At 62.8% G+C, this 227617-nt stretch carries 210 protein-coding genes, 1 tRNA gene, 1 other RNA gene and 1 pseudogene (2 of these 213 running past the window's edge); 101 read left to right on the top strand and 112 right to left on the bottom strand.

Features of this window, described 5'->3' with window-relative positions:
- The 6 genes from ACNFBR_RS12445 to cmoB all read left to right on the top strand — a co-directional run.
- Window positions 1-423, top strand: partial view of a carbohydrate porin gene (locus ACNFBR_RS12445; RefSeq protein WP_416735169.1) — the final stretch only. It extends 912 nt beyond the left edge of the window; the window shows 423 of its 1335 coding nt (coding positions 913-1335); its start codon lies off the left edge, out of view; it ends in the stop codon at window positions 421-423.
- 30 nt (window positions 424-453) lie between these two features.
- Window positions 454-2865 (top strand): glucose/quinate/shikimate family membrane-bound PQQ-dependent dehydrogenase, encoded by a 2412-nt coding sequence (locus tag ACNFBR_RS12440; protein ID WP_416735168.1) that lies wholly within the window; start codon window positions 454-456, stop codon window positions 2863-2865.
- 210 nt (window positions 2866-3075) lie between these two features.
- Window positions 3076-5496, top strand: coding sequence for an endopeptidase La (lon, locus tag ACNFBR_RS12435; protein ID WP_416735167.1), 2421 nt, complete (start codon window positions 3076-3078; stop codon window positions 5494-5496).
- 142 nt (window positions 5497-5638) lie between these two features.
- Window positions 5639-6031 carry a protease inhibitor I42 family protein gene (locus tag ACNFBR_RS12430; RefSeq protein ID WP_416735166.1) on the top strand — a complete coding sequence of 131 codons (393 nt, stop codon included), beginning with the start codon at window positions 5639-5641 and terminating at the stop codon, window positions 6029-6031.
- 89 nt (window positions 6032-6120) lie between these two features.
- On the top strand, window positions 6121-6864 hold the full coding sequence (gene cmoA, locus ACNFBR_RS12425; RefSeq protein ID WP_416735165.1) for a carboxy-S-adenosyl-L-methionine synthase CmoA: 744 nt from the start codon (window positions 6121-6123) through the stop codon (window positions 6862-6864).
- Window positions 6861-7817: a tRNA 5-methoxyuridine(34)/uridine 5-oxyacetic acid(34) synthase CmoB gene (gene cmoB / locus ACNFBR_RS12420; protein ID WP_416735164.1), complete on the top strand. Its 957-nt coding sequence runs from the start codon at window positions 6861-6863 to the stop codon at window positions 7815-7817. Before cmoA ends, cmoB begins: the two co-directional genes overlap by 4 nt.
- A gap of 69 nt (window positions 7818-7886) precedes the next feature.
- Here the strand turns inward: cmoB and ACNFBR_RS12415 are convergent, their stop codons facing one another.
- Window positions 7887-8090, bottom strand: coding sequence for a hypothetical protein (locus tag ACNFBR_RS12415; protein ID WP_003252072.1), 204 nt, complete (start codon window positions 8088-8090; stop codon window positions 7887-7889).
- Window positions 8091-8328: 238 nt separating this feature from the next.
- Between ACNFBR_RS12415 and ACNFBR_RS12410 the strand changes: the two genes are divergently transcribed.
- Complete coding sequence (locus tag ACNFBR_RS12410; RefSeq protein ID WP_416735163.1) at window positions 8329-9003, top strand: heavy metal response regulator transcription factor; 675 nt, start codon at window positions 8329-8331, stop codon at window positions 9001-9003.
- On the top strand, window positions 9000-10382 hold the full coding sequence (locus ACNFBR_RS12405; protein WP_416735162.1) for a heavy metal sensor histidine kinase: 1383 nt from the start codon (window positions 9000-9002) through the stop codon (window positions 10380-10382). Before ACNFBR_RS12410 ends, ACNFBR_RS12405 begins: the two co-directional genes overlap by 4 nt.
- A gap of 62 nt (window positions 10383-10444) precedes the next feature.
- Here the strand turns inward: ACNFBR_RS12405 and pdxJ are convergent, their stop codons facing one another.
- From pdxJ to rpoE, 10 genes are all read right to left on the bottom strand, one after another.
- Complete coding sequence (gene pdxJ / locus ACNFBR_RS12400; protein ID WP_371113220.1) at window positions 10445-11167, bottom strand: pyridoxine 5'-phosphate synthase; 723 nt, start codon at window positions 11165-11167, stop codon at window positions 10445-10447.
- A 61-nt stretch (window positions 11168-11228) separates the two neighbouring features.
- Window positions 11229-11912 (bottom strand): DNA repair protein RecO, encoded by a 684-nt coding sequence (recO, locus tag ACNFBR_RS12395; protein WP_416735161.1) that lies wholly within the window; start codon window positions 11910-11912, stop codon window positions 11229-11231.
- Window positions 11913-12036: 124 nt separating this feature from the next.
- Window positions 12037-12939, bottom strand: coding sequence for a GTPase Era (gene era, locus ACNFBR_RS12390; RefSeq protein ID WP_233690150.1), 903 nt, complete (start codon window positions 12937-12939; stop codon window positions 12037-12039).
- A complete protein-coding gene (gene rnc, locus ACNFBR_RS12385; protein ID WP_016713699.1) occupies window positions 12932-13621 on the bottom strand; it encodes a ribonuclease III in 690 nt (229 codons plus the stop codon). Before rnc ends, era begins: the two co-directional genes overlap by 8 nt.
- Window positions 13622-13784: 163 nt before the next feature.
- Window positions 13785-14639, bottom strand: a complete 855-nt coding sequence (lepB, locus tag ACNFBR_RS12380) for a signal peptidase I (protein WP_012273928.1) — start codon at window positions 14637-14639, stop codon at window positions 13785-13787.
- A 5-nt stretch (window positions 14640-14644) separates the two neighbouring features.
- Entirely contained in the window at window positions 14645-16444 is a 1800-nt protein-coding gene (lepA, locus tag ACNFBR_RS12375) for a translation elongation factor 4 (protein ID WP_401347338.1), read from the bottom strand.
- Window positions 16445-16623: 179 nt separating this feature from the next.
- The gene (locus ACNFBR_RS12370; RefSeq protein WP_416735257.1) at window positions 16624-18024 is read right to left on the bottom strand and encodes a DegQ family serine endoprotease; all 1401 of its coding nucleotides are present in this window, start codon (window positions 18022-18024) and stop codon (window positions 16624-16626) included.
- Between the two features lie 209 nt (window positions 18025-18233).
- A complete protein-coding gene (locus ACNFBR_RS12365) occupies window positions 18234-19199 on the bottom strand; it encodes a MucB/RseB C-terminal domain-containing protein (RefSeq protein WP_416735160.1) in 966 nt (321 codons plus the stop codon).
- Between the two features lie 12 nt (window positions 19200-19211).
- Window positions 19212-19802 (bottom strand): sigma-E factor negative regulatory protein, encoded by a 591-nt coding sequence (locus ACNFBR_RS12360; protein WP_003252050.1) that lies wholly within the window; start codon window positions 19800-19802, stop codon window positions 19212-19214.
- 31 nt (window positions 19803-19833) lie between these two features.
- The gene (gene rpoE / locus ACNFBR_RS12355) at window positions 19834-20415 is read right to left on the bottom strand and encodes an RNA polymerase sigma factor RpoE (RefSeq protein WP_003252049.1); all 582 of its coding nucleotides are present in this window, start codon (window positions 20413-20415) and stop codon (window positions 19834-19836) included.
- A gap of 434 nt (window positions 20416-20849) precedes the next feature.
- Here rpoE and nadB point away from each other — a divergent pair, with 434 nt between their 5' ends.
- Window positions 20850-22454 carry an L-aspartate oxidase gene (gene nadB / locus ACNFBR_RS12350; protein WP_416735159.1) on the top strand — a complete coding sequence of 535 codons (1605 nt, stop codon included), beginning with the start codon at window positions 20850-20852 and terminating at the stop codon, window positions 22452-22454.
- A 378-nt stretch (window positions 22455-22832) separates the two neighbouring features.
- On the opposite strand, the gene ACNFBR_RS12345 is transcribed toward nadB, so the two are convergent.
- Both ACNFBR_RS12345 and ACNFBR_RS12340 read right to left on the bottom strand, forming a co-directional pair.
- Window positions 22833-23297 carry a protein YgfX gene (locus tag ACNFBR_RS12345; RefSeq protein WP_416735158.1) on the bottom strand — a complete coding sequence of 155 codons (465 nt, stop codon included), beginning with the start codon at window positions 23295-23297 and terminating at the stop codon, window positions 22833-22835.
- Window positions 23281-23535, bottom strand: a complete 255-nt coding sequence (locus tag ACNFBR_RS12340; protein WP_391132098.1) for a succinate dehydrogenase assembly factor 2 — start codon at window positions 23533-23535, stop codon at window positions 23281-23283. The genes ACNFBR_RS12345 and ACNFBR_RS12340 overlap by 17 nt, the downstream gene beginning before the upstream one ends.
- Before the next feature lie 133 nt (window positions 23536-23668).
- Between ACNFBR_RS12340 and ACNFBR_RS12335 the strand changes: the two genes are divergently transcribed.
- Together ACNFBR_RS12335 and ACNFBR_RS12330 are read left to right on the top strand one after the other, a co-directional pair.
- On the top strand, window positions 23669-24610 hold the full coding sequence (locus ACNFBR_RS12335; RefSeq protein ID WP_416735157.1) for a YgfZ/GcvT domain-containing protein: 942 nt from the start codon (window positions 23669-23671) through the stop codon (window positions 24608-24610).
- 55 nt (window positions 24611-24665) lie between these two features.
- Window positions 24666-25472, top strand: coding sequence for an HDOD domain-containing protein (locus tag ACNFBR_RS12330; protein ID WP_416735156.1), 807 nt, complete (start codon window positions 24666-24668; stop codon window positions 25470-25472).
- A gap of 87 nt (window positions 25473-25559) precedes the next feature.
- On the opposite strand, the gene ACNFBR_RS12325 is transcribed toward ACNFBR_RS12330, so the two are convergent.
- Window positions 25560-26939 (bottom strand): sensor histidine kinase, encoded by a 1380-nt coding sequence (locus ACNFBR_RS12325; RefSeq protein ID WP_416735155.1) that lies wholly within the window; start codon window positions 26937-26939, stop codon window positions 25560-25562.
- Entirely contained in the window at window positions 26932-27603 is a 672-nt protein-coding gene (locus ACNFBR_RS12320; protein ID WP_416735154.1) for a response regulator, read from the bottom strand. Before ACNFBR_RS12320 ends, ACNFBR_RS12325 begins: the two co-directional genes overlap by 8 nt.
- 200 nt (window positions 27604-27803) lie before the next feature.
- Between ACNFBR_RS12320 and ACNFBR_RS12315 the strand changes: the two genes are divergently transcribed.
- The 5 genes from ACNFBR_RS12315 to ACNFBR_RS12295 all read left to right on the top strand — a co-directional run bounded on the left by ACNFBR_RS12315 (window position 27804) and on the right by ACNFBR_RS12295 (window position 33265).
- Complete coding sequence (locus tag ACNFBR_RS12315) at window positions 27804-29093, top strand: OprD family porin (RefSeq protein WP_416735153.1); 1290 nt, start codon at window positions 27804-27806, stop codon at window positions 29091-29093.
- Between the two features lie 46 nt (window positions 29094-29139).
- Window positions 29140-30120 (top strand): Bug family tripartite tricarboxylate transporter substrate binding protein, encoded by a 981-nt coding sequence (locus tag ACNFBR_RS12310; RefSeq protein ID WP_086977956.1) that lies wholly within the window; start codon window positions 29140-29142, stop codon window positions 30118-30120.
- 141 nt (window positions 30121-30261) lie between these two features.
- Window positions 30262-30720: a tripartite tricarboxylate transporter TctB family protein gene (locus ACNFBR_RS12305; RefSeq protein ID WP_416735152.1), complete on the top strand. Its 459-nt coding sequence runs from the start codon at window positions 30262-30264 to the stop codon at window positions 30718-30720.
- A gap of 3 nt (window positions 30721-30723) precedes the next feature.
- Window positions 30724-32238 (top strand): tripartite tricarboxylate transporter permease, encoded by a 1515-nt coding sequence (locus tag ACNFBR_RS12300; protein WP_416735151.1) that lies wholly within the window; start codon window positions 30724-30726, stop codon window positions 32236-32238.
- Window positions 32231-33265: an AbrB family transcriptional regulator gene (locus tag ACNFBR_RS12295; protein WP_416735150.1), complete on the top strand. Its 1035-nt coding sequence runs from the start codon at window positions 32231-32233 to the stop codon at window positions 33263-33265. The genes ACNFBR_RS12300 and ACNFBR_RS12295 overlap by 8 nt, the downstream gene beginning before the upstream one ends.
- A 113-nt stretch (window positions 33266-33378) precedes the next feature.
- Here ACNFBR_RS12295 and ung read toward each other — a convergent pair whose 3' ends face one another.
- The gene (gene ung, locus ACNFBR_RS12290; RefSeq protein ID WP_012273947.1) at window positions 33379-34071 is read right to left on the bottom strand and encodes a uracil-DNA glycosylase; all 693 of its coding nucleotides are present in this window, start codon (window positions 34069-34071) and stop codon (window positions 33379-33381) included.
- A 126-nt stretch (window positions 34072-34197) separates the two neighbouring features.
- On the opposite strand from ung, the gene ACNFBR_RS12285 reads away from it, so the two are divergent.
- Window positions 34198-35304, top strand: coding sequence for an enoyl-CoA hydratase/isomerase family protein (locus ACNFBR_RS12285; RefSeq protein ID WP_416735149.1), 1107 nt, complete (start codon window positions 34198-34200; stop codon window positions 35302-35304).
- Window positions 35305-35347: 43 nt separating this feature from the next.
- On the opposite strand, the gene ACNFBR_RS12280 is transcribed toward ACNFBR_RS12285, so the two are convergent.
- A complete protein-coding gene (locus ACNFBR_RS12280; RefSeq protein ID WP_416735148.1) occupies window positions 35348-35797 on the bottom strand; it encodes a hypothetical protein in 450 nt (149 codons plus the stop codon).
- A 212-nt stretch (window positions 35798-36009) separates the two neighbouring features.
- On the opposite strand from ACNFBR_RS12280, the gene ACNFBR_RS12275 reads away from it, so the two are divergent.
- From ACNFBR_RS12275 to ACNFBR_RS12235, 9 genes are all read left to right on the top strand, one after another.
- On the top strand, window positions 36010-37491 hold the full coding sequence (locus ACNFBR_RS12275) for a diguanylate cyclase (RefSeq protein WP_416735147.1): 1482 nt from the start codon (window positions 36010-36012) through the stop codon (window positions 37489-37491).
- Window positions 37484-37696, top strand: a complete 213-nt coding sequence (locus ACNFBR_RS12270; RefSeq protein WP_416735146.1) for a cysteine-rich CWC family protein — start codon at window positions 37484-37486, stop codon at window positions 37694-37696. The genes ACNFBR_RS12275 and ACNFBR_RS12270 overlap by 8 nt, the downstream gene beginning before the upstream one ends.
- Before the next feature lie 9 nt (window positions 37697-37705).
- On the top strand, window positions 37706-38398 hold the full coding sequence (locus tag ACNFBR_RS12265; RefSeq protein ID WP_416735145.1) for a pseudouridine synthase: 693 nt from the start codon (window positions 37706-37708) through the stop codon (window positions 38396-38398).
- Between the two features lie 448 nt (window positions 38399-38846).
- Window positions 38847-39734, top strand: a complete 888-nt coding sequence (gene phaG, locus ACNFBR_RS12260) for a (R)-3-hydroxydecanoyl-ACP:CoA transacylase (protein WP_416735144.1) — start codon at window positions 38847-38849, stop codon at window positions 39732-39734.
- Window positions 39735-39845: 111 nt separating this feature from the next.
- Window positions 39846-39919, top strand: a tRNA-Gly gene (locus tag ACNFBR_RS12255).
- Between the two features lie 165 nt (window positions 39920-40084).
- A complete protein-coding gene (locus ACNFBR_RS12250) occupies window positions 40085-41791 on the top strand; it encodes a SulP family inorganic anion transporter (protein ID WP_416735143.1) in 1707 nt (568 codons plus the stop codon).
- Window positions 41792-41856: 65 nt separating this feature from the next.
- Window positions 41857-42090 (top strand): type II toxin-antitoxin system RelE/ParE family toxin, encoded by a 234-nt coding sequence (locus ACNFBR_RS12245; protein ID WP_416735256.1) that lies wholly within the window; start codon window positions 41857-41859, stop codon window positions 42088-42090.
- Window positions 42087-42374, top strand: a complete 288-nt coding sequence (locus ACNFBR_RS12240; RefSeq protein WP_416735142.1) for a helix-turn-helix domain-containing protein — start codon at window positions 42087-42089, stop codon at window positions 42372-42374. Before ACNFBR_RS12245 ends, ACNFBR_RS12240 begins: the two co-directional genes overlap by 4 nt.
- 84 nt (window positions 42375-42458) lie before the next feature.
- Entirely contained in the window at window positions 42459-43469 is a 1011-nt protein-coding gene (locus ACNFBR_RS12235; RefSeq protein WP_416735141.1) for a DUF4917 family protein, read from the top strand.
- A 20-nt stretch (window positions 43470-43489) separates the two neighbouring features.
- Here ACNFBR_RS12235 and ACNFBR_RS12230 read toward each other — a convergent pair whose 3' ends face one another.
- From ACNFBR_RS12230 to ACNFBR_RS12215, 4 genes are all read right to left on the bottom strand, one after another.
- Window positions 43490-43996 (bottom strand): helix-turn-helix transcriptional regulator, encoded by a 507-nt coding sequence (locus ACNFBR_RS12230; RefSeq protein ID WP_416735140.1) that lies wholly within the window; start codon window positions 43994-43996, stop codon window positions 43490-43492.
- A gap of 5 nt (window positions 43997-44001) precedes the next feature.
- On the bottom strand, window positions 44002-44277 hold the full coding sequence (locus ACNFBR_RS12225; RefSeq protein ID WP_416735139.1) for a hypothetical protein: 276 nt from the start codon (window positions 44275-44277) through the stop codon (window positions 44002-44004).
- A gap of 197 nt (window positions 44278-44474) precedes the next feature.
- The gene (locus ACNFBR_RS12220) at window positions 44475-45689 is read right to left on the bottom strand and encodes a class I SAM-dependent methyltransferase (RefSeq protein WP_416735138.1); all 1215 of its coding nucleotides are present in this window, start codon (window positions 45687-45689) and stop codon (window positions 44475-44477) included.
- Between the two features lie 62 nt (window positions 45690-45751).
- Window positions 45752-46369, bottom strand: a complete 618-nt coding sequence (locus tag ACNFBR_RS12215) for a TPM domain-containing protein (RefSeq protein WP_416735137.1) — start codon at window positions 46367-46369, stop codon at window positions 45752-45754.
- Between the two features lie 186 nt (window positions 46370-46555).
- Here ACNFBR_RS12215 and bglX point away from each other — a divergent pair, with 186 nt between their 5' ends.
- From bglX to ACNFBR_RS12190, 5 genes are all read left to right on the top strand, one after another.
- Window positions 46556-48847 (top strand): beta-glucosidase BglX, encoded by a 2292-nt coding sequence (gene bglX / locus ACNFBR_RS12210; RefSeq protein ID WP_416735136.1) that lies wholly within the window; start codon window positions 46556-46558, stop codon window positions 48845-48847.
- 147 nt (window positions 48848-48994) lie between these two features.
- Window positions 48995-50752: a sensor histidine kinase gene (locus ACNFBR_RS12205; protein WP_416735135.1), complete on the top strand. Its 1758-nt coding sequence runs from the start codon at window positions 48995-48997 to the stop codon at window positions 50750-50752.
- Window positions 50746-52080: a sigma-54-dependent transcriptional regulator gene (locus ACNFBR_RS12200; RefSeq protein WP_416735134.1), complete on the top strand. Its 1335-nt coding sequence runs from the start codon at window positions 50746-50748 to the stop codon at window positions 52078-52080. Before ACNFBR_RS12205 ends, ACNFBR_RS12200 begins: the two co-directional genes overlap by 7 nt.
- Before the next feature lie 278 nt (window positions 52081-52358).
- Window positions 52359-53678 (top strand): MFS transporter, encoded by a 1320-nt coding sequence (locus ACNFBR_RS12195; protein WP_416735133.1) that lies wholly within the window; start codon window positions 52359-52361, stop codon window positions 53676-53678.
- A 190-nt stretch (window positions 53679-53868) separates the two neighbouring features.
- Complete coding sequence (locus ACNFBR_RS12190; protein ID WP_416735132.1) at window positions 53869-55008, top strand: Fic family protein; 1140 nt, start codon at window positions 53869-53871, stop codon at window positions 55006-55008.
- Here the strand turns inward: ACNFBR_RS12190 and ACNFBR_RS12185 are convergent.
- Window positions 54987-55739 (bottom strand): hypothetical protein, encoded by a 753-nt coding sequence (locus ACNFBR_RS12185; protein ID WP_416735131.1) that lies wholly within the window; start codon window positions 55737-55739, stop codon window positions 54987-54989. The genes ACNFBR_RS12190 and ACNFBR_RS12185 overlap by 22 nt on opposite strands.
- Before the next feature lie 341 nt (window positions 55740-56080).
- Between ACNFBR_RS12185 and ACNFBR_RS12180 the strand changes: the two genes are divergently transcribed.
- Complete coding sequence (locus tag ACNFBR_RS12180; RefSeq protein ID WP_416735130.1) at window positions 56081-56446, top strand: heme utilization protein; 366 nt, start codon at window positions 56081-56083, stop codon at window positions 56444-56446.
- A gap of 118 nt (window positions 56447-56564) precedes the next feature.
- Window positions 56565-57170 carry a flavin reductase family protein gene (locus tag ACNFBR_RS12175; protein WP_416735129.1) on the top strand — a complete coding sequence of 202 codons (606 nt, stop codon included), beginning with the start codon at window positions 56565-56567 and terminating at the stop codon, window positions 57168-57170.
- Here the strand turns inward: ACNFBR_RS12175 and ACNFBR_RS12170 are convergent, their stop codons facing one another.
- Together ACNFBR_RS12170 and ACNFBR_RS12165 are read right to left on the bottom strand one after the other, a co-directional pair.
- A complete protein-coding gene (locus tag ACNFBR_RS12170; protein WP_416735128.1) occupies window positions 57171-57437 on the bottom strand; it encodes a hypothetical protein in 267 nt (88 codons plus the stop codon).
- A gap of 16 nt (window positions 57438-57453) precedes the next feature.
- Window positions 57454-57747, bottom strand: coding sequence for a putative quinol monooxygenase (locus ACNFBR_RS12165; protein ID WP_404660704.1), 294 nt, complete (start codon window positions 57745-57747; stop codon window positions 57454-57456).
- 202 nt (window positions 57748-57949) lie between these two features.
- On the opposite strand from ACNFBR_RS12165, the gene ACNFBR_RS12160 reads away from it, so the two are divergent.
- On the top strand, window positions 57950-58870 hold the full coding sequence (locus ACNFBR_RS12160; protein ID WP_416735127.1) for an AraC family transcriptional regulator: 921 nt from the start codon (window positions 57950-57952) through the stop codon (window positions 58868-58870).
- 130 nt (window positions 58871-59000) lie between these two features.
- Here ACNFBR_RS12160 and ACNFBR_RS12155 read toward each other — a convergent pair whose 3' ends face one another.
- Window positions 59001-60638, bottom strand: coding sequence for a 5-guanidino-2-oxopentanoate decarboxylase (locus tag ACNFBR_RS12155; protein WP_416735126.1), 1638 nt, complete (start codon window positions 60636-60638; stop codon window positions 59001-59003).
- Window positions 60639-60752: 114 nt separating this feature from the next.
- Between ACNFBR_RS12155 and ACNFBR_RS12150 the strand changes: the two genes are divergently transcribed.
- Window positions 60753-61628, top strand: a complete 876-nt coding sequence (locus ACNFBR_RS12150) for a LysR substrate-binding domain-containing protein (protein ID WP_416735125.1) — start codon at window positions 60753-60755, stop codon at window positions 61626-61628.
- A 75-nt stretch (window positions 61629-61703) separates the two neighbouring features.
- Here ACNFBR_RS12150 and ACNFBR_RS12145 read toward each other — a convergent pair whose 3' ends face one another.
- Window positions 61704-62318, bottom strand: a complete 615-nt coding sequence (locus tag ACNFBR_RS12145; protein WP_416735124.1) for an NAD(P)-dependent oxidoreductase — start codon at window positions 62316-62318, stop codon at window positions 61704-61706.
- Between the two features lie 27 nt (window positions 62319-62345).
- Window positions 62346-63221 (bottom strand): MBL fold metallo-hydrolase, encoded by an 876-nt coding sequence (locus ACNFBR_RS12140; RefSeq protein WP_416735123.1) that lies wholly within the window; start codon window positions 63219-63221, stop codon window positions 62346-62348.
- Between the two features lie 102 nt (window positions 63222-63323).
- Here ACNFBR_RS12140 and ACNFBR_RS12135 point away from each other — a divergent pair, with 102 nt between their 5' ends.
- Entirely contained in the window at window positions 63324-64232 is a 909-nt protein-coding gene (locus tag ACNFBR_RS12135; protein WP_416735122.1) for a LysR family transcriptional regulator, read from the top strand.
- Between the two features lie 72 nt (window positions 64233-64304).
- A complete protein-coding gene (locus ACNFBR_RS12130) occupies window positions 64305-64445 on the top strand; it encodes a hypothetical protein (protein WP_416735121.1) in 141 nt (46 codons plus the stop codon).
- Window positions 64446-64464: 19 nt separating this feature from the next.
- Here the strand turns inward: ACNFBR_RS12130 and ACNFBR_RS12125 are convergent, their stop codons facing one another.
- The gene (locus tag ACNFBR_RS12125; protein WP_416735120.1) at window positions 64465-65334 is read right to left on the bottom strand and encodes an isocitrate lyase/PEP mutase family protein; all 870 of its coding nucleotides are present in this window, start codon (window positions 65332-65334) and stop codon (window positions 64465-64467) included.
- A gap of 383 nt (window positions 65335-65717) precedes the next feature.
- Between ACNFBR_RS12125 and ACNFBR_RS12120 the strand changes: the two genes are divergently transcribed.
- Complete coding sequence (locus ACNFBR_RS12120; protein WP_416735119.1) at window positions 65718-67169, top strand: MDR family MFS transporter; 1452 nt, start codon at window positions 65718-65720, stop codon at window positions 67167-67169.
- A gap of 83 nt (window positions 67170-67252) precedes the next feature.
- Here ACNFBR_RS12120 and ttgR read toward each other — a convergent pair whose 3' ends face one another.
- Window positions 67253-67885: an efflux transport transcriptional regulator TtgR gene (gene ttgR, locus ACNFBR_RS12115; RefSeq protein WP_416735118.1), complete on the bottom strand. Its 633-nt coding sequence runs from the start codon at window positions 67883-67885 to the stop codon at window positions 67253-67255.
- A gap of 257 nt (window positions 67886-68142) precedes the next feature.
- Between ttgR and ttgA the strand changes: the two genes are divergently transcribed.
- From ttgA to ACNFBR_RS12085, 6 genes are all read left to right on the top strand, one after another.
- Complete coding sequence (ttgA, locus tag ACNFBR_RS12110; RefSeq protein WP_416735117.1) at window positions 68143-69297, top strand: toluene efflux RND transporter periplasmic adaptor subunit TtgA; 1155 nt, start codon at window positions 68143-68145, stop codon at window positions 69295-69297.
- A 3-nt stretch (window positions 69298-69300) separates the two neighbouring features.
- On the top strand, window positions 69301-72453 hold the full coding sequence (gene ttgB, locus ACNFBR_RS12105; protein WP_416735116.1) for a multidrug efflux RND transporter permease subunit TtgB: 3153 nt from the start codon (window positions 69301-69303) through the stop codon (window positions 72451-72453).
- Entirely contained in the window at window positions 72450-73904 is a 1455-nt protein-coding gene (locus tag ACNFBR_RS12100) for an AdeC/AdeK/OprM family multidrug efflux complex outer membrane factor (RefSeq protein WP_416735115.1), read from the top strand. Before ttgB ends, ACNFBR_RS12100 begins: the two co-directional genes overlap by 4 nt.
- A gap of 253 nt (window positions 73905-74157) precedes the next feature.
- Window positions 74158-75414: an OprD family porin gene (locus ACNFBR_RS12095; protein ID WP_416735114.1), complete on the top strand. Its 1257-nt coding sequence runs from the start codon at window positions 74158-74160 to the stop codon at window positions 75412-75414.
- A 199-nt stretch (window positions 75415-75613) separates the two neighbouring features.
- Window positions 75614-76537 carry a LysR family transcriptional regulator gene (locus ACNFBR_RS12090; protein ID WP_416735113.1) on the top strand — a complete coding sequence of 308 codons (924 nt, stop codon included), beginning with the start codon at window positions 75614-75616 and terminating at the stop codon, window positions 76535-76537.
- 176 nt (window positions 76538-76713) lie between these two features.
- Entirely contained in the window at window positions 76714-77226 is a 513-nt protein-coding gene (locus tag ACNFBR_RS12085; RefSeq protein ID WP_416735112.1) for a DUF962 domain-containing protein, read from the top strand.
- Between the two features lie 13 nt (window positions 77227-77239).
- Here the strand turns inward: ACNFBR_RS12085 and pcaC are convergent, their stop codons facing one another.
- From pcaC to pcaR, 7 genes are all read right to left on the bottom strand, one after another.
- Window positions 77240-77632, bottom strand: coding sequence for a 4-carboxymuconolactone decarboxylase (pcaC, locus tag ACNFBR_RS12080; RefSeq protein WP_047583944.1), 393 nt, complete (start codon window positions 77630-77632; stop codon window positions 77240-77242).
- A 10-nt stretch (window positions 77633-77642) separates the two neighbouring features.
- Window positions 77643-78434 carry a 3-oxoadipate enol-lactonase gene (pcaD, locus tag ACNFBR_RS12075; RefSeq protein ID WP_416735111.1) on the bottom strand — a complete coding sequence of 264 codons (792 nt, stop codon included), beginning with the start codon at window positions 78432-78434 and terminating at the stop codon, window positions 77643-77645.
- Between the two features lie 11 nt (window positions 78435-78445).
- Window positions 78446-79798, bottom strand: a complete 1353-nt coding sequence (locus ACNFBR_RS12070) for a 3-carboxy-cis,cis-muconate cycloisomerase (RefSeq protein WP_416735110.1) — start codon at window positions 79796-79798, stop codon at window positions 78446-78448.
- Window positions 79799-79807: 9 nt separating this feature from the next.
- The gene (locus tag ACNFBR_RS12065) at window positions 79808-81097 is read right to left on the bottom strand and encodes an MFS family transporter (protein WP_416735109.1); all 1290 of its coding nucleotides are present in this window, start codon (window positions 81095-81097) and stop codon (window positions 79808-79810) included.
- A gap of 201 nt (window positions 81098-81298) precedes the next feature.
- Complete coding sequence (pcaF, locus tag ACNFBR_RS12060; protein ID WP_416735255.1) at window positions 81299-82504, bottom strand: 3-oxoadipyl-CoA thiolase; 1206 nt, start codon at window positions 82502-82504, stop codon at window positions 81299-81301.
- Window positions 82505-82840: 336 nt separating this feature from the next.
- Window positions 82841-84187: an MFS transporter gene (locus ACNFBR_RS12055; RefSeq protein ID WP_416735108.1), complete on the bottom strand. Its 1347-nt coding sequence runs from the start codon at window positions 84185-84187 to the stop codon at window positions 82841-82843.
- Window positions 84188-84499: 312 nt separating this feature from the next.
- A complete protein-coding gene (pcaR, locus tag ACNFBR_RS12050; protein WP_416735107.1) occupies window positions 84500-85375 on the bottom strand; it encodes a pca regulon transcriptional regulator PcaR in 876 nt (291 codons plus the stop codon).
- Between the two features lie 477 nt (window positions 85376-85852).
- Between pcaR and ACNFBR_RS12045 the strand changes: the two genes are divergently transcribed.
- Both ACNFBR_RS12045 and ACNFBR_RS12040 read left to right on the top strand, forming a co-directional pair.
- Entirely contained in the window at window positions 85853-86053 is a 201-nt protein-coding gene (locus ACNFBR_RS12045) for a hypothetical protein (protein WP_003259583.1), read from the top strand.
- A 313-nt stretch (window positions 86054-86366) separates the two neighbouring features.
- Window positions 86367-87839, top strand: coding sequence for an inorganic phosphate transporter (locus ACNFBR_RS12040; protein ID WP_416735106.1), 1473 nt, complete (start codon window positions 86367-86369; stop codon window positions 87837-87839).
- A 109-nt stretch (window positions 87840-87948) separates the two neighbouring features.
- On the opposite strand, the gene ACNFBR_RS12035 is transcribed toward ACNFBR_RS12040, so the two are convergent.
- Window positions 87949-89424: a helicase HerA-like domain-containing protein gene (locus tag ACNFBR_RS12035; RefSeq protein ID WP_416735105.1), complete on the bottom strand. Its 1476-nt coding sequence runs from the start codon at window positions 89422-89424 to the stop codon at window positions 87949-87951.
- 168 nt (window positions 89425-89592) lie between these two features.
- On the opposite strand from ACNFBR_RS12035, the pseudogene ACNFBR_RS12030 reads away from it, so the two are divergent.
- The 5 genes and pseudogenes from ACNFBR_RS12030 to ACNFBR_RS12010 form a co-directional block, all read left to right on the top strand.
- A pseudogene (locus tag ACNFBR_RS12030) lies at window positions 89593-90609 on the top strand (cache domain-containing protein); the annotation flags it as partial.
- A gap of 93 nt (window positions 90610-90702) precedes the next feature.
- On the top strand, window positions 90703-91467 hold the full coding sequence (locus tag ACNFBR_RS12025) for a methyl-accepting chemotaxis protein (protein ID WP_416735254.1): 765 nt from the start codon (window positions 90703-90705) through the stop codon (window positions 91465-91467).
- Between the two features lie 230 nt (window positions 91468-91697).
- Window positions 91698-92819, top strand: coding sequence for a glycosyltransferase family 4 protein (locus ACNFBR_RS12020; RefSeq protein ID WP_416735104.1), 1122 nt, complete (start codon window positions 91698-91700; stop codon window positions 92817-92819).
- The gene (locus ACNFBR_RS12015; protein ID WP_416735103.1) at window positions 92812-93576 is read left to right on the top strand and encodes a DUF2334 domain-containing protein; all 765 of its coding nucleotides are present in this window, start codon (window positions 92812-92814) and stop codon (window positions 93574-93576) included. The genes ACNFBR_RS12020 and ACNFBR_RS12015 overlap by 8 nt, the downstream gene beginning before the upstream one ends.
- Complete coding sequence (locus ACNFBR_RS12010) at window positions 93573-94565, top strand: lysylphosphatidylglycerol synthase transmembrane domain-containing protein (RefSeq protein WP_416735102.1); 993 nt, start codon at window positions 93573-93575, stop codon at window positions 94563-94565. The genes ACNFBR_RS12015 and ACNFBR_RS12010 overlap by 4 nt, the downstream gene beginning before the upstream one ends.
- Window positions 94566-94771: 206 nt before the next feature.
- Here the strand turns inward: ACNFBR_RS12010 and purU are convergent, their stop codons facing one another.
- Window positions 94772-95623: a formyltetrahydrofolate deformylase gene (gene purU, locus ACNFBR_RS12005; protein ID WP_416735101.1), complete on the bottom strand. Its 852-nt coding sequence runs from the start codon at window positions 95621-95623 to the stop codon at window positions 94772-94774.
- Window positions 95624-95906: 283 nt separating this feature from the next.
- Between purU and mvaT the strand changes: the two genes are divergently transcribed.
- The gene (gene mvaT / locus ACNFBR_RS12000; RefSeq protein WP_416735100.1) at window positions 95907-96284 is read left to right on the top strand and encodes a histone-like nucleoid-structuring protein MvaT; all 378 of its coding nucleotides are present in this window, start codon (window positions 95907-95909) and stop codon (window positions 96282-96284) included.
- Window positions 96285-96357: 73 nt separating this feature from the next.
- Here mvaT and sbcB read toward each other — a convergent pair whose 3' ends face one another.
- The 3 genes from sbcB to ACNFBR_RS11985 form a co-directional block, all read right to left on the bottom strand.
- Complete coding sequence (gene sbcB / locus ACNFBR_RS11995; protein WP_416735099.1) at window positions 96358-97791, bottom strand: exodeoxyribonuclease I; 1434 nt, start codon at window positions 97789-97791, stop codon at window positions 96358-96360.
- Between the two features lie 57 nt (window positions 97792-97848).
- Entirely contained in the window at window positions 97849-98208 is a 360-nt protein-coding gene (locus ACNFBR_RS11990; protein WP_416735098.1) for a PilZ domain-containing protein, read from the bottom strand.
- Between the two features lie 123 nt (window positions 98209-98331).
- Complete coding sequence (locus ACNFBR_RS11985; RefSeq protein WP_416735097.1) at window positions 98332-98718, bottom strand: tetratricopeptide repeat protein; 387 nt, start codon at window positions 98716-98718, stop codon at window positions 98332-98334.
- Window positions 98719-98897: 179 nt separating this feature from the next.
- Here ACNFBR_RS11985 and pyk point away from each other — a divergent pair, with 179 nt between their 5' ends.
- Window positions 98898-100352, top strand: coding sequence for a pyruvate kinase (pyk, locus tag ACNFBR_RS11980; protein WP_416735096.1), 1455 nt, complete (start codon window positions 98898-98900; stop codon window positions 100350-100352).
- Between the two features lie 153 nt (window positions 100353-100505).
- On the opposite strand, the gene ACNFBR_RS11975 is transcribed toward pyk, so the two are convergent.
- Window positions 100506-101426 (bottom strand): iron-sulfur-binding ferredoxin reductase, encoded by a 921-nt coding sequence (locus ACNFBR_RS11975; protein ID WP_416735095.1) that lies wholly within the window; start codon window positions 101424-101426, stop codon window positions 100506-100508.
- Between the two features lie 248 nt (window positions 101427-101674).
- Between ACNFBR_RS11975 and ACNFBR_RS11970 the strand changes: the two genes are divergently transcribed.
- Window positions 101675-103198 (top strand): fumarate hydratase, encoded by a 1524-nt coding sequence (locus ACNFBR_RS11970; RefSeq protein ID WP_346642524.1) that lies wholly within the window; start codon window positions 101675-101677, stop codon window positions 103196-103198.
- 121 nt (window positions 103199-103319) lie between these two features.
- Here the strand turns inward: ACNFBR_RS11970 and ACNFBR_RS11965 are convergent, their stop codons facing one another.
- Together ACNFBR_RS11965 and ACNFBR_RS11960 are read right to left on the bottom strand one after the other, a co-directional pair.
- Window positions 103320-104192, bottom strand: coding sequence for a carbon-nitrogen hydrolase family protein (locus ACNFBR_RS11965; protein ID WP_416735094.1), 873 nt, complete (start codon window positions 104190-104192; stop codon window positions 103320-103322).
- Window positions 104189-104779, bottom strand: coding sequence for a GNAT family N-acetyltransferase (locus tag ACNFBR_RS11960; protein ID WP_416735093.1), 591 nt, complete (start codon window positions 104777-104779; stop codon window positions 104189-104191). Before ACNFBR_RS11960 ends, ACNFBR_RS11965 begins: the two co-directional genes overlap by 4 nt.
- 115 nt (window positions 104780-104894) lie before the next feature.
- Between ACNFBR_RS11960 and ACNFBR_RS11955 the strand changes: the two genes are divergently transcribed.
- Window positions 104895-105293 carry a nuclear transport factor 2 family protein gene (locus ACNFBR_RS11955; RefSeq protein WP_416735092.1) on the top strand — a complete coding sequence of 133 codons (399 nt, stop codon included), beginning with the start codon at window positions 104895-104897 and terminating at the stop codon, window positions 105291-105293.
- Between the two features lie 107 nt (window positions 105294-105400).
- On the opposite strand, the gene ACNFBR_RS11950 is transcribed toward ACNFBR_RS11955, so the two are convergent.
- The 6 genes from ACNFBR_RS11950 to ACNFBR_RS11925 form a co-directional block, all read right to left on the bottom strand.
- A complete protein-coding gene (locus tag ACNFBR_RS11950; protein ID WP_171577218.1) occupies window positions 105401-105982 on the bottom strand; it encodes a DJ-1/PfpI family protein in 582 nt (193 codons plus the stop codon).
- Window positions 105983-106030: 48 nt separating this feature from the next.
- Window positions 106031-107188, bottom strand: coding sequence for a phospholipase D-like domain-containing protein (locus ACNFBR_RS11945; protein ID WP_416735091.1), 1158 nt, complete (start codon window positions 107186-107188; stop codon window positions 106031-106033).
- Between the two features lies 1 nt (window position 107189).
- A complete protein-coding gene (locus ACNFBR_RS11940) occupies window positions 107190-107771 on the bottom strand; it encodes a YceI family protein (protein WP_416735090.1) in 582 nt (193 codons plus the stop codon).
- Window positions 107772-107815: 44 nt separating this feature from the next.
- Window positions 107816-108112: an amidase gene (locus tag ACNFBR_RS11935; protein ID WP_416735089.1), complete on the bottom strand. Its 297-nt coding sequence runs from the start codon at window positions 108110-108112 to the stop codon at window positions 107816-107818.
- Window positions 108109-109191, bottom strand: a complete 1083-nt coding sequence (locus ACNFBR_RS11930; RefSeq protein WP_416735088.1) for a serine hydrolase domain-containing protein — start codon at window positions 109189-109191, stop codon at window positions 108109-108111. Before ACNFBR_RS11930 ends, ACNFBR_RS11935 begins: the two co-directional genes overlap by 4 nt.
- 75 nt (window positions 109192-109266) lie before the next feature.
- Window positions 109267-110154, bottom strand: a complete 888-nt coding sequence (locus ACNFBR_RS11925) for an acyl-CoA dehydrogenase (RefSeq protein WP_416735087.1) — start codon at window positions 110152-110154, stop codon at window positions 109267-109269.
- Between the two features lie 159 nt (window positions 110155-110313).
- Here ACNFBR_RS11925 and olsB point away from each other — a divergent pair, with 159 nt between their 5' ends.
- Both olsB and ACNFBR_RS11915 read left to right on the top strand, forming a co-directional pair.
- On the top strand, window positions 110314-111069 hold the full coding sequence (olsB, locus tag ACNFBR_RS11920) for an L-ornithine N(alpha)-acyltransferase (protein ID WP_416735086.1): 756 nt from the start codon (window positions 110314-110316) through the stop codon (window positions 111067-111069).
- Window positions 111069-111857, top strand: a complete 789-nt coding sequence (locus ACNFBR_RS11915; protein WP_416735085.1) for a lysophospholipid acyltransferase family protein — start codon at window positions 111069-111071, stop codon at window positions 111855-111857. Before olsB ends, ACNFBR_RS11915 begins: the two co-directional genes overlap by 1 nt.
- 92 nt (window positions 111858-111949) lie before the next feature.
- Here the strand turns inward: ACNFBR_RS11915 and ACNFBR_RS11910 are convergent, their stop codons facing one another.
- On the bottom strand, window positions 111950-112534 hold the full coding sequence (locus ACNFBR_RS11910) for an ACP phosphodiesterase (protein ID WP_416735084.1): 585 nt from the start codon (window positions 112532-112534) through the stop codon (window positions 111950-111952).
- A gap of 150 nt (window positions 112535-112684) precedes the next feature.
- Between ACNFBR_RS11910 and ACNFBR_RS11905 the strand changes: the two genes are divergently transcribed.
- Complete coding sequence (locus ACNFBR_RS11905; RefSeq protein WP_003255178.1) at window positions 112685-112987, top strand: ArsR/SmtB family transcription factor; 303 nt, start codon at window positions 112685-112687, stop codon at window positions 112985-112987.
- A gap of 17 nt (window positions 112988-113004) precedes the next feature.
- Window positions 113005-114054: an alkene reductase gene (locus tag ACNFBR_RS11900; protein WP_416735083.1), complete on the top strand. Its 1050-nt coding sequence runs from the start codon at window positions 113005-113007 to the stop codon at window positions 114052-114054.
- A gap of 108 nt (window positions 114055-114162) precedes the next feature.
- Here ACNFBR_RS11900 and ACNFBR_RS11895 read toward each other — a convergent pair whose 3' ends face one another.
- The 3 genes from ACNFBR_RS11895 to ACNFBR_RS11885 form a co-directional block, all read right to left on the bottom strand.
- Window positions 114163-115032 (bottom strand): ATPase, encoded by an 870-nt coding sequence (locus ACNFBR_RS11895; protein WP_416735082.1) that lies wholly within the window; start codon window positions 115030-115032, stop codon window positions 114163-114165.
- 86 nt (window positions 115033-115118) lie between these two features.
- Window positions 115119-116114: an NAD-dependent epimerase/dehydratase family protein gene (locus ACNFBR_RS11890; RefSeq protein WP_416735081.1), complete on the bottom strand. Its 996-nt coding sequence runs from the start codon at window positions 116112-116114 to the stop codon at window positions 115119-115121.
- A 49-nt stretch (window positions 116115-116163) separates the two neighbouring features.
- Window positions 116164-117054, bottom strand: a complete 891-nt coding sequence (locus ACNFBR_RS11885; RefSeq protein ID WP_416735080.1) for a LysR family transcriptional regulator ArgP — start codon at window positions 117052-117054, stop codon at window positions 116164-116166.
- 101 nt (window positions 117055-117155) lie between these two features.
- On the opposite strand from ACNFBR_RS11885, the gene ACNFBR_RS11880 reads away from it, so the two are divergent.
- The 9 genes from ACNFBR_RS11880 (at window position 117156) to ACNFBR_RS11840 (ending at window position 130738) form a co-directional block, all read left to right on the top strand.
- Window positions 117156-117755: a LysE/ArgO family amino acid transporter gene (locus ACNFBR_RS11880; protein ID WP_416735079.1), complete on the top strand. Its 600-nt coding sequence runs from the start codon at window positions 117156-117158 to the stop codon at window positions 117753-117755.
- 283 nt (window positions 117756-118038) lie between these two features.
- The gene (locus ACNFBR_RS11875) at window positions 118039-118635 is read left to right on the top strand and encodes a superoxide dismutase (RefSeq protein ID WP_416735078.1); all 597 of its coding nucleotides are present in this window, start codon (window positions 118039-118041) and stop codon (window positions 118633-118635) included.
- 317 nt (window positions 118636-118952) lie between these two features.
- Window positions 118953-121007: a putative bifunctional diguanylate cyclase/phosphodiesterase gene (locus tag ACNFBR_RS11870; protein ID WP_416735077.1), complete on the top strand. Its 2055-nt coding sequence runs from the start codon at window positions 118953-118955 to the stop codon at window positions 121005-121007.
- Window positions 121008-121165: 158 nt separating this feature from the next.
- Window positions 121166-122503: an imelysin family protein gene (locus ACNFBR_RS11865; RefSeq protein WP_416735076.1), complete on the top strand. Its 1338-nt coding sequence runs from the start codon at window positions 121166-121168 to the stop codon at window positions 122501-122503.
- Window positions 122504-122689: 186 nt separating this feature from the next.
- Window positions 122690-124117 (top strand): di-heme oxidoredictase family protein, encoded by a 1428-nt coding sequence (locus ACNFBR_RS11860; protein WP_416735075.1) that lies wholly within the window; start codon window positions 122690-122692, stop codon window positions 124115-124117.
- Between the two features lie 19 nt (window positions 124118-124136).
- On the top strand, window positions 124137-125201 hold the full coding sequence (locus tag ACNFBR_RS11855; RefSeq protein ID WP_416735074.1) for an imelysin family protein: 1065 nt from the start codon (window positions 124137-124139) through the stop codon (window positions 125199-125201).
- Window positions 125202-125203: 2 nt separating this feature from the next.
- Complete coding sequence (locus tag ACNFBR_RS11850) at window positions 125204-126301, top strand: DUF1513 domain-containing protein (RefSeq protein WP_416735073.1); 1098 nt, start codon at window positions 125204-125206, stop codon at window positions 126299-126301.
- 231 nt (window positions 126302-126532) lie between these two features.
- Window positions 126533-127681 carry an efflux RND transporter periplasmic adaptor subunit gene (locus ACNFBR_RS11845; RefSeq protein ID WP_416735072.1) on the top strand — a complete coding sequence of 383 codons (1149 nt, stop codon included), beginning with the start codon at window positions 126533-126535 and terminating at the stop codon, window positions 127679-127681.
- Window positions 127682-127693: 12 nt separating this feature from the next.
- Window positions 127694-130738, top strand: coding sequence for a multidrug efflux RND transporter permease subunit (locus ACNFBR_RS11840; protein ID WP_416735071.1), 3045 nt, complete (start codon window positions 127694-127696; stop codon window positions 130736-130738).
- 169 nt (window positions 130739-130907) lie between these two features.
- Here ACNFBR_RS11840 and ACNFBR_RS11835 read toward each other — a convergent pair whose 3' ends face one another.
- From ACNFBR_RS11835 to colR, 5 genes are all read right to left on the bottom strand, one after another.
- Complete coding sequence (locus ACNFBR_RS11835; protein WP_416735070.1) at window positions 130908-131141, bottom strand: hypothetical protein; 234 nt, start codon at window positions 131139-131141, stop codon at window positions 130908-130910.
- Complete coding sequence (locus ACNFBR_RS11830; RefSeq protein WP_012274031.1) at window positions 131141-131839, bottom strand: lipopolysaccharide kinase InaA family protein; 699 nt, start codon at window positions 131837-131839, stop codon at window positions 131141-131143. The genes ACNFBR_RS11835 and ACNFBR_RS11830 overlap by 1 nt, the downstream gene beginning before the upstream one ends.
- Before the next feature lie 6 nt (window positions 131840-131845).
- Window positions 131846-132526 (bottom strand): class I SAM-dependent methyltransferase, encoded by a 681-nt coding sequence (locus ACNFBR_RS11825; protein WP_019098319.1) that lies wholly within the window; start codon window positions 132524-132526, stop codon window positions 131846-131848.
- Window positions 132527-132633: 107 nt separating this feature from the next.
- Window positions 132634-133944, bottom strand: coding sequence for a sensor histidine kinase (locus ACNFBR_RS11820; RefSeq protein WP_416735069.1), 1311 nt, complete (start codon window positions 133942-133944; stop codon window positions 132634-132636).
- On the bottom strand, window positions 133934-134617 hold the full coding sequence (gene colR, locus ACNFBR_RS11815; protein ID WP_003255215.1) for a two-component system response regulator ColR: 684 nt from the start codon (window positions 134615-134617) through the stop codon (window positions 133934-133936). Before colR ends, ACNFBR_RS11820 begins: the two co-directional genes overlap by 11 nt.
- Window positions 134618-134800: 183 nt before the next feature.
- Between colR and ACNFBR_RS11810 the strand changes: the two genes are divergently transcribed.
- On the top strand, window positions 134801-135529 hold the full coding sequence (locus ACNFBR_RS11810) for a phosphatase PAP2 family protein (RefSeq protein ID WP_416735068.1): 729 nt from the start codon (window positions 134801-134803) through the stop codon (window positions 135527-135529).
- 337 nt (window positions 135530-135866) lie between these two features.
- On the opposite strand, the gene groL is transcribed toward ACNFBR_RS11810, so the two are convergent.
- The 5 genes from groL to ACNFBR_RS11785 form a co-directional block, all read right to left on the bottom strand.
- Complete coding sequence (gene groL, locus ACNFBR_RS11805) at window positions 135867-137507, bottom strand: chaperonin GroEL (protein WP_416735067.1); 1641 nt, start codon at window positions 137505-137507, stop codon at window positions 135867-135869.
- Window positions 137508-137556: 49 nt separating this feature from the next.
- On the bottom strand, window positions 137557-137850 hold the full coding sequence (locus ACNFBR_RS11800) for a co-chaperone GroES (protein ID WP_012274036.1): 294 nt from the start codon (window positions 137848-137850) through the stop codon (window positions 137557-137559).
- Window positions 137851-138093: 243 nt separating this feature from the next.
- On the bottom strand, window positions 138094-138555 hold the full coding sequence (locus ACNFBR_RS11795) for an FxsA family protein (RefSeq protein WP_003251903.1): 462 nt from the start codon (window positions 138553-138555) through the stop codon (window positions 138094-138096).
- Between the two features lie 65 nt (window positions 138556-138620).
- Window positions 138621-139352, bottom strand: a complete 732-nt coding sequence (locus ACNFBR_RS11790; protein ID WP_416735066.1) for a HugZ family protein — start codon at window positions 139350-139352, stop codon at window positions 138621-138623.
- 200 nt (window positions 139353-139552) lie between these two features.
- Complete coding sequence (locus ACNFBR_RS11785) at window positions 139553-140563, bottom strand: DUF481 domain-containing protein (protein WP_416735065.1); 1011 nt, start codon at window positions 140561-140563, stop codon at window positions 139553-139555.
- Between the two features lie 152 nt (window positions 140564-140715).
- On the opposite strand from ACNFBR_RS11785, the gene ACNFBR_RS11780 reads away from it, so the two are divergent.
- Together ACNFBR_RS11780 and ACNFBR_RS11775 are read left to right on the top strand one after the other, a co-directional pair.
- Window positions 140716-141069, top strand: coding sequence for an MGMT family protein (locus ACNFBR_RS11780; protein WP_289514484.1), 354 nt, complete (start codon window positions 140716-140718; stop codon window positions 141067-141069).
- Window positions 141070-141112: 43 nt separating this feature from the next.
- A complete protein-coding gene (locus ACNFBR_RS11775; RefSeq protein ID WP_416735064.1) occupies window positions 141113-142660 on the top strand; it encodes an AmpG family muropeptide MFS transporter in 1548 nt (515 codons plus the stop codon).
- 115 nt (window positions 142661-142775) lie between these two features.
- On the opposite strand, the gene ACNFBR_RS11770 is transcribed toward ACNFBR_RS11775, so the two are convergent.
- The 3 genes from ACNFBR_RS11770 to ACNFBR_RS11760 form a co-directional block, all read right to left on the bottom strand.
- Window positions 142776-144020, bottom strand: coding sequence for an MFS transporter (locus ACNFBR_RS11770; protein ID WP_416735063.1), 1245 nt, complete (start codon window positions 144018-144020; stop codon window positions 142776-142778).
- Window positions 144021-144147: 127 nt separating this feature from the next.
- Window positions 144148-144990, bottom strand: coding sequence for a mechanosensitive ion channel family protein (locus ACNFBR_RS11765; protein WP_416735062.1), 843 nt, complete (start codon window positions 144988-144990; stop codon window positions 144148-144150).
- 114 nt (window positions 144991-145104) lie between these two features.
- Window positions 145105-145590 carry a YajQ family cyclic di-GMP-binding protein gene (locus tag ACNFBR_RS11760; RefSeq protein WP_003251890.1) on the bottom strand — a complete coding sequence of 162 codons (486 nt, stop codon included), beginning with the start codon at window positions 145588-145590 and terminating at the stop codon, window positions 145105-145107.
- A 100-nt stretch (window positions 145591-145690) separates the two neighbouring features.
- Here ACNFBR_RS11760 and ACNFBR_RS11755 point away from each other — a divergent pair, with 100 nt between their 5' ends.
- From ACNFBR_RS11755 to ACNFBR_RS11745, 3 genes are read left to right on the top strand one after another with little or no spacing between them, the layout of a single operon-like run.
- Entirely contained in the window at window positions 145691-146608 is a 918-nt protein-coding gene (locus ACNFBR_RS11755; RefSeq protein WP_416735061.1) for a putative 2-dehydropantoate 2-reductase, read from the top strand.
- 37 nt (window positions 146609-146645) lie between these two features.
- Entirely contained in the window at window positions 146646-148676 is a 2031-nt protein-coding gene (locus ACNFBR_RS11750; RefSeq protein ID WP_416735060.1) for an ATP-binding protein, read from the top strand.
- Window position 148677: 1 nt separating this feature from the next.
- Complete coding sequence (locus ACNFBR_RS11745; protein ID WP_416735059.1) at window positions 148678-149244, top strand: cob(I)yrinic acid a,c-diamide adenosyltransferase; 567 nt, start codon at window positions 148678-148680, stop codon at window positions 149242-149244.
- A 58-nt stretch (window positions 149245-149302) separates the two neighbouring features.
- Here the strand turns inward: ACNFBR_RS11745 and ACNFBR_RS11740 are convergent, their stop codons facing one another.
- The 4 genes from ACNFBR_RS11740 to secA form a co-directional block, all read right to left on the bottom strand.
- The gene (locus tag ACNFBR_RS11740; RefSeq protein ID WP_416735058.1) at window positions 149303-150247 is read right to left on the bottom strand and encodes a Nudix family hydrolase; all 945 of its coding nucleotides are present in this window, start codon (window positions 150245-150247) and stop codon (window positions 149303-149305) included.
- Window positions 150244-150876 (bottom strand): glutathione S-transferase family protein, encoded by a 633-nt coding sequence (locus ACNFBR_RS11735; protein WP_416735057.1) that lies wholly within the window; start codon window positions 150874-150876, stop codon window positions 150244-150246. The genes ACNFBR_RS11740 and ACNFBR_RS11735 overlap by 4 nt, the downstream gene beginning before the upstream one ends.
- A gap of 127 nt (window positions 150877-151003) precedes the next feature.
- Window positions 151004-152221 carry a bifunctional glutamate N-acetyltransferase/amino-acid acetyltransferase ArgJ gene (gene argJ, locus ACNFBR_RS11730; RefSeq protein ID WP_416735056.1) on the bottom strand — a complete coding sequence of 406 codons (1218 nt, stop codon included), beginning with the start codon at window positions 152219-152221 and terminating at the stop codon, window positions 151004-151006.
- 194 nt (window positions 152222-152415) lie between these two features.
- On the bottom strand, window positions 152416-155151 hold the full coding sequence (gene secA / locus ACNFBR_RS11725; RefSeq protein ID WP_416735055.1) for a preprotein translocase subunit SecA: 2736 nt from the start codon (window positions 155149-155151) through the stop codon (window positions 152416-152418).
- A gap of 390 nt (window positions 155152-155541) precedes the next feature.
- On the opposite strand from secA, the gene ACNFBR_RS11720 reads away from it, so the two are divergent.
- Complete coding sequence (locus ACNFBR_RS11720) at window positions 155542-155997, top strand: DUF721 domain-containing protein (RefSeq protein WP_416735054.1); 456 nt, start codon at window positions 155542-155544, stop codon at window positions 155995-155997.
- 47 nt (window positions 155998-156044) lie between these two features.
- Here the strand turns inward: ACNFBR_RS11720 and lpxC are convergent, their stop codons facing one another.
- The 18 genes from lpxC to rsmI form a co-directional block, all read right to left on the bottom strand.
- Window positions 156045-156956 (bottom strand): UDP-3-O-acyl-N-acetylglucosamine deacetylase, encoded by a 912-nt coding sequence (lpxC, locus tag ACNFBR_RS11715; RefSeq protein WP_003251873.1) that lies wholly within the window; start codon window positions 156954-156956, stop codon window positions 156045-156047.
- Between the two features lie 112 nt (window positions 156957-157068).
- Entirely contained in the window at window positions 157069-158265 is a 1197-nt protein-coding gene (ftsZ, locus tag ACNFBR_RS11710) for a cell division protein FtsZ (RefSeq protein WP_003251871.1), read from the bottom strand.
- A 55-nt stretch (window positions 158266-158320) separates the two neighbouring features.
- Window positions 158321-159583, bottom strand: a complete 1263-nt coding sequence (ftsA, locus tag ACNFBR_RS11705; RefSeq protein WP_416735053.1) for a cell division protein FtsA — start codon at window positions 159581-159583, stop codon at window positions 158321-158323.
- A gap of 14 nt (window positions 159584-159597) precedes the next feature.
- Window positions 159598-160467 carry a cell division protein FtsQ/DivIB gene (locus ACNFBR_RS11700; protein ID WP_012274056.1) on the bottom strand — a complete coding sequence of 290 codons (870 nt, stop codon included), beginning with the start codon at window positions 160465-160467 and terminating at the stop codon, window positions 159598-159600.
- 5 nt (window positions 160468-160472) lie between these two features.
- Window positions 160473-161429 carry a D-alanine--D-alanine ligase gene (locus tag ACNFBR_RS11695; RefSeq protein WP_416735052.1) on the bottom strand — a complete coding sequence of 319 codons (957 nt, stop codon included), beginning with the start codon at window positions 161427-161429 and terminating at the stop codon, window positions 160473-160475.
- The gene (gene murC / locus ACNFBR_RS11690; RefSeq protein ID WP_016713564.1) at window positions 161426-162874 is read right to left on the bottom strand and encodes a UDP-N-acetylmuramate--L-alanine ligase; all 1449 of its coding nucleotides are present in this window, start codon (window positions 162872-162874) and stop codon (window positions 161426-161428) included. The genes ACNFBR_RS11695 and murC overlap by 4 nt, the downstream gene beginning before the upstream one ends.
- On the bottom strand, window positions 162867-163946 hold the full coding sequence (gene murG / locus ACNFBR_RS11685) for an undecaprenyldiphospho-muramoylpentapeptide beta-N-acetylglucosaminyltransferase (protein WP_416735051.1): 1080 nt from the start codon (window positions 163944-163946) through the stop codon (window positions 162867-162869). Before murG ends, murC begins: the two co-directional genes overlap by 8 nt.
- Window positions 163936-165150, bottom strand: coding sequence for a putative lipid II flippase FtsW (gene ftsW / locus ACNFBR_RS11680; protein WP_416735050.1), 1215 nt, complete (start codon window positions 165148-165150; stop codon window positions 163936-163938). Before ftsW ends, murG begins: the two co-directional genes overlap by 11 nt.
- Window positions 165147-166493, bottom strand: coding sequence for a UDP-N-acetylmuramoyl-L-alanine--D-glutamate ligase (gene murD / locus ACNFBR_RS11675; RefSeq protein WP_416735049.1), 1347 nt, complete (start codon window positions 166491-166493; stop codon window positions 165147-165149). The genes ftsW and murD overlap by 4 nt, the downstream gene beginning before the upstream one ends.
- A 6-nt stretch (window positions 166494-166499) precedes the next feature.
- Window positions 166500-167582, bottom strand: a complete 1083-nt coding sequence (gene mraY / locus ACNFBR_RS11670) for a phospho-N-acetylmuramoyl-pentapeptide-transferase (RefSeq protein ID WP_003251852.1) — start codon at window positions 167580-167582, stop codon at window positions 166500-166502.
- A complete protein-coding gene (locus ACNFBR_RS11665; protein ID WP_416735048.1) occupies window positions 167582-168949 on the bottom strand; it encodes a UDP-N-acetylmuramoyl-tripeptide--D-alanyl-D-alanine ligase in 1368 nt (455 codons plus the stop codon). Before ACNFBR_RS11665 ends, mraY begins: the two co-directional genes overlap by 1 nt.
- On the bottom strand, window positions 168942-170432 hold the full coding sequence (locus tag ACNFBR_RS11660) for a UDP-N-acetylmuramoyl-L-alanyl-D-glutamate--2,6-diaminopimelate ligase (RefSeq protein ID WP_416735047.1): 1491 nt from the start codon (window positions 170430-170432) through the stop codon (window positions 168942-168944). The genes ACNFBR_RS11665 and ACNFBR_RS11660 overlap by 8 nt, the downstream gene beginning before the upstream one ends.
- Window positions 170429-172177, bottom strand: coding sequence for a peptidoglycan D,D-transpeptidase FtsI family protein (locus tag ACNFBR_RS11655; protein WP_416735253.1), 1749 nt, complete (start codon window positions 172175-172177; stop codon window positions 170429-170431). The genes ACNFBR_RS11660 and ACNFBR_RS11655 overlap by 4 nt, the downstream gene beginning before the upstream one ends.
- Window positions 172177-172470, bottom strand: coding sequence for a cell division protein FtsL (gene ftsL / locus ACNFBR_RS11650; RefSeq protein WP_003260787.1), 294 nt, complete (start codon window positions 172468-172470; stop codon window positions 172177-172179). Before ftsL ends, ACNFBR_RS11655 begins: the two co-directional genes overlap by 1 nt.
- Complete coding sequence (rsmH, locus tag ACNFBR_RS11645; RefSeq protein WP_133975282.1) at window positions 172467-173414, bottom strand: 16S rRNA (cytosine(1402)-N(4))-methyltransferase RsmH; 948 nt, start codon at window positions 173412-173414, stop codon at window positions 172467-172469. Before rsmH ends, ftsL begins: the two co-directional genes overlap by 4 nt.
- Complete coding sequence (gene mraZ, locus ACNFBR_RS11640) at window positions 173411-173866, bottom strand: division/cell wall cluster transcriptional repressor MraZ (RefSeq protein ID WP_004575120.1); 456 nt, start codon at window positions 173864-173866, stop codon at window positions 173411-173413. The genes rsmH and mraZ overlap by 4 nt, the downstream gene beginning before the upstream one ends.
- Window positions 173867-174174: 308 nt before the next feature.
- An RNA gene (gene rnpB, locus ACNFBR_RS11635) (RNase P RNA component class A) lies at window positions 174175-174549 on the bottom strand.
- A 67-nt stretch (window positions 174550-174616) separates the two neighbouring features.
- A complete protein-coding gene (gene rsmI, locus ACNFBR_RS11630) occupies window positions 174617-175492 on the bottom strand; it encodes a 16S rRNA (cytidine(1402)-2'-O)-methyltransferase (RefSeq protein WP_416735046.1) in 876 nt (291 codons plus the stop codon).
- 186 nt (window positions 175493-175678) lie between these two features.
- On the opposite strand from rsmI, the gene ACNFBR_RS11625 reads away from it, so the two are divergent.
- The 5 genes from ACNFBR_RS11625 to ACNFBR_RS11605 all read left to right on the top strand — a co-directional run bounded on the left by ACNFBR_RS11625 (window position 175679) and on the right by ACNFBR_RS11605 (window position 179463).
- A complete protein-coding gene (locus tag ACNFBR_RS11625) occupies window positions 175679-177496 on the top strand; it encodes a penicillin-binding protein activator (RefSeq protein WP_416735045.1) in 1818 nt (605 codons plus the stop codon).
- A complete protein-coding gene (locus tag ACNFBR_RS11620; protein WP_416735044.1) occupies window positions 177496-177867 on the top strand; it encodes a YraN family protein in 372 nt (123 codons plus the stop codon). Before ACNFBR_RS11625 ends, ACNFBR_RS11620 begins: the two co-directional genes overlap by 1 nt.
- A gap of 86 nt (window positions 177868-177953) precedes the next feature.
- A complete protein-coding gene (locus ACNFBR_RS11615) occupies window positions 177954-178547 on the top strand; it encodes a phosphoheptose isomerase (protein ID WP_012274070.1) in 594 nt (197 codons plus the stop codon).
- Window positions 178544-179122, top strand: coding sequence for a BON domain-containing protein (locus ACNFBR_RS11610; RefSeq protein ID WP_012274071.1), 579 nt, complete (start codon window positions 178544-178546; stop codon window positions 179120-179122). Before ACNFBR_RS11615 ends, ACNFBR_RS11610 begins: the two co-directional genes overlap by 4 nt.
- 122 nt (window positions 179123-179244) lie before the next feature.
- Window positions 179245-179463 carry a YgdI/YgdR family lipoprotein gene (locus ACNFBR_RS11605; protein ID WP_012274072.1) on the top strand — a complete coding sequence of 73 codons (219 nt, stop codon included), beginning with the start codon at window positions 179245-179247 and terminating at the stop codon, window positions 179461-179463.
- 51 nt (window positions 179464-179514) lie between these two features.
- Here ACNFBR_RS11605 and ACNFBR_RS11600 read toward each other — a convergent pair whose 3' ends face one another.
- The 7 genes from ACNFBR_RS11600 to rplM form a co-directional block, all read right to left on the bottom strand.
- Window positions 179515-179946 (bottom strand): ClpXP protease specificity-enhancing factor, encoded by a 432-nt coding sequence (locus ACNFBR_RS11600; protein WP_416735043.1) that lies wholly within the window; start codon window positions 179944-179946, stop codon window positions 179515-179517.
- A gap of 10 nt (window positions 179947-179956) precedes the next feature.
- A complete protein-coding gene (locus ACNFBR_RS11595; RefSeq protein ID WP_416735042.1) occupies window positions 179957-180580 on the bottom strand; it encodes a glutathione S-transferase N-terminal domain-containing protein in 624 nt (207 codons plus the stop codon).
- Window positions 180581-180697: 117 nt separating this feature from the next.
- Entirely contained in the window at window positions 180698-181477 is a 780-nt protein-coding gene (locus ACNFBR_RS11590; protein WP_012274075.1) for a cytochrome c1, read from the bottom strand.
- Entirely contained in the window at window positions 181477-182688 is a 1212-nt protein-coding gene (locus ACNFBR_RS11585; protein ID WP_003251825.1) for a cytochrome b, read from the bottom strand. Before ACNFBR_RS11585 ends, ACNFBR_RS11590 begins: the two co-directional genes overlap by 1 nt.
- Window positions 182688-183281 carry a ubiquinol-cytochrome c reductase iron-sulfur subunit gene (gene petA / locus ACNFBR_RS11580; RefSeq protein ID WP_003251823.1) on the bottom strand — a complete coding sequence of 198 codons (594 nt, stop codon included), beginning with the start codon at window positions 183279-183281 and terminating at the stop codon, window positions 182688-182690. The genes ACNFBR_RS11585 and petA overlap by 1 nt, the downstream gene beginning before the upstream one ends.
- 262 nt (window positions 183282-183543) lie before the next feature.
- Window positions 183544-183936: a 30S ribosomal protein S9 gene (rpsI, locus tag ACNFBR_RS11575; protein WP_003260797.1), complete on the bottom strand. Its 393-nt coding sequence runs from the start codon at window positions 183934-183936 to the stop codon at window positions 183544-183546.
- A 14-nt stretch (window positions 183937-183950) separates the two neighbouring features.
- Window positions 183951-184379: a 50S ribosomal protein L13 gene (rplM, locus tag ACNFBR_RS11570; protein WP_003251819.1), complete on the bottom strand. Its 429-nt coding sequence runs from the start codon at window positions 184377-184379 to the stop codon at window positions 183951-183953.
- A 258-nt stretch (window positions 184380-184637) separates the two neighbouring features.
- Here rplM and ACNFBR_RS11565 point away from each other — a divergent pair, with 258 nt between their 5' ends.
- Together ACNFBR_RS11565 and ACNFBR_RS11560 are read left to right on the top strand one after the other, a co-directional pair.
- Entirely contained in the window at window positions 184638-185678 is a 1041-nt protein-coding gene (locus tag ACNFBR_RS11565; protein ID WP_416735041.1) for an NADP(H)-dependent aldo-keto reductase, read from the top strand.
- Between the two features lie 189 nt (window positions 185679-185867).
- Window positions 185868-186788 (top strand): GlxA family transcriptional regulator, encoded by a 921-nt coding sequence (locus tag ACNFBR_RS11560; RefSeq protein WP_416735252.1) that lies wholly within the window; start codon window positions 185868-185870, stop codon window positions 186786-186788.
- Window positions 186789-186894: 106 nt separating this feature from the next.
- On the opposite strand, the gene zapE is transcribed toward ACNFBR_RS11560, so the two are convergent.
- From zapE to ACNFBR_RS11545, 3 genes are all read right to left on the bottom strand, one after another.
- Window positions 186895-187989: a cell division protein ZapE gene (zapE, locus tag ACNFBR_RS11555; RefSeq protein ID WP_060499786.1), complete on the bottom strand. Its 1095-nt coding sequence runs from the start codon at window positions 187987-187989 to the stop codon at window positions 186895-186897.
- 165 nt (window positions 187990-188154) lie between these two features.
- On the bottom strand, window positions 188155-189504 hold the full coding sequence (locus ACNFBR_RS11550) for a tryptophan--tRNA ligase (protein ID WP_416735040.1): 1350 nt from the start codon (window positions 189502-189504) through the stop codon (window positions 188155-188157).
- Window positions 189505-189529: 25 nt separating this feature from the next.
- Window positions 189530-190165 carry an alpha/beta hydrolase gene (locus tag ACNFBR_RS11545; RefSeq protein ID WP_416735039.1) on the bottom strand — a complete coding sequence of 212 codons (636 nt, stop codon included), beginning with the start codon at window positions 190163-190165 and terminating at the stop codon, window positions 189530-189532.
- Window positions 190166-190300: 135 nt separating this feature from the next.
- On the opposite strand from ACNFBR_RS11545, the gene ACNFBR_RS11540 reads away from it, so the two are divergent.
- Entirely contained in the window at window positions 190301-190738 is a 438-nt protein-coding gene (locus ACNFBR_RS11540; protein ID WP_010952432.1) for a YhcB family protein, read from the top strand.
- Window positions 190739-190838: 100 nt separating this feature from the next.
- Here ACNFBR_RS11540 and ACNFBR_RS11535 read toward each other — a convergent pair whose 3' ends face one another.
- Window positions 190839-192035 (bottom strand): methionine gamma-lyase, encoded by a 1197-nt coding sequence (locus ACNFBR_RS11535; RefSeq protein WP_416735038.1) that lies wholly within the window; start codon window positions 192033-192035, stop codon window positions 190839-190841.
- Between the two features lie 127 nt (window positions 192036-192162).
- On the opposite strand from ACNFBR_RS11535, the gene ACNFBR_RS11530 reads away from it, so the two are divergent.
- Window positions 192163-192642 carry an Lrp/AsnC family transcriptional regulator gene (locus ACNFBR_RS11530; RefSeq protein WP_132842411.1) on the top strand — a complete coding sequence of 160 codons (480 nt, stop codon included), beginning with the start codon at window positions 192163-192165 and terminating at the stop codon, window positions 192640-192642.
- 75 nt (window positions 192643-192717) lie between these two features.
- On the opposite strand, the gene cysN is transcribed toward ACNFBR_RS11530, so the two are convergent.
- The 3 genes from cysN to ACNFBR_RS11515 form a co-directional block, all read right to left on the bottom strand.
- The gene (gene cysN / locus ACNFBR_RS11525; RefSeq protein ID WP_416735037.1) at window positions 192718-194619 is read right to left on the bottom strand and encodes a sulfate adenylyltransferase subunit CysN; all 1902 of its coding nucleotides are present in this window, start codon (window positions 194617-194619) and stop codon (window positions 192718-192720) included.
- Window positions 194620-194635: 16 nt separating this feature from the next.
- Window positions 194636-195553 carry a sulfate adenylyltransferase subunit CysD gene (cysD, locus tag ACNFBR_RS11520; protein ID WP_003251799.1) on the bottom strand — a complete coding sequence of 306 codons (918 nt, stop codon included), beginning with the start codon at window positions 195551-195553 and terminating at the stop codon, window positions 194636-194638.
- Window positions 195554-195831: 278 nt separating this feature from the next.
- A complete protein-coding gene (locus tag ACNFBR_RS11515) occupies window positions 195832-196590 on the bottom strand; it encodes a Nif3-like dinuclear metal center hexameric protein (RefSeq protein WP_416735036.1) in 759 nt (252 codons plus the stop codon).
- 168 nt (window positions 196591-196758) lie between these two features.
- On the opposite strand from ACNFBR_RS11515, the gene algW reads away from it, so the two are divergent.
- Window positions 196759-197919, top strand: a complete 1161-nt coding sequence (gene algW, locus ACNFBR_RS11510) for a Do family serine endopeptidase AlgW (protein ID WP_416735035.1) — start codon at window positions 196759-196761, stop codon at window positions 197917-197919.
- A 122-nt stretch (window positions 197920-198041) separates the two neighbouring features.
- Here the strand turns inward: algW and ACNFBR_RS11505 are convergent, their stop codons facing one another.
- The 4 genes from ACNFBR_RS11505 to ACNFBR_RS11490 form a co-directional block, all read right to left on the bottom strand.
- A complete protein-coding gene (locus ACNFBR_RS11505) occupies window positions 198042-198806 on the bottom strand; it encodes an amino acid ABC transporter ATP-binding protein (RefSeq protein WP_003251792.1) in 765 nt (254 codons plus the stop codon).
- A gap of 10 nt (window positions 198807-198816) precedes the next feature.
- Window positions 198817-199914: an amino acid ABC transporter permease gene (locus ACNFBR_RS11500; RefSeq protein WP_416735034.1), complete on the bottom strand. Its 1098-nt coding sequence runs from the start codon at window positions 199912-199914 to the stop codon at window positions 198817-198819.
- 10 nt (window positions 199915-199924) lie between these two features.
- Entirely contained in the window at window positions 199925-201103 is a 1179-nt protein-coding gene (locus ACNFBR_RS11495) for an amino acid ABC transporter permease (RefSeq protein WP_416735033.1), read from the bottom strand.
- Between the two features lie 67 nt (window positions 201104-201170).
- A complete protein-coding gene (locus ACNFBR_RS11490) occupies window positions 201171-202199 on the bottom strand; it encodes an amino acid ABC transporter substrate-binding protein (RefSeq protein WP_416735032.1) in 1029 nt (342 codons plus the stop codon).
- A 332-nt stretch (window positions 202200-202531) separates the two neighbouring features.
- On the opposite strand from ACNFBR_RS11490, the gene ACNFBR_RS11485 reads away from it, so the two are divergent.
- Complete coding sequence (locus ACNFBR_RS11485; RefSeq protein WP_416735031.1) at window positions 202532-203188, top strand: alpha/beta hydrolase; 657 nt, start codon at window positions 202532-202534, stop codon at window positions 203186-203188.
- Window positions 203189-203289: 101 nt separating this feature from the next.
- Window positions 203290-204753 carry an ATP-dependent RNA helicase RhlB gene (gene rhlB / locus ACNFBR_RS11480; protein ID WP_416735030.1) on the top strand — a complete coding sequence of 488 codons (1464 nt, stop codon included), beginning with the start codon at window positions 203290-203292 and terminating at the stop codon, window positions 204751-204753.
- 117 nt (window positions 204754-204870) lie between these two features.
- Here rhlB and moaE read toward each other — a convergent pair whose 3' ends face one another.
- The 5 genes from moaE to ACNFBR_RS11455 all read right to left on the bottom strand — a co-directional run bounded on the left by moaE (window position 204871) and on the right by ACNFBR_RS11455 (window position 209087).
- A complete protein-coding gene (gene moaE / locus ACNFBR_RS11475; RefSeq protein ID WP_416735029.1) occupies window positions 204871-205317 on the bottom strand; it encodes a molybdopterin synthase catalytic subunit MoaE in 447 nt (148 codons plus the stop codon).
- 2 nt (window positions 205318-205319) lie between these two features.
- Complete coding sequence (gene moaD, locus ACNFBR_RS11470) at window positions 205320-205565, bottom strand: molybdopterin converting factor subunit 1 (protein WP_060493259.1); 246 nt, start codon at window positions 205563-205565, stop codon at window positions 205320-205322.
- On the bottom strand, window positions 205565-206035 hold the full coding sequence (gene moaC, locus ACNFBR_RS11465; RefSeq protein ID WP_016489004.1) for a cyclic pyranopterin monophosphate synthase MoaC: 471 nt from the start codon (window positions 206033-206035) through the stop codon (window positions 205565-205567). Before moaC ends, moaD begins: the two co-directional genes overlap by 1 nt.
- Before the next feature lie 248 nt (window positions 206036-206283).
- Window positions 206284-207678 (bottom strand): PhoH family protein, encoded by a 1395-nt coding sequence (locus ACNFBR_RS11460; RefSeq protein ID WP_416735028.1) that lies wholly within the window; start codon window positions 207676-207678, stop codon window positions 206284-206286.
- A 281-nt stretch (window positions 207679-207959) separates the two neighbouring features.
- Window positions 207960-209087 carry a polysaccharide deacetylase family protein gene (locus ACNFBR_RS11455; RefSeq protein ID WP_416735027.1) on the bottom strand — a complete coding sequence of 376 codons (1128 nt, stop codon included), beginning with the start codon at window positions 209085-209087 and terminating at the stop codon, window positions 207960-207962.
- Window positions 209088-209225: 138 nt separating this feature from the next.
- Between ACNFBR_RS11455 and yaaA the strand changes: the two genes are divergently transcribed.
- The 14 genes from yaaA to ACNFBR_RS11385 form a co-directional block, all read left to right on the top strand.
- Window positions 209226-210005, top strand: coding sequence for a peroxide stress protein YaaA (gene yaaA / locus ACNFBR_RS11450; RefSeq protein ID WP_416735026.1), 780 nt, complete (start codon window positions 209226-209228; stop codon window positions 210003-210005).
- A 1350-nt stretch (window positions 210006-211355) separates the two neighbouring features.
- A complete protein-coding gene (locus ACNFBR_RS11445; RefSeq protein ID WP_016713524.1) occupies window positions 211356-212672 on the top strand; it encodes a nucleotide sugar dehydrogenase in 1317 nt (438 codons plus the stop codon).
- A 74-nt stretch (window positions 212673-212746) separates the two neighbouring features.
- Window positions 212747-214228 carry a glycosyltransferase family 2 protein gene (locus tag ACNFBR_RS11440; RefSeq protein ID WP_416735025.1) on the top strand — a complete coding sequence of 494 codons (1482 nt, stop codon included), beginning with the start codon at window positions 212747-212749 and terminating at the stop codon, window positions 214226-214228.
- 37 nt (window positions 214229-214265) lie between these two features.
- Window positions 214266-215432: a PilZ domain-containing protein gene (locus ACNFBR_RS11435; RefSeq protein ID WP_416735024.1), complete on the top strand. Its 1167-nt coding sequence runs from the start codon at window positions 214266-214268 to the stop codon at window positions 215430-215432.
- Between the two features lie 12 nt (window positions 215433-215444).
- A complete protein-coding gene (gene algK / locus ACNFBR_RS11430; RefSeq protein ID WP_416735023.1) occupies window positions 215445-216872 on the top strand; it encodes an alginate biosynthesis TPR repeat lipoprotein AlgK in 1428 nt (475 codons plus the stop codon).
- The gene (locus ACNFBR_RS11425) at window positions 216869-218347 is read left to right on the top strand and encodes an alginate export family protein (RefSeq protein ID WP_416735022.1); all 1479 of its coding nucleotides are present in this window, start codon (window positions 216869-216871) and stop codon (window positions 218345-218347) included. The genes algK and ACNFBR_RS11425 overlap by 4 nt, the downstream gene beginning before the upstream one ends.
- Before the next feature lie 22 nt (window positions 218348-218369).
- Window positions 218370-219929 (top strand): mannuronan 5-epimerase AlgG, encoded by a 1560-nt coding sequence (algG, locus tag ACNFBR_RS11420; RefSeq protein WP_416735021.1) that lies wholly within the window; start codon window positions 218370-218372, stop codon window positions 219927-219929.
- 13 nt (window positions 219930-219942) lie between these two features.
- Complete coding sequence (locus ACNFBR_RS11415) at window positions 219943-221382, top strand: alginate O-acetyltransferase (RefSeq protein WP_416735020.1); 1440 nt, start codon at window positions 219943-219945, stop codon at window positions 221380-221382.
- Between the two features lie 8 nt (window positions 221383-221390).
- Complete coding sequence (locus ACNFBR_RS11410) at window positions 221391-222494, top strand: mannuronate-specific alginate lyase (RefSeq protein WP_416735019.1); 1104 nt, start codon at window positions 221391-221393, stop codon at window positions 222492-222494.
- A 191-nt stretch (window positions 222495-222685) separates the two neighbouring features.
- On the top strand, window positions 222686-224143 hold the full coding sequence (locus ACNFBR_RS11405) for an MBOAT family O-acyltransferase (protein WP_416735018.1): 1458 nt from the start codon (window positions 222686-222688) through the stop codon (window positions 224141-224143).
- A gap of 10 nt (window positions 224144-224153) precedes the next feature.
- Window positions 224154-225311 (top strand): alginate O-acetyltransferase, encoded by a 1158-nt coding sequence (locus ACNFBR_RS11400; protein WP_416735017.1) that lies wholly within the window; start codon window positions 224154-224156, stop codon window positions 225309-225311.
- 20 nt (window positions 225312-225331) lie between these two features.
- Window positions 225332-225979 (top strand): alginate O-acetyltransferase AlgF, encoded by a 648-nt coding sequence (locus ACNFBR_RS11395; RefSeq protein WP_110742561.1) that lies wholly within the window; start codon window positions 225332-225334, stop codon window positions 225977-225979.
- A 35-nt stretch (window positions 225980-226014) separates the two neighbouring features.
- The gene (locus tag ACNFBR_RS11390; protein ID WP_416735251.1) at window positions 226015-227469 is read left to right on the top strand and encodes a mannose-1-phosphate guanylyltransferase/mannose-6-phosphate isomerase; all 1455 of its coding nucleotides are present in this window, start codon (window positions 226015-226017) and stop codon (window positions 227467-227469) included.
- A 98-nt stretch (window positions 227470-227567) separates the two neighbouring features.
- Window positions 227568-227617: the beginning of a hypothetical protein gene (locus ACNFBR_RS11385; RefSeq protein WP_012274112.1), read on the top strand. The gene runs 415 nt beyond the window's last position; the window shows 50 of its 465 coding nt (coding positions 1-50); its start codon is at window positions 227568-227570; its stop codon lies off the right edge, out of view.

Below are 227617 nucleotides of genomic sequence, written 5' to 3'. Positions count from 1 at the left end.
CAGCAGGTGACCTCGCTGGCGTCCGACCAGTCGCGTGGGCTGAGCCTGTTCGCCAACGCCACGGTGCACGACAAGAAAACCAATGCCATCGACAACTATGTACAGGCAGGGCTGGTATACAAAGGGCCCTTCGACGCCCGCGCCAAGGACGACATCGGTTTCGCCCTGGCCCGTGTGCACGTCAACCCTGCCTACCGCAAGAACGCCCGCCTGGCCAACCAGGCCGCCGGCCTCGACGACTACGACAACCCAGGCTTCCTGCCCGTGCAGGACACCGAATACAGCGCCGAGCTGTACTACGGCATCCATGTGGCCGACTGGCTCACGGTACGCCCCAACCTGCAGTACATCCGCCACCCGGGCGGGGTGTCGCAGGTCGATGGCGCCCTGATCGGCGGCCTGAAGATCCAAAGCAGTTTCTAACCCCTTTTTTGACCTGACGGAGAACCTACGATGAGCACTGAAGGTGCCAACCAAGGAAGCCGCTGGCTACCGCGCCTGATGGGCGCGCTGCTGTTGCTGATGGGCCTGGCCCTGCTGGCTGGCGGTATCAAGCTGAGCCAGCTGGGCGGATCGCTGTACTACCTGATCGCCGGTATCGGCTTTGCCCTGTCGGGCATCCTGCTGCTGGCCCAACGGCGTATCGCCCTGGGCCTGTACGGCCTGGTGCTGCTGGGCAGCACCGTGTGGGCCCTGCTCGAAGTAGGCCTGGACTGGTGGCAACTGGTGCCGCGCCTGGCTATCTGGTTCGCCATCGGCGTGGTGTTGCTGCTGCCATGGGCACGTCGCCCGCTGATCGGCCCAGCCAGCAAAGCCAACACTGCCCTGCTTGGCGTGGCCGTGGTGGCTTCGGGCGCTTGCGCGCTGGGCAGCCAGTTCACCCACCCCGGTGAAGTGTTCGGCGAACTGGGCCGCGAAAGCAGCGAAATGGCCAGTGCCGCCCCGGCCATGCCCGACGGCGAATGGCAGGCCTACGGCCGCACCGAGCATGGCGACCGCTACTCGCCGCTGCGCCAGATCACCCCGCAGAACGCCTACCGCCTGGAAGAGGCCTGGCGCATTCGCACCGGTGACCTGCCTACCGAAAACGACCCGGTGGAGCTGACCAACCAGAACACCCCGCTGAAGGTCAACGGTATGCTCTACGCCTGCACCGCGCACAGCCGCGTGCTGGCCCTGGACCCGGACACCGGTGCGGAAATCTGGCGCTACGACCCACAGGTCAAGAGCCCTACCGGCACCTTCAAGGGCTTTGCCCACATGACCTGCCGTGGTGTTTCGTACTATGACGAAAACCGCTACGTCAGCCGCGACGGCAGCCCGGCACCGAAGGTTACCGATGCCGGCCAAGCCGTGGCCCAGGCCTGCCCGCGCCGCCTGTATCTGCCAACCGCGGACGCCCGCCTGATCGCCATCAACGCCGACAACGGCAAGGTCTGCGAAGGCTTTGCCAACCAAGGCGTGATCGACCTTACCACCGGCATCGGCCCGTTCACCGCCGGCGGCTATTACTCCACTTCGCCGGCTGCAATCACCCGTGACCTGGTGATCATCGGTGGCCACGTCACCGACAACGAGTCGACCAACGAACCGTCCGGGGTGATCCGCGCCTACGACGTGCACGATGGCCACCTGGTGTGGAACTGGGACAGCAACAACCCGGAAGACACCAAACCATTGGCTGCCGGCAAAATGTACAGCCGCAACTCGGCCAACATGTGGTCGATCGCCAGTGTCGACGAAGACCTGGGCATGATCTACCTGCCACTGGGCAACCAGACCCCGGACCAGTGGGGTGCCGACCGCACCCCGGGCGCCGAGAAGTACAGCGCCGGCGTGGTCGCTCTTGACCTGGCCACCGGCAAGGCGCGCTGGAACTACCAGTTCACCCACCACGACCTGTGGGACATGGACGTCGGCAGCCAGCCGACCCTGGTGCACCTGAAGACCGACGATGGCGTGAAACCGGCGATCATCGTCCCGACCAAGCAAGGCAGCCTGTACGTGCTCGATCGCCGCGACGGTACGCCGATCGTGCCGATCCGCGAAATCCCCACCCCACAGGGTGCGGTGAAAGGCGACCACACTTCGCCGACTCAGGCCCGCTCCGACCTCAACCTGCTCGGCCCGGAGCTGACGGAACAGGCCATGTGGGGCGCCACGCCGTTCGACCAGATGCTGTGCCGCATCCAGTTCCGCGAACTGCGCTACGAAGGCCAGTACACCCCGCCGTCCGAGCAGGGTTCGCTGGTCTACCCCGGCAACGTGGGTGTATTCAACTGGGGCAGCGTCTCGGTCGATCCGGTGCGTCAGCTGCTGTTCACCTCGCCCAACTACATGGCCTTCGTGTCGAAGATGGTCCCACGTGAACAGGTTGCCGAAGGCAGCAAGCGCGAAAGCGAGACCAGTGGCGTGCAACCGAACACCGGCGCACCGTATGCCGTGACCATGCACCCGTTCATGTCGCCACTGGGCGTTCCGTGCCAGGCCCCGGCCTGGGGTTATGTCGCCGCCATCGACCTGTTCACCAACAAGGTGGTGTGGAAGCACAAGAACGGCACCACCCGCGACAGCACCCCGGTACCGATCGGCCTGCCGGTTGGCGTACCGAGCATGGGCGGTTCGATCGTCACCGCCGGTGGCGTCGGCTTCCTCAGCGGCACCCTCGACCAGTACCTGCGCGCCTATGACGTGAACAACGGCAAGGAACTGTGGAAAGCCCGCCTGCCGGCAGGTGGCCAGGCCACGCCGATGAGCTACACCGGCAAGGACGGCAAGCAGTATGTGCTGGTGACTGCCGGCGGCCATGGCTCGCTGGGCACCCGGATGGGCGATTACATCATCGCTTACAAACTCGCTGAGTAAACCTTTGTTGCGGCGGTGAACGCACTGCCGCATTCGCGGGCAAGCCCGCTCCTACAGATACCGTGCCGTACCTGGGGGAGCGGGCTTGCCCGCGAAGAGGCCGGCACAGGCCAGCCAAGATGAAACCCCTCCCCCGCTGCCTTCGTCTACCATTGAAACCCATCCCACCCCGCCCCATCTAAGCACCATAGTCATTCACGCAGGTGCCCCATGAGCGACCAGCAGGATTTCCCGGAACACCCGGACGAACACAGCGAAGTCGAACACTCCACCACCCAGGCCGAAACCAGCCACGCCCTCGCCCTGCCCGGCCAGCAGTTGCCGGACAAGGTCTACGTGATCCCGATCCACAACCGCCCGTTCTTCCCCGCCCAGGTACTGCCGGTCATCGTCAACGAAGAACCCTGGGCCGAAACCCTCGACCTGGTGGCCAAGTCACCGGACCACTGCCTGGCGCTGTTCTTCATGGACACCCCGCCAGAAGACCACCGCCACTTCGACACCTCCGCACTGCCGCAGTACGGCACCCTGGTCAAGGTGCACCATGCCAGCCGCGAAAACGGCAAGCTGCAGTTCGTCGCCCAAGGCCTTACCCGGGTACGCATCCGCACCTGGCTCAAGCACCACCGCCCGCCCTACCTGGTCGAAGTCGAATACCCGCGCCAGCCCGCCGAGCCGACCGACGAGGTCAAGGCCTACGGCATGGCGCTGATCAATGCGATCAAAGAGCTGCTGCCGCTCAACCCGCTGTACAGCGAGGAGCTGAAGAACTACCTCAACCGCTTCAGCCCCAATGACCCATCGCCCCTCACCGACTTCGCCGCGGCCCTGACCTCGGCCACTGGCAGCCAGCTGCAAGAAGTGCTCGACTGCGTGCCCATGCTCAAACGCATGGAGAAAGTGCTGCCGATGTTGCGCAAGGAAGTGGAAGTGGCACGCTTGCAGAACGAGATCTCGGCCGAGGTCAACCGGCAGATTGGCGAACACCAGCGCGAGTTCTTCCTCAAGGAACAACTCAAGGTCATCCAGCAGGAACTGGGCCTGACCAAAGACGACCGCAGCGCCGACCTCGAACAGTTCGAACAGCGCCTGGAAGGCAAGACACTGCCGCCCCAGGCGCGCAAGCGCATCGATGAAGAGATGGGCAAACTGGCCATTCTCGAAACCGGCTCGCCCGAATACGCCGTCACCCGCAACTACCTCGAATGGGCCACCGCCCTGCCGTGGGGCGTGTACGGCAAGGACAAGCTCGACCTCAAGCATGCGCGTAAAGTGCTCGACCAGTACCACGCCGGCCTCGACGACATCAAGGAACGCATCCTCGAATTCCTCGCCGTGGGCGCCTGGAAAGGCGAGATCAGCGGCTCGATCGTGTTGTTGGTCGGCCCGCCCGGTGTGGGCAAGACCAGCATCGGCAAGTCCATCGCCGAGTCGCTCGGCCGGCCGTTCTACCGTTTCAGCGTCGGCGGCATGCGTGACGAAGCCGAGATCAAGGGCCACCGCCGCACCTACATCGGCGCTCAGCCTGGCAAGCTGGTGCAGGCCCTGAAAGACGTCGAAGTGATGAACCCGGTGATCATGCTCGACGAAATCGACAAGATGGGCCAAAGCTACCAGGGCGACCCGGCTTCGGCGCTGCTGGAAACCCTCGACCCGGAGCAGAACGTCGACTTCCTCGACCACTACCTCGACCTGCGCCTGGACCTGTCCAAGGTGCTGTTCGTGTGCACCGCCAACACCCTCGACTCGATCCCTGGGCCGTTGCTCGACCGCATGGAGGTGATCCGCCTGTCCGGCTACATCACCGAAGAAAAACTGGCCATCGCCAAACGCCACCTGTGGCCCAAGCAGCTGGAAAAGGCCGGCGTTGCCAAGACCAGCCTCAGCATCAGCGACAGCGCCCTGCGCCTGGTGATCGACGGCTATGCCCGTGAGGCCGGCGTACGTCAGTTGGAGAAGCAGTTGGGCAAGCTGGTGCGCAAGGCCGTGGTCAAGCTGCTGGAAGACCCCGAGGCCAAGCTGAAGATCGGCACCAAGGACCTGGAAGCCGCACTCGGCATGCCGGTGTTCCGCAGCGAGCAGGTACTGGCTGGCAAGGGCGTAATTACCGGCCTGGCCTGGACCAGCATGGGCGGCGCCACATTGCCGATCGAAGCGACCCGCATCCACACCCTCAACCGTGGCTTCAAGCTGACCGGCAAGCTGGGGGACGTGATGAAGGAGTCTGCCGAGATTGCCTACAGCTACGTCAGCTCCAACCTCAAGCAGTTTGGTGGCGACCCAGGCTTCTTCAACGAAGCGTTCATCCACTTGCACGTCCCCGAAGGCGCCACGCCCAAGGACGGCCCGAGCGCTGGCATCACCATGGCCAGTGCCTTGCTGTCGCTGGCCCGCGACCAGGCGCCGAAAAAAGGCGTGGCCATGACCGGCGAGCTGACGCTCACCGGCCAGGTGCTGCCGATTGGCGGCGTGCGCGAAAAAGTGATTGCGGCGCGGCGGCAGAAGATATTCGAACTGATCTTGCCGGAGCCTAACCGCGGCGACTTCGAAGAACTGCCGGACTACCTGCGTGAAGGCCTGACAGTGCATTTCGCCAAGCGCTTTGCCGACGTGGCCAAAGTTCTGTTCTGACCTGGTCCGGCCTCATCGCGGGCAAGCCCGCTCCTACAAATCCCTGCAGGAGCGGGCTTGCCCGCGATGAGGCCGGCACTGACACCACAAAACGCATCGTTCATCGGTTATCCTCGGGCCATCGCCAGCCCCCGGAGCCAACATGACCACCCCTCGTCTGCTCGTTCCCCTGAGCTTCGCCCTGCTTTCTGCCTGCGCGCAAACACCCTCGCAGCCCGTCGATCTGGACGCGGAAAGCGAGTGCCCAAAGCGCCTGCAAGTCGGCCAGATCCTGACCCTGACCCTGCCCAGCAACCCCTCCACCGGCTACCGCTGGCTGGTACAAAACCCGGCGCCCAACGTGCTGCAAAGCCTTGGTCCCGAAGTTTACAGCGCGCCTGAAGACACCGGTGTGGTCGGCAGCTCGGGCATCTCGACCTGGCGCTTCCAGGCCCGCGCTGCTGGCGAAGGCCACTTGGTACTGGTCTACCAGCAACCCTGGGCCCCAGAAGTGCCCCCGGTACAGACCTTCGACTGCGCCGTCCGGGTCAATTGAACGCACAGCGCTGGTCAGCCAACCATGCATCCAGGCTGCGGTTTGGCTAGAATGCGCTCCCTGCCTATCACCTGCCGCCTGGATTCGCCGTGAGCAAACAACCCGACCGCCTCTTCTCCCAACCCCTGGAGCAGGTGCCCGACTTCGTCTTCAACGAAGATGTGGTGCGTGTGTTCCCGGACATGATCAAGCGCTCGGTGCCCGGTTACCCCACCATCGTCGAAAACCTCGGCGTACTGGCGGCGCGCTTCGCCCAGCCAAACACCGCACTGTACGACCTGGGCGCATCGCTGGGTGCTGTCACCCAGTCGTTGCGCCGCCATGTACGCAGCGACGGCTGCCGGGTGATCGCGGTGGACAACTCCGCCGCCATGGTCGAGCGCTGCCGCCAGTACCTCACCGCCCAGGATTCGATGTTCCAGGAGCTACTGCCGGTGCAAGTGCTGGAAGCCGATATCCTGGCCCTGCCCTTCGAGCCCGCCTCGGTAGTGGCGATGAACTTCACCCTGCAGTTCATCGCCCCCGACCAGCGCCTGGAACTGCTCGGGCGTATCCGCCAGGCGCTGCTGCCGGGTGGCGCGCTGATCCTTTCGGAGAAACTGCGCTTCGCCGACGCGCAAGAGCAGGACCTGCTCAATGAATTGCACCTGGACTTCAAGCGGGCCAATGGCTACAGCGAACTGGAGATTGCCCAGAAGCGCAGCGCCATCGAAAACGTGATGAGGCCCGATACGCTCGAAGCCCATCAAGAACGCCTGCGCGCCGCCGGTTTCTCGAAAGTGGTGCCCTGGTTCCAATGCCTTAACTTCGCCTCGTTGATAGCCCTGCCATGATCGATCTGTCCCCCCTCGTCCGCCGCCTGGCGGGCACGCCCCTGGCTTCCTGGTCGCAAGGCCTGCAAGCGCAACTGCAAGCCAAGCTGGAAAAGGGCCACGGTGACCTCGACCGCTGGCGCGGTGCACTTGAAGCCCTGCCCGCCCTGCAACCCAGCGAAATCGACCTGGTCAACGGCCTACGCCTGGATTGCGACTGCGACGATGCCACCCGCGCGCAGATGCGCCAGGCACTCATGGGGCTGTCACCTTGGCGTAAAGGGCCATTCGACCTGTTTGGCGTGCATGTGGACACCGAGTGGCATTCCGACTGGAAATGGTCGCGGGTAAGCCCGCACCTGGACCTCAAGGGCAAGCGCGTGCTCGACGTCGGCTGTGGCAATGGCTACTACCAGTGGCGCATGCTCGGAGCGGGCGCCGACATGGTGATCGGCGTCGACCCCAACTGGTTGTTCTTCTGCCAGTTCCAAGCGGTGCAACAGTACCTGCCAGAGCTGCCAGCCTGGCACCTGCCGTTCGCCCTGGAGGACCTGCCGGCCAACCTGGAAGGCTTCGACACGGTGTTTTCCATGGGCGTGTTCTATCACCGCCGCTCACCCATCGAGCACCTGCTGGCGCTCAAGGACTGTCTGGTCAAAGGGGGTGAGCTGATACTGGAAACCCTGGTGATCGAGGGCGACGAAAACCAGGTGCTGGTGCCTGAGGACCGTTACGCACAGATGCGCAACGTCTGGTACCTGCCATCGGTACCGGCCCTGGCCCGCTGGTTGCGCCGTGCCGGCTTCAGCGATGTGCGCTGCGTTGACGTGAGCGTGACCAGCGTCGAGGAGCAACGCAGCACCGAATGGATGCGCTACCAGTCGCTGGGTGACTTCCTCGACCCTGACGACCACAGCAAGACCATCGAAGGTCTGCCAGCCCCCCGCCGCGCCACCTTGCTGGCGCGCAAATAAAAAAGGCGCCCGTCAGGGCGCCTGAATACACCTGCGGCGAGGAGCTGTCGCGGCGCAGGTGCTGTCACCTCAGTCCTTGGCCACCTCGCGGGCCTTCTCTTGCGCCTTGCGCTCACGTTCAGCAACGGCCTGTTGCTTGTCGCCGTGCAGGCGCTGCTGGTCTTCGCGGAAGGCTTGCCAGAACTGCTTCGAACGCTCCGCACCGCCCTCGGCATAAACACTGGCGCTGCCCAGGGCAAGGGTGGCCAACAGCAGGTATTTGGTCAGGTTCATCGTGTTTGCCTCGTGATAACCGATCAGACACGGCCATCCTAGCGAGGGCTAGCTAACGGCAAGGTGAGGCGGGGATTACAGTCCTGCAATGTGGCCTGACAGACAGCCAGATAACACCAGCATTACAAATCCGTTATCTGCACCGCAGGCGCTTTCTCATGCCGTAACATCCTGCCCCTTGACCCTGATGTCACTACAGGGTCGAGAATCGCCCCCTTTCATTACACCGAGCCCCCCCATGCGCCTATTGATCATCGAGGACGAGCTGCGTACCGCCGATTACCTGCAACAGGGCCTGCGCGAAAACGGCTACGTGGTCGACTGTGCCCACACGGGCACCGACGGCCTGCACCTGGCCCGCCAACAGCCCTACGACCTGGTCATCCTCGACGTCAACCTGCCCGAACTCGATGGCTGGACCGTGCTGCAGCGGCTGCGTGCCGAGTCAGCCACGCGCATCATGATGCTTACCGCCCATGGCCGCCTGGCCGACCGGGTCAAAGGCTTGGACCTGGGCGCCGACGACTACCTGCTCAAGCCTTTCGAGTTCCCTGAGCTACTGGCGCGCATCCGCAGCCTGCTGCGCCGCAACGACCAGCAACTGCAGCCCAGCACCCTGCGCGTCGCCGACCTTGAGCTGGACCCCGGCCGCCACCGTGCCTACCGCGCCGGGCAGCGCATCGACCTGACCGCCAAGGAGTTCGCCCTGTTGCACCTGCTGATGCGCCAGACGGGCGAAGTGCTGTCGCGCACGCAGATCATCTCGCTGGTGTGGGACATGAACTTCGATTGCGACACCAACGTGGTCGAGGTTTCGATCCGGCGCCTGCGGGCCAAGATCGACGACCCGTTCGACGACAAGCTGATTCATACCCTGCGTGGCGTAGGCTATGTACTTGAGGCGCGCGTTTGAAAAACCCCAGCCTGTCACTACGCCTGGGCCTGAGCGTCACCCTGATGGGCGCCGCCCTGGTGCTGCTGCTGGCCTGCCTGGCCGTATTCGCCCTGGATCACGAACTGGACAGCCGCGCGCGCAAGGACCTGGCGCGCAAGATGCTGCAGGTCGAGCACAACCTGCGCGTCGACCTGCGCAGCGAGGACCTGGGCACCCGCGCCCATCCATTACTCGACCTGGTGATGGGGCATGACAACCTGAGCCTGAGCGTGCTGGCCCTGGAAGGCCGCCACCCGCACCTGCTCAGCCTCGGCCCGGCCCTGGAGTCGCGCGTCGGCGAGCTGCACACCGATGCCCGCCTGACCTTTCACGCATGGCGCGACAGCAGCGGTAACCAGATCCTCACTGCTTCACGGCTGATGCGCTTGCGCGACAACACCCCGGTCAAGGTGATGATGTCGCTCAACCGCGCCGACGACAACGCCCTGCTGCAGGCCTACCTGCACTCTACCTTGCTGGCGTTGCCGCTGCTGTTGGTCCTGATTGGTGCGGGCGCCTGGTGGCTGATGCAGCGTGGCCTGAAGCCGTTGCGGCACTTCCGGCGCATTGCCGGGCAGGTATCGGCCCAGGACCTGCAACACCGCCTGCCCGCTAGCGGCTTGCCGCAGGAGCTGGCGGAACTGGCCGGCAGCATCAACGTGATGCTCGACCGCCTCGACCAGGGTGTCAGCCAGCTGTCGCAGTTCTCCGACGACCTGGCCCATGAACTGCGCACGCCGTTGAGCAACCTGATGGGCAAGGCGCAGGTGACACTGGCCCGCGAGCGGGACAACGCGAACTATCGGGAAGTGCTGGAAGACAGCATCGAAGAGCTCACCCGGCTCAACCGAATCATCAACGACATGCTGTTTCTCGCCCAGGTCAGCCAGCCACAGACGCAAGTTGCGTTGAAACCCTTGGCGTTGGCTGACGAAACCGCGCGCGTGGTCGAGCTGTTTGCCTTCAGTGCCGAGCTCAAAGCCGTTGAACTGCGTGTTCAGGGCTGGGGAACAGTGCTGGGTGACCGACTGATGTTTCAGCGAGCACTGTCGAACCTGCTGAGCAATGCCATTCGCCACAGCCCAGAGGGTGAGCCTGTCGAACTGTGCATCGAACGCTCGGGCAGCGAAGTACGGCTGGCAGTAGAGAATCAAGGGCCTGGTATTGCTGCAGAACACCAGTCGCGCTTGTTCGAACGCTTTTACCGGGTGGGCTCGGGGCGCTCGCGGCTGGAGGGCGGGACCGGGTTGGGGCTGGCGATCGTCAAATCAATCATGCAGTTGCATGGCGGGCGGGTTGAAGTGAGCAGCAACCCCCTTGGCCCTACCCGCTTCACTCTGGTGTTTCCTGCCGAGTAATCGGCTGCCTGTACCGGCCCTTTCGCGGGTAAACCCGCGAAGAGGCCGGGTCAGGCGACCAATCAGCGTGAAGCCGCCACGATCAGGGCTTTCATCTCCGCCACGGCAGCCTTGAAGCCAACGAACAGGGCATGCGCCACCAGCGCATGGCCGATGTTCAGTTCATTGATACCCTTGATCGCCGCCACCGCCTCGACGTTGTGGTAGTGCAGCCCGTGGCCCGCATTGACGATCAGCCCCTGGCCCACGCCAAACGCCACACCATCGACGATACGCTTGAGTTCTTCAGCCACTTCGGTCGGGGTTTGCGCATCGGCATAACGGCCGGTGTGCAGCTCGATGGCGGGCGCGCCAACCCGGCGCGAGGCTTCGATCTGCCGCTCGTCGGCATCGATGAACAGCGACACCTCGGCACCTGTACGCGCCAGGCGCTCCACCGCAGCCTTGATACGCGCTTCCTGCCCTGCCACGTCCAGGCCACCTTCGGTGGTCAGTTCCTGGCGGGTTTCGGGTACCAGGCAGATGTGCGCCGGGCGAATCTTCTCGGCGAAGGCCATCATTTCTTCGGTGACGCCCATCTCGAAGTTCATGCGCGTCTGCAGCACATCCTTGAGCAGCACCACGTCACGCTCCTGGATGTGTCGGCGGTCTTCGCGCAGGTGCACGGTGATGCCATCGGCGCCTGCTTCCTCGGCGTCCAGGGCAGCCTTGACCGGGTCAGGGTAACGCGTGCCACGGGCCTGGCGCAGGGTCGCCACGTGGTCGATGTTTACGCCAAGAAGCATGCGGTTGCTGTGAGTCACGAAAGGCTCTCCTGAAGATTGAGCCCCACAGCATACGTCGTGATCAACGCTTGCGAAACAGTTCCCGGCTGACCAGCGGTTTTGCTCCCAGGTGAACTGCCAGTGCCTGACGCATCAGGCGCTTGGCAGCCAGCAAGGCACCCGGGGCGTCCCAGTCGGCTTCGGCCAAGGCCTGCAGTTCGGTACCGCGGAACAGGCCGGGCTGCGCCAGCTCGACCCGCTCCAGCCCGGCGTCCACGCGCAACCGGTACAGGCCGTCGGCGGCGACAGGCTGGTCGTTAACGTCATGGTTCAAGGAAAACGCATAGCCAAGTTCATCCAGCAGCCGCCATTCGAACGAGCGCAGCAGTGGTTCAAGCGGGCGCCCGCCGGCCAGGGCCTGCAAGGTCAAGGTGTAGTGCTCGAACAGGGCTGGGAACGGCGCTTCGGCAGGCAACAGGCGCATCAGCAGCTCGTTGAGGTACAGCCCGCTGAACAAGGCATCGCCGTGCAGCCAAGCGGCAATGCCAGCGCTGTCCATACGCCCGACGTTCTTCAGCTCGCCACGCCCGCGCAGCTCTACCTCCAGCGGCACGAACGGCCGCACCAGGCTGCCGCCCTTGCCGCGCGCGCGGCGTAACACGGCACGCATGCGGCCGTGCGGGGTGAAGAAGTCCACCAGCGCACTGGTTTCCTTGTAGGCACGGCTGTGCAGCACGTAGGCTGGCTGGGGGGTGGGTTGGTCCATGCACTATCTCTTGGGGGCCAGATGTACGTGTGGGAGCGGGCGTGCCCGCGAAAGCGTCAGTGAGTCCACTATCGCATTCGCGGGCACGCCCGCTCCCACAGGAAGGCCCGTCCGCTGAGGTAACTTACAGGTCGCCGTAGCCCAGCGAACGCAGGGCGCGCTCGTCGTCGGACCAGCCGCCTTTCACCTTGACCCACAGGTTGAGCATGACCTTGGAATCGAACAGCACTTCCATGTCCTTGCGTGCCTCGGAGCCGATGCGCTTGATGCGCTCGCCCTTGTCGCCAATGATGATTTTCTTCTGGCCGTCGCGTTCAACCAGGATCAGCGCGTGAATGTGCAGCACATGGCCCTGCTGCTTGAACTCCTCGATCTCCACGGTGATCTGGTACGGCAACTCCGCCCCCAACTGGCGCATGATCTTCTCGCGCACCAGCTCGGCGGCCAGGAAGCGGCTGCTACGGTCAGTGATCTGGTCTTCCGGGAAGAAGTGATCGTTTTCCGGCAGGTATTTGGCGATCTGGGCTTCCAGCGCCTCCAGGTTGTGCCCCTGCTGCGCAGAAATCGGCATCACCTCGGCGTTCGGCAGTTGCTCCTGCAGCCACTGCAGGTGCGGAATCAGCTCGGCCTTCTCTTCCATGCGGTCGGTCTTGTTGACCGCAATGATCAGCGGGCCGGTGACGTACTGCACACGCTCCAGAACCAGTTGGTCCTCGTCGGTCCACTTGGTGCGGTCGACCACGAAGATCACCACGTCGACGTCCTTCAGGGCCGCCGAGGCGTTACGGTTCATGTAGCGGTTCAGGGCCTTGTCGTTGGCCTTGTGCATACCGGGGGTATCGACGTAGATAGCCTGCACATCACCTTCGGTCTTGATGCCGAGCATGTTGTGGCGGGTGGTCTGCGGCTTGCGCGAGGTAATCGCCAGCTTCTGGCCGAGGATGTGGTTGAGCAGGGTCGACTTGCCGACGTTGGGGCGGCCGACAATGGCTACGTAGCCGCAGCGGGTCGGGTTGCTATCAGTCATTGCCATTCTCCACGCCCAGGGCGATCAGTGCAGACGCGGCGGCGACTTGCTCGGCAATACGCCGGCTAACGCCCTGACCACGGCTCTTGTTGTTCAGCAGCACCACTTCGCATTCGACGAAGAAGGTGCGGCAGTGCGGTTCACCCTGGATATCCACGACTTCGTAGCGCGGCAGCTCACAGCTGCGCGACTGCAGGAACTCTTGCAGGCGGGTTTTCGGATCTTTGTTGGTGTCGACCAGGGTCAAGCCTTCGAATTCATCGGCCAACCACGCCAGTACGCGCTCGCGGGCCGTTTCCATGTCGGCGTCCAGGTAGATGGCACCAATCAGTGCCTCCAGGGCGTCGGCCAGGATCGACTCACGGCGAAAACCGCCGCTTTTGAGCTCGCCCGAACCCAGGCGCAGGTACTCGCCCAGGTCAAAGCCACGGGCCAGGCGGGCCAAGGTCTCGCCTTTGACCAAGCGCGCACGTAGGCGCGACAACTGGCCTTCGCGGGCCTGTGGAAAACGCTCGAACAGCGCTTCGCCGGCAACGAAGTTGAGAATGGCGTCACCGAGGAACTCCAGGCGTTCATTGTTGCGCCCGGCGTAACTGCGATGGGTCAGCGCCAGGAGCATCTGGTCCTGGTTCTTGAAGGTGTAACCGAGCTTTCGCTCCAGACGGGCAAGGGAAGCACTCATGCGGCCACCCGTTCGTTGTTCAACGCGTTGTTCAAATCAACATCCTGAAAGACTGTTTGGCTGTGGTGCGCCGCGCGATGTGCGGCGAATCTCCCGATCCCTGAGAACACAGCCTATGTCAGAAATGCATTCGGCGCTGTCTGCTGGACAGCGCCGATGGGTATCAATGGATCAGGCCGACCCGCGACAGGTTGGGCAGGTGGCTGAGTTTGGGCTCTGGCCAGCTCATCCACACCGCGAAGGCCTTGCCGACAATGTTCCGGTCAGGAACCATGCCGTGCAGTTCCTTGGGAATGTTCGGGTCATCCCAGAAACGGCTGTCGTTGGAGTTGTCGCGGTTGTCGCCCATCATGAAGTAATGGCCTGCCGGCACGGTCCACTGCTGGTCCGGCGGCATGCGATAACGGCTCATTTCCTTGCGGATCAGGTGTTCGGCCTCGCCGAGCTTTTCCTTGTACAGCTGGGCGCTGCCCAGGGTACCCGGCTCGCTGCCCACCAGTTGTTCGGCAATCGGCTGGCCGTTGACGAACAGCCGCTTGTCGTTGGTGTAGCGCACCACGTCGCCCGGCAGGCCGACTACTCGCTTGATGTAGTTGACGTTCGGGTCGCTCGGGTAGCGGAACACCATCACATCGCCGCGCTGCGGGTCACCGACCTCGATGACCTTCTTGTCGATCACCGGCAGGCGAATGCCGTACGAGAACTTGTTCACCAGGATGAAGTCGCCCACTTCCAGGGTCGGTTTCATCGATCCCGAAGGGATCTGGAACGGCTCGACCAGGAACGAACGCAGCACCAGCACGATGAACAGCACCGGGAAGAACGACTTGCCGTACTCGACCAGCAACGGCTCCTTGTTCAAGCGTTCGACCACCGCCATCTCGGGCTGGCTGACGCTGCCCTGATAGTTGGCGATTGCCGCACGCCGGCGCGGGGCCAGGAACAGCAGGTCGATCAAGCCCAGCAGACCGCAGACGAAGACGGCGATGACTAGCAACAGCGGGAAATTTAGCGACATAGGACCTAGCTATCCAACCTGAGCACGGCGAGGAAGGCTTCTTGTGGAATCTCCACGTTGCCCACCTGTTTCATGCGTTTCTTACCGGCCTTCTGCTTCTCCAGCAGCTTCTTCTTACGGCTGACGTCACCGCCATAGCACTTGGCCAGTACGTTCTTTCTGAGCGCCTTGACGGTTGTCCGCGCAATGATCTGGCCACCAATGGCTGCCTGGATCGCCACGTCGAACATCTGCCGAGGGATCAGTTCCTTCATCTTTTCGGTCAATGCACGGCCCTTGTAGGCCGCGTTGTCGCGGTGCACGATCAATGCCAGGGCATCGACCTTGTCGCCGTTGATCAGTACGTCCAGCTTGACCAGGTTGGCCGACTGGTAGCGATCGAAATGATAGTCCAGCGAAGCATAGCCGCGGCTGGTGGACTTGAGGCGGTCGAAGAAGTCGAGCACCACTTCGTTCATCGGCATGTCGTAACGCACTTGCACTTGGCTGCCGAGGAACTGCATGTCGCGCTGCACGCCACGCTTCTCGATGCACAGGGTGATGACGTTACCCAAGTGCTCCTGCGGCACCAGGATGGTCGCGGTGACGATCGGCTCGCGGAAGTCGGCCACAGCCGAGACGTCCGGCAGCTTGGAGGGGTTGTCGACGACGATGGTCTCGCCGGTTTTCAGCTCCAACTCGTAGATCACGCTAGGTGCGGTGGTGATCAGGTCCAGGTCGTACTCGCGCTCCAGGCGCTCCTGGATGATCTCCATGTGCAGCATGCCCAAGAAGCCGCAACGGAAGCCAAAGCCCAGGGCGTCGGAGCTTTCCGGCATGTACTGCAGCGACGAGTCGTTCAAGGTCAGCTTCTGCAGCGCATCGCGGAAGTCCTCGAAGTCGTCGGAGCTGACTGGGAACAGGCCAGCGTAAACCTGCGGCTGGATCTTCTTGAAACCTGGCAACACTTCGACCTCAGGGGTCGAGGACAGCGTCAAGGTGTCACCAACCGGCGCACCGTGGATGTCCTTGATGCTGGCGATGATGAAGCCCACTTCACCGGCCTTCAGATCAGCGGTCTGGGTGTGTTTCGGGGTGAATACACCGACGCTGTCGACCAGGTGCACCTTGCCGGTGGACTTGACCAGGATCTTGTCGCCTTTCTTGACACGGCCCTGACGCACGCGTACCAGCGAGACCACACCCAGGTAGTTGTCGAACCAGGAGTCGATGATCAGCGCTTGCAGCGGTGCATCGATTTCACCTTCCGGCGCGGGGATGGATTGCACCAGGCGCTCGAGCACCTCGTCCACGCCCATGCCGCTCTTGGCGCTACAGGCCACGGCATCGGTGGCGTCGATACCGATGATCTTCTCGATCTCGTCCTTGACGCGATCCGGGTCGGCCTGGGGCAGGTCCATCTTGTTGAGGACCGGCATGACCTCCAGGCCCTGCTCGATGGCGGTGTAGCAGTTGGCGACGGACTGGGCTTCAACGCCCTGGCCGGCATCGACCACCAGCAGTGCGCCTTCACAAGCCGCCAGCGAACGGGAGACTTCGTAGGTGAAGTCGACGTGACCGGGGGTGTCGATGAAGTTCAGCTGATAGGTCTTGCCGTCTTGCGCCTTGTAGTGAAGCGTGACGCTGTGGGCCTTGATGGTGATACCGCGCTCACGCTCCAGGTCCATGGAATCGAGCACCTGGGCTTCCATTTCGCGTGCCGACAGGCCACCGCACATCTGGATGAAACGGTCGGCCAGCGTCGACTTGCCATGGTCGATGTGGGCGATGATGGAGAAATTGCGGATATGACTCAAATCACTCACGGGTCAACACTCGAAAAGGCTGCGAGCCGGACGCCCGCCGAAAAATAGCCGGGAATTGTACCTTAAGCTGCTGGGTTATGGGAGATTCCTCTGCCCGACTGTACACAGCAATCCTCCGCGCAATTGTGAAGATTCATGAAAAAGGGCAGCCGAAGCTGCCCTTTTTCTAGCCAAGCCGCTTATTCGGCAAGCTTGAAGGTGATGAAGCTGGCACGGCCCTGACGCAGTACGCGCATCGACACCGAACGGTTCTTCGGCAATTCCTTGGCGATTTCGGTGAATTCCTTGGCCGAACCGATGGCCTGGTTGTTCAGGTGGCTGATGACATCACCCGGACGCAGGCCGATCATGGCTGCAGGGCCATCCTGGACTTCCTTGATGACCACGCCACCTTTGAGCTCCAGGGACTTTTTCTGCTCGGCGGTCAAGTCGGCTACCGATACGCCCAGGCGGTTGCTGCTGCGCTCGGCGCTGCCTTCGGCACCCGTACCGATGTCGGCATCGTCATCCGGCAGCGCGCCCACGCTGATGTCCAGGTTCTGGCGTTTGCCGTTGCGGATGATTTCCAGCTTGGCCTTCTCGCCATCCTTGAGGCCGCCGACCAGGTGCGGCAGGTCGGCCGACATCACGATCGGCTGGCCGTTCATGCTGAGGATCACGTCACCCACCTGCAGGCCGCCCTTGGCAGCCGGACCATTCTCCAGCACCTGGGCCACCAGGGCACCGGCAGGTTTGTCCAGGCCGAAGGATTCAGCCAGGTCCTTGTTGACCTCCTGAATCACCACGCCCAGCCAGCCGCGGCTGACCTTGCCGTCTTTCTTCAGCTGGTTGGAGACATCGATCGCCACGTCGATCGGGATGGCGAACGACAGGCCCATGAAACCGCCGGAACGGGTGAAGATCTGCGAGTTGATACCCACTACTTCGCCTTTCATGTTGAACAGCGGGCCGCCGGAGTTACCCGGGTTGATGGCCACGTCGGTCTGGATGAACGGTACGTAGGTGTCATTAGGCAGGGTACGGCCCTTGGCGCTGACGATACCTTTGGTCACCGAATGGTCGAAGCCGAACGGCGAACCGATGGCCAGTACCCACTCGCCCACCTTGAGCTTTTCGGAATCGCCCAGCTTCACGGTCGGCAGGTTCTTGCCCTCGACCTTCAGCAACGCCACGTCGGTACGTGGGTCGGTGCCGACCAGTTTGGCCTGCAGCTCGCTGCGGTCCGACAGGCGGACGATGATCTCGTCGGCGTCGGCGACCACGTGGTTGTTGGTCAGCACGTAGCCATCGCTGGAAATGATGAAGCCCGAGCCCAGCGACTGCGCTTCGCGCTGGCGGTCACCGCGCGGCGAGCGCGGTTGCTGCGGCATGTTGCGCTCGAAGAACTCGCGGAACATCGGCGGCAGGCCTTCCAGGTCCGGCATCTGACCGGCGGCGATACGGCGGTCCGGCAGTTTCTGCTTGGTACTGATGTTGACCACCGCCGGCGAGGCCTGCTCGACCAGGGTGGTGAAGTCCGGCAGGGCTTCCTCGGCCTGGGCGGTGAGCACCTGGCCGAGCATCAGCACGGCGGCGAACATCGTTAGGTAGGATTTCAAGCGTGGTATTGACATACGGCTCCCGTCACAACGAGCGGTAGTTTAGAAAGACCCCTGCGCAAAGCAGGAAAGGCCAGGCTCCAAGAAGCCTGACCTATAGAAAATTTGCCGAAGGATTGCAAATGACAATGCTTTAATTTCATTTCAGCCGTATGTCCACCTGCCTTGGCATTGCCCGCAAAAGCACGCCGTCACTGACGTGCCTGGGCATCCTGAGGGCGCATCGACAGCGCGACGCGCTCGGCCGTACCCAGCGGAATTTCGCCGACCACGGTCACCATCACTTTGCCCTTGGGCGTATTCAGACGACGCGAGACTGCGGAAGTAGGGCCCAGCTGGGTGCGCATGTCGGTGCCGCCGTCATCGTTGACCTGTTCGAGGAACACCGAGAAACGCGCCAGGCCATCGTCATACATCAGGCTGCTGACCGAGCTATTGCGCTTGACATCGCGGCGCACCGAGCTGTTGACCAGCTCGAAACCAGGCGGCAGCCAGTCCGAACGCCAGCCGGCGACCGTGTCAGCGCTGGCGGACGCCACATGCTGCACCGGCTTGCAGGCGGCACTGGGGCGCAAGTCAGCATCACTTGGCAATTCATCGGTATCGAGGCGAGTCATCTGGAAGCGCTCCAGCAACTGCCCCTTGTCGTTGAGCATCAACGAGCGCAGCGGCAGGCCGGTGTTACGGTCCAGATGCAATTCGAAAGCGTAGCGGTGCTGGTCGCGCGGTGTGAGCGTGACGATCACGGCGTCGCGCCCGGCGACCCGTGACTTGCCTGCCACACTCAAATCGTACCAGCCCATCAGTTTCAGCGGATCAAGCACACGCGGCGCGGTATCCGGCGGCGCCGTCACGCCGCTGACCAAGGCCCCGCTGACGCACTCCACCTTGCCATCCACACGCACGATTTCCTGGGCGGCGCCATCGAGCTGCAACAGCCGCTCGCTGACCTTGCCGTCCTCGACCCTGTGCCAGATATCGTGGGAGGAGAAGCTGCCGTTGCGTTCGTAGACGAAAGAGCCTTGATAGCTCTGTTTTTGCTCGGCCTGTGCCAGCTTGTTCAGCCACTCGGTCGCCTCAGGCGAAGAATTGGCCGCCAATGCTGGCACCGTCATGCAGCTGCCAATCAGCAGCGACAGGAGAGGTAGCGCGCGCATGATCCTCCTTACTTAACGGTTTTCCAGGCTGGCGGCGCGGGCATACGGCAATGCGGTTTCAGTGCCCTTGAGCGCGGATTCCTGGGCATGCTGGCGCAGGTAACCTGGCAGACGCTGGTCCCAACCGGCCTGGTTCTGCAGCACGCCGTTGGCCATTGGCCCGGTCGGTTGCTCACTGCTCTCACTATAGCCTGCCAAAACAGCCGGGCCCTGTGCTTGTGGCACGCTCAAGCCCTGCTGGACAGGCTGCTGGGCAGCCAGCTCGGCGCCAGTGATCTCGTCCTGGTTGTACATGCGTACACCGGCCAGCACCGCTACGGTAACCGAGGCCGCTACCGCCAGGCGGCCAATGCTGCGCCATGGGCCTTTCTTGACCTTGGCGGGCACGGCTTCGTCGGCCAGCGCGGCAGAAACCGCCGAGGCGATATCCAGGTTGGGCAGCAGCAACTCCTTGTGCATGGCTGCGCGGGCAACCTGGTAACGCGACCAGGTGGCACGGGTTTCGGCATCGTCGACGGCGTTCAACACCCGACGCAGTTCCAGTTCGTCCGCTTCGTTATCCATCACCGCGGACAGCGATTCCTGCAAAGCTTCACGACTCATGGCGGTTCCTCTCTTGGCTGTCGCCGCTGTCTCAGGTTTCCTGCAACAACGGCTGCAGGGCTTTGTCTATGGCCTCCCGAGCGCGGAAGATTCGAGAGCGCACGGTACCCACCGGACATTGCATGACACTGGCAATGTCTTCGTAACTCAGTCCGTCGAACTCGCGCAGGGTCAATGCCGTACGCAGGTCTTCGGGCAGTTGCTGGATGGTGCGATGGACAGTGCCTTCGATTTCATCCCGCAACAACGAGCGCTCTGGGGACTCGAGATCCTTGAGACCATGATCGCCGTCGTAAAACTCCGCATCCTCGGAGCTCACATCGCTGTCTGGCGGCCGTCTTCCACGGGACACCAGGTAGTTCTTCGCCGTGTTGATGGCGATGCGGTACAGCCACGTATAGAACGCACTGTCGCCGCGAAAGTTGCCAAGCGCACGGTAGGCCTTGATAAAGGCTTCCTGCGCCACATCCTGGGCCTCGTGGGTATCGTGAACGAACCGCACGATCAACCCGAGAATCTTGTGCTGATACTTCAGCACCAACAGATCGAACGCTCGCCTGTCACCGCGCTGCACGCGCTCGACAAGCTGCTGATCCTCTTCCTGGGTTAGCATGAACACTCCTCAGTGAACTCGAAGGAGCGTTGCAACAGCCATCGTTCAGGCTTGCAAACATAGACTCGGGCTTTGCGCAAAAGTTCTCCCCTCCAAGCAAGTTTCCTGCAGCCCTTGGTCGGCTTGCACGGAAGACGCGGCGCGGTCACGGCCGGCAACGTCGATAATCAGGTTTCGAATACGCAGGGACAGCCCGGACAGGCCTGCCGCCCTGCGTCGCCGCGGCAAATTGTGGCGTGCGGGCAGCCTTCATAGGATTTCCGGCCATGTCGGAAAGTTCCCATAAAGGTTGTCGCGACCTGGCAAGTGGCATGGAAATTGGCCACCCGGGGCTGCTATAAAGGCATCCCGGCCACGTTTAACGATAGTTTCACAATGCCATCTGCGCGTGACTATTGTGCCGCGCCCCTTCCAAAGATTACTAGTGTCCCGACATGAGCCAACAATTCCAACATGATGTCCTGGTGATCGGCAGCGGTGCCGCCGGTCTCAGCCTGGCACTTAACCTCCCCAGCCACCTGCGCGTTGCCGTGCTCAGCAAAGGCGACCTGGCCAACGGCTCGACCTTTTGGGCCCAGGGCGGCGTCGCGGCGGTGCTGGACAACACCGATACCGTCCAGTCGCATGTCGAGGACACCCTCAATGCCGGCGGCGGCCTATGCCATGAAGAGGCGGTACGCTTTACCGTCGAGCACAGCCGTGAAGCCATCCAGTGGCTGATCGAGCAAGGCGTGCCCTTTACTCGCGACGAGCACTACAGCGTCGACGATGGCGGCTTCGAGTTCCACCTCACCCGTGAAGGCGGCCATAGCCACCGGCGTATCATCCATGCCGCCGACGCCACTGGCGCGGCCATTTTCACGACGCTACTGGAGCAGGCTCGCCAGCGCCCGAACATCCAGCTGCTGGAGCAGCGCGTGGCGGTCGACCTGATCACCGAGCGACGCCTGGGACTGCCCGGCGAACGTTGCCTGGGCGCCTACGTGCTCGACCGCAACACCGGCGAGGTAGACACCTTCGGCGCGCGCTTCACCGTGCTGGCCACTGGCGGTGCGGCCAAGGTCTACCTCTATACCAGCAACCCAGACGGCGCCTGCGGCGACGGTATCGCCATGGCCTGGCGCGCCGGTTGTCGGGTGGCGAACCTGGAATTCAACCAGTTCCACCCAACCTGCCTGTACCACCCGCAGGCCAAGAGCTTCCTGGTCACCGAAGCCCTGCGTGGCGAAGGCGCTCTGCTGCGCCTGCCCAACGGCGAACGCTTCATGCCACGCTTCGACCCACGCGAAGAGCTGGCCCCGCGCGACATCGTGGCCCGCGCCATCGACCACGAGATGAAGCGCCTGGGCGTGGACTGCGTGTACCTGGACATCACCCATAAGCCGGCCGACTTCATCAAGAGCCACTTCCCTACCGTGTACGAGCGCTGCCTGGCCTTTGGCATCGACATCACCCGCCAGCCCATCCCGGTGGTCCCTGCGGCGCACTACACCTGCGGCGGGGTGATGGTCGACGACCGCGGCCACACCGACGTGCCGGGCTTGTATGCCATCGGCGAAACCAGTTTCACCGGCCTGCACGGCGCCAACCGCATGGCCAGCAACTCGCTGCTGGAATGTTTCGTCTATGGCCGCGCTGCCGCTGCCGACATCGAGGCGCATCTGGAGCAAGTGGCCATGCCCAAGGCGCTGCCTGGTTGGGATGCCAGCCAGGTCACCGACTCGGACGAGGACGTGATCATTGCGCACAACTGGGACGAATTGCGGCGGTTCATGTGGGACTACGTCGGCATCGTGCGCACCAGCAAGCGCCTGCAACGGGCTCAGCACCGCATTCGCTTGCTGCTGGATGAAATCGACGAGTTCTACAGCAACTACAAAGTCAGCCGTGACCTGATCGAATTGCGCAACCTGGCGCAGGTGGCCGAGCTGATGATCCAGTCAGCCATGCAGCGCAAGGAAAGCCGTGGGTTGCATTACACCCTGGATTATCCGGGGATGTTGGACGAGGCCAAGGACACCGTTCTTAGTCCGGTCTGACATTTGCAGTGCCTGTGAGATCGAGTGTCCGATCTGACATTTGCATTGCCTGTGAGATCGAGTGTCCGATCTGACATTTGCATTGCCTGCAAGATCGAGCGCCGCCCGCGCGGCGCTTCGCGGCACAAGGCCGCTCCTACATTTGTTGCAACGTGCCGAACCTGTCAGGCCATGGTTGCCCGCCTGGGTGGGCGGGCTGGATTTCTGGGTTGGCATCACTGCCGCCCCACCTGCCTCAAGCCTTGCACCAAGGCTGACAACGCCTCTCCCACAGGCATGGCCACGTTGCAACAAATGTGGGAGCGGCCTTGTGCCGCGAAGCGCCGCGCGGGCGGCGCTCGATCTCACAGGCACTGCCCCCGCCACGTCGAACACTTCTCAGCCCTGCCCCATTCCCACCTCAGCCCAGCGCCGCCGGCTGAACTTCAACCGCACCCGCAAGCGCCGATGCTCATCCGCCCCCAGCGCATCCCGCGGTACACACTGGCTCTGCCCCAACCACCGCCCCACCCGCTCAAAGCGCACCACCACCAGCGCCGGCAACGCCACGCTATCCCGACACAGCCGCACGGGCTGCCAACCCTGGGCACGGCTGAACGCCTGCCAGCCGCGCACATCACGGCGCAGGCCAACAACGGCATGCTCATGGGTCAACAGAATACGTCGGGGAATGGCCCAGCCAGCGTGGGCAATACAGGCGGCGATAACAGAAAGGGCCAACCACCCAGGCAGCGAGCTCGCCCATACGGCAAGCCAAGCCACTGCCTGGCAGGCCAGGTAGGCCGTCAGCAGCAGGCGCGAGCCTTGCCAACGGCACTCGAAGCACTCACTTGGGCTGGACACGGTCCAGAATGATGCGAACCATGCGCTGCAGCTCCGGGTCTTCGGACTCGGTGCGCTCCATGAACCAGCCGAACATGTCCTGATCCTCGCAGCTCAACAGACGCACGTACAACTCGCGATCGGCATCGTTGAGGGTGGGGTAGACTTCCTGGGTGAAAGGCACCAGCAGTACGTCCAGTTCCAGCATGCCACGGCGGCTGTGCCAGAAAAGCCGGTTGAGTTCAGTTTGTTCGACCATGGGGCCCTCCTCGAATGGCTCGCCAGTATACAGCCAGGCGCGCGAAGCGACACCGGGCGTTGGTCTAGTCACCTACCTATTTTGTTACTGGCGTTCTATGATGGCCGCCAGTCTTTAGCCACCGCGATGACCCATGGCCGATTCCGCTTTCTTCTGCCCCCTGTCCCACGAGGGCATCCTCGCCGTCCGCGGCTCCGATGCAGGCAAGTTCCTGCAAGGCCAGCTGACCTGCAACATCAACTACCTCAGCCAGGAACACGCCAGCCTCGGCGCGCGCTGCATGGTCAAAGGGCGCATGCAGTCGAGCTTCCGTATCCTGCCCGAAGGCAACGGCTACCTGCTGGCCATGGCCAGCGAACTGCTCGACGCGCAATTGGCCGACCTGAAAAAATACGCCGTGTTCTCCAAGGCCACGCTGACCGACGAAAGCACCGCGTGGGCGCGTTTCGGCCTGCAAGGTGGCGACGCTGCGCTGCAGGCGCTCGGGCTCGTCGTGCCCGCAGCCGCCGGCGGCACGGTGCGCCACGAAGGGCTGATCGCCATTGCCGTGTCCGCTGGCCGCGTGGAGCTGTGGGTGCCGGCGGCCGACGCCGAGCCTGTACGTCAGGCACTCGCCGCAGCCCTGCCCAAGGGCAGTGTCAACGACTGGCTGCTGGGGCAGATTCGCGCCGGTATCGGCCAGGTCATGGGGCCGACCCGTGAGCTGTTCATTCCGCAGATGATCAACCTGCAGGCTGTCGATGGCGTCAGCTTCAAGAAAGGCTGCTACACCGGCCAGGAAATCGTTGCCCGCATGCAGTACCTGGGCAAACTCAAACGCCGCCAGTACCGCCTGGCACTGGAGCAGCAGGCCATTCCGGCCCCGGGTGCCGAGATTTTTTCGCCCACCCATGCATCCTCGGTCGGTGAGGTGGTCATTGCTGCCGGCAACGGCGCAGGCTGCGAACTGCTCGCGGTGCTCAGCGCCGACGCGGTGGAAGACGACAACCTGCATCTGGGCAGCCTCGAAGGCCCGCGCCTGCGGGTGCTGACCCTGCCTTACGAACTGGACCGCGACCGGGAAATCCAGCGCTGACCAGCCTGCCCCGCTCCTGTGGCGGGGCCGCACCACCACTGCGGTAGACATGCCCATGAACAAGCTGGCCGAGATGGTTCAAGCACAATTGCTCGACGCCATCGAAAAGGATGACCTGGTCCTGCCAACCCTGCCCGAGGTTGCCTTGAGCATCCGCGAGGCAGCGGAAGACAGCGAGATCAGCGTAGCGGCCCTGAGCAAGGTCATCGGTCGCGATGCGGCCCTATCAGCGCGCCTGATCAAGGTCGTCAACAGCCCGCTGCTGCGTGCGGCAGTCGAGGTTACCGACCTGCACACCGCCATCACACGGCTGGGTATCAACTACAGCTGCAACCTGGCCATCGGCCTGGTGATCGAGCAGATTTTCCATGCCCGTGCGCCGGCAGTCGAACAGAAACTGCGCGATATCTGGGCCAATAGCCTGGAAGTGGCAGGCATCAGCTACGAAATATGCCGCCGCTTTACACATCTCAAGCCTGACCAGGCCACCTTGGGCGGGCTGGTCAACCAGATTGGTGCATTGCCAGTGCTCATCTATGCCGAAGAGCACAACGAACTGCTGTCCGACCCGGTTTGCCTGCATTACGTGATCGAGCAGATCCAGCCAGTGCTGGGGGACAAGATTCTCAAGGCCTGGGAGTTTCCGGAGCAGTTGGTCAACCTGCCGAGCCAGGTTCAGGACCTGGACCGGCAAACCGACAAGGTCGACTACATCGACATCGTGCAGATCGCCCGCTGTATCAGCCAGCGCGGCCGCCACCGGCCGTTGGCGGCACTGCCGGCGTACCGCCATCTGGGGCTGCCGTTTGGCACCGAGCTGGAGGTGGATGAATTGCTTGAGGCGCGGAGCATGTTGCGCTGACCGGTGCGGGCCTGTTCCGGCCTCTTTGCGGGTGTCGCGTAGTCCAGCGGGAGCGGGTTTACCCACGAAGAGGCCCTGGCAGGATCATCAATCTGCGATAAAACTCACCCGCACCCGCAACCCGCCCTTCTCGCCATCATGCAGGCTGACCTGCGCCAGATGGGCCCGGCAGATTTCGCCAACAATCGCCAACCCAAGCCCACTGCCCTGGGCACTGCGGCGATAGAACCGCTCGAACACCCGCTCGCGTTCGGCCTCGGGAATACCTGGCCCGTCGTCTTCCACTTCCAGCACCGCCGGCGCCATTACCCGCAAAATCACATTGCCCCCCGCGGGCGTATGCGCCAGGGCATTGTCCACCAGGTTGCTCAACAGCTCGTTGAGCAGTGTCGGCTCACCCTTGAGCCACACCGGCGCCTCGGCCTCCAGCGCCAGCGCCACACCGCGCTTGTGCGCCAGGGGCGCCATGGCCATGCCCAGCTCACGGGCCAGCTGGCTCAGATCCAGACGCTGCGCGCCGCCTTCGGCAATCGCCCGCGCGCCATTCTCGACCCGCGCCAACGACAGCAGCTGGTTCGCCAGGTGGGTCAGCCTGTCGGTGCCCTGGGCCGCAGATTCCAAGGTCTGCCGCCACACCTGCGGCTCGGACGAGCGCAAGCCCAACTCGACCCGTGCCTTTAGCGCCGCCAGCGGCGTACGCAGTTCGTGGGCGGCGTCGGCAATGAATTGCGCCTGGCGCTCGAACTGGCCACGCAAACGCTCGGTAAAGTGGTTCAAGGCCCGCACCAACGGGCTCAGCTCACGCTGCACCTGCACCACCGGCAAGGCCCGCAGGTCGTCTGGCTGACGCTCTTCCACCGCGGTGCGCAGGCGCTCCAGCGGTCGCAACGCGGCACTCACGGCAAACCACACCATCACCAACGCCCCCAGTGCCAGCATGCCCAGGCGCAGCAGGGTATCGGCCATCAACCCTCGGGCCATGCGCACCCGCGCTTCCTCGGTTTCGGCCACGCGGATTTCCGCCATGCCGTTCATGTTCGGCTCGCTTACCGGCTTCAGCAGGCTGACCACGCGCACGTCCTGGCCCAGATAAGTGGCGTTGTAGAACCGCGCCAATGCCGGGTAGTCGTCGGTGCGCGGCGTGCCGGGCGGCGGTGGCGGCAGGTTCTCGTAGCCGGAAATCAGCCGCTGCTTGATATCCAGCACCTGGTAGTAGATGCGCCCGGCACTGTCGTAGGCGAACGTGTCCAGGGCTACGTAGGGCACATCCGCGCTCAACGAACCATCGCGTTGCGACAGGCCTGCGGCGATGGTTCGCGCCGAGGCCAGCAAGGTGCGATCGTAGGCGGTGTCGGCGGCTTCGCGGCCGTTCCAGTAGGCACTCAGGCCGCTGGCCAGCATCAGCACCACCAGCAGCAAGGCCAGGTTGCCCAGCAAGCGCCCGCGCAGGCTGCCGTTGTCACGCATCGCGGTGCTCGAGCAGGTAGCCCAGGCCACGGAAGGTGACGATAGCCACCGGGTGGCCGTCGAGTTTCTTGCGCAGCCGGTGGATGTAGATTTCGATGGCATCGGGGCTGGCCTCTTCGTCCAGCCCGAACACCTGGGCAGCCAACTGCTCTTTGCTCATCACCCGCCCCGGACGGGCGATCAGCGCTTGCAGCACGTTTTGTTCGCGCGAGGTCAGGGCCAGGTTATCGCCACCCAGGGTGAAGCGCCGGGTGTCCAGGTCGTATACCAGCGGCCCACAGCGCTGCTGGTGCTCGCCACCGAGCACACTGCGGCGCAGCAAGGCCTTGACCCTGGCTTCCAGCTCGGTCAGCTCGAACGGCTTGGCCAGGTAGTCGTCAGCGCCCAAATTCAGACCGTGGACACGGTCCTTGACGTCACTGCGCGCAGTCAACATCAGCACCGGCAAGGTCTTGCCACGACCGCGCAGGCGCGCCAGCACCTCGAAGCCGTCCATGCGCGGCAAGCCAACGTCCAACACGGCCACGGCGTATTCCTCGCTGGCCAGGGCCAAGTCGGCAGCCACGCCGTCATGCAGCACATCCACGGTCAGGCCGTGGCTTTTCAAGGCCAGGGCCACACTTTCGGCCAGTTGCAGGTGGTCTTCGACCAGCAGCACACGCATCGGATTCTCCCTGCTCGGGTGGGGCGGTGGCGCGGAGTGTACCGCTGTCGCCCAGCCTGTGAAGCCCCTTGTAACAAACCTTTCACGCTGAAAGGTTAGCGAAAGGTTGGTTGCCTAGCATCGCACCACGGTCGCTCTTCGCGCCGAAAAAAGCACCAGCAAGGTGCAACGAATAAGAACAATAAACGGAGTCATCGACGATGCTGTCATCGCAACCGCAGGCGTTCGCGCCTACCCGTTCCTTTGCCGCACGCCCCTCGGCCATCGCCAGCGCCCTTGCGCTTGCCGGTGTCGCCCCGATGAGCCAGGCCGCTTTCTTCGAAGACAGCACGGCCAGCTTCGAAACCCGCAACATGTACTTCAACCGCGACTTCCGTGACGGCACCAGCGCGCAGCAATCCAAGCGCGACGAATGGGCCCAGGGCTTCATTCTCAACTTCGAATCCGGCTACACCGATGGCACCGTGGGCTTTGGCCTGGACGCATTGGGCATGCTCGGCATCAAGCTCGACTCCAGCCCCGACCGCACCGACACCGGCCTGCTGCCGACCCACGATGACGGCAAGGCAGCCGACGAGTATTCCAAGCTGGGCCTGACCGGCAAGGTGAAGATCTCCCAGACCGAGCTCAAGATCGGCACCCTGATCCCCGAGCTGCCTACGCTGCAGCCCAACGACGGGCGCATCCTGCCGCAAACCTTCGAGGGCGGCCTGCTCACCTCCAAGGAAATCAAAGGCCTGACCTTCACCGGTGGCCGCCTGGACAAGGCCAAGGACCGCAACGACACCAACTGGGAAGACCTGGCGCTGAACAACAAGAACGGCCGCTTCGGTGGCACCTTCAGCGCCGACAACCTGGCCCTGGGCGGGCTTGACTACCAGTTCACCGACCGCATCACCGGCAGCTACCACTTCGCCCAGCTCGACGACATCTACCGCCAGCACTTCATCGGCATGGTCGCCACCCAACCATGGGGCCCAGGCACCTTCGGTGCCGACCTGCGCCTGGCCGTGAGCGACGACGCCGGCGCCGCCAAGGCCGGCAACATCGACAACACCACCTTCAACGGCATGCTCAGCTACGCCCTGGGCGGGCACAAGGTCAGCGCGGCCTGGCAGCAGCTGTCGGGCGACAGTGCCTTCCCCTATGTCGATGGCGCCGACCCCTACCTGGTCAACTTCGTCCAGATCAACGACTTCGCCGGTGCCGACGAACGCTCCTGGCAAGCGCGCTACGACTACAACTTCGCCGCGCTCGGCGTGCCTGGCCTGACCTTCATGACCCGCTACATCAGCGGTGACAACGTCAGCCGCGCGGCCGGCGGCGAAGGCAAAGAGTGGGAACGCAACACCGAACTGAAGTACGTGGTACAAAGCGGCCCGTTGAAGAACGTCGCCGTGCGCCTGCGCAACGCCACCTTCCGCTCCAACTTCGCCCGCGATGCCGACGAAGTCAGGCTGTTGGTCAGCTACAGCGTGGCGCTGTGGTAACCCCATAGCGGTAATCCAATAACAACAACGCTCACGGAGATTGACGATGACCTTTTCACTGCGCCGCCTCGTCCTCGCTACCGGCTGCCTGCTGCTGGCCGGCAACGCCCTCGCGGCAGAACCGAAACGCCCCGAATGCATCGCCCCCGCCTCGCCCGGCGGTGGTTTCGACCTGACCTGCAAGCTGGTGCAAAGCGCCCTGGTGCAGGAGAAGATCCTCAGCAAGCCGATGCGCGTCACCTACATGCCCGGCGGTGTCGGCGCGGTGGCCTACAACGCCGTGGTCGCCCAGCGCCCAGCCGACGCCGGCACCCTGGTGGCCTGGTCCAGCGGCTCGCTGCTGAACCTGGCCCAGGGCAAGTTCGGCCGTTTCGACGAAAACGCAGTGAAATGGCTGGCGGCCGTCGGCACCAGCTACGGTGCCATTGCCGTGAAAAGCGACTCGCCCTACAAAACCCTCGATGACCTGGTCGCAGCGTTGAAAAAAGACCCGAGCAAGGTGGTGATCGGCTCGGGCGGTACCGTCGGCAGCCAGGACTGGATGCAGACCGCGTTGATTGCCAAGGCCGCCGGCATCAACCCGCGCGACCTGCGCTACGTGGCCCTGGAAGGCGGTGGCGAAATCGCCACGGCGCTGCTGGGCGGCCATATCCAGGTTGGCTCGACCGACATCTCCGACTCCATGCCGCACATCCAGAGCGGCAACATGCGCATCCTCGCGGTGTTCTCGGAAAACCGCCTGGACGAGCCGGAAATGAAAGACATCCCTACCGCCAAGGAGCAAGGCTACGACATCGTCTGGCCGGTGGTGCGCGGCTTCTACCTGGGGCCGAAGGTGAGCGACGAGGACTACGCCTGGTGGAAGGCTTCGTTCGACAAGATGCTGGCCTCGCAAGACTTCGCCCAACTGCGTGACCAGCGCGAGCTGTTCCCGTTCGCCATGACCGGCGAAGAGCTGGACGGCTATGTGAAGAAGCAAGTGGCTGACTACAAGGCGCTGGCCAAGGAATTTGGCCTGATCCAGTAAGCCAACCACGATCTTTCACAGCTCCCTGTGGGAGCGGGCGTGCCCGCGAAGAAGGCACTGCGGTACATGGTACCGGCGTCGCCGGTGTTCGCGGCGGTTCGACGCCCCGACACGCCCACTCTCACGAACGAGGATTCCCCAATGATCCTGCAACGTGTATTCGCCCTGGCCCTGCTGGCGGTGTGCGCCGCCCTGGCCGTGATGGCCTGGCCCTACCAGGCAGCGTTTTCCTATGAACCGGTAGGTCCGCGCGCCTACCCACTGCTGATGCTCGGCCTGATGAGCCTGGGCCTTTTGTACCTGGTATTTCGTCCAACGCCCATCGTGCGCAAGGACGACGAGCCGGAACTGGACCGCGAGACCCTGACCAAGATCGCCGCCTGCGTCGGTCTGCTGATCGTTTTCGCCGCCACCTTCGAGCCCCTGGGCTTCATCCTCAGCGCCATCCTCGTTGGCCTGCCCATGGCCCGCCTGTATGGCGGCCGCTGGCTGCACAGCGCCATCGTGGTGGTCGGCATGAGCGTCTTCCTCTACTGGCTGTTCGACCGCGTGATGGATGTGCCCCTGCCCCTTGGCCTGCTGAGCGTACTGGAGAACTGACACATGGATACCTTGAGCTACCTGGGCCAGGGCTTCGGCGTTGCCCTGTCCCCCTACAACCTGGTCACCGCCCTCTCCGGCACCCTGATCGGTACCGTGGTCGGCCTGCTGCCGGGCCTTGGCCCGATCAACGGCGTGGCCCTGCTGATCCCTATCGCCTTTGCCCTCGGCCTGCCGCCGGAATCGGCACTGATCCTGTTGGCGGCGGTGTACCTGGGCTGCGAATACGGCGGGCGCATCAGTTCGATCCTGCTGAACATCCCCGGCGAAGCCTCGACCGTGATGACCACCCTCGACGGTTACCCGATGGCCCGCCAGGGCCTGGCCGGCGTGGCCCTGTCGCTGTCGGCCTGGAGCTCGTTCATCGGCGCCTTCATCGCTACCTGCGGCATGGTGCTGTTCGCCCCGTTGCTGGCGAAATGGGCCATCGCCTTCGGCCCGGCGGAGTACTTCGTGCTAATGGTGTTCGCCATCGTCGCGCTGGGCGGCATGGCCGGTGACAAACCCCTGAAAACCTTCATCGCCGCGCTGATCGGCCTGTTCCTGTCGGCGGTCGGCATCGACGCCAACAGCGGCGTGTACCGCTTCACCGGTGATAGCGTGCACCTGGCCGACGGCATTCAGTTCGTGGTCCTGGTGCTGGGCCTGTTCTCCATCAGCGAAATCCTCCTGCTGCTGGAAAAGACCCACCATGGCCACCAGGCGGTCAAGGCCACCGGCCGCATGCTGTTCAACCTCAAGGAAGCGGCCTCGGTGTTCGTGGTCAACATCCGTTGCGGCCTGCTCGGCTTCATCATGGGCGTGCTGCCGGGCGCCGGCGCGACGTTGGCCAGCGCCGTGGCCTACATGACCGAGAAACGCCTGGCGGGTGAAAGCGGCAAGTTCGGCAAGGGCGACGCCCGTGGCCTGGCCGCGCCGGAAACCGCCATTGGCGCGTCCTGCTGTGGCGCCTTGGTACCGATGCTGACCCTGGGCGTACCAGGCTCTGGCACCACCGCCGTGATGATCGGTGCCCTGACCCTGTACAACATCACCCCCGGCCCACTGCTGTTCGAACAGCAGCCGGACATCGTCTGGGGCCTGATCGCCTCGCTGTTCATCGCCAACATCATGCTGGTGATCCTCAACATCCCGATGATCCGCATCTTCACCCGCATCCTCGCCGTGCCGAACTGGGCGCTGGTGCCGGTGATCGCCATCATCACCGCGATCGGCGTGTATGCCGTGCATGCCACCACCTTCGACCTGTTCCTGATGGTTGGCATCGGCATCATGGGCTACATCCTGCGCAAGCTGGATTTCCCGCTGTCGCCAATCCTGCTCGGTTTCATCCTCGGCGGGCTGATGGAGCAGAACCTGCGCCGGGCGTTGTCGATCTCCAACGGTGAACTGGGCATCCTCTGGTCGAGCCCGATCAGCATGGGCGTCTGGGCGCTGGTGGTGCTGATGCTCGCCCTGCCGCTGCTGCGCACCTGGCGCAAACGCAGCCTGCAGCGCCGGGCCCTGGCCGATGCCTGATCGCTCGTTGCCGCTGTTTGTCGTGACCGGGCTGGTCGGCCTTGCTGGCGGTTTTGCCGCCAGCAAGGTCGGCTGGCCTTTGCCGTGGATGGTCGGTTCATTGCTGGCGATCATCCTGGTGCGCTGCCTGACGCCCTGGCAGCTGTCGGAAATCCCCAATGGTCGCAAATGCGGGCAGTGGATCATCGGTATCGGTATCGGCCTGCACTTCACGCCGGCGGTGATCGAGCAAGTGGCCAGCCATTTCGCGCTGATCTTCTTCGGTGCGTTGTTCACCACCCTGTCCAGCGTGATCAGTGTGTGGCTGCTGCGGCGTACCGGCGAAGACCGCGCTACAGCGTTTTTTGCCAGCATGCCCGGCGGTTCGGGGGAGATGGTCAACCTTGGGGCGCGTAATGGCGCAGTGCTCAGCCAGGTGGCGGCAGCGCAGAGCTTGCGTGTGCTGGCAGTGGTGCTGTGCGTGCCGGCGCTGTTCAAGTTCTTGCTGGGTGACGGGGTGCCGCTGAACCACACCGGCAGCGTGAGCTGGGGCTGGTTGGCCCTGATTGCCCCGCTGGGCGTTGCCGTTGCGTTGCTCTGGCAGCGTTTGCGCCAACCCAACCCTTGGCTGTTCGGGCCATTGCTGGTAGCGGCCACGGTGAGCCTGGCTGGCAACCTGCAAATCGCCCTGCCCAACGGTGCCAGCCAGATCGGCCAGTGGCTGATCGGCAGCGGCCTGGCCTGTCACTTCAACCGTGCGTTCTTCCGCCGCGCACCGTCGTTTCTCGGGCGTACCCTGCTGGCCACGGCGCTGTGCATGGCGATTGCCGGTAGCGCTGCCTGGGTGCTGAGTGTAATGACGGCGCTGGACTTGCGTTCGCTGACACTGGGGATGATGCCGGGAGGGATTGCCGAGATGAGCCTGACGGCGGAGACCCTGCAGTTGTCGGTACCGTTGGTGACGGCGCTGCAGGTGATGCGCTTGCTGTTCGTGCTGTTTCTGGCGGAGCCGTTGTTCCGCTTGTGGAATGCACGTTCTGAGCAATAACTGATAAACCGCGTCGCCTGCTTCGCGAGCTTGCCCGCTCCCATAGGGTTGTGCAGCCCATACCTGTGGGAGCGGGCAAGCCCGCGAAACAGGCGACGCGGTGTTTCAGGTCATCACAGCGGCGGCAACGCCCAGTTGATCGGCGCCATGCCCCGTTGTTCGAGGAAGCTGTTGGTCCGGCTGAAATGCCCACAGCCGAGGAACCCACGGTACGCCGACAATGGCGACGGGTGCACCGACTTCAGCACCAGGTGCTTGGTCCCATCGATCAGCTTCTGCTTGCTCTGCGCATGGGCGCCCCACAGCAGGAACACCACATTCGGACACTGCTCGCTGACCACCTGAATGACGCGGTCGGTGAAGAACTCCCAGCCCTTCTTGGCATGCGATGCCGCATTCGCACGCTCCACGGTCATGGTGGTGTTGAGCAGCAACACGCCCTGCTCGGCCCAGCTCTGCAGGTAGCCGTGGCTGGCGATCGGGATGTTCAAGTCGCGCTGCAGCTCTTTGTAGATATTGACCAGCGACGGTGGCGTGGCCACGCCCGGTTGCACCGAGAAGCACAAGCCATGCGCCTGGCCCGGCCCGTGGTAGGGGTCCTGGCCGAGAATGACCACCTTTACCTGGTCCAGCGGTGTCGAATTGAGCGCATTGAAGATCAGCGGCCCTGGCGGGTAGATCTCCTTGCCGGCCGCGTACTCGCCACGCAGGAACTCGCGCAGCTGATGCATGTAGGGCTGGTCGAATTCGCCGCGCAATGCGGCTTTCCAGCTGGGTTCGAGTTTGATGCGATCGTCGTCAGTCATGGGGCCTTCCATAAACAATGGCGCGACACTAGGTAAGCCCTTCCCGCTTGTCAAACGATCCGACCGACGACCGGCATGATCGGCCAGGCAAGCCATACTTGAGCGATGACTTGCGAGAGGTAGTCCATGGCCATTCATTGCGAGGTACTCACCGGCGCCGATGGCGCCCGCATCGGCATCGCCACCCTGGATGCGCCCAAGGCGCTCAATGCCCTGAACCTGCCAATGATCGAGGTGCTGGGCGAACAACTGCATGCCTGGGCCCGCGACCCGGGCGTCGTCTGCGTGCTGCTGCGCGGCAACGGTGCCAAAGCCTTTTGCGCGGGTGGCGATGTACGGGCGCTGGTGCAAGCCTGCCGTGACCATCCCGGCAGTGTGCCGCCGCTGGCGGCCACCTTCTTCGCTGCCGAATACCGCCTGGACTTTGCCCTGCACACCTACCCCAAACCCTTGCTGTGCTGGGGCCATGGGCATGTGCTGGGCGGCGGCATGGGGCTGCTGCAAGGCGCCAATGTACGCATCGTCACGCCCAGCAGCCGCCTGGCCATGCCGGAAATCAGCATCGGCTTGTACCCTGACGTGGGCGCCAGCTGGTTCCTGGCCAGGCTGCCGGGCAAGCTGGGTTTGTTCCTCGGCCTGACCGGTGCACCGATCAACGCTCGCGACGCCCTTGACCTGGGGCTGGCCGACCGCTTTCTGGGTGAGCATCAGCAGGAAGCCTTGATCGAGGAGTTGCTGCAACTGAACTGGCAAGAACAAACTGGCGTGCAACTGAACAGCCTGCTCAAGGCCGAACAGCATCGGGCCTGCGCCGAACTGCCCGAGGCCCAATGGCTGCCGCGACGGCAGGTGATCGATCAGTTGCTCGACGTGGCCGATGCAGCCTCGGCCTGGCGCGCGCTGGAAAGGCTCAAGCAGCATGACGACCCCTTGCTGGCAGATGCCGGGCAACGGCTGCACGAAGGCTGCCCACTGACGGCGCATCTGGTCTGGGAGCAGATCCGCCGGGCGCGGTACCTGTCGTTGGCGCAAGTGTTCCAGATGGAATACAGCATGAGCCTGAACTGCTGCCGCCATCCTGAATTCAGCGAAGGCGTGCGCGCACGTCTGCTGGACAAGGACAACCAGCCGCGCTGGCACTGGCCGGATGTGGCACAGGTGCCCGCGGCGGTGGTCGAGGCGCATTTTGCCAAGGCGTGGGAGGGACGGCACCCGTTGGCGGATCTGGGTTAGTTTCAAGAATCCGGGGCGCCAAGCGCCCCGGCATTCAGCTCAACTAACGCTGCCAGTTGCCCCCTTGCCCTTGCCCCTGACCACGCCGGCCATCCCAACGCCCGCCGCCATTGCCCTGCCCGTTGGAATGCCAGTCGCCACGCTGGTAACGCTGGCTGCCATCGCGATAGTCATGGCGGTCCCGGTCACGCCCATAGTCATTACGCTGGCGGTTGCCGTAGTCATAGCGCGGGTTGCCGTGCCACCGGTTCATCCCAGGTTGCGGTTGAGGCCGGTAATACGGCGCCGGGTGGTAGTAGTAACGCGGTGCCGGCTGGTAGTAATAGCGTGGTTGTGGCGCTACGTAGTAGCGGTCATAGCGGTAATACCCCGGCGCCACATAGCGATCGGTGGAGTAGTAATCCGAACGGTAATAGCCCCCGCTCTCGTAGTACGGCGCGCAGGCGGAAGTCATCAGCCCCAGCAGGGCGATCAACAGAATTCGATAGGACATGGCGGCCTCCTGGACCGCTGAAGTGCCCGAACAGCGGCGCTGGCGAGCATCGATGCAGAAAGCGTTCATCGACACTGAATAAGACAGTGGCGCCAAGGTGCAGTGCCATTTCTGCAACAATTTGATACAGGTGCAATAACCCTGAAAAACTTGCAGTTATTTGCCGGTCATCTCACTAGAATGGGCGGCTGGGCACACATCATGGGAAGATCATGCCATTACGTTCCGCTCTGTTCTCGCAGCGCTCGCTGATCTTTGCGCTGTTGCTGCTACTGGCCTGCGGCTTCCTCGCCACTTCACTGCTCAGCTACTTCGCCTCGCGCAGCGCCATCCGCGACGGCATCGTCAATACCGAATTGCCGCTGACCTCCGACACGGTCTACTCGGAAATCCAGAAAGACCTGATTCGCCCCGTGCTGATCGCCTCGATGATGGCCCAGGACACCTTCCTGCGCGACTGGGTGCTGTCCGGCGAGCAGGATACCGGGCGCATGACCCGCTACCTGGGCGAAGTCATGGGCAAGCAGGACACCTTCACTTCATTTTTCGTGTCCGACCGCACGCTGACCTACTACCAGGCCAAAGGCGTACTCAAACAGGTTGAGCCAGGCAACTGGCGCGATGCCTGGTATTTCCGTCTGCGTCAGCTCAAGGCCCCCTACGAGATCAACGTCGACCTGGACATGGCCAACCACGACAGCTTGACCGTGTTCATCAACTACCAGGTGCATGACTATCAGCAGCGCTTCATCGGCGCTGCCGGGGTAGGGCTGAGCGTGTCGTCGGTGGTCAAGCTGATCGACCAGTATCAACGCCGCTACCAACGCGCGGTGCTGTTCACCGATGCCAATGGCAAGGTGCTGCTGACCGGTTCCGAAGGTGGCCCGCATGGCTTGCGGGTTGGTCAGCCTTTGCGCGACAACCCCGAATTGAACGAGGTGCTGGCCGAGCAACGGGTGCCAGGCGAAGGCAGCCACGAGTACCGTGACAGCGAAAACCACAGCCACTTCCTCAACGTGCGGCACCTGCCCGAACTGGACTGGTACCTGCTGGTGGACAAGCGCGAAACCGGCGCCCTCGACCGCATTCGCCACTCCCTGTACCTGAACCTGGCGATCTGCACCATGATCACCCTGGTGGTGCTGGCGTTGGTGCATGCCATGGTCCGCCGTCATCAGGCCAGCACCGAAGCCCTGGCCACTCTCGACAGCCTCACCGGCCTGCCCAACCGGCGCAGCTTCGACCTGCTTGCGGCCCAGGCGCTGCACGAAGCCCAACGCGACAGCGGCCCACTGGTGGCCTTGCTGATCGACCTGGACCACTTCAAGGCGCTGAACGACGCCCACGGCCACCTGGCAGGCGACGAAGTGCTGCGCCAATTCGCCAATGTGCTGCAAGGCAGCCTGCGCCAGTCGGATATACTGTGCCGCTGGGGCGGAGAGGAATTCATCGTGTTGCTGCGTGAAGCCGAAGGCCGTCAGGCCATCGAGGTGGCGGAAAAAATCCGCCGGCGCACCGAACAGCTGACCTTCAGCTACGACGACCAGCCGTTGCGCCTGACCACCAGCATCGGCCTGAGCAGCCTGCAACCGGGTGATACCCTGCACGCCCTGCTGACCCGCGCCGACCGCGCGCTTTATCGTGCCAAGCAGGCCGGCCGCAACCGTGTCTGCAGTGAAACCCGCCATGAATGAAAGCCAACACTGCCCCGCTTGCGGTGCCCTCAACCACTGCAGCCTGGCCGACCCGCGCCGCGCCACGCAAGCCTGCTGGTGCTACAGCGTCAGTATCGATCCTGCGGTGCTCCAGGCCTTGCCGGCCGAGCTGCGTGACAAAGCCTGCCTGTGCCCGCGCTGCGCTGCCGTTGAAGAACAACTCCAATCAACCACGCCCCACTGAGCGGCTTCGATGCGCCTCGACCGATTCCTTGCCAACCTGCCCAGCCACAACCGTCAGCAAGCCCGCCTGATGCTGGCGCAACGCCGCGTGCGGGTGGACGGCCAGGTCGTCAGCGACCCGCTTGCCGAAGTGCGTGAGTTCAGCCGCGTGGAGCTGGACGAGCAACTGCTGCAGGCCGGGCGCCCGGCCCGCTACCTGATGCTGCACAAGCCCACTGGCTGCGTCAGCGCCACCCATGACCCGCAACACCCAACCGTGCTCGACCTGCTGCCCGCGGCGTTGCGTGACGACCTGCACATCGCCGGGCGCCTGGACTTCAACACCACCGGCCTGATGATCCTGACCAACGATGGCCAGTGGTCGCGGCGCCTGACCCAGCCAGCCACCAAGCTGCCCAAGCACTACCTGGTGGAAACCGAGGACGAGATTGGCGAGCATTATGAAGCCAAGTTCCGTGAGGGCTTCTACTTCGCCTTCGAAGACCTCACCACCCTGCCCGCCCAGTTGGACATCCTTGGCCCGCGCCAGGCCCGACTGGCGATCGTCGAAGGGCGTTATCACCAGGTCAAGCGCATGTTCGGGTTCTTCGACAACAAGGTGGTGGGGTTGCATCGGGAGAGCATGGGCGCAATCTGTCTGGACCCAGATTTGGCGCCCGGGGAGTTTCGTGAACTGACGGCTGATGAAATAGCCACTGTCTAGGCTGCCTGTTCTGGCCTCTTCGCGGGTAAACCCGCTCCCACAGGAGGTCCACTGTCACTGGGTACAGTGCAATACCTGTGGGAGCGGGTTTACCCGCGAAGAGGCCGGAACAGACGGTGCGGAGTCGTCATACGACCGCTCAGCGACAAAAGTCACAAATTCTCCCGAACGGCACTTGCAGGATCCCAGCCCCACTGCTTGAATCCAAATCGTCAGTCTGCATGTGACTACCAAGTCACGCCCGCAGTCGAAGACACCTTTTGCCGGCCACCCAGGGCCTCGATGCCTTGGGGCACGGCGAATTGCCCGCCAAAAACAATACCGTCGACGCACGTGCCAAGGATCGACACAGGGCCCCCCGGTTTCTCTTCAGGCAAATGCCTACCTGTCATAAAGAACGTGCACCCTAGGTGACGCGAATACCCTTTTTGCGCCAGGAGTCGATGACATGAGGCCAGAAATCGCTGTACTTGATATCCAAGGTCAGTATCGGGTTTACACGGAGTTCTATCGCGCGGATGCGGCCGAGAACACGATCATCTTGATCAACGGTTCGCTGGCCACCACGGCCTCGTTCGCCCAAACGGTACGTAACCTGCACCCGCAGTTCAACGTAGTGCTGTTCGACCAGCCGTATGCCGGCAAGTCCAAGCCGCACAACCGTCAGGAACGGCTGATCAGCAAGGAGACCGAGGCGCATATCCTCCTTGAGCTGATCGAGCACTTCCAGGCAGACCACGTGATGTCTTTCTCGTGGGGCGGCGCAAGCACGCTGCTGGCGCTGGCGCACCAGCCGCGGTGCGTGAAGAAGGCAGTGGTGAGTTCGTTCTCGCCGGTGATCAACGAGCCGATGCGCGACTACCTGGACCGTGGCTGCCAGTACCTGGCCGCCTGCGACCGTTATCAGGTCGGCAACCTGGTCAACGACACCATCGGCAAGCACCTGCCGTCACTGTTCAAGCGCTTCAACTACCGCCATGTGAGCAGCCTGGACAGCCACGAGTACGCGCAGATGCACTTCCACATCAACGAGGTGCTGCATCACGACCTGGAACGTGCGCTGGATGGCGCGCGCAATATCGACATTCCGGTGCTGTTCATCAACGGCGACCGCGACGAGTACACCACGGTCGAAGATGCGCGGCAGTTCAGCAAGCATGTGGGCCGCAGCCAGTTCAGCGTGATCCGCGACGCGGGCCACTTCCTGGATATGGAAACCAAGGCCGCCTGCGAAGACACCCGTAGTGTCATGCTGGGGTTCCTCAAACCAGCCGTGCGTGAAGCCCGTCAACGTTACCAGCCTGTTCAACAGGGGCAGCATGCATTGGCCATCTGAGCAGCTCGGCGTCCTGTAGCTGATACCCGCAAGCCATGGGGCGCCGACAAGCTTTTTTATAACTTGGGCTTCTAATTCGTTGAGGGTTCTGGTAAAAAGTCGAGCTCAGATGCGGGTATAGTTTAGTGGCAAAACGAAAGCTTCCCAAGCTTTAGTTGAGGGTTCGATTCCCTCTACCCGCTCCACATCGCATTCCCGCATGGCGTTCCAGTAACGTCATCGCAGTCAAAAGGAGCCTTGGCTCCTTTTTTCGTTTCTACCCTCCCAGTTTGATCTGGCCCATGGCCAACTGCCTGCCGATCCGCTTCAATGCGTAGATGGTTACGTGAAGCATTTCGAAAGGACGACGCATGTTTCTCTCCCGCTGGCTACCGGGCCTTGCCAACCTGCTGCACTACCGCCGCGAATGGCTCCACGCCGACATCCAGGCCGGGCTCTCGGTTGCGGCCATTCAAATCCCCATCGCCATCGCCTACGCGCAGATCGTCGGCCTGCCGCCACAATATGGCCTGTACGCCTGCGTACTGCCGATGATGGTCTACGCCCTGATCGGCAGCTCGCGCCAACTGATGGTCGGCCCCGACGCCGCTACCTGCGCGATGATTGCCGGCGCCGTTGCGCCGCTGGCCATGGGCGACCCGCAGCGCATTGTCGAGCTGTCGGTGATCGTCACCGTGCTGGTCGGGGTGATGCTGATCGCCGCCGGCCTGGCGCGGGCCGGGTTCATCGCCAGCTTCTTCTCGCGGCCAATCCTGATCGGCTACCTCAACGGTATCGGCCTGAGCCTGATCGCCGGGCAACTGTCCAAGGTGGTGGGCTTCAAGATCGAGGGCGATGGTTTCATCCTCAGCCTGATCAACTTCGTCCAGCGCCTGGGCGAAATCCACTGGGTAACATTGATCATCGGCCTGGCCGCCCTGGGCCTGCTGATCTGGCTGCCACGGCGCTACCCGCGCCTGCCCGCAGCCCTTACGGTGGTGGCGCTGTTCATGCTGCTGGTCGGCCTGTTCGGCCTTGATCGCTTCGGCGTTGCCATCCTCGGCCCGGTACCTGCCGGTATCCCGCAACTGGCCTGGCCGCACAGCAACCTGGCGGAAATGAAGAGCCTGTTGCGCGACGCCCTGGGTATCGCCACCGTCAGCTTCTGCAGCGCCATGCTCACCGCGCGCAGCTTTGCCGCCCGGCATGGCTATGCCATCAACGCCAACCACGAATTCGTCGCCCTGGGCGTGAGCAACCTGGCCGCCGGGGTTTCCCAGGGCTTTGCCATCAGCGGTGCCGACTCGCGCACGGCGGTCAACGACATGGTCGGTGGCAAAAGCCAGCTGGTGGGTATCATCGCTGCGCTGGTGATCGCCCTGATCCTGCTGTTCTTCACCGCGCCTATGGCGTGGATCCCGCAGGCGGCGCTGGGCGCCGTGCTGTTGATGGCCGGCTGGGGGCTGATCGACATCAAGTCGCTGGGGCGCATCCGCCGCCTTAGCCGCTTCGAGTTCTGGTTGTGCCTGCTGACCACGGCGGGCGTGCTGGGCCTGGGCGTGCTGCCCGGCATCGTGTTCGCCGTGACCCTGGCAATCCTGCGCCTGCTCTACAGCATCTATCAGCCCACCGATGCCGTGCTGGGCTGGCTGCCGGGCACAGAAGGCCAGGTCGACATCCGCAAGTTCAAGGACGCGCGCACCGTACCTGGCCTGGTGGTGTACCGTTTCGACGACGCCATCCTGTTCTTCAACGCCGACTACTTCAAGATGCGCCTGCTGGAAGCCGTGCAAAGCCAAAACCTGCCAAAAGCCGTGCTGTTCGATGCCGAAGCGGTGACCAGCATCGATGTCAGCGGCATCGCCGCCCTGCGCGAAGTGCGCGACACCTTGGCGGCACAAGGCATCTTCTTCGCCATCGCGCGCGCACGGGGTACCTTCCTGCGCATGCTGGTGCGCTCGGGGATGGCGCGAGAGATGGAAGACAAGCTGCTGTTCGGCTCGGTGCGGGCAGGGATCCGCGCCTATCGGGTTTGGCGCAACAGAAATCGAAGTGTGCAAACGGCTGAACAAGGCTGAAGGGAGCAATGTCGCCGCCGCTTCAGCGTCTTCAAAGACAAGGACTACGTGGCACTCAGAAAGGGATGATCGGCTATTTGCGAGCAGATTCGCTAGCCTCGCTGTCCTGGTCTGAAAAATGGCCGGTCGCCGCAAAGGGTCACGGAAAACGCGGCGGTGCCAGGGTCATCTACTACCACTTCCTACCCAGCTCACAGATAGCCATGCTCTACATCTACTGCAAAAACGAGCAGGCCGACCTCTCCACCGAACAGCGCAAGGCGCTGAAGTCCATCATTGAACGCTGGAGGCATGCATGAACCGTTTTTTTGACGAGCTGTTGGAGAGTGTTCATCAGATGGACGAAATCGTTCAAGGCAGATGCTTGCCATCTCGCGAATTCGAAATCGATGCGCTTCAGGTGCGTAACATCCGCATGGCAACAGGGCTCACACAAGCACGCTTTGCCGAAATGATCGATGTTCAGGTTGCAACGTTAAGGAACTGGGAACAAGGGCGACGAGAACCTACCGGGCCAGCCAAGGCACTACTGCGCGCAATACGTAATGATCCCGATCATGTGCTCAAAGCCCTTGCCCACTGAAAGAGCCCTGCCTGGCCCCCTCGTTCATCTCGCACGACATGCTAAAGTCGCCCCCGCTTCCCGCTCCACCCAACGGACCCCAGTATGCCCGCACTCGACGCCACCCTCACCTCCTGGCCAGCACTCGCCGCCCGCCACCCCTGCGACGCCCTGCTGCTGGGCAACGGCGCCAGCCGCGCAGTGTGGAAACCGTTCGGCTACTTCTCGCTGTTCGAGCAAGCGCAACGCGCCGGCCGCAAGAAAGGCCTGGCCATCAGTGACCAGGCGCTGTTCAAGTCCTTGGGCACGGAACTGTTCGAGCCGGTACTCAGTGCCCTCAACACCACCGTACGCACCAACGCGGCACTGGCCATCAACTCCACCGCGCCGCTGAACCGCTACTACTCGATCAAGGAAGCGCTGATCCACGCCGTGCGCACTGTGCACCTGCCCTGGCCACTGATGCCTGCCATCACCCTGGCCGCGATCAATCAGGCCCTGCGCGGCTACCGCAGCATCTACACCAGCAACTACGACCTGCTGCTGCCATGGGCCGTGCAACATGCCCCGCAGGGCTTCGCCGAACTGTTCGACGAGCAAGGTTACTTCGACGTGCGCCGTACCCACAGCGAAGGCACCCGAGTGCTGCACTTGCATGGCGGCCTGCACCTGCTCAAGCTGCCCGACGGCACCACCCGCCAACGCAGCGCCGAAAGTGCCGAACTGCTCGATGGGTTTGCCGTGAACATCCCGGGTGAAGTGCCACTGTTCGTCAACGAAGACCGCAGCGACGAAAAACTGCGCGCCATCCGCCACTCGGACTACCTCAGCTGGTGCCTGGGGGAGCTGGCACGGGAAAGCCAGGGGCTATGCCTGTTCGGGCAGCATCTGGACAGCAGCGACCAACACCTGCTCGAAGCCATTCGCCAGGCTCGACCGAAACAGCTATCGATTGCCATCCGGCCGGTGAGCGAGGCTTCGGTGATCAACCAGAAGCAGCATTTTGTTGATCGGTTCGGCGATTTGCCGGGGACGATGCTGCACTTCTTCGATGCCAGCACGCATCCGTTGGGGCTGGCGGCGTTAGCTATCGAGGCACCACTAACCCGTAGATGAAGTGGACGTGAAGCTTGAACTCAATGGGTGAATCCAGGCTCGCCGAAGACACGTTTGTATGAACTTGAAACATTGACAGCCATCGCTGTGCGAGCCAGTTCCAATGTGCCCTGAGCAATCGAATAGCTGCCTCGCTCCTGCAACCAGAGCAAAATGTCGGCAAGGTGCCAAAGGGAAGTGCTGCCGTCGTGAACAGGTGCAGGGAAACTCATTGAATGCGCCAGCATCAATTTCCGCATGTTTTGCCGAGACACGCCGATAATCTCAGCCACATCGGTAAGCCCTACTAGGTCGGGGGTCGCTTCGATGAGGCGAGCCGTCGGAACAACCCTGACAACGTCATGAAGCGCGCTCTCGACAGCCTGTTTCGCGGAAGTGGATTCGCGGATGAATGCCAGTGCCATTCGACCCGGCTGACCTACGCCAACCAACGCATCATCACATCCGCCTTCAGCCAGACGCTCTAATAATGCATCGATATCTTCGTTCTCGCTCAATTGATACTTCAGGGTGAACTCGTACTCCATTGCGATTACTCCTTACCAGCATTCGGCGCGTCAGCGGCTTTCCTGCTGCCCGAACAGTTGTCGACCACACGCCTTAGCTGTCGAGCAAAATTGCCAGCACTCTTCGGCGAACTCCATACGCTGACAATGCAGTATTCCCCACATCGGCAATCGGCATCATTGACAGGGCAATACATCTTTCCCCAACAGTGCCCACCACCTACTACGATTTCCCATCCCTGTGATTCTGCGTGCCTCAAGTCCTGCTCGACCTCTTTCTTGGCGTGGCTGGGGCGTGCCATCAGCTTTCTCCAGTGTGGGCCGGCTACCTTGTAGTTGTCAAATGACAACCTGGCCGCGTGACAAGCATTCACGCCACACTACAGAAAGGTAAATGCAAGAACTCGCCGCGAAGCGTAAATGGGAATTCCCCTACATGTATTTGGGACTCCTACCCAAAGCGCGTTTCGAGCAGACCAGCCGTTACATGCAGCGACCGTCAAAGCAACCCATCCGCCCGCAACAACGTCTCCAGGCAATGCTCCTGCACCCCGTAGAACGCCTTGAGCTGGGCGATTTTCTCCAGCAATGCGCCGTTGTCCACCGCCTGCCGCCGCTTCACCGCAAGAATCATCTTGTTCTTGTTGGTGTGCTCCAGCGAGATGAACTCGAACACTTTGGTTTCGTAACCGCAGGCTTCCAGGTACAGCGCGCGCAGGCTGTCGGTGAGCATTTCGGCCTGCTGGCCCAGGTGCAGGCCATACTGCAGCATCGGTTGCAGCAGCCCTGGGCTGTGCAGTTGCGGGCGGATCTGTTTGTGGCAGCACGGCGAGCACATGATGATCGCGGCGTTGCAGCGGATGCCGGTGTGAATGGCGTAGTCGGTGGCGATGTCGCAGGCATGCAGGGCGATCATCACCTCGATGGCCGCAGGCACTACGCTGCGTACGTCACCACACTGGAACTCCAGCCCTGAGTGCTCAAGGCGCGAGGCGGCGGCGTTGCACAGGTCGACCATGTCCTGGCGCAACTCCACGCCAGTCACCTGTGCATCGCGGCCCAGACTGTTGCGCAGGTAGTCATGCATGGCGAAGGTCAGGTAACCCTTGCCCGAACCGAAGTCGGCGACCCGCAGCGCCTGCTGCGCCGGCACCGGCGCGCTGGCCAGGGCGTGGTCGAAGACCTCGATGAACTTGTTGATCTGCTTCCACTTGCGCGACATGGACGGGATCAACGCGCCTTGTGCGTCGGTCACACCCAGGTCGCGCAGGAACGGCCGCGACAGCTCCAGGTAGCGCTTTTTCTCGCGGTCATGGCCGCTGCCCGTAGCGGCTTCGCGCGGTGCTTGTGCGCCGTGACGCTGGAGCATCGGCTTGCCCTTCTTGCTGAACGTCAGTTGCACTTCACCGTCAGCGTCGAACAGATGGGCATTGCGGAAGCTGTCCGACAGCAGCTCGGCGACCAGCGTCTGGGCCTGATCGAGCGGCAGGTTGCGGGTGATGTCGCGGGTCTGGTGGCGATAGACCAGCGACAGGCACGGCTGCCCCTTGACCTGCAATGGCTTGGCAATGATCCGTTGCAAGGTCTGGTCGGCACCGACATGGCGCGCCAGCACCAGCTTGACCAACGTGTTGCCGTCCAAGGCAGCGTTCAGCAGGTCGAGAAACTGGGCGCGCGCATCTGGCGCGGAGGGAACAGCAGTACTGGCGGACATGGAGAAACGGTGCCTCGAATAGCGGGAAGCGCATTCTACACCCTATGCTGCCGGCTTCCGACTCAATCGAGAATCACCAAGCGGTTGGGCAGCTCGTTGCGCGCATGAGTCGGCGGCACATGCTCGCTCAGCAGCTCGCCGCAGGCCTCGATGCACTCGACAAAGCCCTGCAAGGTCCGGCCTTGACGCACCTGCTCGGCAAAGCGGGCGACGATGGCCGCGCGGGCGGTGCTGTCCAGGCAGTGCTCGATACCGTGGTCGACCAGGATCTCCACATGCCGCTCCGCCTCGCTGACAAAGATCAGCACGCCCGTGGCGCCAGCAGTACGCTGTAAGTTCTGCTCGCGAAACTGCTGCCGGGCCAGGCGCCGGGCACGCCAGCGGCGCAGGCCGCGGGGGATCAGCCAGCCGGCCAGGCGCGGGTTGCGCAGCAGCAGGCACAAGCCGACAAACAGCAGCACATTGGCCACCAGCAAGCCTCGCTCGCCCGGCCAGCCCAGCAACCAGTGCAACAGCCCCGGCACGGCCAGTGCCAGCACGGCAGCCCAGAACAACGGCCAATAGGCGTAATCGTCGGCACGCCGGGCCAGCACCGTCACCAGTTCGGCATCGGTACGCCGTTCGGCACGGGCAATGGCTTCGGCGATCTGCCGCTGATGGTATTCGTCGAAAGGGGTCATGCCGTCGGTCTCTTGAGCGTTCTTATAGTTGTTGTCCCGGCACTCGGGGCTTCATCCGCAAGCGACATATTCAGGCATAATCCGCCGCTGGAAGAAATGCCTGCAAATCGTACAACAATAGCCGCCTGAAAACTTCGGTCGCGCACGTATCACCGTGGATACGGCAGAGGCCTCACAACGGAATTGATGATGAAACTGTCTTTGCTGGGCCTGGCCATGGGCCTTGCCAGTCAGGCGGCCCTCGCCGCCCCCACCGCCCCGCCCCTGCAGGACAAGCAGGCATTCATCGACCATCTGATCAGCCAGATGACCGAAGCCGAGAAGATCGGCCAGTTGCGCCTGATCAGCATCGGCCCGGAAATGCCCCACGACAAGATCCGCGAGGAAATTGCCGCCGGCCGCATCGGCGGCACCTTCAACTCACGCACCGCCCCCGAAAACCGGCCGATGCAGGACGCGGCCATGCGCAGCCGCCTGAAGATCCCGATGTTCTTCGCCTACGATACCGTCCACGGCGAACGCACCATCTTCCCCATCGGCCTAGGCATGGCCGCCACCTGGGACATGGACGCCGTCGCCAAGGTCGGTCGCACCGCCGCCATCGAAGCCTCGGCCGACGCCCTGGACATGACCTTCGCACCGATGGTCGACATCGCCCGTGACCCGCGCTGGGGCCGCACCAGTGAAGGCTTCGGCGAAGACACTTACCTGACCTCGAAAATCGGCCAGGTGATGGTGCGCTCGTTCCAGGGCAGCAGCCCGGCCAACCCCGACAGCATCATGGCCATCGTCAAGCACTTCGCCCTGTATGGCGCAGTCGAAGGCGGGCGCGACTACAACACGGTCGATATGAGCCTGCCGAAAATGTACAACGACTACCTGCCGCCCTACCGCGCCGCCCTCGATGCGGGTGCCGGCGGGGTCATGGTGGCGCTGAACTCGATCAACGGCGTGCCGGCCACCTCCAACACCTGGCTGATGAACGACCTGCTGCGCAAGGAGTGGGGCTTCAAGGGCGTGACCATCAGCGACCACGGCGCCATCCAGGAACTGATTCGCCACGGCGTCGCCCGCGACGGCCGTGAAGCCGCCAAGCTGGCGATCAAGGCCGGCATCGACATGAGCATGAACGACACCCTGTACGGCGAAGAGCTGCCGGGCCTGCTGAAGTCCGGCGAAGTCACCCAGCGCGAGTTGGACCAGGCGGTGCGTGAAGTGCTGGGTGCCAAGTACGACATGGGCCTGTTCAAGGACCCGTACGTACGCATCGGCAAAGCCGAAAACGACCTGAAGGACTACTACGGCAACGACCGCCTGCACCGCGAAGCCGCGCGTGACGTGGCACGCCGCAGCCTGGTGTTGCTGGAAAACCGCAACCAGACCCTGCCACTGAAAAAGGCCGGCACCATTGCCTTGGTCGGCCCGCTGGCCGATGCCCCGATCGACATGATGGGCAGCTGGGCCGCCGACGGCAAACCCGTGCACTCGGTGACCGTGCGCGAAGGCCTGCGCCGCGCCGTGGAAGGCAAGGCCAAGCTGGTCTACGCCAAAGGCTCCAACGTCACGGGCGACAAGGCGATCTTCGATTACTTGAACTTCCTCAACTTCGATGCCCCGGAAATCGTCGACGACCCACGCCCGCCTGCGGTGCTGATCGATGAGGCGGTCAAGGCGGCCAAGCAGTCCGATGTGATCGTGGCAGTGGTCGGCGAGTCCCGCGGCATGTCCCACGAATCGTCCAGCCGTACCACCCTGGAGATCCCGGCCAGCCAGCGCGAGCTGATCAAGGCCCTCAAGGCCACCGGCAAACCGCTGGTACTGGTGCTGATGAACGGCCGCCCGCTGTCGATCGGCTGGGAGCGTGAACAGGCCGATGCCATCCTCGAGACCTGGTTCGCCGGTACCGAGGGCGGCAATGCCATCGCCGATGTGCTGTTTGGTGATTACAACCCGTCCGGCAAGCTGGCCATCACCTTCCCACGCTCGGTCGGGCAGATCCCGATGTACTACAACCATACCCGTATCGGCCGGCCGTTCACGCCAGGCAAGCCGGGCAACTACACCTCGCAGTACTTCGAAGAACCCAACGGGCCGCTGTACCCGTTCGGCTATGGCCTGAGCTACAGCAGCTTCGAGCTGTCGGGCCTGAAGCTGTCGAGCAAGGACCTCAAGCGCGGCGATACGCTGGAAGCCAAGGTAACGGTCCAGAACACCGGCAAGGTTGCAGGCGAGACGGTGGTGCAGCTGTACCTGCAGGATGTGTCGGCGTCGATGAGCCGCCCGGTGAAGGAGCTGAAGAACTTCCAGAAGCTGATGCTCAAGCCGGGTGAAACCCGCACATTGACATTCCGCATCAGCGAGGACGACCTGAAGTTCTACAATGGCCAGTTGCAGCGGGTTGCCGAGCCAGGTGAGTTCAATGTCCAGGTAGGGTTGGATTCCCAGGCGGTACAGCAGCAGAGCTTTGAACTGCTGTAACTGAAAGGTCGCCTGTACCGGCCCTTTCGCGGGCCTGCCCGCTCCCACAGGTACTGCACAGGTCCATCGGGCCGTGAGAATCCTGTGGGAGCGGGCAAGCCCGTGAAGCGGCCGGCCCCGATATCCCAATCATCCGGATCCGCCCCAATGCCCTTTTCCTTTCGCGCCCTGCGTCTGGGGCTGATCACCCTGCTGATCGTGCTGGGTACCGCCCTCAGTGCGGGCTGGACCATGCACCAGGCCAAGCGCCAGGCCATGGAAGACGACGCCCAGCGTGCCAGCCAGCAATTGGGCCTGTACGCCAACGCCCTGCACACCCTGATCGACCGCTACCGCGCCCTCCCCGCCGTACTGGCGCTGGACCCGGAGCTGATCGCCGCCTTGCGCGGCCCGGTTACCGAACAGGTACAGGACGCCCTGAACCACAAACTTGAACGCATCAACGGCGCCGCCAATTCCTCCACCCTCGAACTGCTCGACCGCACCGGCCTGGCCATTGCCGCCAGCAACTGGCGGCTGCCCAGCAGCTACGTGGGTTCCAACTACGGCTTCCGGCCCTACTTCAAGCAAACCCGCAGCCAAGGCAGCGGCCGCTTCTATGCCGTCGGCGTGACCAGTGGCGTGCCAGGCTACTTCCTGGCCAGCGCAGTCAACGACGAGCATGGCCGCTTCCTGGGTGCCATGGTGGTGAAGCTGGAGTTCCCCGAACTGGAGCGCGAATGGCGCCAGGGCAGCGATATCCTGTTGGTCAGCGACGCCCGCGGCATTACCTTCATTGCCAACCAGGACGGCTGGCGCTACCGCGAACTGCAGCCGCTCAGTGGCGCCGACCGTGCCGAACTGGCCGAAACCCGTCAGTACGACAAGCAACCACTGGTGCCGCTGCAGCATCAGGTGCTGACACGCTTTGCCAGCAACAGCACCCTTAGCCGCGTGCAAGGCCCCGAGGGCAGCGCCGAGTACTTGTGGGAAAGCCTGCCGTTGGAAGGCGAAAACTGGACCTTGCACCTGCTGCGCAAACCGCAGGTCGCCGCCGATGGGCGCAATGCCGCCCTCGGCGCTGCCGCCGTCTGGCTGAGCCTGGTGTTCGCAGCGTTGTTCGTCAGCCAGCGCCTGCGCCTGGCCCGCTTGCGCCAGCGCAGCCGGCAAGAGCTCAAGCGCCAGGTCGAGGAGCGCACCCGCGAGCTGCGCACCGCCCAGGAAGGCCTGGTGCAATCGGCCAAACTGGCCGCACTCGGGCAGATGTCGGCGGCCATGGCCCACGAAATCAACCAACCGCTGACCACCCAGCGAATGCAACTGGAAACCCTGCGCCTGCTGCTTGACCATGGCCGTCATGACGAAGCGCGGCAGGCGCTGGAGCCGCTGGAACAGATGCTCACGCGCATGGCTGCGCTCACCAGCCACCTGAAAACCTTCGCTCGCAACAGCCCGGTGGGCCTGCGCGAGCGCCTCGACCTGGCCACCGTGGTCGACCAGGCCTTGCACCTGCTTGAAGCACGCATTCGCAGCGAGGAGGTAGAAGTGGCCCTGTACCTGGCACGCCCAGCCTGGGTACGCGGCGATGCCATCCGTTTGGAGCAGGTGTTGATCAACCTGCTGCGCAATGCCCTCGACGCCATGGCCGACAAGCGCTACAAACGCCTGGAGATCCGCATCGAGCCCGACCAAGCGTTATGGCGCCTGAGTGTGCTCGACTCAGGTGGCGGCATTGCCGAGGCGGACCTGGCCAAGGTCTTCGACCCCTTCTTCACCACCAAGCCGGTGGGTGAAGGGCTGGGCCTGGGCCTGGCCATTTCCTATGGCATCGTGCACGAGGCCGGCGGCCAGCTGCAGGCCGAAAACCTGCCCGGCGGCGCTCGCCTGAGCCTTACCCTGCCCCGTGACCTGGAGCCTGTATGTTGAATTCGGTGATCGTCGTCGATGATGAAGCCAGTATCCGCACTGCTGTGGAGCAATGGCTGAGCCTGTCCGGCTTCAGCGTGCAGTTGTTCGCCCACGCGCAAGAATGCCTGGCCCAACTGCCGCGGCACTTCCCCGGGGTGATCATCAGCGATGTACGCATGCCGGGCATGGATGGCCTGCAATTGCTCGAACGCCTGCAAGCGGACGACCCCGACCTGCCGGTCATTTTGCTGACCGGTCACGGTGATGTGCCGATGGCGGTAGAAGCCATGCGCAATGGGGCCTATGACTTTCTGGAAAAGCCCTTCACGCCGCAACACTTGCTGGGCAGCCTGCGCCGGGCCCTGGAAAAGCGCCAGCTGGTGTTGGAGAACCGCCGGCTGCACGAGCAGGCCGACCTCAAGTCGCGCCTCGAAAGCACGCTGCTGGGTATGTCCCAAGGCCTGCAACAGCTGCGCCGACAAGTGCTGGACCTGGCCAGCCTGCCGGTCAATGTGCTGATCCGTGGTGAAACCGGCAGTGGCAAGGAACGGGTAGCCCGCTGCCTGCACGATTTTGGCCCCCGCGCCGACAAGCCGTTCGTAGCCCTCAATTGCGCCGCCATCCCCGAAGCACTGTTCGAAGCCGAACTGTTCGGTCATGAGAGTGGCGCCTTCACCGGCGCCCAGGGCAAACGCATCGGCAAGCTGGAGTACGCCAACGGTGGCACGGTGTTCCTCGACGAAATCGAAAGCATGCCACTGGCTCAGCAGGCCAAGCTGCTGCGGGTCATCCAGGAGCAGAAGCTGGAGCGTCTGGGGGCCAACCAGAGCATCAGCGTCGACCTGCGCATCATTGCCGCGACCAAGCCCGACCTGCTCGAAGAGGCACGTGCCGGGCGCTTTCGCGAAGACCTGGCCTACCGCTTGAACGTGGCCGAATTGCGCCTGGCACCGCTGCGTGAGCGGCGAGAGGACATTGCGCTGCTGTTCGAGCACTTTGCCCGAAGCGCAGGCGAAAAAATCGGCCGGGTGGCCCCTCCACTGCCGGGCGCACAGCTTGCGCAATTGCTGACGCATGACTGGCCGGGCAACGTGCGTGAGCTGGCCAATGCCGCAGAGCGGCATGCGTTGGGGCTGGGTTCGCCGAATATCGAGGTGGCACCTGCCGGGCAATCGTTGAGCGAACAGATGGAAGCGTTCGAGGCGCAGTGCCTGCGTGCGGCGTTGCGGCTGCATGGGGGCGAGATCAAGGCGGTGATGCAGGCTTTGCAGCTGCCGCGGCGTACGCTTAACGAAAAAATGCAGCGGCATGGGTTGTTGCGGGAAGATTTCATGATGCGCGAATGAGCGGCTTTCCGCTCACCGCGCCAGTCCGACCAGCAAGAATCCGCTCATATACTGGGTTTCAAGGGCGTTGGGTTGCAGCCTTTCGCGGGCTCGCCCGCTCCCACAAAAAAATGTGAAAGATCAAGCGTGACGCGGGCCCTGGGGGGGCGGCGGGCCCGCGAAGGGGCGCCCAGCGCCCCCGTTTGGATCATCACGCACCCATTTGGCACACCTTCTGCAAACACCTGTGCAAGCTGCGCCACGGCGCGCTCCACAAAAACAACGAGAAGGTATCCCTGATGGATAACGCCACCTCCCTGCCCGCTGGGGCGGCCACCGCGCCTGCCGCGGAAAAAACCACCGCCAGCCGCCTGAAATCGATTTTCAGCGGTTCCATCGGCAACATGGTCGAATGGTACGACTGGTACGTCTACGCCGCATTCTCGCTGTACTTCGCCAAGGCCTTCTTCCCGGCTGGCGACTCCACCGCACAACTGCTCAATACCGCCGCAATCTTCGCCGTGGGCTTCCTCATGCGCCCGATCGGTGGTTGGCTGATGGGCCTGTACGCCGACCGCAAGGGCCGCAAGGCCGCGCTGATGGCGTCGGTACTGCTGATGTGCGCAGGCTCGCTGGTCATTGCCCTGACCCCTGGGTATGAAACCATCGGCGTCGCCGCACCGATCCTGCTGGTCATCGCGCGTCTGCTGCAAGGCCTGTCGGTGGGTGGTGAATATGGCACCTCCGCCACCTACCTCAGCGAAATGGCCAGCAAGGAGCGCCGTGGCTTCTTCTCCAGCTTCCAGTACGTGACCCTGATTTCCGGCCAGCTCATCGCCTTGGCGGTACTGATCATCCTGCAACAGACCCTGACCACCGAGCAGCTGTATGCCTGGGGCTGGCGTGTGCCGTTCGTGATCGGTGCGCTGTGCGCCGTGGTGGCTTTGTACCTGCGTCGCGGCATGGAAGAAACCGCTTCGTTCACCAAGAAGGAAAAGGCCAAGGAAAGCCTGATGCGCACCCTGCTGCGTCACCCCAAGGAACTGATGACCGTGGTCGGCCTGACCATGGGCGGCACCCTGGCTTTCTACACTTACACCACCTACATGCAGAAGTACCTGGTCAATACCGTGGGCATGAGCATCAGCGACTCGACCACCATCTCGGCCGCCACGCTGTTCTTGTTCATGTGCCTGCAGCCGGTGATCGGTGGCCTGTCCGACAAGATTGGCCGACGCCCGATCCTGATCGCCTTCGGTGTGCTCGGCACCCTGTTCACCGTACCGATCCTCAGCACCCTGCACACCATCCAGACCTGGTGGGGCGCGTTCTTCCTGATCATGGCCGCGCTGATCATCGTCAGCGGCTACACCTCGATCAACGCCGTGGTCAAGGCCGAGCTGTTCCCAACTGAAATTCGCGCACTGGGCGTAGGCCTGCCGTATGCGCTGACCGTGTCGATCTTCGGCGGTACCGCCGAGTATGTCGCCCTGTGGTTCAAGAGCGTCGGCATGGAGAGCGGCTTCTACTGGTACGTCACCGCCTGCATCGCTTGCTCGCTGCTGGTTTACGCGACCATGAAGGACACCAAGCAACACTCGCGGATCACCACCGATTGACTCAGGCCTGGTCATACTGAAAGGGGCGCTCCATTGTATGGGGCGCCCCTTTTTCATGACACACGACAGCCCGTGAGCCGAATAAGCCGACTATTCGGCTCATTGAGTGAGCCGAATAGCGCTATTATTCGGCTCACTTAATGAGCCGAATAGTCGGCTTATTCGGCTCACAGAGGGGATCGGCACAATCATGAACAGTCCTTTGTGGATCTGGCAGCAACCTGCTTGGCCCCAATTCACCTGGCAAAACGAAGCAATCACCCCACTTCTGCGCAACTGCATCGATATGCAAGGGCGCCTGCTCGGCAAGATCGGCAGCGTCGATGAGTTCAGCGAGTGCGAGAACATTCTGGATACATTGCTGCAGAACATCGTCACCTCCTCGGCCATAGAAGGTGAACAGTTGAATGTGGGCTCAGTCCGCTCTTCCCTCGCTCGCCGACTGGGTATTGAAGAGCACGGCGCTACCAATGTCCGCAGTGAAGGACTGGCGGAGCTGATGCTGGATGCAACGCAAGGGTATGACCGGCCACTGACCCTGCAACGCCTGCTCACCTGGCACCAGTGGCTATTCCCGGTGGCGCAAGGCACCTTGAGCAAGGCGGTACTGGTCGGCCAACTGCGTGATGAAGTGCCCATGCAGGTGATCTCCGGCCGCCTTGACAAGCCCACCGTGCATTTCCAGGCACCACCTCGCGATAGCCTTGAAACACAGCTCGCCGAGTTTCTTGACTGGTTTGCCTACAGCCTGGATCTCGCTGGTCTGGACCCGCTGCTGCGTGCGGGCATCGCGCACTTCTGGTTCGTTACACTGCACCCGTTCGACGATGGCAATGGTCGACTGACCCGGGCGATCACCGACCTGGCTCTGGCACAAGCTGAGCGCCAGGCCATTCGCTTCTATGCCATGTCCGCCAGCATCCTCGACGACAGAGCCGGCTATTACCAGGTACTGGAGAGCAGCCAGAAAGGCGATTTGGATATCACCCGCTGGCTGTCCTGGTTCCTTGCCACACTGCTGCGCAGCCTTGAACAGGCACTGATGAACATTGACCGGATTCTGGCCAAAGCCAGGTTCTGGCAGGCGCATCGCGCAGATGGCTTGCTGCCCGAACAAGTCAAGGTGCTCAACAGATTGCTCGATGGCGGCCCGCGCGGTTTCGAGGACGGCATCAGCGCCACGCAATACCAGGCAGTTGTGAAGGTATCCAAGGCCACTGCGACCCGCCACCTTACCGATCTGCTCGATAAAGCTTGCCTGGTTCGTCTACCAGGCGGGGGCCGAAGTACCCGTTACCGCATCAACACTCAAGACATCTCCAACGCCTGACGCGGTTCACGGCGCTGGTACCAGGTGGCCATTAGCACCAGCACCAGCAGCACCCCGCCCAGCACGGCCGAGGAACCGACCGTACCGAAGTCCAGGCCGCCCTTCTCATGCGGCTTGGTCAGGAAATCGCCCAAGGTGGCGCCAAACGGGCGGGTGAGCACGAACGCGATCCAGAACAACACCACACCGGGGATGCGCGTCCAGTAGCGGGCCACCACCACCAGTGCAATGGCACTGCCAATCAACAGTGCGCCGCCGGCAAAACCCAGCCCCGAGTCATCGGCCAGGTAATCGCCCAGCGCGGTGCCGAGGGTGTTGGAAAACAGGATCGCCACCCAGTAGAACAGCTCGCCTGTACGGTTCTTGATGCGGGTGACATCCAGCGGGTTGCCGCTCAGGCGCCAGACCAGGAAGGTGAGCAGCAGGATACCAATCAGCAGGGCCGAGCCCATGGCATAACCCAGGCCCAGGGTGCGGTCCATGAAGTCGGACATGGTGGTGCCGGCGGTGCTGGTGGAGAGGATCACCAACCAGTACAGCATCGGGTGATAGCGGCGTGAGTACAACTGGCCGAGCAACGTCAGCAGGAACACGCTGATGAGCAGCAGCGAGCTGAGTGCATAGCCAATGTCGAGGGTCATCGACAGCAAGTCACCTGCTGTTTCACCCAGGGTAGTAGCGCAGATCTTCATGACCCAGAAGGCCAAGGTGATTTGCGGGAGTTTGTTCATTGTTGTGCCGCTCCAGTTTTAGGTGCGGCGATGGTGCTGAGCGGCGTCTGAAAAATCGGTTGGTGATAGATGAAAAATACGTTCATCGGCCGTCGACTTCAGATTTTTCCTTCTTAACGCCCTATTAATTCCCCCCTATCAAGCTGCAATGGCTGGCAGAACGTTGGTGTAAGCGCCGACTTCCCTTGAGCCAGGCTGCTGCCTGATTCACGGTATGCGCACACACATACATCGAATAATTAGATTTTTAATCGCTATTTTTTGCGCTTTTTAATCAAATTAATTGGCGTAGCATAAAACCCATAGAAACAAACAACTCACAAACCCCCGGAGCAACGACCATGAAAAGCAAACTGATCCTCACCCTGGCCCTTTCGGTTTTCGCAGCAGGCGCCTTTGCCGAAGATGGCTTTGATCGTACCAATGGCCACACCTTTGCCGCGGCCCAGACTCAATCCGCCCGCTACGCCGAAGATGGCTTCGACCGCACCGGTGGCCAACGCTTCGCCGAAGACGGCTTCGACCGCACCGGTGGCCAACGCTTCGCCGAAGACGGCTTCGACCGCACCGGCGGCCAACGCTTCGCCGAAGACGGCTTCGACCGCACCGGTGGCCAACGCTTCGCCGAAGATGGCTTCGACCGCACCGGCGGCCAACGCTTCGCCGAAGATGGCTTCGACCGCACCAACGCTCACCGCATCAGCTGATGCCTGATGCGAGCGCCCAGCCCGGCTTCGGCCGGGCTTGATCATTTGCAGACGCGCTCAGGCTTGGCACACTAGGCAACTTGTCCACCAGGAGGTAGGGCCAGCAAGCCCAGCACAGATGTATTACTACGAACCCGCCAAAGGCCACGGCCTGCCCCACGACCCGTTCAACGCCATCGTCGGCCCCCGCCCTATCGGCTGGATCTCCTCCCAGGACCGCGAAGGCCGCCTGAACCTGGCGCCCTACAGCTTCTTCAACGCCTTCAACTACATCCCACCGATCATCGGATTCTGCAGCGTCGGGCGCAAAGACAGCCTGAACAACATCGAGCAGACCGGTGAATTCGTCTGGAACCTGGCCACCCGACCGCTGGCCGAACAGATGAACCTGAGCTGCGCGCCGGTTGCCGCCGAGGTAAGCGAGTTCGAATTGAGTGGCCTCACTGCCGCACCGTCGAGCATCGTCAAGGTGCCACGCGTGGGTGAAACCCCAGTCGCCTTCGAGTGCAAGGTCAGCCAGATCGTCCAACTCAAGCGGGCCGACCAGGAACCGGTGCCCAGCTGGCTGATCCTCGGGGAAGTAGTGGCGGTGCACATTGCCGAGCACCTGTTGAACAACGGCATCTACGATACCGCTGCCGCCGAACCGATCCTGCGTGGCGGCGGCCCGGCGGACTATTTCGAGCTGGGCAACCTGTTCAAGATGGCCCGGCCACCGGCCTGATCACCAGACCAGCTCACCCTCTTCGCTGACGCCCTGCAAGCGTTGCAGCTCGGCGGTGGCCGCTTCGTCGGCGGCCACAGCGCCCTTGAACACCTGTCCGTCGAGAACCTTGTGAAAGCGCGGCGCACCGCCCATGCCCAAGGCCTTGACCGCGATAGCCGCGTTGTAACCGCCGCCCTCCACCGGCACCATCGCCGAAACCGCTTCGAAATGAGTAAATTCCCTACGTGCCATGTTGCTATCCGCCTGGTTGAACAAGGGCGTCACTTTACCTCATCCGCCCTCAATCGAAGGTATGCAAGTCGAGGCTGCTGACCACCCGTGCCTGCACCAGCTCGCCAAACACCTCCAGCGTCGGCGAAGCAAAGTAGCCGCTCATCGCCTGTTGGTCCTGCCAGCTACCACTGAGCAGCCACAGATCAGCATCGGCCTGCGAACGCTGCACCGTGAAACTCAGGCAACCCGGCGCACGCCGCGAGGGTTCGAGCAGGTCACGCAGGCGCGCGCCAAGCTCTGCCGAGCGCCCGCTGCTGGCACGGATGAAAGCAAGATGGGTGACCGGTTGTTTTAGGGTCATTGCACAATCTCCTTGAAGCACGCGGACAGAAAAGCCAGGCTGCCAAGGTTAGGGGCTCGCCCGCGCGGCGCGTTAGGCCATTACTGCACGTCGATTGCCTGATCCTGCAGCGCTGCAGGATCAGGCAATCGACGTGCAGCTTTCGACTAGCGCCCATCTTTGCCCAAACCTATGCTGCGTCGGTCAGTAGAGGAAAGCCAACATGACCACCGCCCCGTCCACCGACCCGACCCTGGAACTGCAGCGCCTGGAGCTGGCCGAGCTGATTACCCGCCATGCCGGCGAGCCCCACGGCCCCGCATCGGCCATCGATGACTTGTACCTGGTGCGTTACACCGAGAACGTGCGCTCAGTACCGACCCTGGCGCAACCTGCCCTGTGCATACTCGCCCAAGGCAGCAAAAGCCTGTTCCTCGGTGACGAGCAGTATGCCTACGACCCACTGCACTACATGGTGGTCTCGGTCACCTTGCCGCTGAGCGGGGTAAAGCTCGACGCCAGCCCGGAAAACCCCAGCCTGGGCCTGCGCATGGACCTGGACCCGGCCGAGATCAGCCAGCTGATTGCCGAAAGCGGGCCGATGCTGGTGCCCAACCGACCTTCCGGTCGTGGCTTGTATGTGGAAAGGACTGATGCGGCATTGCTCGACGCCCTGCTACGGCTGATCCGCCTGCTGGACACACCGCGTGATATCGCAATGTTGGCACCGCTGTTCCGCCGCGAGATTCTCTACCGCCTGCTCCGTGGGCCGCAGGGTTGCCGGCTGTATGAAATTGCCTTGGCCAACAGCCAGACCCATCGGGTTTGCCAGGCCATCACCTGGCTTAACAACAACTACCAACAGCCACTGCGTATTGAAGACCTGGCCCGTGAGGTCAACCTCAGCACCTCGACCTTGCACCACCGATTCAAGGCGGTGACGTCGATGAGCCCGTTGCAGTACCAGAAGCAACTGCGCTTGCAGGAGGCCCGCCGGCTGATGCTCAACGACGGGCTCGAGGCAGCGGTGGCGGCCTATCGGGTAGGGTACGAAAGCCCGTCGCAGTTCAGCCGTGAATACAGCCGGCTGTACGGCGCGCCACCCATTCGGGATGTGGCCAGATTGAGGGCCACTGCTGGCTAGAACTTTTTGGTGGCTGTACTGGCCTTTTCGCGGGCTCGCCCGCTCCCCCAGGTACAGCACAACCTTCAGTGCAGTGCCCTGTGGGAGCGGGCGAGCCCGCGAAGAGGCCGGTCCAGACAGCAGCTTCACGTCATCCCAACACTGTCCCTTGCCACTGATTCTGGTCAATCTGGATCAAAGTCGGCCCCTTGCGCTCCACCGCCAGCGCCAACGCAGCCTGCAACTGCGCCACATCCGCCACCTGCTCCGCCGCCGCTCCCAGCGCCCGCGCCACGCCGATGAAGTCTGGGGTATGGATATCCACGCCGACCGGCTCGATCGCCCGGTTGACCATGTACTTCTTGATCTCCTCGTACCCTTGGTTATTCCACAGCAGCACGACCAGCGGCACCTGCGCCTCCACCGCACTGGCCAGCTCCGGCAGGGTGAACTGCAAGCCGCCGTCACCAATCAGGCACACCGCCGGCGCGCGTTGGTCGGCCTGCTCGGCACTGCCCAACCAGGCGCCCATGGCGGCAGGCAGCGCATAACCCAGGGTGCCATAGCCGGTCGAGGCATTGAACCAGCGGCGCGGCTGGTCCATGTCCAGGGTCAGGTTGCCGGTGTACACCGGTTGGGTGGAATCACCCACCAGAATGGCATTGGGCAGGCGTTCGAGAATGGCGCTGAGCAAACGCGTCTGGCTCAAGGCCGCCTGGTCCCAATCGGCCGCCAGTGCCTGGCGCAAGTTGGCCACACGGGCCACCCCCCAAGTGCTTTCGCGCAGCGGTTGCGGCTGGGCCTGCAAGGCACCAAGCAGCGCTTCGGCGGCCAGCTCGGCATCGGCTACCAGCGCCAGCTCCGGCAGGTAATTGCGCACGGTCTGGTCCGGGTCGATGTCGATGCGCAGCAGGCTGCCTGGGATCTCGAAACCGCCCTTGAAGGTCACGTCATAATCGGTTTCGGCCAATTCGGTACCGATCGCCAGCACCACGTCGGCCTCAGCCACCAGGGCCCGTGTGGCCGGCAACGACTGGGTCGAGCCGATCTGCAACGGGTGGCTGGCCGGTAGCAAGCCCTTGGCATTGATGGTCAGCGCCACCGGGGCCTGAAGGTGTTCGGCCAGGCGTGCCAGCGCAGCACCCGCAGCCAACGCCCCGCCACCGGCCAGGATCAGCGGCCGACGTGCGCTGGCCAGGCGCTCAGCCATCTGCGCCACAGCCCGTGGCGCTGCACCTGCGCGGCTGCCCCGTACCGGGCGCCCCGGCAACAGGTGGTCGGCCGGTTCAACCAGCACATCGAGCGGGATCTCGATGTGCACCGGGCGCGGTCGGGCACTGTCGAATACGGCGAAGGCACGGGCCAGCACCTGCGGCAGGTCGGCGGCACTCATCAAGGTATGGGAAAACGCCGCCACGCCTGCTACCAGCGCTGCCTGGTTGGGCAGTTCATGCAGCTTGCCACGGCCACCGCCCAGCTGGTCGCGGGATTGCACGCTGGAGATCACCAGCATCGGGATCGAGTCGGCATAGGCCTGGCCCATGGCAGTGGTGATATTGGTCATGCCAGGGCCGGTAATGATGAAGCACACCCCCGGTTTGCCACGGGTGCGCGCATAGCCGTCAGCCATGAACCCGGCGCCCTGCTCATGGCGCGGAGTGATGTGGCGAATGGACGAGCCCGCCAGGCCACGGTAGAGCTCCACGGTATGTACACCGGGAATGCCGAAGACATGGTCCACGCCATAGCCTTCAAGGAGTTTGACCAGTACTTCGCCGCAGGTTGCCATCGGGGTTCACCGTGAATCTTGTTGGGTTATGCCCTTATTGGACCCAAGCCACGGCTATCGCCACAATGTAAAAAAACACATACTAGCCATGTCCTGTGATCATGGCTTACTGCAATGAAACGCCTCCCGCCCCTCCCTGCCCTGCACACCTTTCTGGTCACCGCCCAGCAGTGCAACTTCACCCGCGCCGGGCAACAGTTGCACATTACCCAGGGTGCTGTGAGCCGTCAGATTGCAGCCCTCGAAGAACACCTGGGCTATGCCCTGTTCAAGCGCGAGGCTCGCGGCTTGAGCCTGACCCGTGAAGGCCTGGACTGGTTGCCACGGGTACAGCAGGTATTCGCGCTGATCGAACAAGGGGTGCGCGAGGTAGGTGAGCACAGCACTACGTTGCAACTCAAGGCGCCAACCTGCGTGATGCGCTGGCTGCTGCCACGCCTAATGGAATGGCAGGCACTGCGCCCGGATGTGCCGGTGGAGCTGACGACTACCGTGCAACACGGCGTGGACTTTCGGCGTGAGGGCTTCGATGCGGCGGTGGTCTATGGCGATGCACCGAACCACGGGCTGCACGTGCGCAAGCTTTTCGATGAGCAACTGACGCCGGTGTGCGCACCGACACTGCGCCAGGGGCCGCTGCCCTTGCAGGAGGTGGAAGACCTGGCAAGGCACATGCTGCTGCACCCATCGCGGGATGAGCATGACTGGCGGTTGTGGTTACAAGCGGCAGGGGTGACGCTGGCCACGCATGGCCCCAAGCAGCATTTCGAGACGCTGGACATGGCGATGGCCATGGCCTCGCAGGGGACTGGGGTGGCTATCGGCGACTGGTCGCTGATTGGCGATGACTTGCGCGGGGGGCGGCTGTGCATGCCATTTGCGCTGAAGGTACTGACGGGTAAGGGGTACTACCTGGTGAGCCAGGCCAGAAGCTTGCCTCCGGGTTTAGTGGAATTGCTGGATTGGCTGGAGCAACAGGCTAGCCAGTAAGGGCCTCTTCGCGGGCACGCCCGCTCCCACAGGTACAGCGCTGGGCATGGAATCCATGCCCGCGAAGCAGGTGACTCAATACCCGACGGTGAAGCGCTGGCGTGAATGCGCTGGCTTTTCCAGCTCGTCGAGCATGGCAATCGCATAATCGGCAAAGGTGATCCAACTCTTGCCATCCGCACCGATCAGCAAGTGATCCTTGCCCAACGTGTAGCGCCCGCTACGCTCACCTTCGACGAACTCCGCCGACGGCGAGAGGAAGGTCCAGTCCAGGTTTGGCTCGCGCTGCAACGCCTCCAGAAAACGCACCCCGGCGGTGGCTTCGGCCTTGTAGGCCTCCGGGAAATCCGGGCTGTCGATCACCCGGTGCCCCGAAGGCAGCAACAGGCTACCGGCGCCTCCCACCACCAGCAGGCGCTTCACCCCAGCGCGCTTGACCGGCTCGATGATCGCGTGCGGCTCGATGGTGGAAAAATGCGCCGCGCTCAGTACCGCGTCCACACCTGCCACAGCCGCTTGCAAGGCCGCGCTGTCCTTGGCATCCAGCGCCTTGACGGTCACCCCGTCACGCCCCTGCAACCTGGAAGGGTCGCGGGCAATGGCCAGCACACTGTGGCCACGGCGCAGGGCCTCTTCCAGCAGCTGGCTGCCTGCGCGGCCAGTGGCACCGATGATTGCGATCTTGCTCATGAAATACTCTCCCTCAGTTGAACGGAATTACCACTTCATCTCGCCCTTGGCGACCTTGGCCCCTAGCACCAGGGAACTTTCATCGGCCAGGCCCGGGTAACGTTGCTGCATGGCCGCGATCAAGGCGCCAGCATCTTTCGCTTTGGCGGTTTCAGCATCGAAATCACGAATGTAGTTCGCGGTGAAGCGCACAGCTTGCAATGAACGGCTGCTGTCACCCAGGAAGTGGCCCGGAATGACCGTGCGCGGCGCCAGCGCTTCGATGTGCGCCAGCGTGCCGAGCCAGTCGGCATGCGACTTGGCCGTTTGGGTATCGGCCATCCACACATGTATATGCTCGGACACCACTACGCCACCGACCACCGCCTTGATCGACGGAATCCAGACAAAGCTGCGGTCTGGCTGCGGGCCGCCCAGGCCAACCACATCCAGGGCCTGCCCCTCAAGCGTCAGGCGGTTGCCTTCGAGCACCTGCGGCAGCACCAACCGCGCGGGTTTGTCTGCCCCCATCTGCGGCCCCCAGTACGCCAGCTTGGCGTCCATGGTCTGGCGGATATGCGCGACGGTGGCGGCCGAAGCCAACACCTTGGCGTCGGGGAAAGCCTGGGTCAGGGTGTCCAGGCCGAAGTAGTAGTCCGGGTCGCCATGGCTGATGTAGATGCTGGTCAGGTGTTTGCCACCCGCCCGCAGGCGTTGCACCAGCTGCTCGGCCTGCGCCTTGCCGAACTGGGCATCGACCAGCACGGCGTCATGCTCGCCACTGACGATCACCGAACTGACTGGAAAAATCGCCTCGTGCCCGGGGTTGTAGACCTCCAGCTGCAAAGGTTCGGCAGCCAGCGCCGGGCCGGCCAGGGTAACGCAGGCCAGCAGCAGGCCACGCAAGGGAGTGAACAGGGACATGGGCAACGCCTTCAGCTGAACAATGCCCAACAGCTTAGTTGCCCATTCCATGACAAAAAATGCGATGCTCGAACATAGTTTGTTTCTGAAAGCGGGCAAATCATGGACCGTCTCAATGCCATGCGCGTATTCGTGAGCGTCGTCGACCTCGGCAGCCAGTCAGCAGCGGCGGATCACCTGCAGCTGTCGCGGCCGGTCGTGTCGCGCTACTTGGCCGAGTTGGAAGACTGGGTTGGCGCGCGGCTGATGCAGCGGACCACGCGCAAGCTCAGCCTCACGGCCGCCGGCCAGGAAACCCTGCCCCGCTGCCGGCAATTGCTGGAGCTGGCCGGCGACCTGCAAGCCGCCGTACAGCAACCGGATGACGCGCCAAAGGGTGCGCTGCGCATCAGCGTCAGTACCTCCTTCGGCCAGGCACAGTTGGTGGATGCGGTAGCCGCCTACGTGCGGCGTTACCCTGGGGTGAAAGTGGAACTGCAAATGCTCGATCGCACCGTCAACCTGGTGGACGAGCGCATCGACTTGGCCATTCGTACCAGCAACGACCTGGACCCCAACTTGATCGCCCGGCGCCTGAGCGTGTGCCGCTCGGTGGTCTGCGCGGCACCCGCCTACCTGCACGAGCACGGCACACCGCAACAGGTCGAGGAACTGAGCCGGCACAACTGCCTGACCCACGCCTACTTTGGCCACAGCCTGTGGCATTTCGACCTGGCCGGGCAGCAAGTCGCCGTACCGGTGGCGGGGAACATCAGCGCCAACGAAGCGATGACGTTGCAAAAGGCTGCGCTGGCGGGCGCGGGTATCGCCATGCTGCCGACCTACCAGGCCGCAGAGGCCCTGCGTCGGGGTGAACTGGTGCGCCTGCTGCCCGAGGCGAAACCGCGAGAGCTGAACCTGAACGCGGTGTATACGTCGCGCAAGCACATGCCGGCGACCTTGCGCAGCATGCTGGACTTTCTAGTGCTGCGGTTCAAGGACGAGCCGGAGTGGGACCAGGATCTATACTAGTGCTGTACACCCCTTACGCTGTAACGGGAGGTGAGCACCATGGGCATCAAATCAAGAAGAGTCGCCCTTGTCATGGCCCTGACCGCAGTCGCAGGGCTGTATGGCTCGGCCTGCTGGCGCGTCGAGCTGCTACGCAACCAGCCCAGCGCCGCCAACAGCTGCGAGCAGGCACATTGCGTGCCTCACAGTGCAACCTTGAGCGCCGTCCGTTGAGTTGACGGCGCCCTGCCGGTCACTCTTCGACGCTCATGTATTCCTTGGCCCAGCGGATGTAATCCTCGGGCTGGGTGTAGGTGTGCGACAGTTCGGTGGCACTGAGGTTTTCCGACTTGTTCTGCTGGCCACGCTGCAGCCGCAGGCAGTCGTAGGTGGCCTTGATCGCGGCAAAGTATGCCGCATGGCCATCGACCACGATGCGCACGCCCAGGCGCGCCAGGCGCTCGTCGTCGCGCAGGTTGGGGTTGCCATAGGTGACCAGCATCAGCGGCACGGTCAGGTGCTCGGCAATCTGCTCGAGCTGCTCGAAGTCCTTCACACCCACCATGCAGATGCCATCGGCACCGGCCTTCTGGTAGCTCTGGGTACGCACGATGATTTCTTCGGTGCTGAGCACACCCGCGTTGGTACGGGCAATGATCGACAGGGACGAATCGACCCGCGCCTCCAGGGCCGCACGGATCTTGCCAACCCCCTCTTCGACCGGGATCAGGTCGGTGGACTTGCGCCCGAACTGGGCAGGCAGCAGGGTATCCTCGATGGTCAGTGCGGCCACACCGGCGCGCTCCAGTTCGATCACCGTGCGCATCACGTTCAGCGCGTTGCCATAGCCGTGATCGGCGTCAGCCAGTACCGGCAGCTGCGCGACCCGACCGATACGGGTGGCCTGCTCGACGAACTCGCTGAGGGTGATCAGGGCGAAGTCCGGTGCGGCCAGCACCTGCAACGAAGCGACCGAGCCACCGAGGATACCGACCTCGAAGCCCAGGTCTGCGGCAATGCGCGCCGACATGGGGTCGAACACCGAGGCCGTGTGGAAACAGGAACCTGAAGCGAGCAGCTCGCGGAAGGCAAAACGCAGATCTTGATGGGAAGCCTTGGGCATGATCACTCCGCAATTTAAGGTGAAATTCGAACGGTAACTACCGACCCCTGTAATCGGGTCTACCTGACCTGTTCCAACCGTCGCCATCTGGGCGGTCATGCTCGACATGCAGGCAGAGGAATAAAAGGTGTGGGAGACAGCGGCTTGAAAAACCTGCGGCAGAATGTTGCACCAAGCTGGTGCAAGCCGCGGATTTCAGCCTCTGTGGCATACCAACGATATCACGCAGCCATGCAGCACTGGATGAATGCGCCAATGCCGATTCGGCATAGGGGATGCAGATAGTACATAGGAAGCTACCTAACTCAGGTTACAATTCGTGGGCCTCTATTAGAGCGGGCTTGCTCGCGAAGAGGCCGCCATAGACAAAACAAGGTATTCCCGTGACTGCCGCCCTGCCCCCCACCACCCTGCGCAACGTGCTCACTGCCCTGATGCTCGCCATCTTCCTCGGTGCGCTCGACCAGACCATCGTCGCCGTCTCGCTGCCGGCGATCTCGGCCCAGTTCAACGACGTCGGCCTGCTGGCCTGGGTGATTTCCGGTTACATGGTGGCAATGACTGTGGCCGTACCGATCTACGGCAAGCTGGGCGACCTTTACGGCCGGCGCAGGATGATCCTCACCGGTATCAGCCTGTTCACCCTGGCCTCGATTGCCTGCGCCATGGCCCAGGACATGCAGCAACTGGTCATGGCCCGGGTACTACAAGGCATTGGCGCGGGCGGCATGGTCTCGGTGAGCCAGGCGATCATCGGCGACTTCGTGCCCCCGCGCGAGCGCGGCCGCTACCAGGGCTACTTCAGCAGCATGTACGCCGTGGCCAGTGTCGCCGGGCCTGTGCTGGGCGGCTGGCTGACCGAATACCTGTCATGGCGCTGGGTGTTCTGGATCAACCTGCCGCTGGGCCTGGTCGCCTTGTGGGCCATACGTCGTGCCCTTGGTGGCATGCCGGTGCAGCGTCGCGAGGCACAGGTGGACTACCTTGGCGCCGTGCTGTTGATCCTCGGTCTAGGCAGCCTGCTGCTTGGCATCACCCTGGTCGGCCAGGGCCACGCCTGGACCGACCCGGCCGTGCTGGCGCTGTTCGCCTGCGCCGGACTGGGCCTGGCCTTGTTCATCGCCCACGAGCGACGTTGCCCGGAACCGTTACTGCCGCTCGGCCTGTTCGGCAACCGGGTGGCTGTGCTGTGCTGGGCAGTGATCTTCTTCGCCAGCTTTCAGTCGATTTCCCTGACCATGCTCATGCCCTTGCGCTATCAGGGCATCACCGGCGCCGGTGCCGACAGTGCCGCCCTGCACCTGCTGCCGTTGGCCATGGGGCTGCCCATGGGCGCCTTCACCGGCGGGCGCCTGACTAGCCGGACCGGGCGCTACAAGCCGCAGATCCTCGCCGGTGCGCTGCTGATGCCAGTGGCCATTTTCGCCATGGCACTGACGCCGCCGCAGTCGACGTTGCTCAGTGCACTGTTCATGCTGCTGACCGGCATTGCCTGCGGGCTGCAATTCCCGACCTCGCTGGTGGGCACGCAAAGCGCGGTGGCCAGCAAGGACATCGGCGTGGCCACCAGCACCACCAACCTGTTCCGCTCGCTGGGCGGGGCCATGGGCGTAGCCTGCATGTCCAGCCTGTTGCTGGCGCTGCTGCACCAGGGTGGTTTCGAATTGCTGGGTAACCCGTTGCTGGGGAGTTTGAAGGCCGGTGAGGTGGACCTGGTGACGCAGGTGCGGTTGACGGAGGCGTTCCAGCAGCTGTTGATGGGGAGTGCGCTGATCGCCGTGGTGGGATTGTTCGCGGCATTTGCGTTGCCTGACCGACAGCTGCGTGGCCATTGAGAGTTTGGGACCGCACGGCGGCCCCGTTTTAATCCCCCGTTAACACAAAGGGGAAACACTCCCTCACAATCCTTAACAAAGTGTCATTTGCGCAGCGCCGGGCTCAAGCGCAGCATATCCAACCCGGTGTCGACCCATTTTTCGACATCACCCAACAGATCGACACTGTCAGGCAGCAACAGCCAGCGCCCGATCAGGCCATCGACATAGGCAAACATGGCCACCGCCGCGCGCTCGACATCCAGCTCGCCAGGCAACTGGCCCCGGCGTACGGCATTGGCCAACGCCAGGGTAATGCCCTTGTGGCAATCCAGCACCGCACTCTGGCGCTGCTGGCGAATTTCACACATGTCATCGGTGAACTCGCACTTGTGATGCAAGATTTCATTGATACGCCGGGTTCGGGCATCGAGCACCAGCTCGTTGAACACCTGCAACAGCAGTTTGCGCATGCAGCCAAGCGGGTCGAGTTCGTCCTCGCTTTCGCTCGCCCGCGCCAAATGGTCATGGGTCTCGTGCAGGCTGTCGAGCAACGCCTGCACCAGCTCGGCCTTGTTGTTGAAGTGCCAGTAGATAGCCCCGCGCGTCACACCCGCCAGTTCGGCGATGTCGGCCAGGGTGGTTCGCGCAACCCCGCGCTTGTAGAAGGCCTTTTCCGCCGCCTCGATAATCTGGGCGCGGGTTTCCTGGGCTTCTTCTTTGGTTCGACGGACCATGGCAGTACAACCTCATCTGGCCCGAACGCACAACGCGAACGGGGAACGCTCCGGGGCACCTCTGCAGGGTACCTCGCGGATAAGCTGATCAAGGGGTGTGGGAGTACCTGAGTACAACCCAGCGGTATTTACAAACAACCATGAATGTAAGTATATTCCTTAGCAAGCTATTTATCCACCGGATAGCAATTTTTCCAGATCAAGATCTCTTCCATTACTCTTGAGCGTCTCCCTGCTCCAGCGACCCGAGGATCCTCATGCAATTCAAGCCAGCCGTTACCGCTCTGGTTTCCGCCGTCGCCCTGGCAACCCTGCTCAGTGGCTGTAAGAAAGAAGAAGCAGCGCCAGCGGCGCAGGCTCCTCAGGTCGGCGTCGTGACCATCCAACCCCAAGCCTTCACCCTGACCTCGGAATTGCCGGGGCGCACCAGTGCCTACCGCGTCGCCGAAGTGCGCCCGCAGGTCAACGGCATCATCCTCAAGCGCCTGTTCAAGGAAGGCAGTGAGGTCAAGGAAGGCCAGCAGCTGTACCAGATCGACCCTGCCGTGTACGAAGCCAACCTGGCCAATGCCCAGGCCAACCTGCAGGCTACCCGCTCGCTGGCCGAGCGCTACAAGCAACTGATCGACGAACAGGCCGTCTCCAAGCAGGAATACGACGACGCCAGTGCCAAACGATTGCAGGCCGAGGCTTCGCTCAAGAGTGCACAGATCGACCTGCGCTATACCAAGGTCCTGGCACCGATCAGCGGCCGTATCGGCCGTTCTTCGTTCACCGAAGGTGCACTGGTGAGCAACGGCCAGGCCAACGCCATGGCCACCATCCAGCAACTCGACCCGATCTACGTCGACGTTACCCAGTCCACCGCCGAGCTGCTCAAGCTGCGCCGTGACCTGGAAAGCGGCCAGCTGCAGAAGGCCGGCGACAATGCCGCCTCGGTCCAGCTGGTGTTGGAAGACGGCAGCCTGTTCAAGCAGGAAGGCCGCCTGGAGTTCTCCGAAGTCGCGGTCGACGAGACCACCGGCTCGGTCACCCTGCGCGCCCTGTTCCCCAACCCCGATCACACCCTGCTGCCAGGCATGTTCGTGCATGCGCGGTTGAAGGCCGGGGTCAACGCCAACGCCATCCTGGCACCGCAACAGGGCGTGACCCGCGACCTGAAAGGCGCACCGACCGCCCTGGTGGTCAACCAGGAAAACAAGGTCGAGCTGCGTCAGCTGAAGGCCAACCGTACCCTGGGCAGCGACTGGCTGATCGAGGAAGGCCTCAACCCAGGTGACCGCCTGATCACCGAAGGGCTGCAATACGTGCGCCCGGGCGTCGAGGTGAAGGTCAGCGAAGCCACCAACGTCAAGAAGCCCGCCAGCCCTGATCAGGCCAACGCGGCGAAAGCAGACGCCAAAGCGGAGTAAACCATGTCGAAGTTCTTTATCGATCGCCCGATCTTCGCCTGGGTGATCGCCTTGGTGATCATGCTGGTCGGGGCCTTGTCGATCCTGAAGTTGCCGATCAACCAGTATCCCAGCATCGCGCCGCCGGCCATCGCCATCGCCGTGACCTACCCGGGCGCTTCGGCGCAAACCGTGCAGGACACCGTGGTGCAGGTGATCGAGCAGCAGCTCAACGGTATCGACAACCTGCGTTACGTGTCGTCGGAAAGCAACTCCGACGGCAGCATGACCATTACCGCCACCTTCGAGCAGGGCACCAACCCCGACACTGCGCAGGTGCAGGTACAGAACAAGCTGAACCTGGCCACCCCGCTGCTGCCACAAGAAGTGCAGCAGCAAGGTATCCGCGTCACCAAGGCAGTGAAGAACTTCCTGTTGGTGATCGGCCTGGTGTCCGAAGACGGCAGCATGACCAAGGACGACTTGGCCAACTACATCGTCTCCAACATGCAGGACCCGATCTCGCGTACCGCGGGTGTAGGTGACTTCCAGGTGTTCGGTGCGCAATACGCCATGCGTATCTGGCTCGATCCGGCCAAGCTGAACAAGTTCCAGCTGACCCCGGTCGACGTCAAGACCGCCGTGGCCGCGCAGAACGTGCAGGTGTCCTCCGGCCAGCTCGGCGGCCTGCCGGCCATGCCGGGCACCCAGCTTAACGCCACCATCATCGGCAAGACCCGCCTGCAAACCGCCGAGCAGTTCGAGAAGATCCTGCTCAAGGTCAACAGCGACGGTTCGCAAGTGCGCCTGGGTGATGTCGCCGAGGTCGGCCTGGGCGGCGAAAACTACGCGGTCAGCGCCCAGTTCAACGGCAAGCCGGCTTCCGGCCTGGCCGTAAAACTGGCTACCGGCGCCAACGCCCTGGACACCGCCAAGGCACTGCGCGAGACCATCAAAGGCCTGGAACCGTTCTTCCCGCCTGGGGTCAAGGCGGTCTTCCCGTATGACACCACCCCGGTGGTCACCGAATCGATCAGCGGCGTGATCCACACCCTGATCGAAGCCGTGGTCCTGGTGTTCCTGGTGATGTACCTGTTCTTGCAGAACTTCCGCGCCACCATCATCACCACCATGACCGTACCGGTGGTGTTGCTGGGTACTTTCGGCATCCTTGCCGCCGCCGGCTTCAGCATCAACACCCTGACCATGTTCGCCATGGTGCTGGCCATCGGCCTGCTGGTGGACGACGCCATCGTCGTGGTGGAAAACGTCGAGCGGGTGATGTCCGAGGAAGGCCTGCCGCCTAAGGAAGCCACCAAGCGCTCGATGGAGCAGATCCAGGGTGCCCTGGTGGGTATCGCCCTGGTGCTGTCGGCGGTACTGCTGCCGATGGCGTTCTTCGGCGGCTCCACGGGTGTGATCTACCGGCAGTTCTCCATCACCATCGTGTCGGCCATGGGCCTGTCGGTGCTGGTGGCGCTCATCTTCACCCCGGCGCTGTGCGCCACCATGCTCAAGCCGTTGAAGAAGGGCGAGCACCACACCGCCAAAGGTGGGTTCTTCGGCTGGTTCAACCGCAACTTCGACCGCAGCGTGAACGGCTACGAGCGCAGCGTGGGCACCATCCTGCGCAACAAAGTGCCGTTCCTGCTGGCCTATGCGCTGATCGTGGTCGGCATGATCTGGCTGTTCGCCCGCATCCCTACCGCGTTCCTGCCCGAAGAAGACCAGGGCGTGCTGTTCGCCCAGGTGCAGACCCCGGCCGGCTCCAGTGCCGAGCGCACCCAGGTGGTGGTCGACCAGATGCGTGAGTACTTGCTCAGCGAAGAAGCCGATACCGTGGCTTCGGTGTTTACCGTCAACGGCTTCAACTTCGCCGGTCGCGGCCAGAGCTCGGGCATGGCATTCATCATGCTCAAGCCCTGGGATGAACGCTCCAAGGAGAACAGCGTGTTCGCCCTGGCCCAGCGCGCCCAGCAGCACTTCTTCACCTTCCGTGATGCGATGGTGTTCGCCTTCGCCCCACCAGCGGTACTCGAACTGGGTAACGCCACCGGCTTCGACGTGTTCCTGCAGGACCGCGGCGGTGTCGGCCACGAGAAGTTGATGGAGGCGCGCAACCAGTTCCTGGCCAAGGCCGCACAGAGCAAGATCCTCAGCGCCGTGCGCCCGAACGGCCTGAACGATGAACCGCAGTACCAGCTGACCATCGATGACGAACGTGCCAGCGCCTTGGGCGTGACCATCGCCGACATCAACAACACCCTGTCGATTGCCCTGGGTGCCAGCTACGTCAACGACTTCATCGACCGTGGCCGGGTCAAGAAGGTGTACATCCAGGGCGAACCCAACGCGCGGATGAGCCCGGAAGACCTGCAAAAATGGTACGTGCGCAACGGCGCCGGCGAGATGGTGCCGTTCTCTTCCTTCGCCAAAGGCGAATGGACCTACGGCTCGCCGAAACTGTCGCGTTACAACGGCGTAGAAGCGATGGAAATCCTCGGGGCACCGGCGCCGGGCTACAGTACCGGTGAAGCCATGGCCGAGGTCGAGCGCATTGCTGGCGAACTGCCAAGCGGCATCGGTTTCTCCTGGACCGGCATGTCCTACGAGGAAAAACTCTCCGGCTCGCAGATGCCGGCGCTGTTCGCCCTCTCGGTACTGTTCGTGTTCCTGTGCCTGGCAGCCCTGTACGAAAGCTGGTCGATCCCGATCGCCGTGGTGCTGGTGGTTCCGCTGGGTATCATCGGTGCACTGATCGCCACCAGCCTGCGTGGCTTGTCCAACGACGTGTACTTCCTGGTTGGCCTGTTGACCACCATCGGCCTGGCGGCGAAAAACGCCATTCTGATCGTCGAATTCGCCAAGGAACTGCACGAGCAAGGCCGCAGCTTGTACGACGCGGCGATCGAGGCGTGCCGTATGCGTCTGCGCCCGATCATCATGACCTCGCTGGCGTTCATCCTCGGCGTGGTACCGTTGACCATCGCCAGCGGCGCCGGCGCCGGCAGCCAGCACGCCATCGGTACTGGCGTGATCGGCGGCATGATCAGTGCGACCGTGCTGGCCATCTTCTGGGTACCCCTGTTCTTCGTCGCAGTGTCGTCGCTGTTCGGCAGCAAAGAGCCGGAAAAAGACGTCACCCCTGAAACTCCACGTTATGAGGCTGGGCAATGACCAAGTCTTTGTTGTCCCTGGCGGTAACCGCTTTCATTCTTGGCGGCTGCTCGCTGATCCCTGACTACCAGACCCCGGAAGCGCCGGTGGCTGCGCAGTGGCCGCAAGGCCCTGCGTACTCGCCGACGCAATCGGCGGATGTTGCGGCCGCCGAACAGGGCTGGCGCCAGTTCTTCCACGACCCGGCACTGCAACAGCTGATCCAGACCTCGCTGGTGAACAACCGCGACCTGCGCGTCGCGGCGCTGAACCTTGACGCCTACCGTGCGCAATACCGCATTCAGCGTGCCGACCTGTTCCCGGCGGTTTCGGCCACCGGCAGCGGCAGCCGCCAGCGCGTCCCGGCGAACATGTCGCAAACCGGCGAATCTGGCATTACCAGCCAGTATTCGGCCACCCTGGGCGTCAGCGCCTACGAACTGGACCTGTTCGGCCGCGTCCGTAGCCTGACCGAGCAGGCCCTGGAAACCTACCTGTCCAGCGAGCAGGCCCGTCGCTCCACGCAAATCGCCCTGGTGGCCAGCGTGGCCAACGCCTACTACACCTGGCAGGCCGACCAGGCCCTGTTCAAGTTGACCGAAGAAACGCTGAAGACCTACGAGGAAAGCTACAACCTCACCCGTCGCAGCAATGAGGTTGGCGTGGCGTCGGCACTCGACGTCAGCCAGGCGCGCACCGCCGTGGAAGGCGCCCGAGTCAAGTACTCGCAGTACCAACGCCTGGTCGCCCAGGACGTCAACAGCCTGACCGTGCTGCTGGGCACCGGCATTCCTGCCGACCTGGCCAAGCCGCTGGAGCTCAACGCCGACCAGCTGGCCGAAGTACCGGCCGGCCTGCCGTCGGATATTCTCCAGCGTCGCCCGGACATCCAGGAAGCCGAGCACCTGCTCAAGGCCGCCAATGCCAACATTGGCGCGGCCCGCGCAGCGTTCTTCCCGAGCATCAGCCTGACCGCCAACGCGGGCAGCCTGAGCCCCGACATGGGTCACCTGTTCTCGGGCGGCCAGGGCACCTGGCTGTTCCAGCCGCAGATCAACCTGCCGATCTTCAACGCCGGCAGCCTGAAGGCCAGCCTGGACTACTCGAAGATCCAAAAGGACATCAACGTCGCCAAGTACGAAAAAACCATCCAGACCGCCTTCCAGGAAGTCTCCGATGGCCTGGCGGCGCGCAAGACCTTCGAAGAGCAGTTGCAGGCCCAGCGCGACCTGGTGCAGGCGAACCAGGACTACTACCGCCTGGCCGAACGCCGCTACCGCATCGGGATCGACAGCAACCTGACCTTCCTCGACGCCCAGCGCAACCTGTTCAGCGCGCAACAGGCACTGATCGGCGACCGTCTTTCGCAGCTGACCAGCGAGGTCAACCTGTACAAGGCGCTCGGCGGTGGCTGGTACGAGCAGACCGGGCAGGCCAACCAGCAGGCAGCGGTGGAAGCACCGAAAGGCTGATTGAGTTTGTAGCAGCATCAAGCCCACCTTCACGGTGGGCTTTTTGTTTGTCGGTACCTAAAAGCTATTAACCAACCGGAACATTCTGTTCGATTATCGCCCCGTTCCGTTTGCGGCGAATTGCCTCCCCCCGCCCAACCCCGCACCATCCCCCCACGCAACGTTGCCCAAGTTCATCAAAAAAGACCCGCACCTGCCGGCTCGATCCAGCAGTGCACCGGCTCGCCCCATAAAAACAAGAGATCCACGACAGATGAGCACTTTGCAACCCGCACGCCAGCTGCTGCCCGGCCTGTTGGCCATGTCCTGCGCCCTCCCCGTATTCGCCGCCAACGAAGGTGGTTTCATCGAGGACGCCAAGGCCACCCTCAACCTGCGCAACTTCTACATCAACCGCAACTTCGTCGACCCGGCCCACCCCCAGGGCAAGGCCGAGGAATGGACGCAAAGCTTCATCCTCGACGCCCGCTCCGGTTTCACCCAAGGCGCCGTGGGTTTCGGTGTGGACGTACTGGGCCTGTACTCGGTCAAGCTCGACGGCGGCAAAGGCACCACCAACACCCACCTGCTGCCCGTGCATGACGACGGCCGCCCAGCCGATGACTTCGGCCGACTGGGTGTGGCGCTGAAAGCCAAGCTGTCCGAAACCGAGCTGAAAGTCGGTGAATGGATGCCGGTACTGCCGATCCTGCGCTCGGACGATGGCCGCTCGCTGCCGCAGACCTTCCGTGGAGGCCAGCTGACCTCCAAGGAAATCGCCGGCCTGACCCTGTACGCCGGCCAGTTCCGTGGCAACAGCCCACGCAACGACGCCAGCATGGAAGACATGTCGCTGAACGGCAAAGCCGCGTTCACCTCCGACCGGTTCAACTTCGGCGGTGGTGAGTACACCTTCAACGACAAGCGCACCATGATTGGCCTGTGGGATGCCCAGCTCAAGGACATCTACCGCCAGCAATACCTCAACCTGACGCATAGCCAGCCCCTGGGCGACTGGACCCTGGGCGCCAATCTGGGCTACTTCATCGGCAAGGAAGACGGCGCCGAACGTGCCGGCAAGCTGGACAACCGCACCGCTTCTGCCCTGCTTTCGGCGCGCTACCAAGGCCACACCTTCTACGTTGGCCTGCAGAAGGTCAGCGGCGACGACGCCTGGATGCGGGTCAATGGCACCAGTGGCGGGACCTTGGCCAACGACAGCTACAACTCCAGTTTCGACAATGCCAAAGAGCGTTCCTGGCAGGTTCGCCATGACTTCAATTTCGCCACCGTGGGCGTACCCGGCCTGACCCTGATGAACCGCTACATCAAGGGCGACAATGTCACCGTGGGCAACGTGGACGATGGCAAGGAATGGGCACGGGAAACCGAACTGGCCTATGTGGTGCAGTCGGGCAGCTTCAAGGACCTGTCGGTGAAATGGCGCAACTCCACCATGCGTCGGGACTTCAGCACCAACGCGTTCGATGAGAACCGGTTGATTGTGAGCTACCCACTGAATCTCCTTTGAATGCTTCGCGGGCACGCCCGCTCCCACAGGATCGGCACAGTCTCAAGATCTTTGCCAATCCTGTGGGAGCGGGCGCGCCCGCGAATGGGCCAGAAGCAGCAAAATAACCAAAAGACATAAACAAATCTTTAAAGCTTCTTTGACGATATAAGCTGCAGCCGCTTGAATAGAGCCCTGATCCCCGCCCCAGAGCCGTGACATGGACCTCCGCCAGCTGCGCTACTTCATCGCACTCACCGAATACCGCAGTTTCGTCCGTGCCGCCGAGGCCATGGGCATCACCCAACCCGCCTTCAGCCGCGCCATCCAGAACCTGGAACACACGTTCGGCTGCCCGCTGGTCGACCGTGCCAGCAAAGCCCTGCCACCTACGCCAGAGGGCCAGGTAGTGCTGCAACATGCCAGGCGCCTGGTGCAGGGCGCTGCGCAGCTGAGCAACGAAGTGCTGCAAATGACCAAGCTCGACGCCGGCGAGCTGCACTTTGGCAGTGGTCCGGCACTGGCCGTGCGCCTGGTGCCCGATGCCCTGCGCCACTTCATCGAGCGCCACCCGGGCATCCGTACCTCGCTGCTGGTGGATAATGCCGAACGCCTCGGCCAGGCGCTGCGCCGTGAACAGATCGAGTTTTTCGTCGACGATATTCGCCCGTTCGAAGCCGACCCCAACTTCCACACCGAACCTTTGTCGCCCCGCCCCGGCCTGTTCTTCTGCCGCCCGGGCCACCCATTGCTGGCCAAGGACAGCCTGTCGACCAACGATCTGTTCAGCTACCCTTTGGCCAGCGCCCTGCTCGACCCCGGCGTACGCAAACGCCTGGCCAACCTCAGTGGGCGCAGCGATTTCACGCCGCACCTGCAGACCGAGCACCTGGCCATACTGCGCAGTGTGGTGCAGGCCAGCGATGCGATCGGCACGGCCAGCGAGGAGGCCGTGGCCGACGACCTGGCCGCGGGTAGCTTGGTGCGCCTGCATTGGCGCAACCTGCCCCCGGCCCTGGAGGTACTGAGCGTGCGCTGCGGAGTGGTCAGCCGCAGCGGCTACCGGCTGACGCCGGCGGCGCGGGCGATGATCGAGACGTTGGTCGGGCTGGATATGCCAGTGCGGGCTGCTGCCATTCGCTGAGCTGATGATGCTGGTGGCTGCGGGCTATCCTGAGCTATATCAGTTGTCTGTCCCGGCCCTTTCGCGGGTAAACCCGCTCCTACAGGGTTTCGTGGATCCCTGTAGGAGCGGGTTTACCCGCGAAAGGGCCGGGACAAGCAATACACCCCGATCAGGAAAACCAGGGAGGCACAATAATGAAAAACCTCGTCGACCACCTGAGCCAGTACGCCAGCTACCACCGCGATCCACGCAACATCGCCACCCACTTCGTCGGCATCCCCATGATCGTGCTGGCAGTCACCATCCTGCTGTCACGCCCAGGTTGGGAGATAGCCGGCATGTGGCTCTCCCCTGCCCTGCTGGCAGCGGCGGCGTCGGTATGGTTCTACCTGCGCCTGGACCTGCGCTTCGGCCTGGTGATGGGTGTGTTGCTGGGGCTATGCCTGTGGGTCGGCCAGGTGCTGGCGGTGCAGGCGACTGCGCTGTGGCTCAGTGCCGGGCTGGGGGCGTTCGTGCTGGGCTGGGTTATCCAGTTCGTCGGCCATTATTACGAAGGCCGCAAACCAGCCTTCGTCGACGATGTCAGCGGCCTGATCATCGGGCCGCTGTTCGTCGTGGCCGAGGCCGCTTTCATGCTGGGCCTGTGTCCGGCCCTGAAGCGCGCCGTCGAAGCCAATGCCGGCCCAGTGGTCGCACGCTCTGTGTAAACGCGCGTAGCAATCAGCTACGCGACTCTACACCCAGCTCGTCCCACACCGACTCCGCCAGGTGGAAGGTGGCATTGGCTGCCGGAATGCCGCAATAGATCGCGCTCTGCATCAGCACTTCCTTGATCTCGTCGCGGGTTACGCCGTTGTTGGCCGCCGCCCGCAAGTGCAGTTTCAACTCGTCGTTGCGGTTCATGCCGATCAGCATGGCGATGGTGATCAGGCTTCGGGTATGGCGCGGCAGGCCCGGGCGGGTCCAGATATCACCCCAGGCGTGGCGGGTGATCATTTCCTGGAATTCGCCGTTGAAGTCGTTGAGCTTCTCCAGGCTGCGGTCCACATGGGCATCGCCAAGCACCGCACGGCGCACTTGCATGCCGGCGTCGTAACGTTGTTTCTCGTCCATGGCGTTGTCCTCAGTGAGCCAGCAGGAAGTCGAGCACGCGGCGGCTGAAAGCCTCGCCAATCTCGACGTTGGACAGGTGCGCCGCCGGGAAGTCGACGTACTCGGCACCTTTGATACCAGCCTGCATGAAACGGCCATGCTCAGGGGTGGTGACCACGTCTTCGGTACCGGCAACGATCAGCGCGGGCACCTGGATGCGGCCCAGTTGCTCACGGTAATCAGCATCACGCACTGCTGCGCAGTTACCGGCATAACCTTGCGGGCTGGTTTGCGCCAGCATCTGGCAAATGCGTTGGGCTTGCTCAGGCTGGGCCTGAGCAAAGCCTGGAGTGAACCAGCGGGCGATGGAACCATCGCGCAGGTCGACCATGGCCTGCTGGCCGCCCTTGAGCACGGTGTCGATACGGGTGTTCCACACTTCGTCGTTGGCGATCTTCGCGGCGGTGTTGCACAGGGTCAGGCTGCGCAGGCGCTCACCGGCATTGATGCCCAGCCATTGGCCGATCAGGCCGCCCATCGACAGGCCGACAAAATGGGCCTTTGGAATATCCAGGCCATCGAGCAGGGCCAGCACATCGCGGCCCAGCTGTTCGATGGTGTATGGGCCTTCAGTCACCAGCGATGCGCCGTGACCACGGGTGTCGTAGCGCAGCACCCGCAAATGCTGGCTCCACAGCGGAATCTGGGTGTCCCACATGCCCAGGTCGGTACCCAGCGAGTTGGACAGGACCAGCACCGGGGCGTTTTCCGGGCCATCGATCTGGTAATTCAAAACGCCATCGGCCAGTTGCAAATGCGCCACAGCGGTCTCCTTCAGGCAGTGAAACGTTGATGTTCGGACACGGCGCGCGCCACCCAGACGCGGGCCTGGCCCAGGTAATGGGCAGGGTCGAGCAGGCGATCGAGTTCTTCGCCAGACAGCTCGGCGCTGACCTGCGGCTCGTCACCCAGCACAGCACGCAGGTGCCGCTGCTCGGCCACCGCGCGCTGGCAGCATTGCTCCAGCAAATGGTGAGCACGGTCGCGGCCCAGGCGTTGGGCCAGGACGATGCTCACCGCTTCGGCCAGCACCAGGCCCTGGGTCAGGTCGAGGTTGTGGCGCATGCGCGCGGCATCCACCTCCATGCCCTCGGCAATTACCTGGGCCTGGCGCAGGGCGCCAGAAACCAGGCAGCAGATATCCGGTAGGGTTTCCCATTCGGCATGCCACAGGCCGAGGCTGCGCTCGTGCTCCTGGGGCATGGCGGCAAACAGCGTCGACAGCAGGCCTGGCACGCGGGTGGCAGCACCGATCAACACCGCAGCACCCACCGGGTTGCGCTTGTGCGGCATGGTCGAAGAGCCGCCCTTGCCTGGCGCAGAAGGTTCGAACACCTCCCCCGCCTCGGTTTGCATCAGCAAGCTGACATCGCGGCCGAATTTGCCCAGGCTACCGGCAACCAGGCCGAGTACCGAGGCAAACTCCACCAGGCGGTCGCGCTGGGTGTGCCAGGGTTGCTCGGGCAGGGTCAGCTTGAGCTGCTCGGCCAGCGCTTCGGCCACCGGCAGCGCCTTGCTGCCCAAGGCCGCCAGGCTGCCCGAGGCACCACCGAACTGCAGCACCAGCAAGCGCGGGCGCAATTCCTGCAGCCGTTGACGGTGGCGGGTCAAGGCGCCCAGCACACCGGCCAGTTTCATGCCCAAGGTCACCGGGGTGGCATGCTGTAGCCAGGTGCGGCCGACCATTGGCGTATCGGCATGCTTCAAGGCCTGCTGCGAAAGGGTATCGGCCAGCTTGCCGAGGTCGGCCTCGATCAAATCGAGGGCATCGCGCAACTGCAGCACCAGGCCCGTGTCCATCGCGTCCTGGCTGGTGGCACCCAAGTGTACGTAGCGCTCGGCCTCAGGCACGCCAGTGGCGATCACCTTGCCCAACGCCTTCACCAGCGGAATCGCCGAATTGCCAGCGGTGGCGATGGCATGGGCCAGGGCGCCAGCGTCGTAACGCTGGGCCTGACATGCCGCCTCGATGGCCGCCACGGCACTGTGCGGGACCAGCCCGGCAGCGGCTTCGGCCCGGGCCAGCGCCGCTTCGAAGTCGAGCATGCCCTGCAGGCGGCCACGGTCGGAGAAAATCTCGCGCATGGCCGGCGCGGTGAAGTAGGCGTCGAACAGTTGGTTGCTCATGCAGCGTCCTTAGTCATCATGGTGCAGGTAGGCCGCCTGCTTCGGCAGACGCAGGCTGAACAGGAAGGCGATCGCCATCATTGCCGTCACGTACCAGTAGAAGGTGTTTTCCATCCCCAGGGTTTTCAAACCCAGGGCCACGTACTCGGCCGAACCACCGAATGCCGCGTTGGCCACCGCATAGGCCAACCCCACACCCAGCGCACGCACCTGCGGCGGGAACATCTCGGCCTTCACCAAGCCACTGATCGAGGTGTAGAAACTGACGATACACAGCGCCAGGGTGATCAGCACGAAGGCCATGAACGGGCTGCTCACGGTTTTCAGCGCCATCAGCAATGGCACGGTGAACAGGGTACCCAAAGCGCCGAACAGCAGCATCGAATTGCGCCGGCCGATGCGGTCGGACAGCATGCCGAAGAACGGCTGCAGCACCATGAACAAGAACAGCGCGCCGGTCATTACGTAGCTGGCGTTTTTCGCCGTCATACCGGCGGTGTTGACCAGGTACTTCTGCATGTAGGTGGTGAAGGTGTAGAAAATCAGCGAGCCCCCAGCGGTGTAGCCCAGCACGGTGATGAACGCCGCCGCGTGATTGCGGAACAGGCCACCGATCGAACCGGCATCCTTGTCATTGCGGGTTTCGGCGCTGCTGGTCTCATGCAGCGAGCGGCGCAGCATTAGCGAGATCAGTGCGGCGATGGCACCCACCACGAATGGAATGCGCCAGCCCCAGGCCCGCAGTTCATCTTCAGTCAACAGTTGCTGCAGGATCACCACCACCAGCACCGCCAGCAACTGGCCGCCGATCAAGGTGACGTACTGGAACGAGGCGAAGAAACCGCGCTGACCGCGCAGGGCCACTTCACTCATGTAGGTGGCGGTGGTGCCGTATTCGCCCCCCACCGACAGGCCCTGAATCAGGCGGGCCAGCAACAGCAGCGCCGGGGCCCAGGTGCCGATGCTGGCATAGGTGGGCAGGCAGGCGATCATCAGGGAGCCGAAGCACATCATCAGCACCGAGATCATCAGGGAATTCTTGCGACCGTGGCGGTCAGCGAGGCGGCCGAAGATCCAGCCACCGATGGGGCGCATCAAGAAGCCCGCGGCGAACACACCTGCCGTGTTCAACAGCTGCACGGTGGGGTCGTCGGAAGGGAAGAAGGCCGGGGCGAAGTAGATCGCGCAGAAGGCGTAGACGTAGAAGTCGAACCATTCCACCAGGTTGCCTGATGAGGCACCGACGATAGCGAAGATGCGCTTGCTGCGTTCTTCGCCGGTGTAATAGGTTGAGGTCATGACGGTTTTACTCCTGGAGGGTCCTAGGTAAGTCTAGACATACCTGGTAACACACTCGTTCCGCTATCAGGCTGGCAATTGGCCTTGTGTCTAACAGGTCCGGCCTCTTCGCGGGCAAGCCCGCTCCCACAGGTTCCCGTTGTGCAGTGGGCAACGATCATCCTGTGGGAGCGGGCTTGCCCGCGAAGAGGCCAGTACAGGTCAAACCCGTTCGATGGCCAGCGCCAAGCCTTGGCCAACGCCCACGCACATGGTTGCCAGGCCCTTGCGCCCACCACTCTTCTCCAGCTGGTGCAATGCAGTCAGCACCAGGCGCGCACCACTCATGCCCAGCGGGTGACCCAGGGCGATCGCGCCACCATTCGGGTTCACCTGCGGCGCGTCGTCGGCCACACCCAGCTCACGCAACACCGCCAGGCCTTGGCTGGCAAACGCTTCGTTAAGCTCGATCACATCGAAATCACTCACCGCCACACCCAGGCGCTCGGTCAGCTTGCGTACCGCCGGCACTGGACCAATGCCCATGACACGCGGGGCAACGCCGCCGCTGGCCATGCCCAGTACGCGGGCTCGTGGGGTCAGACCGTGCTTTTTCACCGCGGCGGCCGAAGCCAGGATCAGTGCCGCGGCACCGTCGTTCACGCCCGAGGCGTTGCCGGCGGTGACCGTCTTGTCCGGGCCATTGACCGGCTTGAGCTTGGTCAGCGCCTCCAGCGTGGTTTCCGGGCGTAGGTGCTCGTCACGGTCAACGATGATTTCGCCCTTCTTGTGGGCGATACGCACCGGTACGATTTCTTCGGCAAAGAAGCCCGCCGCCTGGGCAGCAGCGGCCTTCTGCTGGCTGCGCAAGGCGAAAGCGTCCTGGTCGGCGCGCGAAACCTGGTAGTCGTCAGCCACGTTGTCAGCGGTTTCCGGCATGGTATCCACGCCGTACTGGCTCTTCATCAGCGGGTTGATGAAACGCCAGCCGATGGTGGTGTCTTCCAGCTTCATGTTGCGCGAATAGCCACTTTCCGCCTTGCCCATGACGAACGGGGCACGCGACATCGACTCTACGCCACCGGCAATCACCAGTTCCATTTCGCCACTGGCAATGGCGCGGAAGGCGGTACCGATGGCATCCATGCCCGACGCGCACAGGCGGTTCAGGGTGACGCCTGGGATGCTTTCCGGCAGGCCGGCCAGCAGCAGCGCCATGCGTGCCACGTTGCGGTTGTCCTCACCAGCCTGGTTGGCGCAGCCGAAGAACACTTCGTCCACCTGGCCCCACTGCACGCCAGGGTTGCGCTCGATCAGCGCCTTCAGCGGCACGGCTGCCAGGTCGTCGGCCCGCACGCTGGCCAGGGCGCCGCCGAAGCGGCCGATTGGGGTGCGGATGGCATCACAGATGAATACGTCGTGCATCAGGCTTTCTCCTGCCACTTGGCCATGGGCTGCGGCGGTACGGGCTTCGAGGTCACGCGGGGCGGACAGCTCGACTTGGGTGGGTTCGGTAATGGTCTGCACGTGGCATTTGGAGGCTCCTGGTCAGGGTGCTTCGGTGGCCCCAGATTAAGGAGACTGGCGGGTAGCTTTCAATTCGATAATCGACTATTTGTGCGGTTATCGAACCATTTGTTGCTTAACTAACCATTGAGCACCGCGTGGGGTTCTTCGCAGCGCAAGGCTGCTCCTACAGAAAGCGACACCGTCCAGTAGGAACAGCCTTGCGCTGCGAATGGGCCGCAAAGCGGCCCCCGCTCATCAGGTCGCGTCCGCGTGGCTCACCAGCCCTTTCACAACCACCCCCACGGTCGCCAGTGCCGCCGGCACCAGCAGCGCCGTCAGCACCTGCTCGAAGTTCCAGCCCAGGCCCAGCAGCGTCGCGCCACTCCAAGCCCCGAGAATCGCGCCGAAGCGGCCAATACCCAGCATCCACGATACCCCCGTGGCCCGGCCCTGGGTCGGGTAGAAGCGTGCCGCCAGCGAAGGCATCGCCGACTGCGCACCGTTCACGCACATGCCGGCGATCAGCACCAGCGTGGCCAGCACGGTAATGTTGCCCAGGCTCTGCCCCACGGCGTAGGCGAACACCCCGGCCAGCAGGTAGAAAATACCGATCACCTTGTGCGGATTGAAACGGTCCATCGCCCAGCCCACACCCACTGCACTCAGCACCCCGCCAAACTGGAACAACGCGCCGATGAACGCGGCCTGCTCCATGCTCGCGCCGCTGTCACGCATCAGCGTTGGCAACCAACTGGTCAGCAGGTAGACGATCACCAGGCCCATGAAATAGGTCAGCCATAGCAACACGGTGCCCAGGCCGTAAGTGCCAGAGAAGATCACCGCAAACACGTTACGTGCAGCCACCGCCTTTTGCTCCGGCACGCTGAAGCTGCCTGCCTCGGCCACCAGGTGCGGCGCAATCGGCGACAAGGTCTTGCGCACCTTGTCGGTGCCACGGTTGCGTACCACCAGGAACCGCGCCGACTCCGGCAGCCAGATCATGAGCACCAGTGCCAGCAGCAGCGGCAACACGCCACCGATCACCAGCAAGCTGTGCCAGCCATAGGCCGGGATCATCTTGGCGGAAATGAAGCCACCCCCCGCCATGCCTAAGTTGAAGCCACAGAACATGCTGGTCACCAGCAGCGACTTGAGGCGTTCGGGGGTGTATTCAGACAAAAGCGTGGTGGCATTGGGCATGCCTGCCCCCAGGCCCAGCCCGGTCAGGAAGCGCAGGACCAGCAACTGGTCGACGTTGGTGGCGTAGGCCGAGGCCAGGCTGAAGCCGCCGAACACCAGCACCGCCCCCACCAGCACGCCTTTGCGGCCGAAACGGTCAGCCAGCGGCCCGGAGCCCAGGGCGCCAAATACCATGCCGATCAACGCGGCACTCATGACCGGGCCGAGGCTGGCGCGGTCGATCCCCCACTCCTGCGACAGGGCCGGGGCGATGAAGCCCATGGCGGCGGTGTCCAGGCCATCGAGGAAGACGATCAGGAAGCACAACAGCACGACCCGCCACTGATAGCGTGACAGCGGCTGTTGATTGATGAACGACTGGACGTCGAGGCTTTTGCCAACGTTGGTTTGCGCTTGGTTCATTGTTGTTATCCAGAATGTGGGGCACAGCCAGGCCACTGCACGCGGCTAACCGGTACAAGATGGCGTTGATGGGGGAATGTGGCCTGCGTCAGCCTGGATACAACGGGACTGCGTGCGGGTGCGGCCGCAGCAGCGAGGGGACAGTCTTCATGGGTAAGTGCCTCTTATGTTTTTCTTGTTCGGTCGGCATAGCCGACCGTTGCGAGAGACATTAATCAGCGGGCGCAAGTGAAGCAATTCACCCGAAACGACACTGTGCGTTTATCGCACAGGAAACCATTTTCCCTGTTCTATTTTGCGGCCCATGCCAACTCAGCCGAACAACTGATGGCAAAGATCGCGGCTGGCCGCCAGCAAAATCGGCAAGAACCGCTGCTCCAGTTCACTGCGCGTCACCCGCCCGACATGGGTACTCACGTTCAAGGCCGCCAGCACCTGCCCCGACGCGTCATACACCGGCACCGCAATCGATCGCAGCCCCTGCTCCAGCTCCTGATCCACCACGCACCACCCCTGGGCGCGCACCTGCTGGATACAGGCGAACAACGATTCAGGGTCATTCAAGGTCCGGCTGGTGCGTGCCTTCAGGTCGGCACGGTCCAGGTACTCACGCAGGCTGGTGTCGTCCATGGCCGCCAGCAGAATGCGCCCCATCGACGTGCAATAGGCCGGCAGGCGCCCGCCCACCGACAGGTCGACCGAAATCAACCGCTCCACGGTGGCCGAACGCGCTATATAAAGGATGTCGTCACCTTCGAGGGTGGCCATGTTGGCCGCCTCATGCAACTGGTCGCTGATGCGGTCCAGGTACGGCTGGGCAGAAATCGCCAGCGGCGTCGACGACAAGTACGCATGCCCCAGGGTCAGCACTTTGGGCAGCAGCGAGTAAGTCCGCCCGTCGGTGGTGGCGTAACCCAGCTTGATCAAAGTGTGCAGGCAGCGGCGCACTGCCGCCCGGGGGATTTCGGTACGGTGGCTGATCTGGGCGATGGTCAGGTGGCGTTTACGCTCCTGGAACGCCTGGATCACGGCCAGGCCACGTGCCAGGGAGGTCATGAAGTCTGGATCGCCGGTAAAGGCCTGGATGCGCTTGGCCGGGGACGCCACGATCGGCGGCGCCATGGCGGCCGTAGCAGGCCGTGCCGCCTCCGGATTGCCGGAATCGTTGCCCAGGGTTTCGTCACTCATCGCACACCTCAAAAAAAACGCCGGTTCGTGCGATTATCGAACAAACGGCCGATAATCGCAATTGACCGCCGACACTTTTGCTTATACCTTTCTCATGCCACTTGTGGCTTCTTTGGAGAGACTGGTCAGGTACCCACCGTAGAAGTCCCCAGGCAACGGCCTCGCCTTTCGGCGAGGCCGTTTTTCATTGCGCCGCCGCCCCTTCATTGGAGCGAACTTTTATCAGTCATGCCTTTCAAACTTGTACGAAAGGTCCCAACTGCTTCCGAGCACGTTCCACTACTTACGTCAGATGATGTCAGGGTTGGGTAAATAACGATGTTCGGCTAATTATCGGTTGCTATAATCGATTGCGCAGGCCCCCACGCTACCGTGGCAATGGAACCTTCCGCTGTATCAAGCCGTTGCGGCCAGCAAGGCATGTGCATGCTGCACAATGCATAACAACAGTCTTCACACTTAATTCAGGTACTGCATGTGACGAAAGATGAACTGCGCGCAGAACTCGAGCGCCAGGCTGAACGTTACAAGGATGTTTACGGTGGCGAAGTCACCACTTACGCCGCACAACCGGATCCGGAACGCAAACCTTGGCGCAAGCGTGCCAGCGTGCGCGACCAGGCCTTCAGCCAGGAACTGGAACGTATGGAAAAAGAACTGCGCAGCGATACCCCCTGAGCCTCGGGACCACGCCAGCGCGTCGTCGCCCGGCCAGCCCGGGCGCGGTCGATCTTTACTGCCCGGCCGATGATGAAATGGAATTACACAAATTTCATACGGGCGTTTGAATGGTGATGAAACGGCTTTTTCTTCAATTTTCTGCCTGATTTCGCCAGCTTTTGTGCTTTTTAGCCGATATTTACCTGCCTTCACGCCAGCTCATGCACGGCACGCTTACGCCATGAAGATTGCCATCGGTCAGTAGCAAGTGCATCGATTGCCAAGGTTTTCTGGCATAATCCCGCCCCCCTATGACCGCCAGACAACCTTCATGATCGATTTATTCAGCGGACTGGATGCCTGGGTGTTGGTGAGCCTGCTGCTCGCCTTGACCTTCGTACTCGCCTTCGAGTTCATCAATGGCTTTCATGACACCGCCAACGCGGTAGCTACCGTCATCTATACCAAAGCCATGCCACCGCACCTCGCCGTGTTCTTCTCCGGCGTGTTCAACTTCCTTGGCGTTCTGCTCGGCGGTGTCGGGGTGGCCTATGCCATCGTGCACCTGCTGCCGGTAGAGCTGCTGATCAATGTGAACACCGGACACGGCCTGGCCATGGTCTTCTCGCTGCTGGCCGCGGCCATCACCTGGAACCTGGGCACCTGGTACTTCGGCATCCCCGCCTCCAGCTCGCACACGCTGATCGGCTCCATTCTGGGTGTCGGCCTGGCCAACGCTCTGATCAACGACATTCCGCTGGGTGACGGCGTCAACTGGCAAAAAGCGATCGACATCGCCATGTCGCTGGTGGTCTCGCCAATGGCCGGCTTCGCCGTTGCCGCCCTGGTGCTGATCGGCCTGAAGTGGTGGCGCCCGCTGTCGAAAATGCACAAAACCCCCGACCAGCGCCGCAAGCTCGACGACAAGAAGCACCCGCCGTTCTGGAACCGCATGGTCCTGGTCGTTTCTGCCATGGGTGTAAGCTTCGTGCACGGTTCCAACGACGGCCAGAAAGGCATCGGCCTGATCATGCTGGTGCTGATCGGCATCGTCCCGGCCAAGTTCGTGCTCGACCTGAACAGCACCACCTACCAGATCGAACGCACCCGCGACGCCACGTTGCACATGAGCCAGTTCTACCAGCGCAACGCCGCCACCCTGGGCGAGTTCCTGGCACTGGGCAAGGCCAAGGCCAGCGACCTGCCGGAGCAGTTCAGCTGCAACCCACAGCAGACCGAACCGACCATCGCCGCGCTGCAGTCCTCGCTGCAAGGCGTGACCGACTACCACAGCCTGGACGCCGAGAAGCGCGTCGAAGTGCGCCGCTACCTGCTGTGCCTGGATGACACGGCGAAGAAGGTGGGCAAGCTGCCAGGCCTGGAGGCCCGTGAAAAGGCCGACCTGGAAAAGCTGCGTAAAGACCTCACAGCCACCACCGAATACGCCCCGTTCTGGGTGATCGTGGCCGTGGCCCTGGCCCTGGGCCTGGGCACCATGGTTGGCTGGAAGCGTGTGGTGTTGACCGTTGGCGAGAAGATCGGCAAACAAGGCATGACCTATGCCCAGGGCATGTCGGCACAGATCACCGCGGCCTGCGCCATCGGCATGGCCAACGTGTTCGCCCTGCCGGTATCGACCACCCACGTGCTGTCGTCCGGCGTGGCAGGCACCATGGTCGCCAACAAAAGCGGCCTGCAAGGCGGCACCGTGAAGACCATCCTGCTGGCCTGGGTCCTGACCCTGCCTGCCTCGATGGGCTTGGCGGCCGGCCTGTTCTGGCTGGCGTCCAAAGCCATTGGCTGAGTGACACCGCAATAGAAAAAGGCGCCTTCCAGGCGCCTTTTTCGTATCCGTGAACAAGCGCGTCTTTTGTGGGAGCGGGCGTGCCCGCGAAAGGGCCGGTGCAGGAAAACTACCTTTTCTTGCCCCCTAACAATGACCCCATCAACCCACGCACCAACTGCCGCCCCAACTGGTTGGCCGCCTGGCGCACCGCCGACTTGATCGCCTGCCCCGCCGCACTCTGCAAGAACTCACCGGCCTTGTCGGTAAAGCTCTCCTCATCGGCGTTCGGTTGCGGCGCCGGCTCCACCGCCTCGCCCTTGCGCTGGGTCAGCATCTCATAGGCCGACTCACGGTCCACCGGCTTGTCGTAGCGCCCCGCCAATGGCGAAGCGGCAACCAACGCGCTGCGCTCAACCGCACTCAGCGGCCCGATACGTGACTGCGGCGGTGCAACCAGCACCCGCTGTACCATGGCCGGTGTGCCCTTTTCCTCCAACGTCCCCACCAGCGCTTCGCCAATACCCAACTCGGTCAGCACCGCCAGCGTGTCGAACGCCGGGTTGGGGCGGAAACCATCGGCCACCGCCCGCAGCGCCTTCTGCTCCTTGGCGGTAAACGCCCTTAAACCATGTTGAATGCGCAAACCCAACTGGGCCAGCACCGCATCGGGCAAGTCACCTGGCGACTGGGTAACGAAATACACACCCACCCCTTTGGAGCGGATTAGCCGTACCACTTGCTCCAAACGATCCTGCAACGCCTTGGGCGTGCCGTTGAACAGCAAATGGGCCTCATCGAAGAACAGCGCCAGCACCGGCTTGTCGGCATCACCGCGCTCGGGCAACTGCTCGAACAACTCGGCCAGCAGCCACAACAGGAACGTCGCGTACACCTTGGGTGCCTCATGCACCAGCCGGCTGGCATCGAGCAGGTGAATACGGCCACGGCCATCCGGGTCCGGGCGCAGCAAGTCCTCCAGTTGCAATGCCGGCTCGCCGAACAGCGCCTCGGCCCCTTGCTGCTCCAGGGTTGCAAGCCGGCGCAGCAAGGCCTGGGTGGAGCCCGTGGTCATCAGCGCGCTGTCTTCGCCGAGCAGTTGCGGGTTGTCTTTCAGGTGCGCGAGCAGGGCCTTGAGGTCCTTGAGGTCGAGCAGCAGCAGGCCTTCGCGGTCAGCCACCTTGAATGCTGCATACAACGCCGCCTGCTGGCTGTCGGTCAGTTCCAGCAAGTTGCCCAATAGCAGCGGCCCCATTTCGCTGAGGGTGGTGCGCAGCGGGTGGCCGGACTGCCCGGCGATATCCCACAAACTCACCGGGTAGGCCCGGGGCGTATGCCCCAGCCATGGCATGCCGGCGATGCGCTCGGCCACCTTGCCCTGTGGCGTACCGGCAGCGCCCAAGCCACAGAGGTCACCTTTGACATCGGCGGCGAACACCGCCACCCCTGCGTCGCTGAACACTTCCGCCAGGTGCTGCAGGGTAACGGTCTTGCCTGTACCGGTTGCACCCGCGACCAGACCGTGGCGGTTGGCCAGTCGCATTGCTTGCCCGACTGGCTGGCCATCCGGGCCAGCGCCTACAACGATGGTCGAAAATTCCGACATCTCTTTAATCCTCTGCTCAAGCTTTAGCTCAATTCGGCCGATACCTGTGGGTCATATTCGCCTTAATAGAGAGGAACAACCGAAAAGGGACTTTTCCGGATGTTGCACTACCTACAGCTCCACTCGTGCGAACGCCTGATATAAAACCTTAGCGGAACCGATTACGCCATGAACAAAAGCCTTCGTTTCAGCCACAAGATTCTTTTGGCAGCGTCACTGATCGTGATACTTGCCTTCAGCCTTTTCACCCTCTACAACGATTACCTCCAGCGTAATGCGATTCGCGAGAGCCTGGAAAACTATCTGGCTGAAATGGGCACCTCCACTTCGACCAACATCCGCAACCTGTTCGAAGGCCGGATCAAACTGGTGGAAAACCTGGCGCAGAACATTGCCCAGGACCCGGCCAATGCCGAAACCCTGATGGGCCAGAATGCGCTGATATCCAGCTTCCTCACAGTCTACCTGGGCAAGGTCGACGGCGGTTTCAGCGTGCGCCCGGACGCGAAGATGCCCGACGGCTACGACCCACGCACCCGCCCCTGGTACAAGGACGGCATGAGTGCCAGCGGCGCGACCCTGACCGAACCGTACATCGACATGACCACCAACAAGATGGTCATCGGTATCCTCAGCAAGGTCTCCAGCAGCGTTGGCGTGGTCGGTGGCGACCTGGCCCTGGACGGCTTGGTGCAGATCATCAACTCCCTCAACTTCGGCGGCATGGGCTACGCCTTCCTGGTCAATGATCAAGGCAAGATCCTGGTGCACCCGGACAAAGACCTGGTCATGAAGTCGCTGTCAGACCTGTTCCCGCAGCACACGCCGAAGCTGACCGGCGAGTTGACCGAAGTGCAGAGCGATGGCCAAGCCCGCCTGCTGACCTTCACCCCCATCACCGGCCTGCCGTCGGCCAACTGGTACATCGGCCTGTCCGTGGACAAGAACAAGGCCTTCTCGATGCTCAGCACCTTCCGTACCTCGGCGGTGATCGCCACGGTCGTGGCGGTGGTGATCATCATCGGCCTGCTCGGCCTGCTGATCCGCGTATTGATGCAGCCGCTGCACACCATGACTCGGGCCATGGAAGACATTGCCGAAGGTGAAGGCGACCTGACCAAGCGCCTGCGCATCCACAACCACGACGAGTTCGGCATCCTCGGCAATGCCTTCAACCGGTTCGTCGAGCGTATTCACAGCAGCATCCGCGAAGTGTCCTCGGCCACCGAGCAAGTCAACGAAGTGGCCCTGCGGGTGATCAGTGCTTCGAATTCGTCGATGACCAACTCCGACGAGCAATCCAACCGCACCAACAGTGTCGCCGCCGCCATCAACGAACTGGGTGCCGCCGCCCAGGAAATCGCCGGCAACGCCGCCCAGGCTTCGCAGCACGCCAGTTCCGCACGCCTGCTGGCCGAAGAAGGCCAGCAAGTGGTCGAGCGCAACATCGCCGCGATGAACCGCCTGTCCGACCTGATCGTCACGTCCAGCGAGCACATCGAAACGCTGAACAGCAAGACCGTGAATATCGGCCAGATCCTCGAAGTGATCACCAGCATTTCCCAACAGACCAACCTGCTGGCACTGAACGCCGCCATCGAAGCGGCCCGCGCCGGTGAAGCCGGGCGAGGCTTTGCCGTGGTCGCCGATGAAGTGCGCAACCTGGCGCACCGCACTCAGGAATCGGCGCAACAGGTGCAGACCATGATCGAAGAGCTTCAGGTCGGTGCCCGCGCGTCGGTCGACACCATGGACCAGAGCCAGCGCCACAGCCAGGACAGCATGCAGATCGCCAACCAGGCGGGCGAGCGGCTGGACAGCGTGACGGTACGCATTGGCGAGATCGACGGCATGAACCAATCGGTGGCCACCGCCACCGAAGAACAGACCGCCGTGGTCGAGGCGATCAACATGGACATCAACGAGATCAACATGCTCAACCAGGAAGGCGTGGAGAACCTGCAGGCGACCCTGCGCGCGTGCTCCGACCTTGAGCAGCAGGCTGGCCGCCTGAAGCACCTGGTGGGCAGCTTCCGCATCTGACAGCTACACCTCCACCTGTAGGAGCAGCCTTGCGCTGCGAAAGGGCCAGTCAAGGCAGCACAGCTGTATTGTCTGTACTGGCCTCTTCGCAGCGCAAGGCTGCTCCTACAAGGGTTGCGCCCCTCACCCAAGCCGATCGAACAAACTATCCTTCATACAGGTCAACCTTTAGGCGCGTCATCGCCGGCCAGTCAACGCCGGATGACAGACCCGAAGACGATCCCGGAGGGATGCTGATCGTGCACATCGCCGACATCACCATGTTCTACGCCCCAGCCAGCGGTGGCGTACGTACCTATCTTGATGCCAAACATCACCGTCTCGACGCCATCCACGGCGTTCGCCATAGCCTGTTGATCCCCGGTGCCAGCGCCCACCATGCCGATGGCATCTACCAGGTACCCGCCCCGCCCTTGCCATTCGGCAAGGGTTACCGATTTCCGGTACGCCTGGCCCCCTGGTGCAATACGCTGCGCACGCTCAAACCCGACCTGATCGAAGTCGGCGACCCGTACCTGACGGCCTGGGCGGCACTGGAGGCCAGGCGCCAACTCGACGTGCCGGTGATCGGTTTCTACCATTCCGATCTACCGTTGCTGGTCAGCAACCGCATGGGCAACTGGTTCACGCCCAATGTCGAGGCCTATGTCAGCAAGCTGTACGGCAATTTCGATCGGGTGCTGGCCCCCAGCCAAATCATGGCCGACAAATTACGCCGCCTGGGCGTGCGCGATGTCCACGTGCAGCCGCTGGGCGTCGACCTGGCCACATTCCACCCCGCCCAACGCGACCCACACCTGCGCACCGAACTGGGCATTGCCGACACCAGCCGCCTGTTGATCTACGCTGGCCGCGGCTCGCGGGAAAAGAACCTGCCGGTACTGCTCGACTGCATGCAGCGACTCGGCTCCTCCTACCACCTGTTGCTGGTAGGGTCGAACATGCCCACCAACGTGCCACGCAACGTCAGTGTCATCGACCACTTCTGCCCTGCTGCAGAGGTGGCCCGGCTGATGGCCAGCGCCGACCTGCTGGTGCATGCTGGCGACCAGGAAACCTTCGGCCTGGTCATACTCGAAGCGATGGCCAGCGCCACACCTGTGGTAGCCGTACGCGCGGGCGCTTTCGGCGAAATCATCAACGAGCAGTGCGGCCGCCTGTGTGCGCCCAACGATGGCCGGGCCATGGCGTCAGCGGTACGCGAGGCGTTCGAGGCAGGTGTACGCAAGCTCGGCGCGCAGGCCCGTCGCCATGTAGAACAGCATTACGCGTGGGATAACGTGGTCACGGGCCTGCTACAGCACTACCAAGCCGTGCTTGGCCATCAGCCACAGGTGCGTGCCCATGCTTAAGACCTCCTCCAGCCAGCGCAGCCTCATGCTGGTATTGCATGATGTAGCGCCGGAAACCTGGCCCGACTATGCGCCATTCGTGGAAGCCGTGGACGCGATGGGCAGGGTGCCCATGACATGGCTGGTGGTCCCTGACTTCCATCGGCGTAATCCGCTGCATCAGGCACCTTCGTTCTGCCGCCTGCTGGACAAACGCCTGGCCAATGGCGACGAACTGGCGCTGCACGGCTACGCCCATGCTGACGAAGGGCCAGCACCGTGCAGCCCCATCGACTACTTCATGCGCCGCATCTATACGCATGAAGGCGAGTTCTATGGCCTTGATGAGCACCAGGCGCTTACCCGGCTGCAGGAGGGCCTGGCACTGTTCGAGAGCCACGGTTGGCCTGTGGCAGGGTTTGTCGCACCTGCCTGGCTGATGAGCCAAGGTACTCGGCAGGCGCTGCGCCGCCTGCCACTGAAGTACACCAGCACACCGCAGCACCTGTACCGCTTGCCGGACTTCACCGCCATCGATGCCCCAGGGCTGGTCTGGAGCGCACGCAGCGCATGGCGTCGCAAAGTGTCCCGCGCGCTGTGCGAGTGGCAATGCCAGCGTTGGCGGGGCGCGAGTACGTTGCGCCTGGGGCTGCACCCTGTGGACATGCGCCATCGCTCATCCCGTGACTACTGGCTGCGAACGCTGGAAACACTGTTGAAGCAGGGCCGCGAACCGCTGACCAAGTCTGCCTGGCTGGAGCGCCAGGTGGCAGCATGAACCGTTGGGCCTGGCTGGCGCTGGCGTTGCTGGGTGCGGCGCTAGTGCCAGCGTTGCTGGGGGGTAGCGAATTGCTGCCAAAGCTGAGCCGGTTCGACCCACAACTGCTGCTCGTCCTACTGGGCATGATACTGGCGTGCTGGGTCATCAACGCCCTGCGTCTGCGCTTGTTGCTGGGTGAGCAGGCAACACAGTTGAGCCATGCACGCAGCCTGGGCGTGGTCATGGCCACCGAGTTTGCCATCTGCACCACCCCTGGCGGCAGCGGCGGCCCGTTGACCCTGATGGCCCTGCTCGCGCACAACCGCATCGGCCCGGCGCGCAGCGGTGCCGTATTCGCCATGGACCAATTGAACGACCTGGTGTTCTTCTTCTGCGCGATGCTGACGATAGCCGGCTATGCGCTGTTCCACAGCCTGGGCCGTAGCCAGGAAAGCATGCTATTGGGCAGTGCGTTACTGCTTTGCACTGCGCTGGCCGGGGTTATCGGGCTGTTGCGCTACCGGCGCACGGTAATGCGCATGAACGGCAGGCTGTTGCAGCGCCTGGGCGTGGGGCAGCCGCGCAAACGCCGCTGGGCGCGCAAGCTGCTGCACTTCATCGCCGCCTTGGTGCAGACCTGGCGCCTGCCCAAGCGCACGCTGAGCCTGGTGTTCACCCTGACCTGCGTCCACTGGGGGCTGCGCTACAGCGTGCTGTACCTGGTGTTGCGTGGGCTAGGGGTAGACCTGGCATGGATTCCCAGCTTCCTGGTGCAGATGCTGTCGCTCAGTGCCGGCCAGTTCAGCCTGCTGCCTGGCGGGGCCGGGGCCGCCGAGCTGACTTCGGCGAGCCTGCTGACACCGTTGGTGGGCAGTTCCACCGCGGCAGCGGCGATCCTGATCTGGCGGGCGGTCACTTACTACTTTTATCTGCTGGCGGGCGGGCCTGTGTTCGTGTGCCTGCTGGCGCGTCCGTTGTTGGCGCGCTGGCGGCGTCAGGCCGGTTGAGCTGTTGCCAGAGCTCGGCGGCGCCAGGGAAGTCGGTGCCGTCAGTGTCATCCAGGGCTTCGGGGTCGTAGCGGGCCAGGCAGCCTTCGCCGAGGGTGGGTGGGGGTGAGGCGGTGGGGTTGTTGCGTTGCTTGGCCATTGGCGCTTCACTCAAGATTGCTGGGGGCGCTTTACGCCCCAGCATCTCACAGCCAGCCAGTAGTGTGTCAGTCAAACACCACGGTCTTGTTGCCATGCACCAGCACCCGGTCTTCCAGGTGATAGCGCAGGCCACGGGCCAGAACCATCTTCTCCACATCACGGCCAAAGCGGACCATGTCCTCGATGCTGTCAGCATGGCTGACACGCACCACGTCCTGCTCGATGATCGGGCCGGCGTCCAGCTCTTCAGTGACGTAGTGGCAGGTCGCGCCAATCAGCTTCACACCACGCAGGGCGGCCTGGTGGTACGGCTTGGCACCGACGAACGACGGCAGGAAGCTGTGGTGGATGTTGATGACCTTCTCGGCATAGTCCCGGCACAGCTGCGGCGGCAGGATTTGCATGTAGCGGGCCAGCACCACAACGTCGGCACCGTGCTCCTGCACCAGACGCGACACTTCGGCAAACGCCGGGGCCTTGTCCTTGGGATCGACCGGTACATGGAAGAATGGAATGCCGTGCCACTCGACCATGCTGCGCAGGTCATTGTGGTTGGAGATCACGCATGGGATCTCGCAATCCAGTTCATCGGTGTGCCAGCGGTGCAGCAGATCGGCCAGGCAGTGCGATTCACGGCTGGCCATCAGTACCACGCGCTTCTTCTGCGCCGAGTCGGTAATGCGCCAGGTCATGGAGAACTCTTCGGCAATTGGCGCAAACGCCTCACGGAAGGCTTCGATACCGAACGGCAGCGATTCAGCGCGAATCTCATGGCGCATGAAGAACCAACCGCTCTGCTCATCGGAGTGGTGGCTGGCTTCGTTGATCCAGCCATTGTACAAGGCCAGGAAATTACTGACTTTCGCCACGATGCCTACACGGTCGGGGCAGGCGATCACCAGACGATAGGTGCGCATGAATGAGACTCCAGAACTTCGCAAAGGCGCCTATTCTAGCGGCCCGGCAGAAAAAACGCAGTATTGATCGCAGCCACCAAGGCATATGCAGGGCCAAATCGCTGCACGGGCATTGTCTGACAGACATGTCGCAGTGCCTGGGCTTTATGTAAAATTTTGTTCACGTAGAGAAATGTTGTCACAGCTTAATTAACAGTTAATTGCCCAATCTTATGTTTACTTGCGAGTATCGGCTGTCTATTATTGCCCCACACATTTCTGAACACGCATTAAGGAACACTCCATGTCCCTGATCAACGAGTACCGCGCTACCGAAGAAGCCATCAAGGAACTTCAGGCCCGCCTGGCCAACCTGTCGCAGGATGACAAGCTGAAGAAAGAACTGGAGTTCGAAGGCAAACTGCGCACGCTGATGGGCGAGTACTCCAAGTCGCTGCGCGACGTGATTGCCCTGCTCGACCCAGAGTCGAAACTGAGCAAGTCGCCTCGCGGTGCAGTCAAGGTTACAGCCACCAAGCGTGCACGCAAGGTCAAGCAATACAAGAACCCGCACAACGGTGAAGTGATCGAAACCAAAGGTGGCAACCACAAAACCCTGAAAGAGTGGAAAGCCACTTGGGGTGGCGATGTGGTTGAAAGCTGGGCCACCCTGCTGGACTGATAGTCCACCTACGCCTTTTTGCTTCACACAACAAAAACGCCGGCACACTGCCGGCGTTTTTGTTTACCTGCCATCAGTCTATTGCAAATTGTGCCTGCAATTGCCGGGCATGCATTTGCCAAGCTTCCAGCACTCGCCGGCCTGCCTCGTCGGCGCCCTCCCAGGCTTGCTGACGTGCCTGCTCGAAGTCGCCCAGGGTATTCGGCGCGCCCCACTGCGGGTCGCTCAGGCGTTGCTGGCAAAAGCTGAACCAACGTTGCCGCTCTTCGCCGGCCAAGGTGTCAGGGAAGTTACGTGCCCGATAGCGGAACAACAGCTCCGGCAAACGCGGATCATCGAACATCCAGTGGCCATGGCTCAACTGCGCCGGTTCCAGCGCACGAACTTGCTCGCATAAGCGCCGGTCACGGTCACCGATAAAACCCTCATACAATTGCTGTTCCGGGTCCTCACTCGGGGCGAACTCATCCTTGCCATAGATGTGCGCCAGCTTGTCCTGCCATTGCGCCTGTTGGTTGGCCAACTGTTCACCGCGCAATTGTAACAACGTCAAGTCCAGGCCCAATCGTTGTTGATCAGCCGGGCGCAATACCGACAGCGGTGCCAGTACCGGACAGCGATTGATCTGCACCAATTTGAGCGGCACCGGCAGTTCACCCTCGGCCAATTCATCATGCCGGGTGTACAAGCGCTGACGCAAAACTTCAGCACTTTCCCGTAGCAACGGTAGGGTTTCCTGATGCAGGTCGCAAACAATCAGTGCATTGCGATTACGCGGGTGCCAGGCCAGTGGCAATACGACACCTAGGTAATTACGCGCCGCAGAAAAGCGTCCGGATATATGCACCAGTGGCTGCAACAAACGAATCTGCTCCATCACTTTATGCTTGCTGCGCAATTGGAATAGCCAGTCATACAACTTGGGTTGTTTCTGCCGAATCAGGCGAGCCAGGGCAATGGTTGCCCGCACGTCGGAAAGCGCCTCGTGGGCATGCCCGTGGTCAATACCGTTGGCCTTGCTCAGTAGCTCCAGGCGCAGGCTGGTGCGCCCATCCTGCTGCGGCCATTGGATGCCGTCCGGGCGCAAGGCATACGCGGTGCGCACGATGTCGATCAGGTCCCAACGGCTGTTGCCGCCCTGCCACTCACGGGCATAGGGGTCGAAAAAGTTGCGGTACAAACTGTAGCGGGTCACTTCATCGTCGAAGCGCAGGGTGTTGTAGCCGGCGCCACAGGTACCCGGTTGCGCCAGTTGTGCGTGCACCCGGGTCATGAACTCGGCTTCGCACAGGCCCTGCTCAGCCAGCAACTGTGGGGTGATGCCGGTGACCAGGCAGGCCGCCGGGTGCGGCAGGATGTCGTCCGAGGGCCGGCAATAAAGGCTGATGGGCTCGTCGATCTCGTTGAGGTCGAAATCAGTGCGCACGCCGGCCACCTGCAGCGGCCGATCGCAGCGCGGGTTGATGCCGGTGGTTTCGTAGTCGTGCCAGAAAATGCTGGAGGTCACGGGGTCGTCCTGTATCGAGGTCGACCCGATTCTAGCGCGATTCTGGAAAACCGAATGTCAGACAGAAGCGTTGGCGGGGCGGAAACTGAAATAGTCGCGCAGCGAGCGGACAAAATCATCGTACTCGCGCGGGGACTGCAGCAGCATGAAGCCCGAATCGTAGTGCCCTGGCGTCTGGTCCTCGCGGCACCACAGGCAACTGGCGGTGAGGTTGACGAACTGGTGCCCGCCGCCGGCCAGTGGCATGCGCAGTTGCAGCTCGTAATCGGGCCCGACCAGCACGGGTAGCTGGCTGATGACCATCAAGCCATCTTCGGAGGCATTGCCCAGCTGACCGATCTCTTGACCGGTAAAGCGGTTGAACACCTTGAGGACGCAAGGCAGCTGATGACGTTCGATGTGGCGCTTGTTGAACATGATCGCAAGTGTATTCCGTACCTGATGCCAGGAATACAAGGTACTGGCGGTTGTTGTAACAGCTGAGTTACAGATTAGCGCAGCACGCGCAGCAAATCTCGTGAAATAAACCACACCTTGGTGTTAGCGCCAAGGTGCTGTCGTCGCCGGGCTGGCCACGGCCGCTTCAACGCCGCGCAAATGGCCCAGTTTTTCCAGCGTCTGCAGGCGCGCCTGGGCCCGATAGGCGTACTCGTTGCCCGGGTACTGCTGGATCAAGTACTGATAGGTCTGCGCAGCGTCCACGTACAACGCCTGGCGCTCCAGGCACTGGCCGCGCAGCAGCGAAACCTCCGGGTGGATGAACGGTCGCGCACGGCTGGTGCGGTCGACCTGCGACAGCTCGAGCATGACCCGTGCGCAATCGCCCCGGTCGTAGGCGCGGTAGGCATTGTTCAGGTGATGGTCCATCGACCAGCGGGTGCAGCCGACGGCGCTGACGGCCAGGGCTAAAACGATCAGGGCTCGCATGGGGATCTCCTTTAATGCCAGTGTATCGGCGTTTGCCTGCAAATCTTCACACCCATTTGCAAGGATACCCTGCCCGTTCAAATGCCACCCTGCCTTGGTCGCAGGTAGTGCAACGGAACAATGACTACAGCGAGATTCAGGAGTAGCCTTTCGCTGCGCTTCACTATAGGAGTTTGTGCATGAGCATCCGCCGTACCAAAATCGTCGCCACCCTTGGCCCCGCCAGCAACTCGCCGGAAGTGATCGAACAGCTGATCCTCGCCGGCCTGGACGTGGCACGCCTGAACTTCTCCCACGGCACGCCGGACGAGCACAAGGCCCGCGCGCGCCTGATCCGTGACATCGCCGCCAAAAACGGCCGCCATGTCGCACTGCTGGGCGACCTGCAGGGTCCGAAGATCCGCATCGCCAAGTTCGCCAACAAGCGCATCGAATTGAAGATCGGTGACAAGTTCACCTTCTCCACCGCTCACCCGCTGACCGAAGGCAACCAGGACATCGTCGGTATCGACTACCCCGACCTGGTCAAGGACTGCGGCGTGGGTGACGAGCTGCTGCTCGACGATGGTCGCGTGGTCATGCGTGTCGAAACCGCCACTGCAGACGCCCTGCACTGCGTGGTGATCATCGGTGGCCCGCTGTCGGACCACAAAGGCATCAACCGTAAAGGCGGCGGCCTGACTGCACCGGCCCTGACCGAAAAAGACAAAGCCGACATCAAGTTGGCTGCGGAAATGGACCTGGACTACCTGGCCGTGTCCTTCCCGCGTGATGCCAGCGACATGGAATACGCGCGCAAGCTGCGTGACCAAGCCGGCGGCAGCGCCTGGCTGGTGGCCAAGATCGAACGCGCCGAAGCGGTTGCCGACGACGAGACCCTCGACAAGCTGATCGCCGCCTCCGACGCGGTGATGGTTGCCCGTGGCGACCTGGGTGTGGAAATCGGCGACGCCGAGCTGATCGCCATCCAGAAGAAGATCATCCAGCACGCCCGTCGCAACAACAAGGCGGTGATCGTAGCGACTCAGATGATGGAGTCGATGATCCAGAACCCGATGCCGACCCGTGCCGAAGTGTCCGACGTGGCCAACGCCGTGCTGGACAACACCGACGCGGTGATGCTGTCGGCCGAAAGCGCCGCCGGTTCCTACCCGATCGAAGCCGTCCAGGCCATGGCCCGCATCTGCCTGGGTGCCGAAAAGCACCCGACCAGCCAGAAGTCCAGCCACCGCCTGCACACCACCTTCGAGCGCTGCGACGAAAGCATCGCCCTGGCGGCCATGTACACCGCCAACCACTTCCCGGGCGTAAAGGCGATCATCGCCCTGACCGAAAGCGGCTACACCCCGCTGATCATGTCGCGCCTGCGCTCGCACGTGCCGATCTTCGCCCTGTCGCCGCACCGCGCGACCCAGGCGCGCGCCAACATGTTCCGTGGCGTGTACCCGATCGCCTTCGACCCGGCCTCGCTGCCGGCCGACAAGGTGAGCCAGGCGGCGGTGGACGAGCTGCTCAAACGTGGTCTGGTGGAGCAAGGTGACTGGGTGATCCTGACCAAGGGTGACAGCTACCACACCATCGGTGGCACCAATGGCATGAAGATCCTGCATGTCGGTGACCCGCTGGTCGGTTGATCCGCAGCACTAAAAGAGGCCGCTTCGCGGCCTCTTCGCACCTGTAGGAGCAGCCTTGTGCTGCGAAGAGGACCTCATGGCCGATACATTGCGTTGACCTGTACCGGCCTCTTCGCAGCACAAGGCTGCTCCTACCAGGGTTACGTATTCTCCTCAGGCATGCTCGACGAACACATCGGCATACACCTGCCCCCGCGGCACCCCCGCTATGAACAGCCGCCGGGCGAACCGCTCGACACTCCCAGGCGCCCCACACACCAGCGCCACCGTCTGCCGCGATGACAGTCGCAGCCCAGCCAGCGCTTCATCCATCTGCTGCGCCAGCACCAGTTCGACATTGACCCCCGACAGCTTGCCCAATGGCTCCGCCAGGTAGTGCCCAGCCTGATCCCGCGCCACATGCAACAGCCGAATTTCTCCCCGATGCCCTTGGCGTAGCGCCTCGCGCAAGATGCCCCACAATGGCGCCAACCCGGTACCCGCTGCCAACAACCACAGCGGCCGCTCCTGCCAGTCGGGGTCGTAATGCAACGCCCCACCCCTAAGCTCACCCAAACGCATTTCATCCCCGACCCGCAGCCCGCGCGCCTTGTCACAAAAGGCACCGGGGCGCTGGCAGTCGATATGAAACTCAAGCTGATCATCCTCACCCGGCAGGCTGGCCAGGGAATAAGGCCGCGCAACCTCGCCCAGCCACAACACCACATGCTGACCCGCCTGATAGCGCAACGCCCGCTGAGGCAGCAGGCGCAAACGCAGCACATCGCCGAACCAGGCCATTTCACTCACCTTGGCCGGCACACCATCGTGCCGCGGGTCGAACAGCGCCACGCGCAGGTCCTCGACCACCCGGCACTGGCAGGCTAGGCGCCAGCCTTGGGCATGCTTGTCCAGCGCCAGCGCCTCGGGCAAGGCATCCAACGGTTGCCCGGCCAGGCAATGCACCAGGCAGGCATGGCAACTGCCAGCGCGGCAGCTGTAGGGCACCTTCAACCCAGCCTCGTTCAGGGCATCGAGCAGGTTGCTGCCAGTCGGCACCGCCCAGCGGCGCTCGCCCACGCAAAGTTCGGGCATGGTTGGTCTTTCTCCACAAATCAGCGTTCACTGTAAGCCAAGCGCGCTACGGCAGCAAAAAGGATGCCCAACCACTGCCGACCATGGTCCAGACCGGCCGCAGGTGTGCCCGACACGGATGCGCGCTATACTGCCGCGCCTTTTTCCGTCGGCCTGACCTGCCGGCGCCTTGCAAGGCGCTTCGACATGCTGGTCGGCAATGTCGAGCGTCTTTTTGAATGTTCCCGTCTTTAAGAGGAGCGCGCTGCATGACCGTGATCAAGCAAGACGACCTGATTCAGAGCGTCGCCGACGCCCTGCAATTCATCTCGTACTACCACCCCGTCGATTTCATCCAGGCCATGCACGAGGCCTATCTGCGTGAAGAGTCGCCTGCCGCACGCGATTCCATCGCCCAGATCCTGATCAACTCGCGCATGTGCGCCACCGGCCACCGCCCGATCTGCCAGGACACCGGTATCGTCACCGTGTTCGTGCGCGTAGGCATGGACGTACGCTGGGACGGCGCCACCCTGAGCGTCGACGACATGATCAACGAAGGTGTGCGTCGCGCCTACAACCTGCCTGAAAACGTCCTGCGCGCTTCGATCCTGGCCGACCCGGCCGGTGCCCGCAAGAACACCAAGGACAACACCCCGGCAGTGATCCACTACTCCATCGTCCCCGGCGACAAGGTCGAGGTCGATGTCGCAGCCAAGGGCGGCGGCTCGGAGAACAAGTCGAAGATGGCCATGCTCAACCCGTCCGACTCGATCGTCGACTGGGTGCTGAAGACCGTGCCGACCATGGGTGCTGGCTGGTGCCCGCCTGGCATGCTCGGCATCGGCATCGGCGGTACCGCCGAGAAAGCCGCGGTCATGGCCAAGGAAGTGTTGATGGAGTCCATCGACATCCATGAGCTAAAAGCCCGTGGCCCGCAGAACCGCCTGGAAGAAATCCGTCTGGAGCTGTTCGACAAGGTCAACCAGCTGGGCATCGGCGCCCAGGGCCTGGGTGGCCTGACCACCGTGCTCGACGTCAAGATCATGGACTACCCGACCCACGCCGCCTCCCTGCCGGTGTGCATGATCCCCAACTGCGCCGCCACCCGTCACGCGCACTTCGTACTCGATGGTTCCGGCCCGGCCGAACTGGAAGCGCCGTCGCTGGATGCCTACCCGGAAATCGTCTGGGAAGCCGGCCCGAGCGCCCGTCGCGTCAACCTCGACGACATCACCCCGGAAGAAGTCGCTAGCTGGAAGCCGGGCGAAACCATCCTGCTCAACGGCAAGATGCTGACCGGCCGCGATGCTGCGCACAAGCGCATGGTTGAAATGCTCAACCGTGGCGAAGAACTGCCGGTAGACCTGAAAGGCCGCTTCATCTACTACGTAGGCCCGGTCGACCCGGTCGGTGACGAAGTGGTAGGCCCAGCCGGCCCGACCACCGCCACCCGCATGGACAAGTTCACCCGCCAGATCCTCGAACAGACTGGCCTGCTGGGCATGATCGGCAAGTCCGAGCGCGGCCCGACCGCCATCGAGGCGATCAAGGACAACAAGGCCGTGTACCTGATGGCCGTTGGCGGCGCTGCCTACCTGGTAGCCCAGGCCATCCGCAAGTCGAAGGTACTGGCCTTCGCCGAGCTGGGCATGGAAGCGATCTACGAGTTCGAGGTCAAGGACATGCCGGTTACCGTCGCCGTGGACAGCAACGGTGAGTCGGTACACATCACTGGCCCTGCCCTGTGGCAGAGCAAGATTGCCGAGAGCCTGGCAGTCGAAGTGAAGTAAACCTGATACAACAGCGGCGGCCCCTTCGCGGGCTTGCCCGCTCCCACAGGTACGACGCCAGCTTGAGGGCTATGCGTTACCTGTGGGAGCGGGCAAGCCCGCGAAGGGGCCGTCGCTGCTTTCACAGGATTCGGTCAAACTGCTCCGGCCAGTCCCTGCGGGTAAACACCTGCCCTTCCCGCCTCACTCGCCGCACCTCCTCCAGGTCCACCTCACCTACCAGCCACTGGCTGCATACCGGGCTCATCCGCTCACTCAACGCCACCACCCCATCCCCCGGCATCCCGTGATCCGGCGGCACGAACAACCCTGCCCGGCCGATATTCTCATCCAACGCCGGTGACCAAGGTGCCAACCCAACGGTAGGGCTCTGCAACACGGCAATCTGGTTCTCCAGCGCTCGCGCCTGGGCGCCAATACGTACCCGGTGGTAACCGGCCTCGGTATCGGTACAACTCGGCGCCAGGATCAGGTCGGCACCCCCTTCGGCCAGGCGCCGGGCCAGCATCGGGAACTCGTTGTCGTAGCAGATCAGGATGCCCAGGCGTCCCAGCTCGGTGTCGAACACCCGCAGCCCCTGGCCTGCAGCGATGTCCCACTGCTCGCGCTCAAAGCGAGTCATCATCAGCTTGTCCTGAAACCCCAACACGCCATCGGGGCCGAACAGCCAGGCACGGTTGCGGTAGCGCCCATCGCTGTCCAGTACCGGCACGCTACCCGGTTGCAGGTAGATCCCCCAACGCCGGGCGATACTTTCGCACAGCGCTTTCCATGGCTCGATCAACAGCTGGATGCCGGCAATCGACGCCTTCAGGTCACCCCGCTGCTCGGCACTCAACTGACCGCTCAGCACCAGCCCGGCGTACTCCGGCAGTAGCAGCAAGCGTGCGCCCGCCTCCACTGCCTCGGCACACAAACTCTGCAGATGGTCGGCGTAGGCGTCCCAGGTTTCATGCAGCTCGATCGCGTACTGGCAGGCCGCCAGGCGGATCATATCGGCAGCGCCTTGAGCCAGAACGACATCAGCTTGTCGGAACTTTCCTGCTCGTCCAAGTCGCGCCAGGCATACCGGGTGCGCAGCGACGGGTCGTGCAGAAATCCACGGTTGCGCCAGAAGCCGTGCAAGGGTTTGTAATCTGCTGGCCGTCGCGGGTGCACACCAGGCCGCTCCACCGCACAGAACGCGCAGTAATCGAATTCGGCCAGCTTGTGCGCATAGGACTCGCGTTCGATGAAGAAGCGCACCCCCAGGCCCTGGCCACGATATTCCGGCAGCACCAGTGACTCACCGAAGTAATAGACGCTGGCGGGGTCGCGGCCTTGGGCCAAGAACGGCTGCTGGAATTCGGCCGCGACATCCACCAGCGGCAGGCCGGTAGAGGCACCGACCACCTTGCCGTCGTCCAGCGCCAGCACCACCAGGCTGCGCCCGGAGCGGGCATAGGTGGCCAGGTAGTCGGCTTCGTACTCCGGGGTGCCGTCGTACAAGTAGGGAAACTCGCGAAACACGGTCAGGCGCAGGCGAGCGAGGTCATCGATGTAAGGCGCGATAGCGGCGCCGTGCAACAGGCGTATTTCCATGCTTGGCGGTCGTTTTGTCGATGTGGATGACGCACTCGGCTAAGCCGGGCTTGAGGGGAAACCCTATCATCCGTGGCTACGACCGGCCTTTTCCCAACACGACAGGTATTGTTCCATGACCGCTACCGAACTGGTAAATGCTTACTACGCCGCCTTCAACGCGGGTGACATGCCGGGGTTTCTGGCGCTGCTCAGCGAGGACGTGATCCACGACATCAACCAGGGCGAGCGGCAGATGGGCAAGGCCAGGTTTGCCGCGTTCATGGACAAGATGAACCGCTGCTACCGCGAACGCCTGGCCGACATCGTGGTGATGCAGAACACCGATGGCAGCCGCGCGGCGGCGGAGTTCACGGTGCACGGGGAGTACCTGGCCAACGACGAAGGGTTGCCGGCGGCCAATGGGCAGACCTATGTACTACCAGCGGGGGCGTTCTTCTATATCCACTGCGGCAAGATTGCCCGGGTGACCAACTACTACAACCTCAATGACTGGGTTGAGCAGGTGGGTTGAGCCTGCTTTGAATGCTTGGCCTGTACCGGCCTCTTCGCAGCACAAGGCTGCTCCTGCAGGTATCGCGCTCCCCTGTAGGAGCAGCCTTGTGCTGCGAAGAGGCCCGGTCAGGCAATACGGGTACCCAGCACTTTGAGGAACGCCGCCAGCCACGCCGGGTGGGCTGGCCAGGCGGGGGCAGTGACCAGGTTGCCATCCACATGCGCCTGGTCCACCGCAATGTCGATGAACGTACCGCCCGCCAAGCGCACTTCCGGCGCACAAGCCGGGTACGCACTGCATTCACGCCCCTCCAGCACGCCAGCCGCCGCCAGCAGTTGAGCGCCATGGCACACTGCCGCAATCGGCTTGCCGGCCTGGTCGAACGCCCGCACCAGCTCCAGCACCTTTTCATCCAGGCGCAGGTACTCTGGCGCCCGGCCACCTGGAATCAGCAACGCGTCGTAGCTTTCAGGCCGCACCCGCACGAAGTCGTAATTCAGGGCAAAGTTGTGCCCAGGTTTTTCGCTGTAGGTCTGCTCGCCCTCGAAGTCATGAATCGCGGTGCGCACGGTCTGCCCCGCCAATTTCTCCGGGCACACCGCATGCACGGTATGGCCGACCATGCTCAGGGCCTGGAACGGCACCATCGCCTCATAGTCTTCAACGTAGTCGCCCACCAGCATGAGAATTTTCTTCGCCGTCATCACGCCCACTCCTTCGGTTAACTGTGAATAGTCACTGCACGATAGCCGCTGTCAGTCGCGTCGGTCGAGGAAGTTGACCACCAACCGGTCGAGCCAGCCCCAGATCCGTTGCTTCACCCGGCGCCACAAGGGGCGCGCATGCCAGTGGGCAAGGTCGACTTCCTCGCTTTGGGCAAAGTCGCGCTCGAAGCTGGCCACCACTGCCGCCGTCAATGGCGGGTCCAGCGCCTCGACGTTGGCTTCGAGGTTGAAGCGCAGGTTCCAGTGGTCGAAGTTGCACGAGCCGACGCTGACCCAGTCGTCCACCACCGCCATCTTCAGGTGCAGGAAGCACGGCTGGTACTCGAAAATCCGCACTCCGGCGCGCAGCAGGCGTGGGTAGTAGCGATGCCCGGCGTAGCGGACAGAAGGGTGATCGGTGCGTGGGCCGGTCAGCAACAGCCGCACGTCCAGGCCCTTGCTGGCGGCCCGGCGCAACGAGCGGCGCACACTCCAGGTCGGCAAGAAGTAGGGCGTGGCCAGCCACACCCGTTGCTTGCCGCTATTCAGCGCCCGCACCAGCGCATGCAGGATGTCCTGATGCTGGCGGGCGTCGGCATAAGCCACCCGGCCCATGCCTTGCCCCTGCGCAGGCACCTTGGGCAGACGCGGCAGGCCAAAGCCCTCGGCAGGGCGCCAGGCGGTGCGGCGGTTGTTGGCGTGCCACTGGCGGTCGAACAGCAACTGCCAGTCGTTCACCACCGGCCCCTGCATCTGCACCATCACTTCGTGCCATTCGCTGGTCGCCTCACCCGGCGTCCAGAACTCGTCGGTAACGCCCGTGCCCCCCACCACTGCCCAACGCTCGTCCACCAACAGCAGTTTGCGGTGATCACGGTACAGGTTGCGCAGGCCACGCTTCCAGCGCAGGCGGTTGTACCAGCGCAGGTACACACCGGCGTCCAGCAGGCGCTGGCGCAATGCGCTGTTGAAGGCCAATGAGCCGTAGTCGTCGAACAGGCAGCGCACCCGCACGCCACGCCGGGCGGCCTGCTCCAGCGCGTCGACCACTGCCTCGGCACAGGCGCCGGCTTCGACCAGGTAAAGCTCCAGGTCAACCTGAAACTCGGCACGCATGATCGCCATGAGCATGCGCGGAAAGAACGCGGGGCCGTCTATCAGCAGTTCGAACTGGTTGCCATCCCGCCAGGGGAAGACCGGCCCCGCCATGTCAGCGAGCGGTGAAGATCAGCACCGCGCTAACCGGTACCGACGGGTTGATGGATTTCAATTTGGCAAACTTGCGCAGGTTTTCCAGCCCCGGCAGCAAGCCGAAATCCTCGGCGCGCAATACCAGCGGCTCGAGGGTCACGACCTGGAAACGCCGCGCATCCAGTCGAGTGGCCAGCAACAGGGCGTTGTAGCTGTGCGACTGGCCATGCAGGGTGACCGTCAGCGGCAGGCGCAACTCGATCTGCGCACCGTCGGCCAGGTCATTGATCGGCCGCAGATCGATCTGCGCCTTCACCGAGGCCTCGGCGAAGCGCTCAACCTCGAACAGCTTGTCGCGCATCTGCTCGTCACGCAGCGGGATACCGCTGCTCACCGAGTCCATCTCGATGCTCAGCGCTGCCGCCCCCTTGCGGTCTACCGTGCCGTGCAACACCAGAAAGCGATGCACTTCGGCGGTATCGCCGTTCTTGCCGGTAATGAACGACAGGCGTGAAGATTCGCCATCGAGGTGCCAATTGGCATGGGCGGGCAGGCAAAAAGCCAGCAACAAGGCGGGTAGCAGACGGGGCAGCTTGAACATGACAGATCTCGTGAAACCAGGCCGCCAACCTTACCCGCCCGCCTTCATGGCAGCAAGCGGCAGCCCTCGCGCGAGCCTTGCCAGGCGGCCTGGTTGCGCCGCCCCAGGCCCTCGGCGGTCACTTGTCGCTGCTGGCTGTTTTCCTCCAGCAGGCTCAGCGGCAGCCACTGCTTCACGTAGCCTTGGCAGTACGCCTGATCGAAGCCCATGACAAAGCGGCACGAGCAATATTCCTTGGCCGAGTAGGCCGAGAGAATCCCGGGGAAGTCCGCCAGCGCGTGACGCTCGTGCCAGGCCCAGTACATCAGTCCCGCCAGCACCAGCAGCAACAACCGCTTCATGTCCCCTCCCCGGCCAAGGCCGCCAGCACCCGCTTGAGCAGTTCGTCGTGCTGATAGCTGCCGTCGCGATCATCGGCGTAACGCACGATTACCAGTTTTTGCTCAGGCAGCACGTATAACGCCTGGCCCCAGTGGCCAAGGGCGGCGAAGGTATCTGCGGGAGCACTCGGCCACGGCCGATCGGCGCCGGGTAGCGGCTGGTTGAGCCACCAATGGCCACCGGGGTTGGCCTCGCCGGGCAGCGCTTGGGCCTGGGAAAACGCTGTGCGGTTGAAGGCTACCCAGGCCTTGGGTAGCAGTTGTTGGCCCCGCCAGCGCCCGTCACGTTGCATCAGCAGGCCGATACGGGCCAGGTCGCGGGCACTGAGGTACAGATAGGAAGAGCCCACGTAGGTGCCTGCCCGGTCGCGCTCCCACACCGCGCTGCCGATACCCAAGGGGGTGAACAGTGCGTGCCAGGGGTACTCGGGGTACTGCCCGGCGTCGAGCATGCCGCGCAGCGCTGCGGCCAGCAGGTTGCTGTCGCCGCTGGAGTAGAGAAACCGCTGGCCGGGGCTGGCCGCCGTATCCCGCGCCGCCGTGTAGGCCGCCATGTCCTTGCGGCCACGGGTATACAACATGGCCACCACTGAGGACTTCAACGGGGCGTACTCGTAGTCTTCTTGCCAGTCGAGGCCACTGGCCCAGTGCAGCAGGTCGGCCATGCGCACGCCTGGGTGGGCGCGCATGGGTGGGTAGAAGCGGCTGACCGGGTCTTGCAACTGGAAGCGGCCTTCGCCTTGGGCCACGCCCAGCAGCGTGGCCAGTACGCTCTTGCTCACCGACCAGGTCAGGTGCGCGGTGGCAGCGGTGGTGGGGGCTGCGTAGCGCTCGTGGAGGATACGGCCGTCGCGGATGATCAGCAGGGCGTCGGTGCGGATGCCGCTGCGCTCGGGGGTGAGGCGTGTGGGGAAAGCGTAGGCGTCGACGGCTTGCCAATCGAAGGTGGCAGGGTCGCTCTGCCACTCAGGGTCGGGCCAGTCTTCAGCCCAGGCAGGTGCCATGGCCATGCAAAAAAGAACCAGCAGACCTTTCAACATCCCTATACAGGCTCACTTTTGTTGGGGCCGCAAAGCGGCCCCAGGATTCAGAAACCACCTAAAACTATCAGCCGTTCATGACAATCCGGCAGCCGCCCAAGCTTTGTTCAGCCGCTTCTCCCGCGCCGCCGCAGCCAGCGCCATCACCCCCTGGTCCCGCTGCCAGATCTGCGCCCAATGCGCAGGCCCCGCCGCCAACGCCGCATCGATCGCCCCGCGCAACGCCTGGAACTGCGCAAACAACCCACCCAGCAGCAAATGGCATCCCACGCTATCGGCACACTGCCGGCTACCCTCGGCACACCCGGCCAGCAGCCCAAGCAATTGCAGGCGCAATGCCTGCGGCCAGGCGCACTCCTGCCCCACGCCATACAACCAGGCGGTCAACGCGGTGAGCACATACAAGTCCTCCAACGAACGGAACGGCTTCACGTAGGCATCCCAGCCGTCCCCGGCCAGCAACTCGCACGCAGCCTGCTCCAGCAGCAATCGGCCATGGCCCACTTCCGGCATCAGTGGCAGGGTCGGCAGCGACTCCAGCGTCACCCCTGGCTCTCCGGGGTAGACCACCGCCAGGTTCAGTTGCGGCGCCGCGCCAGCCGTTTCGCAGCGTGCCGCCACCAACAACCACTCGGCCTCCAGGCCCGCGGTCACGAAGTCCTTGCTGCCCGTCAGCCGCAAGCCGTCCAGGCGCGTGCGCATGTCCGCCGGCCGTACGCTGCGCCGCTCGGTGGCACACAAGGCGCCAAGGCTGGGCGGTGCGCTGGGCCACAACACCCGCAAGGCGGCTTGGTAACCCACCAGAAAAGCCAGGCCCGGGGTGGCCATCGCGCGCCCGCCCAGTGCCGCCAGTTCGAACGGGGCAACCGGGCCGAGGCGCTCGATCAGCGCGGCATAGGTTTCGCCCAGGGTGCCCGCCAACGCATGGCGAAGCGGATCGTTGAGTCGTTGCAACCAGGCCATGGAGCAGCTCCTTGCTGGGGGCTTTCGATTGAGCCTCAGGGTGTGTCACGCAAGCATCACCAAAGATTCACAGGGGTGACACCGGGTCTACCTAGGCTGACTTTGCACAACAAAGCCGACCGGCCGCAACCCTTCATGGCTGGCTTATGGAGACTCGTAATGACTCGGATCGCTCACTCAGGCGACAACAGCACCGAACGCCGTCTGCAAGCCGAACGCCTGGTTGGCGTGGCGGCGCTGCAAGAAGCCCAGGCCCTGCGCTACAAGGTGTTCAGCGCAGAATTCAAGGCCAAGCTCAAAGGCGCCGAGCAGGGCCTGGACATGGACGACTACGATGTGCACTGCCGCCACATTGGTGTGCGTGACCTGAGCACTGGCGAGCTGGTTGCCACCACCCGCCTGCTCGACCACCAGGCCGCCAGCAGCCTGGGCCGCTTCTACAGCGAAGAAGAGTTCAGCCTGCACGGCCTGTTGCAGCTGCAAGGCCCGATCCTCGAACTGGGCCGTACCTGCGTGGCCCCCGACTACCGCAACGGCGGCACCATCGCCGTGCTGTGGGGTGAACTGGCCGAGGTGCTCAACGAGGGCCGCTACAGCTACCTGATGGGCTGCGCCAGCATCCCCATGCAGGACGGCGGCGTGCAGGCCCATGCGGTGATGCAACGCCTGCGTGACCGCTACCTGTGCACCGAGCACCTGCGTGCCGAGCCGAAGAACCCGCTGCCGAAGCTGGCCCTGCCCACTAACGTCATCGCCGAAATGCCACCACTGCTCAAGGCCTACATGCGCCTGGGGGCGAAGATTTGCGGCGAGCCGTGCTGGGACGAGGACTTCCAGGTGGCTGACGTGTTCATCCTGCTCAAGCGCGACGAGCTGTGCCCGCGCTACGCCCGCCACTTCAAGGCGGCGGTCTGATGCCTAGGCTGCGGGTACTGGCCCGCCTGGCTCGACTGCTGCTGGTACTGGCGCTGGGCATGCTGATGGCCAGCGTGATTGCCCTGGGCGAGCGCCTGGGCTTCAAGGCACCGATCGAGCGTCGCCAGCGTTGGACCTGCCTGTTCATGAAGCGCCTGGTCGCCGCCCTGCCCTTCGACGTGCGGGTGGTGGGCGAGCTGCCACAGCGGCCGATGCTGTGGGTCAGCAACCATGTTTCCTGGACCGACATCCCGCTGCTCGGCATGTTGCTGCCGTTGTCGTTCCTGTCCAAGGCCGAAGTCCGCCACTGGCCGGTGGCCGGCTGGCTGGCGGATAAGGCCGGCACGCTGTTCATTCGCCGTGGCGGTGGCGACAGCCAGCGCCTGCGCGAACAGATCGCCGGGCAACTGGGCCTGGCCCGGCCGTTGCTGATTTTCCCCGAAGGCACCACCACCAGCGGCCGTACCTTGCGCACGTTCCATGGTCGCCTGCTGGCAGGTGCCATCGACCGAGGTGTGGCGGTGCAGCCGGTGGCTATCCAGTATTTGCGCGATGGCCAGATCGACCCGGTTGCGCCGTTCGTCGGTGATGACGACCTGGTATCGCACCTGATGCGCCTGTTTGCCCAGCCGCGAGGCGAGGTGTGCATTCACCTGCTGCAGCCGATTGGCAGCGTGGGCAAGGAACGTGCGGTGCTGGCGTTGCAGGCGCAGCAGGCAATTCACCTGGCGTTGTTCGGGGTTGAAGAAGTTGAGCTGGTGCCACGGCGGCAGGCGCGGGCTGCCTGATTTTCTGCATCGCAAGTACCGGCCTCTTCGCTGGCTGACCCGCTCCCAAACCCTGTGGGAGCGGGCAAGCCCGCGAAGAGGCCAATACAAAACTAACTGCCAGACATCCGCTGCGCCGTCGCAAACGCCTGTAGCTGTGGATAGAACTCGCGGAAGTCCGCCATCAGCGGCTCATACAACCGCTCCAGTTCGCCCATCACCCCGGTCATCCCTTCTGGCCGCGACAAGCGCCGGGCAATGCCATTGAACACCTGCTCCAACGTGGCGAAATCGCCATAGGCCCCCAGCCAGTCGTCCGCTGCCATGAACGGCGCAATCCGCGCCAGCCGCCCCGGCAGTTCTGGCTCCGCCAGCAGCACCCGGTAAAACGCCCCAGTGAACTGCGCCAACGGCTGCTCGGCATAATCACGCCAATGCCGCGCCAGGCAGTGGTCGAAAAACACATCCAGGACAATCCCGGCAAAACGCCGCCGCTCACGCGGAAAGCGCGCCAGCGCCGCCAGCACCAACGGATGCTGGTCGGTGTAGCTGTCGATATGCCGGTGCAGCCGGATGGCCGCCTCCAGCGCGGGCGGAAAGCGCCCTTCCAGCGAGCCTTTGACAAAGTCGCCATACAGGCTGCCAAGCAGTTGTTGCGGCGCCGGGCCGCCCAGGTGCAAGTGTGCGAGGTAATTCATGAGCGCAGTCTAGCACCGTCGCTGCGTATATCGTTATAACGCGATATATCGATTCGCACTCAGTTCAGAACGTCTTGGTATTTGTATATCGGATTTCAGCGATTTACATTTCGCCCTATCGCGATATGCCGCTACAACGAGCCTCAAACCATGCCACTCGATCTCGACGAAATCATAAAAGCACTGGCCCATCCGGTCAGGCGAGAAATTCTCAGCTGGCTGAAAGACCCGGCAACCCAGTTCCCCGACCAGTACCACAGCACCGAAAACGGTGTGTGCGCCGGGCAGATCGATCAACGCTGCGGCCTGTCGCAGTCGACCGTTTCAGCCCACCTGGCCACCTTGCAGCGCGCCGGGCTGATCAGCAGCCAGAAGATTGGCCAATGGCACTTCTTCAAACGCGACGAAGCCACCATCCAGGCGTTCCTCGAACAACTGCGCCAAGCACTTTGACAAGGCAGGTAACCGCTATGACCACGCTTTTCGATCCGATTACCCTGGGCGACCTGCAACTGCCCAACCGCATCATCATGGCCCCGCTCACCCGCTGCCGCGCCGATGAAGGCCGCGTGCCCAATGCGCTGATGGCCGAGTACTACGTACAGCGGGCCAGCGCCGGGCTGATTCTCAGCGAAGCAACCTCGGTCAGCGCCATGGGCGTCGGCTACCCGGATACCCCCGGCATCTGGAACGATGAACAAGTACGTGGCTGGAACAATGTGACCAAGGCCGTGCATGCCGCGGGCGGGCGCATCTTCCTGCAGCTGTGGCACGTGGGCCGTATCTCCCACCCCAGCTACCTCAATGGCGAACTGCCAGTGGCGCCCAGCGCGATCCAGCCCAAGGGCCATGTGAGCCTGGTGCGGCCGCTAAGTGATTACCCCACCCCGCGCGCGCTGGAAACCGAAGAAATCAGCGACATCGTCGAGGCCTACCGCAGCGGTGCGGAAAACGCCAAGGCTGCCGGTTTCGATGGCGTGGAAATCCACGGCGCCAATGGTTACCTGCTCGACCAGTTCCTGCAAAGCAGCACCAACCAGCGCACCGACCGTTACGGCGGCTCGCTGGAAAACCGCGCGCGCCTGCTGCTGGAAGTGACCGATGCGGCGATTGAAGTGTGGGGCGCGAACCGCGTGGGCGTGCACCTGGCGCCGCGTGCCGACGCCCATGACATGGGCGACGCCGACCGCGCCGAAACCTTCACTTATGTGGCTCGCGAACTGGGCAAGCGCGGCATTGCCTTCATCTGCTCGCGGGAACGCGAAGCCGATGACAGCATTGGCCCGCTGATCAAAGAGGCATTCGGTGGCCCATACATCGTCAACGAGCGCTTCGACAAGGCCAGTGCCAACGCGGCGTTAGCCAGCGGCAAGGCCGATGCGGTGGCGTTTGGCGTGCCGTTCATCGCCAACCCCGACCTGCCGGCACGGCTGGCGGCGGATGCGCCGTTGAACGAAGCGCGGCCGGAGACCTTCTATGGCAAGGGGCCGGTGGGCTACATCGATTATCCGCGGTTGTGATTGACCGCCATTCGCGGGCACGCCCGCTCCCACAGGGATATCGTCAAGCCTGAAGGCTGTGGAGACTCTGTGGGAGCGGGCATGCCCGCGAAGAAGGCTCAGGTAATCTCAAGGCCGGGCATTGATCTGCTGTTGCAGGTTCTGGATCTGGCTCTGCAAGGTATTCATGTTGCGGGTCATCTGCGCCCGGAAAGCATCGAACTCCTGCACCGAAGCACCACTGGGCGCCGCCGCAGCCGGGCGGTTGTCGATCTGGCTCTTCAACACCAGCATGTCCTGCTCCAGGCTCTGGATAGCGGCGCTCGGGTTGCCCTGTTTCTTCAAGGCCGCCACATCGCTCCCCAGGCTCTTGAGCTGCCCGTCCAGCTTGCCGCCATCCACCTGCGCGGCCTTCAGCGCGGCAACCTGCTCGTTCAAGCCCTTGAACTGGGTATCCAGCTTGCCACCATCAACCTGGCCCGAACGCAGCGCGGCCAGTTCGCCATTCACCAGCTTCAACTGTGCCTGCAACTGGCCTTGCAGCTCGGTCACGGCCTTCTGCTGTTCACGCGTATCGGCCAGCACCTGCTCCAAGCGCTTGCCCAGGTCGCCGGTCTGCCCCGCCACGCCTTTCTGCAACTGGCGCAGTTGCAGCTTCAATGCCTCACTGCTGGTGGTAGCGCCTGACTCACTGGCATCCACCTTGCCGCTGATGGCTTGCAAGCGCCCGGCCGCTTCTTCACTGATACGGGCAAAACTCTCCTGAGTGGCCACCAGTTGCTGCTCCATCAGCGAAATTTGCTGGAAGCTCCACCAGCCCAACCCTGCCAACGCGATGAAGGAAGCACCCAGCAACGCCCACAACGGCGCCGTGCTGGCACCACGGGCGGCTTTCTGGCGGCTGCGCACTACGTGCGCCGGCATCAGTTCGTCATCATCAACGGTGCCCGCCCGCAAGGTAGGCACGTCATCGTAGTCATCGTGAGCATGGTTACGCATGGATACATTCAACCGCGGTAGTCGCAAAGAGGCACGAGTATAAACCGCCAGCGCGGTGCATTGATGACCAATGTCCGCCGGAGGGCTCAATGCCCCGGCGGCAAATGCTTCCACCAGCCACAGAATTCATCCAGCGCCGTCCACAGGCTGACCTTGGGCTGGTAGTCCAGGTATTGCCGGGCGCGGCTGATATCCAGGGTGAAATCACGGCTCATCACCTGCATCCCCAGGCGCGACAAGGTCGGTTGCGGGCGCCCTGGCCACAGCATGCAGGCCGCCTCGTTCAGCGCGGCCAAGCTGTAGGCCAGGCCGTAGGAGCGGTAGCGGGTAACCTGTGGCAGCTGCATCTGACGCATCACATAGTTGACCACGTCCCACAGCGGCAGCGGCTGGCCGTTGCTGATGTTGTAAGCCTGGCCCAGCGCCCGATCGTCGGCGAACAGCGCACTGAGCAATGCCTCGTTGAGGTTGTGCACGCTGGTGAAATCGACCTTGTTCAAGCCATTGCCGATGATCGCCACACGGCCTTTGCGCTGCATCTGCATCAACCGCGGGAAAATGCTGGCATCGCCGGCGCCGGTGACGAAGCGCGGGCGCAGCGCCAGCACTTCGAGGCCGAACTCCTGGGCGCCGAACACTTTCTGCTCGGCCAGGTGCTTGGTTTGCCCGTAGTGGTCGTGGAAGCGACGCGGCACCTGATCTTCACGGATGTCCAAGCGCGAATGGCCGTTGAAATAGATCGACGGCGAAGACAGGTGCACCAGGCGCCGTACATGTTCTTTCAGGCAGCCCTCGACCACGTTCTCGGTAACCACCACGTTGCCCTGGTAGAAATCCTGATAACGCCCCCAACTGCCCACCGCACCGGCACAATGCACCACGGCCTCGACGCCCTGGCACAAACGCCTGGCCAGTTCGGCATCCCCCAGGTCGCCGGGGATGAACTGCGCACCGCGCTTGACCAGGTGCTCGACCCCTTCGGCACGGCGGCCGCTGACGCGCACGTCCAGGCCTTGCTCCAGGGCGAAACGCGCAAAGCGCCCACCAATGAAGCCACTCGCGCCGGTGACCAGAATTCGCATGTAACACTCCGTCTTGCCAGATTTCAGATGCAACTGACGCCAGCCATGGCTACAAGGGCACCAGCCAATGCCGTGCGGTGTGCCGCAGGTGGTCAGTCAGTTGCGCGAGCAGTTGCCCGCCATTGCGCCAATGATGCCAGTACAGCGGCACATCGATAGGGGTATCGCTGCAGATTTCCACCAATTGCCCGCTGGCCAGTTGCTCGCGCGCCTGCAGTTCGGGCACCAGGCCCCAGCCCAACCCGGCTTCGGTCATGCGCAGGAAGCCTTCGGAGGACGGGCACAGGTGATGCAGGAAACCGTCCTCGATGCCCAGCGATGCCAGGTAGCGGTGCTGCAGGAAGTCGTCCGGGCCGTACACGATCGCCGGGGTACGGGCCAGGCGGCTGGCGACAAAACCCTGGGGGAAATGCCGGGCCATGAACCCAGGGCTGGCCAACGCGCGGTAGCGCATGGCCCCCAGTAGTAGGCTGCGTGCCCCCGCTACCGGTCGCTCACTGCCACAAAGGCAGGCCGCCACTTCGCCGGCACGCATGCGTTTGAGGCCCACTTCCTGGTCCTCTACCACCAGGTCGGTCAGCACGTTCTGCTGCGCACAGAAATTGCCCACCGCACCGGCCCACCAGGTGGCCAGGCTATCGGCGTTGAGGGCGATGCGCAGGCGCTCCGGCATGCCCTCTTCGTCCAGCGCCGGCACCTGGCGCTGCAAGTCCCGCTCAAGCAGGCGCACCTGCTGCACATGGTTGAGCAACTGGCGGCCGACTTCGGTCGGGCTAGGCGGCGTGGCACGCACCAGTACCGGCTGCCCGACCCGCGCTTCGAGCAGCTTGATGCGCTGGGAAATGGCCGATTGCGACAAGCCCAGCACCTGCGCCGCACGCTCGAAACCACCTTGTTCGATCACCGCCGCGAGGGCGGCCAGCAGTTTGTAGTCGAACATCGATTTCCCTAATGACTGATCAGCTTTATTTGTTTTTCTTATACAGCGCCGAACAGCACAATAACCAGCATCTTTTATGACCTTTTCTGGAGAGCCCCGCCATGTGGCAAAGCTACCTCAACGGCATGCTGGTGGCCTTCGGCCTGATCATGGCCATCGGCGCGCAGAACGCCTTCGTCCTCGCCCAAAGCCTGCGCCGTGAGCATCACCTGCCGGTGGCAGCGCTGTGCATCGTCTGCGACGCCATCCTGGTGGCTGCCGGGGTGTTTGGCCTGGCCACCGTGCTGGCGCACAACCCGACCTTGCTCGCGGTGGCCCGCTGGGGCGGCGCGGTGTTCCTGATCTGGTACGGCGCCAAGGCCCTGCGCAGCGCCTGCTCCAAGCAAAGCCTGCAACACCAGCAAGGCCAAGGCGCCCGCTCACGCCGTGCCGTGCTGCTCAGCGCCCTGGCGGTGACCCTGCTGAACCCGCACGTGTACCTCGACACCGTGCTGCTGATCGGCTCGCTGGGCGCCCAGCAGACTGCGCCCGGGGCCTATGTGGCCGGTGCAGCCAGTGCTTCGCTGCTGTGGTTCTCGACCCTGGCGATTGGCGCTGCCTGGCTGGCCCCGTGGCTGGCGCGGCCGGCGACCTGGCGCATGCTCGACCTGATGGTGGCGGTGATGATGTTCGCGGTGGCGGCGCAGTTGATCTTCAACTGACCTGGGCTTGCCACAACATCTTTGTCGTCTGGGAGATCGAGCGCCGCCCGCGCGGCGCTCGATCTCCCAGGCAACACAAGGGCTACGACGAACACCACCGGTCGGCACATCCCAACCGCTCTGGAACCTCTATTCCCTATCTTTGTTGCGTGGTTATGCGCCGGGGCTGGTGCTATGATCCAGCCCTTGCGTCGCAAAGAGTACAAACTCGCCGACGCTCATAGGGCCGCCCGTGATCGGCCCTGCGCAAACCGCGAACTAGACCTGAATCAGGAGATCCACCATGGCTTTTGAATTGCCGCCGCTGCCGTACGCCCACGATGCCCTGCAGCCGCACATCTCCAAGGAAACCCTGGAGTTTCACCACGACAAGCACCACAACACCTATGTCGTGAACCTGAACAACCTGGTCCCAGGCACCGAATTCGAAGGCAAGACCCTGGAAGAGATCGTCAAGAGCTCTTCGGGCGGCATCTTCAACAACGCCGCTCAAGTCTGGAACCACACCTTCTACTGGAACTGCCTGTCGCCAAACGGCGGCGGCCAGCCGACCGGTGCCCTGGCTGACGCCATCAACGCCGCTTTCGGTTCCTTCGACAAGTTCAAGGAAGAGTTCACCAAGACTTCGGTTGGCACCTTCGGTTCCGGCTGGGGCTGGCTGGTGAAGAAAGCTGACGGTTCCCTGGCCCTGGCCAGCACCATCGGCGCCGGCTGCCCGCTGACCAGCGGCGACACCCCGCTGCTGACCTGCGACGTCTGGGAACACGCCTACTACATCGACTACCGCAACCTGCGTCCGAAGTACGTCGAGGCGTTCTGGAACCTGGTCAACTGGGCCTTCGTTGCCGAGCAGTTCGAAGGCAAGACCTTCAAGGCCTGAGTCATTCAGCCTTGACCCGAAAACCCGGCCCAGTGCCGGGTTTTTTTGTGCCTGTGCGGGCCTCTTCGCGGGCACGCCCGCTCCCACAGCTCGGGAACGTGATGCTATCTCCGTGGGAACGGCATGCCCGCGAAAAGGCCGGCACGGTTTTGCTTGCTCAGCCCGCATAGCGCGCTAACATCAAACCTCTGGAAGATTGATACAGCGCACTCAAGTTGCGGGGTCAGGCAACCGATACACTGCTCATGATCGGCCGATAGTGTATCGTCATCGTTGATGGCAAAATGATGCCATGCGCATGGATTAAGGAAACCCCATTGAAGCTGGAATTGCGGAACAGCTTGTCGGTCAAGTTGCTCAGGGTCGTGCTGCTGTCGGCGCTGGCGGTCGGCGTCGTGCTCAGCTGTGCGCAAATCGTCTATGACACCTACAAGACCCGCCAGGCCGTGAACAACGATGCCCAGCGCATCCTCGACATGTTCCGCGACCCTTCGACCCAGGCGGTGTACAGCCTCGACCGCGAAATGGGCATGCAGGTGATGGAAGGCCTGTTCCAGGACGAATCGGTGCGCATGGCCTCCATTGGCCATCCCAACGAAACCATGCTGGCAGAAAAGTCCCGTCCGTTGCAGGACATGTCCATGCGCTGGCTCACCGACCTGATCCTCGGCCAGGAACGCACCTACACCACGCAACTGGTCGGCCGCGGCCCCTACAGCGAATACTACGGCGACCTCAGCATTACCCTGGACACCTCGTCCTACGGTGAAGACTTCCTGATCAACGCGGTGATCATCTTCATATCCGGCGTGTTGCGGGCCCTGGCCATGGGCCTGGTGCTGTACCTGGTCTACCACTGGCTGCTGACCAAACCGCTGTCGAAGATCATCGAGCACCTCACCCAGATCAACCCCGACCGCCCCAGCCAGCACCAGCTACCGCTGCTCAAAGGCCACGAGAAGAACGAGCTGGGCCTGTGGGTGAACACCGCCAACCAGTTGCTGGCCTCGATCGAGCGCAACACCCACCTGCGTCACGAGGCAGAAAACAGCCTGCAGCGCATGGCCCAGTACGACTTCCTAACCGGCCTGCCCAACCGCCAGCAATTGCAGCAGCAACTGGACAAGATCCTCGTCGACGGCGGCCGCCTGCAGCACCGTGTGGCGGTGCTGTGCGTGGGCCTGGACGACTTCAAGGGCATCAACGAGCAGTTCAGCTACCAGGTCGGTGACCAGTTGCTGCTGGCCCTGGCCGACCGTTTGCGCGCCCACAGCGGCCGCCTGGGCGCCCTGGCGCGGTTGGGCGGCGACCAGTTCGCCCTGGTGCAGGCCAATATCGAGCAGCCCTACGAAGCGGCCGAGCTGGCGCAAAGCATCCTCGACGACCTGGAAGTGCCGTTCGACCTCGACCACCACCAGCAGATCCGCCTGCGCGCGACCATCGGCATCACCCTGTTCCCCGAAGACGGCGACAGCACCGAGAAACTGCTGCAAAAAGCCGAACAGACCATGACCCTGGCCAAGGCCCGCTCGCGCAACCGCTACCAGTTCTACATCGCCAGCGTCGACAGTGAGATGCGCCGCCGCCGCGAACTGGAAAAGGACCTGCGTGAAGCCCTGCCACGCAACCAGCTGTACCTGGTGTACCAACCCCAGATCAGCTACCGCGACCACCGCGTGGTCGGCGTGGAGGCGCTGCTGCGCTGGCAGCACCCCGAGCTGGGCATGGTGCCACCCGACCAGTTCATCCCCCTGGCCGAACAGAACGGCAGCATCATCGGCATCGGCGAATGGGTGCTCGACCAAGCATGCCGACAATTGCGCGAATGGCACGACCAGGGCTTCAGTGACCTGCGCATGGCGGTCAACCTGTCCACCGTGCAACTGCACCACAGCGAGCTGCCACGGGTGGTCAACAACCTGCTGCAGGCCTATCGCCTGCCGCCACGCAGCCTGGAGCTGGAAGTCACCGAAACCGGCTTGATGGAAGACATCAGCACCGCCGCCCAGCACCTGCTGAGCCTGCGCCGCTCCGGGGCACTGATTGCCATCGATGACTTCGGCACCGGCTACTCATCGCTCAGCTACCTGAAGTCGCTGCCGCTGGACAAGATCAAGATCGACAAGAGCTTCGTCCAGGACCTGCTCGACGACGATGACGACGCCACCATCGTTCGCGCCATCATCCAGCTGGGCAAGAGCCTGGGGATGCAGGTAATCGCCGAGGGCGTGGAAACCGCCGAGCAGGAAACCTACATCGTTGCCCAGGGCTGCCACGAGGGCCAGGGTTACCACTACAGCAAGCCGCTGTCAGCCCGCGAGCTGACCCACTTCCTGAAGCAGGCGCAGCGCAACCAGGTTTCGATGTTCTGAGCCCTGTCGTTCGGTTACAGGCCGTGACTGGGATTTACATGAATTGCGTGCCCGCCCCTTTACAGCAAATGCAAATCTTTCGCATGATGTTGCGGTTTCGCGTGCCACGGCGCACGGTCCACCCCTTGGTCCAACCACACGACGCAGGAAAACCAATAATGATTCGAATGCCTCTGGCCTCCGCCAGTCTGCTGGCCATTGCCATCGCCCTCGCCGGTTGCGGCGAAGGCAAGGACGAAAAAGCCGCCGCGCCGCAAGCCCAGGCACCTGCTGCCGCCAGCACCACCGCTGCTGCGCCAGGGGCTGTCGACGAAGCCGCCGGCAAAGCCGTGGTCAAGCATTACACCGAGATGGTCTACGCCGTGTACAGCGACTCGCTGAGCACCGCCAAGACGCTGCAGACCGCCATCGACGCCTTCCTGGCCAAGCCCAACGACGAAACCCTGAAGGCCGCCAAGGAAGCCTGGTTCGCCGCGCGCGTACCGTACCTGCAGAGCGAAGCGTTCCGCTTCGGCAACACCATCATCGACGACTGGGAAGGCCAGGTGAACGCCTGGCCCCTGGACGAAGGCCTGATCGACTACGTCGACAAGAGCTACGAGCACGCCCTGGGCAACCCGGCCGCCGGCGCCAACATCATCGCCAATACCGAGATCCAGGTGGGCGAAGAGAAGGTCGACGTCAAGGACATCACGCCTGAGAAACTGGCCAGCCTGAACGAGCTGGCTGGCTCCGAAGCCAACGTTGCCACCGGCTACCACGCCATCGAGTTCCTGCTCTGGGGCCAGGACCTGAACGGCACCGGCCCAGGCGCTGGCAACCGTCCGGCATCCGACTACCTGGAAGGCCAGGGCGCTACCGGCGGCCACAACGACCGCCGTCGCGCCTACCTGAAAGCGGTGACCGACCTGTTGGTCAGCGACCTCGAAGAGATGGTTGGCAACTGGGCACCGAACGTCGCCGACAACTACCGCGCCAAGCTGGAAGCCGAGCCGGTCAACGACGGCCTGCGCAAGATGCTGTTCGGCATGGGCAGCCTGTCGCTGGGCGAACTGGCTGGCGAACGCATGAAGGTTTCGCTGGAAGCCAACTCGCCGGAAGACGAGCAAGACTGCTTCAGCGACAACACCCACTACTCGCACTTCTACGACGCCAAGGGCATCCGCAACGTCTACCTGGGCGAGTACACCCGCCCGGACGGCACCAAGGTAAGCGGCCCGAGCCTGTCGTCGCTGGTCGCCAAGGTTGACCCGGCTACCGACGCCACCCTCAAGGCCGACCTGGAAGCCACCGAAGCCAAGATCCAGGTGATCGTCGACCACGCCCTCAAAGGCGAGCACTACGACCAGCTGATCGCCGCCGACAACGCTGCCGGCAACCAGATCGTGCGTGACGCCATCGCCGCCCTGGTCAAGCAGACCGGCTCGATCGAGCAGGCCGCGGGCAAGCTGGGTATTGCCAACCTGAACCCGGACACTGCGGATCACGAATTCTGATCCTGCTGTAGCGGTGCTGGAAAAGGCGGCCTTCGGGCCGCTTTTTTTGTTTCCCGCCGGTGCAGCACATGAAAATGCTGGCATTTCACATCCCTTTCACCCAGGTAATTGCAAATTGCTCTTATTCAAGAGCCGCTGGCCTGCTAAGCTTGCACGCCGGTTTTTCGTCCACGCCCAGGATTTTGCATGTCCTTGTCGCTGTTCCGACTATCCCCCCTGCTGCTGGCCTTTGCCCTCGCCGCCTGTGACGACGCCCCGCGTTTCACCCAGGCCGAGCCTGGCGAAGCGTTGTCCGCCGGCAAGGCAACCGTGCAGCGCACTGACCGCAACGCCTATTCCCTGCCTTCGGCCAACCTCTCGCCCGAGCGGCGCGTGGACTTCGCCGTAGGCAACAGCTTCTTTCGCAACCCCTGGGTGATCGCCCCGTCCACCACAACCGCCCGCGACGGCCTGGGCCCGCTGTTCAATACCAACGCCTGCCAGAACTGCCATGTGCGCGATGGCCGTGGTCACCCGCCAGAGCCGGGCAACAGCAACGCGGTGGGCATGCTGGTGCGCCTGTCGATCCCCGACCAGCCTTACCTGGCCAAAGTGATCGAGCGCCTCGGCGTGGTGCCGGAGCCGGTGTATGGCACCCAGTTGCAGGACATGGCCATCCCCGGCGTGGCGCCGGAAGGCAAAGTACGGGTGAGCTACACCAGCGAAACGGTAACGTTCAAGGACGGGCACCAGGTCGAGCTGCGCAAACCGGCTCTGCAGATCACCCAGCTCGGCTACGGCGTCATGCACCCCGACACGCGCTTTTCGGCGCGAGTGGCACCGCCGATGATCGGCCTGGGCCTGCTTGAAGCCATCCCCGAAGCCGACCTGCTGGCCAACGAAGACCCGGACGACCGCAACCGCGACGGCATTCGCGGGCGGGCCAACCGCGTGTGGGACGACGCCCAGGGCAAGACCGTGATCGGCCGCTTCGGCTGGAAAGCCGGGCAGCCCAACGTCAACCAGCAGAACGTGCACGCCTTTGCCGGCGACATGGGCCTGACCAGCACCCTGCAGCCCAACGACGATTGCACCCCGGCACAAACCGACTGCCTGGCTGCGCCAAACGGCGACGGTGCCGATGGCGAGAAAGAAGTCAGCGACAACATCTTGCGCCTGGTCACCTTCTACACCCGCAACCTGGCTGTGCCGGCCCGCCGCAACGTGGGCTCGCCCCAAGTACTGGCAGGCAAGAACCTGTTCTACCAGGCCGGCTGCCAGGGTTGCCACACACCGCAGTTCACCACCGCCGCCGATGCCAGCGAAGCAGAGTTGGCCAACCAGGTCATTCGCCCCTACAGCGACCTGCTGCTGCATGACATGGGCCCTGGCCTGGCCGACGAGCGCACCGAATTCGCCGCCAACGGCCAGGACTGGCGAACCCCGCCCCTGTGGGGCATCGGCCTGAGCGAAACGGTCAGTGGCCACAGCCAGTTCCTGCATGACGGCCGCGCCCGCAACCTGCTCGAAGCCGTGCTCTGGCACGGTGGCGAAGCCGAGGCGGCACGCAACTTCGTGCTCACATTCAATGCCGAGCAGCGCGCTGCGCTGCTGGCGTTCCTGAACTCACTTTAAACGCGCAAAGGAGCCGGGCATGTTCCGACCCAAACTGTTGTTCACCAGCCTCGCCGCACTCGCCCTCGGAGCCTGCTCGCCGCAGGACCCGCAAGCTGTGACCTCCGCCGCCATCGCCAAGCAGGTGATCCTGCCTACCTACAGCCGCTGGGTCGAAGCCGACCGCACGCTGGCAGCCAGCGCCCTGGCCTACTGCGAAGGCAAAGAGTCCCTGGACAAGGCCCGCGCCGACTTCCTCAACGCGCAAAAAGCCTGGGCAGAGCTGCAACCGCTGCTGGTCGGCCCATTGGCCGAAGGCAACCGCGCCTGGCAGGTTCAGTTCTGGCCCGACAAGAAAAACCTGGTCGGCCGCCAGGTCGAGCAGTTGATCAACGCTGACAAGCCGGTCGATGCTGCTTCCCTGGGCAAGGCCAGCGTGGTGGTCCGTGGCCTGTCGGCCTACGAGTACATCCTGTTCGACAGCAAGCCGGACATCGCCACCGCCGAACAGAAAGCCCGCTACTGCCCGCTGCTGGTGGCCATCGGTGAACACCAGAAGGTCTTGGCCGAGGAGATCCTCAAGAGCTGGAACAGCACCGACGGCATGCTGTCGCAGATGACCAAGTTCCCCAACCAGCGCTACGCCGACTCCCACGAGGCCATCGCCGACCTGCTGCGTTCCCAGGTCACCGCCCTGGACACCCTGAAGAAGAAGCTGGGTGCGCCGATGGGTCGCCAGAGCAAGGGTATCCCGCAGCCGCTGCAGGCCGAAGCCTGGCGCAGCCACTCCTCGCTGAAGAGCCTGGAAGCCACCCTCAAGGCTGCCGAAACCGTCTGGGTCGGGGTCGACAACCAGGGCCTGCGCGGCTTGCTGCCCAGCGATCAGAAAGCGCTGGCGGACAAGATCGACGCCGCCTACGCTACTTCGCTCAAATTGCTCGCCGACAACCAGAAAACCCTCGGTGAGCTGCTGGCCGACGACGCTGGTCAGCAAACCCTCAACCAGATCTACGACAGCCTCAATGCCGTCCACCGCTTGCACGAAGGCGACCTGGCCAAGGCGTTGAACATCCAGCTGGGCTTCAATGCCAACGACGGTGACTGATCATGCTGCGACGCCAGGCACTCAAAATCGGTAGCGTATTGCTCAGCGCCCTCACCCTGGGCGGCTGGAGCCTGTTCCGCAACAAAGGCAGCGAACCCTTGCTGCTCTCGGCGCGTGACGACGGCGAAGGCAAGCACTATGCCGTCGGTTTCCGCCTGGACGGCACCCAGGTATTCAGTACCCAGGTCGCCCAGCGTTGCCATGCCATCATCCACCACCCCGAGCAGCCAATCGCCCTGTTCGTCGCCCGCCGCCCCGGTACCGAAAGCTACCTGGTCGACCTGCGCGACGGGCGCCTGCTGCAAACCGTGGTCTCGCAGCCAAACCGGCACTTCTACGGCCATGCCGTGGTGCACAAGGGCGGTGAATGGCTGTATGCCACCGAGAACGACACCACCGACCCAGGGCGCGGTGTGCTTGGCGTGTACCGCTTCGACGGTGAGCGCCTGGTGCACACTGGCGAGATCCCGACCCATGGCATCGGCCCGCACGAGGTCGCCTGGCTGCCCGACGGCGAAACGCTGGTCGTGGCCAATGGCGGCATTCGCACCGAAGCCGAAAGCCGGGTGGAGATGAACCTCGATGCCATGCAGCCGAGCCTGGTGCTGATGCAGCGCGACGGCACCCTGTTGAGCAAGGAAACCCTGGCCCAGCAGATGAACAGCGTGCGCCACCTGGCGGTGGGCAGCGATGGCACCATCGCCGCCTGCCAGCAGTTCATGGGCGATGCCGATGAAACGGCCGAATTGCTGGCGATCAAGCGCCCAGGCGAGCCGTTCAAGGCCTTCCCGGTGCCGGAGCGGCAGCTACAGGCCATGGCCCAGTACACCGCCAGCGTCGCCATCCACAGCGAGCTGCGGCTGGTAGCGCTGACTGCGCCGCGGGCCAACCGCCTGTTCGTCTGGGACCTGGATAGCGGCGCGGTGCGGCTGGATGCCCCAATGCCCGATTGCGCGGGGGTGGGTGCGGTGAAGGATGGGTTTGTCGTCACCTCTGGCCAGGGCCGCTGCCGGTTCTACGATTGCCGCAAGGCCGAACTGATCGGGCAACCGATGAATCTGCCGTCCGGTTTCTGGGACAACCACCTGCATCTCGTCTGATTTTTCTGCTGCCTCCACCGGCCTCTTCGCGGGCTCGCCCGCTCCCACAGGGACCACGCAACCCACTGACTGCGCGGTCCCTGTGGGAGCGGGCAAGCCCGCGAACAGGCCAGCACAGGCACTGCACTCCCCTTACAGCAAAAAACAGTCAATAATTCTCCCAGCCACGTGGGCAGGATCGCCCGTTTTCGTGTCCAAACGAATAACAACCACATCCAAGGAACCGGACCTATGCTGCGCCGCCGCATGCTCATCATGTTGGCTGTGGTTCTGCTGATCGTGCTGGCCCTGGGGGGCTACAAGGCGTTTTCGATCTACCAGCAGATCCAGATGTTCACTGCCCCCAAGCCGCCGATCACCGTAGCCGCGGCAGTGGCCGAACAGCGCCAGTGGCAAGAGCGCCTGCCCGCCGTCGGCAGCCTCAAGGCACTGCAGGGTGTTGATCTGAGCCTGGAAGTGGAAGGCATCGTCAAATCCCTGCACTTCGACTCAGGTCAGCAGGTCAAGGCCGGCCAACTGCTGTTGCAACTCAACGACGACCAGGAAACCGCCCTGCTCGGCACCGCCCAGGCCGACCTGGGCCTGGCCAAGGTCGATTTCGGCCGTGGCAGCCAGTTGGTCGGCGACTCGGCCATCTCCCGTGGCGAGTTCGACCGCCTCACCACGCAGTACCGCCGCAACCAGGCCGTGGTCGAGCAGCTCAAGGCGCAGAAGATCAAGAAAAGCATCAACGCACCGTTCAGCGGCACCATCGGCATCCGCCAGGTGGACATTGGCCAATACCTGGCCGCCGGCACGGTGATCGCTACCCTGCAGGACACGTCCAGCCTGTACGTCGACTTCAACGTACCGGAACAGGCCCTGCCACGCCTGAGCCTGGGCCAACAGGTGCTGGTGCAAGTGGCCGCCTACCCGGGCCAGACCTTCCCCGCCAGCCTCAGCGCCATCAACCCCAAGGTCGAGGAAGCCACGCGCAACCTGTTGGTACGCGCGACCATGGCCAACCCTGACGGCAAACTGCTGCCGGGCATGTTCGCCAGCCTGTTGATCCTGCTGCCCAACCCACAACCGAAAGTGGTGGTGCCGGAAAGCGCCATTACCTACACCCTGTACGGCAACTCGGTGTATGTCGCCTCGCCGAAAAAAGACCAGGAAGGCAAGCCGGAAGACGACGACCACGGCCAACCCCAGCTGGTCGCCGAACAACGTACCGTGCAGACCGGTGAGCGCCGAGACGGCGTGGTGGTGGTCAGCAAAGGCCTGCAAGCCGGGGAACAAGTGGTCACCGCCGGGCAGCTGAAACTCACCCCCGGTGCCGCGATACGCATCGGCCAGGACAACGCCCTCAAGCCCGAACCGGGCGCAGCGGCCAAGGACTGACAGGAGGCTGGCATGGCGTTCACCGACCCGTTCATCCGCCGCCCGGTGCTGGCCAGCGTGGTCAGCCTGCTGATCCTGCTGCTGGGCTTCCAGGCCTGGAACAAGCTGCAAATCCGCCAGTACCCGCAAATGGAAAACGCCCTGATCACGGTAACCACCGCCTACCCTGGGGCCAACGCCGAAACCATCCAGGGCTACATCACCCAGCCGCTGCAGCAAAGCCTGGCCAGCGCCGAAGGCATCGACTACATGACCTCGGTGAGCCGGCAAAACTTCTCGATCATTTCCATCTACGCACGCATTGGTGCCGACAGCGACCGGCTGTTCACCGAACTGCTGGCCAAGGCCAATGAAGTGCGCAACAAGCTACCCCAGGACGCCGAGGACCCGGTACTGAGCAAAGAAGCCGCCGATGCCTCGGCGCTGATGTACGTGAGCTTCTACAGCAAGGAAATGAGCAACCCGCAAATCACCGACTACCTGTCGCGGGTGATCCAGCCCAAGCTGGCCACGTTGCCGGGCATGGCCGAGGCGGAAATCCTCGGTAACCAGGTGTTCGCCATGCGGCTGTGGCTGGACCCGGTGAAACTGGCCGGTTTCGGCCTGTCGGCCACCGACGTGACCAATGCCGTGCGCCGCTACAACTTCCTCTCCGCCGCTGGCGAGGTGAAGGGCGAATACGTGGTCACCAGTATCAACGCCAGTACCGAACTGAAGTCGGCCGAGGCGTTCGCCGCGCTGCCGGTCAAGACCAGCGGTGACAGCCGCGTGCTGCTCGGCGATGTGGCGCGGGTCGAGATGGGCGCGGAAAACTACGACACGGTTAGCTCATTCGACGGCACCCCGTCGGTGTACATCGGCATCAAAGCCACGCCGGCCGCCAACCCGCTGGACGTGATCAAGGAAGTGCGGCGCATCATGCCCGAGCTGGAAAGCCAACTGCCCTCGGCGCTGAAAGTGTCGATTGCCTACGACGCCACGCTGTTCATCCAGGCCTCCATCGACGAAGTGATCAAGACCCTCGGCGAAGCGGTGCTGATCGTCATCGTGGTGGTGTTCCTGTTCCTCGGCGCCCTGCGCTCGGTGCTGATCCCGGTGGTGACCATACCGTTGTCGATGATTGGTGTACTGTTCTTCATGCAGATGATGGGCTACTCGCTCAACCTGCTGACCTTGCTGGCCATGGTCCTGGCCATCGGCCTGGTGGTGGACGATGCCATTGTCGTGGTGGAAAACATCCATCGGCACATGGAGGAAGGCAAGTCGCCGTTCGACGCGGCCCTTGAGGGGGCCCGTGAAATCGCCATGCCGGTGGTGTCGATGACCATCACCCTGGCTGCCGTGTATGCCCCCATCGGCTTCCTCACCGGCCTCACCGGCGCGCTGTTCAAGGAGTTCGCCCTGACCCTGGCCGGGGCGGTGATCATTTCCGGTATCGTTGCGCTTACCCTGTCACCGATGATGTGCGCCCTGCTGCTGCGCCAGGAGCAGAACCCCAGCGGCCTGGCCCACCGCCTCGACCAACTGTTCGAACGCCTGAAGGTGCGCTACCAGCACTTGTTGCACGCCACCCTCGACAGCCGGCCGGTGGTACTGGTGTTTGCCGTGATCATCCTGTGCCTGATCCCGGTGCTGCTCAAGTTCACCCAGAACGAACTGGCGCCCAACGAGGACCAGGGGGTGATCTTCATGATGAGCAGCTCGCCGCAACCGGCCAACCTCGATTATCTCAACGCCTACACCGACCAGTTCACACCGCTGTTCAAGACCTTCCCCGAGTATTACTCGTCGTTCCAGATCAACGGCTTCAATGGTGTACAGACCGGCATTGGTGGTTTCCTGCTCAAGCCCTGGAACGAGCGCGAGCGCACGCAGATGGAGCTGCTGCCGCTGGTGCAGGCCAAACTCGAAGAAATCGGCGGCCTGCAGATCTTCGGCTTCAACCTGCCCTCGCTGCCCGGCACCGGCGAGGGCTTGCCGTTCCAGTTCGTGATCAATACCGCCGGCGACTACCCCGCACTGCTGGAAGTGACCCAGCGCATCAAGGCGCGCGCCCAGGAATCGGGCAAGTTCGCCTTCCTCGATGTCGACCTTGCCTTCGACAAGCCCGAGGTGGTGGTGGATATCGACCGAGCCAAGGCGGCGCAGATGGGGGTGTCGATGGACACCCTCGGCGGCACCCTGGCGACCTTGCTGGGTGAAGCGGAAATCAACCGCTTCACCCTTGAGGGCCGCAGCTACAAGGTAATTGCCCAGGTTGAACGGCTATACCGCGACAACCCCGGCTGGTTGAACAACTATTACGTCAAGAACGACCAAGGCCAATTGCTGCCGCTGTCGACCCTGATCACCCTCACCGACCGCGCTCGCCCACGCCAGCTCAACCAGTTCCAGCAACTGAACTCGGCGATCATCCAGGGCGTGCCCATGGTCAGCCTGGGTGAAGCGCTGAAGACCGTGCAGGACATCGCCCGCGAAGAAGCCCCGGAAGGCTTCGCCTTCGACTATGCCGGCGTGGCCCGCCAGTATGTACAGGAAGGTAGCGCGTTGTGGGTAACCTTTGGCCTGGCGCTGGCGATCATCTTTCTGGTGCTGGCGGCGCAGTTCGAAAGCTTCCGCGACCCGCTGGTGATTCTGGTGACGGTGCCGTTGTCGATCTGTGGCGCGCTGCTACCGCTGTTCCTCGGCATATCGAGCATGAACATCTACACCCAGGTCGGGTTGGTGACCTTGATCGGCCTGATCAGCAAGCACGGCATTCTCATTGTCGAGTTCGCCAATCAGTTGCGTGAAGAGCGCGGTTTGAGCGTGCGCGAGGCAATCGAGGAAGCGGCGGCAATTCGCCTGCGGCCGGTGCTGATGACCACGGCGGCGATGGTGTTCGGCATGGTGCCGCTGATTCTGGCGACCGGAGCTGGGGCGGTCAGCCGCTTTGACATCGGTACGGTGATTGCCACCGGGATGTCGATTGGCACGTTGTTTACCCTGTTCGTGTTGCCTTGTATCTACACCCTGTTGTCGCACAAAGCGAAAGCCAAGGAGCCTGCAATAGCCTGATCCGGCCTCTTCGCGGGCTTGCCCGCCCCCACAGAGACAGCACCGCTACCGAGACTGGCGCAGTACCTGTGGGAGCGGACAAGCCCGCGAAGAGGCCCGCACTGCAGATACAAAAATGCCAGAGGCCTCGCAACTGCAAGGCCTCTGGCATTTCTAGCTAACGCAGGGCTCAACCGAATGGCCGCAACCCCTGACGCAGGCCAAACAGGAACAGCAACAGGTCCTGATCAGGCGCAACCTGTGCCTGTTGCTGCGGTTTCGCTTCCCGCGGCAATGGGCACTGGTCGGCCATCTCAGCCTTGCTGAACACATTCGGCCTCGGCTCTTCCCAGGCAGCCACTGCCACGGTGGTCACCGCCAGGCCAGCTACCAGGAACAAAGCTCGAGCTATTTCTAGTTTCATTACTCTAACCCTTTGACAGCGCTGCCAAACGCCATCTTGTAAAAGTAGAGCAGCGTCTGCCATTCCGCGTCATTGATCGACGAATGGCGGCGCAGCTGGCGCAGGTCGTTACCTGCCGCACGCTGGCAGCTGATGCGCCGCCGGCACTTTTCCAGGTCCAGCAGGGCCACCTCGACGCGGGCCTGCTCACCCTCGCCAATCACCTTGATGAACACGTGCTTGCCATAGAGGCAGCCGTGCTGCCAGTGGCCCAGGTGCATGCGCGCCAGGTTGTCCGCCAGGTCCTTGAGCATGCGCTCATGCACCACCTGCGGGTAACGCTCGCGGGCACCTTCGGCATGCCAGGTATCGAGTTCGACAAAGCCGTCCAGCGCCTCGCTGACCAGCAGCGCACGCCACTGGTGGTCGGCATCGCGCTCGGCACCGCAAAAGACGATGCGCGGTACACGCACACCCAGTTGCTCGAAGCTGTTCAGCGCATCGAGTTCACGCAATACGGTCGGCCGGCCGAAAGGGTGCAGCAGGCTACGGTAGATATGCCCGACCTGGCGCTTGGCGTACAGCAGCTTGCCATTGGCATCGTTGAGGCGTTGCACGCCACTCTCGCCGCCACGGCGCTGGTTAGGCTCCTCGACCCACTCGCCTTGCTGGCGCCAGTAAAAATCGAACCGCGACTCCCCTCTCTGGGCTACAGCCATCAAACACTACCCCTTACGCAATACGTAGACCCGCCACATGGCATAGAACGGCAGGAAGTCGAGGCGTTCCTGGATTCTGAAGCCGGCGGCCCTGAATTCTTCTTCGACCGTTTCGGCTGGTAACACGAAACGGTTCTGGTAATTGTCCTGTTCGGCCTTGGCGCTGCGGCGCTGCTCCAGCTTTTTCCGGCGCCAGGCCTTGAAATTGCCATCCACCCACAGGGACAGGATCACACTATCACGGCTAACCCGCTGAAATTCCGAAAGAATGGTCTTTCGGTGCGCCGATTCGCCAATGTGGTGGAACAGACGCATACAGAAAATGCTGTCCACGGAATTGTCCGGCAGATCAATGGCAAATGCCGAAGTCTGCAAAGGGCGTACCCGTGCCACCACCTCTGGCGGTTGCGCGGCACAGGCTGTCTCGATCATCGCTTCGGAGTTGTCGGCACCGATGATCACCCGGTTGGGCTTTTCTGCCAGCAGCGGCCAGAAACGGCCGGCACCGCATGGCAGGTCCAGTACCAGGCCAGGCTCGCCAGCCAGTGCCAGGGCGCGACGCGCCAGCTGCTCATCTCGCTTGTGGGAAAGGCGTCGCGCCAGGCCGTCCTGGTGCTTGAGAAAGTACTCTCGCGCATGGTCTTTGTCGTACTTCTCGGAAAATTCAAGCTTGATGGGGCTACGCATTGGCTATCTCCTGACTCCATTGCGAGCACATTAGGTATGCAAGCGTTGGAATCAGGTCATGCCAATGTGAAAAAAACGTTGAGCGCCATTCGACCTGTTACAACAGATTACTCGGCCAACCTGTGTGGGTCGCCCTGGCCCGTTGTGTTGCTCAGGTCCACCCGAAAGCGGCAACCATGCGGCAAGGTGGATGTCAGGGTGACATGCCAGCCCTGGTCGTCACAGATTCGCTGCACCAACGACAGGCCCAGGCCCAGGCCCTCGCCACGCCGCTCATCACCCCGCACGAACGGTTTGAACATCGCCTCGCGCTGCTCTTCGGGGATGCCCACGCCGCTGTCCTCGACACTGAAGCCGTTGGCTTCCAGGCTCAGGCGGATGTATCCGCCGTCGGTGTAGTGCGCCGCATTGCGCAGCAGGTTGCCCATTACCGACTGCAGGAAGGTGGCGTTGTACAGCACCGGGCTGGCGCTGACACGGCCATCGAAATACAGCGTGAGGCCCTTCTGCTCGATGGTGTCGCGCCATACACCGATAAGCTCGTCGGCCACTTCACGCAGGGTCGCTTGCGATGCCACCGCGCCCTCGTCGCGCTGCGCACGGGCCAGCATCAGGAAGGTTTTGACCAGCTCGCGCATTTCCTCCGTGGCCCGCGCCACGCGCTCTACCTGGCTGCGCGCACGGGTGTCGAGGTTGGGGTTTTCCATCAGCAGCTCGCAGGAAGTCGCCAGCACCATCAACGGCGTGCGCAGCTCGTGGCTGACGTCGCTGGTGAACAGCCGTTCGCGGGTCAGCGCGTCGCGCAGGCGGCCCAGGGTGTCGTCGAAAGCCACTGCCAGCTGGCCGACTTCGTCCGCCGCATAGTCCGGCGCCAGTGGGGGCGCCAGGCCCAGCAGCTGGTCGCGGTGGCGCACCTGGCGGGCCAGGCGGATGACCGGCGCCATGACCCGACGTGCCACCAGCCAGCCGAGGATCACCGCCAGCACCAGGCTGAGCACGAAGCCCACCACCACCACCGCGAACAGCACGCGCTCGCGCTCTTCGAAGTCGCTCTGGTCCTGCAGCAGTACATAGCGGCGGCCATCGACGATCTCGACCATGGCGTGGTACGACAGTTGGTCGCGAAACACCTCGTGGAAGCCGCGGTCGAGGTGACGCAGGTCCTTGGGCAGCTCGAAGTCGTCACGCCCGCCGCTGAAGTAGAACAGCTGGTCGGGGCGCGGCCGGTGGCTCCAGTCACCGACACTGTCCATGCGCAGTAGGCGCTGCAGGTCGCCGCCCAGCACCGAGGAAATCAACCGCTCTTCCACCAGGTGCACGGTGGCGACGATGCCGAAGGCGAAAGCCCCGGCCACCAACGCGCTCATCAGCGCAAAAGCGATGATGATGCGCTGGGCAAGGCTTTGCTTAAACTCCATCGCGGCCCTCGGCGAGGCGATAGCCGACGCCATGGACGGTATGCAGCAAGGGTTTTTCAAACGGTTTGTCGATCACCTGGCGCAGCTGGTGCACATGGCTGCGCAGGCTGTCGCTGTCAGGGCAGTCGTCGCCCCACAGGGCTTCTTCCAGCACCTCGCGGCGCAGGACGTGCGGGCTTTTCTGCATCAACACCGCCAGCAACTTGAGGCCGACCGGGTTGAGCTTGAGCAGGCGGCCCTGACGAGTAACTTCGAGGGTATCGAGGTCGTAGCTGAGGTCCGCCACCTGCAGGGTACGGCGCCCGCCGCCCTGGGCACGGCGCAACACCGCCTCGATGCGTGCCGCCAGTTCCGACAGAGCAAACGGCTTGAGCAGGTAGTCGTCGGCACCGGAGCGGAAGCCTTGCAGGCGGTCATCCAGTTGGTCACGGGCAGTGAGCATGATCACCGGCGTGTCGCGGCGGGCGTCCTCGCGCAGGCGCTTGCACAGGGTGTAGCCATCGATGCCGGGCAGCATGATGTCGAGCACGATCAGGTCGTAGTGTTCGGTGGCGGCCAGGTGCAGGCCGGAAAGACCATCCTGGGCACAGTCGACGGTGTAGCCCTTCATGCCCAGGTAATCGGCCAGGTTGGCCAGGATATCGCGGTTGTCTTCAACCAAAAGAATGCGCATCGGTTTCTCCTGTGCGGCGCTTCTCGCTGTAGTGCGCGGCAGGCGCAGCTTAAGGCCTATGCCTGCACGGTGCCAGCCCTTGGGAAAATTCACCGCACTTGACGGTTTTTTCACTGATCCTTCACGGACACAGGATAGCGGGCGGCCGACAATGCCCGATCTTTTTCGCGCCCTGGAGCCGTCATGCAGCAACGCACCCGCCCTCGCCCGATCAACTTCTGGCTGTACCTGGGGGTTCCCCTGGCGACCGCGCTGGCCTTGATCCTGCTGGAGTTGACTTCAGTCGACATGGACGTCGCCAACCTGTTCTTCGACCCCGCTGCCGGGCAGTTCATTGGCCGTCACAGTTACCTGCTGGAAAACATCCTGCATGACCGGGTCAAGCAAGTGGTGATCCTGCTGGGCGTGCTGTCGCTGCTGACCTTTGCCGCTAGCTTCTTCGTGAAGCGCCTGTACGGCTGGCGCCGCGAACTGGGCTGTCTGGTGTTGGCGCTGGGCTTGTCCACGGCGTTTGTCACACCGCTGAAAAAGGTTACCCAGGTGCAGTGCCCGTGGAGCCTGACCCAGTTTGGCGGCAGCGAGACCTACAGCAAGCTGCTGGAGCCACGGCCGGCTACCGATAAACCTGGGCTGTGCTGGCCAGGTGGGCATGCGGCGACCGGGTTCTGCCTGTTCGGCCTGTTCTTCATGTTGCGTGATCGTAAGCCGCGGTTGGCACGAGTGGCGTTTGTGCTGGCCTTGGTGGCCGGGTCGGTGCTGTCGGTGGGCAGGATGATGCAGGGGGCGCACTTCTTGTCGCACAACCTGTGGACGGCGGTGTTCTGCTGGTTGATCGGGTTGGGGTCGTATTACCTTGTGCTGTATCGGCGGGGGGTGGCTGAGGTGCCTGTGGTTGAGCGTAGCGTCGCCTGAGCCAGGGGCCTGTCTTGAGTTTGATGTGGTGCGTAAACCGAGCGCCGCCCGCGCGGCGCATCGCGAGCGAAGCTCGCTCCTACGTTTGTTTCGGGCCAATTATGCCTGGGGGAGTTGCGCGCGAACGCCTTGGCGCATGGCGCGATAGCGCGTCGTACAAACCAGGCGGTCGCGCGCGCCTGCCACAGGCGATACTGGCCGAAACAAATGTAGGAGCGAGCTTCGCTCGCGATGCGCCGCGCGGGCGGCGCTCGATCTCGCAGGCGCCACATAACCCACGCCAAGCAAAAAGCCCCGGCTCTCGCGAACCGGGGCTTTTTCATGGTGCAGGGCTGGCTTACATCATGCCGCCCATGCCACCCATGCCGCCCATGTCAGGCATGCCAGCAGCTGGCTTGTCTTCCGGCAGGTCGGCAACCATGGCTTCGGTGGTGATCATCAGACCGCCGATCGAAGCTGCAGCTTGCAGAGCCGAACGGGTGACCTTGGCTGGGTCCAGGATACCCATCTCGATCATGTCGCCGTATTCGCCGGTAGCAGCGTTGTAGCCGAAGTTGCCCGAACCTTGCTTGACCTTGTCAGCAACCACGCTTGGCTCGTCGCCGACGTTGGCAGTGATCTGGCGCAGCGGAGCTTCAACAGCGCGACGCAGCAGGGCGATACCGACGTTCTGGTCTTCGTTGTCGCCTTTCAGGTCAGCAATGGCCGCCAGGGCGCGAACCAGGGCAACACCACCGCCAGGCACCACGCCTTCTTCAACGGCTGCACGGGTAGCGTGCAGGGCGTCTTCAACGCGGGCTTTCTTCTCTTTCATTTCAACTTCGGTGCCAGCACCGACCTTGATCACGGCAACACCGCCAGCCAGCTTGGCCAGACGCTCTTGCAGCTTCTCACGGTCGTAGTCCGAGGAAGTTTCTTCGATCTGGGCACGGATCTGCTTCACGCGAGCTTCGATCTCGGTGTCAGCGCCAGCACCGTCGATGATGGTGGTGTTTTCCTTGGACAGGATCACGCGCTTGGCGTTACCCAGGTGCTCCAGGGTAGCGGTTTCCAGGGACAGGCCGATTTCTTCGGAGATGACCTGGCCGCCAGTCAGGACGGCGATGTCCTGCAGCATGGCCTTGCGGCGGTCGCCGAAGCCCGGGGCCTTGACCGCAGCAACCTTGACGATGCCGCGCATGTTGTTGACGACCAGGGTAGCCAGCGCTTCGCCTTCGACGTCTTCGGCAACGATCAGCAGTGGGCGGCCGGCCTTGGCAACGGCTTCCAGAACTGGCAGCAGCTCACGGATGTTGGAGATTTTCTTGTCGACCAGCAGCAGCAGCGGGCCTTCCAGCTCGGCAACCATGGTGTCCGGCTTGTTGACGAAGTACGGCGACAGGTAGCCACGGTCGAACTGCATGCCTTCTACGACGGACAGTTCGTTTTCCAGGCCCGAGCCTTCTTCAACGGTGATCACGCCTTCTTTACCGACTTTTTCCATGGCTTCGGCAATGATGTTGCCGATGGAGTCGTCAGAGTTGGCGGAGATGGTACCTACCTGGGCGATGGCCTTGGAGTCGGCGCATGGCTTGGACAGGTTCTTCAGCTCGGCGACGACGGCAGCGGTGGCCTTGTCGATACCGCGCTTGAGGTCCATCGGGTTCATGCCGGCAGCGACGGCTTTCAGGCCTTCGTTGACGATGGCCTGAGCCAGAACGGTAGCGGTGGTGGTGCCGTCACCGGCAGCGTCGTTGGCCTTGGAAGCTACTTCCTTGACCAGCTGGGCGCCCATGTTTTCGAAGGCGTCTTTCAGCTCGATTTCTTTGGCGACGGAAACGCCGTCCTTGGTGATGGTCGGCGCGCCGAAGCTCTTGGCCAGCACCACGTTACGGCCTTTCGGGCCCAGGGTCGCTTTTACCGCGTCAGCCAGAACGTTGACACCAACCAGCATTTTCTTACGAGCGGAATCGCCGAATTTTACGTCTTTAGCAGCCATGATCGTTTAATCCTTGGAATTCTTTGGAGTAACGGGAAGTCAGGGGAAATCAGCCTTCGATAACGGCGAGGATTTCGTTTTCGGCCATGACCAGCAGGTCTTCGCCATCGACTTTCACGGTGTTGCTGCCCGAGTAAGGGCCGAAAACCACTTTGTCACCCACTTTCACGGCCAGCGCGCGAACTTCGCCGTTTTCCAGGATGCGACCGGTGCCGACGGCAACAACTTCGCCGCGGTTTGGTTTTTCAGCGGCCGAACCCGGCAGGACGATACCGCCAGCGGTTTTCGATTCTTCTTCGCTGCGACGGATAACGACGCGGTCATGCAGAGGACGAAGCTTCATTGTCGATCTCTCCCAAATTGTGGTTTTCATCGGCCGGTATCGACACCGGCGGGTTGATGCTGTCCGGCGTTGCCGGGAAGTGGCCCGCAATGGGCGAACCACCTGTGTCATGTCTGGCGTTGCCACCAGAAACCTTGCGGTGACCACATACATGAGGCCGCCATATTCAATTACAAGGCTTGATATACAAAATTTTTCATCAGGCCGAAAAAGACCGGGGCCGCTTGCGCGGCCCCGGGCATTTTACTTGTCGCGACGCTCGTACTCGCCCTCGATCACGTTCGGGCGATGGCCGCCATCACGCGGCTGCGCCTGGAACGGATCATCCTGGAACGCACGCTGACGCATGGCCTGTGCCTCGGCACGCTCACGCATCTTGCGCGCCGCCAGGCGGCGAGTGAACGGCAGCAGGCACAGCACGCCCAGCACATCGCTGATGAAGCCCGGCAGCAGCAGCAGGCCGCCACCCACGGCCAGCATCATGCCCTGGAACATGTCCTCGGCGGGCAATTCGCCACGCTGCAGGCTTTCGCGGGCGCGCAGTGCGGTGGCCAGGCCGGCCACCCGCATCACCAGCACACCCAGGGCGGAGCCGGCGATGATCAGCAGCAACGCCGGGAAAAACCCGATTGCCGCGCTGACCTTCACGAAGACGAACAGCTCCAGCACAGGAAAAATCAGAAACAGCAGTAGAAAAGCACGCATCAAGGGTTCCTCGACGGAAGATGACCTTCCAATAAGACCTCAAATGGATGCCTGCGCTGCAGATTTCAACCCTCGACCTGCGTCTCAGTTGGCCATTGGTCGGCGCGCGCCAGTAAAACCAAGGCTTCGCGGACTTGTGTCGGCGTGTTGCAAGGAGCTGGGAAAGGCAACCAGTACACGGCCTGACCGATGCGCAGGTGCATGCCTTCGCTGTCTACCCCGACCATCTGCGCCGGCGCGTGCCGCGGCAGGTCGGTCAGCTCGACGTAATGGGCGATGGCGTTGGCGTGATCGCTGTTCATGTGTTCGACCATGCTCGCCTCGGCCTTGCCGGCAAACGGGTTGCCCAGGGTGACCTGGTCGAGCCAGTGGATTGCGCCGAAGCCGCCGATGTAGCGGTGGCGCACCGGCTGCAACACCCAGAAATCGAAGTCGTGGGCCTTGTGGTAGTTGGCCGCGTCGGGGAAATAGCGGTAGTAGCGCTCGGCAGCCGCTTCGATGGTGGCTTCGTCGACCAGCTTGTGCGCCTCGGCCATCACGGTCAGGCGCCCCACGGCCTGCACATCCTCGGCCTCGCGCTCACCCACCAGTAGTGAGCACTTCGGGTCTTTCTGCAGGTTGTGGGTGTGCTGGGCGATGCGGCTGATGAGGATCAGCGGGTTGCCCTGGGCGTCCAGGCAGTACGGAACGACCGAGCCGAAGGGGTAACCGGGCATCGACTTGGAATGGGTCGAGAGCACGCCGCGGTACTCCTTGAGCAGCAGTTCCCGGGCGGGGCGGATGGCGTTGATACTCACTTGAGGGCGGCTCCTGGCGGACTGGATGAGGGACAAGATAAGCATTATCAGCTTCGTCTGCCACTGACCTGCATGCACATCCAATCCCCCGTAGGAGCAGCCTTGTGCTGCGAAGAGGCCATCAGCCTCGCAGCATTCAGTTTGCCGGGCCGCCCTTTCGCAGCACAAGGCTGCTCCTACAAAGGGTTGCGCAAGGCCCCTTACCAGGTAACGCCAAAGCCCGCGGTATAGCGGGTCTTGTCCAGGTCACTCTCACGTGTGCCGGTGATGATGTCCTTCTCCGCCTTGAGGTTGAGCGAGGCCCATTCGGTGACCTTGTAGCGCAAGCCGACCTCGGCATCCAGCGAGTAGTCGGCCACGCCACCCAGTGGCTTGGCGAACTCGCCGTTGGTGAACAACTGCACATTCTTGCCGATCAGGTAACGGGTGTAGTCCCACTTCACCGCTGCGGAATAGAAGTTGTCCTTGGAGCCGTCCTGGTACTCGAAGTCAGTGCGGTTGATCAGCGAGCCCAGCGAGAACGCGCCCAGTTCGTCGTCCCAGAACTGGTAACCCGGGCCGGTACCGATGGTACGCTGGCGGGCCAGGTCTTCGATGCGGTCGCGCTTGTATTCCGCACGCCCCTGCCAGAACCACTTCTCGGTCATGAAGCGGTCCAGCGCGTACTCGGCGCTCCAGTTGTCGGTGGTGGTGACGTCGTCCTTGGTCTCGCGGTTATATTCGCCTTCGGCGTTGTGCCGCCAACGGCCATGGCGGGCGGTGGTCTTGAAACCTACGTCGTAATCGTCGGTGTCGTTCTCGGCGCGCTTGTAGTCCAGCGCCACATCGACGTTGCCTTTCCACACGAAGTCCTCGACCAGTGGCTTGGGCTTCATGATCTGCTCGATGCTGGCCAGCTCCACAGTCTTGGGCGCCTCGCCATTGGCCAGGGTTACCTTGCCAGGCTCGGCGGCCTTCAGCGACTTGGCCTTTTCCCCGGTGTAGGCGTCCTGCTTGACCAGCATCTCCTGGTCGCTTTCCAGGGTCTGGACCTCTTTCCAGTCCAGTGCGATGGACCCGCCATAAGGGGTTTCCAGCAGCAGCTTGCCGCCGTCGAAGACTTTGATCTTGCCGCTGAGCCGGTCACCGTTCTTCATCCACACGGTGTCGGCAAACACCGGAGAGGCACACAGGGAAGCAGCTAGCAGGCACAACATGGATCTAGTATTCATAAGCGGACTACGGGTTCGATTTGACGAAAAAAGCCGGGCATTATCCAGATACCAGCGACCAGAGCAAGGACAGACCGAGCACATGCCGTTGAGTTCAACTCTCATTTGCCTGACCACCGGTCCGGTTTCATCTGCAGCCCAAGGGGGGCGTGATGTCTGATGGATATGAGCACGCCCTCGATTCCGCCGAGGGCCGACGAACGGCGCTATATTCAGTGCTTGGGCAGGTGCCGCCCGGCAAAGTGGTGAGCTATGGCCAACTGGCCGAACTGGCGGGGCTTGGCCGTGCGGCGCGTTGGGTTGGCCGCACCCTCGGGCAATTGCCTGCGGACACGCGCCTGCCCTGGCACCGTGTGCTCGGCGCAGGCGGTCGGCTGAGCCTGGCGCTGGGGACCCCGTCGGGGGATGAACAACGGGCGCGACTGCGCGCGGAGGGCGTGAATGTAACCAACAATCGTGTGGATATGACGCGCCATGGCTGGCGCCCAATGGAGCACAGCGGTTAGAGTGCGCGCTTTGTTTTCGCAAACTTGAGGCAGATGTTGGCCCATGCCCCGTAAAACCTGGCGCGCTGCGCTTGCTGCCTATGCCAGCCCGTCAACCTTGGTACTTTTGCTACTCGGTTTCGCCGCCGGCCTGCCCTACATGCTGGTGTTCTCGACCCTGTCGGTGTGGTTGCGCGAAGCCGGCGTGGCCCGTGAAACCATTGGTTACGCCAGCCTGATCGGCCTGGCCTACGCCTTCAAGTGGGTGTGGTCGCCGCTGCTCGACCAATGGCGCCTGCCACTACTCGGTGGCCTGGGGCGTCGCCGCTCATGGCTGCTGTTGTCGCAGGCGCTGGTGGTGATCGGCTTGGTCGGCATGAGCCTGTGCGACCCGCAACAACACCTGTCATGGCTGATCGCCATGGCTGTGCTGGTGGCCTTCGCCTCGGCGACCCAGGACATCGCTGTGGACGCCTACCGCCTGGAAATCGCCGACGACCAGCGCCAGGCCGCACTCGCTGCCAGCTACATGGCTGGCTACCGGGTGGCTGCCCTGCTGGCCACAGCCGGCGCGCTGTTCTTTGCCGAGTGGTTTGGCTCCACCGGTTTCAGCTACCTGCACAAGGCCTGGGCCGGCACCTACGTGATGTTCGGGGTCATGATGCTACCCGCCCTGTTCACCACCCTGGTCATGCGCGAACCGCCAGTGCCCCTGCGTACCCAGCTGTCAGCCGCGCGCTACGGGCTGGTGCACCAGATGGCCTCGGTGTTCGTGCTGATCATCCTGCTGGTGTCGGTACCGGCCAGCTTCACCCAGATGTTCAATACTGGCTGGTCCAGCGTGATCTCCGGGGATGCCACACCGCTCGACCTGCTGCTGGAAGATCGCGCTTTCCTGCGCCTGATCCTTTACGTGCTGCTGACCTGGGCGTGCCTGTCGAGCCTCGGCCGCCGTGGCCTGGCCCCGGTGCTGACACCGGTCAACGACTTCATCGCCCGCTACCGCTGGCAGGCACTGCTGCTGCTGGGCCTGATTGCCACCTATCGCATGTCGGATACGGTGATGGGCGTAATGGCCAACGTGTTCTACATCGACATGGGCTTCACCAAGGACCAGATCGCCAGCGTCAGCAAGATCTTCGGCCTGATCATGACCCTGGTCGGCGCCGGGGTCGGCGGCCTGCTGATCGTGCGCTTCGGGATCATGCCGATCCTGTTCATCGGCGGCGTAGCCTCGGCCGGTACCAATATCCTGTTCCTGATGCTGGCCGACATGGGCCCGAACCTGGAAATGCTGGTGGTGACCATCTCGCTGGACAACTTCAGCTCGGGCATGGCTACCTCGGCCTTTGTCGCCTACCTGTCGAGCTTGACCAACCTGAAGTTCTCGGCCACCCAGTACGCGCTGCTGAGCTCGATCATGCTGCTGTTGCCGCGGCTGATCGGCGGGTATTCGGGGGTGATGGTGGAGAAGTTCGGTTACCACGACTTCTTCCTGATTACCGCTTTGCTGGGCGTGCCTACGCTGATTCTGATCGCCTTGCAGTGGCGCCAGGAGGCTGGACGGGGGACCCCGGTGGCAGAGGAGAATTCAGCGGCCGAGCGGCCCTGAAGGTCTTGTATCGCCTGTGCCGGCCTCTTCGCAGCGCAAGGCTGCTCCTACAAGCGATCGCGCGCCCTGTAGGAGCAGCCTTGCGCTGCGAAGAGGCTGGCACAGGCCATAGCAATTACTGAGCGACAGCCCCTTCCCCAGGCCGCCCGCCTACCACGAACCACAGCGGCCACAACGCCAACGCCCCCGCCACACTCGCCGCCAAGGCAAAGTGCAGCAAGCTGGCACCGGCGCCAATCATCGCCAGCAGCGCCCCGCCCAGCCCCAGCAGGGCAATGGTGATCATCCCCAGCATGGCCGAAACCAGGCCCTTGCTCTGCTCGCTGGAGAACAACGTCATGCGGTAAAGCACCGCGTTGGCCACACCCAACCCCAGGGCGTACAGCGACATGCCCGCCACCACACTGGTCACGCTCGGCCAGTACCAGGTTGCCAGCACCATCAGGCACAAGCCGGCCAGATACGGCCACAGCGCGCCACGCACCAGGGCCGGCAGCGGGTAGCGGTCAGCGATACGGTTGATGATCAGGTTGCCGAGAATCAGCCCGCCAAACACTGGCAGCTGCCACAAGGCGTATTCCAGGGTGCTCAACCCCTCATCGTGAATCAGCAGCACCGGCGACAGGCCGATCCAGCCAATCAGCGGCAAGCCAACCAGGCCTAGGGCGGCGCTACCGGCAACGAAGCGGCGGTTGCCCAGCAGTTGGCCGTAGCCCGCCAGCAGAGGCAGCAGGTGGATCGGTGTGAATGCCAGGCGTGAACCGTCGCGCCGTTCCACGCCCAGGGTTTCCGGCATCAGGCGGTACAACAGCAGCCAGGCCAGCACCGCGCCGATGGCGAAGGCCACGAACAGCCAGCGCCAGTCCAGCCATTGCAGCAGCAAGGTGCCCACCAGTGGCCCGAGCAGTGGCGACAGCAGGGCGATATTGGCCAGCAGGGCCATCATGCGCACCGCGTCGGCCTCACTGAAGGCTTCGTTCAGGGCCGGGTAGCTGACCGTGACCACGAAGCCCAGGCCAATACCCTGCAACAGGCGCAGCAGGTTGAACAGGCCAATGTCATGGACCCAGAAGGTGGCCAGGCAGGCCACGCCGAAGAACGCGCAGCCGGCCAGAAGCAGCGGACGCCGGCCATAACGGTCGGCCAGAGGGCCAATCAACCATTGCAGTACCACACCGCCCAGCAAGTACAGGTTGAGGGCATGGGGGATGTATTCGGGGCTGGCGTTCAGGTCGCCGACCACGACCGGCATGGCCGGCATGACCGCGTCGCTGGCCAGATAGGTCAGCAGCTCGAACAGGGCCAGGGTCAAGCCGAACAGCAAGGCTCGCAGAGGGGTGATGTAAAGCAGTGGTTTCATGATGGCGTATCGGGTGTGGCAGGTGGGGTCAGGCTATATGCCAGAAATGGCGGGATAGTGCTGTGAACAAGTGTAATCAAGACAGGAAAAGCCGGGGACGCGAAGCGGCCCCGGCTTCACCACGGCGTTACTGCACTGCAGTCTCCTGCACCACACGAATCACCCGCTGCGGAAACGGAATATCGATCCCTTCGGCCTTCAACCGGTCACGCGCGTGCTCGTTGAGCATGAACATCACGTCCCAGTAATCGGAGGTCTTGGTCCACAAGCGCAGCGATACGGTGATCGAGCTGTCGCCCAGCGTCGCCACGACCGCCTGCGGTGCCGGGTCCGCCAGCACACGCGGGTCCTTTGCCAGTTCCAGCAGCACGTTGCGGGCCTTCTGCAGGTCGGCCTCGTAATCCACACCGACATCGAACACCACTTTGCGCGTCGGCTGACGGTTGGTATTGGTGATGATGCCGTTGGACAGGCTGCCGTTGGGCATGATGACAGTCTTGTTGTCACCGGTGCGCAGCACGGTGTGGAAGATCTGGATGCTGTCGACGGTGCCGGCAACGCCCTGGGCTTCAATCCAGTCGCCGATGCGGAACGGGCGGAACATCAGAATCAGCACACCCCCGGCGAAGTTCGCCAGGCTGCCTTGCAAGGCCAGACCGATGGCCAAACCAGCAGCACCGATGGCGGCGACGAACGAGGTGGTCTCGATGCCGATCATCGACGCCACGCTGACCATCAGCAGCACCTTCAGCACGATGTTCGCCAGGGTGCTGATAAAGCCCTGCAGCGCCAGGTCAGCGTTGCGCAGGCCAACCAGCTTGCCGAGACGGGCGCTGACCTTGTTGATGATCCACCAGCCGACCGCTAGGGTCAGCAGCGCCAGCAGCACACGGCTGCCGTATTCCATGATCAGGGGGATCCAGGTTTGTGATTGGCGGACGAGCTGATCGACCTCAGCGTTCAAATCCATATTCATCTCCTGATGCCGAGCGGCAACTACACGGTAGAACAGGCCGCGCGTGTTTACGCAGCCCCGGCCCCCATGGACATCATTTGGCCATCGGGGTTCCGGGCCGCATCCGCATCAGTCGCGGAAGTTGTTGAACTGCAGCGGCATGTCGAATTCCTTAGTGCGCAGCAGGGCAATGGCTTCCTGCAGGTCGTCACGCTTCTTGCCGGTTACGCGTACCTGCTCGCCCTGGATGGCGGCCTGCACTTTGAGCTTGCCATCCTTGATGGTGGCAACGATCTTTTTCGCCAGGTCCTTGTCGATGCCCTCGCGGAACTTGGCTTCCTGTTTCTTCTCCTTGCCGGAAGCGTACGGATCCTTGGTTTCCAGGCACTTCACGTCGATCTTGCGTTTGACCAGTGCCAGGCGCAGGATTTCCAGCATCGCTTCGAGCTGGAACTCTTCCTCGGCGGTGAGCATCACGGTCTGCTCCTTGTCCTTGAACTCGAAGGTGCCCTTGCCCTTCAGGTCGTAACGGCGATCAAGTTCCTTGATAGCGTTATCAACGGCGTTCTGCACTTCGTGCTTGTCCAGTTCCGATACCACGTCGAACGAAGGCATGGTTGTTCTCCCAAAATAAAAGCGCGCTCAGGCTGAAGATGGAGCGCGCTGGGTTTGACGGTTAAAATGCGGGCTCATTATAACGGGTTGCGAAACGCATATGAGCAGCACCTGGCATATTCTCGGCGCCGGTAGCCTGGGCAGCCTGTGGGCTTGCCGCCTGGCACGCGCAGGCAAGGCGGTGCGCCTGATCCTGCGAGATGGGCAACGGCTGCAGGCTTATCAGCAGGCCGGCGGCCTGACACTGGTCGAACAGGACCAGGCCCGGCACTACGCCATCCCTGCCGAAACCGCGCAGGCGCAAGGCCCGATCCACCGCCTGCTGGTGGCTTGCAAGGCCTATGATGCCGCCCCGGCGATTGCCGCTGTAGCGCCACGGCTGGCCATGGGCGCCGAATTGCTGCTGCTGCAAAATGGCCTGGGCAGCCAGGATGAAGTCGCAGACCTGGTACCGCACGCTCGCTGCATCTTCGTCTCCAGCACCGAAGGGGCCTTCCGTGAGGGGGACTGGCAGGTGCGTTTTGCCGGCCATGGCTTCAATTGGCTGGGCGATCCACGTCACCCCACGATCCCAGCCTGGTTCGATGACCTGCACGAAGCAGGTATTCCTGCCGAATGGACGGTGGACATTCTCACCCGCTTGTGGCGCAAACTGGCGCTCAATTGCGCCATCAACCCGCTGACTGTGCTGCACGACTGCCAGAATGGCGGGCTACTGGGGCACCTGGGTGAAGTGCAGGCCCTGTGCGTCGAGCTGGCCCAACTGCTGCGCCGCTGCGGCCAGCCGCAAGCTGCCGAAGCGCTGGACGAAGAAGTGCAGCGGGTGATACTCGCCACCGCAGCCAACTACTCTTCCATGTACCAGGACGTGCGCGCGGGCCGGCGTACCGAGTTGCACTACCTGCTCGGCCACGCCTGCCGTGCCGCAGGTCGTCACGGCCTGCAGCTGCCGCAGCTGGAACACCTGCTGCAGCGCCTGGTCGAAAACCTGCGCGTGCGTGGCTTGCCCTGCGACTGACGCGGCCCATCAACCGGATACGGACATTGCCTAGCCCATGACCTTGCGCCAACGCCTGGAAAACCTCCCGGTCGGGCAGAAGCTGCTGGCGGCCCTGCTGGTATTGCTGGTGACCATCCTGCTGGTAGCCAACCTCACCTTCATCAGCGCCGCCTACTGGATCACCCAGGAAAGCATGGCGCCGCAGGCACTGCAGACCATCGGTCGGCTGGTGGCCAACCCGCAGCTCGCTGCCCGCGCCGGTGACAACCCGGATACCGCCAGCGCGTTGCTCAAGGAGCTGGACAGCTATACGCCCCTGCGCGCTGCGGCCATCTACGGTGGCGATGGCCGCATGCTTGCGCAACTGCAGCATGGCGAGCCGCTGGCCCTGCCCAAGCGTTTTCGCAACATCGACGGCTGGCGCCTGATGGAGTTTCGCAGCACCCAACTGATCCGAATTCCGCGCGACGCCAACCCACCGGCACACTTGCTGCTGGTAGCCAGCAGCGAGCTGCCCACCGCCTTCTACACCGGCACCCTCAGCGCCAGCTTGGGCATCCTGGTGTTCAGCATCCTGTTATGGATCGTCATCGCACGGCAGATCAAACGCCTGATCACCCAACCAATCAACCAGCTTGAGGAACTCAGCCGCCAGGTAACCCGTGAGGAGAGCTACGCGTTGCGCGCCCGGCGCGGCAACGACGATGAAATCGGCAGCCTGGCCGAGGCGTTCAATACCATGCTGTCGCGTATCGAGGCCCGTGAGCAGCAGCTCAAGCGCGCCCGTGACGAGTTCCAGGACGCCTATGACCAGGCTCAGGGCCTGGCTGAGGAAACCCGCCACACCAACCGCAAGCTGGAACTGGAAGTGCAGGTGCGCAGCAAGATCGAGAAGAAGCTCACCGGCTTCCAGAATTACCTCAACAGCATCATCGACTCGATGCCCTCGGCACTGATCGCCCTCGACGAACAGCTTTACGTGACCCAGTGGAACCAGGAAGCCACGGTGCTTTCCGGAACGCCCCTGGACGAAGCGCTGAACCAGCCAGTGTTCATCGCCTTCGAGCCACTCAAGCCATTCCTGCCACAACTCAAGGAAACCGTGGAAAAGCACCGGGTGGCGAAGATCGAGCGTGTCACCTGGCCCAAGGGCGACGACCTGCGCCACTACGCCCTGACCTTCTACCCACTGACCGGCGGTGGCGGGCGCGGCGTGGTCATCCGGATCGACGACATCACCCAGCGCCTGTCGCTGGAAGAAATGATGGTGCAATCGGAGAAAATGCTTTCGGTCGGTGGCCTGGCTGCCGGCATGGCGCACGAAATCAACAACCCGCTGGGCGCCATTCTGCACAACGTGCAGAACATACGCCGGCGCCTGTCGACCGACCTGCCGCGCAACCAGGACCAGGCCGAAGAGCTGGGCATCGACCTGGCCACGATCAACCGCTACCTGGACAGCCGCGAGGTGCCACAACTGCTCGACGGCATTGCGCAAGCCGGTGCCCGGGCGGCGAAGATCGTGACCCACATGCTCAGCTTCAGCCGCCGCAGCAACCGCCAACTGGTGCCTTGCGAGCTGCCGGCACTGATCGACCAGGCACTGGAAATTGCCGGCAATGATTTTGACCTGACCATTGGTTTCGACTTCAAAGGCCAAGCCATCGTGCGCCAGTTCGACCCCGACCTGGGGCCGGTGCCCTGCACTGCCAACGAGCTGGAGCAAGTGCTGCTCAACTTGCTGAAAAACGCCGCCCAGGCCATCCACCAGCGCCCGCAACCGAGTGAGCCCGGGCGCATCACCCTGCGTACCCGGCTGAACCCGCCATGGGCGGAAATCCAGGTCGAGGACAACGGCGTCGGCATGCCCGAGGCGGTGCGCAAGCGCACCTTCGAGCCGTTCTTCACCACCAAGGAAATCGGCCAGGGCACTGGGCTTGGCCTATCCGTCTCGTACTTCATCATCACCAATAACCATAAGGGGCAGATGGAAGTGCAATCCACGCCCGGCCAGGGCACCTGCTTTACCCTGCGCCTGCCCCTGAGCCAGCCGGCAGCGGCGGCACCGACCAGAACGGAGCAATGAAATGGGCTACCGCCTCTCGAAGATCTATACCCGCACCGGTGACAAAGGCGAAACCGGCCTGGGCGACGGCCGCCGAGTGCCCAAAGACCACCCGCGGATCGAGGCGATTGGCGAGGTGGACAGCCTGAACAGCCAGCTGGGGGTGCTGCTGGCGGGGCTGGCCGAGCGAGGGCTGGATGAGGTGAGCGAGGTATTGGCGCCGTGTCAGCACCGCTTGTTCGACCTGGGCGGCGAGCTGGCGATGCCCAGTTACCAGGCATTGAACCTGGCGGAGGTGGAGCGCCTGGAGGCGGCCATCGATGTGTGGAACGAAGAGCTGGGGCCGTTGAAGAATTTCATTTTGCCCAGTGGCTCGGCGCTGGTGGCGCAGGCGCATGTGTGCCGCAGCCTGGCGCGCAGTGCGGAGCGGCGGTGCCAGCAGTTGAATGCGGTGGAGCCACTGGAAGGCGTTGGGTTGGCGTATATCAACCGGCTTTCCGACCTGCTGTTCGTGGCAGCGCGCATCATAGGCCGGCGGCAAGGGGTGGCTGAAGTATTGTGGCAACCTGCCGAGAAGCCAAAAGGCTGAAATTGACGCGATTCCCTGTGGGAGCGGGTTTACCCGCTCCCACAGGGGCCCAATTGACTCAGATTTCAGGCCAGAACGCCCGAATCCCGGCCACGCCCTGTGCTCCCGCGTCCCAGGCCTGCTCGCGCTCACCCGGCCCTACCCCGCCCAACAGGTAAACCGGTTTGTTGAACCCGGCAATCAAGCGCTGCGCCTGATCCCAGCCCAGTGGCACCGCCTCGGGGTGGGTCTGGGTCGCCTGCACGGGCGACAAGGTGACAAAGTCCACGCCCATCTGCTCGGCCAGCGCCAGCTCCTCGGCGCTGTGGCAGGACGCTGCCAGCCAACGCTCCTTGGGAAACGGCCGGCCCTTGGCGGCGTACTTGCGCAGTTGCGCGGCCGTCAGGTGCCAACCGGCCGCGGGGAAATCACCCAGCCATTCCAGCGGCCCCTTGAGCATCAACTGCGCCTTGCCCGCACACAGCCCGACCGCATCCACCGCCACGTCGCGGTACTTGGGGTCGTACATGTCCGGGGCACGCAACTGGATCAGGCGAATGCCATTGGCCACTGCTTTCTGGATGCCCTTGAGCATCTGTGGCACTTCCAGGCCATCCGGGGTAATCAGGTACTGGTCCGGCAGCCGCGCGGCGGCAACGATCGGCTTGTTGGCTTCGGGGAATGCGTACTGCGGCAAGTCGCGCGGGGCAACCCATTCCAGCGGCTGGCCCTCGGCACCATGCGGTTCGCCAGTAAAGGCATCCACCTCGCGCACGTCCAGCAGCACCTGTTTGTCCGGGTAGTCATGGCTAACCTTGATCAGCGCACGCGAACGGCTTACCTCGATGCCCAGCTCTTCGCGCAGCTCGCGGGCCAGCGCCGCTTCGACGCTTTCGCCGTCTTCCACCTTGCCGCCGGGAAACTCCCACAACCCGCCCTGGTGCTGGGTGTCGGCACGGCGTGCGATCAGAATCCGGCCGTCAGCACCGCGAATGACGGCGGCTACTACATGAATCCGCTTCACACTTCACGCTCCGCCAGGCCAGCCTGCTGCCAGGCCTGGAAGGCTGGCCACTGATAAATGGTCTCGATGTAGGCTGCCGCCTCTGCTGGCACCTCCACGCGGTAGGTGCGCAGGCGCACGGCCACCGGGGCGAAGAAAGCATCGGCCAGGCTCGGTTTACCGAACAGGAACGGGCCATTGTCCTTGGCCACCAGGCGGCATTCGGACCACAGCGCGACAATGCGATCGATATCGATTTGTACGTCCAGCGGCACGCTGTCCAACGCCTGGTCGCGCGACAGGTCGAACGGCATGGCACCGCGCAAGGCAAAGAAACCGCTGTGCATCTGTGCACAGGCCGAACGGGCCTGGGCACGCGCCGCCACATCGACTGGCCACAGCTGGGCCTCGGGGTGGCGTTCGTTGAGGTATTCGGCAATGGCCAGCGAGTCGGCGATCACACCGTGCTCGGTCTTGAGCAGCGGGACCTTGCCGGTGGCGGAATAGGCGAGGATGCGCTGACGGGTATCAGGCTGGTTGAGTTTGATCAGGGATTCTTCGTAGGGTACGCCGGCCAGCTCGAGGGCCAGGGCGCCACGCAGCGACCAGGAGGAGTACAGCTTGTCGCCGATGATCAGGTGATAGCTCATGGTTCGGCTCCATTCGGTTGGAATGTCGGGGGCTGCTTTGCAGCCCTTCGCGGCACAAGGCCGCTCCTACAGCGATTGTAGGAGCGGCCTTGTGCCGCGAAAGGGCCGCGACGCGGCCCCATTTGAATCAGGTACGGTACTCGGCGTTGATCTTCACGTACTCGTGGGACAGGTCGGTCGTCCAGATGGTTTCGCTGCACTGGCCACGGCCCAGTTCGATACGGATGGTGATCTCTTCCTGGGCCATCACTGCCGAACCCTGCGCTTCGGTGTAGCTCGGGCTGCGGCCGCCTTTGCTGGCGATGCACACGCTGTCCAGATATACGTCGATCAAGCTCACGTCCAGTTCCGGTACACCGGCACGCCCTACGGCGGCGAGGATACGGCCCCAGTTCGGGTCGGAGGCGAACAGCGCGGTCTTGATCAGCGGCGAGTGGGCCACGGCGTAGCCGACATCCAGGCATTCCTGGTGGTTACCACCACCGTTGACCTGCACGGTCACGAACTTGGTCGCGCCTTCGCCGTCACGGACGATGGCCTGGGCCACTTCCATGCACACTTCGAACACGGCCTTTTTCAGCGCTTCGAACAGCGCGCCGCTGGCTTCGGTCACTTCCGGCAGGTTGGCCTTGCCGGTGGCGATCAACATGCAGCAGTCGTTGGTCGAGGTGTCGCCATCGATGGTGATGCGGTTGAACGACTTGTTGGCGCCGTCCAGCATCAGGTCCTTGAGCACCGCTGGGGCAACCTTGGCGTCGGTAGCGATGTAGCCGAGCATGGTGGCCATGTTCGGGCGGATCATGCCTGCACCCTTGCTGATGCCAGTCACGGTAACGGTCACGCCATCGTGCTGGAACTGACGGCTGGCGCCCTTGGGCAGGGTGTCGGTGGTCATGATGCCGGTGGCGGCTTCGGCCCAGTGGTTTTCCGACAGGTTGTCGAGGGCGGCCTGCAGCGCACCTTCGATCTTCTCGACCGGCAATGGCTCGCCGATTACCCCGGTGGAGAACGGCAGTACCGACTCGGCGGGTACGCCAGCCAGCTCGGCCAGCTTGGCGCAGGTGCGCTCGGCGGCAGCCAGGCCTGGAGCACCGGTACCGGCGTTGGCGTTACCGGTGTTGGTCAGCAGGTAGCGCACGGTGCCCTGTACACGCTGTTTGGACAGAATCACCGGTGCCGCGCAGAACGCGTTGAGGGTGAACACGCCCGCTACGCTGGAGCCTTCGGCACAGCGCATGACCACCACATCCTTGCGCCCCGGGCGCTTGATGCCGGCAGAAGCGATGCCGAGTTCAAAACCCGGAACCGGGTGCAGGGTGGGCAAAGGACCAAGACCAACAGCCATTAGAGCGCTCCTAGAAAAACGGTGAAATGATGATGGAAGAGCGGGGCCGCTTCGCGCCCCATTCGCGGCACAAGGCCGCTCCCACAAGGGCATCGCAGCCTAGGATGCGGCGCGGTCCTTGTGGGAGCGGCCTTGTGCCGCGAATGGGCCGCACGGCGGCCCCGGATTTGTCACGTTACTGCGAGTGGATCAGATCACTCGATCTGCCCGTGGCAATGCTTGAACTTCTTGCCCGAACCACACCAGCACGGTTCGTTGCGGCCCAACTTCTGGTCGTTACGTACTGGCGCAGCGGCTACCGCCACTTCGGCACCCTCTTCGCTCAGTTGCTCGCTTTCCAGGCCCGGTGCGGCGGCGTGCTGGAATTGCATGCGGCTGGCCAGCTCTTCGGCCTCGCGGCGCAGGCGAGCTTCCTCTTCGACCGGGTCTTCGCGGCGAACCTGTACGTGCGACAGGACGCGAATGGTGTCGCGTTTGATCGACTCCAGCAGCTCCTGGAACAGGCTGAACGACTCGCGCTTGTACTCCTGCTTCGGGTTCTTCTGCGCATAGCCGCGCAGGTGAATGCCGTGACGCAGGTGGTCCATGGTCGACAGGTGGTCTTTCCACAGGTCGTCCAGCACGCGCAGCAGGATCTGCTTCTCGAAGGTACGCAGCGCTTCGATACCCGCCTGGTCTTCCTTCTCGGTGTAGGCAGTGGTGATCTCGTTCAGCAGCTTCTCGCGCAGGGTCTCTTCGTAGAGGTGATCGTCCTCGTCGAGCCACTGCTGAATCGGCAGCTTCATGGCGAAATCGCTGGCCAGCGAAGCTTCCAGGCCGGCCACGTCCCACTGCTCGGGCAGCGACTGCGGCGGAATGTGCTGGCTGATGGTAGCGTCCAGGACTTCCTGGCGGAATTCGACGATGGTGTCGCCGATGTTCTCGGCGGCCAGCAGGCTGTTGCGCATGTGGTAGATCACCTTGCGCTGCTCGTTGGCCACGTCGTCGTATTCGAGCAATTGCTTACGGATATCGAAGTTGCGGCCTTCGACCTTGCGCTGGGCCTTCTCGATGGCGTTGGTGACCATGCGGTGTTCGATGGCCTCGCCCGACTGCATGCCCAGCGCCTTCATGAAGTTCTTCACCCGATCAGAGGCGAAGATGCGCATCAGGCTGTCTTCCAGGGACAGGTAGAAGCGGCTGGAGCCCGGGTCGCCCTGGCGGCCGGAACGGCCACGCAGCTGGTTGTCGATACGGCGCGATTCATGACGCTCGGAAGCGATTACGTGCAGGCCACCGGCCTCGATCACCTGCTGGTGACGCTTCTGCCAGTCGGCCTTGATCTGGGCGATCTGTTCGGCGCTTGGGTTTTCCAGGGCAGCCACTTCGGCTTCCCAGTTACCACCCAACAGGATGTCGGTACCACGGCCCGCCATGTTGGTGGCGATGGTCAGGGCACCCGGAGCACCTGCTTGCGCGATGATCTCGGCTTCTTTTTCGTGGTACTTGGCGTTCAGTACCTTGTGGTCGATGCCTTCCTTCTTGAGCAGGTTCGACATGTGCTCGGAAGTTTCGATGGTCGCGGTACCCACCAAGATCGGCCGACCCTTGGTCATGCTTTCCTTGATGTCGGCAATGATCGCGGCGTATTTCTCGTCGGCGGTCAGGTACACCAGGTCGTTGAAGTCCTTGCGCGCCAGCGGCTTGTTCGGCGGAATGACCATCACGTTGAGGGCGTAGATCGACTGGAACTCGAACGCTTCGGTGTCGGCGGTACCGGTCATGCCGGACAGCTTGGTGTACAAGCGGAAATAGTTCTGGAAGGTGGTCGAAGCCAGGGTCTGGCTCTCGGCCTGGATGTTCAGGTTCTCCTTGGCCTCGATAGCCTGGTGCAGGCCCTCGGACAGGCGACGGCCCGGCATGGTGCGGCCGGTGTGCTCGTCGATCAGCAGGACCTGGCCTTCCTGGACGATGTACTCGACGTTGCGGTGGAACAGTTTGTGCGCACGCAGACCGGCGTAGACGTGAGTCAGCAGGCCCAGGTTGTGGGCGGAGTACAGGCTCTCGCCTTCGGCCAGCAGACCGGCTTGGGTCAGCATCTCTTCGATGAACTGGTGACCGGCTTCGTTCAGCTCGACCTGGCGGCTCTTCTCGTCGATGGTGAAGTGGCCTTCCTGGGTGACCTGGCCTTCGACTTCTTCGATGTGCTGGGTCAGGCGCGGGATCAGGCGATTGATCTCGATGTACAGCTTGGAGCTGTCTTCGGCCTGGCCGGAAATGATCAGCGGGGTACGCGCTTCGTCGATCAGGATCGAGTCGACTTCGTCGATCACGGCGAAGTTCAGTTCACGCTGGAACTTCTCGTCCTGGCTGAACGCCATGTTGTCGCGCAGGTAGTCGAAACCGAATTCGTTGTTGGTGCCGTAGGTGATGTCGGACGCATAAGCGGCGCGCTTTTCTTCCGGCGGCTGGAAGGCCGAGACGATACCGACCGACAGGCCGAGGAATTCGTACAGAGGGCGCATCCAGTTGGCATCGCGGCGGGCCAGGTAGTCGTTGACGGTGACCACGTGCACGCCCTTGCCGGACAATGCGTTGAGGTACACGGCCAGGGTACCGACCAAGGTCTTGCCTTCACCGGTGCGCATTTCTGCGATCATGCCCTCGTGCAGGGTCATGCCACCGATCAGCTGCACGTCGAAGTGGCGCATGCCCATTACGCGCTTGCCGGCCTCACGGGCCACGGCGAAGGCTTCGGGCAGCAACTGGTCCAGTGTCTCGCCTTTGGCCAGGCGCTCCTTGAACTCTGCGGTCTTGCCCCGCAGTTGCTCGTCGGAGAGGGCCACCATCTTCTCTTCGAAGGCATTGACGATACTCACCGTCTTGAGCATGCGTTTGACTTCACGCTCGTTCTTGCTTCCAAAAAGTTTTTTTAACAAAGGCGCAAACATATCGGCAGGATCTTCCACACGTAGGGATGGAGGGCGGCCCCATGAGTCGCCCGTGCAGCCCTGAGGCCGCATGCGAACGAGCATTCTACCCGGAAACGATGGTGAGGAAAGTGGTGGATTTCCACGATGCTATTACAGCGTTTTGGCGGGGGCTTGTTTTAGATAGGGGCATTTTCCCTGAGTTCAAGGCCCGGGTTCATGAAAGGTATCGAGAATGACTCGTATCTTTTATTGCCTGTGCCGGCCTCTTCGCGGGCACGCCCGCTCCCACAGGATCAACACTGGCTCCAGGTTGGCGGCACACCTGTGGGAGCGGGCATGCCCGCGAAGGGACCGGCGCAGGCTATAGAGGTGTTAAACTGCTGATCTTGTCACCTCATGCATATACCCATGGCCTACAAACCCTCCCCCGCCCAGCAACCCTCCGCGCTGCTGCGCCAGGTGCGCCCGTTGCGCCTGCTGCTGAACCAGGCCGAGCGCCTGGAGCACCTGCAGCGCCTGCTGGAAAGCCAGTTGCAACCGGCTGCCCGCGAGCACTGCCATGTGGCATCGTGGCGCGACGGCACCTTGTTGCTGGTGGTAACCGACGGCCATTGGGCAACCCGCCTGCGCTACCAGCAAAAGCGCTTGCTGGCGGCATTGCAGGCCATGGAAGCATTCGGCAACCTCAGGCGCATCCTGTACAAGGTGCAGCCGCCATTGGTGCCAGCCAAGCGTGGCGGGCATGCTGCTGAGCTGTCGAACAGCGCGGCCGAGAGCCTGCGCGACACCGCCGAGGGCATCACCGACCCCAAGCTGCGCGCAGCGCTGGAACGGCTGGCAGCCCACGCTCAGGACAAGCCATAAAAAAGGCCACCCGAAGGTGGCCTTAATGAACTAGAGAGTGTTCGAACTTACACGGCCGCAACAGGGCGCATGTACGAGATCGGTGCCGTGCTGGCATCTTCGAAAGTGACCACTTCCCAGGCATCGGTTTCAGCAATCAGCTTGCGCAACAGCTGGTTGTTCAGCGCGTGGCCGGACTTGAAGCCCTTGAACTCGCCGATCAGGCTGTTGCCCAGCAGGTACAGGTCGCCGATGGCGTCGAGGATCTTGTGCTTGACGAATTCGTCTTCGTAACGAAGGCCGTCTTCGTTGAGCACGCCGTCCTCATCGACCACGATGGCGTTCTCGACACTGCCACCCAACGCAAGGTTGTGCTTGCGCAGGTACTCGATGTCACGCATGAAGCCGAAGGTACGCGCGCGGCTGACTTCCTTCACGAACGAGGTGCTGGAAAAGTCGACGCTGGCGCTCTGGGTCCGGTTGCGAAGCACCGGGTGATCGAAGTCGATCTCGAAGCTCACCTTGAACCCTTCGAAAGGCAGGAACGTGGCGCGCTTGTCGCCCTCCTCCACGGTTACCTCACGCAGGATGCGGATGAACTTCTTGGCTGCGTCCTGTTCTTCCAGGCCGGCAGACTGAATCAGGAATACAAAAGGACCGGCGCTGCCATCCATGATCGGCACTTCCGAGGCGGAGAGCTCGACGTAGGCGTTATCGATGCCCAGGCCCGCCATGGCGGAGAGCAGGTGCTCGACCGTATCGACCTTGACGTCACCGTTGACCAGCGTCGTCGACATGGTTGTCTCGCCGACGTTGGCCGCACGCGCAGGGATTTCGACCACAGGGTCGAGATCGGCGCGGCGGAAGACGATGCCGGTGTCAACAGGTGCAGGCTTGAGGGTCAGGTAAACCTTCTCCCCGGAGTGCAGACCGACACCTGTGGCACGGATGGTATTCTTCAGGGTGCGTTGTTTAATCATGGCATTGGCCGCTTCAGCGCAAATTGCGAACAGGTATCAACAAAGGCTGGGGATGATAACAGACCCAACCTTTGATGAATACCAATCACCTTTATACCCCTGATAAATTCCATTAATCAGCCTGACGACGCAGGAATGCCGGGATATCGAGGTAGTCCAGGTCATCCTGAGGGTTCAGTTTAGCGGCTGCGGCAGCACCTGCATGGGCCTGATTGCGCATCACCGTCGGGCGCTCCAGGTCACGGTAGTTGACCGCTGGCTGCTCCTGACGCACCGGCGCAGGATTGGACGCTTCATAGGCCTGCTGAGCGGTCTGCAGGGTGTTGTCGACCACCTTCACAGGCTTCTCGATGCGCGCGCCCAGACCAGTGGCCACCACGGTCACGTGCAGTTCGTCGCGCATGTCCGGGTCGATCACGGTGCCGACCTTGACCATGGCGTGGTCGGAGGCGAAGGCTTCGATGATGCTACCCACGTCGGAGTATTCACCCAGCGACAGGTCCGGGCCTGCGGTGATGTTCACCAGGATGCCGCGGGCGCCCTGCAGGTTGACGTCTTCCAGCAGCGGGTTGCGGATCGCTGCCTCGGTGGCTTCACGCGCACGGTTCGGGCCGCTGGCGCAGCCAGTACCCATCATGGCCATGCCCATTTCACCCATCACGGTACGTACGTCGGCGAAGTCGACGTTGATCATGCCTGGGCGCTTGATGATGTCGGAGATACCGCGCACGGCACCGGCCAGTACATCGTCTGCCTTGGCGAAGGCGGACAGCAGGCTGGCATCCTTGCCCAGGATGGTCAGCAGCTTCTCGTTGGGGATGGTGATCAGCGAGTCGACGCTTTCAGCCAGCATGCGGATGCCTTCATCGGCGATCTGCATACGTTTGCGGCCTTCGAACGGGAACGGACGAGTCACCACGGCAACGGTGAGAATGCCCATTTCCTTGGCCACTTCGGCGATGATCGGCGCTGCACCGGTACCGGTACCGCCGCCCATGCCAGTGGTGATGAACACCATGTTGGTGCCCTGCAGCACTTCTGCGATGCGCTCACGGTCTTCCAGCGCAGCCTGACGGCCGACTTCTGGATTGGCACCGGCACCCAGGCCCTTGGTCACGCCAGTGCCCAATTGCAGGATGGTGCGCGCGCCAATGTTTTTCAGCGCCTGGGCATCGGTGTTGGCGCAAATGAATTCCACGCCTTCGATGCTGCTCTTGACCATGTGGTTGACGGCGTTGCCGCCACCACCACCAACGCCGATCACCTTGATGACCGGACTTTGCGGGACGTTGTCTACGAGCTCGAACATTTTCCCTCTCCTTACAGTTCTCTAGTTGTTGCGCCTACCACTACTGCTTTGAAACTTAGAAGTTGCCCTGGACCCATTTCTTGAAGCGTTCAAGCACTGGGGCCTTCGGTTCATCGCCATAGCTGTTGTTGCTGCTGTTGCTGTTACCGGTCAGGATCAAGTCCTCGGACTGCTTCAGCAGGCCATAGGTGAGCAAGCCCACGCCGGTGGAATAGATCGGGTTGCGTACCACGTCGCTCAGCCCCCGAACGCTGTGCGGTACGCCCAGGCGTACCGGCATGTGGAAGATTTCCTCGGCCAGTTCCACGGCACCTTCCATCTTCGCGGTGCCGCCGGTGAGGACGATGCCGGCCGGTACCAGGTCTTCGTAGCCGCTGCGGCGCAGTTCGGCCTGGATCAGGGTGAAGAGCTCGTCGTAACGTGGCTCCACCACCTCGGCCAGGGCCTGGCGCGACAGCTCGCGCGGCGGGCGGTCGCCGACGCTCGGCACCTTGATGGTCTCGCCGGCGCCAGCCAGTTTGGCCAGGGCGCAGGCGTAGCGGATCTTGATTTCTTCGGCGTACTGGGTCGGCGTGCGCAGGGCCATGGCGATGTCGTTGGTCACCTGGTCGCCGGCAATCGGGATGACCGCGGTGTGACGGATGGCGCCCTCGGTGAAGATGGCGATGTCGGTGGTGCCGCCACCGATGTCCACCAGGCACACGCCCAGCTCTTTTTCATCATCGGTCAGTACCGAGTAGGCCGAAGCCAGCTGCTCGAGGATGATGTCGTCTATTTCCAGGCCGCAGCGGCGCACGCACTTCTCGATGTTCTGCGCCGCGTTGACCGCGCAGGTGACCACGTGAACCTTGGCTTCCAGACGTACGCCAGACATGCCCAGTGGCTCGCGCACGCCTTCCTGGTTGTCGATCACGTAGTCCTGCGGCAGGGTGTGCAGCACGCGCTGGTCGGCCGGAATCGCCACGGCCTGGGCAGCGTCGAGTACGCGCTCCAGGTCGGCCAGGCTGACCTCGCGATCGCGGATGGCGACGATGCCGTGGGAGTTCAGGCTGCGGATGTGATTACCAGCCACACCGACGAACGCCGAATGGATGCGGCAGCCGGCCATCAATTGCGCTTCTTCGACGGCGCGCTGAATCGACTGCACGGTGGACTCGATGTTCACCACCACGCCTTTTTTCAGGCCGCGGGACGGATGGGTGCCGATCCCGACGATTTCCAGGGTGCCGTCTTCGCCCACTTCGCCCACCAGCGCCACCACCTTGGAGGTGCCAATGTCCAGCCCGACGATCATTTTGCCGCTATGCGCGTTTGCCATGGTCCTGCCTCTCTCTAATTCTTCGCAACGGCGGGTTGGGCCGTCGTCGGTGCAATCGGTTCCCGCCAACCAACGGCAAGTCCGTTGGAATAACGCAGATCAATGCGGGCGATAGTGGTGATCTGGTCTTTGAGTGTCTTGTCGTATATGGCAATGAAACGGCGCATCTTCTCCACCAGATGGTCGCGCCCCAGCAGCAGCTCGATGCCTGGCCCCGCGCTGCTCGCACCGGTGGTCAGGAACCAGCTGCCTCGCTCGCGCAGCTCCAGGCGAGCGATGGAGAAGCCCAGGGGGCGCAGCATCTGGCTCAATACCTGATACTGCTGCATGACTTGTTGCTGAGCACGCTGCGGCCCGGCCAGCTGCGGCAGGTGCTCGTAGTTGGCCAGCTCGCGCGGGGTGAACGCCTGGCCCTGGTTGTTGAGCAGGGCTTCGTCGCCCCAGCGCGCCACCGGCAGTTGTTCTTCCAGGCGGATAACCACCTCGTCAGGCCACACCCGGCGTACTTCGGCGTGGGCGATCCAGGGCATCTGTTCGAGTTCAGCCCGCATCGCTGGCAGGTCGACGCTGAAGAAGCTCGCCGCCACGTAGGGCGCGATACGCTGCTGCACCGATTGCTGGCTGATGTAGCTGAGGTCGCCCTGCACGTCGATCTTGGTGATCGGCCGGTCGGCGTACGGCATCAGGCGAATGGCGCCCTCGTAGGCACCAAAGCCGGCCGCCACCAGCAGCACCGGCCACAGCAGGCGCTTGAGGCCGCCCAGGCTTGGCCGCGGCAGGCGCGCCGATACGGGCTCGTCGGCCACCAGCCGGCTGGCACCACGCGGCACCGGCTTGCTACGGCCGGTAACGGGTTGCTGCTGACGTATCATCGCGCCTTGCATGGTTGTTAACCTCGCGTCGCCACGCTTTCGGCCAGGATCGCCAGCACCAGTTGCTGGAAGTCCAGACCGGCCGCGCGGGCCGCCATAGGCACCAGGCTATGATCAGTCATGCCAGGTGCGGTGTTGACTTCGAGCAGCCAGAACCGGCCCTGCTCGTCCTGCATCACGTCCAACCGCCCCCAGCCTTCGATGCCAATGGCATCGCAGGCGCGTGCGGTCAGGTCGATCAGTTCCTGTTCCTTGACGCTATCCAGGCCGCACGGGATGCGGTACTGGGTATCGTTGGCGATGTACTTGGCGTCGTAGTCGTAGAACACGTGCGGCGTACCCAGGGCGATCGGCGGCAGCACCTGCCCGCGCAATACCGCGATGGTGAACTCCGGGCCGTGGATCCACTGCTCCACCAGTACCTGGGAATCGTATTTGGCGGCGTCCTGCCAGGCGGCGACCAGTTCCTGGGCGCTGTTCACCTTGGCCATGCCGATGCTAGAGCCTTCATGGGCGGGTTTGACGATAAGCGGGAAGCCCAGTTCCGTAGCGGCCTGCAAACAATCGCTTTCGCTCGCCAACACCGCGTGGCGCGGGGTGGGGATGCCCAGGCTCTGCCACACCTGCTTGGTGCGCAGCTTGTCCATGGCCAGCGCCGAGGCAAGGATGCCGCTGCCGGTGTAGGGGATACCCAGGCACTCCAGCAAACCTTGCATGCTGCCGTCTTCACCGCCACGGCCGTGGAGGATGATGAAGGCGCGGTCGATCTTTTCGCTTTGCAGGCGCGCGAGCAGGTCGTCACCGACGTCGATGGCCACCACGTCGACACCGGCGGTGGTCAGCGCGTCGATCACCGCGGCGCCAGACTTCAGCGACACTTCACGCTCGGCGCTCTTGCCACCGTACAGCACGGCGACACGGCCGAACGCCTTGACGTCCAGGGTCGAGTGCAACTTGTCGTAGGCGCTGGTCATTTCGACTTCTCCTGCTTGGCGCCTGCGAACAGCGGGCTTTTCATCAACTGCGGTGCCAGGCCGCCGACATCACCGGCACCCTGGCAGATCAGGATGTCGCCAGCGCGCAGCAATGGCTTGACCAGCGGCGCCAGCTCGGCGCCACGCTCGATGTAGATCGGGTCCAGCTTGCCGCGCTGGCGGATGCTGTGGCACAGCTGACGGCTGTCGGCACCGGGAATCGGCTCTTCGCCGGCCGGGTAGACTTCCATCAGCAACAGCACGTTGGCATCGCCCAGCACCTGGACGAAATCGTCGTACAGGTCGCGGGTGCGGCTGTAGCGGTGCGGCTGGTAGACGATCACCAGGCGGCGGCTTGGCCAGCCACCGCGCACGGCCTTGATCACCGCGGCCACTTCGGTCGGGTGATGGCCGTAGTCGTCGACCAGCATCACGCTGCCGCCTTCGACCGGCAGCTCGCCGTATACCTGGAAGCGACGGCCGACACCCTGGAAGCCGGACAGGCCCTGGATGATGGCCTCGTCAGTGATGCCTTCGTCAGTGGCGATGGCGATGGTGGCCAGGGCGTTGAGCACGTTATGGTTGCCCGGCATGTTGACCGACACTTCCAGCGGCTCGCGGTCGCGGCGCAGCACGGTGAAGTGGGTCTGCATGCCCTGCTGACGCACGTTGATGGCGCGGATGTCGGCCTCTTCGCTGAAGCCATAGGTCACCGTCGGGCGCTTCACCTGCGGCAGGATCTCGCGCACGACCGGGTCGTCCAGGCACATGACCGCCAAACCATAGAACGGCAGGTTGTGCAGGAACTCGACGAAGGTTTTCTTCAGCTTGTTGAAGTCACCTTCGTAGGTCGCCATGTGGTCGGCGTCGATGTTGGTGACCACGGCCACCATCGGCTGCAGGTGCAGGAAGCTGGCATCGCTTTCGTCAGCTTCGGCGATCAGGTAGCGGCTGGTGCCCAGCTGGGCGTTGGTACCGGCAGCGGTCAGACGGCCACCGATGACGAAGGTCGGGTCCAGGCCACCGGCGGCGAACACCGAAGCCAGCAGGCTGGTGGTGGTGGTCTTGCCGTGCGTGCCGGCAACGGCAACGCCGTGGCGATAGCGCATCAGCTCGGCGAGCATCTCGGCACGCGGCACCACCGGAATGCGCCGCTCCAGCGCGGTGGCAACTTCCGGGTTGGCCGGGTTGATGGCGCTGGACACTACCAGCACATCGGCGGTGGCGGCGTTCTCGGCGCGGTGGCCGACGAAGATCTCGGCGCCGAACGATTCCAGGCGCTCGGTGACCGGCGAGGCTTTAAGGTCGGAACCGGACACTTCATAGCCCAGGTTCAGCAGCACTTCGGCAATGCCGCACATGCCCACGCCGCCGATGCCGACGAAGTGAATACGGCGAATGCGGCCCATCTTCGGCTGGGGCATGGCTTTCTGGCTCTCAACCATGGGCCACCTCCAGGCAGATATCGACCACGGTGCTGGTTGCGGCAGGTTTGGCCAGGCGCCGTGCGGTGCCTGCCATGACGTTGAGTTTCTCGGGTTGCATCAGCACCTCGTTCAGGCGTTCAGCGAGCTGCGCTGCGCCAGTTGTCGCTTGTGGCATCAGGAAGGCAGCGCCTTCGCGGGCCAGATATTGGGCGTTGTGGGTCTGGTGGTCGTCGATCGCGTGGGGCAAAGGCACCAGCATCGAAGGCAGGCCTGCTGCCGCCAGCTCGCTGACGGTCAGGGCACCGGCCCGGCACACCACCATGTCGGCCCAGCCATAGGCTTGGGCCATGTCTTTGATGAAGGGCTCTACCTGAGCCGCGACACCCGCCTCGTGATAACGCTCGGCGGTGATCGGCGCGTGTTGCTTGCCGGCCTGGTGGAACACCTCTGGCCGCAGCGCGGCAGGCACTTCGGACAGGGCCTTAGGCAACAATTTGTTCAAGGGTTCCGCACCCAGGCTGCCACCGAGCACCAAAAGGCGTGCACGGCGCTCGGCCAGGGGCGCGCGTTGCGCGTCCATGAACAGCTCCGGGCGCACCGGGTTGCCGGTGGTGCGACGCTTGTCGCTCGCCTCGAAGGTGTTCGGGAAAGCTTCGCAGACCCGCGCCGAGAGTGGCACCAGCAGCCGATTGGCGGTACCGGCCCGGGCGTTCTGCTCGTGGATCACCAGCGGCACGCCGCACAGCCGCGCAGCCACGCCGCCAGGGCCGGTCACGTAGCCGCCAAAGCCCAGTACGCATACTGGCTTGAGCTGACGAATGATACGTCGAGCCTGCAACACGGCCTTGACCAGCGTGAACGGCGCCTTGAGCAGCGACAGCTTGCCCTTGCCGCGCAAGCCGCTGACCTGGATCAGGTGCAAGGGCAAGCCAGCCTGTGGCACCAACTCGTTCTCGATGCCCCGTGGGGTGCCCAGCCAGTGCACGCTGTAACCGCGCGCCTGGAACTCACGTGCACAGGCCAGCGCCGGGAACACGTGGCCCCCGGTGCCGCCGGCCATGATCAATACATTTTTGCCGTCAGCGGCCATGACTGGTCTCCTCGGCAAAATCGCTTTCGCTGAATTCGTGTTCCTCGCTGCCCAGGTGCGTGCGGCTTTCCCACTCGATGCGGAGCAACAAGCCCACACAGGCGCAGCAAATCACCAGCGAGCTGCCCCCGTAGCTGAGGAACGGCAGGGTCAGGCCCTTGGTCGGCAGCAGGCCGACGTTCACCCCGATGTTGATCAGGAACTGGCCGATCCACAGGAACGCCAGGCCGAAGGCCACATAGGCGGCAAAATACTGCTTGGCCTTCTCGGCCCACAGACCGATGTACAGGGCACGCACGGTGACGAACACGAACAGTGCGATGGTCACCAGCGAACCGACCACACCCAGCTCTTCGGCCAATACCGAGAACACGAAGTCGGTGTGCGCTTCGGGCAGGTAGAACTGCTTCTGCACGCTGTTGCCCAGGCCCACGCCCAGCCACTCGCCACGGCCGAAGGCAATCAGTGCCTGGGTCAGCTGGTAGCCCGAACCGAACTGGTCGGACCACGGGTCGGTGAAGGTAATGAGGCGCGCCATCCGGTAAGGCTGTGCCTGTACCAGCACGAAAACCGCCAGCACCGCCAGCACCACCATCAGGCTGAAACGGAATAACCCTACCCCGCCAAGGAACAACATGGCCGCCGCGGCGCCCATCATCACCACGGTGGCGCCGAAGTCCGGCTCCATCAGCAACAGGGCAGCCATGGGCAGCAGCACGATGAACGGTTTGAAGAAGCCCATCCAGGTTTCACGCACTTCGGTCTGCCGGCGCACCAGGTAACCGGCCAGGTAAACGACCACGAAGACCTTGGCGATTTCCGAGGGCTGGACGTTGAAGAAGCTGAACCCAATCCAGCGCATGGAGCCGTTCACTTCACGGCCGATACCTGGCACCAGCACCATTACCAGCAGGCCAAAGGCGCCCAGCAGCATCATGAAGCCCATGCGCTGCCAGGTGGCGATCGGCACCATCATGGTCGCGCCGCAGGCAACCAGGCCAAGGAACACGTACACCAGGTGGCGGAACATGTGATAAAGCGGGTTACCCGACTGCACCGCAGCCACTTCCGAGGACGCCGAGGTGATCATCACCAGGCCCAGGCCCAGCAAGGCCAGGCAGCCGGCGAGCATCGGGAAGTCCAGGTCGATGCCACGACCGCTGATCAACGGCGACGGATAGGGCTTGAGGATGCCGAAAATCATGCAAGGCCTCCCGCTGCCTGGGCGAACAGGCGGCCGCGCTCTTCGAAGTTCTTGAACATGTCCAGGCTGGCGCACGCCGGCGACAGCAGCACGGCATCGCCGGCCTGGGCCAGCTCGGCACACTGCTGCACGGCTTCGTCGAGGGTCTTGACCCGCACCAGCGGCACGTCATCGCCCAGGGCTTCGGCCAGACGCTCGGCGTCACGGCCCAGCAACACCACGGCGCGGCAGAAGCGCTTGACCGGTTCACGCAAGGCAGTGAACTCGGCGCCTTTGCCGTCGCCACCGGCGATCAGCACCAGTTTGCCTTCGATATCCGCACCCAGGCCTTCGATGGCCGCCAGGGCAGCACCGACGTTGGTGGCCTTGGAATCGTCGTACCAGTGCACGCCATTACGCTCGCGCACCCACTGGCAGCGGTGGGCCAGGCCACCGAACTCGCGCAGGGCTTCGAGCATGGGCTCGAACGGTAGGCCGGCAGCGTGCCCCAGGGCCAAGGCTGCCAGGGCGTTGCTCTGGTTGTGAGCGCCGCGAACCTTCAGCTCGCGCGCCGGCATCAGCGCCTGGAACTCGAATGCCAGGTATTTTTCGCCGTCCACTTCGCGCAGGCCAAAGGCCTTGAAGTCCGGCTGGTTGAGGCCGAAGGTCCAGCATGGGCGGCCTTCCACCGGCAGCGGCCGGCTCAGGGCGTCCTGACGATTGACGACAACCTGTTTGGCACCACGGAATATCCGGTGCTTGGCCAGGTGGTAGGCCGGCAGCCCGCTGTAGCGGTCCATGTGGTCTTCGCTGATGTTCAGCACCGTGGCCACTTCGGCGTTGAGCTGGTCGGTGGTTTCCAGCTGGAAGCTGGACAGCTCCAGCACATACAGCTCGACATCGTCGGCCAGCAGGTCCAGAGCCGGGGTACCGAGGTTACCGCCCACGGCCACACGTTTGCCGGCCTTGGCGGCCATCTCGCCGACCAGGGTCGTGACGGTGCTCTTGGCGTTGGAACCGCTGATGGCAATGATCGGCGCCTTGGCGTGGCGGGCGAACAGCTCGATATCGCCGGACAGCTTCACGCCACGCGCGGCCGCTTGCTGCAGGGCCGGGGTGGCCAAGGCCAGGCCCGGGCTTACGTACAGCTCGTTGGCGCGGCACAGGAAGTCCACGTCCAGTTCACCACAGCGCACTTCCACCTGCGGGTAATCACGGCGCAGGGCATCCAGTTCCGGCGGTTGCTCGCGGGTGTCGGCGACCGCAAAGGCAATGCCCCGGCTCGCCAGGAAGCGAACCAGGGACATGCCGCTCTTGCCGAGGCCGACAACGATGCGGAATTGGTCGGAAGCGATCAAAGACACGCTCATCTACCTCAGTTTCAGGGTTGCAAGGCCGATCAGCACCAGGATCACGGTGATGATCCAGAAGCGGACGATCACCCGTGGCTCTGGCCAGCCCTTGAGTTCAAAGTGGTGGTGGATCGGCGCCATGCGGAACACGCGCTTGCCGGTCAGCTTGAAGGAGGCGACCTGGATCACCACCGACAGGGTTTCCACAACGAAGATGCCACCCATGATGAACAGCACGATTTCCTGGCGCACGATCACCGCGATGGTGCCCAGCGCGGCGCCCAGCGCCAGCGCGCCGACGTCACCCATGAACACTTGTGCCGGGTAGGTGTTGAACCACAGGAAGCCCAGGCCGGCACCGATCAGCGCGCCGCAGAACACGATCAGCTCGCCCGAACCCGGCACGTAGGGGATCAACAGGTATTCGGCGAACTTCACGTTACCCGACAGGTAGCAGAAGATGCCCAGCGCGCCGCCAACCATCACCGTCGGCATGATTGCCAGGCCGTCGAGGCCATCGGTGAGGTTGACCGCGTTACTGGAGCCGACGATGACGAAGTAGGTCAGCACCACGAAGCCGACACCCAGCGGAATGGTGACATCCTTGATGAACGGCAGGATCAGGGTGGTCTCGACGCTGGTTGGCGCGGTCTTGTACAGGAACACCGCCGCCGCCAGGCCGAACACCGACTGCCAGAAGTACTTCCAGCGGCTCGGCAGGCCACGCGAGTTCTTTTCGATCACCTTGCGGTAGTCATCGACCCAGCCGATGGCACCGAACGCCAGGGTGACGATCAGCACGACCCAGACATAACGGTTGCTCAGGTCCGCCCACAGCAGGGTGCTGACGGCGATGGCAGACAGGATCAGCGCGCCACCCATGGTCGGGGTGCCGGACTTGGACAGGTGCGATTGCGGGCCGTCGTTACGCACGGCCTGGCCGATCTGGCGAATTTGCAGGGTACGGATCATCCACGGCCCCAGCCACAGTGCCAGGGACAACGCGGTCAGCACACCCAGAATCCCGCGCAGGGACAGGTACTGGAAGACCGCGAAGCCTTTGTGGAACTGTTGCAGATACTCGGCCAACAGCAGCAGCATTAATGTTTCTCCCCGCTGGCACCGCACAATGCCGCCACGACGTTTTCCATCGCAGCGCTGCGCGAGCCCTTGATCAAGATAGTGGTGTCGCTGGCGCTCTCGGCGCTAACCGCGTCGATCAGCTCAGCTTGTGTAGCGAAATGGCGGCCATTGGCGCCGAACGCCTTGACCGCATGTGTCATGTTGGAACCCACTGCGTACAGGGCGTCGACCTTGCCACGCGCGTAGTCACCCACCTGACGGTGGCCTTCTTCCGCCCATTGCCCCAATTCGCCGATATCCCCAAGCACCAGGACGGTGCGTCCGGAAAAGCCGGCGAGTATATCAATGGCCGCGCACATGGAGGTGGGATTTGCGTTGTAACTGTCGTCGATGACCCGTACCCCGTTCGGCGCAATCTGTGCCACGGTACGGCCCTTGACCGGTTGCACGGCAGCCAGGCCGGCGGCGATACCGCTCAGGCTCAGACCAACGGCATGCGCAGCGGCGGCGGCGGCCAGGGCATTGCTGACGTTGTGCTCACCCAACACATTGAGTTGCACGTCTACCGTTTCACCGGCGCCATGCAGCTTGAACGACGGGCAGCCACGGGCATCGCGACCGATATCCGTGGCATGGAAATCGGCCTTCGCGTTGCTGCGCGCGAAACTGACAACCTTGTGCTCACCGGCGCGCGCCTGCCAGATGGCAAAGGCTTTGTCGTCCAGGTTGAGGATGGCGATACCGCCCTCACCCAGGCCTTCGAGAATCTCGCCCTTGGCTTCGACGATTTTCTCCGGGCCGCCGAACTCGCCAACGTGGGCGGTACCGGCGTTGTTGATGATGACCACCTGAGGTTTGGTCAGGCCGACGGTGTAGCGGATTTCGCCAATACGCGAAGCGCCCAGTTCGATCACTGCCGCGCTGTGTTCAGGGGCGATCTCCAACAGGGTCAGCGGTGCACCGAGGTCGTTGTTCAAGTTGCCGCGGGTAGCGTGCACCAGGCCACGGGTACGCAGGATGCTGGCGAGCATTTCCTTGACCGTGGTCTTGCCACTGGAACCGGTAATGGCCACCACCGGCTTGTCGAAGGCGGCGCGGTTCAAGGCGCCAAGTTGGCCAAGGGCCAGACGGCAGTCGGCCACCAGCAGTTGCGGCAGGTCGACATCGGCCACTTCACGCTCTACCAAGGCCGCTACTGCGCCTTTGGCCTTCACATCGGCCAGGTAGTCATGGCCATCGAAACGCGGGCCGGCTAGGGCGACGAACAGCTGCCCGGCGCCGACACTGCGGCTATCGATGCTGACGCCGTTGAACGTGGCGTCGCCACCGATTTGTCGACCACCCAGTGCTGTGGTCAGCTGGCTGAGTGAAAACGGCTTAAGCATGTGGCGCCTCCCAGGCTGCAAGTGCCTTGTCGGCCTCGGTCAAATCGGAGAAATCATGGTGCTCGCCATTGATCTCCTGGTAATCCTCGTGCCCTTTGCCGGCCAGCACGATCACGTCGTCGGCAGCGGCGGTGGCAATCAAGTGCGCGATGGCCTGGCCACGACCGGCAACGAACTCGACCGCGTCAGGCTTGGCAAAGCCGGGGCGAATATCGTCGAAGATGCGCAGCGGGTCTTCAGTACGCGGGTTGTCGTCGGTGACCAGCACGCGATCGGCCAGGCGCTCTGCCACTTCGGCCATCAGCGGGCGCTTGCCGCGATCACGGTCGCCACCGCAGCCGAACAGGCACAGCAGCTTGCCGTGCGCGTGCGGACGCAGGGCTTCAAGCACTTTCTCAAGGGCGTCCGGGGTGTGGGCGTAATCGACCACCACCAGCGGCTTGTCGCCACCACCCAGGCGCTGCATACGGCCTACCGGCCCCTGCAGTTGCGGGGTGACCTCGAGGATTTCGTCCAGCGCATAGTCCAGCGCCAGCAGGGTCGCGACGGCGGCGAGCATGTTGCTCAGGTTGAAGCGGCCCAGCAGTTGGCTGCGCAGGATACGCTCACCTTGGGCGGTGACGATGGTCGCGCGCACGCCATCGTCACTGAACGCGGCCTGGCGGCAGAACAGCGAGGCATCCGGGTTTTCCAGGCTGTAGCTCAGCAGCCGGGTGTCGATGTGATCGACACTTGGGCGGCGGGCAAAGTCGGCGGCCAGACGACGACCGAAGGCGTCATCCAGGTTGACCACCTGGCAACGCAGGCTCGGCCAGGCGAACAGCTTGGCCTTGGCTGCTTCATAGGCCTCCATGCTGCCGTGGTAGTCGAGGTGGTCGCGAGACAAATTGGTCATCACCGCGATGTCGAACTCCAGCGCGGCAACCCGGCCTTGCTCCAGGGCATGCGAGGAAACCTCCATGGCCACGGCCTTGGCGCCACCTTTCTTGAGGTCGTTGAGCGTCGACTGCACGGCGATCGGGTCGGGCGTGGTCAGGCGGCCGCTCTGCAGCTCGCCGTAGAAGCCGGTCCCCAGGGTGCCGATCAGGCCGCAACGCTGGCCGAGCAGGTCGAGTGCCTGGGCTACCAGTTGGGTAACGCTGGTCTTGCCGTTGGTACCGGTCACCCCCACCAGGTTCAGCTGGCGGCTGGGCTCGCCATAAAAGCGCCCGGCAATATCCGACAGCTGAGCGATCAGGCCCTTGACCGGAATCAGCGGCACTTCGGTCAGCGGCAGCACGGTGGCGCCCTGCTCTTCATAAGCAACGGCTGCGGCGCCACGGGCCAAGGCATCGGCGATATGCTCGCGGCCATCGACCTTGGCACCTGGCACTGCCAGGAACAGGTCACCCGGGCGTACATTGCGGCTGTCCAGGGTCAGTTCACGAATCAGCGGATCACGGCTGGCGTGGGCGAAAAGTTTGCTTAATGGCATTGTCATCATCCACGCCCTCCCTTGGCGGCTGCTGCATTGACTTGCGATTGCACGGCGGGTGCCGCGGGTGCGGGTGGCGGCAGGTTGTCTGGCGGCACGTTCATCAGGCGCAGGGTGCCGGACATGACCTTGCTGAACACCGGCGCCGAGACCAGGCCACCGAAGTAACCACCCTTACCCGGCTCATCGATGACCACCACGATCGCGTAGCGCGGGTCGCTCATTGGCCCGAAGCCGGCGAACAGCGAGCGGTAGGCGTTTTCGGTGTAGCCCTTGGAACCCACGGTGGCTTTACGCGCGGTACCGGACTTGCCGGCCACGTGATAGAACGGCACCTGGGCACGGAACACGCCACGCGGCGCTTCAATCACCTGCTGCAGCATGCCCTGAACGGTTTCGGCGGTTTCCTTCGGAATCGCCTGCACGGCTTCCGGAGCCTTGTCGACCTTGATGATCGACAGCGGCACCATCTTGCCGTCGTTGGCCAGTGCCGCGTAGGCATGCACCAGTTGCAGGGCCGTCACCGACACGCCATAGCCATAGGAAAGGGTCGCGGTCTCGGCCTTGCGCCACTCGCGGTGGTTGGGCAGGTTGCCGACGCGCTCGCCCGGGAAGCCAAGGCCGGTGTACTGGCCCAGGCCAACCTGGGACATGACGCGGTAGATGGCCTCGCCGCCGATATCGAAGGCGATCTTGCTCATGCCGACGTTACTGGAGTTGATCAGGATGCCGGTCAGGTCGAGGATCGGGCCCTCGCTGCGCGACACGTCCTTGATCGTATAGCGACCGATCTGCAGGCTGCCTGGGTACACCTCGACCTTGTCGGTCGGCTTCCAGCGGCCGCTCTGCAGCGCCGCGCTCATGGAAATCGGCTTGACCGTGGAGCCTGGCTCGAACACGTCGATGATCGCCCGGTTACGCATGGCTGCCGGGAACATGCTGCGGCGGTTGTTGGGGTTGTAGGTGGGCTGGTTGACCATGGCCAGCACCTCACCGGTCTTGACGTCCATGATCACCAGGCTGCCGGCCTTGGCGTCCTGTTCGGCAATGGCGTTGCGCAGCTCGCGGGTAGCCAGGTATTGCAGGCGCAGGTCTATCGACAACGCCAAGGTCTTCCCGGCCTTGGCGTTCTTGGTTACCTGGATGTCCTTGATCAGCCGACCGCGCCGGTCCTTGATCACCTGGCGCTTGCCGGGCACACCGGCCAGCCACTCGTCATAGGCCAGCTCCACCCCTTCGCGACCGTGGTCGTCGAGGTCGGTAAAGCCGACCATGTGGGCGGTGACATCACCGGCCGGGTAGAAGCGGCGGAATTCTTCCAGGCCGTACACACCGGGCACTTTCAGGTCGAGCACGTGCTGGCCCTGCTCCGGGGTCAGGCCACGGACCAGGTAGATGAACTCTTTGTTGGCCTGTTGAGTCAGGCGCTCGATCAGCTGCTGCGGGTTTTGCCCCAGTGCCGCGGCCAGTTGCGGCCAGCGCTCCTTGGAGGCTTGCATTTCCTTGGGGTTGGCCCACAGCGTGGTAACCGGGGTGCTCACGGCCAATGGCTCGCCGTTGCGGTCGGTAATCAAGCCGCGGTGCGCCGGGATCGGGATGTGGCGCAGGCTGCGCGCATCGCCCTGGCCCTTGAGGAAGTCACGGTCAACCACCTGCAGGTCGATGATGCGCCAGCAGATGGCACCCACCATGATCGCCAGCAAGCCGATCACCACGCGGAAGCGCCACGGGTAGAGTGCGCCTTCGAGCTTCATCATGGCGCCACCATCCGCACTTCGTCAGCCGACGGCACGCGCATTTTCAATTGCTCGGAAGCCAGGTTCTCGATACGGCTGGCGGCGGTCCAGGTGCTCTGTTCAAGAATCAGCCGACCCCATTCGGCCTGGGCCTTGTCGCGCTCGTTCAACTCGCCGTACAAGGTGTTGAGCAATTGGCGGTTCCAGTGCGCGCTATAGGAAACGGCAATGGCCGAAACCAGCACAGCGACGAACAGCAGAAGCATCAGGAAGCTTCCGCCTGGCAAAGGCTTGGCAAATAGCCTGCTCACCGCAACTTCTCCGCCACGCGCATCACGGCGCTACGCGACCGTGGATTGGCCTTGAGTTCGGCTTCGGAGGCGAACTGGGCCTTGCCGATGAGCTTGATTTTCGGTTCGAAGACCTTGTGCTGTACCGGCAGGTTGCGTGGCAGGTTATCGGCCTCGCCCTTCACCAGTTTGCGCATGAACAGCTTGACGATACGGTCTTCCAGCGAGTGGAAACTGATGACCGCCAGGCGGCCCCCGACCTCGAGCGCATCGAGTGCGGCCTCAAGGCCTGTCTCAAGGTCGCCCAACTCGTTGTTGACGTGAATGCGCAGGCCCTGGAAGGCACGGGTAGCCGGGTTTTTACCCTTTTCCCAGGCCGGGTTGGCCACCTTGAGCACTTCCGCCAGGTCGGCGGTACGGGTGAACGGCTGTTTTTCGCGGCGCTCGACCACGGCTCGCGCCATGCGCCCGGCGAAGCGTTCCTCGCCGTACTCCTTGAAGACGCGGGCGATTTCTTCCACCGGCGCGGTGGCGATGAACTCCGCGGCACTGATGCCCTGGTCCGGGTTCATGCGCATGTCCAGCGGGCCATCATTGAGGAAGCTGAAACCACGCTCGGGGTCGTCCAGCTGCGGCGAGGACACGCCCAGGTCCAGCAGCACGCCACTGACCTTGCCGTGCAGGCCGCGCTCGGCCACTTCCGCGCCCAACTCGGCAAAGCTGCGTTGCACAATGACAAAGCGGCCGTCTTCGGCCGCCAGCGCTTGCCCCGTGGCAATCGCCTGTGGATCTTTGTCGAAGCCCAACAGCCGCCCTTGCGGCCCGAGCTTGCTGAGTATCAGCCGGCTGTGTCCGCCACGGCCGAACGTGCCGTCCAGATAGCAACCGTCGGCGCGCAGGGCCAATGCCTCGACGGCTTCGTCGAGCAGGACGGTGATGTGGTTGAAGCCGCTATCTATGGTCACAGGATCAGGTCACGCAATTCGTCGGGCATGGCGCCCGGTTGTTGAATAGCTGCAAGGTCGGCTGCCGAAACCGCGTTCCAGGCATCTTCATCCCACAGCTGGAATTTGTTCAGTTGCCCCACCAGCATCGCCTTCTTGTCGAGCTTGGCGTACTCACGCAGGCGGGGCGGCACCAGAAAACGACCACTGCCATCGAGCTCCAGGTCAACCGCATTGCCAATCAGCAAACGCTGCAGGCGACGGTTTTCCTCACGCAACGATGGCAAGGCACGCAACTTGGCTTCTATCTGTTCCCACTCATCGAGGGGATAAACACACAAGCAGGGGTCAACGGCGTCGATGGTCACGATTAGCTGACCATTGCAACGCGAATCGAGCTCGTCACGGTACCGGCTCGGCATGGCGAGACGGCCCTTGGCATCGAGGCTGACGGCGTTGGCTCCGCGGAACACGGCTGCGATTCCCCACAATGTTAGCTTTTTTGTGTCAGAAAACCCACTTCATCCCACTTTCTGCCACTTGCGCACACTATAGGAATCCGCCCGCGGCACCGTCAAGGCACGTTCATAAGGAAAAGCCTTACAGGACCGAGATTTAGCGCAATAAGGGAATGGGGAAGGACTGCCAAAGAGAAAAAAACACGAGAAAAATCAAACCCACTCAAGCGAATGGAGTTCAAAGTTAAAGTGATTTATCAAGAGTAAGATTTTTTCGGTATTACCAGAGAGGATCTGCTACCGATTCAAGCAGGGAAGGAAAGGTGGAGAGTCGATCTGTAAGCCGGGTTTTGTCGAGGACAGTCATTCCTCTACGACGGCCATCACTGGACGCCTCTAGCAACCTACCCGGTTCCGACGCGGGCCACGCCTGATGGAACCCTATTTGGTCTTGCTCCGAGTGGGGTTTACCTAGCCACGCACTGTTGCCAGCCGTGCGGTGCGCTCTTACCGCACCTTTTCACCCTTACCGGCACCGAAGTGCTTAGGCGGTTATTTTCTGTGGCACTTTCCGTAGGCTCGCGCCTCCCAGGCGTTACCTGGCACTCTGCCCTATGGAGCCCGGACTTTCCTCCCCCTGCTGCTCACACAACAAAAGTTGCGGAACAAAAGCAGGCAGCGACTGTCCGATCGACTCTCCGCCGCCAAGGTTACCGGCACGCGCGCACAAGAACAAGCGATACCGGCATTTATATCAAAGTGCCACTATTCAGCCTTCTGTTTTTCCAGGGCAAGTTGATACAACAGGTTCTTGCGCACCCCGGTAATTTCCGCGGCAAGTGCCGCCGCCCGCTTCAGCGGCAACTCGGCCAACAGCAGGTCAAGCACACGCTGTGCCTCGGCACTGATGGCCTGCTCGCCCTCTGGTGCGCTCCAGCCGCCCACCAGCACCACGCATTCACCGCGCTGCTGGTTGCTGTCGCCGGCAACGAATGCACGCAGCTCAGCCAGCGGCAAGCCCTTCAGAGTCTCGAAAGTCTTGGTCAGCTCGCGCGCCAGCAATGCCGGGCGGTCACCACCGAATACCGCTTCCATGTCTTCAAGGCACTCCAGGATTCGGTGCGGCGCTTCATAGAAGATCAGCGTACGCGGCTCTTCCTTTACCTGCTCCAGACGCGCCCGTCGCCCTGCTTGCTTGGCTGGCAGGAAGCCTTCGAAGATAAAGCGGTCCGATGGCAGGCCGGCTGCCGATAGCGCAGCGATCAAGGCACAGGCGCCCGGCACCGGCACCACGTTCACACCTGCAGCCCGCGCCTGACGCACCAGGTGGTAACCCGGGTCGGAAATCAGCGGCGTACCGGCATCGGAAACCAGCGCCACATTCTCGCCAGCCAGCAGTTTGGTGAGAAAACGCCCGCCCTCATCACGCTCGTTGTGTTCATGACAGGCCGCCAGCGGCGTATCGATGCCAAAGTGCTGTAACAGGCGAATCGAATGACGGGTGTCTTCGGCGGCGATCAGTGCCACGTCCGCCAGCACCTTCAGCGCTCGCGCGCTCATGTCGTCGAGGTTGCCGATGGGGGTTGCCACCACATACAGCGTCCCCACCGTGGATTTCGAAGCCCCTGCCACATCAGTCACTGCGCACACCTGTCATTTGGATCAAAGGCGCCATTGTAGCCCGAGCGCCCGCAACAGGGCGCAAAGAACTTCGCCGGCGATCAGCGACAAGCCGCCTATAGTGAAGGATCGACACAGCAACATCGCGCCCCGGCCAGTGCTTGGGTACAATTGCCGGCCAACTTGATCGAGTAACAGGACCTTTACATGATCGCTTGCCTGCGGCTGCTCACAGCCCTCTGCCTTGCTGCCCTGCTGGCAGCCTGCGCCAGCTCGCCCTCATCCAGCCTGGGCGAACTGCCACGCACCCCGGACGCCAGCATCGAGCAACTGCTCGAAAAGGCCGCTTCCAGCAAGTCCGCTGAAGACGCCGCCCTGCTGCGCCTGAGCGCGGCCGACCTGGCCTACAAGCAGAAGGACTTCCCACGCGCCGCACGCATTCTCGAGCAGGTCCCGCTGGACACTCTCAAGCCGGCCCAACAGGTTTTCGCCAGCACCCTCGCGGCCGAGCTGGCCATGAGCCGCAACCAGCCCAAGGCAGCCCTTACCGCCCTGGCCCACCCGAGCCTGCAGCGCCTTGCCGAGCTACCAGCAGAACAGCAAGCACGCACCTACAACGTGCACGCCGCCGCTCTCGAAGCCGACGGCCAGACCTTGGCCGCCGCACAGCAGCGCGTCTTGCTGGCCCCGCTGCTGAGCGGCCAGGCCGCCAGCGCCAACAATGATGCCATCTGGGCTTTGGTTGCCTCGCTGCCGGCAGAACAACTGCAGCAGCCAGCCAGCGATCAGACCCTGGCCGGCTGGACCAGCCTGGCCTTCGCCGTGAAAAGCGCCGGCACCCTGGTGCAGCAGCAAGCGGCTATCGAGGCCTGGGTCAAACAGCACCCGGACCACCCTGCCGCCCAGCACCTGCCGTTGGCGCTAACCAAGCTCAAGGAGCTGGCCAGCCAACCGCTGACCAAGATCGCCCTGCTGCTGCCTCAGGAGGGCCCGCTGGCCGGTGTTGCCCGCGCCCTGCGTGATGGCTTCATGGCCGCCCACTTCCAGGCCCAGCAAGCCGGCCAGCCGGCACCTGCCGTGCAGGTGTTCGACAGCTCGCGCATCGGCTCGCTCGATGACTTCTATCGCCAGGCCCAGGCCGCCGGCGTGCAACTGGTCATCGGCCCGCTGGAAAAACCGCTGGTGAAGCAACTGGCCGCCAAACCGCAATTGCCTATTACCACCCTGGCTCTGAACTACGCCGACGCCGGCCAGAAAGCCCCGCCGCAACTGTTCCAGTTCGGCCTGGCGGCCGAAGACGAAGCCCGCGAAGTGGCCCGCCGCGCCCGCGCCGACGGCATGGTCCGCGCCGTGGCCCTGGTGCCGAGCGGTGAATGGGGTGACCGCGTCCTAGCCGCCTTCCGCCAGGACTGGGAAGGCAATGGTGGCACCCTGCTTGCCGCCGAGCGCATCGCCCAGCCGGTCGCCCTGGCCCAGCAAATTGCCGACCTGTTCCAGCTGCGCCAGAGCGAAGGCCGCGCCAAGAGCCTGCAAAGCACGGTAGGCGGCAGCATCGCCGCACAACCGTCGCGCCGTCAGGACATCGACTTCATCTTCCTCGCCTCGACCCCACAGCAGGCCCAACAGATCAAGCCAACACTGAACTTCCAGTACGCCGGTGACGTACCGGTCTACGCCACCTCGAACCTGTACAGCGCCAGCGGTGACGTCAACCAGTACAACGACATGAACGGCATCCGCTTCTGCGAAACGCCGTGGCTGCTCGACACCAGCAACAGCCTGCGTCAGCAGGTGGTGCAGCAGTGGCCGCAAGCTGCTGGCAGCCTGGGCCGCCTGTACGCCATGGGCGTCGATGCCTACAGCCTGGCGCCACGCCTGGGCCAGCTCAAAGCGCTGCCGGACAACCGCGTCCTGGGCCTTTCGGGCAGCCTGAGCATCAACGCCAACCAACGCGTCGAGCGCCAGCTGCCATGGGCCGAGTTTGCCGGCGGCCAGGTCAAGCGCCTGCCTGACACTGCCCGTTGATGGCTGCAGCATCGCCTACCAGCGCCGGGCAAGCAGCAGAAACCCAGGCCCTTGAGTACCTTCAGGGGCAAGGCCTGCAGCTGCTGGCGCGCAACTGGCGATGCAAAGGCGGTGAGCTTGATCTGGTCATGCTCGACGCCGATACAGTAGTATTCGTCGAAGTCCGCTACCGGTTGCACGCGGGCTTCGGAGGCGCCCTCGCCAGTATCGACGGGCGCAAGCAGAAACGGTTGGTGCTTGCCGCCAGCCTGTTCCTGCAGAAGGAGCCCCACTGGGGCAACCACCCCTGCCGCTTCGACGTAGTCGCCCTGCAGGGCAGCCACCATGCAGGCAGACCGCTTCAATGGCTGAAAAACGCCTTCGAATGCTGAACCCACTTCGTTTTTTTTGCTCTATGTTTCGCGGGCTGGTCGTTGTTGCGCGTAGCAAAGGCCACCGCCCCACTTAAGGTCACCAGATGGACATGCAATCCCGAATTCGCCGGCTGTTTCAGGCCAGCATCGATACCAAGCAACAGGCAATGGACATCCTGGCACCGCACATCGAGCAGGCCAGCCTGGTCATGGTCAATGCGCTGCTCAACGAGGGCAAGATGCTCGCCTGTGGCAACGGCGGCTCGGCCGGCGATGCCCAGCACTTCTCCTCGGAGCTGCTCAACCGCTTCGAGCGGGAACGCCCGAGCCTGCCGGCCATCGCACTGACCACCGACAGCTCTACCCTGACCTCGATCGCCAACGACTACAGCTACAACGAAGTCTTTTCCAAGCAGATTCGCGCCTTGGGCCAGCCCGGCGACGTTCTGCTGGCGATCTCCACCAGCGGCAACTCGGCCAACGTGATTCAAGCGATCCAGGCCGCACATGACCGCGAAATGATTGTCGTAGCATTGACTGGCCGCGACGGCGGCGGCATGGCTTCGCTGCTGCTGCCCGAAGACGTGGAAATCCGCGTGCCTTCGACGGTTACCGCGCGCATCCAGGAAGTCCACCTGCTGGCGATCCACTGCCTATGCGATCTGATCGACAGCCAACTGTTCGGGAGTGAAGAATGACCCCTATGCGCCTCGGCCTGATGGCCCTGACCTTGTGCCTGAGCGTTACCGGTTGCAGCTCGGTACTGACCTCCACCCGCAATTCGCCGATCGAGGACGACCGTGGTACACGCACCATCGGCAGCAAGATCGACGACTCGCTGATCGAGACCAAGGCCGCCGTGAACATTTCCAAGGCCAACCCAGACCTGGACAAGGGCTCGCACATCGTCGTCAGCAGCTACAACGGCATCGTCCTGCTGGCCGGCCAGACTCCGCGCGCAGACCTCAAGAGCCTGGCCGAGCAAACCGCCAGCCAGGTGCAGCGGGTAAAGAAAGTGCACAACGAGCTGCAGGTGATGCAGCCCTCCTCCATCTTGGCGCGCAACAATGACGCCTGGCTGACCACCAAGATCAAGACCCAGATGCTGACCGACAATGCCGTGCCCAGCTCGCGCATCAAGGTGATTACCGAAAACGGCATCGTCTACCTGCTTGGCCTGGTCACCCAGCAAGAGGCCAACTCGGCCACTGCCGTGGTGCAGGGCGTGTCGGGCGTGCAGAAGATCGTCAAGCTGTTCGAGTACATCGACTGACCCACCGGCCTCTTCGCGGCTAAAGCCGCCCCTACAAGGGTACGCTACACCCTGCAGGAGCGGCTTCAGCCGCGAAGAGGCCGGCACAGACAACATCTTTCAAGAAACCCAGGAAACACCGCATGAAAAAGCTTCTGCTGCCCGCCCTGCTGATCGGCACCTTCGCCACCCTGGCCGGCTGCTCCACCCCAAGCCTGATCACCCTCAACGATGGCCGTGAAATTCAGGCAGTCGACGCACCGAAGTTCGACCGCGATGCCGGCTTCTACGAGTTCCAGCAACTCGACGGCAAGCGCACCCGCATCAACAAGGACCAGGTACGCACCATCAGCGACCTGTAACCCAAGTTTGGCGACAAAGAAAAAGGCGATCCGGTTGGATCGCCTTTTTTGTTACTTGACCACTTTCAGGCTTGGTCGACCGGTCGGACGCGGCGGCTGGCCACCGCCTTCTGGCGGGCCATCGTCATCCGGCTGTACATCATCGTCTTCAAGGTCGTCGCCATCGATCGACGGCGATTCCAACTCGAAGACCATGCCCTGGCCATTCTCACGAGCGTAGATGCCTAGGATGGCACCAACCGGCACGAACAGCGAGTGGGCCACACCACCGAAACGGCCCTCGAAGCTGACCGCATCGTTGTCCATGTGCAGGCTGCGCACGGCACTTGGCGAGATATTCAAGACGATCTGGCCATCACTGGCGAAACCATCCGGCACCTGAACTTTCGGGAATTCGGCATTGACCAGCATATGGGGCGTGCAATCGTTGTCGACGATCCACTCGTACAGTGCTCGAACCAGATAGGGGCGACTGGAGTTCATCAACGGCTCCTTAAAGCTTGCGCATTTCACGTTCTACGGAGGACAGGCTCGCCTGGAAAGGCTCGCGGGCGAACTGGCGCTCCATGTAATCCAGCAGCGGCTTGGCTTGCCGCGGCAACTCGATACCCAACACCGGCAAACGCCAGAGTATGGGCAATAGACAGCAATCGACCAGGCTTTGCTCATCACTCATGAAGCAGGCGAACTCGCTGAACAATGGCGAAACCCCGGTCAGGCTTTCGCGCAAGGCCTTGCGCGCCTCGGCTCGGGCAGCGTCTTTACTGCGCGGGTCGAGTACGGTATCAGCCAAGGCACACCAGTCGCGCTGGATGCGGTGCATCAGCAAACGGCTATTGCCGCGCGCAACCGGGTACACCGGCATCAGCGGCGGGTGCGGGTAACGCTCCTCGAGGTATTCCATCACCACGGTCGATTCGTACAACGCCAAATCACGGTCGACCAGGGTCGGCACGCTGCCATAAGGGTTGACCTCGACCAGCTTGGGCGGCAGTCGACCAGGGTCGACATCGATGACCTGCACGCTGACACCCTTCTCGGCCAGCACCAGGCGAACCCGATGAGAATAGTGATCAGCGGGATCGGAATAGCAGGCTAACCTGTTGGTTGCGCCCATGTAGCGGCTCCTCGCACGGGATGCTTGTGCAACTGTAAATGAAAACGCGCCCGGGGCGCCCTGGCATTACTGCCAAGGCGCCCCGGGCGCGTTCAACAACCAGAAACTACTGCGTGATCAGTGCACGTCCTTCCAGTATTCACGCTTGAGCAAGTAGGCGAATACGAAGAAGAAAGCCAGGTACAGCAACACATAGGTACCAATGCGCTGGCTTTCCAGTTTGACCGGGTTGGCCGAATAGGCCAGGAAGGTCACCAGGTTCTTGACCTTCTCGTCGAACTGCTCGGTGGTCAGGGTACCGGATTTCGGCGTGATGGTCAGCTGGTCACAGGCTTCGTGGGTGATCGGGCTGCCGGTCAACGGGTCGAATTGCTTCTTGCCATCGGTCACCGTCTGCACCTGCTTGCAACCAATCACCTGGTTACCCTGCAGACCGACCAGCACGTTAGGCATACCAACGTTCGGGAACACCTTGTTGTTCACGCCATAGGGCCGCGATGGGTCCTCGTAGAAGCTGCGCAGGTAGGTGTACAACCAGTCGGTACCCCGCACACGAGCCACCAGGGTCAGGTCGGGCGGCGCGGCACCGAACCAGGTCTTGGCGTCGCTGGGCTTCATGCCGATCTGCATGTGGTCACCGATCTTGGCACCGGTGAACACCAGCTTCTCCAGCATCAGCTCGTGCGGGATGCCCAGGTCATCGGCCACCCTCTCGTAACGCTGGAACTTGGCACTGTGGCAACCCATGCAATAGTTGGCAAAGGTACGCGCACCGTCCTGCATGGCGGCCTTGTCGGTCAGGTCGATATCGGCCTTGTCCAGTTCCAGGCCGTGTTCGGCAGCGAAGGAAAAGGCAGGCATCACTGCCAGCAAAAATACTGCAATCAACTTTTTCATCAGCCAGTCACCCTTTCCGGAACCGGTTTGGTCTTCTCGAGCCTTGTGTAGAACGGCATCAGCAGGAAGTAGGCGAAGTACAGCACCGTGCATACCTGCGACAGCAAGGTACGCCCAGGTGTCGGCGCCAGTACGCCCAGCACGCCGAGAATGACGAAGGCTACGCAGAACACCAGCAGGAAGACCTTGCTGATCCAGCCCTTGTAACGCATGGAGCGTACCGGGCTGCGGTCAAGCCAGGGCAGTACGAAGAGCACGGCGATGGCCGCACCCATGGCGATGACCCCCATCAGCTTGTCAGGCACCGCACGCAGGATTGCGTAGAACGGTGTGAAGTACCACACAGGCGCGATGTGCTCCGGTGTCTTGAACGCGTTAGCCTGCTCGAAGTTCGGCTTCTCCAGGAAATAACCACCCATTTCCGGGAAGAAGAACACCACGGCGCAGAACACGAACAGGAATACCACGACGCCGACTATGTCCTTGACGGTGTAGTACGGGTGGAACGGAATGCCGTCCAGCGGAATGCCGTTTTCGTCCTTTTTCTTCTTGATGTCGACGCCATCGGGGTTGTTCGACCCCACTTCGTGCAGGGCGAGGATATGCAGCACCACCAGGCCAAGAATCACGATTGGCAGGGCAACCACATGCAGGGCGAAGAAGCGGTTCAGGGTGATGCCCGAGATCAGGTAGTCACCACGGATCCACTGGGTGAGGTCGTCACCAATCACCGGGATGGCACCGAACAGCGAGATGATCACCTGGGCGCCCCAGTACGACATCTGCCCCCACGGCAGCAAGTAGCCCATGAACGCTTCAGCCATCAGCGCCAGGTAGATCAGCATGCCGAACAGCCAGACCAGCTCGCGTGGCTTCTGGTAGGAGCCGTAGAGCAGGCCACGGAACATGTGCAGGTAGACCACGATGAAGAACGCGGACGCACCGGTGGAGTGCAGGTAGCGCAAGATCCAGCCGTATTCCACGTCACGCATGATGTACTCGACCGAGGCGAACGCCTCTTCTGCCGAGGGCGTGAAGCTCATCGTCAGCCACACACCCGTGACGATCTGGTTGACCAGCACCAACAATGCCAGGGAGCCGAAGAAGTACAGGAAGTTGAAGTTCTTGGGCGCGTAATACTTGCTCAGATGGTCTTCCCACATCTTGGTGGCGGGGAAGCGAGCATCAATCCAGTCCATGAACTTGCTCATCATGCGTTCTCCTGGTCGACGCCAATGACGATGATCTCGTCCGACTCGTAAGAGTGCGGTGGCACGGGCAGGTTGAGAGGCGCCGGCTGCGACTTGTAGACACGGCCAGCCAGGTCGTAGTGGGAGCCGTGGCACGGGCAGAAGTAGCCACCTACCCATTTCGGGCCGAGGTCGGCGGGCGCCACTTCCGGGCGGAAAGTGGGCGAGCAGCCCAGGTGCGTGCACAGACCGACGAGAATGAGGATTTCCGGTTTGATCGAGCGAACCTCAGGGTCGACATAGGCCGGTTGGACCGAGGCCTTGGACTCTGGGTCGGACAGGTCACCGGTGATCTTTTTCAGGTTGCCGAGGATTTCCTCCGTTCGCCGCACGATGAACACGGGCTGGCCACGCCACTCGGCCACCATCTGCTGCCCGGCCTCGACCTTGGCAATATTGACCTTCACCGGTGCACCCGCGGCTTTCGCCTTGGCACTGGGAAACCATGACCCCACGAACGGTACCGCAGCCCCCACTGCTCCCGCTGCCCCGACCACGGATGTCGCGGCTACGAGGAAGCGGCGCCGGCCTGCGTTGACGCCGTCATTGCTCATTCAGTCCTCTCCCATCAGCTTGCTTGGCCTGTTGAACCAGGCTTGTACTTAGGTTGTGTCAATGGCACTAAAAATTGGCCGCCATGGTAAGAAACAAATCCACACACTGACAAGGTGATTACCCCGGCTAGGGCCATAACCCGCGCTTTGCTTGATCTGCGTCTATGCGACAAGCGGCCACTGACATGCTGACAGGTTAGTTCAAGCCAAAAAAAAAGCCCGGTTCCAAGGAACCGGGCTTTTTTCGACTGCCGAAGCGGTATTAACGCTTGGAGTACTGAGGACGCTTACGCGCTTTACGCAGACCCACTTTCTTACGCTCAACTTCACGAGCGTCGCGGGTGACGTAGCCAGCACGACGCAGAGCGCCACGCAGGGTTTCGTCGTATTCCATCAGAGCGCGGGTGATACCGTGACGGATCGCACCGGCTTGACCGCTGACACCACCACCGGAAACGGTGACGTAGATGTCGAACTTCTCAACGGTTTCGGTCAGCTCGAGTGGCTGGCGAACAACCATGCGAGCGGTTTCGCGACCGAAGAACACGTCCAGAGAACGGTTGTTGATGGAAATGTTACCAGTACCCGGACGCAGGAATACGCGAGCGGTTGCGGTCTTGCGACGGCCAGTGCCGTAATTTTGAGTCGCCGACATAATGAACTATCCCGTTAGATCTTCAGTTCTTGAGGCTGCTGAGCAGTGTGTGGGTGAGCAGCACCCGCGTACACTTTCAGCTTGCGGTACATGTCGCGACCCAGCGGGTTCTTAGGCAGCATGCCTTTGACCGCGGTTTCGATAACACGCTCAGGGGCCTTGGCGATCAACTTCTCGAAGTTGATTTCCTTGATACCGCCCGGGAAGCCGGAGTGGGAGTAGTACATTTTGTCGGAAGACTTGGCACCAGTCACACGAACCTGCTCGGCGTTGATAACGACGATGTAGTCGCCGGTGTCAACGTGAGGGGTGTATTCTGGTTTGTGTTTGCCACGCAGACGGGTAGCGATTTCGGTAGCCAGACGACCCAGGGTCTGGCCAGCGGCGTCGACTACGAACCACTCGCGCTTTACTGTTTCCGGTTTAGCAGTAAAAGTTTTCATTCTCTAAAGCCTCAGAGGCCGCCCAGCGAAAAATAGACGGCGAATCTTACTGGATAGTGCACAGCTTGCCAAGGGCAAGCGCGCAGCCGAACACTGACGCTTTTGGGGGCTCGGGTCGGGCACGCCAATGTTCGACGGGGTTCTTCCTGCGTGATGGTGCATCACTTCCGCCACGCGGAGAGGGCCTGAATTATCCAGATTGCGCGAAAAATTTCAACCTGCTTTGATGGCATTCTATTGCCAAGGAGTCTCCAACCGATGGAATACCGCCAGCTCGGCCGTACCGACCTCAACGTCAGCGCCCTTTGCCTGGGCACCATGACCTGGGGTGAACAGAACGTTGAGGCCGAAGCCTTCGAACAGATTGCCCGGGCCAAGGCCGCCGGGGTCAACTTCATCGACACCGCCGAGATGTACCCGGTGCCACCGCGCCCGGAAACCTATGCGGCCACCGAACGCATCATCGGCAACTGGTTGCGCGCCAATGGTGATCGCGACGACTGGGTCCTGGCCAGCAAGGTCGCCGGCCCCGGCAACGGCATCAGCCACATCCGCGACGGCCAGCTCAAGCACAACCGCCAGCACATCGTCGCGGCACTGGATGAGAGCCTCAAACGCCTGCAGACCGACCGCATCGACCTTTACCAGTTGCACTGGCCGGAGCGCAGCACCAACTTCTTCGGCAAGCTGGGCTACCAGCACCTGCCTCAAGACCATTTCACCCCGCTGGAAGAAACCCTCGAAGCGCTCGACGAGCAGGTGCGCGCAGGCAAGATCCGCCACGTTGGCCTGTCCAACGAAACGCCGTGGGGCACCATGAAGTTCCTGCAGCTGGCCGAAAGCCGTGGCTGGCCGCGGGCGGTGTCGATCCAGAACCCGTACAACCTGCTCAACCGCAGCTTCGAGGTAGGCCTGGCGGAAGTGGCCATCCGCGAGCAATGCGGCCTGCTGGCCTATTCGCCGCTGGCCTTCGGCATGCTCTCGGGCAAGTACGAGAACGGCGCACGGCCTGACAACGCACGCCTGACCCTGTTCAGCCGCTTTGCCCGCTACTCCAACCCACAGACCGTGGCGGCCTGCAGCCGTTACGTGCAACTGGCCCGCGAGCACGGCCTGGATCCGGCGCAGATGGCCTTGGCGTTCGTCACCCGGCAGCCGTTCGTGACCAGCAACATCATCGGCGCCACCAGCCTGGAGCAGCTGGACAGCAACCTGGCCAGCCTCGAGCTGAACCTGAGCGACGAACTGCTGGCAGCAATCGAAGCGATTCACCAGGAGCAGCCAAACCCGGCGCCTTGAGCCGCAAGGGGCCGCTGCCCGGCCCCTCTGTTACATGGGGTAGACACAATCGCCAAAAAATAAGACGATCCAGCCGGTGATTGACCACTCTACCCTATAAGAACAATGACAATGATGTTTACCCAACCCTCCGCGTCGCTGCGGCGCGTCAGCATCCTGGCCATTGACAAGGTGTTTGCTTCGACCTTGATGCAGGCCAAGGATTTCTTCCACCTCGCCAGCCTGCGCTACAGCAAGCAGCTGGGCCTGGGCTTGCAGCCCATGTTCGACATCCGCCTGGTGAGCCCCGACGGCCAGCCCGTGGACAGCTTCAGCAATGTGCAGCTACCGGTCGACGGTGGCCTGGACGACGCCGATGTGATCATCCTCCCAGCCTACTGGGACGACTTCGACAACCTGTTGCAACGTTATCCACAGGTGTTGCCGTGGCTGCGTGAGCAGCACGCGCGCGGCGCGGTGCTTTGCGCCGAAGCCAGTGGCGTGTTCTGGCTGGCCGAATCCGGCCTGCTCGATGGCAAGGAAGCGACCACCTACTGGCGCTTCTTCAGCAGCTTTGCCGAGCGCTTCCCGAAGATCCGCCTGAACCAGGACAAGCACCTGACCGACGCCGACAATATCTATTGCGCCGGCGGTGCGACTTCGGCCTGCGACCTGTACATCTACCTGATCGAGCGCTTCTGCGGCGCCAACGTGGCCCGTGCGGTGTCCCGCGACATCCTCTACGAAGTACAGCGCAACTACACCCCAGGGCGCATGGGCTTTGGCGGGCAGAAGCTGCACCAGGACCTGATCATCCTGCAGATCCAGCACTGGCTGGAGGAACACTTCGCCGACAAGTTCCGCTTCGAGGATGTGGCCCGCAACCACGGCATGAGCATCCGCAACTTCATGCGCCGCTTCCAGGGCGCGACGGGTGACAAGCCGCTGCACTACCTGCAACGGCTACGCATCGAGACCGCCAAGGGGTTGCTGTCGAGTACGCGCAAGAGCATCAAGACCATCAGTTACGAGGTCGGTTACGACGATGCCAGTTTCTTTGCGCGGCTGTTCCGCCAGCACACCGAGCTGTCACCGAACCAGTATCGGCAGCAGTTCATGCAAGAGGCTTGAGGGCTGTCGGGCTGCTTTGCAGCCATTCGCGGCACAAGGCCGCTCCTACAGGGGGTACGCGATCCCCTGTAGGAGCGGCCTTGTGCCGCGAATGGCTGCAAAAACCTTACGGCTTGTGCGCGCGCGACAGGAATTCGTGCGACTGCATCTCCAGCAACCGGCTCAGGGTGCGCTGGAACTCGAAGCTCAGACGCCCACCGGTATACAGGTCCTTCAGCTCCACCTCGGCCGAGATGATCAGCTTGACGTTGCGGTCGTAGAACTCGTCCACCATGTTGATGAAGCGGCGCGCGATGTCGTCGGTGGTCACGCCCATCTGCTCCACGTTGCTGAGCAGCACGGCGTGGAAGATCTTGCCCAGTTCGATATAATCGTTCTGGCTACGCGGCCCGTCGCACAGGGCGCGGAAGTCGAACCAGGCGACGTCGTCGCACGTACGCAGGGCGTTGATCGGGCGGTTTTCGATCATCAGCACGTCGTTCTCGACCGCCTGGGTGCATTCAGGGGTCAGCGCCTTGAAGCTGGCGCGCATGCTCTGGTGCGCCGCATCGTTGAGCGGGAAGTGGAACAGTTCGGCCTGTTCCAGATGACGCAGGCGGTAGTCGACGCCGCTGTCCACGTTCACCACGTCGGTGTATTGCTTGATCATGGCGATGGCCGGCAGGAAGCGCGCACGCTGCAGGCCGTCCTTGTACAGGCCGTCCGGCACGATGTTGGAAGTGGCCACCAGCGATACGCCGTTCTTGAACAGCTCTTCCATCAGGGTGCCGAGGATCATGGCGTCGGTAATGTCCGACACGAAGAATTCGTCGAAGCAGATCACCTTGGCTTCTTCGCTGAAGCGCTTGGCAATGATGGTCAGCGGGTTCTTCTCGCCCTTGAGGGTTTTCATCTCCTCGTGCACGCGCTTCATGAAACGGTGGAAGTGCGTACGCATCTTCTGCTTGAACGGCAGCGCTTCGTAGAAGGTATCGACCAGGTAGGTCTTGCCTCGCCCTACCCCACCCCAGAAGTACAGGCCCTTGACCGGGGTCTGCTCCTTCTTGCCGAACAACTTGCCGAACACGCCCGGCTTGTTGTTCTGCGCGTGCACCAGGTCGTCGTACAGGCGCTGCAGGTGACGCACCGCAGTTTCCTGCGCCGCGTCATGGAAGAAGTCGGGACGTTTCAGATCTGCTTGATAGCGTTCTAAGGGAGTCATGATTCGTTAGCGAGGCAACAAAAAACGGGCCGTCACTGTAGCGACAGGCCCGCTTAATGGCAATGAGTCTATGGGAGCGGGTTTACCCGCGAAGCAGTCCACGCGGTGCTTGGCACCGGCTATGCCGGTGTTCGCGAGTAAACTCGCTCCTACAGGCGAAATGCCTCAGTCTTGTTGTGGCTCAAGCGCTGCACGCAGGCTTTCGATAGCTGCATCACGGGCTTCGGCGCTGTCGAACTGCGGCCCGTCGGCAACCTGCTCGCCGTTCAGCCACAAGCCGAAGCTCAGGCCTTCGACGCGCACATCGGCCTCGCCACCTTGCTGCAGCTGCTTGCTCACGGCGCCGGCACTCTTGCCGTCGGCGAAGCTGCGCGACAGCAGCAACTGCTCGCCGTCGGCGGCCAGCAGGCGGAAGCGGAAGCTGCCGTCTTCGTCACGGAAGCTGACAAAGCGCGCGCTCTTGGCGGCTTTTTTCTTCACTTCGGTATTGGCCTGCACGCTGCTGCGGAACGAACGCAGGCCAACGGCCTCGCGCAGTTGCTCAAGGAACGGCGTGGCGATCTTGCGGGCCTTGGCGGCACCGGCCAGCAGGATATCTTCCAAGTCCGACGGGCGGGCGATCAGCTGGTGGTAGTACTCGCGCTTTTCGGCCAACTGGCCATCCAGCAACTGGAACAGACGCTGCTTGGCGTCGCCCCAGCCCAGGCCTTGCAACAGCTCTTCACGGAATTCAGCGCATTGCGCTGGGGTCGAGAAGGCCTGGAACAGGGTAAACAGGTGCGAGTTGTCCGGGTCTTTGGCTTCGCCTGGCGCACGCGAGTCGGTGACGATGCGCGAAATGGCGTCTTTCATGTCCTTGGCGCTGGTGAACAACGGAATGGTGTTGTCATAGCTCTTGGACATCTTGCGCCCGTCCAGGCCCGGCAGGGTCGCTACGCTTTCCTCGATCACCGCCTCCGGCAGGGCGAAGAAGTCCTTGCCCTGGCCGAACAGGTGGTTGAAACGCTGGCCAATGTCGCGGGCCATTTCCACGTGCTGGATCTGGTCACGACCGACCGGCACCTTGTTGGCGTTGAACATCAGGATGTCCGCGGCCATCAGCACCGGGTAGCTGAACAGGCCCATGGTCACACCGGCGTCCGGGTCTTCGCCGTTCTCGACGTTCTTGTCCACCGAGGCCTTGTAGGCATGCGCACGGTTCAACAGGCCCTTGGCAGCCACGCAGGTCAGCAGCCAGGTCAGCTCGGGAATTTCCGGGATGTCGGACTGGCGGTAGAAGGTCACCTTGTCCGGATCCAGGCCACCGGCCAGCCAGGTGGCGGCGATTTCCAGGCGCGACCGCTGGATACGCAGCGGGTCGTCGCACTTGATCAGGGCGTGGTAATCGGCCAGGAAGTAGAACGAATCGACACCGGGCTGCTGGCTGGCACGGATCGCCGGGCGGATGGCGCCGGCGTAGTTGCCCAGGTGCGGAGTGCCGGTGGTGGTGATACCGGTAAGAATGCGCGTGGTCATGGGTGTTCGCTTATTCAGGCTTGGCTCAGTTCGAAAGGCGCGGCAGCAGCAGATCCTTCAGATCGGTCAGCTTGCCATGGAAGAAGTGTCCGCATTCTGCCACTTTCAGCAGCTCATGGGGGCGCGACAGGCTGTCGGACCAATCGTAAACCAGCTGCGGCGCGACGACTTCGTCCGCATCCGGCTGTACCACAGTGATCGGGCAGCGCTGCGGCAACGGGAATTCGGCGGTCAGGCGCATGACGGCCGGGGCGATCATGAACAGGTGCTGCAGCTCGGTGCCTGCAGCCTCCAGGCGCCCGGCCAGGCTGGTGGCAACGAAGCCACCGAACGAGAAACCCATCAGTACCCTTGGCAGCTCGGGGTGTTTGGCCTGCAGCCAGGCGGCGGCGGCTTCGGCATCGGCCACTTCGCCTGCGCCCATGTCATGGCTGCCGGCGCTCTGGCCAACGCCACGGTAGTTGAAACGCAGGGTCACATAGCCGGCATCACGCGCGGTGCGCTGCAGGGTCGAGACCACCTTGTTGAGCATGGTGCCGCCCTGAACCGGGTTGGGATGGCAGATCAGCACCGCGCCGCGGGCTTCGGCCACGTCCAGATACAAGGCTTCCAGCTGGCCGGCGGGGCCATCGATGAACAAGGGGGTTTCGCGGACAAGCAAGGCACTACTCCGTGACCTCGGGAAGGGTCGATTCGTCTAGGTGAGGAATTCTGTTCTGATTTGCGATCGCTCGCGGTATACAGCGCAGGTCTGAGCCGTTAACGTAAAGCAAAGCCGTTTATAGAGGAAGGACTCGTGGAACTCTCGCTCCTTGTTTGGTTGTTGCCAACCCTGGCCCTGGTCATCGGTGTGGCGGTCGGTTTCATTGTTGCCCGCCTGCTGCCCAATGCGGCGCCGAGCAACACCCAGCGCCAACTGGATGACATCCAGAAGCGCTTCGACAGCTACCAGAACGAAGTGGTCACCCACTTCAACAGCACCGCCATGCTGGTCAAAAAGCTGACCCAGAGCTACCAGGACGTACAGGATCACCTGGCCGAAGGCGCCAACAGCCTGGCCCTCGACGACGTCACCCGCCAGCGCCTGCTGGCTGCGCTGCATTCCGATGCGCCGCAAGGCCCGCGCGACCGCCTGACCCCGCCAAAGGACACTGCCGAAGTACCGCGTGACTATGCGCCGAAAGCGCCTAACTCGCCGGGCATGCTCGACGAAAGCTACGGGCTCAAGCGCTGATCCGCTGAACATGAAGAAGGCCTCGTATGAGGCCTTTTTTGTGGGCTGGATTCACTGGCCTCTTCGCGGGCGTGCCCGCGAAGAGGCCGGTATAGGCCGCCTAGCAGCAAGCCTGCAACGCCTGCTCGATATCCGCCAACAGGTCCTCCACATCCTCCAACCCCACCGACAACCGCACCAACCCCTCCGATATTCCGTGATGCGCCCGCTCCTGCGGCGTGTAGCTAGAATGCGTCATGCTCGCCGGGTGCTGCGCCAGCGATTCTGCATCCCCCAGGCTCACCGCCCGGGCAAACAGCTGCAGCGCATTCATGAAGCGCCGCCCGGCCTCGATCCCGCCCTTGAGCTCAAAGGCAATCATCCCGCCCGGCAAGCGCATCTGCCGCTGTGCCAGTGCGTATTGGGCGAACGACGGCAAACCTGGGTAGTGAATCAGCTCCACCTGCGGCTGCCGCGCAAGGAACTGCGCCACCTGCAGGGCGTTGGCGCAATGCCGGTCCATGCGCAGGGCCAAGGTCTTGATACCGCGCATCAGCAACGCCGCGTCATGCGGCGACAGCACCGCGCCGGTCATGTCCTTCAGCCCTTCCAGGCGAATACGGTCGATCAGTGCCTTGCGCCCCACCACCAGGCCTGCCGTGATGTCACCATGGCCACTGAGGTATTTGGTCGCCGAATGCACCACCAGGTCCGCCCCCAGCTCCAGCGGCCGCTGCAGGTACGGCGTGCAATAGGTGTTGTCGACCACCACCTGCACATCATGCCCCCGCACGGCCTCGGCAACCGCCGCAATATCCACCAGTTGCATATTGGGGTTGGCCGGCGTTTCGAAGTAGATCATCCGCGTTTTGCTGTTGATCGCCGCTTTAAGGGCCTTGGCATCGTTGAGGTCGACGTGGCGAATCTTCACCCCGAATTCGCCAATACCGTGGTGCAGGAAAGCGAAAGTGCAGCCATACAAGGTGCGCCCGACAATCAGCTCATCGCCGGGCCGCAGGAGGGTCCAAAGGGTCGAAGTAATCGCACCCATCCCCGACGCCAGCGCCAACCCCGCCTCACCGCCCTCAAGCGAAGCCATGCGCTGCTCCAGCAAGGCCAGAGTGGGGTTGGAGATGCGGCTGTAGAAATGCCCGGCCTCTTCCCCGGCGAAGCATGCGGCGCCGTACTCGACAGTGGGGAAGGCATAGGTAGCCGTCTGGTACACAGGGGGCACCAAGGCGCCACCCTGGGAGAGCGGGTCGTAGCCATGGTGTATGGCCCTCGTGGAAAAACCGGTGTTGTTATGGGAGTCGCGCATGGCAACAGCCTCTTGTGGTTTGCTATAAGCTTATGCCACCGAGCTGGCCGATTTTTTCCAAATTAGCCCACGCGTCTGCGTGCTTGCTGGAACAAAAACAATAATTACCAGATCAGGAGGGCAAAACATGCCTTCGAGCCTCGACCGCACCGACCGCGCCCTGCTCGCTGCCTTGCAGGACAATGCCCGCCTCACCATCGCCGAACTTGCCGATCAGGTGGCACTCACCACCTCGCCCTGCTGGCGCCGGGTCAAGCTGTTGGAAGACAACGGCTACATCACTGGCTATCAAGCCATCCTCTCACCCAAGTCGCTGGGGTTTGGCGTGACGGCGTTCGTCAGCATCATGATGGACTCGCACACCAAGGACATGGCGCTGGCGTTCGAACAGCGGCTGATGGAGATTCCCGAGATCGTGGCCTGCCACAACATCTCCGGGCGCTATGACTTCCTGCTGGAAATCCTGGCCAGGGATCTTGAGTCGTTCGGGGAGTTCACCCGGGAAGTGCTGCAACGGCTTCCAGGGGTGAAGGAGATCTATTCGAGTTTTTCATACAAGGCGGTAAAGGAACGGCGGGTGATACCGGTGTCAGAGAAACATATCTGAACGGCATGCGCAGTTCCTCTGGGGCAGAAGCACAAAAAACCCCGCCGAAGCGGGGTTTTTCTTGCTAGCCAGCGCTTAGATCGCGCCGCGCTGGCGCAACACGTCCAGCACCTGCTTGACACCTTCGTCCACGCTGGTGGTCTGGGTGTCGATCACCAGGTCCGCATCCAGCGGTACATCGAACGGGAAGCTTTCACCCGGGATGTTGTCACCACCGGCGGCATACAGGCCTTGTGGGTCGCGCTCGCGGCAGGCCAGCGGCGAAGCCTGGACGTAGACGGTCACCAGGCGGTCCTTGCCGATCAGGGCCTTGGCCTGTTCGCGGCCTTCGGCATCTGGAGCGACGAACGCGGCCAGGGTCAGCAGGCCGGCTTCGTTGAACTGGCGCGCCACATGGGCAGCACGGCGCCAGTTTTCGGTGCGTCCGGCGCGGTCCTGTGGCAGGCCTTTGTTCAGGTCGTGGCGCAGGTTCTGGCCGTCGAGCACGTATACCGCACGGCCCATGTCGAACAGCTTGCGCTCCACGGCATAGGCCAGGGTGCTCTTGCCAGCGCCGGACAGGCCACTGAACAGCACGGTGGCTGGCTGTTGGCCGAAGCGCAGGGCGCGCTCTTCGGTAGACACGTGGGCCTGCTTGCCATGCTGGCCAGTGCTGCCGTGCGGCAGAACGGGCGGAGCGATGATCATGCCTGCACCGACGGTGCCGTTGGTCAGCCGGTCGATGACGATGAACGCGCCGGTGGTGCGGTTGCTGTCGTAACCGTCCAGGGCGATCGAGGCATCCAGGGCCACCTTGACGCGGCCGATCTCGTTCAGTTGCAGCGCGCTGGCGGCGCCCTGCTCCAGGGTGTTCACATCGACCTTGTGGGTGATGCTGGCGATCGAGCCCGGCACGTAGCTGGTGGCGCGCTTGATGTCGTATTTCTTGCCTGGGAGCATCGGCTCCTCGGCCATCCACACCAGCATGGCATCGAACTGGTCGGTTACCGGCGGAACGTTATCGGCGTGTACCAGCAGGTCACCACGGGAGATGTCGATTTCGTCTTCCATGGTCAGGGTCACGGCCTGGCCTGGGCCTGCATTCTCCAGTTCACCTTCGTAGGTGACGATGGACTTGACGCGGCTGCTCTTGCCCGATGGCAGCACGACGATTTCGTCGCCCTTGTGCACGACGCCGCTGGCGATGGTGCCGGCGAAGCCACGGAAGTTCAGGTTCGGGCGGTTCACATACTGCACCGGGAAACGCAGGTCGGTGAAGTTGCGGTCGGCCGACACCTCGACGGTTTCGAGGATTTCCATCAGGGTCGGGCCGGCGTACCACGGCGAGCGCTCGCTGTGGTTGACCACGTTATCGCCCTTGAGCGCCGACATCGGCACGAAGTGCAGGCTGCTCGGGGTCAGGTTGATGGCTTCGGCGAACTGCAGGTAGTCGGCCTTGATCGACTCGAAGACCTCCTGGTCGAAGCCCTTGAGGTCCATCTTGTTGACTGCGACCACGATGTGCTTGATGCCCAGCAACGAGGCAATGTAGCTGTGCCGGCGGGTCTGGGTCTGCACGCCGTAGCGGGCATCGACCAGGATGATCGCCAGGTCGCAGGTGGACGCACCGGTGGCCATGTTGCGGGTGTACTGCTCGTGGCCCGGGGTGTCGGCAATGATGAACTTGCGTTTGGCGGTGGAGAAGTAGCGGTAGGCGACATCGATGGTGATGCCCTGCTCGCGCTCGGCCTGCAGGCCGTCGACCAGCAGCGCCAGGTCCACTTCTTCGCCGGTGGTGCCGACTTTCTTCGAATCACGGGTGATGGCCTCGAGGTGGTCCTCGTAGATCATCTTCGAATCGTGCAGCAGGCGCCCGATCAGGGTGCTCTTGCCGTCATCCACGTTGCCGCAGGTAAGGAAACGCAGCAGTTCTTTACGCTCGTGCTGAGCCAGATAAGCGAGGATATCTTCGCTGATCAAATCGGATTGGTGCGACATGGAGTAACCCTGAAAATTAGAAGTAGCCCTGACGTTTTTTGTCTTCCATGGAACCGGCGCCATCGTGGTCGATGACTCGGCCCTGGCGCTCGGAAGTGCGCGTCAGGAGCATTTCCTGAATGATGTCGGTGAGCGTTTCGGCTTCCGACTCGACAGCGCCCGTCAGCGGGTAGCAGCCGAGGGTACGGAAACGCACCTTCTTCTTGACGATGCGCGCTTTCTCTTCCTCGGAGAGGTGTTCGAGGATGCGCTCGTCGTCGATCATGATCAGGGTGCCGTTCTTCTCGATGACTTCACGCTCGGCGGCGAAGTACAGCGGCACGATCGGGATACCTTCGAGGTAGATGTACTGCCAGATGTCCAGCTCGGTCCAGTTCGACAGCGGGAAGACGCGGATCGACTCGCCCTTGTTGACCTTGCCGTTGTACACGTTCCACAACTCGGGGCGCTGGTTCTTCGGGTCCCAACGGTGCTTGCTGTCACGGAACGAATACACACGCTCCTTGGCCCGCGACTTCTCTTCGTCGCGGCGCGCACCACCGAAGGCGGCATCGAAACCATGCTTGTCCAGCGCCTGTTTCAAGCCCTGGGTCTTCATGATGTCGGTGTGTTTGGAGCTGCCATGGGTGAACGGGTTGATGCCCTGCGCCACACCCTCGGGGTTGACGTGGGTGATCAGCTCCAGGCCCATTTCCTCGACCATCTTGTCGCGGAAGCTGTACATCTCCTGGAATTTCCACTGGGTGTCGACGTGCATCACCGGGAACGGCAGCTTGCCCGGGAAGAAGGCCTTGCGCGCCAGGTGCAGCATCACGGCGGAATCCTTGCCGATCGAGTACAGCATCACCGGGTTGTCGAACTCGGCGGCCACCTCGCGGATGATATGGATGCTCTCCGCCTCCAGCTGTTTCAAGTGCGTCAGTTTGTCGACCATGGCTACTCACGAAAAACGATCTTATGGACGGCCTGCGGGCCGTGTTCGAGCGAGCCACTTTATCACAGCGGCTGCTTCTATTTAGGAGGCGGGCTAGATCGAAAAGGTCTAACGATATGACTGGGGGTTTGGGCTCTGCCTGCCCACCACCGGTCGCTGTAGGAGCAGCCTTGTGCTGCGAAGAGGCCGCTACGACAGATAGAGATCTATTGCCTGTTTCGGCCTCTTCGCAAAACAAGGCTGCTCCTACACGACGAACGCGGAGAAGCCCGAAAGCCTCAGATAGGGTTCGGGCAATCGATGAACAGATGCTCCACGGCAAACCGCCGTGCCAGGTAATCGCCCAGCGCCTGCACCCCGTAACGCTCGGTGGCATGGTGCCCGGCGGCGATGAAGCTGACGCCGTTCTCACGCGCACTGTGGTAGGTCTGTTCCGATGCCTCACCGGTGAGATACAAGTCCACCCCGGCCGCAATCGCCGTGTCGATGTAGCCCTGCCCGCCACCCGTACACCAACCGACCCGGCGGATCATCTCGTCGCCTTCGATCAACAAAGGCTCACGCCCCAGCACTTCCTGCACCCGCCGTGCGAAATCACGGGCGGTCACAGGCTCGGCCAGCGAACCGACCAGCCCGACCACCTTGGGATTCTCCGGGTCCAGCGGCCCTTCGACTGTGATTTCCAGCTGCCGCGCCAACTGCACGTTGTTACCCACCTCCGGGTGCACGTCCAACGGCAGGTGGAACGCGAGCAGGCTGATATCGTTGTTCAGCAAGGTCTTCAAACGACGCTGGCGAATACCGGTGATGCACGGGTTCTCGCCCTTCCAGAAGTAACCATGGTGCACCAGCACCAGGTCTGCTTCGGCCTCGACGGCGGCATCCAGCAATGCCTGGCTGGCGGTAACACCGCTGACAATGCGGCTGACCTGGGGCCGGCCTTCGACCTGCAGGCCATTGGGGCAATAATCCTGGATCTTCGCGCTACCCAGGTAACGCTCGGCCTCTTCGACCAGGGTGTTTAGAGCGACGGCCATGAAAATCTCCTCGAAAACTGCGCTTTTCTCGGGCACAACGCCTAGCGAACGCCCGTATAATGCCGGCCATTATGGGCCGTCGCCGGCACTGGGGGAACCGGTGTATGATCGCGCGCGCTCATGCCCCACTGCGCGGCCACTGGCCCCCGCTCTTTCCAGGATTCGTTCATGTTCAAGGCTTTGCGTTACTTTGGCTGGCCCCTGCTTACCGGCATACTGATCGCCATGCTGATCATCCAGCGCTTCCCGCAGTGGGTCGGCCTGCCCAGCCAGGACGTCAACCTGCAGCAAGCACCGCAGACCACGCGGATCATGCAAGGCCCGGTGTCGTATGCCGACGCCGTGACCCTGGCCGCCCCGGCGGTGGTCAACCTGTACACCACCAAGGTGGTGAACAAGAGCGCTCACCCGCTGTTCGAAGACCCACAGTTCCGCCGCTTCTTCGGCGACAACCTGCCCAAGCAGCGCCGCTGGGAATCGAGCCTGGGCTCGGCGGTGATCATGAGCCCCGAGGGCTACCTGCTGACCAACAACCACGTCACCAGCGGCGCCGACCAGATCGTCGTGGCCCTGAAGGATGGCCGCGAGACACTGGCCCGGGTGATCGGTAGCGACCCGGAAACCGACCTGGCGGTGCTGAAGATCGACCTGAAGAACCTGCCGGCGATCACCATCGGCCGTTCCGATACCATTCACATCGGCGACGTGACGCTGGCCATCGGCAACCCGTTCGGCGTCGGCCAGACCGTGACCATGGGCATCATCAGTGCTACCGGCCGCAACCAGCTGGGCCTGAACAACTACGAAGACTTCATCCAGACCGACGCCGCAATCAACCCAGGCAACTCCGGTGGTGCCCTGGTGGATGCCAACGGCAACCTGGTCGGCATCAACACGGCAATCTTCTCCAAATCGGGCGGCTCGCAAGGTATCGGTTTTGCCATCCCGGTAAAGCTGGCGCTGGAGGTGATGAAGTCGATCGTCGAGCACGGCCAGGTCATCCGTGGCTGGCTGGGTATCGAAGTGCAGCCACTGAGCCAGGAGCTGGCCGAATCGTTCGGCATGAAGGACCGCCCAGGTATCGTGGTGGCAGGTATCTTCCGCGAAGGGCCGGCAGCCAAGGCTGGGCTGCAGCTGGGTGACGTGATCCTGAGCATCAACGGCGAGCCGGCCGGTGATGGGCGCAAGTCGATGAACCAGGTGGCACGGATCAAGCCCAACGAGAAGATCACCATCGAGGTGATGCGCAATGGGCAGCAGTTGAAGCTGATTGCCGAAGTGGGGCTGCGGCCGCCACCGGCGCCGGCTGCCAATCAGGAAGAGAAATGAGTTGAATGCTGGGGCTGCTTTGCAGCCCATTCGCAGCACAAGGCTGCTCCTACAAGGGAATGCGATCCTCCTGTAGGAGCAGCCTTGTGCTGCGAATGGGCCGCAACGCGGCCCCAATTGCATCAGTGCAAGATCTGGCTCAGGAACAACTTGGTCCGGTCACTGCGTGGCCGGTCGAAGAAGTCATCCGGCGCGGCCTGCTCCACGATCTCCCCCTTGTCCATGAAGATCACCCGGTTCGCCACCGTGCGGGCAAAGCCCATCTCGTGGGTTACGCAGAGCATGGTCATGCCATCTTCGGCCAGGCCCACCATGGTATCGAGCACTTCCTTGACCATTTCCGGGTCCAGCGCCGAGGTCGGTTCGTCGAACAGCATGATCTTCGGTTTCATGCACAGCGCACGGGCAATCGCCACACGCTGCTGCTGGCCACCCGACAACTGCCCCGGGTACTTGTGCGCCTGCTCTGGAATACGCACCCGCTCCAGGTAGTGCATGGCAATTTCCTCGGCCTTGCGCCGCGGCATCTTGCGCACCCACATCGGCGCCAGGGTGCAGTTTTCCAGAATGCTCAGGTGCGGAAACAGGTTGAAGTGCTGGAACACCATGCCCACCTCGCGGCGGATGGCCTCGATCTGCTTGAGGTCGTTGGTCAGCTCCACACCATCCACCACAATGCGCCCCTGCTGGTGTTCCTCCAGGCGGTTGAGGCAACGGATGGTGGTGGACTTGCCCGAACCGGACGGCCCGCACAGCACGATACGCTCGCCCTGGCGTACGTTCAGGTTGATGTCCTTGAGCACATGGAACTGGCCGTACCACTTGTTCACACCCTGCATCTGGATGATGCCTTCGGGGCCGGCAGGCTGCTTGATCGCTTCACTCATTTCGAAACTCCTAACGCTTGTGGCCAGTGTCCAGCTTGCGCTCCAGGTGCATGGAGTAGCGGGACATACCGAAACAGAAAATCCAGAACACCAGGGCGGCGAACACATAGCCCTCGGTGGCCATGCCCAGCCAGGCCGGGTCGGCGGCGGCTTGCTTGACGCTGTTCAGCAGGTCGAACAGGCCGATGATGATCACCAGGCTGGTGTCCTTGAACAACGCAATGAAGGTGTTGACGATGCCGGGGATCACCAGCTTGAGCGCCTGCGGCAGAATCACCAGGCCCATCGAGCGCCAGTAGCCCAGGCCCATGGCCGCGGCGGCTTCGTACTGGCCCTTGGGGATGGCCTGCAGGCCGCCGCGCACCACCTCGGCGATGTACGCCGACTGGAACAGGATCACGCCGATCATCGCCCGCAGCAGCTTGTCGAAGCTCATGCCTTCAGGCAGGAACAACGGCAGCATCACCGACGACATGAACAGCACGGTGATCAGCGGTACGCCGCGCCAGAACTCGATGAAGGTCACGCACACCACCTTCACCGCCGGCATCCGCGAACGCCGGCCCAAGGCCAGCAGGATGCCCAATGGCAAGGCGCCGACGATACCCACGGTGGCAATCACCAGGGTCAGCATCAGCCCGCCCCACTGGCTGGTCGGTACGTTTTCCAGGCCCAGATAGCCCCCGTGCAGCAGGGTGTAGGCCAGTACCGGGTACAGCACCAGGAAGCCCAGGCCATAGAAGGCCTTGCGCGGGAAACGCTTGATGAACAGCGGCGCGGCACCGAGCACGGCAAGCCACACGGTCAGGTCCACGCGCCAGCGCAGCTCGGCGGGGTAGTAGCCGTACATGAACTGGCCGAAGCGCTGCTGCACGAACACCCAGCAGGCGCCCTCCTTGGTGCAGTCGGCGCGGGTGGTGCCGACCCAGTTGGCGTCGATCAATGCCCACTGGATGAGCGGCGGCACGATCAACCACACCAGGTAGATGGCGAACAGGGTCAGCAGCGTGTTGAGCCAGCTGGAGAACAGATTGGCACGCATCCATGCGAGCACGCCGACGGTTTTCACCGGTGGCGGCATATCGGGTTTGAAGACATGGGCATTCACGGGCGTATCCTCACCGCTCGATCAGCGCAATGCGCTTGTTGTACCAGTTCATCAGCAGCGAAATGCTGATGCTGATGGCGAGATAGACACTCATGGTGATGGCGATCACCTCGATGGCCTGGCCGGTCTGGTTGAGCACGGTACCGGCGAACAGCGAGACCATCTCCGGGTAGCCGATACCGGCCGCCAGCGACGAGTTCTTCGCCAGGTTCAGGTACTGGCTGGTCAGCGGCGGAATGATCACCCGCAGTGCCTGGGGGATGATCACCTTGCGCAGGGTCGGCCCTTCGCGCAGGCCCAGCGAACGCGCCGCTTCGGTCTGGCCATGGCTGACCGAACGGATGCCGGAACGCACGATTTCGGCGATGAAGGCGGCCGTGTAGATCGTCAGCGCCAAGGTCAGCGCCAGCAGCTCGGGGATCAGTACCCAGCCACCGACGAAGTTGAAGCCCTTCAGCTGTGGCACTTCCCAGGTCACCGGGCTGCCGAACGCCAGCACGCTCAGGCCCGGGATGGCGATGAACAGCGCCAGCCCCACCCAGAACTTGTGGAACGGCACGCCGGTTTCGTCAAAACGCTTGTTGGCGTAGCGCACCATCACCACAATCGCGGCAATTGCCAACGCCAAGGCAACCACGAACGGCCAGAAACCATCGGCCATGGAGGCGCCAGGCATGTTCAGGCCACGGTTGCTGATGAAGAACATATCGTCGATGTTGATGCTGCCCCGCGGTCCCGGCAGGGTCAGGAACACGGCGAAGTACCAGAACAAGATCTGCAGCAACGGCGGGATGTTGCGGAAGGTTTCCACATACACGGTCGCCAGCTTGTTGATCATCCAGTTTGGCGACAGCCGCGCCACACCGATGATGAAGCCCAGGATCGTCGCCAGGATGACGCCGATGAAGGTCACCAACAGGGTATTGAGCAGGCCGATGACGAACACCCGCGCATAACTGTCGGACTCCACATATGGGATCAGGTGCTGGGCGATGCCGAAGCCGGCACTGCGCTCGAGAAAGTCGAAGCCCGAGGTAATACCCCGGTGTTGCAGGTTGGTTTGCGTGTTGTGGAACAGGTACCAGCCCAGGCCGACCACGAAGACGATCGTGAGGATCTGGAACAGCCACGCGCGCACACGCGGATCGTTAAGGGACAAGCCCTTGGGTGCGCCGATTTGATTTTGCATGAAGTGCCCCGGACAGTAGGGATTCGAACAACCTGCGGCGGCGGAATGCCGCCGCAGGGTGCAGCCATCAGCGCACAGGTGGCGCGTACTGGATGCCGCCGTTGTTCCACAGGGCGTTCATGCCACGGTCGATCTTCAGGTCGGTGCTCTGGCCCAGGTTCTTCTCGAACACTTCGCCGTAGTTGCCAACCTGCTTCACGATTTGCACTACCCAGTCTTTGGGCAGCTTGAGGTCCTTGCCGTACTCGCCATCCGCGCCCAGCAAGCGGGCAACGTCCGGGTTCTTGGTGGCCTTGGCCTCGGCTTCGACATTCTTCGAGGTGATGCCCGCCTCTTCGGCGTTGAGCATGGCGAACAGGGTCCATTTGACGATGCTGAACCACTCCTCGTCGCCTTTACGCACCACCGGGCCAAGCGGCTCCTTGGAAATGGTTTCTGGCAGCACCACGTAGTCGGTCGGCGCGGCCAGCTTGGAGCGCTGGGCGAACAGCTGCGACTTGTCCGAAGTCAGCACGTCGCAACGGCCAGACTCCAGCGACTTGGCGCTTTCGTCGGAGGTGTCGAAGGTGATCGGGGTGTACTTCAGGTTATTGGCGCGGAAGAAGTCCGACACGTTCAGCTCGGTGGTGGTACCGGCCTGGATGCAGATGGTGGCGCCATCGAGCTCCTTGGCGCTGGAAACGCCGAGCTTCTTGTTGACCAGGAAGCCGACGCCGTCATAGTAGGTAACACCCGCGAACACCAGGCCCATGCCGGCATCGCGCGAACTGGTCCAGGTGGTGTTGCGCGACAGTACGTCGACCTCGCCCGACTGCAGGGCGGTGAAGCGTTCCTTGGCGTTGAGCTGGCTAAACTTGACCTTGGTGGCATCGCCGAACACGGCGGCGGCCACGGCGCGGCAGACATCGGCGTCGATACCGACGATCTTGCCCTGCGCATCAGGTACCGAGAAGCCTGGAAGACCGTCGCTCACGCCACACTGGACGAAGCCCTTCTTCTTTACCGCATCGAGGGTGGCGCCGGCCTGGGCATTGCTCACGGCGCCCAGCGCGGCGGCAGCGGTCAGGACTGCCAGGGTGGTTTTCAACATCTTCATTCACAACCTCCAAATCGCTCTTGTTGTATCGAGCCGGAATTGCACCGCACCCTTTTGAGGCATATCCGACCCGTATTGGCTTGTTATTGGGTCAATTGGCGCAATGGACTGTTCTATGACAGCCTTCGCGTGCAAAGGGTGTTACCGTCACGGCCTGCCCTTTGCATCACAGGTTGAATTGCAAAGGGCGTACCAAATTTTCTGGCTGTAGCGTTTAAGCGCTCGTCAAGTAGGGAAAGTTGTATCGTTGCGACATTCTTTTTCCGACAATCATTTGCAGTGCCTTCTTTTCACGCACGCCATAACAAGACCCGCACACTTTCGGAGCAGTCATGACCAACCCGCTGATTCTCGAACCGCAGAAAACCGCTGACGCCTGTGTGATCTGGTTGCACGGCCTGGGGGCCGACCGTTACGACTTCCTACCTGTGGCCGAATTCATGCAGGAGCGCCTGCTCAGCACCCGCTTCATCATGCCCCAGGCGCCGACCCGCCCCGTGACCATCAATGGCGGCTACGCCATGCCCAGCTGGTACGACATCAAGGCCATGACCCCGGCCCGCGCCATCGACGAAGCCCAGCTGGAAGCGTCGGCCGAGCAAGTGGTTGCCCTGATCAAGGCCGAGCAGGCCAAGGGCATCAACCTGTCGCGGATCTTCCTGGCCGGTTTCTCCCAGGGCGGCGCGGTGGTGCTGCACACGGCCTATATAAAGTGGCAGGAAGCACTGGGCGGGGTGATCGCCCTGTCCACCTACGCCCCCACGTTCAACGAGCAGCACCAGCTCAGTGCCTGCCAGCAACGCACCCCGGCCCTGTGCCTGCATGGCGTGCACGACCCGGTAGTCATCCCGTCCATGGGCCGCACCGCCTTCGAGTACTTGAACACCTGGGGCGTCGCCGCCCGCTGGCACGAATACCCGATGGAACACGAAGTGGTAGTCGAGGAGCTGAACGACATTCACCAATGGCTGGCCAAGCAACTGCAATAAGCCGCGACCGTCTGTAGTTGTAGGGCTATTCCACTACGCCGCGCCCGAATCTTGCATTACACTGCCCGGCGTACATTCCTTAACCAGTTGATGAGACGATCGTGCTCAAGGCACTCAAGAAAATATTCGGCAAGGGAGACGCCGCGCCACAGGCCGTCGCTCCCGCTGCCAGCGTGACGCCACCGGCGCCCGCGCCCGCCAGCGAGGCCCGGCCCGCAGCCAAACCGGCCGCCCCGCGCGCCAACCCCACCGCCAAGGCTGAACGGCCTGCCGCCGCTACGCCAGCGGCCGAGAAGCCGGCCAAGGACAAACCGCGTCGCGAGCGCAAGCCCAAACCGCAGGCCAGCCTGTGGAAGCCCGAAGACTTCGTGGTCGAGCCGCAGGAAGGCAAAACCCGCTTCCACGACTTCAAGCTGTCCAACGAACTGATGCACGCCATCCACGACCTGGGCTTCCCGTACTGCACGCCGATCCAGGCGCAGGTGCTGGGTTACACCCTGCGTGGCCAGGACGCCATCGGCCGGGCCCAGACCGGTACCGGCAAGACGGCCGCCTTCCTGATTTCGATCATTTCCCAGCTGCAGCAGACGCCACCGCCCAAGGAACGCTACATGGGCGAACCGCGCGCGCTGATCATCGCCCCCACCCGCGAGCTGGTGGTGCAGATCGCCAAGGACGCTGCCGCCCTGACCAAGTACACCGGCCTGAACGTGATGAGCTTCGTCGGCGGCATGGACTTCGACAAGCAGCTCAAGGCCTTGGAAGCGCGCCACTGCGACATCCTGGTGGCCACCCCAGGCCGCCTGCTGGACTTCAACCAGCGCGGCGAGGTGCACCTGGACATGGTCGAGGTGATGGTGCTGGACGAAGCCGACCGCATGCTCGACATGGGTTTCATCCCCCAGGTCCGCCAGATCATTCGCCAGACGCCGCCGAAAAGCGAGCGCCAGACCCTGCTGTTCTCCGCCACCTTCACCGACGACGTGATGAACCTGGCCAAGCAGTGGACCACCAACCCGGCCATCGTCGAAATCGAGCCGGAAAACGTGGCCAGCGAAACGGTGGAACAACACGTGTATGCGGTAGCTGGCAGCGATAAGTACAAGCTGCTGTACAACCTGGTGACCCAGAACAAATGGGAACGGGTAATGGTGTTCGCCAACCGCAAGGACGAAGTGCGGCGTATCGAAGAAAAGCTGGTGCGTGATGGCATCAATGCCGCCCAGCTGTCGGGCGACGTGCCGCAGCACAAGCGCATTCGTACCCTGGAAAGCTTCCGCGAAGGGCGCATTACCGTGCTGGTGGCCACCGACGTGGCGGGGCGCGGTATTCACATCGATGGCATCAGCCACGTGATCAACTTCACCCTGCCGGAAGACCCGGACGATTACGTGCACCGTATTGGCCGAACTGGCCGTGCGGGGACCAGCGGTGTATCGATCAGCTTTGCCGGTGAGGATGACTCATATCAGCTGCCAGCAATCGAAGAACTGCTGGGGCGCAAGATCAAGTGTGAAATGCCGCCGGATGAGCTGTTGAAGCCGGTGCCGCGCAAACACCACTGATCGGTGTTGGCTTCTTCGCGGGCAAGCCCGCTCCTACAGGTTTCAAAAGCTATAGAGTACCTGTGGGAGCGGGCTCGCCCGCGAACCGGTGCGAAGCACCGGCCATCAAGCAATGGCCTACCAGCGCCCCGCCGCCTCCTGGTCACTCTGCTTCCCTTCCACCCAGCGCGGCCCTTCCTGGGTATTTTCCTTCTTCCAGAACGGCGCCCGGGTCTTCAGGTAGTCCATGATGAAGTTGCAGGCATCGAACGCCGCCTGCCGATGGGCACTGGCCACACCGACGAACACGATCGGCTCGCCCGGCTCCAGCGCACCGATACGGTGCAACACCTCCACCTTCAGCAGCGGCCAGCGCTGCCCGGCCTCGACCACGATCTTGGCCAGCGCCTTTTCGGTCATGCCCGGGTAGTGCTCAAGGAACATCCCCGCCACGTCGCGGCCATCGTTGAAATCCCGCACATAGCCGACAAAGCCAACCACCGCACCCACGCCGACGTTGGCCGCATGCATGGCATTGACCTCAGCCCCCGGGTCGAACGCGCCTTCCTGCACTCGCACTGCCATGTTCAGCCTCCGGTCACCGGCGGGAAGAATGCCACTTCATCACCCTCTTCCAATGGCTCATCCAGCTTGCACAGCTCTTCGTTGCGCGCGCACATCAGGTTCTGCTCGGCCAGCACTTCGTACTGCCCGCCCTTGGCCACCAACGCCTGGCGCACATCGTCGAGCACCTTGAACGCCCCCTCCACACGTTCGGCATCCACGCCCAACAGCTCGCGGTAACGGGCGAAGTACATCACCTTGATCTTCATCACGCCTGCACCTTGTAGTGGCCGCTCTTGCCGCCAAGTTTTTCCAGCAGGCGCACCTGCTCGATGACCATGCCCTTGTCCACCGCCTTGCACATGTCGTAGATCGTCAGCGCGGCGACACTGGCAGCGGTCAGCGCTTCCATCTCCACCCCGGTCTGCCCGGCCAGCTTGCAACGGGCGACGATGCGCACGGCGTCCTGGCCTTCGGCACTGAGCTCGACCTTGACGCTGGTCAGCATCAGCGGGTGGCACAGCGGAATCAGGTCGCTGGTCTTCTTCGCCGCCTGGATCCCGGCAATACGCGCCACGGCGAACACGTCGCCCTTGGGGTGTTCGCCATCGACGATCATCTGCAAGGTCTGCGGCAACATGCGCACCCGCGCCTCGGCGGTGGCCTCGCGCTCGGTAACGGCCTTTTCAGTGACGTCGACCATGTTGGCCCGCCCCTGGGAATCAAGATGTGTCAGCACTGCTCTGCTCCTGTGAAGGGAACAGCCAGTGTAAACCCACGGGTCAGGTTTGCGCAGTGGGTTGTGTCGGCCCACATAGGCTTCAAGGCATGCACATCATCTGTAGGAGCAGCCTTGTGCTGCGAAGGGGGTCGGTACGACTGATAAGGGGCTGTGCCTGCAATGGCCTCTTCGCAGCACAAGGCTGCTCCTACAAAGGGAGGCGATAAGGCCGAAAGGCCGGGCGGCGAACCGCCCGGCGATGGGGTTTACAAATGCGACTCGGCGTACTCGGCCAGCACCGAGCGGGGCACGCCCTGCAGGGTAATGTGCACGCCATGGGGGAAGTCCTTGAAGCGCTCGGTCAGGTAGGTCAGGCCCGAGCTGGTCGCGGACAGGTAGGGGGTGTCGATCTGCGCCAGGTTGCCCAGGCAGACCACCTTGGACCCGGAACCGGCACGGGTGATGATGGTTTTCATCTGGTGCGGCGTCAGGTTCTGGCACTCGTCGATCAGGATCAGGCTTTGCTGGAAGCTGCGACCACGGATGTAGTTCAGCGACTTGAACTGCAGCGGTACGCGTTCGAGGATGTACTCCACACTGCCATGGGTGCTTTCGTCATCCATGTGCAAGGCTTCGAGGTTGTCGGTGATGGCGCCCAGCCATGGCTCCATTTTTTCGGCCTCGGTACCCGGCAGGAAGCCGATCTCCTGGTCCAGCCCCTGCACGCTACGGGTGGCGATGATGCGCCGGTAGCGCTTGCTGACCATGGTTTGCTCGATGGCCGCGGCCAGGGCCAGGATGGTCTTGCCGGAGCCGGCGGCGCCGGTCAGGTTGACCAGGTGGATATCCGGGTCGAGCAAGGCGAACAGCGCCAGGCTCTGGTGAATGTCCCGTGGTTTCAGTCCCCAGGCTTCCTGATGCAACAACGGTTCCTGGTGCAAGTCCAGCAACAGCAGTTCGTCGTTGCGGATGCCCTTGATCCAGCCGACGAAGCCCTGCTCATCGATGATGAACTCGTTGATATGCACGGCTGGCAGGTTGTCGATCATCTGCACCCGATGCCAGGTCCGGCCACGCTCCTGACGGGTATCGACCTTGCTTACCCGGTCCCAGAACGAGCCGCTGACCGAGTGGTAGCCCTTGGACAGCAAGGACACGTCATCGACCAACTGGTCGGTGCTGTAGTCCTCGGCCGCAATGCCACAGGCACGGGCCTTCAGGCGCATGTTGATGTCTTTGGTGACCAGCACCACGTCCAGGTCGGTGCGCCGGCTGCGGACTTCGAGCAGGGTGTTGATGATGATGTTGTCGTTGAGGTTTTCCGGCAGCAACTTGCTGGGCTCGTTGCGCGGGCTCATCAGGATCGACAGGAAGCCCTTGGGCCCGCTCTTGTTGCGCTGGATCGGCACGCCCTGCTCGACATCGCTGGGCGAAGCGTCACCGAGGGTCTGGTCGATCAGGCGGATGGCCTGGCGGCATTCGGCGGCGATGGTCTGTTTACCGGTCTTGAGCTTGTCGAGTTCCTCCAGCACCGTCATCGGGATGGCGACGTGGTGCTCCTCGAAGTTCAGTAACGCGTTGGGGTCGTGAATCAGGACGTTGGTATCGAGCACATAGAGGATTGGCTTGCTGGAGGAAGGGTTGCGTCCTTGGTCATCCATACTCGGTCACCTTATGTCGAAGCCATACGGCGCGGTCTGCTGCGCCGCAAAGTGACTGCCGCTGTTCCCGTATCCGCGTTGTTACGGGCGGGAAGCGCTCCTGACAAGGTGGGCCTGGATGACGCCACCTGTGCTGCAGGAATCGGCTGTCTGGTTTCTTCATACCGCAAAAACCATGACCGAAAAAAGCATTTTTACGCGTTTTTGAACTTTATTTTTCCGATTGACGAAGAGGCCTTGGCGGCAGCGCCAGAGGGGACTACGCTCAGAAGTCATACCCTCTACTCGCTATATGCATATTCCCGGCAATCCTCCCAGCCAATTCCGCTCTGCGCGGTATTGTGCAGCAACCACGCCACCGCTGGCTGCGCCTTGGGCAGGCTGTCATGGAACTGAATCACGCCCTTGCGCCACAGCAGCATCAGGGTCAACACCCGCTGCGCCGAGGCTTCCGCACCCAGTGCGCCGTCATCCAGGGCATCGATATCCCACAACGACACCTGCAACTGCTGGCTGGCCATGAATGCCTCGCCATCGGCACGGCGCTGGCCGTAGGGCGGGCGAAACAGCGGCACATAGTGGTCCGGCAGGTCGGCCTGCACCCGCGCCTGGCTACGCCGCAGCGAATCCTGCCAGCCCGTCCACTGCGCATGGGAGCGGTACTCCCAACCCTGGATACCCACGCATTGGCCGTCGTAGAGCTGTCGCAAGGCATTCGCCGGCCCGCCATCACGGCGTTGTTGCAAGCGGTTGCCGAGCACGAAGAACGTGCCCTGCAATTTTTGTCGGCGCAGGTAATCCGCCAGCTGGTCGGTACTGCCGCCATCAGCTCCTGGCCCGCCGACGAAGGTCAGCAGGAACATGCGGTCGTTCAGCTCGTCACCATTGCGCTCACGTGAGGACAGCCGCTCGATTTCGCTGCTGGTCTGCGGCAGCAACGCCGCCTTGCGCAGTTGTTCATCCAGGTAGCGCACATGAAACTGATGGCTTGGCTCGATCCAACCTGTATAGAACGTGCCGACATCGGTAGCGAACGTCGCTGCCTGCGTGCGCAAATCAGCCATCGACGTAACCGGGTAGCAGAACGACGCATCTTGCTCGCAGCTGCGCTGCGCCTGTTGATAACCCTCCCACAACCGCTGCCACATGTGCGCCCGAACCTGACGCACTTTCTGCAGGTTGATCTGCCGCAGCCCCAAGCGCGCCGCCAGCGCCGCATCGTCCAGCAGCTCGCTTTCGTGGAGCACCTGGGCGAACGAGAGGATCTCGGCCCGCGAGGCCACATCGAATAACGCCGGGCTGTCCAGTTGCTCGGGCCACAGGCTGCGGTCAAGGCTTGCCGGGGGTGACGGGGCGGCTTGCACGGCCAGGCTCAACAAAGCGGCCAGCAAGGTAAAGGCAATGCGCACGGTCGAAGGCTCCGCAACGGCAAAACGCGAACTATAGCGCCTGCACCGCCCCATGGTCTGTGACTATCGTCGCCATAGTTTGGACTTGCACCGCCCAGCCCGTAGAATCCCCGGCCAACGATGCCAGGAGCCGACCCGATGCTGACGGTGATTTCCCCCGCCAAGACCCTCGACTACGACACCCCGCCAGTAACCGAGCGTTTCACCCTGCCCCAGTACCTGGACGACTCCCAGGCACTGATCCAGCAGCTGCGCGACCTGTCGCCAGCGCAGATCAGCGAACTGATGCACCTGTCCGACAAGCTCGCCGGCCTCAATGCCGCGCGCTTCGGCAGCTGGACCCCAGACTTCACCCCCGCCAATGCCAAACAGGCGCTGCTGGCGTTCAAGGGTGACGTGTACACCGGCCTCGATGCCGAGAGCCTGAGTGAAGACGATTTCAGCTACGCGCAAGACCACCTGCGCATGCTTTCGGGCCTGTACGGCCTGCTGCGCCCGCTGGACCTGATGCAGCCCTACCGCCTGGAAATGGGCACCAAGCTGGCTAACGCCCGTGGCAAGGACCTGTACGCCTTCTGGGGCACACGCATCAGCGAATGGCTGAACCAGGCCCTGGCCGAACAGGGTGATGAGGTGCTGCTGAACCTGGCCAGCAACGAGTACTTCAGCGCGGTGAAACGCAGCGCACTGAAGGCTCGGGTGATCAACGTCGACTTCAAGGACCTGAAGAACGGCCAGTACAAGATCATCAGCTTCTATGCCAAGAAAGCCCGCGGCATGATGAGCCGCTTCGTGATCCAGCAGCGCATCAGCGACCCGGAGCAGCTCAAGCAGTTCGATGTGCAGGGGTACTACTACAGTGCCGAGCAGTCCAAGGCTGATCATCTGGTGTTTTTGCGGGATCATCCGGGCGATTGATCCTGCATTTGCTCTGCTCTTGAGATCGAGCGCCGCCCGCGCGGCGCATCGCGAGCAAGCTCGCTCCTACATCTGTTTCGGGCCAATTATTCCTGAGGCGCTGACGCGCGCCCCCTTGGCGCTCACCTCGATATCGTGCCGGGCAAACAAGGCGGCCGCGCGCATTGGCGCAGGCATTACTGGCCCGAAACAGATGTAGGAGCGAGCTTGCTCGCGATGCGCCGCGCGGGCGGCGCTCGGTCTCATAGGCGCTGAATATGTTATGCCGAGCACCTTTCAGCCCTGATACCCTCGCAAGACATGCCCCGCCAACCTACAACAACTCCAGACTGTTCTTACCTGACAGGTGTTCGCCTTAACAGGTGCAGCGCCTGGGAGATCGAGCGCCGCCCGCGCGGCGCATCGCGAGCAAGCTCGCTCCTACATTTGTTACGGCCAGTCATTCCTGGGAAATTTGCGCGCGAACGCCTTGGCGCATGACTCGATGCCGCGTCGCACAAACAAGGCGGTCGCGCGCGACCGGCACAGGCAAAACTGGCCCGAAACAAACGTAGGAGCGAGCTTGCTCGCGATGCGCCGCGCGGGCGGCGCTCGGTCTCATAGGCGAAGACCCTCTCAAGGCATACCCCTCCGAACCAGTCATAAAAGAATATTTTTTGACGCCAAAAATCCACCGCGCCCACCCTTATCGCCAAACGCCATAAGACCGTTCATAGCTTTTTTGACGTTTTTTGAAAAATATTTTTCGATACTGGCATAAAAATATCTCGTAACAGTTACACCCTTGATACACGGGGGTGAAACACCCGCGTGCTATCAAATTGAAACTGCTTACAACTGAATAAATATTTAGAAATCTTTCATCCGAGCGAAACCCACTCAGGAACTTCTCCTGCGACCTACCGCTCATAGTGCCGTAACGATTTGCCTGCCTCTGGGCTGTGCGAGATGACTTACAGATGACAACGGCAGGTATCCACTACCCGCCCTGATAACTTCGACAGGTATCACGGGAACGCCCGAAAACCTTGTCCATGCAGGAGAGACGCGCCCCTTAAAAATCGTCCTAGTGGTTGATTTCAAAGGATTTATCCACTTGAAAAAACAAGCACAGCAACGCGCCAAGTAGCGCCTTGTAATAAAGACGGCTGCATTTCAGGGCACGTTTTTTAATAGATGGCTTTTTACTGCCAACTTTGAGTGCATAACTTTTTGCGCTCCGGATTTATTTTGCCTGCGCTCGGCGAAGTGTGCATTCGCCATGGACCCGTGCGCCCGAAAACTGTTGTTAATCAACCCGGCCGGCACTTCTGGTAAGCGTCGGCGTGATAAACACATGAGGTGATAGCGATGCGTATCAGCATCTTTGGTTTGGGTTATGTGGGTGCAGTCTGTGCAGGCTGCCTGACGGCGCGTGGCCATGAAGTGATCGGTGTGGACGTTTCCAGCACCAAGATCGACCTGATCAACCAGGGCAAGTCGCCCATCGTCGAACCTGGCCTGGAAGCACTGCTGCAACAGGGCATCGCCAATGGCCGCCTGCGTGGCACCACTGACTTCGCCGAAGCCATCCGTGCCAGCGACGTGTCGATGATCTGCGTGGGTACGCCCAGCAAGAAAAACGGCGACCTGGGCCTGGAATACATCGAGTCGGTGTGCCGCGAAATCGGTTACGTGCTGCGTGACACCACCCGCCGCCACACCATCGTGGTGCGCAGCACCGTGCTGCCTGGCACCGTCAAGAACGTGGTCATCCCGATCCTCGAAGACTGCTCGGGCAAGAAGGCCGGTGTCGACTTCGGTGTCGCGGTCAACCCGGAATTCCTGCGTGAAAGCACCGCCATCAAGGACTACGACCAGCCACCGATGACGGTCATCGGCGAGCTGGACAGCGCCAGCGGCGACATCCTCCAGGCCCTGTACGAAGAACTCGACGCACCGGTCATCCGCAAGCCGATCGAAGTGGCCGAGATGATCAAGTACACCTGCAACGTGTGGCACGCCACCAAGGTCACCTTCGCCAACGAAATCGGCAACATCGCCAAGGCCGTGGGCGTCGATGGCCGAGAAGTGATGGACGTGGTCTGCCAGGACACCGTGCTGAACCTGTCGCAGTACTACATGCGCCCTGGCTTCGCCTTCGGCGGTTCGTGCCTGCCCAAGGACGTGCGTGCCCTCACCTACCGCGCCGCCAGCCTCGACGTGCGTGCACCGCTGCTCGACTCGCTGATGCGCAGCAACGAATCGCAGGTGCAGAACGCTTTCGAGCTGATCGAAGCCCACGACAAGCGCAAGGTCGCCCTGCTCGGCCTGAGCTTCAAGGCCGGCACCGACGACCTGCGCGAAAGCCCACTGGTGGAACTGGCCGAGCGCCTGATCGGCAAGGGCTACCAGCTGGACATCTACGACGAGAACGTCCAGTACGCCCGCGTCCACGGCGCCAACAAGGACTACATCGAATCGAAGATCCCGCATGTGTCGTCGCTGCTCAACGCCGACTTCCAGCAGGTGATCGACAACGCCGACATCATCGTCCTCGGCAACCGTGACGAGCAGTTCCGCGCGCTGGCCCAGCAAGCGCCAGCCGGCAAGCAGGTGATCGACCTGGTCGGCTTCATGAGCAAACCAACCTGCACCACCAGCCGCACCGAAGGCATCTGCTGGTAAGTGCCTGGCCGGGCAGCGCAAGCCTCCCCACTTGCGCTGCCCACCCTCCCCCGAATTCTCGACGGATGCTGAACATGCAAAGGCTCCAGACCGTGCTGTTGCAGTGCGCCGGGTGGCTGCTCTACATGAGCCTGCTCATGCTGATCGCCCTGGCCCTGCCAGCCGATATCTTCGACTCGCAATCGAAGCACTTCATCTTCCTGGTCGGCGCAGTCGGCATCTGGCGCTATTCCATGGGCGCCACCCATTTCATCCGCGGCATGATCTTTCTCTACGGCGTGTACCCGTACCTGCGCCGCAAAGTGCAAAAAATGGGCACTGCCGCCGACCCGTCGCACGTTTACCTGATGGTGACCAGCTTTCGCATCGAAGCGCTGACCACCGCCCAGGTGTACAGCTCGGTGATCCGCGAAGCCATCAACTGCGGCTTCCCCACTACCGTGGTCTGCTCGCTGGTGGAAATGTCCGATGAGCTGCTGGTGAAAAGCCTGTGGGCCAAGTACAACCCGCCGGCCCATGTGAAGCTGGACATCGTGCGCATCGCCGGCACCGGCAAGCGCGATGGCCTGGCCTACGGTTTCCGCGCCATCTCGCGCATGCTGCCGGACGAAAACGCCGTGGTGGCGGTGATCGATGGTGACACCGTGCTGGCCGATGGCGTGGTGCGCAAGACCGTGCCGTGGTTCAAGCTGTACCCCAACGTGGGCGGCCTGACCACCAACGAATTCTGCGAAGTGCGCGGTGGCTACATCATGAGCGAGTGGCACAAGCTGCGCTTCGCCCAGCGCCACATCAACATGTGCTCGATGGCACTAAGCAAGCGCGTGCTGACCATGACCGGGCGCATGTCGATGTTCCGCGCCAGCGTGGTGACCAACCCCGAATTCATCGCCGATGTCGAAAGCGACTCGCTGATGCACTGGCGCCTGGGTCGCTTCAAGTTCCTCACCGGTGACGACAAGTCCAGCTGGTTCAGCCTGATGCGCCTGGGCTACGACACCTTCTACGTGCCGGACGCGGCCATCAACACGGTCGAGCACCCGCCGGAAAAAAGCTTCTTCAAGGCCAGCCGCAAGCTGATGTATCGCTGGTACGGCAACAACCTGCGGCAGAACTCCCGCGCACTGGGCCTTGGCCTGGGTCGCCTGGGCTTGTTCACCAGCATCGTGCTGTTCGACCAGCGTGTGTCGATGTGGACCAGCCTGCTGGGCCTGACCGTGGCGGTGATCGCCAGCCTCAAGTTCGGCCTGGCCTTCCTGCTGGTGTACCTGCTGTGGATCGGCATTACCCGCCTGATCCTCACCATCATGCTGCTGTGCTCCGGCCACAACGTAGGCCCGGCCTACCCGCTGATTCTCTATTACAACCAGATCATCGGCGCGCTGATGAAGATCTACGTGTTCTTCCGCCTCGACAAGCAGTCGTGGACGCGTCAGCCCACTGCCCTCAAGCGTGACCTCGCCAGCTTTCAACAATGGTTCAACACCTGGTCCTCGCGGACCATGACCTTCTCGGCTGCCAGCATCTTCGTCGCTGTGCTGTTCATGGTCGTGTGAGCCCAACCCGGATCGGATCTAACAGGAACAAACCACCATGAATACCGCCGTGAACGTCAATGTCGTGCATGAGTCCGAAGCCCAGCGCCAACACGCCAGGGTGCGCATTCCCGCCAAGCTGCGCTTCCTGGACGCCCAGCGCCAGACCCACGAAGTGAAGGTCGACGACCTTTCCGCCGGTGGCCTGAGCTTCCATACCAAGCAGCAGCTGTCGGTGGGCGATGTACTGCGCGGGCGCCTGCAGTTCGTGGTCGACAACCTGGGCCTGTCGATCGACATCGAGTTCCAGGTGCGCTCGTACAACCCGAGCAATGGCCGTACCGGCGCGCAGTTCCAGAACCTTGAGCCACGCGACATCGCCACGCTGCGGCACATCATCACCAGCCACCTGTCGGGTGAGCTGATCAGCATCGGCGACGTACTCAGCACCCTGCAACGCGACAACTTCACCAAGGCGCGCAAGCAGAAGGACGGTGGCTCGGGCCTGAGTGCCTTTGGCCGGCTCAAGGCCGTAACCGTTACCCTCGGCGTGTTCGTGGTCGGCGTCGCTGCGTTCGGCTTCGTCGCCAAGTCGCTGTACGGCATGTACTTCGTCAGCCATGCCGAAGCCGGTGTGGTCGCGGTGCCTACCACCAACGTGACCATGCCGCGCGACGGCACCGTCAACAGCCTGGTCGAAAGCGGCGGGCAAATTGCCAAGGGCGCACCGCTGGCCAGCTTCACCACCAGCATGCTGGACATGCTCAAGGGCAACCTTGAAGACGCACAGCTGGAGCCGGCGAAGATCGAAGAGCTGTTCGGCAAGCAACTGTCCGGCACCCTCACCAGCCCCTGCGATTGCGTGGTCGCTCGCCAGCTGGTGGACGACGGCCAGTACGCCGCCAAGGGCCAGCCGATCTTCCAGCTGATCCCACGCACCACCAACCCGATGGTCGAGGCGCGCTTCAGCTACCGCCAGTTCGACGAGGTCAAGCCAGGTACCCGGGTCAACTTCCAGGTGGCCGGCGAAGACCAAGTGCGCACCGGCCAGATCGTCAGCAGCGCCAGCCTCAACAGCGAAGACCTGTCCTCCGACATCCGCGTACAGATCAAGCCCGACGACGGCCTGCCCGCCGAACTGGCCGGCCGCCCGGCTTCGGTCAACAGCGACCGTGGCCCATCGCTGAACTGGCTGATCGACAAAGCCGTAGCCCGTGGGCTGTAAGAGGATCACCGCATGATGCCCTACAAGAAGAGCGCAAGCCTGGGCCTGTGTGCCTTGGCTGCTGCCATCACCTTGGCCGGCTGTGCCGGCCTGCCCGACCAGCGCCTGGCCAACGAGGCGATGAAGCGCGGTGACACGGCACTGGCCGAGCGCAACTACAAAGCCCTGGCCGACCTGGGCTACAGCGAAGCGCAAGTAGGCCTGGCGGACATCAAGGTGGCCACCCGCGACCCGTCGCAAATCAAGGAAGCCGAAGCCACCTACCGCGCCGCGGCGGCCACCTCGCCCCGTGCCCAGGCGCGCCTTGGCCGCCTGCTGGTGGCCAAGCCCGACAGCACCCAGGCCGAACGCGAAGAAGCCGAAACCCTGCTCAAGCAAGCGGCCCGTCAAGGCGAAAGCAACACCCTGATCCCACTGGCGATGCTCTACCTCAGCTACCCGCAGAGCTTCCCCAAGGTCAACGCACAGCAGCAGATCGACCAATGGCGCGCCGCCGGCAACCCGGAAGCGGGCCTGGCCCAGGTGCTGCTGTACCGCACCCAGGGCACCTACGACCAGCACCTGGATGACGTGGAAAAAATCTGCAAGGCCGCGCTGAACAGCACCGATATCTGCTACGTCGAACTGGCCACCGTGTACCAGAAGCGTGGCCAGGCCGATCAGCAAGCCGCCCTGCTCGGCCAGCTCAACGCCGCCTACGCCCGTGGCGCAGTGCCTGCCACCCGAGTCGACAGCGTTGCCCGTGTGCTGGCTGACCGCAGCCTGGGCCAGACCGACGAGAAAACCGCCAAGGCCCTGCTCGAGCAAGTGGCCCCGGCCAACCCAGCGTCCTGGGTCAGCCTGGCGCAACTGCTGTACGACTTCCCGGAACTGGGCGACACCGACCAATTGCTGGCTTACATCGACAAGGGCCGCGAAGCCGAACAGCCACGCGCCGAACTGTTGCTGGGCCGCCTGTACTACGAAGGCAAAACCCTGCCAGCCGACGCGCAAAAAGCCGAGCAGCACCTGCAAGCCGCCGCCGACGCTGGCGAAATCAGCGCCCATTACTACCTGGGCCAGCTGTACCGCCGCGGCTACCTGGGCAACGTCGAGCCGCAGAAGGCCGTCGACCACCTGCTGGCCGCCGCCCGTGGCGGGCAGAACAGCGCCGACTATGCCCTGGCCCAGTTGTTCAGCGAAGGCCACGGCATCCGCCCACAACCGGGCAACGCCTGGGTGTTCGCCCAGCTGTCGCAGGTCAACCCGACGCCGCAATCGAGCGAACTGCTGCAGCAACTCGACCAGCAACTCACGCCTGACCAGCGCAGCCAGGCCCAGCAACTGCTGGACCAGGAGAAGCGCGCACGCGGCAGCATGGCCCAGGGCGCCAATAGCACCCTGGCCCTCGAAGCCCTGCAAGACGACGAAAAAGAAGTAGACGGTGAGGACTCGCTATGACGCTCAATCCCTTCGTGAAAGCCGGCATCGGCCTGAGCTTCGCCCTGCTGTGGTCCTGCCCGACCCTGGCGGAAATGACCGCCGAGAAAAACTTCGGCCTGGACGTGAAAATCACCGGCCAATCGGAAGACGACCGTGACCTGGGCACCCGCCCTGGCGGCGACGTCAACGGCCTGGGCCTGGACCTGCGCCCCTGGGTGTACGGCGAGCGCGGTAACTGGAGTGCCTACGCCATGGGCCAGGCGGTCGCCGCCACCGACACCATCGAAACCGACACCTTGCGCCAGAACGACGACGGCACCACCACCGACACCGGCAACGACAGCCGCGAGCCAGACAAAAGCTACCTGGCCATGCGTGAGTTCTGGGTGGGCTACAGCGGCCTCACCGCCTACCCAGGCGAGCAACTGCGCTTCGGTCGCCAGCGCCTGCGCAGCGACGATGGCATGTGGCGCGACACCAACATCGAAGCATTGAACTGGACCTTCGACACCACCCTGCTCAAAGCCGACCTGGGCGTGGCCCAGCGCTTCAGCGAGTACCGCACCGACCTCACCGAGCTGGCCCCGGAAGACAAGGACCGCACGCACATCTACGGCAACGTCGCCACGCAGTGGACCCCTGGCCACTGGGTCGGCGTGCGCGCCCACCACACCCACGACAGCGGTAGCCTGAAGAACCCGGGCGAAACCGTCGACGCACTGGACAAGACCCGCACCGGCGACCTGACCTGGCTGGGCCTGGAGGCCAACAGCGACGCCTACAACTGGCGCAACGACCACACCGTCAACTACTGGGGCAGCGTCACCTGGCTGACCGGCGACCGCGACACCCTCAGCAGCCAGGCCGTCGGCGACGAGCAAGTTGCCACCGGCAAGCAGAGCGGCGACGTCAATGCCTGGGCCACCGACCTCGGCATCCGCCTGCGCCTGGACCCGCAATGGCAGGTCGGTGCGGCCTACGCCCGGGGCAGCGGTGGCGGTGGCGACGACGGCTCGAACAACTTCGAGCAGACCGGCCTTGAAAGCAACCGCTCCAACTTCACCGGCACCCGCTCGCGCGTGCACCGCTTCGGCGAAGCCTTCCGTGGCGAGCTGGGCAACCTGCAGGCAGCCACCCTGTTCGCCTCCTGGCAACTGCGCGACGACTACGACGCCAGCCTGATCTACCACAAGTTCTGGCGCGTCGACGGCAACCAGAACATTGGCTCCAGCGGCATCAATGCAGCCGTCAACGACAACGGCGTCAGCCGCCAGCTGGTCGATGGCGAAAAAGACCTCGGCCAGGAAATGGACGTGGTCGTGACCAAGTACTTCAAGCAAGGCCTGCTGCCGGCGTCGATGAGCCAGGCCATCGACGAGCCGTCCGCCCTGGTGCGCCTGCGCGCCGGTGTGTTCAAACCGGGCGACGCCTACGGCAAGGAAGCGGACTCGTACATGCACCGCGCCTTCGTCGATGTGATCTGGCGCTTCTGAGGCCGGTAGGGGACTGACCGTTATGAACCTTCACCCGCACCTACGTCACAGCCTGTTGGCCAGCGCCTTGTTGCTGGCAAGCCACCTGGTCGCCGCCGCAGAACCCCAGGTGATTGCCAAGGAGCTGCAACAGGCCAAGACCTACACCGTGGCCAGCGCGCCGATCGAGCCGCTGCAGATGGACCCGCCAAAGTTGCCCGACCTGACCGGTTTCACGGCCGAGGCGGTGCAAAAGAAGATCGACCGCCGCCACAAAGGCAAGGTCAGCCTGCGCCGCATGTTCCAGGAGGACACCCTCAAGGAGTTCGTCGGTGGTGACAACAAGGCGGCCGAGTGGGTGCAGCGCCAGCACGGCATCCCCCAGGCGATCTTCGTCGATGACGGCCATGTCGACCTGGTCGAGCTGAGCAAGCAGGTACCCAAGCAGTACCTCAGCGAGGTCGAGCCAGGGGTTTACCTGGCCCGCCTGCCGATCGTGGTCGGGCAAAAGGGCATCCTCGAGATCGACGGCAAGGTCAAGCAGCTGCGCCTGTCCCAGGAGGGCGGTTCGTTCCTGGTCAACGACGGCAAGCTGTTCGTCACCGACACCCAGGTGACCGGCTGGCGCGAAAAGGACAATGGCCCGGCGACGTTCCGCTCGCCCATGGAGTTCCGCCCGTTCCTGCTGTCGTGGGGCGGCACCGAGACCTACATCGTCAATACCAAGATGGCCAGCTTCGGCTACGCCAAGTCCAAGTCGTATGGCGTGAGCATCTCGCAGTACACGCCGAACATGGCCAAGCGCATGGGCCGCCCGGAACCCACCGGCTGGATCATCGGCTCAGAGTTCAGCGACATGTGGTACGGCTTCTACTGCTACGAAACCCAGGACTTCGTGGTCAAGGACAGCACCTACCGCGACAACATCGTCTACGGCATCGACCCGCACGACCGCTCGCACCGCCTGATCATCGCCGGCAACACGGTGTACGGCACCAAGAAGAAGCACGGCATCATCGTTTCCCGTGAGGTCAACGACAGCTGGATCATCAACAACAAGAGCTACGACAACAAGCTCTCGGGCGTGGTGATCGACCGTAACAGCGTCAACAACCTGGTGGCCTACAACGAGATCTACCGCAACCACACCGACGGCATCACCCTGTACGAAAGCGGCGACAACCTGATCTGGGGCAACAAGCTGATCAACAACCGCCGCCACGGCATCCGCGTGCGTAACAGCGTGAACATCCGCCTGTACGAAAATATCGCCATGGCCAACGGCCTGGTCGGCGTGTACGGCCACATCAAAGACCTGTCCGACACCGACCGCGACATCGCCCTCGACCCGTTCGACACCAAGGTGTCGCTGATCGTGGTGGGTGGCGAGTTGGCGGCCAATGGCTCCGGCCCGCTGTCGATCGACTCGCCGCTGTCGGTCGAGCTGTACAAGGTGTCCATGCTCGCCCCGCGCAAGGCCAGCGGTATCAGCCTCAATGGCGTGCTGGGCGAGCGCCAGGACGAAATCCTCGACCTGCTGGTACGCCAGCAGAAGGCTGTGCTGATCGACCCGGTCGAACGCCAGACCGAAATGATCGATTAAGGAAGCCCAGACCATGACTCCACACCTGATGAAACTGCTGGGCCTGTCCGCCGCCCTTCTGGCGATCAGCCAGGGCGTGCGCGCCGAAGACGTCAAGGCCCCGACCTTCAGCGCCGAGCCCTGCTGCCAACTGTGCCCTGAAGCGCACGATGCCAGCCGCTACACCACCCGTTATCAGCAGAACTTCACCACGCTGGTGCAGGCCAAGGGCGACTGGCTGTTCCGTACCCGCGAAGACCTGCGCACCGAGTTCACCACCACCCCAGCCGGCTACAAGCGCCTGCAACAAGTGCACGACGCGTTCAAGAAGCGTGGCGTGGAACTGGTGGTGGTGTACCAGCCGACCCGTGGCCTGGTGAACCGCAACATGCTCAACCCGGCCGAGAAAGCCGCCTTCGACTACCAGAAGGCCCTGGGCAACTACCAAGCCATGCTCAAGCGCTTCGCCAGCATGGGCTACAACGTGCCCGACCTGTCGCCGCTGACCAACGAGCAACTGGCCGCCGCCGACCAGGGCAAGGACTTCTACTTCCGTGGCGACCAGCACTGGACGCCCTATGGCGCCGAGCGCGCAGCCAGAATCGTGGCCGACACCGTGCACAAGATGCCGGCCTTCGAAGGCATCCCGCGCAAAGAGTTCGAGACGAAGAAGTCCGGGCGCATGGGCAAGACCGGCACCCTGCACAACGTTGCCGGGCAACTGTGCGGCACCAGCTACGCCGTGCAGTACATGGACCAGTTCGCCACCGAACCGAAAGGTTCCAGTGGCGGCGACGACCTGTTCGGCGACGGCGGCAATGCGCAGATCACCCTGGTCGGTACCAGCCACAGTGGCAAGAACTACAACTTCTCGGGCTTCCTCGAACAATACATTGGCGCCGACGTGCTCAACGTCGCCTTCCCTGGCGGTGGCCTGGAAGGCTCGATGATCCAGTACCTGGGCAGCGAGGAATTCCAGAAGAACCCGCCGAAGATCCTGGTCTGGGAGTTCTCCCCGCTGTACCGCCTGGACCAGGAAACCATCTGGCGGCAAATCCTTGGCCTGCTCGACGACGGCTGCGACGACCGCCCAGCCCTGATGAGCGCCAGCACCACCCTCAAGCCCGGCAAGAACGAGCTGATGGTCAACGGCAAGGGCGGCGTGATCAAAGACCTGATCAACCGCAACCTGCAGATGGACGTCAAGTTCGAAGACCCGTCGGTGAAGGTGCTGCAGGCCACCCTGTGGTACCTCAACGGCCGCCACGAGGACATCAAGCTGGAAAAACCGGAAACCTCCGACACCGACGGCCGCTTTGTCTTCCAGATGCGCGAAGACGAGGACTGGGCCAGCCAGAGCCTGCTGGCGTTCGAGGTACAGGGGCCGGAAAGCGGCACCCAGAAGGTCGAGGCCAAGCTCTGCAAACGCAACAACTTCGCCGTGCCTGCGCAGACCGCGCAGGCCGGCCAGTGAGGCGATCCATGACCCTATTGAAGCGAATTTCCAGCCCCGCCCTGCTCGCTTTGGCCCTGTTCGGCGGTGCCGCGCACGCCGCGCTGGTGCCACCGCAGGGTTACTACGAGGGCATCGAAAAGCTCAAGACCGGCGACGGTAACTTCCGCTGCGAAGCGGCGCCCAAGCCATACACCGGCGCACTGCAGTTTCGCAGCAAGTACGAAGGCTCGGACAAGGCGCGGGCAACGCTCAACGTCGCCTCGGAAAAGGCCTTTCGCAAGTCGACCGAAGACATCACCACGCTGGAAAAAGGAGTGAGCAAGATGGTTGGCCAGTACATGCGCGACGGCCGCCCCGCGCAGCTCGAATGCACCCTGGCCTGGCTCGGCAGCTGGGCGCGCGCCGACGCGTTGCTGTCCACCGACTACAACCACACCGGCAAGTCGATGCGCAAATGGGCGCTGGGCAGCATGAGCGGTTCGTGGCTGCGCCTGAAGTTCTCCAACTCGCAGCCGCTGGCCGCGCACCAGGCCGAGGCCGAGCTGATCGAAAAATGGTTCGCCCGCCTGGCCTCGCAAGTGGTACGCGACTGGAGCGACCTGCCGCTGGAGAAGATCAACAACCACAGCTACTGGGCGGCCTGGTCGGTCATGGCGACCGCCGTGGCCACCGACCGTCGCGACCTGTTCGACTGGGCCGTGAAGGAATACAAGGTGGGCGCCAACCAGGTGGATGACCAGGGCTTCCTGCCCAACGAAATCAAGCGCAAGCAGCGCGCCCTGGCCTATCACAACTACGCCCTGCCGCCGCTGGCGATGATCGCCAGCTTCGCCCAGGCCAACCACGTCGACCTGCGCAGCGAGAACAACTTTGCCCTGCAACGCCTGGGCGAAGGTGTGCTGGCCGGTGCCCGCGACCCGAGCCAGTTCAAGCAACGCGCGGGCGTGAAACAGGACATGAAAGACCTCAAGGTCGACAGCAAGTACGCCTGGCTCGAACCGTGGTGCGAACTGTACCACTGCGTCGGCGACACCCTGCAGCGCAAGCACGGCATGCAGCCGTTCAACAGCTTCCGGCTGGGCGGCGACCTGACCCGGGTCTATGACCCGAACGCGGAATCCAAAAAGTAACGCAAAACCCTGTAGGAGCTGGCTTGCCTGCGATGCAAGGCGAAGCCTTGCCCGGCCATTGTCGGGGTCCGCTTCGCGGCCCATCGCAGGCAAGCCAGCTCCTACAGGAATCTAGGTAGCCCGCCACATGTGTGTGGGGGGTTTGGGGGGCGCTTTGCCCTGGATGCTGTGAACAAATTAGGAGAACCGGGATGGTCTTCTCGTCCAACGTGTTCCTGTTCCTGTTCTTGCCGATCTTCCTCGGCCTGTATTACTTGAGCGGGCAACGCTATCGCAACCTGCTGCTGCTGATCGCCAGCTACATCTTCTATGCCTGGTGGCGGGTGGACTTCCTGGCCCTGTTCGCCGGGGTCACTCTGTGGAACTACTGGATCGGCCTGAAAGTGGGTGCCGCCGGTGTGCGCACCAAACCGGCGCAACGCTGGCTGCTGCTCGGCGTGGGCGTCGACCTGGCGATCCTCGGCTATTTCAAGTACGCCAACTTCGGCGTCGACAGCCTCAACGCGATCATGGCCTCGTTCGGCCTTGAGCCGTTCATTCTCACCCACGTGCTGCTGCCGATCGGTATCTCGTTCTACATCTTCGAGTCGATCAGCTACATCATCGACGTCTACCGTGGCGACACCCCGGCTACGCGCAACCTGATCGACTTCGCCGCGTTCGTGGCGATCTTCCCGCACCTGATCGCCGGCCCCGTGCTGCGCTTCAAGGACCTGGTCGACCAGTTCAACAACCGCACCCACACCCTGGACAAGTTCTCCGAAGGCTGCACCCGCTTCATGCAGGGCTTCATCAAGAAAGTGTTCATCGCCGACACCCTGGCCGTGGTCGCCGACCACTGCTTCGCCCTGCAAAACCCGACCACGGGCGATGCCTGGCTCGGCGCCCTGGCCTATACCGCGCAGCTGTACTTCGACTTCAGCGGCTACAGCGACATGGCCATCGGCCTGGGCCTGATGATGGGCTTCCGCTTCATGGAGAACTTCAAGCAGCCGTACATCAGCCAGTCGATCACCGAGTTCTGGCGGCGCTGGCACATCAGCCTGTCGACCTGGCTGCGCGACTACCTGTACATCACCCTGGGCGGTAACCGCAAAGGCACCTTCAACACCTACCGCAACCTGTTTCTGACCATGCTGCTGGGCGGCCTGTGGCACGGCGCCAACTTCACCTACATCATCTGGGGCGCCTGGCACGGCATGTGGCTGGCCATCGAACGCGCGCTGGGCATCGACACCAACCCGCAGCGCTTCAACCCGGTGAAGTGGGCCTTCACCTTCCTGCTGGTGGTGGTTGGCTGGGTGATCTTCCGTGCCGAGAACCTGCACGTGGCCGCCCGCATGTATGGCGCCATGTTCAGCTTCGGCGACTGGCAGCTGTCGGAGCTCAACCGCGCCCAACTCACCGGCCTGCAAGTGGCGACCCTGGTCATCGCCTACCTCACCCTGGCGTTCTTCGGCCTGCGCGACTTCTACCGCAATGCCAAACCGACGCCCAAGGCGACCCCGGTGCAAGTCAACAGCGATGGCTCGATCGGCCTGGACTGGACCCGGGTAATGACCCGCGCCCTGGTGCTGCTGCTGTTCGTCGCCTCGATCCTCAAGCTTTCGGCGCAGAGCTACTCGCCGTTCCTGTACTTCCAGTTCTGAGGCCGATGACATGAACCGCACTTTACGCATCACTTACTCACTGTCGTTCCTCGGCCTGCTGGTGGGCATGGGCGTGTGGTCCACCGGTGGCCTGCAAAGCTTTCAGCGTACCGAGCAGATGACCCTGCTCAACGGCAAGCTGGCCAAGGCCGCCGAAACCCACTACGACGAGCAGTTCCCGATCAAGCGCCTGGGCACCAACCTGTGGGCCGCGCTGGACTTCAAGCTGTTCAACGAAGGCCGCCCCGGTGTGGTGCTGGGCCGCGACCAGTGGCTGTTCAGCGACGAGGAGTTCAAGCCCACTGCCGGTGCCGAGCAACTGATGCAGGAAAACCTGGCGCTGATCCGCGGCGTGCGCGACACCCTGCAACAGCACGGCAGCCAACTGGTGCTGGCCATCGTGCCGGCCAAGGCGCGCCTCTACTCGGAGTACCTGGGCAAAGAGCAACCGGCCAGCCTGCACGACGACCTGTACAACCAGTTCCACGCCCAGGTGCGCCAGGCCAACGTGTTCGCCCCGGACCTGCAAGCGGCCATGGAACAAGCCAAGGCTCGCGGCCAGGTATTCCTGCGCACCGACACCCACTGGACGCCAATGGGCGCCGAGGTCGCAGCGCAAACGCTGGCCGAAGCAGTGAGCCGGCAGAACCTGCTCAACGGTGCCCCGCAAACCTTCGTCACCGAAGCCGGCAGCACGGCGCCCTACAAAGGCGACCTGACCAACTTCCTGCCACTCGACCCGCTGTTCAGCAACCTGCTGCCGGCCCCGGACAACCTGCAACAGCGCAGCACCCGCCCGGCCGAAGCAGCAGGTGAAAGCGACGACGCGCTGTTCGCCAACAACGAGATCCCGGTCGCGTTGGTGGGCACCAGCTACAGCGCCAACCCGCACTGGAACTTCCTCGGTGCGCTGCAGCAGGCCCTGCGCAGCGACGTGGCCAATTACGCCGAAGACGGCCACGGCCCGCTGCTGCCAATGCTCAAGTACCTGCAAAGCGATGCCTTCAAGAACGCCGCGCCGCAAGTGGTGGTGTGGGAATTCCCCGAACGTTACCTGCCCATGAAAAACGACCTCAGCAGCTTCGATCCGCAGTGGATCGCGCAGCTGAAAAACACCCGTAAATCCGAAGAAAACCTGGCCTTGTCGTCCAACCAGACGCGCCACTGATCGATAGAGAGGAAACGCACATGACTACCAAGACTTCCATTGCCAAAGCCCTCACCCTCGCGGCCGGCCTGTCCCTGGCTTCCATGCAGGCCTTCGCCGGCGCGGATGCCGCGCTGTATGGCCCGAGTGCGCCGAAAGGCTCGACCTTCGTGCGCCTGTACAACGCGGCCAGCGCGCCGGCCGCCGCGTCGGTCGGCAACACCCAGATCAAGCAGGTTGGCGCCCAGGCCAGCAGCGACTTCAGCTTCCTGCCAGGTGGCGACTACACCGCCCAGGTCGGCGGCAAAAGCGTGCCGGTCAAGCTGGCCTCGGACAAGTACTACACCCTGGTCAACAGCAGCAGCGGCAACCCGCAGCTGATCGAAGAACCGCCGTTCAAGAACAAACAGAAAGCCCTGGTGCGCGTGCAGAACCTGAGCGACCAGCAACTGACCCTGAAAACCGCCGACGGCAAGACCGAAGTGGTCAAGCCCGTGGCCGCCAACGGCCGTGGCGAACGCGAGATCAACCCGGTCAAGGTCAGCCTGGCGCTGTACCAAGGAGACAAGAAAGTGGGTGACGTGAAACCCGTCGCCCTGGAACGCGGCGAAGCCGCCGTGCTGTACGTAACGGGTTCCGGCAACGCCTTGTCGCCGGTGTGGGTAACTCGCCCCGTGGCTAGCAACTGATTCCCCTGCCTCTCAACGACTATTGGAGAAACATGATGATCCCGGTAATTCTTTCTGGTGGTAGCGGTTCCCGTCTGTGGCCTCTGTCGCGCAAGCAGTTCCCCAAACAGTTCCTGGCCCTGACCGGCGAACACACACTGTTCCAGCAAACCATCGAGCGCTTGGTGTTCGATGGTATGGACACCCCGATCGTGGTCTGCAACAAGGACCACAAGTTCATCGTCCAGGAACAGCTGACCGCCCTGAAGCTGGAAACCCAAGGCATCCTGATGGAGCCGTTCGGCCGCAACACCGCGCCGGCCGTGGCCATGGCGGCGATGAAGCTGGTCAACGAAGGCCGCGACGAGCTGATGCTGGTGCTGCCCGCCGACCATGTGATCGATGACCAGAAAGCCCTGCAGCGTGCCCTGGCCCTGGCCACCGTGGCCGCCGAGCGTGGCGAAATGGTGCTGTTCGGCGTGCCGGCCACCAAGCCTGAGACCGGCTACGGCTACATCCGCTCCAGCCAGGACGCCTTGCTGCCCGAAGGCGTGGCACGGGTGGCCCAGTTTGTCGAAAAACCCGACGAAAAACGCGCCGCCGAGTTCGTCCAGGCCGGTGGTTACTTCTGGAACAGCGGCATGTTCCTGTTCCGCGCCAGCCGCTTCCTCGAAGAGCTGAAAAAGCACGACGGCGACATCTACGACACCTGCGTGCTGGCCCTGGAACGCAGCCAGGAAGACGGCGATGTGCTGAGCATCGACGAAGCCACCTTCGCTTGCTGCCCGGACAACTCCATCGACTACGCGGTCATGGAGAAGACCCAGCGCGCCTGCGTGGTGCCGATGTCGGCCGGCTGGAGCGACGTGGGCTGCTGGTCGTCGCTGTGGGAAGTGCACGAAAAAGACCAGGATGGCAACGTCACCAAAGGCGACGTGGTGGTGCAGGACAGCCGCAACTGCATGATCCATGGCAACGGCAAGCTGGTGTCGGTGATCGGCCTGGAGAACATCGTGGTGGTCGAGACCAAGGACGCCATGATGATTGCCCACAAGGACAAGGTCCAGGGCGTCAAGCAGATGGTCAAGACCCTCGACGAGCAGGGCCGTAGCGAAACCCAGAACCACTTGGAAGTGTATCGCCCGTGGGGCTCGTACGACTCGGTGGACATGGGTGGTCGCTTCCAGGTCAAGCACATCACCGTCAAGCCGGGTGCCAGCCTGTCGCTGCAGATGCACCACCACCGTGCAGAACACTGGATCGTGGTGTCCGGCACCGCCGAGGTCACCTGCGACGAGAACGTGTTCCTGCTGACCGAGAACCAGTCGACCTACATCCCGATCGCGTCGGTGCACCGCCTGCGCAACCCAGGCAAGATCCCGCTGGAGATCATCGAAGTGCAGTCCGGCAGCTACCTGGGCGAAGATGACATCGAGCGCTTCGAGGACGTGTATGGGCGCACATCCACACCGGTCGAGCGCGGGGTATCGGTGAAGACCATCGCGCAATAAGCAGTATCCAGGGGCCGCAATGCGGCCCCTTCTTTTGAGACATCCCCCATTTGGCGCTACGATGGTCAAACCCCGCGCAACCAAGGTCTGCCCGCGCCATGATCATCGGTGCCTTCCTCATCCTCACCTGGCTGGTGCTGCTGTTGCG

Origin of the sequence: Pseudomonas sp. NY11955 (assembly GCF_048068035.1) — a bacterium.
GTDB lineage: Bacteria > Pseudomonadota > Gammaproteobacteria > Pseudomonadales > Pseudomonadaceae > Aquipseudomonas.
This window is presented reverse-complemented; position numbering and strand designations above follow the sequence as displayed.

Coding starts and splice junctions, on each gene's coding strand:
- ACNFBR_RS12440 (WP_416735168.1), top strand. CDS start 454: ATGAGCACTGAAGGTGCCAACCAAGGAAGCCGCTGGCTACCGCGCCTG.
- lon (WP_416735167.1), top strand. CDS start 3,076: ATGAGCGACCAGCAGGATTTCCCGGAACACCCGGACGAACACAGCGAA.
- ACNFBR_RS12430 (WP_416735166.1), top strand. CDS start 5,639: ATGACCACCCCTCGTCTGCTCGTTCCCCTGAGCTTCGCCCTGCTTTCT.
- cmoB (WP_416735164.1), top strand. CDS start 6,861: ATGATCGATCTGTCCCCCCTCGTCCGCCGCCTGGCGGGCACGCCCCTG.
- ACNFBR_RS12415 (WP_003252072.1), bottom strand. CDS start 8,090: ATGAACCTGACCAAATACCTGCTGTTGGCCACCCTTGCCCTGGGCAGC.
- ACNFBR_RS12410 (WP_416735163.1), top strand. CDS start 8,329: ATGCGCCTATTGATCATCGAGGACGAGCTGCGTACCGCCGATTACCTG.
- pdxJ (WP_371113220.1), bottom strand. CDS start 11,167: ATGCTTCTTGGCGTAAACATCGACCACGTGGCGACCCTGCGCCAGGCC.
- recO (WP_416735161.1), bottom strand. CDS start 11,912: ATGGACCAACCCACCCCCCAGCCAGCCTACGTGCTGCACAGCCGTGCC.
- era (WP_233690150.1), bottom strand. CDS start 12,939: ATGACTGATAGCAACCCGACCCGCTGCGGCTACGTAGCCATTGTCGGC.
- rnc (WP_016713699.1), bottom strand. CDS start 13,621: ATGAGTGCTTCCCTTGCCCGTCTGGAGCGAAAGCTCGGTTACACCTTC.
- lepB (WP_012273928.1), bottom strand. CDS start 14,639: ATGTCGCTAAATTTCCCGCTGTTGCTAGTCATCGCCGTCTTCGTCTGC.
- ACNFBR_RS12370 (WP_416735257.1), bottom strand. CDS start 18,024: ATGTTCGCCGCCGTGCTGATGCTCGGCCAGGTGCTCACCGCCCAGGCC.
- ACNFBR_RS12365 (WP_416735160.1), bottom strand. CDS start 19,199: ATGCGCGCGCTACCTCTCCTGTCGCTGCTGATTGGCAGCTGCATGACG.
- ACNFBR_RS12360 (WP_003252050.1), bottom strand. CDS start 19,802: ATGAGTCGTGAAGCTTTGCAGGAATCGCTGTCCGCGGTGATGGATAAC.
- rpoE (WP_003252049.1), bottom strand. CDS start 20,415: ATGCTAACCCAGGAAGAGGATCAGCAGCTTGTCGAGCGCGTGCAGCGC.
- nadB (WP_416735159.1), top strand. CDS start 20,850: ATGAGCCAACAATTCCAACATGATGTCCTGGTGATCGGCAGCGGTGCC.
- ACNFBR_RS12340 (WP_391132098.1), bottom strand. CDS start 23,535: ATGGTCGAACAAACTGAACTCAACCGGCTTTTCTGGCACAGCCGCCGT.
- ACNFBR_RS12335 (WP_416735157.1), top strand. CDS start 23,669: ATGGCCGATTCCGCTTTCTTCTGCCCCCTGTCCCACGAGGGCATCCTC.
- ACNFBR_RS12330 (WP_416735156.1), top strand. CDS start 24,666: ATGAACAAGCTGGCCGAGATGGTTCAAGCACAATTGCTCGACGCCATC.
- ACNFBR_RS12325 (WP_416735155.1), bottom strand. CDS start 26,939: ATGCGTGACAACGGCAGCCTGCGCGGGCGCTTGCTGGGCAACCTGGCC.
- ACNFBR_RS12320 (WP_416735154.1), bottom strand. CDS start 27,603: ATGCGTGTGCTGCTGGTCGAAGACCACCTGCAACTGGCCGAAAGTGTG.
- ACNFBR_RS12315 (WP_416735153.1), top strand. CDS start 27,804: ATGCTGTCATCGCAACCGCAGGCGTTCGCGCCTACCCGTTCCTTTGCC.
- ACNFBR_RS12310 (WP_086977956.1), top strand. CDS start 29,140: ATGACCTTTTCACTGCGCCGCCTCGTCCTCGCTACCGGCTGCCTGCTG.
- ACNFBR_RS12305 (WP_416735152.1), top strand. CDS start 30,262: ATGATCCTGCAACGTGTATTCGCCCTGGCCCTGCTGGCGGTGTGCGCC.
- ACNFBR_RS12300 (WP_416735151.1), top strand. CDS start 30,724: ATGGATACCTTGAGCTACCTGGGCCAGGGCTTCGGCGTTGCCCTGTCC.
- ACNFBR_RS12295 (WP_416735150.1), top strand. CDS start 32,231: ATGCCTGATCGCTCGTTGCCGCTGTTTGTCGTGACCGGGCTGGTCGGC.
- ung (WP_012273947.1), bottom strand. CDS start 34,071: ATGACTGACGACGATCGCATCAAACTCGAACCCAGCTGGAAAGCCGCA.
- ACNFBR_RS12285 (WP_416735149.1), top strand. CDS start 34,198: ATGGCCATTCATTGCGAGGTACTCACCGGCGCCGATGGCGCCCGCATC.
- ACNFBR_RS12280 (WP_416735148.1), bottom strand. CDS start 35,797: ATGTCCTATCGAATTCTGTTGATCGCCCTGCTGGGGCTGATGACTTCC.
- ACNFBR_RS12275 (WP_416735147.1), top strand. CDS start 36,010: ATGCCATTACGTTCCGCTCTGTTCTCGCAGCGCTCGCTGATCTTTGCG.
- ACNFBR_RS12270 (WP_416735146.1), top strand. CDS start 37,484: ATGAATGAAAGCCAACACTGCCCCGCTTGCGGTGCCCTCAACCACTGC.
- ACNFBR_RS12265 (WP_416735145.1), top strand. CDS start 37,706: ATGCGCCTCGACCGATTCCTTGCCAACCTGCCCAGCCACAACCGTCAG.
- phaG (WP_416735144.1), top strand. CDS start 38,847: ATGAGGCCAGAAATCGCTGTACTTGATATCCAAGGTCAGTATCGGGTT.
- ACNFBR_RS12250 (WP_416735143.1), top strand. CDS start 40,085: ATGTTTCTCTCCCGCTGGCTACCGGGCCTTGCCAACCTGCTGCACTAC.
- ACNFBR_RS12245 (WP_416735256.1), top strand. CDS start 41,857: ATGATCGGCTATTTGCGAGCAGATTCGCTAGCCTCGCTGTCCTGGTCT.
- ACNFBR_RS12240 (WP_416735142.1), top strand. CDS start 42,087: ATGAACCGTTTTTTTGACGAGCTGTTGGAGAGTGTTCATCAGATGGAC.
- ACNFBR_RS12235 (WP_416735141.1), top strand. CDS start 42,459: ATGCCCGCACTCGACGCCACCCTCACCTCCTGGCCAGCACTCGCCGCC.
- ACNFBR_RS12230 (WP_416735140.1), bottom strand. CDS start 43,996: ATGGAGTACGAGTTCACCCTGAAGTATCAATTGAGCGAGAACGAAGAT.
- ACNFBR_RS12225 (WP_416735139.1), bottom strand. CDS start 44,277: ATGGCACGCCCCAGCCACGCCAAGAAAGAGGTCGAGCAGGACTTGAGG.
- ACNFBR_RS12220 (WP_416735138.1), bottom strand. CDS start 45,689: ATGTCCGCCAGTACTGCTGTTCCCTCCGCGCCAGATGCGCGCGCCCAG.
- ACNFBR_RS12215 (WP_416735137.1), bottom strand. CDS start 46,369: ATGACCCCTTTCGACGAATACCATCAGCGGCAGATCGCCGAAGCCATT.
- bglX (WP_416735136.1), top strand. CDS start 46,556: ATGATGAAACTGTCTTTGCTGGGCCTGGCCATGGGCCTTGCCAGTCAG.
- ACNFBR_RS12205 (WP_416735135.1), top strand. CDS start 48,995: ATGCCCTTTTCCTTTCGCGCCCTGCGTCTGGGGCTGATCACCCTGCTG.
- ACNFBR_RS12200 (WP_416735134.1), top strand. CDS start 50,746: ATGTTGAATTCGGTGATCGTCGTCGATGATGAAGCCAGTATCCGCACT.
- ACNFBR_RS12195 (WP_416735133.1), top strand. CDS start 52,359: ATGGATAACGCCACCTCCCTGCCCGCTGGGGCGGCCACCGCGCCTGCC.
- ACNFBR_RS12190 (WP_416735132.1), top strand. CDS start 53,869: ATGAACAGTCCTTTGTGGATCTGGCAGCAACCTGCTTGGCCCCAATTC.
- ACNFBR_RS12185 (WP_416735131.1), bottom strand. CDS start 55,739: ATGAACAAACTCCCGCAAATCACCTTGGCCTTCTGGGTCATGAAGATC.
- ACNFBR_RS12180 (WP_416735130.1), top strand. CDS start 56,081: ATGAAAAGCAAACTGATCCTCACCCTGGCCCTTTCGGTTTTCGCAGCA.
- ACNFBR_RS12175 (WP_416735129.1), top strand. CDS start 56,565: ATGTATTACTACGAACCCGCCAAAGGCCACGGCCTGCCCCACGACCCG.
- ACNFBR_RS12165 (WP_404660704.1), bottom strand. CDS start 57,747: ATGACCCTAAAACAACCGGTCACCCATCTTGCTTTCATCCGTGCCAGC.
- ACNFBR_RS12160 (WP_416735127.1), top strand. CDS start 57,950: ATGACCACCGCCCCGTCCACCGACCCGACCCTGGAACTGCAGCGCCTG.
- ACNFBR_RS12155 (WP_416735126.1), bottom strand. CDS start 60,638: ATGGCAACCTGCGGCGAAGTACTGGTCAAACTCCTTGAAGGCTATGGC.
- ACNFBR_RS12150 (WP_416735125.1), top strand. CDS start 60,753: ATGAAACGCCTCCCGCCCCTCCCTGCCCTGCACACCTTTCTGGTCACC.
- ACNFBR_RS12145 (WP_416735124.1), bottom strand. CDS start 62,318: ATGAGCAAGATCGCAATCATCGGTGCCACTGGCCGCGCAGGCAGCCAG.
- ACNFBR_RS12140 (WP_416735123.1), bottom strand. CDS start 63,221: ATGTCCCTGTTCACTCCCTTGCGTGGCCTGCTGCTGGCCTGCGTTACC.
- ACNFBR_RS12135 (WP_416735122.1), top strand. CDS start 63,324: ATGGACCGTCTCAATGCCATGCGCGTATTCGTGAGCGTCGTCGACCTC.
- ACNFBR_RS12130 (WP_416735121.1), top strand. CDS start 64,305: ATGGCCCTGACCGCAGTCGCAGGGCTGTATGGCTCGGCCTGCTGGCGC.
- ACNFBR_RS12125 (WP_416735120.1), bottom strand. CDS start 65,334: ATGCCCAAGGCTTCCCATCAAGATCTGCGTTTTGCCTTCCGCGAGCTG.
- ttgR (WP_416735118.1), bottom strand. CDS start 67,885: ATGGTCCGTCGAACCAAAGAAGAAGCCCAGGAAACCCGCGCCCAGATT.
- ttgA (WP_416735117.1), top strand. CDS start 68,143: ATGCAATTCAAGCCAGCCGTTACCGCTCTGGTTTCCGCCGTCGCCCTG.
- ttgB (WP_416735116.1), top strand. CDS start 69,301: ATGTCGAAGTTCTTTATCGATCGCCCGATCTTCGCCTGGGTGATCGCC.
- ACNFBR_RS12100 (WP_416735115.1), top strand. CDS start 72,450: ATGACCAAGTCTTTGTTGTCCCTGGCGGTAACCGCTTTCATTCTTGGC.
- ACNFBR_RS12095 (WP_416735114.1), top strand. CDS start 74,158: ATGAGCACTTTGCAACCCGCACGCCAGCTGCTGCCCGGCCTGTTGGCC.
- ACNFBR_RS12090 (WP_416735113.1), top strand. CDS start 75,614: ATGGACCTCCGCCAGCTGCGCTACTTCATCGCACTCACCGAATACCGC.
- ACNFBR_RS12085 (WP_416735112.1), top strand. CDS start 76,714: ATGAAAAACCTCGTCGACCACCTGAGCCAGTACGCCAGCTACCACCGC.
- pcaC (WP_047583944.1), bottom strand. CDS start 77,632: ATGGACGAGAAACAACGTTACGACGCCGGCATGCAAGTGCGCCGTGCG.
- ACNFBR_RS12070 (WP_416735110.1), bottom strand. CDS start 79,798: ATGAGCAACCAACTGTTCGACGCCTACTTCACCGCGCCGGCCATGCGC.
- ACNFBR_RS12065 (WP_416735109.1), bottom strand. CDS start 81,097: ATGACCTCAACCTATTACACCGGCGAAGAACGCAGCAAGCGCATCTTC.
- ACNFBR_RS12055 (WP_416735108.1), bottom strand. CDS start 84,187: ATGAACCAAGCGCAAACCAACGTTGGCAAAAGCCTCGACGTCCAGTCG.
- pcaR (WP_416735107.1), bottom strand. CDS start 85,375: ATGAGTGACGAAACCCTGGGCAACGATTCCGGCAATCCGGAGGCGGCA.
- ACNFBR_RS12040 (WP_416735106.1), top strand. CDS start 86,367: ATGATCGATTTATTCAGCGGACTGGATGCCTGGGTGTTGGTGAGCCTG.
- ACNFBR_RS12035 (WP_416735105.1), bottom strand. CDS start 89,424: ATGTCGGAATTTTCGACCATCGTTGTAGGCGCTGGCCCGGATGGCCAG.
- ACNFBR_RS12025 (WP_416735254.1), top strand. CDS start 90,703: ATGACCAACTCCGACGAGCAATCCAACCGCACCAACAGTGTCGCCGCC.
- ACNFBR_RS12020 (WP_416735104.1), top strand. CDS start 91,698: ATGCTGATCGTGCACATCGCCGACATCACCATGTTCTACGCCCCAGCC.
- ACNFBR_RS12015 (WP_416735103.1), top strand. CDS start 92,812: ATGCTTAAGACCTCCTCCAGCCAGCGCAGCCTCATGCTGGTATTGCAT.
- ACNFBR_RS12010 (WP_416735102.1), top strand. CDS start 93,573: ATGAACCGTTGGGCCTGGCTGGCGCTGGCGTTGCTGGGTGCGGCGCTA.
- purU (WP_416735101.1), bottom strand. CDS start 95,623: ATGCGCACCTATCGTCTGGTGATCGCCTGCCCCGACCGTGTAGGCATC.
- mvaT (WP_416735100.1), top strand. CDS start 95,907: ATGTCCCTGATCAACGAGTACCGCGCTACCGAAGAAGCCATCAAGGAA.
- ACNFBR_RS11990 (WP_416735098.1), bottom strand. CDS start 98,208: ATGTTCAACAAGCGCCACATCGAACGTCATCAGCTGCCTTGCGTCCTC.
- ACNFBR_RS11985 (WP_416735097.1), bottom strand. CDS start 98,718: ATGCGAGCCCTGATCGTTTTAGCCCTGGCCGTCAGCGCCGTCGGCTGC.
- pyk (WP_416735096.1), top strand. CDS start 98,898: ATGAGCATCCGCCGTACCAAAATCGTCGCCACCCTTGGCCCCGCCAGC.
- ACNFBR_RS11975 (WP_416735095.1), bottom strand. CDS start 101,426: ATGCCCGAACTTTGCGTGGGCGAGCGCCGCTGGGCGGTGCCGACTGGC.
- ACNFBR_RS11970 (WP_346642524.1), top strand. CDS start 101,675: ATGACCGTGATCAAGCAAGACGACCTGATTCAGAGCGTCGCCGACGCC.
- ACNFBR_RS11965 (WP_416735094.1), bottom strand. CDS start 104,192: ATGATCCGCCTGGCGGCCTGCCAGTACGCGATCGAGCTGCATGAAACC.
- ACNFBR_RS11960 (WP_416735093.1), bottom strand. CDS start 104,779: ATGGAAATACGCCTGTTGCACGGCGCCGCTATCGCGCCTTACATCGAT.
- ACNFBR_RS11955 (WP_416735092.1), top strand. CDS start 104,895: ATGACCGCTACCGAACTGGTAAATGCTTACTACGCCGCCTTCAACGCG.
- ACNFBR_RS11945 (WP_416735091.1), bottom strand. CDS start 107,188: ATGGCGGGGCCGGTCTTCCCCTGGCGGGATGGCAACCAGTTCGAACTG.
- ACNFBR_RS11940 (WP_416735090.1), bottom strand. CDS start 107,771: ATGTTCAAGCTGCCCCGTCTGCTACCCGCCTTGTTGCTGGCTTTTTGC.
- ACNFBR_RS11935 (WP_416735089.1), bottom strand. CDS start 108,112: ATGAAGCGGTTGTTGCTGCTGGTGCTGGCGGGACTGATGTACTGGGCC.
- ACNFBR_RS11930 (WP_416735088.1), bottom strand. CDS start 109,191: ATGTTGAAAGGTCTGCTGGTTCTTTTTTGCATGGCCATGGCACCTGCC.
- ACNFBR_RS11925 (WP_416735087.1), bottom strand. CDS start 110,154: ATGGCCTGGTTGCAACGACTCAACGATCCGCTTCGCCATGCGTTGGCG.
- olsB (WP_416735086.1), top strand. CDS start 110,314: ATGACTCGGATCGCTCACTCAGGCGACAACAGCACCGAACGCCGTCTG.
- ACNFBR_RS11915 (WP_416735085.1), top strand. CDS start 111,069: ATGCCTAGGCTGCGGGTACTGGCCCGCCTGGCTCGACTGCTGCTGGTA.
- ACNFBR_RS11910 (WP_416735084.1), bottom strand. CDS start 112,534: ATGAATTACCTCGCACACTTGCACCTGGGCGGCCCGGCGCCGCAACAA.
- ACNFBR_RS11905 (WP_003255178.1), top strand. CDS start 112,685: ATGCCACTCGATCTCGACGAAATCATAAAAGCACTGGCCCATCCGGTC.
- ACNFBR_RS11900 (WP_416735083.1), top strand. CDS start 113,005: ATGACCACGCTTTTCGATCCGATTACCCTGGGCGACCTGCAACTGCCC.
- ACNFBR_RS11895 (WP_416735082.1), bottom strand. CDS start 115,032: ATGCGTAACCATGCTCACGATGACTACGATGACGTGCCTACCTTGCGG.
- ACNFBR_RS11890 (WP_416735081.1), bottom strand. CDS start 116,114: ATGCGAATTCTGGTCACCGGCGCGAGTGGCTTCATTGGTGGGCGCTTT.
- ACNFBR_RS11885 (WP_416735080.1), bottom strand. CDS start 117,054: ATGTTCGACTACAAACTGCTGGCCGCCCTCGCGGCGGTGATCGAACAA.
- ACNFBR_RS11880 (WP_416735079.1), top strand. CDS start 117,156: ATGTGGCAAAGCTACCTCAACGGCATGCTGGTGGCCTTCGGCCTGATC.
- ACNFBR_RS11875 (WP_416735078.1), top strand. CDS start 118,039: ATGGCTTTTGAATTGCCGCCGCTGCCGTACGCCCACGATGCCCTGCAG.
- ACNFBR_RS11865 (WP_416735076.1), top strand. CDS start 121,166: ATGATTCGAATGCCTCTGGCCTCCGCCAGTCTGCTGGCCATTGCCATC.
- ACNFBR_RS11860 (WP_416735075.1), top strand. CDS start 122,690: ATGTCCTTGTCGCTGTTCCGACTATCCCCCCTGCTGCTGGCCTTTGCC.
- ACNFBR_RS11855 (WP_416735074.1), top strand. CDS start 124,137: ATGTTCCGACCCAAACTGTTGTTCACCAGCCTCGCCGCACTCGCCCTC.
- ACNFBR_RS11850 (WP_416735073.1), top strand. CDS start 125,204: ATGCTGCGACGCCAGGCACTCAAAATCGGTAGCGTATTGCTCAGCGCC.
- ACNFBR_RS11845 (WP_416735072.1), top strand. CDS start 126,533: ATGCTGCGCCGCCGCATGCTCATCATGTTGGCTGTGGTTCTGCTGATC.
- ACNFBR_RS11840 (WP_416735071.1), top strand. CDS start 127,694: ATGGCGTTCACCGACCCGTTCATCCGCCGCCCGGTGCTGGCCAGCGTG.
- ACNFBR_RS11835 (WP_416735070.1), bottom strand. CDS start 131,141: ATGAAACTAGAAATAGCTCGAGCTTTGTTCCTGGTAGCTGGCCTGGCG.
- ACNFBR_RS11830 (WP_012274031.1), bottom strand. CDS start 131,839: ATGGCTGTAGCCCAGAGAGGGGAGTCGCGGTTCGATTTTTACTGGCGC.
- ACNFBR_RS11825 (WP_019098319.1), bottom strand. CDS start 132,526: ATGCGTAGCCCCATCAAGCTTGAATTTTCCGAGAAGTACGACAAAGAC.
- ACNFBR_RS11820 (WP_416735069.1), bottom strand. CDS start 133,944: ATGGAGTTTAAGCAAAGCCTTGCCCAGCGCATCATCATCGCTTTTGCG.
- colR (WP_003255215.1), bottom strand. CDS start 134,617: ATGCGCATTCTTTTGGTTGAAGACAACCGCGATATCCTGGCCAACCTG.
- ACNFBR_RS11810 (WP_416735068.1), top strand. CDS start 134,801: ATGCAGCAACGCACCCGCCCTCGCCCGATCAACTTCTGGCTGTACCTG.
- groL (WP_416735067.1), bottom strand. CDS start 137,507: ATGGCTGCTAAAGACGTAAAATTCGGCGATTCCGCTCGTAAGAAAATG.
- ACNFBR_RS11800 (WP_012274036.1), bottom strand. CDS start 137,850: ATGAAGCTTCGTCCTCTGCATGACCGCGTCGTTATCCGTCGCAGCGAA.
- ACNFBR_RS11795 (WP_003251903.1), bottom strand. CDS start 138,555: ATGCGTGCTTTTCTACTGCTGTTTCTGATTTTTCCTGTGCTGGAGCTG.
- ACNFBR_RS11785 (WP_416735065.1), bottom strand. CDS start 140,563: ATGAATACTAGATCCATGTTGTGCCTGCTAGCTGCTTCCCTGTGTGCC.
- ACNFBR_RS11780 (WP_289514484.1), top strand. CDS start 140,716: ATGTCTGATGGATATGAGCACGCCCTCGATTCCGCCGAGGGCCGACGA.
- ACNFBR_RS11775 (WP_416735064.1), top strand. CDS start 141,113: ATGCCCCGTAAAACCTGGCGCGCTGCGCTTGCTGCCTATGCCAGCCCG.
- ACNFBR_RS11770 (WP_416735063.1), bottom strand. CDS start 144,020: ATGAAACCACTGCTTTACATCACCCCTCTGCGAGCCTTGCTGTTCGGC.
- ACNFBR_RS11765 (WP_416735062.1), bottom strand. CDS start 144,990: ATGGATTTGAACGCTGAGGTCGATCAGCTCGTCCGCCAATCACAAACC.
- ACNFBR_RS11760 (WP_003251890.1), bottom strand. CDS start 145,590: ATGCCTTCGTTCGACGTGGTATCGGAACTGGACAAGCACGAAGTGCAG.
- ACNFBR_RS11755 (WP_416735061.1), top strand. CDS start 145,691: ATGAGCAGCACCTGGCATATTCTCGGCGCCGGTAGCCTGGGCAGCCTG.
- ACNFBR_RS11750 (WP_416735060.1), top strand. CDS start 146,646: ATGACCTTGCGCCAACGCCTGGAAAACCTCCCGGTCGGGCAGAAGCTG.
- ACNFBR_RS11745 (WP_416735059.1), top strand. CDS start 148,678: ATGGGCTACCGCCTCTCGAAGATCTATACCCGCACCGGTGACAAAGGC.
- ACNFBR_RS11735 (WP_416735057.1), bottom strand. CDS start 150,876: ATGAGCTATCACCTGATCATCGGCGACAAGCTGTACTCCTCCTGGTCG.
- argJ (WP_416735056.1), bottom strand. CDS start 152,221: ATGGCTGTTGGTCTTGGTCCTTTGCCCACCCTGCACCCGGTTCCGGGT.
- secA (WP_416735055.1), bottom strand. CDS start 155,151: ATGTTTGCGCCTTTGTTAAAAAAACTTTTTGGAAGCAAGAACGAGCGT.
- ACNFBR_RS11720 (WP_416735054.1), top strand. CDS start 155,542: ATGGCCTACAAACCCTCCCCCGCCCAGCAACCCTCCGCGCTGCTGCGC.
- lpxC (WP_003251873.1), bottom strand. CDS start 156,956: ATGATTAAACAACGCACCCTGAAGAATACCATCCGTGCCACAGGTGTC.
- ftsZ (WP_003251871.1), bottom strand. CDS start 158,265: ATGTTCGAGCTCGTAGACAACGTCCCGCAAAGTCCGGTCATCAAGGTG.
- ftsA (WP_416735053.1), bottom strand. CDS start 159,583: ATGGCAAACGCGCATAGCGGCAAAATGATCGTCGGGCTGGACATTGGC.
- ACNFBR_RS11700 (WP_012274056.1), bottom strand. CDS start 160,467: ATGCAAGGCGCGATGATACGTCAGCAGCAACCCGTTACCGGCCGTAGC.
- ACNFBR_RS11695 (WP_416735052.1), bottom strand. CDS start 161,429: ATGACCAGCGCCTACGACAAGTTGCACTCGACCCTGGACGTCAAGGCG.
- murC (WP_016713564.1), bottom strand. CDS start 162,874: ATGGTTGAGAGCCAGAAAGCCATGCCCCAGCCGAAGATGGGCCGCATT.
- murG (WP_416735051.1), bottom strand. CDS start 163,946: ATGGCCGCTGACGGCAAAAATGTATTGATCATGGCCGGCGGCACCGGG.
- ftsW (WP_416735050.1), bottom strand. CDS start 165,150: ATGATTTTCGGCATCCTCAAGCCCTATCCGTCGCCGTTGATCAGCGGT.
- mraY (WP_003251852.1), bottom strand. CDS start 167,582: ATGCTGCTGCTGTTGGCCGAGTATCTGCAACAGTTCCACAAAGGCTTC.
- ACNFBR_RS11665 (WP_416735048.1), bottom strand. CDS start 168,949: ATGCTTAAGCCGTTTTCACTCAGCCAGCTGACCACAGCACTGGGTGGT.
- ACNFBR_RS11660 (WP_416735047.1), bottom strand. CDS start 170,432: ATGATGACAATGCCATTAAGCAAACTTTTCGCCCACGCCAGCCGTGAT.
- ACNFBR_RS11655 (WP_416735253.1), bottom strand. CDS start 172,177: ATGAAGCTCGAAGGCGCACTCTACCCGTGGCGCTTCCGCGTGGTGATC.
- ACNFBR_RS11625 (WP_416735045.1), top strand. CDS start 175,679: ATGATCGCTTGCCTGCGGCTGCTCACAGCCCTCTGCCTTGCTGCCCTG.
- ACNFBR_RS11620 (WP_416735044.1), top strand. CDS start 177,496: ATGGCTGCAGCATCGCCTACCAGCGCCGGGCAAGCAGCAGAAACCCAG.
- ACNFBR_RS11615 (WP_012274070.1), top strand. CDS start 177,954: ATGGACATGCAATCCCGAATTCGCCGGCTGTTTCAGGCCAGCATCGAT.
- ACNFBR_RS11610 (WP_012274071.1), top strand. CDS start 178,544: ATGACCCCTATGCGCCTCGGCCTGATGGCCCTGACCTTGTGCCTGAGC.
- ACNFBR_RS11605 (WP_012274072.1), top strand. CDS start 179,245: ATGAAAAAGCTTCTGCTGCCCGCCCTGCTGATCGGCACCTTCGCCACC.
- ACNFBR_RS11600 (WP_416735043.1), bottom strand. CDS start 179,946: ATGAACTCCAGTCGCCCCTATCTGGTTCGAGCACTGTACGAGTGGATC.
- ACNFBR_RS11595 (WP_416735042.1), bottom strand. CDS start 180,580: ATGGGCGCAACCAACAGGTTAGCCTGCTATTCCGATCCCGCTGATCAC.
- ACNFBR_RS11590 (WP_012274075.1), bottom strand. CDS start 181,477: ATGAAAAAGTTGATTGCAGTATTTTTGCTGGCAGTGATGCCTGCCTTT.
- ACNFBR_RS11585 (WP_003251825.1), bottom strand. CDS start 182,688: ATGAGCAAGTTCATGGACTGGATTGATGCTCGCTTCCCCGCCACCAAG.
- petA (WP_003251823.1), bottom strand. CDS start 183,281: ATGAGCAATGACGGCGTCAACGCAGGCCGGCGCCGCTTCCTCGTAGCC.
- rpsI (WP_003260797.1), bottom strand. CDS start 183,936: ATGTCGGCGACTCAAAATTACGGCACTGGCCGTCGCAAGACCGCAACC.
- rplM (WP_003251819.1), bottom strand. CDS start 184,379: ATGAAAACTTTTACTGCTAAACCGGAAACAGTAAAGCGCGAGTGGTTC.
- ACNFBR_RS11565 (WP_416735041.1), top strand. CDS start 184,638: ATGGAATACCGCCAGCTCGGCCGTACCGACCTCAACGTCAGCGCCCTT.
- ACNFBR_RS11560 (WP_416735252.1), top strand. CDS start 185,868: ATGCAGGCCAAGGATTTCTTCCACCTCGCCAGCCTGCGCTACAGCAAG.
- zapE (WP_060499786.1), bottom strand. CDS start 187,989: ATGACTCCCTTAGAACGCTATCAAGCAGATCTGAAACGTCCCGACTTC.
- ACNFBR_RS11550 (WP_416735040.1), bottom strand. CDS start 189,504: ATGACCACGCGCATTCTTACCGGTATCACCACCACCGGCACTCCGCAC.
- ACNFBR_RS11535 (WP_416735038.1), bottom strand. CDS start 192,035: ATGCGCGACTCCCATAACAACACCGGTTTTTCCACGAGGGCCATACAC.
- ACNFBR_RS11530 (WP_132842411.1), top strand. CDS start 192,163: ATGCCTTCGAGCCTCGACCGCACCGACCGCGCCCTGCTCGCTGCCTTG.
- cysN (WP_416735037.1), bottom strand. CDS start 194,619: ATGTCGCACCAATCCGATTTGATCAGCGAAGATATCCTCGCTTATCTG.
- cysD (WP_003251799.1), bottom strand. CDS start 195,553: ATGGTCGACAAACTGACGCACTTGAAACAGCTGGAGGCGGAGAGCATC.
- ACNFBR_RS11515 (WP_416735036.1), bottom strand. CDS start 196,590: ATGGCCGTCGCTCTAAACACCCTGGTCGAAGAGGCCGAGCGTTACCTG.
- algW (WP_416735035.1), top strand. CDS start 196,759: ATGTTCAAGGCTTTGCGTTACTTTGGCTGGCCCCTGCTTACCGGCATA.
- ACNFBR_RS11505 (WP_003251792.1), bottom strand. CDS start 198,806: ATGAGTGAAGCGATCAAGCAGCCTGCCGGCCCCGAAGGCATCATCCAG.
- ACNFBR_RS11495 (WP_416735033.1), bottom strand. CDS start 201,103: ATGCAAAATCAAATCGGCGCACCCAAGGGCTTGTCCCTTAACGATCCG.
- ACNFBR_RS11490 (WP_416735032.1), bottom strand. CDS start 202,199: ATGAAGATGTTGAAAACCACCCTGGCAGTCCTGACCGCTGCCGCCGCG.
- ACNFBR_RS11485 (WP_416735031.1), top strand. CDS start 202,532: ATGACCAACCCGCTGATTCTCGAACCGCAGAAAACCGCTGACGCCTGT.
- moaE (WP_416735029.1), bottom strand. CDS start 205,317: ATGGCAGTGCGAGTGCAGGAAGGCGCGTTCGACCCGGGGGCTGAGGTC.
- moaD (WP_060493259.1), bottom strand. CDS start 205,565: ATGAAGATCAAGGTGATGTACTTCGCCCGTTACCGCGAGCTGTTGGGC.
- ACNFBR_RS11460 (WP_416735028.1), bottom strand. CDS start 207,678: ATGGATGACCAAGGACGCAACCCTTCCTCCAGCAAGCCAATCCTCTAT.
- yaaA (WP_416735026.1), top strand. CDS start 209,226: ATGCTGACGGTGATTTCCCCCGCCAAGACCCTCGACTACGACACCCCG.
- ACNFBR_RS11445 (WP_016713524.1), top strand. CDS start 211,356: ATGCGTATCAGCATCTTTGGTTTGGGTTATGTGGGTGCAGTCTGTGCA.
- ACNFBR_RS11440 (WP_416735025.1), top strand. CDS start 212,747: ATGCAAAGGCTCCAGACCGTGCTGTTGCAGTGCGCCGGGTGGCTGCTC.
- ACNFBR_RS11435 (WP_416735024.1), top strand. CDS start 214,266: ATGAATACCGCCGTGAACGTCAATGTCGTGCATGAGTCCGAAGCCCAG.
- algK (WP_416735023.1), top strand. CDS start 215,445: ATGATGCCCTACAAGAAGAGCGCAAGCCTGGGCCTGTGTGCCTTGGCT.
- ACNFBR_RS11425 (WP_416735022.1), top strand. CDS start 216,869: ATGACGCTCAATCCCTTCGTGAAAGCCGGCATCGGCCTGAGCTTCGCC.
- algG (WP_416735021.1), top strand. CDS start 218,370: ATGAACCTTCACCCGCACCTACGTCACAGCCTGTTGGCCAGCGCCTTG.
- ACNFBR_RS11415 (WP_416735020.1), top strand. CDS start 219,943: ATGACTCCACACCTGATGAAACTGCTGGGCCTGTCCGCCGCCCTTCTG.
- ACNFBR_RS11410 (WP_416735019.1), top strand. CDS start 221,391: ATGACCCTATTGAAGCGAATTTCCAGCCCCGCCCTGCTCGCTTTGGCC.
- ACNFBR_RS11405 (WP_416735018.1), top strand. CDS start 222,686: ATGGTCTTCTCGTCCAACGTGTTCCTGTTCCTGTTCTTGCCGATCTTC.
- ACNFBR_RS11400 (WP_416735017.1), top strand. CDS start 224,154: ATGAACCGCACTTTACGCATCACTTACTCACTGTCGTTCCTCGGCCTG.
- ACNFBR_RS11395 (WP_110742561.1), top strand. CDS start 225,332: ATGACTACCAAGACTTCCATTGCCAAAGCCCTCACCCTCGCGGCCGGC.
- ACNFBR_RS11390 (WP_416735251.1), top strand. CDS start 226,015: ATGATCCCGGTAATTCTTTCTGGTGGTAGCGGTTCCCGTCTGTGGCCT.